At 47.9% G+C, this 172896-nt stretch carries 135 protein-coding genes, 7 tRNA genes, 8 pseudogenes and 2 riboswitches; of the genes and pseudogenes, 27 read left to right on the plus strand and 123 right to left on the minus strand.

Features of this window, described 5'->3' with window-relative positions; all coding sequences use genetic code 11:
• A pseudogene (locus tag JO375_RS04485) lies at positions 1 to 3444 on the minus strand (WIAG-tail domain); the annotation flags it as partial.
• A 235-nt stretch (positions 3445 to 3679) separates the two neighbouring features.
• Between JO375_RS04485 and fabV the strand changes: the two are divergent.
• Both fabV and JO375_RS04495 read left to right on the plus strand, forming a co-directional pair.
• Positions 3680 to 4867 (plus strand): enoyl-ACP reductase FabV, encoded by a 1188-nt coding sequence (gene fabV, locus JO375_RS04490; protein ID WP_229523329.1) that lies wholly within the window; start codon positions 3680 to 3682, stop codon positions 4865 to 4867.
• A 293-nt stretch (positions 4868 to 5160) separates the two neighbouring features.
• Positions 5161 to 5313 carry a DUF1540 domain-containing protein gene (locus JO375_RS04495; protein ID WP_229523330.1) on the plus strand — a complete coding sequence of 51 codons (153 nt, stop codon included), beginning with the start codon at positions 5161 to 5163 and terminating at the stop codon, positions 5311 to 5313.
• A 308-nt stretch (positions 5314 to 5621) separates the two neighbouring features.
• Here the strand turns inward: JO375_RS04495 and JO375_RS04500 are convergent, their stop codons facing one another.
• Positions 5622 to 5993 (minus strand): DUF4190 domain-containing protein, encoded by a 372-nt coding sequence (locus tag JO375_RS04500; RefSeq protein ID WP_229523331.1) that lies wholly within the window; start codon positions 5991 to 5993, stop codon positions 5622 to 5624.
• Positions 5994 to 6310: 317 nt separating this feature from the next.
• Between JO375_RS04500 and JO375_RS04505 the strand changes: the two genes are divergently transcribed.
• From JO375_RS04505 to JO375_RS24715, 4 genes and pseudogenes are all read left to right on the plus strand, one after another.
• Positions 6311 to 6472, plus strand: coding sequence for a hypothetical protein (locus JO375_RS04505; protein ID WP_229523332.1), 162 nt, complete (start codon positions 6311 to 6313; stop codon positions 6470 to 6472).
• Positions 6473 to 6525: 53 nt separating this feature from the next.
• Positions 6526 to 7038 (plus strand): DUF6055 domain-containing protein, encoded by a 513-nt coding sequence (locus tag JO375_RS04510; protein WP_229523333.1) that lies wholly within the window; start codon positions 6526 to 6528, stop codon positions 7036 to 7038.
• Positions 7039 to 7236: 198 nt separating this feature from the next.
• Positions 7237 to 7386: a hypothetical protein gene (locus JO375_RS04515; protein WP_229523334.1), complete on the plus strand. Its 150-nt coding sequence runs from the start codon at positions 7237 to 7239 to the stop codon at positions 7384 to 7386.
• 377 nt (positions 7387 to 7763) lie between these two features.
• A pseudogene (locus JO375_RS24715) lies at positions 7764 to 8227 on the plus strand (hypothetical protein).
• A 15-nt stretch (positions 8228 to 8242) separates the two neighbouring features.
• On the opposite strand, the gene lpdD reads toward JO375_RS24715, so the two are convergent.
• From lpdD to JO375_RS04550, 5 genes are all read right to left on the minus strand, one after another.
• Positions 8243 to 8593 carry a prenylated flavin chaperone LpdD gene (lpdD, locus tag JO375_RS04530; RefSeq protein ID WP_229523337.1) on the minus strand — a complete coding sequence of 117 codons (351 nt, stop codon included), beginning with the start codon at positions 8591 to 8593 and terminating at the stop codon, positions 8243 to 8245.
• Positions 8594 to 8776: 183 nt separating this feature from the next.
• Positions 8777 to 14278, minus strand: coding sequence for a S8 family serine peptidase (locus JO375_RS04535; RefSeq protein WP_229523338.1), 5502 nt, complete (start codon positions 14276 to 14278; stop codon positions 8777 to 8779).
• 522 nt (positions 14279 to 14800) lie between these two features.
• The gene (locus JO375_RS04540; protein WP_229523339.1) at positions 14801 to 16345 is read right to left on the minus strand and encodes a S8 family serine peptidase; all 1545 of its coding nucleotides are present in this window, start codon (positions 16343 to 16345) and stop codon (positions 14801 to 14803) included.
• 530 nt (positions 16346 to 16875) lie between these two features.
• Complete coding sequence (locus JO375_RS04545; protein ID WP_229523340.1) at positions 16876 to 18687, minus strand: SulP family inorganic anion transporter; 1812 nt, start codon at positions 18685 to 18687, stop codon at positions 16876 to 16878.
• A 29-nt stretch (positions 18688 to 18716) separates the two neighbouring features.
• The gene (locus JO375_RS04550) at positions 18717 to 19046 is read right to left on the minus strand and encodes an ArsR/SmtB family transcription factor (protein ID WP_229523341.1); all 330 of its coding nucleotides are present in this window, start codon (positions 19044 to 19046) and stop codon (positions 18717 to 18719) included.
• A gap of 540 nt (positions 19047 to 19586) precedes the next feature.
• Here JO375_RS04550 and JO375_RS04555 point away from each other — a divergent pair.
• Together JO375_RS04555 and JO375_RS24720 are read left to right on the plus strand one after the other, a co-directional pair.
• Positions 19587 to 21044: an RtcB family protein gene (locus tag JO375_RS04555; RefSeq protein WP_229523459.1), complete on the plus strand. Its 1458-nt coding sequence runs from the start codon at positions 19587 to 19589 to the stop codon at positions 21042 to 21044.
• Between the two features lie 22 nt (positions 21045 to 21066).
• Positions 21067 to 21558, plus strand: a pseudogene (locus tag JO375_RS24720) (ATPase); the annotation flags it as partial.
• 162 nt (positions 21559 to 21720) lie between these two features.
• Here the strand turns inward: JO375_RS24720 and JO375_RS04565 are convergent.
• The 3 genes from JO375_RS04565 to JO375_RS04575 all read right to left on the minus strand — a co-directional run bounded on the left by JO375_RS04565 (position 21721) and on the right by JO375_RS04575 (position 24081).
• Positions 21721 to 22473, minus strand: a complete 753-nt coding sequence (locus JO375_RS04565; RefSeq protein WP_229523343.1) for an amino acid ABC transporter ATP-binding protein — start codon at positions 22471 to 22473, stop codon at positions 21721 to 21723.
• Positions 22474 to 22487: 14 nt separating this feature from the next.
• Positions 22488 to 23156 carry an amino acid ABC transporter permease gene (locus tag JO375_RS04570; protein ID WP_229523344.1) on the minus strand — a complete coding sequence of 223 codons (669 nt, stop codon included), beginning with the start codon at positions 23154 to 23156 and terminating at the stop codon, positions 22488 to 22490.
• Between the two features lie 73 nt (positions 23157 to 23229).
• Complete coding sequence (locus JO375_RS04575; RefSeq protein WP_229523345.1) at positions 23230 to 24081, minus strand: amino acid ABC transporter substrate-binding protein; 852 nt, start codon at positions 24079 to 24081, stop codon at positions 23230 to 23232.
• Between the two features lie 246 nt (positions 24082 to 24327).
• Between JO375_RS04575 and JO375_RS04580 the strand changes: the two are divergent.
• Positions 24328 to 25072: pseudogene (locus JO375_RS04580) on the plus strand (hypothetical protein); the annotation flags it as partial.
• Between the two features lie 126 nt (positions 25073 to 25198).
• On the opposite strand, the gene JO375_RS04585 reads toward JO375_RS04580, so the two are convergent.
• A complete protein-coding gene (locus JO375_RS04585) occupies positions 25199 to 25456 on the minus strand; it encodes a GlsB/YeaQ/YmgE family stress response membrane protein (protein ID WP_007431543.1) in 258 nt (85 codons plus the stop codon).
• A gap of 293 nt (positions 25457 to 25749) precedes the next feature.
• On the opposite strand from JO375_RS04585, the gene JO375_RS04590 reads away from it, so the two are divergent.
• A complete protein-coding gene (locus JO375_RS04590; protein WP_229523346.1) occupies positions 25750 to 26013 on the plus strand; it encodes a YkgJ family cysteine cluster protein in 264 nt (87 codons plus the stop codon).
• A 140-nt stretch (positions 26014 to 26153) separates the two neighbouring features.
• Here JO375_RS04590 and JO375_RS04595 read toward each other — a convergent pair whose 3' ends face one another.
• Positions 26154 to 26477, minus strand: a complete 324-nt coding sequence (locus JO375_RS04595; protein ID WP_229523347.1) for a DUF3817 domain-containing protein — start codon at positions 26475 to 26477, stop codon at positions 26154 to 26156.
• Positions 26478 to 26627: 150 nt separating this feature from the next.
• On the opposite strand from JO375_RS04595, the gene JO375_RS04600 reads away from it, so the two are divergent.
• Positions 26628 to 27632, plus strand: a complete 1005-nt coding sequence (locus tag JO375_RS04600) for an LLM class flavin-dependent oxidoreductase (protein ID WP_229523348.1) — start codon at positions 26628 to 26630, stop codon at positions 27630 to 27632.
• A gap of 319 nt (positions 27633 to 27951) precedes the next feature.
• Here JO375_RS04600 and JO375_RS04605 read toward each other — a convergent pair whose 3' ends face one another.
• From JO375_RS04605 to JO375_RS04730, 27 genes and pseudogenes are all read right to left on the minus strand, one after another.
• Complete coding sequence (locus JO375_RS04605) at positions 27952 to 29454, minus strand: cellulase family glycosylhydrolase (RefSeq protein WP_229523349.1); 1503 nt, start codon at positions 29452 to 29454, stop codon at positions 27952 to 27954.
• Positions 29455 to 29871: 417 nt separating this feature from the next.
• The gene (locus JO375_RS04610; protein WP_229523350.1) at positions 29872 to 30123 is read right to left on the minus strand and encodes a hypothetical protein; all 252 of its coding nucleotides are present in this window, start codon (positions 30121 to 30123) and stop codon (positions 29872 to 29874) included.
• 191 nt (positions 30124 to 30314) lie between these two features.
• Positions 30315 to 30647, minus strand: a pseudogene (locus tag JO375_RS04615) (ATP-dependent Clp protease proteolytic subunit); the annotation flags it as partial.
• Positions 30637 to 30894: a hypothetical protein gene (locus JO375_RS04620; protein WP_229523351.1), complete on the minus strand. Its 258-nt coding sequence runs from the start codon at positions 30892 to 30894 to the stop codon at positions 30637 to 30639. The pseudogene JO375_RS04615 and the gene JO375_RS04620, both read right to left, overlap by 11 nt.
• A 158-nt stretch (positions 30895 to 31052) precedes the next feature.
• Positions 31053 to 31226: pseudogene (locus JO375_RS04625) on the minus strand (SMI1/KNR4 family protein); the annotation flags it as partial.
• Between the two features lie 194 nt (positions 31227 to 31420).
• A complete protein-coding gene (locus JO375_RS04630) occupies positions 31421 to 31954 on the minus strand; it encodes a SecY-interacting protein Syd (protein WP_229523352.1) in 534 nt (177 codons plus the stop codon).
• A gap of 4 nt (positions 31955 to 31958) precedes the next feature.
• Positions 31959 to 37619, minus strand: a complete 5661-nt coding sequence (locus JO375_RS04635) for an RHS repeat-associated core domain-containing protein (RefSeq protein ID WP_229523353.1) — start codon at positions 37617 to 37619, stop codon at positions 31959 to 31961.
• 18 nt (positions 37620 to 37637) lie between these two features.
• Entirely contained in the window at positions 37638 to 39494 is a 1857-nt protein-coding gene (locus JO375_RS04640; protein ID WP_229523354.1) for a contractile injection system protein, VgrG/Pvc8 family, read from the minus strand.
• A gap of 32 nt (positions 39495 to 39526) precedes the next feature.
• Positions 39527 to 40000: a DUF4280 domain-containing protein gene (locus JO375_RS04645; protein ID WP_229523355.1), complete on the minus strand. Its 474-nt coding sequence runs from the start codon at positions 39998 to 40000 to the stop codon at positions 39527 to 39529.
• On the minus strand, positions 39997 to 40539 hold the full coding sequence (locus tag JO375_RS04650; protein ID WP_229523356.1) for a hypothetical protein: 543 nt from the start codon (positions 40537 to 40539) through the stop codon (positions 39997 to 39999). Before JO375_RS04650 ends, JO375_RS04645 begins: the two co-directional genes overlap by 4 nt.
• A gap of 49 nt (positions 40540 to 40588) precedes the next feature.
• Positions 40589 to 41731 carry a pentapeptide repeat-containing protein gene (locus JO375_RS04655; protein WP_229523357.1) on the minus strand — a complete coding sequence of 381 codons (1143 nt, stop codon included), beginning with the start codon at positions 41729 to 41731 and terminating at the stop codon, positions 40589 to 40591.
• 40 nt (positions 41732 to 41771) lie between these two features.
• Positions 41772 to 43265 carry a phage late control D family protein gene (locus tag JO375_RS04660; RefSeq protein ID WP_229523358.1) on the minus strand — a complete coding sequence of 498 codons (1494 nt, stop codon included), beginning with the start codon at positions 43263 to 43265 and terminating at the stop codon, positions 41772 to 41774.
• Complete coding sequence (locus JO375_RS04665; protein WP_229523359.1) at positions 43262 to 43888, minus strand: hypothetical protein; 627 nt, start codon at positions 43886 to 43888, stop codon at positions 43262 to 43264. The genes JO375_RS04660 and JO375_RS04665 overlap by 4 nt, the downstream gene beginning before the upstream one ends.
• A 26-nt stretch (positions 43889 to 43914) precedes the next feature.
• Positions 43915 to 44691: a DNA and RNA helicase gene (locus tag JO375_RS04670; RefSeq protein WP_229523360.1), complete on the minus strand. Its 777-nt coding sequence runs from the start codon at positions 44689 to 44691 to the stop codon at positions 43915 to 43917.
• Between the two features lie 108 nt (positions 44692 to 44799).
• The gene (locus JO375_RS04675; protein WP_229523361.1) at positions 44800 to 45387 is read right to left on the minus strand and encodes an RDD family protein; all 588 of its coding nucleotides are present in this window, start codon (positions 45385 to 45387) and stop codon (positions 44800 to 44802) included.
• Between the two features lie 93 nt (positions 45388 to 45480).
• A complete protein-coding gene (locus tag JO375_RS24475; RefSeq protein WP_267497665.1) occupies positions 45481 to 45609 on the minus strand; it encodes a hypothetical protein in 129 nt (42 codons plus the stop codon).
• A 43-nt stretch (positions 45610 to 45652) separates the two neighbouring features.
• Positions 45653 to 46159 carry an RDD family protein gene (locus tag JO375_RS04680; RefSeq protein WP_229523362.1) on the minus strand — a complete coding sequence of 169 codons (507 nt, stop codon included), beginning with the start codon at positions 46157 to 46159 and terminating at the stop codon, positions 45653 to 45655.
• Between the two features lie 44 nt (positions 46160 to 46203).
• The gene (locus tag JO375_RS04685) at positions 46204 to 48855 is read right to left on the minus strand and encodes an Hsp70 family protein (protein WP_229523363.1); all 2652 of its coding nucleotides are present in this window, start codon (positions 48853 to 48855) and stop codon (positions 46204 to 46206) included.
• Positions 48856 to 48887: 32 nt separating this feature from the next.
• On the minus strand, positions 48888 to 49577 hold the full coding sequence (locus tag JO375_RS04690; RefSeq protein WP_229523364.1) for an iron-dependent peroxidase: 690 nt from the start codon (positions 49575 to 49577) through the stop codon (positions 48888 to 48890).
• Positions 49574 to 50893 carry a normocyte-binding protein gene (locus JO375_RS04695; protein ID WP_229523365.1) on the minus strand — a complete coding sequence of 440 codons (1320 nt, stop codon included), beginning with the start codon at positions 50891 to 50893 and terminating at the stop codon, positions 49574 to 49576. Before JO375_RS04695 ends, JO375_RS04690 begins: the two co-directional genes overlap by 4 nt.
• 51 nt (positions 50894 to 50944) lie before the next feature.
• Positions 50945 to 52840 carry a PP2C family protein-serine/threonine phosphatase gene (locus JO375_RS04700; RefSeq protein WP_229523366.1) on the minus strand — a complete coding sequence of 632 codons (1896 nt, stop codon included), beginning with the start codon at positions 52838 to 52840 and terminating at the stop codon, positions 50945 to 50947.
• 22 nt (positions 52841 to 52862) lie between these two features.
• On the minus strand, positions 52863 to 53693 hold the full coding sequence (locus JO375_RS04705; protein ID WP_229523367.1) for a PP2C family protein-serine/threonine phosphatase: 831 nt from the start codon (positions 53691 to 53693) through the stop codon (positions 52863 to 52865).
• Between the two features lie 35 nt (positions 53694 to 53728).
• The gene (locus JO375_RS04710; RefSeq protein WP_229523368.1) at positions 53729 to 54256 is read right to left on the minus strand and encodes an FHA domain-containing protein; all 528 of its coding nucleotides are present in this window, start codon (positions 54254 to 54256) and stop codon (positions 53729 to 53731) included.
• 67 nt (positions 54257 to 54323) lie between these two features.
• Positions 54324 to 54872 carry an FHA domain-containing protein gene (locus tag JO375_RS04715; RefSeq protein ID WP_229523369.1) on the minus strand — a complete coding sequence of 183 codons (549 nt, stop codon included), beginning with the start codon at positions 54870 to 54872 and terminating at the stop codon, positions 54324 to 54326.
• 32 nt (positions 54873 to 54904) lie between these two features.
• Positions 54905 to 55357, minus strand: coding sequence for a DnaJ domain-containing protein (locus tag JO375_RS04720; RefSeq protein ID WP_229523370.1), 453 nt, complete (start codon positions 55355 to 55357; stop codon positions 54905 to 54907).
• Positions 55358 to 55489: 132 nt separating this feature from the next.
• Positions 55490 to 55915 (minus strand): membrane-associated protease 1, encoded by a 426-nt coding sequence (locus tag JO375_RS04725; RefSeq protein ID WP_229523371.1) that lies wholly within the window; start codon positions 55913 to 55915, stop codon positions 55490 to 55492.
• 119 nt (positions 55916 to 56034) lie between these two features.
• Positions 56035 to 58203: a transcriptional regulator gene (locus JO375_RS04730; protein ID WP_229523460.1), complete on the minus strand. Its 2169-nt coding sequence runs from the start codon at positions 58201 to 58203 to the stop codon at positions 56035 to 56037.
• A gap of 645 nt (positions 58204 to 58848) precedes the next feature.
• Between JO375_RS04730 and JO375_RS04735 the strand changes: the two genes are divergently transcribed.
• Positions 58849 to 60939, plus strand: coding sequence for a vWA domain-containing protein (locus tag JO375_RS04735; RefSeq protein WP_229523372.1), 2091 nt, complete (start codon positions 58849 to 58851; stop codon positions 60937 to 60939).
• Positions 60940 to 61101: 162 nt separating this feature from the next.
• Here the strand turns inward: JO375_RS04735 and JO375_RS04740 are convergent, their stop codons facing one another.
• The 8 genes from JO375_RS04740 to gcvH all read right to left on the minus strand — a co-directional run bounded on the left by JO375_RS04740 (position 61102) and on the right by gcvH (position 71554).
• Entirely contained in the window at positions 61102 to 62013 is a 912-nt protein-coding gene (locus JO375_RS04740; RefSeq protein WP_229523373.1) for a serine/threonine protein kinase, read from the minus strand.
• 178 nt (positions 62014 to 62191) lie between these two features.
• The gene (locus tag JO375_RS04745) at positions 62192 to 63442 is read right to left on the minus strand and encodes an L-lactate MFS transporter (RefSeq protein ID WP_229523374.1); all 1251 of its coding nucleotides are present in this window, start codon (positions 63440 to 63442) and stop codon (positions 62192 to 62194) included.
• 191 nt (positions 63443 to 63633) lie between these two features.
• Positions 63634 to 64398, minus strand: coding sequence for a LytR/AlgR family response regulator transcription factor (locus JO375_RS04750; RefSeq protein ID WP_229523375.1), 765 nt, complete (start codon positions 64396 to 64398; stop codon positions 63634 to 63636).
• Positions 64395 to 66056, minus strand: coding sequence for a sensor histidine kinase (locus JO375_RS04755; RefSeq protein WP_229523376.1), 1662 nt, complete (start codon positions 66054 to 66056; stop codon positions 64395 to 64397). The genes JO375_RS04750 and JO375_RS04755 overlap by 4 nt, the downstream gene beginning before the upstream one ends.
• 222 nt (positions 66057 to 66278) lie before the next feature.
• Entirely contained in the window at positions 66279 to 67793 is a 1515-nt protein-coding gene (locus tag JO375_RS04760) for a methyl-accepting chemotaxis protein (protein ID WP_229523377.1), read from the minus strand.
• 207 nt (positions 67794 to 68000) lie between these two features.
• On the minus strand, positions 68001 to 70154 hold the full coding sequence (gene pulA / locus JO375_RS04765) for a type I pullulanase (protein ID WP_229523378.1): 2154 nt from the start codon (positions 70152 to 70154) through the stop codon (positions 68001 to 68003).
• Positions 70155 to 70358: 204 nt separating this feature from the next.
• Positions 70359 to 70724, minus strand: coding sequence for an ATP-binding cassette domain-containing protein (locus JO375_RS04770; RefSeq protein WP_267497666.1), 366 nt, complete (start codon positions 70722 to 70724; stop codon positions 70359 to 70361).
• A gap of 431 nt (positions 70725 to 71155) precedes the next feature.
• Positions 71156 to 71554 (minus strand): glycine cleavage system protein GcvH, encoded by a 399-nt coding sequence (gene gcvH / locus JO375_RS04775; RefSeq protein WP_229523380.1) that lies wholly within the window; start codon positions 71552 to 71554, stop codon positions 71156 to 71158.
• Between the two features lie 448 nt (positions 71555 to 72002).
• Positions 72003 to 72102: riboswitch (glycine riboswitch) on the plus strand.
• Positions 72103 to 72198, plus strand: a riboswitch (glycine riboswitch).
• Positions 72199 to 72277: 79 nt separating this feature from the next.
• On the opposite strand from gcvH, the gene gcvT reads away from it, so the two are divergent.
• From gcvT to gcvPB, 3 genes are all read left to right on the plus strand, one after another.
• The gene (gene gcvT / locus JO375_RS04780) at positions 72278 to 73378 is read left to right on the plus strand and encodes a glycine cleavage system aminomethyltransferase GcvT (RefSeq protein WP_229523381.1); all 1101 of its coding nucleotides are present in this window, start codon (positions 72278 to 72280) and stop codon (positions 73376 to 73378) included.
• A gap of 77 nt (positions 73379 to 73455) precedes the next feature.
• Complete coding sequence (gcvPA, locus tag JO375_RS04785) at positions 73456 to 74811, plus strand: aminomethyl-transferring glycine dehydrogenase subunit GcvPA (protein ID WP_229523382.1); 1356 nt, start codon at positions 73456 to 73458, stop codon at positions 74809 to 74811.
• A complete protein-coding gene (gcvPB, locus tag JO375_RS04790) occupies positions 74808 to 76304 on the plus strand; it encodes an aminomethyl-transferring glycine dehydrogenase subunit GcvPB (protein ID WP_322098695.1) in 1497 nt (498 codons plus the stop codon). Before gcvPA ends, gcvPB begins: the two co-directional genes overlap by 4 nt.
• Before the next feature lie 108 nt (positions 76305 to 76412).
• On the opposite strand, the gene ptsP is transcribed toward gcvPB, so the two are convergent.
• From ptsP to JO375_RS04840, 10 genes are all read right to left on the minus strand, one after another.
• Positions 76413 to 78125, minus strand: coding sequence for a phosphoenolpyruvate--protein phosphotransferase (ptsP, locus tag JO375_RS04795; RefSeq protein WP_229523383.1), 1713 nt, complete (start codon positions 78123 to 78125; stop codon positions 76413 to 76415).
• Positions 78118 to 78393, minus strand: coding sequence for an HPr family phosphocarrier protein (locus JO375_RS04800; protein ID WP_007431597.1), 276 nt, complete (start codon positions 78391 to 78393; stop codon positions 78118 to 78120). The genes ptsP and JO375_RS04800 overlap by 8 nt, the downstream gene beginning before the upstream one ends.
• Before the next feature lie 125 nt (positions 78394 to 78518).
• Entirely contained in the window at positions 78519 to 80564 is a 2046-nt protein-coding gene (ptsG, locus tag JO375_RS04805) for a glucose-specific PTS transporter subunit IIBC (RefSeq protein ID WP_229523384.1), read from the minus strand.
• Between the two features lie 260 nt (positions 80565 to 80824).
• Positions 80825 to 81676 carry a glucose PTS transporter transcription antiterminator GlcT gene (glcT, locus tag JO375_RS04810; RefSeq protein WP_229523385.1) on the minus strand — a complete coding sequence of 284 codons (852 nt, stop codon included), beginning with the start codon at positions 81674 to 81676 and terminating at the stop codon, positions 80825 to 80827.
• A 198-nt stretch (positions 81677 to 81874) separates the two neighbouring features.
• Positions 81875 to 83410 carry a flotillin family protein gene (locus JO375_RS04815; protein WP_229523462.1) on the minus strand — a complete coding sequence of 512 codons (1536 nt, stop codon included), beginning with the start codon at positions 83408 to 83410 and terminating at the stop codon, positions 81875 to 81877.
• Positions 83411 to 83458: 48 nt separating this feature from the next.
• The gene (locus JO375_RS04820) at positions 83459 to 83977 is read right to left on the minus strand and encodes a protease (RefSeq protein ID WP_229523386.1); all 519 of its coding nucleotides are present in this window, start codon (positions 83975 to 83977) and stop codon (positions 83459 to 83461) included.
• A gap of 173 nt (positions 83978 to 84150) precedes the next feature.
• Entirely contained in the window at positions 84151 to 85314 is a 1164-nt protein-coding gene (locus tag JO375_RS04825) for an iron-containing alcohol dehydrogenase (RefSeq protein ID WP_229523387.1), read from the minus strand.
• A gap of 184 nt (positions 85315 to 85498) precedes the next feature.
• The gene (locus JO375_RS04830) at positions 85499 to 87142 is read right to left on the minus strand and encodes a UDP-glucose--hexose-1-phosphate uridylyltransferase (RefSeq protein ID WP_229523388.1); all 1644 of its coding nucleotides are present in this window, start codon (positions 87140 to 87142) and stop codon (positions 85499 to 85501) included.
• 17 nt (positions 87143 to 87159) lie between these two features.
• On the minus strand, positions 87160 to 88149 hold the full coding sequence (gene galE, locus JO375_RS04835) for a UDP-glucose 4-epimerase GalE (protein ID WP_229523389.1): 990 nt from the start codon (positions 88147 to 88149) through the stop codon (positions 87160 to 87162).
• 1 nt (position 88150) lies between these two features.
• On the minus strand, positions 88151 to 89329 hold the full coding sequence (locus tag JO375_RS04840) for a galactokinase (RefSeq protein ID WP_229523463.1): 1179 nt from the start codon (positions 89327 to 89329) through the stop codon (positions 88151 to 88153).
• A gap of 220 nt (positions 89330 to 89549) precedes the next feature.
• On the opposite strand from JO375_RS04840, the gene JO375_RS04845 reads away from it, so the two are divergent.
• Positions 89550 to 90416: an AraC family transcriptional regulator gene (locus JO375_RS04845; RefSeq protein ID WP_229523390.1), complete on the plus strand. Its 867-nt coding sequence runs from the start codon at positions 89550 to 89552 to the stop codon at positions 90414 to 90416.
• Positions 90417 to 90596: 180 nt separating this feature from the next.
• Here the strand turns inward: JO375_RS04845 and JO375_RS04850 are convergent.
• The 5 genes and pseudogenes from JO375_RS04850 to JO375_RS04870 form a co-directional block, all read right to left on the minus strand.
• Positions 90597 to 90984 (minus strand): annotated as a pseudogene (locus JO375_RS04850) (winged helix-turn-helix transcriptional regulator).
• A gap of 89 nt (positions 90985 to 91073) precedes the next feature.
• Positions 91074 to 92093 (minus strand): L-glyceraldehyde 3-phosphate reductase, encoded by a 1020-nt coding sequence (gene mgrA, locus JO375_RS04855; protein ID WP_229523391.1) that lies wholly within the window; start codon positions 92091 to 92093, stop codon positions 91074 to 91076.
• Between the two features lie 84 nt (positions 92094 to 92177).
• On the minus strand, positions 92178 to 92921 hold the full coding sequence (locus tag JO375_RS04860) for an NAD-dependent protein deacylase (protein ID WP_229523392.1): 744 nt from the start codon (positions 92919 to 92921) through the stop codon (positions 92178 to 92180).
• Complete coding sequence (locus JO375_RS04865) at positions 92909 to 93688, minus strand: HAD family hydrolase (protein WP_229523393.1); 780 nt, start codon at positions 93686 to 93688, stop codon at positions 92909 to 92911. Before JO375_RS04865 ends, JO375_RS04860 begins: the two co-directional genes overlap by 13 nt.
• Before the next feature lie 15 nt (positions 93689 to 93703).
• On the minus strand, positions 93704 to 94510 hold the full coding sequence (locus JO375_RS04870; protein WP_229523394.1) for an alpha/beta hydrolase: 807 nt from the start codon (positions 94508 to 94510) through the stop codon (positions 93704 to 93706).
• A gap of 310 nt (positions 94511 to 94820) precedes the next feature.
• Here JO375_RS04870 and JO375_RS04875 point away from each other — a divergent pair, with 310 nt between their 5' ends.
• The gene (locus tag JO375_RS04875; protein ID WP_229523395.1) at positions 94821 to 95846 is read left to right on the plus strand and encodes an acyltransferase family protein; all 1026 of its coding nucleotides are present in this window, start codon (positions 94821 to 94823) and stop codon (positions 95844 to 95846) included.
• A 318-nt stretch (positions 95847 to 96164) separates the two neighbouring features.
• Complete coding sequence (gene ilvD / locus JO375_RS04880) at positions 96165 to 97853, plus strand: dihydroxy-acid dehydratase (RefSeq protein WP_229523396.1); 1689 nt, start codon at positions 96165 to 96167, stop codon at positions 97851 to 97853.
• Positions 97854 to 97940: 87 nt separating this feature from the next.
• Here ilvD and JO375_RS04885 read toward each other — a convergent pair whose 3' ends face one another.
• Positions 97941 to 99395 carry a polysaccharide deacetylase family protein gene (locus JO375_RS04885; RefSeq protein WP_229523397.1) on the minus strand — a complete coding sequence of 485 codons (1455 nt, stop codon included), beginning with the start codon at positions 99393 to 99395 and terminating at the stop codon, positions 97941 to 97943.
• A gap of 298 nt (positions 99396 to 99693) precedes the next feature.
• Between JO375_RS04885 and JO375_RS04890 the strand changes: the two genes are divergently transcribed.
• Positions 99694 to 100848: an AI-2E family transporter gene (locus JO375_RS04890; protein ID WP_229523398.1), complete on the plus strand. Its 1155-nt coding sequence runs from the start codon at positions 99694 to 99696 to the stop codon at positions 100846 to 100848.
• Here JO375_RS04890 and JO375_RS04895 read toward each other — a convergent pair.
• The 11 genes from JO375_RS04895 to JO375_RS04945 form a co-directional block, all read right to left on the minus strand.
• On the minus strand, positions 100803 to 102611 hold the full coding sequence (locus JO375_RS04895) for a peptidoglycan D,D-transpeptidase FtsI family protein (RefSeq protein ID WP_229523399.1): 1809 nt from the start codon (positions 102609 to 102611) through the stop codon (positions 100803 to 100805). The two genes, JO375_RS04890 and JO375_RS04895, sit on opposite strands and share 46 nt — an antisense overlap.
• Before the next feature lie 90 nt (positions 102612 to 102701).
• Positions 102702 to 104945, minus strand: coding sequence for a methyl-accepting chemotaxis protein (locus JO375_RS04900; RefSeq protein WP_322098696.1), 2244 nt, complete (start codon positions 104943 to 104945; stop codon positions 102702 to 102704).
• A gap of 223 nt (positions 104946 to 105168) precedes the next feature.
• Positions 105169 to 106500 carry a peptidase U32 family protein gene (locus JO375_RS04905; RefSeq protein ID WP_229523401.1) on the minus strand — a complete coding sequence of 444 codons (1332 nt, stop codon included), beginning with the start codon at positions 106498 to 106500 and terminating at the stop codon, positions 105169 to 105171.
• 31 nt (positions 106501 to 106531) lie between these two features.
• Positions 106532 to 107461: a peptidase U32 family protein gene (locus tag JO375_RS04910; protein ID WP_229523402.1), complete on the minus strand. Its 930-nt coding sequence runs from the start codon at positions 107459 to 107461 to the stop codon at positions 106532 to 106534.
• An 11-nt stretch (positions 107462 to 107472) separates the two neighbouring features.
• The gene (gene mltG, locus JO375_RS04915; RefSeq protein WP_229523464.1) at positions 107473 to 108501 is read right to left on the minus strand and encodes an endolytic transglycosylase MltG; all 1029 of its coding nucleotides are present in this window, start codon (positions 108499 to 108501) and stop codon (positions 107473 to 107475) included.
• Positions 108502 to 108595: 94 nt separating this feature from the next.
• Positions 108596 to 108898, minus strand: coding sequence for a DUF1292 domain-containing protein (locus JO375_RS04920; RefSeq protein ID WP_229523403.1), 303 nt, complete (start codon positions 108896 to 108898; stop codon positions 108596 to 108598).
• Entirely contained in the window at positions 108895 to 109191 is a 297-nt protein-coding gene (locus tag JO375_RS04925; protein ID WP_229523404.1) for a DUF1292 domain-containing protein, read from the minus strand. The genes JO375_RS04920 and JO375_RS04925 overlap by 4 nt, the downstream gene beginning before the upstream one ends.
• Before the next feature lie 14 nt (positions 109192 to 109205).
• Entirely contained in the window at positions 109206 to 109622 is a 417-nt protein-coding gene (ruvX, locus tag JO375_RS04930) for a Holliday junction resolvase RuvX (RefSeq protein ID WP_229523405.1), read from the minus strand.
• A gap of 9 nt (positions 109623 to 109631) precedes the next feature.
• Positions 109632 to 109892, minus strand: a complete 261-nt coding sequence (locus tag JO375_RS04935; protein WP_007431624.1) for an IreB family regulatory phosphoprotein — start codon at positions 109890 to 109892, stop codon at positions 109632 to 109634.
• Positions 109893 to 110028: 136 nt separating this feature from the next.
• Complete coding sequence (gene alaS, locus JO375_RS04940) at positions 110029 to 112662, minus strand: alanine--tRNA ligase (protein WP_229523406.1); 2634 nt, start codon at positions 112660 to 112662, stop codon at positions 110029 to 110031.
• 350 nt (positions 112663 to 113012) lie between these two features.
• Complete coding sequence (locus JO375_RS04945; protein ID WP_229523407.1) at positions 113013 to 114080, minus strand: AI-2E family transporter; 1068 nt, start codon at positions 114078 to 114080, stop codon at positions 113013 to 113015.
• Positions 114081 to 114245: 165 nt separating this feature from the next.
• Here JO375_RS04945 and JO375_RS04950 point away from each other — a divergent pair, with 165 nt between their 5' ends.
• Positions 114246 to 116219 (plus strand): methyl-accepting chemotaxis protein, encoded by a 1974-nt coding sequence (locus JO375_RS04950; protein ID WP_229523408.1) that lies wholly within the window; start codon positions 114246 to 114248, stop codon positions 116217 to 116219.
• Between the two features lie 179 nt (positions 116220 to 116398).
• On the opposite strand, the gene JO375_RS04955 is transcribed toward JO375_RS04950, so the two are convergent.
• The 4 genes from JO375_RS04955 to cymR all read right to left on the minus strand — a co-directional run bounded on the left by JO375_RS04955 (position 116399) and on the right by cymR (position 119249).
• Positions 116399 to 116611: a hypothetical protein gene (locus JO375_RS04955; protein ID WP_229523465.1), complete on the minus strand. Its 213-nt coding sequence runs from the start codon at positions 116609 to 116611 to the stop codon at positions 116399 to 116401.
• Positions 116612 to 116621: 10 nt separating this feature from the next.
• A complete protein-coding gene (locus tag JO375_RS04960) occupies positions 116622 to 117143 on the minus strand; it encodes a PRC-barrel domain-containing protein (RefSeq protein WP_229523409.1) in 522 nt (173 codons plus the stop codon).
• Between the two features lie 134 nt (positions 117144 to 117277).
• On the minus strand, positions 117278 to 118429 hold the full coding sequence (locus tag JO375_RS04965; RefSeq protein ID WP_229523410.1) for a cysteine desulfurase family protein: 1152 nt from the start codon (positions 118427 to 118429) through the stop codon (positions 117278 to 117280).
• Positions 118430 to 118829: 400 nt separating this feature from the next.
• Entirely contained in the window at positions 118830 to 119249 is a 420-nt protein-coding gene (gene cymR, locus JO375_RS04970) for a cysteine metabolism transcriptional regulator CymR (protein ID WP_229523411.1), read from the minus strand.
• Between the two features lie 303 nt (positions 119250 to 119552).
• Between cymR and mnmA the strand changes: the two genes are divergently transcribed.
• On the plus strand, positions 119553 to 120674 hold the full coding sequence (gene mnmA / locus JO375_RS04975) for a tRNA 2-thiouridine(34) synthase MnmA (RefSeq protein WP_229523412.1): 1122 nt from the start codon (positions 119553 to 119555) through the stop codon (positions 120672 to 120674).
• Between the two features lie 90 nt (positions 120675 to 120764).
• Here the strand turns inward: mnmA and JO375_RS04980 are convergent.
• Positions 120765 to 121182 (minus strand): annotated as a pseudogene (locus tag JO375_RS04980) (IS30 family transposase); the annotation flags it as partial.
• Between the two features lie 234 nt (positions 121183 to 121416).
• On the opposite strand from JO375_RS04980, the gene JO375_RS04990 reads away from it, so the two are divergent.
• The gene (locus JO375_RS04990) at positions 121417 to 122247 is read left to right on the plus strand and encodes a PPK2 family polyphosphate kinase (RefSeq protein WP_229523415.1); all 831 of its coding nucleotides are present in this window, start codon (positions 121417 to 121419) and stop codon (positions 122245 to 122247) included.
• Positions 122248 to 122393: 146 nt separating this feature from the next.
• Here the strand turns inward: JO375_RS04990 and crcB (JO375_RS04995) are convergent, their stop codons facing one another.
• From crcB (JO375_RS04995) to JO375_RS05055, 13 genes are all read right to left on the minus strand, one after another.
• Positions 122394 to 122750 (minus strand): fluoride efflux transporter CrcB, encoded by a 357-nt coding sequence (crcB, locus tag JO375_RS04995; RefSeq protein WP_229523416.1) that lies wholly within the window; start codon positions 122748 to 122750, stop codon positions 122394 to 122396.
• The gene (crcB, locus tag JO375_RS05000) at positions 122747 to 123148 is read right to left on the minus strand and encodes a fluoride efflux transporter CrcB (protein WP_229523417.1); all 402 of its coding nucleotides are present in this window, start codon (positions 123146 to 123148) and stop codon (positions 122747 to 122749) included. The genes crcB (JO375_RS04995) and crcB (JO375_RS05000) overlap by 4 nt, the downstream gene beginning before the upstream one ends.
• Before the next feature lie 87 nt (positions 123149 to 123235).
• The gene (locus JO375_RS05005; RefSeq protein WP_229523418.1) at positions 123236 to 124546 is read right to left on the minus strand and encodes a replication-associated recombination protein A; all 1311 of its coding nucleotides are present in this window, start codon (positions 124544 to 124546) and stop codon (positions 123236 to 123238) included.
• A 342-nt stretch (positions 124547 to 124888) separates the two neighbouring features.
• Positions 124889 to 127030 carry a HelD family protein gene (locus JO375_RS05010; RefSeq protein ID WP_229523419.1) on the minus strand — a complete coding sequence of 714 codons (2142 nt, stop codon included), beginning with the start codon at positions 127028 to 127030 and terminating at the stop codon, positions 124889 to 124891.
• A gap of 333 nt (positions 127031 to 127363) precedes the next feature.
• Entirely contained in the window at positions 127364 to 128251 is an 888-nt protein-coding gene (citG, locus tag JO375_RS05015) for a triphosphoribosyl-dephospho-CoA synthase CitG (protein ID WP_229523420.1), read from the minus strand.
• Positions 128252 to 128313: 62 nt separating this feature from the next.
• The gene (gene citX / locus JO375_RS05020) at positions 128314 to 128844 is read right to left on the minus strand and encodes a citrate lyase holo-[acyl-carrier protein] synthase (RefSeq protein ID WP_229523421.1); all 531 of its coding nucleotides are present in this window, start codon (positions 128842 to 128844) and stop codon (positions 128314 to 128316) included.
• 1 nt (position 128845) lies between these two features.
• Entirely contained in the window at positions 128846 to 129892 is a 1047-nt protein-coding gene (citC, locus tag JO375_RS05025) for a [citrate (pro-3S)-lyase] ligase (RefSeq protein WP_229523422.1), read from the minus strand.
• Positions 129893 to 129915: 23 nt separating this feature from the next.
• The gene (locus JO375_RS05030) at positions 129916 to 131088 is read right to left on the minus strand and encodes an NAD(P)-dependent malic enzyme (RefSeq protein WP_229523423.1); all 1173 of its coding nucleotides are present in this window, start codon (positions 131086 to 131088) and stop codon (positions 129916 to 129918) included.
• A gap of 54 nt (positions 131089 to 131142) precedes the next feature.
• The gene (citF, locus tag JO375_RS05035) at positions 131143 to 132702 is read right to left on the minus strand and encodes a citrate lyase subunit alpha (protein ID WP_229523424.1); all 1560 of its coding nucleotides are present in this window, start codon (positions 132700 to 132702) and stop codon (positions 131143 to 131145) included.
• A 10-nt stretch (positions 132703 to 132712) separates the two neighbouring features.
• Positions 132713 to 133594 carry a citrate (pro-3S)-lyase subunit beta gene (gene citE / locus JO375_RS05040; RefSeq protein WP_229523425.1) on the minus strand — a complete coding sequence of 294 codons (882 nt, stop codon included), beginning with the start codon at positions 133592 to 133594 and terminating at the stop codon, positions 132713 to 132715.
• Complete coding sequence (citD, locus tag JO375_RS05045; RefSeq protein WP_229523426.1) at positions 133595 to 133888, minus strand: citrate lyase acyl carrier protein; 294 nt, start codon at positions 133886 to 133888, stop codon at positions 133595 to 133597.
• Between the two features lie 45 nt (positions 133889 to 133933).
• Entirely contained in the window at positions 133934 to 136177 is a 2244-nt protein-coding gene (locus tag JO375_RS05050) for an ATP-binding protein (RefSeq protein ID WP_229523427.1), read from the minus strand.
• Between the two features lie 188 nt (positions 136178 to 136365).
• Positions 136366 to 137889, minus strand: coding sequence for a 2-hydroxycarboxylate transporter family protein (locus tag JO375_RS05055; RefSeq protein WP_229523428.1), 1524 nt, complete (start codon positions 137887 to 137889; stop codon positions 136366 to 136368).
• Positions 137890 to 138051: 162 nt separating this feature from the next.
• Between JO375_RS05055 and JO375_RS05060 the strand changes: the two genes are divergently transcribed.
• Both JO375_RS05060 and JO375_RS05065 read left to right on the plus strand, forming a co-directional pair.
• Positions 138052 to 138300 (plus strand): ArsR/SmtB family transcription factor, encoded by a 249-nt coding sequence (locus JO375_RS05060; protein ID WP_377570278.1) that lies wholly within the window; start codon positions 138052 to 138054, stop codon positions 138298 to 138300.
• Positions 138301 to 138372: 72 nt separating this feature from the next.
• On the plus strand, positions 138373 to 139554 hold the full coding sequence (locus tag JO375_RS05065) for an MFS transporter (RefSeq protein WP_229523430.1): 1182 nt from the start codon (positions 138373 to 138375) through the stop codon (positions 139552 to 139554).
• Between the two features lie 125 nt (positions 139555 to 139679).
• Here JO375_RS05065 and JO375_RS05070 read toward each other — a convergent pair whose 3' ends face one another.
• The 9 genes from JO375_RS05070 to JO375_RS05110 all read right to left on the minus strand — a co-directional run bounded on the left by JO375_RS05070 (position 139680) and on the right by JO375_RS05110 (position 151994).
• A complete protein-coding gene (locus tag JO375_RS05070; RefSeq protein WP_229523431.1) occupies positions 139680 to 140360 on the minus strand; it encodes a response regulator transcription factor in 681 nt (226 codons plus the stop codon).
• A gap of 334 nt (positions 140361 to 140694) precedes the next feature.
• Entirely contained in the window at positions 140695 to 142512 is a 1818-nt protein-coding gene (locus tag JO375_RS05075) for an ABC transporter ATP-binding protein (protein ID WP_377530116.1), read from the minus strand.
• Between the two features lie 98 nt (positions 142513 to 142610).
• Positions 142611 to 143909, minus strand: a complete 1299-nt coding sequence (locus JO375_RS05080; protein ID WP_229523432.1) for an NCS2 family permease — start codon at positions 143907 to 143909, stop codon at positions 142611 to 142613.
• 105 nt (positions 143910 to 144014) lie between these two features.
• On the minus strand, positions 144015 to 144764 hold the full coding sequence (locus tag JO375_RS05085) for a tRNA threonylcarbamoyladenosine dehydratase (RefSeq protein ID WP_229523433.1): 750 nt from the start codon (positions 144762 to 144764) through the stop codon (positions 144015 to 144017).
• Between the two features lie 160 nt (positions 144765 to 144924).
• Positions 144925 to 146703 carry an aspartate--tRNA ligase gene (aspS, locus tag JO375_RS05090; protein WP_229523434.1) on the minus strand — a complete coding sequence of 593 codons (1779 nt, stop codon included), beginning with the start codon at positions 146701 to 146703 and terminating at the stop codon, positions 144925 to 144927.
• 87 nt (positions 146704 to 146790) lie between these two features.
• Positions 146791 to 148035, minus strand: a complete 1245-nt coding sequence (gene hisS / locus JO375_RS05095; RefSeq protein WP_229523435.1) for a histidine--tRNA ligase — start codon at positions 148033 to 148035, stop codon at positions 146791 to 146793.
• A gap of 911 nt (positions 148036 to 148946) precedes the next feature.
• A complete protein-coding gene (locus tag JO375_RS05100; protein WP_229523436.1) occupies positions 148947 to 149108 on the minus strand; it encodes a hypothetical protein in 162 nt (53 codons plus the stop codon).
• Positions 149109 to 149230: 122 nt separating this feature from the next.
• A complete protein-coding gene (gene dtd / locus JO375_RS05105) occupies positions 149231 to 149677 on the minus strand; it encodes a D-aminoacyl-tRNA deacylase (protein ID WP_229523437.1) in 447 nt (148 codons plus the stop codon).
• 139 nt (positions 149678 to 149816) lie between these two features.
• Positions 149817 to 151994, minus strand: coding sequence for a RelA/SpoT family protein (locus JO375_RS05110; protein ID WP_229523438.1), 2178 nt, complete (start codon positions 151992 to 151994; stop codon positions 149817 to 149819).
• A gap of 267 nt (positions 151995 to 152261) precedes the next feature.
• Here JO375_RS05110 and uraA point away from each other — a divergent pair, with 267 nt between their 5' ends.
• Positions 152262 to 153572 carry a uracil permease gene (uraA, locus tag JO375_RS05115; RefSeq protein WP_229523439.1) on the plus strand — a complete coding sequence of 437 codons (1311 nt, stop codon included), beginning with the start codon at positions 152262 to 152264 and terminating at the stop codon, positions 153570 to 153572.
• 545 nt (positions 153573 to 154117) lie between these two features.
• Here uraA and JO375_RS05120 read toward each other — a convergent pair.
• From JO375_RS05120 to JO375_RS05145, 6 genes are all read right to left on the minus strand, one after another.
• Positions 154118 to 154630, minus strand: coding sequence for an adenine phosphoribosyltransferase (locus JO375_RS05120; protein ID WP_229523440.1), 513 nt, complete (start codon positions 154628 to 154630; stop codon positions 154118 to 154120).
• Between the two features lie 69 nt (positions 154631 to 154699).
• The gene (recJ, locus tag JO375_RS05125) at positions 154700 to 157096 is read right to left on the minus strand and encodes a single-stranded-DNA-specific exonuclease RecJ (RefSeq protein WP_229523441.1); all 2397 of its coding nucleotides are present in this window, start codon (positions 157094 to 157096) and stop codon (positions 154700 to 154702) included.
• Between the two features lie 33 nt (positions 157097 to 157129).
• Positions 157130 to 158083: a cation diffusion facilitator family transporter gene (locus JO375_RS05130; RefSeq protein WP_229523442.1), complete on the minus strand. Its 954-nt coding sequence runs from the start codon at positions 158081 to 158083 to the stop codon at positions 157130 to 157132.
• Between the two features lie 187 nt (positions 158084 to 158270).
• Positions 158271 to 159188, minus strand: coding sequence for a protein translocase subunit SecF (gene secF / locus JO375_RS05135; RefSeq protein WP_229523443.1), 918 nt, complete (start codon positions 159186 to 159188; stop codon positions 158271 to 158273).
• On the minus strand, positions 159178 to 160434 hold the full coding sequence (gene secD / locus JO375_RS05140) for a protein translocase subunit SecD (protein WP_229523444.1): 1257 nt from the start codon (positions 160432 to 160434) through the stop codon (positions 159178 to 159180). The genes secF and secD overlap by 11 nt, the downstream gene beginning before the upstream one ends.
• Positions 160435 to 160524: 90 nt before the next feature.
• The gene (locus tag JO375_RS05145) at positions 160525 to 160782 is read right to left on the minus strand and encodes a post-transcriptional regulator (protein ID WP_229523445.1); all 258 of its coding nucleotides are present in this window, start codon (positions 160780 to 160782) and stop codon (positions 160525 to 160527) included.
• A 307-nt stretch (positions 160783 to 161089) separates the two neighbouring features.
• Here JO375_RS05145 and spoVB point away from each other — a divergent pair, with 307 nt between their 5' ends.
• Positions 161090 to 162673, plus strand: coding sequence for a stage V sporulation protein B (gene spoVB, locus JO375_RS05150; RefSeq protein ID WP_229523446.1), 1584 nt, complete (start codon positions 161090 to 161092; stop codon positions 162671 to 162673).
• Here the strand turns inward: spoVB and JO375_RS05155 are convergent.
• On the minus strand, positions 162670 to 163443 hold the full coding sequence (locus JO375_RS05155; protein WP_229523447.1) for a DUF421 domain-containing protein: 774 nt from the start codon (positions 163441 to 163443) through the stop codon (positions 162670 to 162672). The two genes, spoVB and JO375_RS05155, sit on opposite strands and share 4 nt — an antisense overlap.
• 205 nt (positions 163444 to 163648) lie before the next feature.
• Between JO375_RS05155 and JO375_RS05160 the strand changes: the two genes are divergently transcribed.
• Positions 163649 to 164038: a TIGR04086 family membrane protein gene (locus tag JO375_RS05160; protein WP_229523448.1), complete on the plus strand. Its 390-nt coding sequence runs from the start codon at positions 163649 to 163651 to the stop codon at positions 164036 to 164038.
• Between the two features lie 91 nt (positions 164039 to 164129).
• On the opposite strand, the gene yajC is transcribed toward JO375_RS05160, so the two are convergent.
• The 15 genes from yajC to JO375_RS05235 all read right to left on the minus strand — a co-directional run bounded on the left by yajC (position 164130) and on the right by JO375_RS05235 (position 172809).
• Positions 164130 to 164468, minus strand: a complete 339-nt coding sequence (gene yajC, locus JO375_RS05165) for a preprotein translocase subunit YajC (RefSeq protein WP_229523449.1) — start codon at positions 164466 to 164468, stop codon at positions 164130 to 164132.
• Between the two features lie 35 nt (positions 164469 to 164503).
• Positions 164504 to 165643: a tRNA guanosine(34) transglycosylase Tgt gene (tgt, locus tag JO375_RS05170; RefSeq protein ID WP_229523450.1), complete on the minus strand. Its 1140-nt coding sequence runs from the start codon at positions 165641 to 165643 to the stop codon at positions 164504 to 164506.
• 20 nt (positions 165644 to 165663) lie between these two features.
• The gene (gene queA / locus JO375_RS05175) at positions 165664 to 166692 is read right to left on the minus strand and encodes a tRNA preQ1(34) S-adenosylmethionine ribosyltransferase-isomerase QueA (protein ID WP_229523451.1); all 1029 of its coding nucleotides are present in this window, start codon (positions 166690 to 166692) and stop codon (positions 165664 to 165666) included.
• Between the two features lie 7 nt (positions 166693 to 166699).
• Positions 166700 to 168790 carry a SpoIID/LytB domain-containing protein gene (locus JO375_RS05180; protein ID WP_229523452.1) on the minus strand — a complete coding sequence of 697 codons (2091 nt, stop codon included), beginning with the start codon at positions 168788 to 168790 and terminating at the stop codon, positions 166700 to 166702.
• Positions 168791 to 168957: 167 nt separating this feature from the next.
• Complete coding sequence (ruvB, locus tag JO375_RS05185; RefSeq protein WP_229523453.1) at positions 168958 to 169965, minus strand: Holliday junction branch migration DNA helicase RuvB; 1008 nt, start codon at positions 169963 to 169965, stop codon at positions 168958 to 168960.
• Between the two features lie 50 nt (positions 169966 to 170015).
• Positions 170016 to 170630, minus strand: a complete 615-nt coding sequence (ruvA, locus tag JO375_RS05190; protein WP_229523454.1) for a Holliday junction branch migration protein RuvA — start codon at positions 170628 to 170630, stop codon at positions 170016 to 170018.
• Entirely contained in the window at positions 170627 to 171130 is a 504-nt protein-coding gene (gene ruvC, locus JO375_RS05195) for a crossover junction endodeoxyribonuclease RuvC (protein ID WP_229523455.1), read from the minus strand. The genes ruvA and ruvC overlap by 4 nt, the downstream gene beginning before the upstream one ends.
• 230 nt (positions 171131 to 171360) lie before the next feature.
• Entirely contained in the window at positions 171361 to 172065 is a 705-nt protein-coding gene (locus JO375_RS05200) for a BofC C-terminal domain-containing protein (protein WP_229523456.1), read from the minus strand.
• Positions 172066 to 172178: 113 nt separating this feature from the next.
• Positions 172179 to 172252: transfer RNA gene (locus tag JO375_RS05205), tRNA-Pro, on the minus strand.
• A gap of 7 nt (positions 172253 to 172259) precedes the next feature.
• Positions 172260 to 172339, minus strand: a tRNA-Leu gene (locus tag JO375_RS05210).
• Between the two features lie 12 nt (positions 172340 to 172351).
• Positions 172352 to 172428: transfer RNA gene (locus tag JO375_RS05215), tRNA-Arg, on the minus strand.
• 5 nt (positions 172429 to 172433) lie between these two features.
• A tRNA-Gly gene (locus tag JO375_RS05220) sits at positions 172434 to 172508 on the minus strand.
• A gap of 33 nt (positions 172509 to 172541) precedes the next feature.
• Positions 172542 to 172617: transfer RNA gene (locus JO375_RS05225), tRNA-Lys, on the minus strand.
• 17 nt (positions 172618 to 172634) lie between these two features.
• Positions 172635 to 172711, minus strand: a tRNA-Asp gene (locus JO375_RS05230).
• Between the two features lie 24 nt (positions 172712 to 172735).
• A tRNA-Met gene (locus tag JO375_RS05235) sits at positions 172736 to 172809 on the minus strand.
• Positions 172810 to 172896 lie beyond the last annotated feature (87 nt).

A 172896-nucleotide genomic window follows, 5' to 3' on the forward strand; every position in this document is an offset into this window, starting at 1 on the left:
TGGGGCAATATGCTCTTCTTGAATGGTCTCGCTTTGCAGATGGTGCGGCTGAACGGACTCCGCTGCAATATGCACAGACTTTACAGCCCCTTCTGCCAGCGCACTGTCCTGTACCGCGCCTGCTGCCAAATGGCGGGTGTGTACGGACTGTGCAGACAAATGTGAAGGGCCGACACTGCCTTCTGCAAGATTCGTCGCTTGCACCGCGTTTACGGCCAGTTTTTCGGAAGTGATACTCTCCGATTGAAGCGCACGACCGGATACACTGTCTGGAGCCAGATGTCTCGCAAGCACCGAAGAAGCCTCCAGATGAACGGAGGTAACGGCTCCGGCTGCCAAATGTGCCGAATCCACGGCTGCCACGGCTAGATGACTGCTCTGTACTGCTTCATCTGCAATATGCACAGATTGCACGGAATGAGCCGATAGCTTGGTGGAGGTTACACTTTCCGCCGCCAGTTTGGCGGAAGTAATAGCTTCATCCTGTAAGGCTGGAGTCGCTATCGCCTGTGGGGCAATATGCTCTCCCTGAATGGCCCCGCTCTGCAAATGTTCCGATTGGATGGATTCCGGTGTGATATGCACGGATTTAACTGCGCCCTCTGCCAGCACTCTGTCCTCTACCGCGCCCGTTGCCAGGTGCCGGGTTTGTACGGCCTGCACGGACAGATGTGAAGGGTCGATACTGCCCTCCGCGAGGTTCGCCGCTTGCACCGAACGCGCTGCCAGCTTTTCTGAGGTGATACTTTCCGCCTGGATTGCACGTCCGGACACGCTATCCTGGGCCAGATGTCTCGTAAGCACCGAGGAAGCCTGCAAATGAACCGAGGTGACCGCTCCAGAAGCGAGATGTGCCGAATCCACAGCCGCCACTGCCAGATGGTTGCTTTGTACTGATTCATCCGCAATATGCTCGGGCTGCACCGAATGGGTAGCCAACTTGGTGGAAGTTACACTGCCCTCCGCCAGTTTGGGAGAAGTAATGGCTTCATCCTGTAAGGCCGGAGTCGCTATCGCCTGTGGAGCAATATGCTCTCCTTGAATGGTCCCGCTTTGCAAGTGCTCCGATTGGATAGACTCCGGTGCGATATGCGCAGATTTAACTGCACCCTCTGCCAGTGCGGTTTCCTGCACCGCACCTGCTGCCAAATGACGGGTGTTTACGGCCTTTGCAGCCAGTTGTGCAGGGCCGACGCTATTTTCCGCCAGGTTAGAAGCTTGCACGGCCCGGGCCGCTAACTTCTCTGAAGTAACACTTTCCGACTGAAGCGCATGGCCGGATACGCTATCCGGGGCCAGATGTTTGGTCTGGACCGATGCAGAGTGCAGATGATCGGAGGTGACGGATTCTGGAGCGAGATGTTTCGCCTCAACCGCTTCTACAGCCAGATGGTTACTCTGCACCGCTTTATCCGTAATGTGCCACGGCTGCACAGAGCGTGCTGACAGCTTGGAGGAAGTCACACTGCCTTCTGCCAATTTAGGAGCCGTAATTGCCAAATCATTAATTTTGTCCGTCGCCACACTTTCCGGCGATAGTTTCAGTGAAGTGACGGCATGATCCTGCAAATGATGAGAGTATACCGCTCCATTCGCCAGATGCCCGGTTTGAACCGCACCTTCACCCAATATATCTGCGGTAACGGACTGTCCCTGCAAAGATGAGGTTCCTACACTGCCCTCTGCAAGATGTTCGCTCAGTACCGAACTATGGGCCAGATGAGTCGAATTGACGGATTGGGCCTGCAATGCCTTTCCACCCACACTGTTGGTGGCCAGATGATTTTCACGGATCATCCCGGGTGCGATGTGTACGTGTGTAATGGCTTGTGACGCAATTTTATTTCCCGTTACTGCTCCTGTGCCAATTTTAATTTCCGTCACCGCTTCTTCAGCGATTTTGTCAGACCTAATAGCGCCCGGAGCAATATGGTTTTCCTTGATAACCTGATTTGCCACATGATGATCGAGAATTGCGCTTTTCCCTATTTTCTCGCTCGTCACAGACCCTGATTGCAGATGCTGCTCCGTCACGGCCTCGGCTACAATATGATACTTGCGAATAATTTCAGACTGCAGATGTAATGAGGAGACCGCCTCCGGGGCAATCTGGGGCCCTTTAATAGCTGACGCAGCAATATGTCTGGTAAAAACCGCCTCATCGGCAATTTTGTGTGGCAGAATGCTCTGATCCGATATTTTGGATGAAGTCACAGACTGATCAACAATTTGCAGTGAGCCTACTGACTGATCCGCCAGCTTATTAGACTGAATACTCCGGTCCGCCAGATGCCGGGCTGTCACTTCACCTGTGCCAATCTGCTCTTCTCCAATCGCACCGGGACTCAGATGCTTTCTTTCAATCGCTTCTGCCTGAATATGCTCACTGGTGATCGCCTCATGCTCCAGATGGCGTCCACTGACGGCACCTTCCTCCAGCTGTTCCTTGCCCACAATTCCAGCGGCAAGCTGATGACGGTTGATTGAACCGGGAGACAGATGGCGGGCGTGAACGGCATGATCAGTCAGGTGTGAACTCTCGATACTGCCAGCCTGAATTTTAGAACCATCCACAGCCCCGTCCCGCAGTTTGGAGGTGGTCACAGACTGTTCTCCGAGCTTGGAGCTGTCGACGGCTTCATTCGCTAAATTGTTCGATTGAATCGTACCGCTGCGAATTTTATCAGTGGTAACCACCTGATCCTGAAGCATCTCTGAAGACACAATCCAGTTTTTGAAATGACGGCTCTCAATCGAGCCATTGGCAATATGATCACCGCTGATAATCTTATCGGCCAGCTTTTCCGGGGTGATGCTGCCATCACGAAGCTTCTCGCCGCCAATGGAGCGATCCCGCAATTTGCTGCCTGCTACCGATGCATCCGACAGATGCTCCACTGTAATGGAATCAGGAGCAATCTTTGAAGAAGTCACCGCGCCGTCAGCTATTTTAATCGTTTGAACGGCATAATCGGCTAGATATTCCGTTTGGATACTCTCCTGTTTCAGCTTGCTGTGATCGATAGAAGCTGGAGCAATCTTCTCACCTGTCACAGCGAAGTCACTCAGATCATCTGTATAAATAAAAGCCTGGCTTACATGGGGCGCCTTTTTACTGTTCAAAATTTCCTCGACATCAATTGGATCAGGCTGAGGCTCCGGCTCGTTTGCTTCCTCTATGGAAACCTGCGTTTCCTCTGCACTTGCATTTTCAACCTCTGGCTCGTGCACATTCTGGACTTCAGGCTTGATAACAGCCTGTTCTTCCAACTCCTCTGCTACTGGGGGAGGCGGAGAAGCAACTTGATGTAGTCTTGCTTCTGTCTCCCTCTCCACAGGTACCGGCTTCGAGCGCTGTATCATACTTAATTCATTCAATTCCGGGTCAATTACACTATAGAGCGGCTTTTTGATTTTGGTGGTTTTACGACTCTTGTTCTTCAAGCAGCTCTCTCCCTTCTCATATTTATCGTTACAGCATCATATGCAGCCCCTTGGGCACTTGCCACCCTCCTTAGGACCCCACTTTTTATCAAAAAATATAGATACTCATTGAGCATTTTAGCGTCATCGGATATCTGTCTTACAGGCCCCACTGAAATCGGCGTTTGAAAAAAAATTGTTAAAAGTTAAAATAGTAGGGTGGAGATTGCTACGAGAAGAGAGGAATTACATAAACATGATTATCAAACCAAGAACACGCGGCTTTATCTGTACCACTGCTCATCCGGTGGGCTGTACCCGACATGTTCAGGAGCAAATTGACTATGTGCAGGCCCGTCCTGCTGTTCAGGGGCCACGTAACGTGCTTGTGATCGGGGCATCTGCCGGATATGGATTGGCCTCCCGCATTACTGCCTCATTCGGAGCACGGGCCAATACAATTGGTGTGTATCGCCCTAGTAATGCTACAGCCACACGTACCGCTTCAGCAGGATGGTATAATTCTGCTGCATTTGAAAAGGCTGCTCAAGAAGCAGGGCTTAAATCTTTAAGCGTGACGGGAGATGCCTTTTCGGATGAGATCAAAGCCAAAACGGTGGAAGTTATTCGCGAAGAGCTGGGCCAAGTCGATCTGGTCATTTACAGTGTCGCTTCCAGTCGCCGTAAGAATCCCCGCACAGGTGAAACGTTCAATTCTGTACTCAAACCGATTGGTAAACCCTATACAAATAAAACAGTTAACTTCCACACTGGTGAAATCAGCAGCGTTACACTGGAACCCGCGACGGAAGAGGAAGTGCAGGCAACTGTAGAGGTTATGGGCGGTGAAGACTGGAAATTATGGATTGACGCCCTGCGTGAAGGTGGTGTGCTGGCAGATACTGCAACGACCTTCTCTTTTTCGTACATTGGCTCAGATATTACGCAGCCCATATATAGAGAAGGCAGTATCGGAAGCGCAAAAGATCACCTGGAGACGACGGCGCAACAGCTGAACGATCAACTGAAAGCCACAGGCGGACGCGCCTTCGTGGCCGTCACCAAAGGACTCGTTACCCAATCCAGCTCTGCCATTCCTGTCGTTCCTCTGTATATTTCCGCTTTATACAAGGTAATGAAGGAAAAGGGGCTGCATGAAGGGTGTATAGAACAATGCTACCGCTTGTTTGCCGAGCGTCTGTATGCTCCGGAAACTCCTCTAGACGAAGAGGGGCGTGTTCGTATGGATGATTGGGAACTGCGTGAAGACGTACAGGCAGAGGTCGCAAACATATGGAATGAGCTGACAACAAGCAATATCTATGAACTGTCTGATCTTGAAGGTTATCGTCGCCAGTTTTTCCAACTGTTTGGCTTTGAGTTCGAGGGTGTGGACTACGAGGCTGATATTGATCCTATCGTAAATATTCCTAATATTCGCTAACACCTATTTTTAGCCTGTGATGCTATGGAAAAAGACAAAAAGCTGTTCTCCGGACAGAAGCATTGTGCTCTGTGCGAAGGACAGCTTTTTAATGAAATAGAGACACTGTGCCCACTCCAAACTGCAGCATGGAGCAAACATTGCAATTTTAAATTTCATTTGATATTGTAAAAATAAGCATAGCAAAAACCCTCTTTCTTAACAAGAGGGTGGGCACAGTTGGACAAGTCCTACCTTGACCAACCATGGCTATATTGCTTAGCCCATCACAACCATATAAGGAGGTGAACAACGTGGCAAAAGACGTGCTGTGTGAAGTCAACTCTTGTACGTATTGGGCTCAAGATAATAAATGCAGCGCAAGCTCCATTTACATCGTTAGCAACAAGCCTTCAGACACTCACAAGTCCGAAGAAACAGACTGCAAAACTTTTGAAGCAAAATAACGCTCGTATTCCAAGCCAAACTCTAGTAGACAATGAAGGAGCCCCTGCCCGGGTTCCTTCTTTCTTCTGATATTTTAACAAGAATGATAATTATTATCAAGCTCTTTTTCCAGCCATGGATTGATTCCGACAAAAACAAAAAAAAGCGCCGCTCTGAACGGTTCGCTTCTTGTGCTTGATTTTTTGCAATTGTTCCTGCTTGGTCGGCTTCATTCGCACATGCTGTGATATATCAGCATAGTGCCCATTCGTTTTATAGCTCTGCTTCATCGCAAGCAACCAAGTGAATCAAAAGCACGTTATTATCATTAAATTTCTGATAAAATATCCCCATCGCCACTTGAAGCCGCAATCACAAAAACAACAATGAAGAAAATGATGATTAGTGCGTATATCATTGTCCCGATAATGCTACATACCAGTCCGGCAATCGCCATACCTCTGCCTTGCTCACCATGACGATTAATTTCCTTCAAAGAAAGGCTGGACAAAATAATGCCAACAATTCCGATAATAAACCCAAGATAGGGAATGACAACAGACAAAATGCCGAGTACCATCGAAGCAACAGCCTTGTTGTTTGTGGGTGGGACCATTGGGTGCGGATTAAATGGGGCGTTATAACCGTTGTTCTCCTGAAAAGAATCGGAAGACTGAGGCTCCCTGTAAAAATCACTCATCTGTCTAATTCAACTCCAATATGTAAAATAGCAATATGTACTTTTTAAGAGTACCACAATCTTACAAATTAGGACAGTACTTATTTTTAAAAATGATGTTTATTTTTTAAGACAATACCATTATCATCAAAGTTCACAATACATTTTACCTAATGTGTTGTACTTCATTGTCGAGACCATTGGCCTTTGGAAAATAATATAAATCACTATAATATTCTCATTTTAGTATTAGGAAATACGTTATTATATGGAAGAAATCAATATACTACATAAATGCAAAGTCGTATTAATTATGAAAAATATTGAATGCCGCTTTAATGATCTTATTATTATTGGATGTAACAAGCTATGGGGCAGTAGCTGATTTATTAGGCACTGCCAAAACGGCAAAGGCTGAAGGTGTTGAAAGCGATGTCAATACAGAAATTACGAAGAATTCAGACGAATACAAACAAAGATACAACTGGAACCGTAAATAGGGCTTTTGTTGAAGGCAACTTGGCCAACCTCGAAAGTATCCCTTTCATTTTGCATGGATAAATTTGGATTGAAGGATATCGGAACTTCTCCTAATCGAGGAATAACCGGAAAATATAAAACGAACATTTACATTGCAAGCACTGGACTGAAAGAGATCACCGAAGATTGGGCTTATATGTCAATAGACAGAGATGCATTGGGTTACATTGTCATGATGCCGGCAGCGATGCGTGTAGACCCGCCAAGTTGGTTAGTTCCTCATGAATTAGGCCATGTATTTACCTACCATAACGGAGGAGAAGTTCCTTATGAGTGGTATGAAGCGGTAGCTAACTTCTTGCGTAATGAATATTTGGGTAGTGACTACTACAGTTATGGCGGAAGAGTATATGGTCCAGACTCTGACTTTTTTGCCCCCTTTATACTCAATTCAGAATCACATTTTCCACATACAAAGAATTGGTACGATGCATGGCCTATTCTCCTCTATATTCATGAAAATCCAGATCACATCAACGGCCTTGGACATCAAGCAATGTTGAATTTATTGTCTTACGGCCAATAAGATACGACCTACTTTAAATCTATGGAAAAGGTAACTGGAGTTTCTATTAAAGAAATACTGGGTGGAATGGCAAGAAGGATGGTAACTATGGACTTCAAGAGTCCACAATATTAGTTTGAAGCATTTAAATGAACTTTTGAATACACCGACAATTATAATAAGATACATACAACACTCGTAAATGGTAAAGACGGCTGGATGACCGTACCTCAAAAAAAGGCTCCACAACAGACAGGTTACAACATTGTTCCTTTAAATGCTGAGTTGAGCAAAGCTTCCGTCATAGTAGTTTCCAAGGAACAAGCAAAACCAGAGGCACTGATTGGAGAGCTAGCATTGTTACCGTAACGCATTGGGGAGATACCCGATATTCTACAATGTGAAATAAAGGGAAAAATTCTGTGAATTTGCAAGGAGACGAAAAAGCTGTTTATTGGGTTGTTTCCGCAACACCAGATGAAATTAAACATTTTAATATTGAAGAAGATAGGGAAACTTATCCTTATTAAGTAAAAGTAACAAAGTGATTGTAGATCATAGAGTTTGCTAAAAAAAAGTGAATAAATGCCTGGACAATAGCACTGGTGTCAAATACCAGTGCTATTGTTGTTGGTACGAATAGCACTTCATATAAGGATTGTGCATACAGTATTTTACCTGTTACAGATTAAATGCGTTCTATTAAAGCGCGTTCTATGAGAGCATTCTGCAAGGAGGATAGAGCTATGTTATATCGTGCAGCACCCCGCAGAAAAGGCTCACTCCACAAACGTTTAAAAGCGGATACGCTCAGAAAAGTATCCGTAGCCATGCTGCCCTTTTACAAGGCAATTGCGAGCCGTCGTACTTTTGCTATTCACTGGTCAGAAGCAGTCATTCAGGGCAACCTGGAATGACGATTCCACCGGGAACAGTACAGTTTACATTTGAGACGAGGGTTCATCGCGCCATCGCCAAAGCTGTTTTTCCGCTGTATCGGGAATTCGCACATAATCGTAGCTTTGCGTCTGCTCTAGCTAAAGCAATCAACAGGCAAGACGAGCGTGCGGCTACGGTGATGATCCGCAGCATGATCCCATCCTTTGCGCTGAAATCCGTACAGATTGAGGATCATGGCTTCGCCTTGCTTTTTAAGTATCCTTTCAGTACATATCCATATTGCCATCTGCTCATTCGGGAGTCCAATTAAACACTTAAATAGTCCCTACGAGCGTCTTTGCTTGAGCTCTTCAATGAGTTCTTTTCCCAATTGTATGGCCATATCTGTCAGCACCCGGATTTCGTCCTTGGTGATATGGTCCATGTGCGCCCCGCAGCAAATCGCAAAGTTGCCTGCGAACTCTTTACGCAAGCGAACGGCAATTTCTTCGGTAATATAAAATTCCTTGTGGGATTGCAGTTGCACCGTTTGCATCGGCTCCAGTCTGGCCCCGGCTGTAATCGTTCCCAGATGGGGCTCATCCCCGCCTGAAACAAGCACGACAATATCCTCCCCCATGAAGTAAGCATCCAGTACAAGACGGATACGTCCGGTTTCTTTTTGCAAATGAATCATATGTCCCTCTCCCGTGTAAAATTTATATTTTGTGAATGTATTCACTTTATACTCTTCTATTTATTGTATCGCTCCCTGAACGATTCGACAATTAAAAATGGCCCACAGCAGCCTCCATAAACGGTGGCTGCTGTGGGCCTGTATCACTATTTTAAAAGAAACATTCGACTCCGGTTGACGCTGTTAACGGATCGTAATCGTATGCACCGCCTTACCAGTTGCACCATCATTATCCGTCACCGTTAGCTCTACGGTATACATTCCGGCTGTGGTGAATTTATGCTTCACCTTGGAACCGATGGCAGTATCGCCATCGCCAAAATCCCAGCGGTAGCTGATAATTTCACCGTCTGCATCACGTGAAGCTTTTGCGTTAAATTTTACATTTTTGTTCTTCTTGGCTGAATCATTAGCCTGAATAATGGCTACCGGCTTTTCATTGGATGCAGGCGGATTTGGATCAGGGTCCTGTCCCCCACCGTTCGTTACATATAATCTTCCCGGTGCTTCCGTCCTCACTTCATTTCCTGCTGCATCTCTTACCCGGATTGCGATAACTCCACCTTCCATGTTCAGCGAAGATGGAGTGAAATAAGTGCCTTCATAGTGACCTGACGACGTTTCGTTTAACGGAATTTCGTTCTGCGCCAAGGTGGACAAATTGAAGGGCAGCTCCACATGGAAGGACGCCTCCAAGCCGGATGCACTATCGAAGGATACTCGTACCGGCCCCCCTGGAGTGATGCGCACATCCTCTGCAGGGCTGATGTTTTCCAGCTTTGGCAGGACTGTATCGACATACACCGAACGGGTAACGGTCGTTACATTATTGGCAAGATCCTTAGCCGTCACCGTAATCTGATTATCTCCTTCGTTGATGAGCAATCGTTTGTTGAAGCTGCCGTCACTTCCAAATTCGGCCGGCTCACCGTTAATTGTCAATTCGGAAAGGTACTCATCATACACCGTACCGATGACACTGACAACCCCCGTATTCGTACGAGCTCCTTCTGCCGGGGAAGTCAAGATCAGCCCCGGTTTGGTCTGGTCGAGCGTCACAACCACCGGCTCGGAACGATCCGTCAGCTTGCCGTATACCGCCGCTTGAACGCTTAGCGGATTGGCTCCAGGCTGAAGATCGACTGCCAGGCTGAACTGGCGATCCTTTACCTTGGTTGTGCCGGCCAGTTCATTGCCGTTAAAGAGCTGGATATCAGCGCCTTCTGCTGGAGAAGTACCTGTTACCGTAATCTTTTCCTCCTGAGTATAGGTGGCCTTCGTAGGGATTGTAATCGTTGGCGCATTGACTGGATATCTGACGATCGCCCGGATCATGTAATTGCCTTCACTTTCAGGTGATTGACTCCATGTACCGCTTACGCCCTGCCAGCTGCGATGGGCATTCGGTCCACTCTCGTCGGAAGCAAGACCCGGCGACTGTGTGCCTGCTGCAGGCTGTGTATAGACAATGTAGAAGTCACCTTGAACCGTCACCGGCTCCGGGAATTGCACTGTCGTCCACTGTGTCTCATCCCGTACAGCCGTCCCGTCAAATGGACCAGCTAATAGACGTCCTGGTGCGCCTCCTGTACCGGAGGCATCATATACGGCGTATTGGAATGCCGTTCCACCCGGATTCGGGAAGGCAGCGTTCCAGAACAGAAGCGATGCGCCTGTCACTTGAGCTACTTCGGACTCGAGTGTCATCCGGACTGCCCAGGAGTTGCCTGCCGCATTAAAGGCTCTGGCATTTTCCCCTGTGCCATCATCATATGCGATGCCTCCCTGGAAGCCAATGAAAGGCTTCAATGTGACGTTCGCTTCCACGCTGCCGTTCGGAGGGACCATAACGGATACGCTGTCACTATAATAATTGTTGGCTGAGATGGATAATGTATATGTTCCTTCCAGCACATCCAGTGTAAATTCTCCACCTGCATTCGTCTCTACCGGAGCAATACGCGCATCCTCCAGCACCAGCACTTTTGCTTTCTCGATAAGCTCACCGGTTTGCTTGTCCATAATGACCCCGTGAATAGTACCGTGAGGTACGGCTTGAAGACTAAAGTTTGCTCTGATTACTTTATTATTCTCAATCGTAACCTGCTTTGTTTGAGGCACGTAGCCATAGGCTTCGGCCTTCAGCGTATAGTTACCTGCCACGTGAATGAAGCTGTATTTACCCGTCGTCGGATCGGTCTTCACCGAACGCCCGGTTTCCAGTACAGTGACGGTGGCGCTGGCTGGAAGACTGTCAAGACCGACACGTCCACTGTCCACCGTTGTTTCCGCTGGCTTCACTTTTTCCTGGAATTCACTCTTTTCGGTGCTTGTAATTTTGTACAGCGGGAATTGTTCTTCCGCTTTTTCCAGCTTGGTATTTGACTCAGGCACAACATCTTTGGTCACTGTCGAAGCCGGAATCCCCAGCACACGGAAATCGTCAATGTACCAACCGTATTTGTTCACACTATTGTCCGACTTCAAGCGAAAGCGGAATTGAACATCGCTGCCAGCAAGGCTGTCCAGATTATAATAGACCGGAGTCCATTTTTTTCCATTTGTGCTATGCGAAAATTTGCCCAGCTCCGCCCAGGTTCCGCCATTGTTTTTGGATACTTCTACATACCCAAAGTCATAGCCGCTCTCAATTTCAAACCAATGGTTGAAGGCCAGGGTAGCGTTCTGTACGCCCTTCAAGCTGATTTTTGGAGAAACGAGTGAAAAGTCCGCCCCATTCTCATAGTCTCCATCAAGATCCGTCGCCCAGACGTTCGGTTTGGATACCGCGCTCTCAGGCCCAACTTTCGGAACGCCGCGCTCCCATTCATCCTTGGTACCGGAATGAGTCCAGCCATTATCCGAGCTGCCGTCAAAATGATCGCTGTACAGTGTATCCGGCACGTCTACTTTCAGCGACACCTCATTCGACTTGGCTCCTTCGTTGCCGCTATAATCCTCAGCCGCCACTGCATAATGATAAGTCGAGCCGGTGGCGGTAATCGTATCGGTGAAGGTCAGTCCAGAGGTCGTACCGATGGAAGTATAATTTTTACCGGATTGGGTGGAACGGTACACCTTGTATTGCTTCACATCTTCATCAGACGGAGCATTCCAGACTAGCGCTACGTTGCCGACACGATCCGCTTCGGCAGTCAAATGACTTGGCGCGGCAGGTGCAACGGTGTCCGGCTCCTGAATCGACAGGTCGTCGATATACCAGCCATCTTTTACAATTGTATTGTCACTTGTAAAGTTAAACAGGAGATATACCTTTTGACCTGCGAATGCCCGCAGATCCAGATACTGTGTTTTCCAGCCGTTGCTGGCACCGGTAAACGATAATACCTGCTCGAATGCATTTTGGCTATTCGTGGTTGCTACATACACTTTGCCGAAATCAGAATTATTTTCAAGATCGTACCAATGCTTGAAGCTAACCAGAGCCCCTTTCTGGCTCTCGGTCAAGTCAATCGGAGGCACCATGAAATAACTGTTGGAGTTGGCCTGGTAATGACCATCGAGATTGGTAGCGATGACCTTTGTACCCGAATGTGCGCTTCCAGGGCCGCTGGTCGGGGTTCCCCATTTCCAGACACTACCCTGGCCGCCGATATTAATACCGGTAATGTCTTTTTCAAAATCCTGTGCATAGCCTGGTTTAACGCCCTTGGAGACTTGAATCTTATATACTTCCGTTTCAAAACCGTTATTACCATAATCATTTACACGAATATAGTATTCCAGACCTGCGCTATCCACCAAAAAAGTCGGGATGGACGCTTGGTATGTACCGTCTTTGCTGTCGCCGGAGGTCCGTTCCAACGGAATGTATACATAGTTTGACGTACCTGCTGTTTTGGCAAATGCCTCGACGGTGGTCACGCCAACATTATCCGTTACGTGAGCGGTCAAATGTACATCTATACCTTCGAATACCGCTGAAGGCGGTGTATGCTCGAGAACAGGTGCTTCCAGATCGTCTCCACCTGTTACAACCTTGCCGGATACAGAACCTAGACCCTGAATGACCGAACCAACCGCATCCAGCGCATTAATGACACCATGTCCATAGCCATTGTTGGGTGAAGTAGGATAAGTGCTATCCGTGCGTGGTGTAGCTGTGTTCATCAAAGTTTCCTCAAGCTGGTCTACGGTAAGAGAATGATTCGCTTGCAGCAACAGTGCTGCAAGACCCGCAACATGAGGACCTGCCATGGAAGTACCATTATATCCGCCTTTATAGCCGCCACCGGCTACGGATGATCGGATATTTACTCCCGGTGCGGAAACTTCGGGCTTGATCTCACCGTAAGGTGAGGGTCCCAGCAATGAAAAGCTGCCCAGTTTATCATTGATATCGGTTGCACCGGTGGCAAAGGATTCTGGATAATTCGCCGGACTCGCTACCGACCCAGGCCCACCCGGATTGGAAAGTGTGGTGTTACCTGCAGAAAATTCGGGAAATATTTGGGCATCACGCCATGCCTGCACCACAGGCCGGAACCATTCATCCAGACCGGGTCCACCTCCCCACGAGTTGTTCACGACATCCGGTGCAAGCTCGGGATGCAGATTGCCTTGGGCATCTTTTGGCGCAAGCAGCCATTGACCGCCATCCAGTATAATCGCATCCGTCGTTTCCGGATTAAAAATCCGAACCGCGATCCACTTGGCTCCGGGTGCAACACCAATTCGGTTCGTTCCATTTTCCTCGGAGCCGACCATCGTGCCCATCGTATGCGTACCGTGGGAATCGCTCTCCTGATCGACCGGGAGCGCCGCATGACTATGCGGATCGTACCAGCTCAACTCAGGATTCACAATATGGCCCGCCGCATCCAAACCACGCCATTTGCGATGGAGAGCCGGGTGAGTGTAATCTACGCCTGTATCGAGGTTGGCGACGACGATTCCGGTTCCGTCAATTCCTTTTTCCCAAACCTGCGGCGCGTTAATATGGGAGATATTCCATTCCACTGTAGACGGGTCTATAGCGTTTTTATCTGTATCGCCGGGCTTTGCCGACGTTTTTCCATCGTCCTTCTTCGGCTCTACAGCCTTCTCTGCCGTTTCAGACTTTGCTGTTTGGGCTGTCGCTTTTTCAGCCGTTTGGGTGCCTGTCCCCCCTGGCTGCTTGTCAATCGTTACCTTTTGCAGATAACGTGTTTCATTTGGCAAAATTTTATCCACTTCAGGCAGCTGCGAGATATGATCCAGCACCTCCTTGGTGCTTGTGACAGCCATTGCATTCACAATAAAGTAGCTTTTATATTCCTTCACTCCACCGTTCTTTGATTGTTCATCCAAATAATTTTCCAGCCCGTACTGGGTTCTGGAAGCCGTTTCGCGTAAAGAACTGATCACATGGCTGCGTACAGCCATTTTGGCAGCAGAGGGTGTTATTTTCTCAAGTGAAGCCTTTTGCAGAGCATTTTTGGAAACCTTGTTGGTATCCACCTGCTCCTTAAATTTAACCAAATAGGTAACATAGTTGTTTTCCTCAAACTGCTTCGTTAGTTTCGGAGATACTTTCGCGGTCGTAACCTTGTGCGAAGCTGATTTCAGCTCCAGCTTGGAGCCATCCGGTGTGTTATTCGCCAAAGCAGGTTGTACAAAAGAAAAGGCCATAAGCAAAGATAGTCCGATAGATAGCGGTTTCTTAAATCGTTTAGGCTTAATCATTTACTTTTCCGCTCCTTTTACTAGGTTTAATATTTCCGGAATAACCTGTACGAGAGTAAAACCTCATACCCGACACACCAAACACACGGACTACGCAGCACGATGTAGCCAGCGATCACCTCCTTCATAGAATATAGAGGCACACAAGTATTGGGTTGTTCATAGATAGATGTATTTTCATAGGTAAGTCGACGAGCCAAATAGCAAGTGATGAAGTTCAGCAGACACCAAGGAGAACAAGCAGGAGTCATTCGAAGAGAAAGATTGTTAGATCATTACAATATATATTAAAAATTGTTATATAAATATATAATATGGATAGTATAAAGTTATCAAAACAGATATACAAGTAGTTTTTTTGCATTTTTCTTGAAATTCTATGACTCTTATACTCTATTATGTACGAAAACCCCTTTATAGCGGCTGCGTAAACAATGCGTTACATGTTTAGAAGGTGCATGCAATCTCTGAATGAGCCGCTCAAAGGGATTTTCGAAGTCTTTTTATTCCTGTCTGATCATGCTAGTTAAGTACTGAATTCACCGCAGCGAGCGCGTCGATCAGGCCGTGTCCGTAGCCATTGTTTGGTGAAGTCCGGTACTGGCTGTCTGTCAGCGGCGTCGCTGTATTTGAAATAACGTCCTCCAGTTGATCCACGGTCAAGGATGGCTTGGCCTGAAGCAACAATGCCACCAATCCGACTGTGTGCGGGCCTGCCATGGAGGTACCGTTCCATCCACCCTCATAGGACCCGCCAGGTACAGAGGAACGAATGTTTACACCCGGAGCCGAAATTTCCGGCTTCACTTCCCCATAAGGAGAGGGGCCACGCAGGGAGAAGCTGGCCAGCTTATTGTTAATGTCGGTCGCCCCGGTGGCATAGGCTTCCGGCAGGTTTGCCGGATTGGCTACAGACCCGGCTCCGCCCGGATTGGTCCATGTTGTGTTGCCTGCAGAGAACTCAGGGAAAATCTGAGCCGCTCTCCATGCCTTCGTGACTGGACGATACCATTCATCCAGGCCAGGTCCGCCGCCCCAGGAGTTGTTCACCACATCCGGTGCAAGCTCAGGGTGCTTTTTGCCGTTTTTATCTACAGGGGCAAGAATCCACTGTCCACCGTCCAGCAAGATCGAATCTGTAGTGTCTGGATTGAATACCCGAACGGCAATCCATTTGGCACCGGGAGCAACACCGACTTCATTCGTACCGTTGCTGTCCGAGCCAGCGATCGTGCCCATCGTATGGGTTCCATGCCCATCTGAGTCTGTCGGCAGTGATGCGCCGTTAACCGCATCATACCAGCTCAGTTCCGGATTAACGACTTGACCGGAAGCATTCAAGCCACGCCATTTTCTTTTCAGCGCCGGGTGAGTGTACTCTACGCCAGTATCGAGATTGGCAACAACCACCCCTTTGCCATCAATGCCTTTGGCCCATACCTGCGGCGCTTTGACCTTGGAAATATTCCATTCGACCCGACTAGGCGTGACAGCATTCTTATTTACGGATTCTTTCACAGATACAGGCTGGGCATCCTTGTCTATTTCAACCTTTTGCAGCTCCCGTTTTTCATCCGGTAAAATTTTATCCACCTCAGGCAGTGTGGCAAGATTATCCAGTACTTCTTTTGTACTTGTTACCGCCAATGCGTTGACGATAAAGTAGCTTTTATACTTTTTAACGTTGCCGTTGTTGATTTCCTTTTCCAAGTATTCTTGCACAGGCTGTTGTGTTTTTTCTGCTGTATCCATGAGTGAGTTCACCACTGTTGCTCGTACAGACAGCTTAGCAGCAACGGGGGAAATCTGCTCTGCAGAAGCCTTTTGAAAAGCATGCTTGGCAACCGACTCCGTGTCTACCTGATCTTTCAATTTAACCAGATAGGTGACATACTCGCTGTTGTTGAATTGCTGATTCAGCTTGGCTGACACCTTGGCGGAAATCGTCGAGGCTCCTGCCAAGAAGGTTGTGCCGGAATCTCCGTACACCGGAGAAATCAGAGAAAAAGCAAGAAGAGCAGTAAAACTGGCCGACAGTGTCTTTTTAATACTTTTCGACTTAATCAATACTTTACATCTCCCTTTACTTGGTTTTTTGATTTTCAAGGACAACCTTACGGGCAGCAGCGTCAAAAGCTCACAAAATAGCCTCTTGTACTCACCTCCTTAAAAAAGCATAGCTTCCGGGGTGAAAATCCACAGGTCATTATTCTAAGGTGAACAACCCTTGGTGCAGATCGCAGGGAATGACAAGCAAATATGAATAAAATGATCAAGCTCTGAAGAAAGTAAGAGAAAAAATGAAGAAAAGGTAGGTTAAAAGAAACTAGAAGTGATCGAGGAGATTATGATCTGTATATTAAAATACAATTTTAAACAAAACAATGATACATATGGTATCTTTTGAAACTAGTATAGTGTCATAAAATCAGATATTCAAGCATTTTTTTTGAATTTTATTCCTTTTTTTCTTTAAGACAGAAAAAACTCTTCCATTTTCGAAGCAAATACGAGTCTTGATTGCCCGCTTTGTATTGGAAAATAGAAGAGATTTTTTTTGAAAGTTAGCAGCAAATACAGAAGAATACGATCTGCTGCTATTTTATAGATACGGGAACCGGAACGGCTTCATCCGCAAAGGAAGATTTGGAGGCCGCAGCTGGTCCATGTCCCCCCATTCCCTCCTGCTGTTCTTGCAGTCTGCCACAGAGGGCGGCACATTCCCGAAAAGCCATTTGCCTGCATCCAACGCATTGGTTCTGATTCACCAGCGCAATGGCTGCCGTAATCGCTTCTCCGGTATGTTTGAAAAAGTGTGCTTGTCCAATCATGTCATAGCATCCGGTTTTTTGTAGCAGTTCCTGCAGTTGAGGCTGAAGTCCCGATACAAGTACCGTGCCGCCAAACCGTCGGTATTTCTGGATTAATGCGGTAAAATTCGCCTCTCCGGTCATATCCATAAAGGGGACTTTGCCCATCCGCAATAACAAAACCCCTTGCTGCTGGTCGGTCCAGCGCCCTACCCCTGAATTTTCCAACACTGAAGCTGCTCCGAAAAACAGAGGGCCCTCCACAGTGTAAATGGCCACCTGTGGGCAATCACGCTGCTCTGTGACCATATGTGCACCAACTTTTTCATGTTTTACAGAGGGATCAGGAAGCACCTTATTCACCGAAAGTGTACTGCTCATGCGTTTGACGAACAGCACAACCGCTAAAACCAGCCCCACCTCAACAGCAGTTGTCAGCGTCGTAAAAACCGTCAGCAGAAAGGTAACCACCAGCACAATCGAATCCGCTGTCCGCGCCTTTAGAATATGTGCAAAATGCTTGCGTTCACTCATATTCCATGCCACCACCATCAACACCGGGGCCATGCTAGCGAGCGGAATGTTGGATGCATGTGAAGCAAAAAGCAACAGAATGAGCAACACCACCCCCCCATGCACAATACCTGACATGGGGGAAACAGCACCGTTGCGGATATTGGTAGCGGTGCGGGCAATTGCCCCCGTCGCAGGAATGCCGCCGAATAACGGCGTGAGCAAATTGGCAATTCCTTGTCCAACCAATTCGCGATTGCTGTTATGCCGTGCACCAGTCATACCATCAGCTACCACAGCGGAAAGCAGAGATTCAATCGCTCCCAGCATCGCAATGACGAGTGCTGGCGGCAGCAGCTTCACGATCAATTCCCAAGACATCGCAGGAATGTGGAGTTCAGGTAAAGAGGCCGGAATGTCTCCATAAGCAGAGCCAATCGTAGCTACCTGCCCTGGAAAAAGCCAGGAGGCTGCCAATGTTGACAAAAGCAGCCCGACCAGTGAACCGGGTACTTTGGGCCATTTTTTAGGCACCCAAATCAGCGCGGCCAGACAGATGCATGCCGTCAGTATGCTATACACATTCAGCGTAGGCAAGCGGCGGATCAGCTCTGCCATGGAGGGCAAAAAGGTTTCATGCCGCTCTACCCCGCGCAAGCCGAGAAAGCTGGCGATCTGGCCGCTGAAAATCGTTACGGCAATCCCCGCGGTAAAGCCAATCGTTACCGGTTTGGGAATAAACCTGATCAGTGCCCCCAGCCTCAGCAAGCCCATTATAATGAGCATAATCCCTGCCATAAAACCGGCTATGAGTAAATTTTCATAACCGTATTGCATGACAATAGCCAGCAAAATGGGGATAAACGCGCCTGTAGGTCCTCCGATCTGGAATTTGGACCCTCCCAGCAGTGAAACCAAAATGCCCGCCACGATCGTTGTGTACAGCCCATATTCCGGCTTTACCCCTGATGCAATGGCAAACGCCATACCGAGCGGAATCGCTACAATTGCTACAATACTTCCGGAAATCAGATCCTTTCGCAAAGCTCCTGCGTTATAGCCTTCGAACCTTCCCATCCACTTCATCCCTGTAACCCTTCTTTTCTGTAGTAACATTACTTCTCGTTACGTATACCTTCCAGCAACGAGATCGCCTCGACCAAATGATTGTCAAAAATCCGCCGCGCCACCGCAAGCAACTCCGTCAAAAGCGGGTCGCGTAGAGAGTACACGACCGTCGTACCTTCCTTGAAGCTATTCACCAAATTTTTGGCCCGTAAAATGGCCAATTGCTGCGATACAGCGGAACCTTCGGAACCGAGAGCAGTCTGCAACTCGTTCACATTCCGCTCTCCTTCACTCAGCACCTCCAAAATACGGATGCGCAGAGGGTGAGCCAATGCTTTGAAAAAGTCGGCCTTAAACTTCTGGAGATCTCCTTCCATGCTTGCTCCATCCCCTCATAAAAATTGTACTGTTACGATTAACAATATCTGAATATTTGAATATCTAGCACAATAGCAGTTTCAGTTCAATTGAACTATGAAATTACTCACACTTCACGATGAGTAAAGCCGCATCTTTCCATTTTCCTGCGCTTAGGGTTGACAGCTTCCACACCTTTCCATTAACATTATAATTAACTTTTAGAAAGGGGGCCGACAGACATGACTGTGCTTTACACAAGAACGGTAGACAAACAGCATGATATAACCACATATTTGAATTTTCGTCTCATCGGCCCCGTTCGGGCGACATGATGGGTGATATCACGCTGTCTTGATGGCGTGATGAACCAGGCTTTTTTGTTTTTAACGCGATTGGAAGAACAGGTTATTATACGTATTTATGATGTACGGATCGTAAAATGTAATGACACTTTCGGTGCAAAAGCTGTAGACGACAAGTCTGCGGCTTTTTTGTTTTTTCAAATCATTTGGTGCAAGACTTTATCCATTTACATGAAGAAGGGAATTCCCCATTATATGAATACTCAACATACTCACAACTCGTCCTTCCAGGAAGGACCTTACAGCCATGTGATGAAGCTTCCGGCTGGTGATTTGACCGTGTATGCTTCTCCCCAGTTGTTCTCCTCGTTCGATTACAAAGTGTTCGAGATGGCTAATAACAATTTGCAAATCCCCGGGATCCGCTATATGGGATACACACCGGATGTACATGTAGGGGTCGGAACCTGCATCGGTACGACTGCTGTATGGGGAATGGAGGACGGCTATGTATCTCCCTCCATTGTTGGTAGCGATATTGGCTGCGGCATGCGCGTACACCTGACCAATCTGCACAAGGATGTCCTAAAGGCAACCAAGCTGCGTCGTAAGCTGGTCAAGGTCATCGACAAATACTTGCCGATGGAAGCCCACCAGCGCGGGCATTATTCCGATATTCGGCTGGAGCATATTGTACGCAAGGGACTGCATGGCCTGCCGAATAAATATATTCCAGACAGCTATACACCTAAAAAATCCACCTCGCTCACTCATGTCGAGCACAGCAAGTTCTCATTTGACGAGGAGGTGCTGAATCTCGTCGAAGACCGCACGTGGCACCGGGCTCATCGACAGCTCGGTACGCTGGGCGGCGGCAATCATTTCGTCGAAATCCAGGCGATTGAGATTGCGGAAGAAAACCGGGAAACAGCCGAAGCATGGGGCATGTTTGACGGTCAGGTGGCCGTGATGATCCATTCCGGATCACGGGCTTGGGGCGGAGCGGTCAGCCAGGCCAGTTCGTCTGCCATGGCCAAGGCAATGGCGCGCCTCGGACTCGGTTCCTCCGATCCGCGACTGGTATTCGCGCCGCTGGATCATCCCGAGGCAGTACATTATGTCCATATGATGTACTCTGCGCTGAACTATGCCGTGGTGAATCGGCATTTAATCGCTTATTCCGTACGGGAAGCCTTCCGCGACGTCTTTGGTACAAAATGCGAGCTGCGCACCTTGTACGATCTGATGCACAATTATGCTTGGGAGGAATCCCATCCGGACCAGGGCAGCGTGTTCGTGCATCGTAAAGGCGCTACGCGTGCTCTCCCGGCAGGTCACCCCGATAATCCGCGGCCCTATCAGGCAACCGGACATCCGGCCCTGATTCCCGGCTCTATGGGGACAGCCTCCTATATTATGGTCGGCATGCCCGGCGGACAGGATAACTACCACTCCATATGCCATGGAGCAGGCCGCATTCGTTCACGCTCTGCGACCAAACGTCTCGTCAGTGTGGATGATTTTGCCGGAGCACTGGGTATAGGAACAGACGATGAGATTGTGGTCAATCAGGCATCACTGGAAAGCATTCTCGACGAATCTCCGCAAGCCTACAAAAATGTAGATGATATTATTGAAAGTGTCACCGGGGCAGGACTCGCAGCAGTTGTTGCCAAGTGCAAGCCGCTGGCCGCCCTGAAAGGAGCCAAATAACTGGAGTTTAGATACACCAGCGATTTATGAATTTGATGAACGTACAGATGGACGCATTATCGGCTATGCCGCGTATGCCCGTCTAATCGATGGCATCCGTGAAGTCCTGTATAACCGTTATGGCATAAAATACGAGTTGTACGCCAGCGCTGATCCCAATGTTGAATATTGGGACTTATTGCAGGAGCATTCGTTCAGGAAATCCCGAGCTGGAGCATGTTGCCCGGGTGTTTGACCGTTTGGAGGAACGCACCATCCAATATGATGATGACGGAAGACCCCGGAATACGGCGTACATCTGTCGCTGCGCGACAATGTGTTTGCCTATCCGAAGTGGGGCATTGCGCCGGCGCGCGTTCCCTTTTTCCGCGAGAATGGCGTGTATAATGAGGATTACGTATTTGCGACAGGCGATCAGGAGCTGCAAAGCTTTCTCGCGGGAGTACGGGGACGCGAACGCAAGCGAATTATAAACCGGGCAGGCCGTTTTGAACGTATGGAAAGACCGATATCGAGCAGATTATTAAAGACATGCGGGACGACTGGATAAAAGCCGCAAGCAGGATTAGCTAAAAAGTGCAGCCGAAGGGCGCGTTGGATTCTTCTGATGAAAAAAAGGCAGCTACCAGTACGGGACTTTATTTTTTAGTGCCCGGCTGTAGCTGCCTACTTTTCTTTATTCCGCTTCCCCGCTCAAATGATTCAAAAACTGGATAGCCCGCGGATGAGTCGGATGCTCCAGAACGTCTTGTGGCGAACCTTGCTCAACGATCACACCCTGATCCATTAAAATAACATGGTCCGCAACCTCGGCTGCAAATTTCATTTCATGGGTGACAATGACCATCGTCATCCCTTCAGCAGCCAGCTGCTTCATGACCTTGAGCACTTCGCCGACCAATTCAGGGTCAAGGGCAGAGGTCGGCTCATCAAACAACAGTACTTCCGGGTCGACCGCCATTGCCCGGGCAATACCGACCCGTTGCTGCTGCCCTCCCGACAACTGATGCGGATAGGATTCTGCTTTATCTGCGAGCCCCACCTTGTTAAGCAATTCCAGTGCACGTTTGCGCGCCTCGTCCTTATTCTTTTTCTGAACCGTGACTTGGCCCTCCATCACATTTTGCGCTGCTGTCATATGCGGGAACAGGTTATAGGATTGGAATACCATACCTGTCCGCTTGCGCAGTGCCAGCATACTTTCTTGCCGGATCTTCGTTCCCTTGACAAAGCTCAGTGCAATATCGCCTACATGAAGCTCGCCCTGGTCTGGAACCTCCAACAGATTGAGACAGCGCAAAAGCGTTGTTTTGCCAGAACCGGACGGGCCTATGATTACAAGCACCTTCCCTTTATCCAGCGTCACGTTAACACCCTTCAGTACTTCCAGCGAGCCGAACGATTTGTGTATATTCCGAATTTGGATCACCGGTACAATCTCCTTTATCTAACGGAAAAACGGCTCAGACGCTTTTCCAGGTAATTTTGCAGCACAGTCAATATGGTGCTAAACAGCAGATAGATCACTCCTGCCTCGGTGTACACTAATAACGGTTCATATGTGTCGGCTACAATCTGGTTAGCCGTTCTGAACATTTCCACATAAGTGATGGTCGCCGCCAGTGAAGTGTCCTTCACCAAGCTGATAAACGAATTGGCGAGCGGAGGAACGGACACACGGGCCGCCTGCGGGAGCACGATACGCCGCAACACCTGCCAGCGCGTCATTCCCAGGGAGTACCCCGCCTCCCATTGACCCTCCTGAATGGATAGGATAGCCGCGCGCATAATTTCGGAGCCGTAGGCCCCCACGCTGAGCGTAAACCCGATTACCGAAGCAATGAACGGGTCCAGCGTAATCCCGACTGAAGGTAAACCGAAGAAAATAATATACAATTGCACAAGCAGCGGCGTTCCCCGAATCACCCATACATAGAAGCCGGAAATCAGCTTGAATATTCTCCATTTGGATAACCGGGCTAACGCTGTAATCAGCGCCAGTACGAGACCCAAAGCAAAGGAGATCAGGGTAAGCGGAATCGTAAAAGAAACCCCTGCTTTTAGCAGAGGCAATAATGAATCCATCATGATTTGTATCTGGCGTTCATCCATTGTACAGACATCCTTTAAAAAGATAGGTTGGTGAAAATCTGGCTCGGCTCAGCGAGTCATCGGTCATTCCTTATTATTTGGATACATCGGCTCCAAAATATTTCTCGGAAATTTTCAGGTACGTACCGTCCGCCTTCATGTCAGCCAGCGCTTTGTTGACTTCTTTGATCAAATCTTCGCTGCCTTTATTGAAAACTGCTGCACTATGTGAAGCGTCAGAAGACTCATCCACCTTTTTGATAGGAGCGTCAGGCTTTTGCTTTTTCAAATCAAGATAGGATAATCCGTCATTGACGGTCGCATCCACCCGTTTGGAGGTCAGCAGATCAATCGCTTGGTTAAATCCATCTGTTGCTACAATTTCCGCACCGTTGTTTTTTGCAATTTGAGTCAGGTTGCTAGTCAGGGATTGCCCGGCCTTTTTACCTTTTAGATCAGCAAATTTTTTGATGTCATTATTATCTTCGCTAACGATCAGAACTGCCTTGGAGACAATGTACGGATCGGAAAAATCGTACTTTTGCTTGCGATCATCGTTAATAGACACTTCGTTGAACACTGTGTCAAACCGCTTGGAGTTCAAGCCCGCGAACATGCCGTCCCATTGCGTCTCGATAAACTCCGGTTGCACACCCAGACGTTTACTTACTTCTGTCGCAATATCGACATCAAAGCCTGTCAGTTTGCCAGCAGCATCGTGATACGTAAAAGGAGCATAGGTGCCTTCCGTGCCGATTCTCAGCTTGCCGCTCGCCTTTACAGATGCAAGCGTAGCTACCGCAGTTGTATCTGCTTTTCCGCTGTTAGCTTCATTGCCTCCGGCCGGTGCATTACTCGTATTAGCGCCTTTATTATTGTTGCCGCAGGCCGAGATCAGCAGAGCCATCACGATAAGTACCAACGGCAAAAAATTAATTTTTTTCATATCAACCACACTCTTTTCCTTTTTCTTGATAACCTAGCAGGTTGCTGCTCATTGATAGTACCTCATTCATTCTGGCGCGTCAATGCTTTATCCAATAATCCCTATGCAAAAGGTAAGTTATATCCGATTTGAAGTCCAAAGACTTATTCTAGGTTGACGTATTCATAAGCAAGCTATTCATTTTCACGGCGACCCAGCCACTTTCTCTGTACCTTTATACTAGAGTTTTCGTATAATAAGTTTCAATACTGGATCGCTATGCTGGGAAGCTTAGTTACGACCATCATTTTGCCACTAGTCATCTATTCGACAGGCTCGACCACGATCATGGGACTGGCGATGGGGTCTATATGCTGCCTAACGTACTTATTTTGCCCTTCGCAGGGATGATCGTCGACAGAATTGACCGAATTCGTCTGCTTCTGTTCACAAACATCGCCCGTTTCGGACTCATGTCCGTTGCTTTTTCCTTCATTAACATTTGTTATTCAGGCATCATTGCGGTACTCATTTCATGGCTGTTCAAGGTTCACCACAGCTATAGTCCGGTCTGTACGTTGTCGTCATGGCAAGCAGCGGCGTTGGCGCCATACTGGGGGCCTTTGTGTATGGGGCGCGCAAGCATTGGAAGCATCGTGGTCTGCTCGCCTACCTGGGAGCATTGACCAGCGGGCTTGCTCTACTGCTGTTATCTATCGTCACTTGGATGCCCGGACTGATCATGCGCATGATGCTCGAAGGCTTTGGCATTATGATATTTGCAATTATCTAGGAAACCAGCCTTCAGGAATTAGTGCCTGCCGAATCTTTTAGCCGGGTAGCCAGTCTAAATCAGATGCTTTCCTTTGCCCTTTTGCCTATAGGTTATCTGGCCGTCGGTGCTGCCGCTGACAAGTTTGGAGGTATATTTACCATTGGCATGTTTGCATCCATCGGTATGTGCATTGTGCTGGGCGTATTATGTATCCCTCATATTAGACGCTTTCAATAAGAAACAGACACCCTTTGGTAAAAATAAAAAACTGCTCCCACAGGCTCATTGCGAACCTTGCGGAGGCAGCCTTTTAGTTGATCCGTGCGCCTCATAAAGAGGCAGTTTATTCAATGATTCGTAAAGCTACCCTCTGCTTCGTCCAACGGAACGGAAGATCAAGCTTACGATAACGACCAGCACAATCGCACCAATTAATGCAGGAACGATGTAGAACGAACCGATTACAGGACCCCAGTTTCCCAGAACTAAACTGCCCAACCATCCACCTATAAAACCGGCGATGATATTGCCAATTACGCCGCCCGGAACATCACGGCCCGCGATAATTCCTGCCAGCCAACCGATAATACCGCCAACAATCAATGCCCATAACCAACTCATTTTACGTCACCTCGTTTAAGTTTTTATTGTTGTGTTATATTATTAACCACTTGTGCTCTTTTGAACACATAAAGCACAACTGGTTAATATTTACATCAACTGGCACGCTGATTTAGGGGCTTGATACTATCCTACAGGCCTACCCGGCGATATATGCCCCTTTTTGAAAAATGTGTCTAAAAAACGGTTTGCCTTGTATTCCTGCTTTTTTTGTGCCATCCTCACATTATGGCTTCATTGAAGTCACTTCATGCATGGGGAACAAAAATAACAGAACATAAGGAGTGACTTCTATGGAATGCCGAGTCGGGTGTGCCGCTTGCTGTATTGCTATTACGATCTCATCCCCTATTCCCGGTATGCCAGATGGAAAGCCAGCCGGCGTACCTTGCCCTCAGCTCACATCGGATTACCGTTGCCGATTGTTCGGCAAGCCAGAGCGACCAGCCGTATGCAGTGGATTCCACGCTGATGAGGATACATGTGGAAACACTAACGAAAAGGCATTTGAGCTACTAAGAGAGCTGGAGAAGTCCACTTTACCGGATAAAGTTTAAAGAGAATTTTATTTGAGTTTTTGCTGTATAAAAAAGAGCACTACGCATCAAACTGCGTAATGCTCTTTTGGGTTGGCAGCAGGCTGTCTTGCTCTTGCAGGCAAAATCCACGATGCCGTTCGCCAAATGCACTTTCAATGTTACGATGCAGCTCGCTGTTCGGCTGCCGAGTCTCCTGTCCATTTACGCACCCATACCCAATCCATAAGGATCAGACCAAACGGAATGAAGGATGCAAACATAATAAATAAAGGCCGCCGGATGGGCCAATGCAATGCTGTTTTGCCATAGATCAATGCGACAAGAAGGAGCAGAAAGCTCACCCGGTATATATTGCCAATCACCATAACCGCCTGGGTCAAACCTGAAGCTTGCAGCGGCTGGTGAGTGAATAGTATCGCCAAATACGCTAGCGCTTGAATCCAGAGCATGAGGCGGACACGCCCCAAAGGTGTTCTTAGCACAAATTCGTTCCCCTCTCCAAAGCAAGGATATTCTCTCATCCTGCATTACTCTTCATTATATCGAAAAGTGGCCTGAACTCCAACCTCCTCATTTTAGGTTTTGACCAAATCAGTTGTGTTTGATACAGTTGTGTATGAGGTGATTGCAAAATGCTTAAACTGGGCATACTGGACCAGTCCCATATTCCTGAAGGCGGTACCGCTTATGATGCATTATCCAATACAACCGATTTAGCGCGTGAAGCTGATCAACTGGGATACAGCCGTTATTGGGCATCTGAGCATCATGCGTCTAAAACACTCGCGCACTCCAGTCCCGAAGTGCTGATTGCGCATCTGGCTGCTCATACCTCACGTATTCGTGTTGGTTCAGGCGGCATTATGCTGCCTCACTACAGCGCGTATAAAGTTTCCGAAAATTTCCGGCTGCTGGAGGCGCTCCATCCGGGACGCATCGATCTGGGATTAGGGCGCGCTCCTGGCGGCTTGCCGCTGGCTACTCGCGCTCTGCAAGAGGGCAAGTACCAAGCGGTCGAACAATATCCGCAGCAGATTCTCGATTTGATCGATTACTTACATGATTCCGTGCCTGACAATCATCGTTTTGCCGGGCTTCATGCCTCTCCGATCATCCCGACGGTTCCCGAAATGTGGCTGCTTGGGTCCAGCGGAGAAAGTGCCAAATTGGCCGCGATGATGGGGGCTTCCTTTGCCTTTGCCCAATTTTTCGGCACGCCGGGCGGTGTAGAAGCTACCGCGCGTTACCATGAGCAATTTCAGCCTTCTATCCTGGGGGATAAGCCCCGTTCCATGGCCGCAGTCACTGTAGTCTGCGCCGAAACGGAAGAAGAAGCCGAGCAATTGGCGTCCAGTGCCAGCTTATATTTCCTTTTGCTCATGCAGGGCAAAGAAATGAGCTCTCTCCCGTCAGTAAAAACAGCAATGTCCTATCCATACACGGAGTATGATCGCGAACGGCTGCGTCAATCTGCTGCTTGGCGTGTGGTTGGTACTCCTGAGCAATGTAAGGAGCAGTTGCTGAGATTGGCTGAACAGTATCGTACCGATGAACTGCTGGTTGTCTCCTCCATTCATGACTTTGATAAGCGTATCCAGTCCTACCGTCTGCTGGCCCAAGCTTTCCATTTGGCATAGACGCAGTTGGCGGATTCGGAGCTTTCCTATACATAAAAACCCCCGCCTGTCTGTATGGCAGTACGGGGGTTCGTTGTTGAGGAATGGTTCATTGGGACCCTATCTTCTGCACTATGGGAGTAATAGAAGTACCACGAAAGTCGAGTGGGACATGGTACTTTAGTAGTATATATATTGGAACCAAAGTGTCCAAGTTTATCCCCTAAAGTTCCAGTACCCATATACCAAAGGCGCATACTCTATACTTCAAATCGCCAAATCATCGCAGCCTGAAGTCCCATATTCTTTAGTTCCAAAGTAATTTAAGATAGCTTGACCTCTAAGGTTGTATACCCCATACCAGCTTGCCCTGATTGTATACAGTAGCATGGTCCCAATCTGCGAATGCAGTTTGGTCCGCACCATACGAATAATCGTTGGCCTCATCAAAATTGCTCCAGTTCACAGCATGGATGCGGGATTTTATTTCTCCGCTTTCCTCACCGGGCTGAATACTTCCTGCTGCATCTGTGAAAGAAATTTCCACATATTTATCAGCCTTGGCCTTCGGATTAGGCAAGGTTACAAAAGTCGCTGTTACCTTTCCATTGCCAATCTTGGCCCAGTCTAAGAAAAACTGCTGTGCTTGTTTGCTTTCATCTGTGTAATAGTAGCGAATTTTCAAATCACTCAGCTTCACAGCTGCTTTGCCTGTGTTTTTGATATTAAATACAGGCCGGATTGCGTTATCCTTATTATTCGTATCAGCGGTACGATATTGCAGTACAATCCCGCTCCCGTCACCATGGTTGCTGGTGTCTTCCAAAATTGCCTGTTTCACAAATTTTCCGGAAGCTGACAATTGTGAGTCAGGCCATCCGCCCTTACGGTCAGCCTCAGGCAGGAGCGCAGCAGAGACTTCCTCTTTGTCGGCTAGCGACCAGTTTGCCCAACTGATTCCGCGGCTGGCCATAAAATCGGTCCATACCTTGGATTCGTTCAGGAACGGGCCACCGTCCCCCGAAGCATCGCTTGTCCCCCATTCGGTAACAAATACGCCCACGCCTTTATTCAGCGCATTATCGATCCGGTCACGCAAATATTGTCCATGTGTGCCCGCATAAAAATGCACAGTGTACATAGTATTTTTGTCTGGCAGTGGATTGTTTGCCGCATCATGTACATCCTGGCTCCATGTGCCTGTTCCTGCAATAATAATATTGTCCGGGTCCTTGGCACGAATGACCTGGGATACCTCTAAGGCATATGGCCGAATTTGGTTGTCCCAGTTCACTTTACCATTCGGCTCATTGGCAAGCTCATAAATTACGTTGGGCAAATGGCCATACTGAGTGGCAAATTCATTAAAGAAGGCTTTAGCTTCATTTTTATAAATGTTCGGATCGCCATCCGATAGAATGTGCCAGTCAATAATGACGTACAAGCCCAGTTTCTGTGCCGCTTCAATCGCTTCCTTCACTTTATCCTTTAATGAAGGATTGGAGATATAACCGTCTTCTTTAGTGTACAATGCAACCCGGAACAAGGAAATGCCCCAATCGTCCCGCAACCATTTCATAGAATCCTCATTGATCAGATCTCCATACCATTGAACTCCATGAGAGCTAATTCCTTTGAGCTGCACGGGCTTCCCGTTTTTATCTACCAGCTTCCCGTTCTTCACTGAAAGTTGTCCATAACGTTCCACAGGAGTCGTTCCAGCAGCTTCTGTCATTTGTGTGTTCCAGTTAAATCCGTTTGTTAACGTTAACAGCAATACCGCAGTTAACATCACTGCAACTTTCTTGGCGATCCTTGGCAGGACCCATTGCCTTTTCATCATTTACACATTCCTTTCTCTTATTAAAGTGTTATCAGTACGTTGTTCTCTGCTCTTTTGCTCCTTCCTTTATATCTAAAAGGATCAGGTCCAAATTCGATGCTACTTACCTGTATATGGATGATACTACTATTATAGTTAATTCCATGTTATATTTCGACTTTATAGTTGAAAATGAATAAAAAGTCACGGTTCTAGGATAATTATGAATTATTTGTTATCATAGCGGGACAAAGGACTTATTTAATCAGTGCGAAATTTGACGAATTTTAGCCGAAATACAAGAAGCTCTTACAGCTTTTATCATTTTTAATCTGAGGATTTCGCAAAATCCTCAACCTAAAAAAAAAAGACTGCAACCCGATGCCCTTGGCTCGGTATAGCAGTCTTGTATATAATCGTATATGTTTTAAATTTCCCTTACCCCTGAGCGGCTGCCTGAGGTGCGTTGGTCGTCTGATCTTTCTTCATATCGCCGCCATCCGTTGCTTGCTCTGTAAGTACAGTCTCAGATGAATTGCCCATGACCTTGTCTATGAGTTGCAACCAAGGTTCTTCACTGCCTCCACAGCTCTCAATATCACCGAGCAAGGAGTCTAGCGTGGTTCCTTCTTCCGGTAAATCAATAACTAAACTGTCTTCGTCAACTTGGATGGTACAGCAGGTTTTCATTGTAAATCCCTCGCTTAATTCTTATTTGAGCATGCACAAAGCAAACTAACTCAGATGGGATACCCCCATAGATTCAGGATAAGCACTTGAATCCGTCTGAAATTATAATCCTATTGCTCATCAATTGCAATGAACAAACCTTGAACTTTTGCAGAAAAAGCGAGGTTTTATATAAAATTTTCAAAAAATAGTTAGATGCTTGTAACAATCCGATCCACTAAGCCATACACTACTGCCTCTTCAGCCGTAAGGAAGTGGTCTCTGTCCGTATCTTTTTCCACCCGTTCCAGCGGCAATCCTGTATGGTCGGCCAAAATACGGTTGAGCTGTTGTCGGCTTTTGATCAGACGCTCGGCATAGATCAGTACATCGGAAGCCTGTCCCTTGGCTCCCCCCAGCGGCTGGTGGATCATAATCTCACTGTTGGGTAATGCCATTCGCTTGCCTTTTGTGCCCCCGGTCAGTAAAATCGTGCCAAAGCTCGCTGCCATGCCTGTGCAGATCGTCGATATATCATTTTTCACAATGCTTCGCATGCTTCAACAACTGCTGAATCTCTTCGCTAATCTGAAAATCGGTACATCCTGATCGCTGCAACTCTTCCGCCTGTTCACGCAATTGCCTTGCTTGCTGAAAGTAACCACGAATTTCATCCATAAGCTGTTCGTATGCTGCCCGAGCCTGGGCAATAGACCTCACTTCTTTTTCTGCTTCCTGTGCTAGTTTCTGGTTCTTCAACCCCTCTGCCACTACCTGTTCACGTTTTGCCATTCGTTTCGTCCTCCTTTGGTTTTGTGCATGCAAAAAAGCTCATTCCTACTCATGGTTCAAGTTGGAAAGAGCTTTTGAAAGTTTATCAAGTGTTTGAATTGTTTAGTGTTTGGTTTGTTGGTTATATTGTACGACCCTGCTACTAAGATGTAAACATTTTATTCTTCAGCGTCTTCATATAAATTATCAAGAAACTCAAAAATATCATTCGCAAGAAAGTACATATTACTCATATCCTCGGAGTCTTCAGGCTCTTCCTCATGATCCCAAAAATAAATAGTTTCATTGTAGGGCTCTTTTGTTCCTAAGCATATGACGTTACCACCAGGGTCATGAATAAAGTATTTTCAGATGCGTTCGTTCCAAATTTGTTATTACCATCTTCTCTGCCTTCACCGTTCGGTTAAAGGCATCGTAACGTACAAAAAATAGTTTATATTAAACCAGTTACTTTCCTCTATACTAAAAAACTGTAGAACAGGAAATTCCTGAACTACAGTTTTCTTCCTTATAAATGTGTATACAATTATTCATTAAATCTTAATTCATCAATTAATTCTTCCAGACTTGAATGTATTTCTTCATATGTTGCTCTTTCATAATCTTCAAGATAAACTTTTCCATTTGAATTATCAATAACTAATAATAAACCATTAGATTCTATGCCGATAGGAATATACCGAAGCTCTCCCCCATGTTCTTGACGGTAATCTATTATTTTTTTTATGAACCTAGTAGGCTCAATATTAGGTATCACAGGATTTAAATTAACATTGTACTCCTTAATCCAGCCAGACAATTGAAAAAAATAATAAGAGTTAAAATATGCTTTTACCGACTCGTTCAAACTGAAATTAAGCTTTTGCTCAATTACTTTAAAATCGTATATTTCCTCTTTATCCACTGGAAGCCATGAAACATAGCCCTCTTCATCCTTTTCTCCTACGTATAACTTATTCCCAGCCTCTTCAATCCAAGATGTTTGAGGTAACGTTTCATTGAACTCTTTCCACTTGTATATATATCTATTAAAATATTCACTCATCGAGTCTTTTAACATTTAACTATTCTCCTTTATCTAGCAGTCTCTGTAACATTTCTGCATAAGCTGAGTCATTCCCCCAAACACCCGCACGCTTCTCTCCATTGTGTATTCCTCCAGAACCAGGATGCAATGGTACTGGAACAGGAACAGCCTGTCCTCCACCTCCTATATGGTGATGAATTAATCCTTCACTTCGTAGTCCTTTCAAATCATATTGAGGAAAGTATGTTCTAAATATATCATCATTTTTAGGCATGGTTGTAAATGGATCTTTACCTTCAATTATTTTTCTATTTTTATCACTGAATGCTTCAGGATGTCTCTCCATTAATTCTTTCCAAAAATATTTATTGTCCCTTAACCATCCTTCAGAATTTGTATCACGCTTTCCTTTTCCTACAAAAGGCATTTCCACCACTAGTCGTGGATCGGCAGTATATATTACATCCAGCTTATCTAAATCCGCATTACGATAAGTTCTAATTGGATGATCCGGGTTTAAATCAGCATCATAACGATTCCCTTTCCACTCACACATGTACCCACTCGGGTCCACGTAGTGGATGGGGTTATTCCCTACATACGCGTATAGATTCAGTCCGTCTCCGCGGTACGTATCTTCCTGCGTAAAGCGGGCAATGGCCGGGTTGTAGAAACGAGCTCGCAGGTAATACTGCTGCGTTACACTGTCCCACGCCTCTCCCGCATAGCGGAAGCGGTTCTCGATCTGCTCTGCCATCGACAGCGTATTCCCGAATGCATCATATTCGTAGCTATTCTGAATTCCGCCCTTACGGTCGGTCAGATGCAGGACATCTCCATGGATGTTATTTACATAATAAGACGGATTCCCTACCTCGTCCACCCGAGCTAGCAGTTCATGTCCTCGTACAAACGAGGCCTGGACTCGGGCTTCCTCATCTAGCTCGTTCACCATATACCAGCCGTCATACACAAATCGACGATGGGTTCCGTTCTCCTCGACTCCATTTCGCAGTCCTTCCGGATCATACAGGTGGCGGATATAGCTACCGTCCGACTTCTCTGCCTTCACCGTTCGGTTAAAGGCATCGTAGGCATATGAGATACTTTCCTGTCCGCTTCGCTCTCGCAGCAGGTTCCCCTGCGCATCATATTCGTAACGCGTCTGCTGTCCTCGCGATCCCGCTTCCTGATCCGAACCTTCACCCAGCGCTTCTTCCAAAACCGACAGCAGGCGATTACGGGAATCGTACGTATAGCTCGCTTTGTGGTCGTTCCACATCCGACTTAACCGATTTCCCACCGCATCATACGATAAACGTTCCATACCCCATCCCGGGTATTCTGCTTCCACCAGTTGCCCTATGGCATCGTAGCGATACTTTGTTCGTTTTCCGTTTTCGTCCCGGGCGATCTGGTGACCGTTGTTATCATATTCATAACGGTGCTGTAGGAGCGGACTTCCGTCTGGCGATTGCGCTAACAGCTTCGAGACATTTCCGTCCTCATCATAGCCGTATGCCATCTCAATACCGTTACCATATAGAATGGAAGCCACACGGTTACCGTGTACGTATCCATACTTCGCCAGCAGTTCTTGATCCTGTCGGATCTCGGAGACACGCCCAACCAGATCATAGCGGTATACCGTAGTCCGTCCCCCCGCATCGGTCTGAGCAATCCGGTTGCCTTCTACATCATACTCATAAGCCAGTATTTTACGGCCCGGACTACGATCTTCTGCCATGTTGTTACTCATCAGGCTGGCAAACGCTGCGCTCATATTCCCGCTGTTGTTCATATATTTGCCCGTCAGCAAACCATCTTCATTGTACGTATAATCATATCGCGTATACTCGTTTGCCGCCGTTTGCAGCAGACCGTCTTCCCGGTACACATAAGTTTCTTCCATGCCACTCGACATCTCACGCCGCTTGATCAACTGGTCATTGAAGTTATATGCATACTCGATGACTTTGCCGTTACGGTCCGTTTGCCGGGCCAAGCGGCCTTCGGTGTCATACTGGTACAGCATCTTCTGCTGGCCCGGGTCTTGTATAGCAGACAGCTTGCCCAAGCTGTTGTAGTCATACTGCGTCGTTTGACCGTTTCCGTCCGTCGAGCTGACGATATTCCCCGCATAGTCGTAGCTGTATTGCTCCGTGCTGCCGTCCGCTTTGTGAAGGGCCGTGATCTTGCCCCAGCCGTCTACGGTATGGCGGGTTAGATGGCCTTCACCATCCCGAATGCCTGTAATGTTGCCTGCCGCATCATAAATATATTCTTGTTTTACGATGCCTTGTCCTGCCTTGGCTGGTGCCAGCACTTGCTTCACTCGGCCACCAAGGGTGTACGTATATTCGACTCCAACACCGCCATCCATTTTGCTGGCCAGTTCACCGAACTCATTATAGCGGCTGCGCTCCATGATCTGCCCATACGGATCAGCCACCTCAATTAACCGGTTCAGGCGGTCATAGGTGAAGGTCATTCCCGGTCCGTCATCGACAGCCGGATCATACTGATTCGGCGTGACTTGCTTCACGATATTGCCTGTCTTGTCATAGAACAGACGGGTCGTACCCCCGCGTTTCCCGATCATGCGGATACGCCGATTCATCGGGTCATACATATAGGTTACCTTGCTACCATTCGTATCCGTCTCTTCGATCACATTCCCCGTGCGGTCGTATTTCAAATAGACGCTGCTGGCCCGGGCATCTTTACCCTCCCGGCGGCTGATCTGAACCATTCGATCTACGGCATCGTAGCTGATCTCGGTTTGATGCCCTTCCGGGGTCACGATCTCGACTACATTGCCGTTACGGTCATAACCGTATGAAGTGACAGCATCCACCAAACCCGGTACGCGATCGGTCAGATCTTCCGCACTCAGCACTTCCACGCGCCGTTGCAGCCATCCGGCTTTGTTATATTCGTAGCGGATGAACCGATCCTTTTGCTCGTTCAGTTTCTGTCTTTCCGACGTTTTCTGGTTCAGACAATCGTACGTATAGCGTATTTCCGCTCCAGTATCATCCGCAATGGCAATTACCCGATGATTACGGTCATAGCTGTAATGAACGCTTTGATAGTTCTCCGCATAACCCGTCTCACTGACATACTCCTGTGTCCGTTTCTCTTCCAGCAGATTTCCGGCTAGATCATAACGGTACAAGGTCAGGCGATACCGAATGGGACCCGTGCTGACAGTTTCTCCCGAGCTTTCTTCCCCGGCTTCCTCCACAGGCTCACGCTTTTCAATTAACCATCCTGCCGTATTATATACATAAAGCGTTCCAAAACGTTCACTATCGTTCGCTCCACGAGCATAGCCTTTGGCATCAATGGCTTTGGCCACACGCCCTGCATGATCATACACGAACCGGCGGCTGACATGACCTTCTGCGTCGGTGATTTGAATCAAACGATTCATGGCATCATATACATACTCAGTGCCCGGCCCATCATCAATCATCGGATCATAATGTTCCGGTGAGATCATTTTGCTCAAATTCCCGACAGCATCGTATTTCATACGAGCGATACCGCCGTCCGGATACATCGCCTTGGTCCTGCGTCCCCGGTGGTCGTACTCGTACTCTGTTCCGGGCCCATCATCTTCCGCGTGGTTATAGTGATTCGGTTCAATCTCTTTTAAAATGTTATCGTTGATATCATACCGGATACGGGATACGTTCTGAGCCAGGTCCGTCATCCGGACCAGACGATCCATCGCATCGTAACGATATTCGGTGCCTTTGCCATTATCTATACGGGCGACATAATCGTTAGGAAGCACTTTTTTGACCAAATTGCCCATCTTATCATAGAACATCAACGTGGTGTTGCCTTCGGCATCTACGATCCGTGTACGCTTGTTCAAATGGTTATATTCGAACTCTACCGTGCCATAGTCCGTGGTAATGCTCATCATCCGCGCGGCCTCATCAAACGTGTATCGGTACTCATTGCCTTCGGCATCTCGTACCCGGGTTGGCGAGTCCGTGTGGCCTGTCTCATACGAATAAACTGTCGTATGACCGAGTGCATCCGTGCTGCTCAATACTCGGCCGTGTGAATCATACGTATAAGAAATGACCGCCTGATTTCCGTCTCCAACGCTGGACTTTTCTTCGATCAGTCTTCCCACAGCGTCATATGTGAACCATTTCTCTATTACGCCGTTAACTGCGATCTGGGTCACGTTATGATCCTGGTCGTATTGACGCTCAGTACGTGTTCCGTCTGGACGTATTTCTTCCAGCAGGCTGCCATAGCGATCATACACCCACTGTGTCGTATGCCCCCCGGTGTCGGTATGACTTGATTTATTTTGGTACGCATCATACGTAAAGGACTCGCGAGTTCCATCACTGTAGATCGTATCCGTCACCAGATCATCGGCATTGTATTCAAATTTCTCTACGGCTCCTGTCGCGTGATACGTAAAAGTAGTTCTCCGCTCCGCATCGTCGTATTCGATATCCGTAACCTGATCGTCTGCGTCCCACTGCCTGATGACCCGGCCATGATGATCATATTGATTTCGGACATACTTATGTCCGTTTTGGTCGGTAATCGTATCTATATACCCTTGGCTGTCATATTCGTATGTGGTGGTTCCACTATTCGGATATGTAACCCGGGTCAGCCAATCCCCCTTGTACTCATACATTACCGTTCTGCCAATGTTATCGGTAATCTGCTGCAGCTTGCCAGCTTCATACGTGAATTTGATTTCTTTTTCGCCTGGCGTGGTCAACTTGTACAGTCCATCATGGTTATAGTGAAGCACGGTCTGGTTCCCGGAACGATCGGTTATACGTAACAGACGACCTTCGAAATCGTACACGTATGCATTACGTTGCAGATCCTGTAATACATACTCCCGCGTTCCGATGTTCTCCGTAAGAGCATATTCCTGCTTGCCTCCCTTCTCGTTAACCCATTGATCATCCTGAAGAATAAAGCTTTCATAGTGTCCGTCTGTACATATGACCAGAATATGATCCTCCACCCGTTGGAGCGAGCTTTCATAGGTAAAAGTAAACCCTTTGCCCGTTGCCCCTGCTACCGGATGAATGGAGTTATACGTACGAACCATCTCAATCGGCGGGCCGATATCATACACTACCAAATCTGTCGCCGTAAAATAAAATCTGCCTTTAACAACATCTACCGGATCTGCGCGTGTAACGAGATTGCCGAGGCTGGATATCGCAGACTTTTTTAAATTGTCGATCGTTAGCGATTCCTTCACATTCCCATGCTTTCGATAGTCATCCGCCATAGAGCCTGCCATATCACCTGCCACTGAGGACAGATAAGAGCCGATCTTTCTATTACCTGCAAAAGAAAATGCTCCTGCTACAAAGCTTCGGGTCAAGTTCGATTTAAGATCTGTTTGTCCGGTATTCATCACATCCTGAACCGTTCCCGCCGCAGCTCCACCTGCTACTAGACGTAAATAGATATTAAGAGCGCCTGTACCGCATTTTACTCCCGTCATAAATTTCCCGGCTACAGTTGCACTGATAAATCCATTACTAAAGCTGCTCATATAGTGTCCAATCAGCGTCTCGCCTGGACGGGCATTTGGATCAAATATAGCCGTAATCCCTGTATTAATTCCGCCACCTATGGAAGGGACGACGAGAGCACTTGCACCTCCAGTGAGAAACGCTACTCCAGCCACTGAAACCGTTACGGCCCCTTACTTAACCACATCGTATAACTCTTGGTTCCCTCCCAGAACAGTATCTCGCATGAAGTTATACGATTGAGAGAGATCACCTGCTCTGGCCTTGGCGATATCCTGCTGTCCCTCACTGAGTTCACTGGAAGCGACTACCATCGTCGTAGCTCCTGCAGCGAGTGTGACACTGGCAGCAGCAGCCACAACTAAAGGAGCAGCTGCACCCGCTGTTAGAACAGTTGCCGCAACTCCCACAGCCACTGCTCCAATAATCATGGCTATTTGTCCAAAACCTACTTTTTGCCTGCCTGCCTCCAACTTATTCACGAGGGCCTGACGTTTAGCTGCCGCATTATTATTTACCTGTTCCATCACCTGCTGATCCTGAGCAATCAGAGCACTGTCATCGTATTGTACTGCTGGAGCTTTACCAGGTTTGCCCTCATAAAAGATCGTGGCAGCTTGAGCATTGCTTGTGTCCTCGATCAAGATCACCTGTTCCGGATTTACTCCTTCTACCGGACTACGAGAAATAGCTACAAGTTCACCAGCTGTCAATTGAATTTGCTTTGGGGCTGGCATTTCACCAGCTAGATCAATAATAAAATCCGTGGTGGCCTTAACACACATATCCGTATCAGAGAGGATTTCAACCATTCCGTCGCCTGTAAGCTGGAGCTTAATGCTTTCCTGACTATTAGCCGCAAATACAACATCCTGACCCGTTAACCTCATTTCCTTATCCGAGTCATTCGTTAATGACTTAACAACAGGATCGGAAGATTTCTGGCTGTATTTGCTTTGTTCAGCCCCTCTTCGAACAGAGCTTATCGCAATAGCTCCTGTTTCCAAAGCCGTTGGGAAATGAAGCTTGACCGGAGAGCCCGGCTTGGGCATCATGTAGGCACTTTGATTGTCCATACCCGTGGAATAGGGGAACCAGCAAGTACCTGCATCGTCATTTGTGGAGTCAATATCCAAATGCAGTTTGATCTGATTACGGGTTATCTGTGTAATCCGCCCCTCCAAAGAAAGCCCCTGAATAGCAGCGTTCACTATTTTTTTGGTTTTGATAGTACTTCGCGAAGTTAACGTATATGTATATAGCAGTTCCCCTTTGACAACAGATGCTGCTATTTCGCATACAACATACGCCTTATGCTGAAAATCAACTTGTGCTCCCAGTCCTAATGCCGCTCTGCTCTCCACTGTAAACAAAGTATGATCAGCCGCGTATTCCATCTGGGAAGATGATTTAAAACGGCTTTGCATCGTATAGGAATCATTCTCCAACTTAGCCGTCTCCTGCCCCTCTGGTATACCCAGTATAAGTGACGGAGTCTCTTCGGACATAACCGGAATCACGACGGTATGTAAATGAGAGGCTATACGCTTGATGAATTGCCAATCCGTCTCTTCATATTGTAAAAGTAACTGCCCTGTCTTGATATTTCCTATCGTTTGATCCGAGCAATGTGCTCCAGGATAATCTTCTAATAGGTTGTCTACAATTTGCCCGTACGTTTTTTGCTTGTTTTGAAACGATCGCTTTTTCCACTCCAAATCCAACTGGTACGTGAATGATATAGCTTCGATCTCTAGATAATTCACACCCTGCACATGCTGCACAACCGCTTGTTTGATGATTCCTTTAAAAATTGATTTTTCCTTTTTTTCATCTATCGGATGGGCTTTAAAAAGTGAAACCTTGTCATCAACACTCATTCTCTGCAGGCTCTCGCTATGATGTTCAGGGATAACGGCTTTAAAACGAAGAACCGCATGTTCATTTATTTCTTGGAATAAGCTTAATTGTTCTACCCTCTGAATGTTATACGGGAAATCAAGTATTAATCCGGCATAAAAAATTTCCATATCGAGTTACCTCCCTTCTTTCATGGCTTAACTTATTTACGTTGTCCATTATCAATGATGGTAATATTGCCGCCAAACAAGCAAGAATTGCAGCAACTGCTTAACATTGCATCCGTGGGGCCCACTTTGACATCCTCTTTTCCAAAATCCCAAGGTCTGACTATTTTAGGAGTACACATAGCCACACATTCTGGCGGGGGGAGCTGCTCAAGAGGAATATCTTCTTCTTTCATAAATAGAGAGTTAAACCAGCCAACATCCTGTTTTGGAGCCTTTACGGCTTCTTCTACCTTTTTCATTTCAGCTTGTACTGCCGGGTTGTTGAGGCTCTTGCACACCCCAAAGGGACGAACATTTCGCTCAGGAAAAAAGTCATGAATATTCAGTTGGGGCTGTTCATGAATGTATTCTCCATGACTCGCAGGTACGATGATTCTCGCTGGCCTTGACCCCTGGTCACAAAATGCGAAGGCACCGTGTACCACAAAACTCTTGTCGCCACTCATAGCGTCAGCCTCCCACTGTAGGTTTCTACCTTCTCTATTTTCATTCCAAACAGTTCCCTCCTTAATATGCTTTCGGTTATTTCCAGATTGATAACAAGCATCGTCTCATCAATGCCTTTAATGCGAAAAACAGCATGTCCACGTGCCTTCTCTAAATCAATAACAATATGCTGTATTCTTCCTGCCTTATCAAAAACGGTTTGATCTGATAAACAGTCCAATCGATCAACAAGCATCAACCAGTAGGTGCTCTGTGATTCCATTTTTATATTTGTTAATACAGCACACTTAAAAATCACATGCTCGTCATACATAGAAATTACTTTTTTTAGCGTGTCGGATACGAGCAGTACCGGACGTTCAATAAAATCCGGACAGACATGGTCTTCATCTCCGTTCACGAATACAACTGTCAGATCTTTAATAGCTTCTGCTTGATCCGTTGTTACCTCCAACGTAGAGTTGGCTGCCTTTAATCCCTCAAATGTGATCAGGTGATCCTCAAGACTTTTATCCTGTGAAATGATAAAATATTCCATACTTCCCTCCTTGACACACCACTTAATTGTGTCTAGTGACTCCGAAAATTCAGACATTAGAACATACTTGTATACTGTCAAGCTGCTGTCCATTTAACTTCAATATTTTAATATCTTTTTGAAGGAACATAGCACCTTCCAGATTGGCCTGGGAAAAATCCGTCTCTTTTAACAAAGCCCCTTTGAAATTAGCACCTCTCAAGTCCGCTCCCTTGAAACTCACCTCTTTTAAATTGGCTCCAGCAAAGTTCGTTTCCATGAACGGGGGAATATGAAATTCCTTTTCTGTGGGTACTACAAAACTTCCCTGAACCTCTTCCAGTTGGGCTCTGGATAGATTGGCCCCTCTAAAATCCGCACCATGGATTAAGCTGTAATCCAAGTTGGCCTCTTGTAGATTCGCATTACGGAAATCTGCACCGATGAGCGGGCATCCTACCAAATAGCTTCCTACCAATGAAGTTTTGGAAAAATGGCAGTAGCATAAGTTAACTAGCTTAAAATACATATGGCTAAGATCTAGATTCCTAAAACTTTCATGTGCATATTGATCATTTTCATTAGGATCAAGTCTGCTTCTAACCTCCGTACTTTGCTGCTCTTTAGAGTTGAATTTATATACAAGCTCATTAAAATCCTTATACTCGCCCACGCGAATATACACCTCGTCGTCCTTGCCCAACGCTATAAATTCCTCTGTCTCTACTGCATCTTTCATGACATGTCTTATTAAGTTAGCCATGTAATTTACATAAAGCGATGCTTCTTCTCTCTTAATTTGAGATATATCAGCAGAATAAATTTTATTGACATACTTTTTACTATCTTGTGTAAGCTGACGCTCAAAGTTATCCAGAAAGTTAAATACCCAGCTGGCATCATATTCCTTTGCGCATTCTACCGGGTCCATATAGCCTTGATGATCATAAAAATAGATCCGGCAACTTGCATCATGATTAATTACACGATGTCTGAAAAAAGTAAAATGTATATGCTGAATCTTTCCCTTATCACATTTCTTCTGCAAGTTGAGAGCTTGTGTACAACTATCCTTAAAAACAGAAAGAATTTGTCTCGCAAGTTCATCACGATTGTTTACCAAGTATTCGTGTAAGGCTGCAATCTGCTCTATACGATATTTTAGGACACTGTTTTCTCTTAAATGTAATAAAGCTTCATGACGTTTCACCATAAAGGTTGACCTCCCTTGCTACTCCGGGTTGACAAGAAGATTAGTTCGTGAATACTTCGGTACCTGCAAGCCTGGCGTTTCCTGCCTGATCCAGCGTGATCTTCCCCCCCTTATCACTTCCAATTACAATTTCATCTGTGGCGGTCATCATTAATGTCTTTTCAGCTCTTATTTTTACGTTTTCTTTAGAATGAAGTGATACTTCTTTTTGTCCGATGATTGTGACTGCACCACTAGCCTCCAATTTCACAATCGCCTGTCCTCCGTTAGCGGAAATCTCCACATGATCCGGCGTGAGCTTAACTTCCATTCCTGCTGGATTTCGGAAATATCGTACATTCGGGTCAGACATTCGGTCCCCTGAAGAATTGCCACCTCCACCTGATGCGTTTCCTCCCCCACCGGAAGTGCTCCCATGCTTTGCAGCATCCTCCGAATACGAATTAACTGAACTGATGGCAAAAGCCGCATCTTCCCATTGGCTCGGTAAATTCACTCGTACGCTATCTCCCTTTTCCGGCATGCAGTACCAGCCGCTTCCATCCTCTGAAGCGTATACTGTTGAATATGGAAACCAGTAGGCAGTTCCTTCATCCTGATGATTATCAATTTCCAAATGAACTTTTACTGTATCCCGCTTGATCGCCAGTACCCTTCCCCCTATGGAAGCACCACGTATCCGTTCGTTATAAGGTTTGGCACGATTGATGCCTAAGCGGCTTGCTAGCGTATAGCGGTGAACGATTAATCCCTTTTCCATGGTTGATATACTTTTCTGGATAAAATAGGTTCTATCTTGGAAACGAATAGCATCGCCTAGGTTTAATATTTTATGAGTTTCTATCTCGTAATACACAAAATCCGTCTCATGAACGTCTGCCTGATGATTTTTGGAATGTACCAAATATTCTGACAAATTCTTATGGACGGTATAATTAAAGTTTTCCAGGCGTTCAGTTGCTTCATCATCAGGAATGCCAAAGAATGTTTTTATGCTTTTAAATTTCCCTACTGGCATGAGCACCGTGTTCACACGGGCAGCCATCCGTTTTAAAAAGGCCCAGTCAGTTTCGTGATATTGAAGGACAAAATTCCCAATGCTCTCATCACGGTCAGCGGAATATATAACATCATAATCATCGTATCCCCTGCCTACTTCCTTAACCAGGCGTGAATAGACAAGCGACGCATTCTGGTAAGATCTGGTCTTTACTTGCATGTCCAATAAATAAGAGTAGGTATAGGCCTCCGCTTTAAGGTAATACACATCAAGCACTTTCCGAATTTCCATCATGCTGATTAATCCGCAAAATAGCTCTTTCCGTCCACCGTCCTCCAAAACCTGGTATACTTCCACCGGTGTCTGGGCTTGAATGGAGTGAACATATTTATCCTTTTGCTCTTCGGTGATCGTACCGGTAAAGGAAAGCTTGCCGTGTTCATTCACCTGATGAATCATTTTTAACTCTTTTAGCTTCACCTGCTCAAAAGGACTTATTTTGACGTTGTCATAAGCAAGAATAGGGGTACTCATTTGCTGTCCACCTCCAGTGAAGAAATCATGCCTTCGGCAATCCACTTCCATAAGTTTCGTTGCCGATCACTACCGTTCACATTAATAATGAGCTGATGGTTACCTTTTTCTACAAAGCATAAATAATTGAACACTACTCCATTAGCCACGTTACTGGTGAACAGACAATAATGAGGCTCTAATGCGTCATGATTAACCGTACCGTCCTCGGCCCAGTGGATTGGCATCTCCATCGCATGAAATTGTTGAAGCATGGAATTTTTCATGTGCTTCATAGAAAATTTTTCTTTTGACTCTATCCAATTAAAAATAACGTTAATTTCATGTTCGTCATTGCAAAAAACCATATGCTCATCCGTTTCAAGGGTGCAGACAAAAAAATCGGTTGGGAAGTTTATACTTAAACCTGTCTTCATTACATTCAACCTTCCAAATTCCAATTGGATGGCATCATTGTCCAAGCTCCCTCTCTTTACTCCTTTAATGATATCTTCAGTCTTCCATTGCTGCTCTTCTTCGTGCTCTGTATCATTCATCGAAGGGTTAGCAGAAGGTTCATTCGGAATCTGTTGGTTCCGCTGCTCTTTTTCCAGCTTGGCAATTTCCTCGTCCAAATATTTCATTGATTCACACTCCTCTATCTGATTTTCTAATCCACAATCATCCGCCCGCCTCCGCTGCCTTGCCAGCGGCCTGCTGCTCGTTTTCCCCGTCCGGCTCCCTCCAGGATCAGCACCAGCTGCCTATGGAGCTGAGCAGAAGAATAATCTCTGTATTCCGCACCATTTCGGTTTGCGATGTAATGCTGAATAGACTCCCTGTCCACGGCTTCCAGGTTCAGGCACATCAACGCAAACATACAGTCCATCGGATCGGATGTACCGCTTTTAAGCAGCTCGGATGCAAAGTACCGCATCGTCTCCGGGCGCAATGTACTCTGCTTCAGGCCCGCAAATGGAGCATGGATATCACTCCATGTATTGAATTCGGTTGCTATGTCGGCAAAATCCTGATAATCCGAGCGAAGCACGGCTCCATCCTTGAGCTTGAATCTGCCCAGCTCCAGCTCATCCAATCCGATCTCGGCCTCGTCCTCCAGCACAATATCTGCATGATGAGCGGTGAAATCCGGGCGATCTGTTTGTTCCAAAAAGAGCAGCTTCAACACTGACAGCCTCCCGGTGGCTGTATACGGCACTTCCTGTTCCTGCTCTAGCAGATACAGTCTGCCCTTATGCTTCACAATGCCTCTGCCTACGATCAGCGTGTGTTCCCCGACAGTCACATTCATTCCGGTAATGATGCCATCCGAATAATCCTGATACCGGATATCCAGAAAACTGCGGGGGTAGTCCCGCAGGTTCTCCAGCATCTCGGTTTTGAGAATACGGCCTTTCTCAAACTTCGGCACGATATGGGTTAACATGTGTTTTCCTCCTCTCCGTGCCGATTTCGGCACAAGTGTCGCCCGGCACCTCAGTACCGGCATTGCGGCCACAACGTAATGCGCCAGCCGGTTCGCTCTGCGCCGTCATTACTGTTTTGTCTGCTCTTCTTTATTTAGAGATATAGACAACCGATTTACGCCGGGCGCAGGAGCCGGGACAGGCATCTCTGTCAGCGGTGGATTTTGCTTAATATACTCCGAGTAGTTCAGCCATTTTTTGTTTACCACATAGGTATGAGCGATTTTGTCATGCAGTGCCTGCTTCTTAGCCGTGAATGCCACCATGATGTAACCGACAAATATAGTGACTAAGCCAATGATTTTACTCCAGTAGCGGGCGTTGGCCCGTCCAAAAGATATTTTTTCATTATTTTTATCCACAACGACAATCCCCGCAGCCAGCTTGCCGACCGTTCCTCTGCATGTTGACGATTCCATGATGGTGTGGTATAGCCAATCCAATAGAAGAGGGCTAAAAAGAGTAGTAGCTCCCAAAATTCTCAACGACTCATCGTCTAAGTGTGAACCATACTCCAAAAACGTCGGCATTTTTAAGAACACAGAGATAAACCCTATCGCCACAAACAGCAACGTAGTAAATAAACGAATAATTACAAATAAAATGGTATAATCTAGCAAGTTAGCTAAACATCTTTTCCAAAAACCAGCGTACATCCTGCTGCTCCTCCTGCTTAAAGCCTGCTGTTCATCAGAATCTTTGAATCTGTGTGCCAACCTAATGGATATCACACCATATTACTGCTTTATCTACTCTTCTTTATTCAGAGGTATGGACAGTCGATTCACACCGGGTGCAGCAGCCGGGACAGGCGTCTCTGCCAGCGGTGGATTTTGCTTCATATATTCCGAGTAGTCCAGCCAATTTTTGTTCACCACATAGGTATGAGCGATTTTGTCATGCAGGTTTATATATCTACTTTTACATCCCGGTCCCCTGCCGAGCCTGCTCACGAAGGATATAATTCAGCTCGCGCTTGTCTATTACATAGGTACCTGCAATCAGATCGTGGAGAGCCTGTTTTTTAGCCGTAAAGGCGGTCATAATAAAGCCGATGAACAAAATGATGACCGATAGAAGCTTACTCCAGTAACGGGCGCTGGCACGGCCAAAGCTGAGCTTCTGGTTAAACTCATCTACCACAATGATCCCGAGAGCCAGCTTGCCTACCGTGGCTTTGCATTTGGACGATTCCATGATGGCGTAATACAGCCATATAACACCTAAATACAATAAATCCTGTACAACGATTCTCGCCGTAGATATCGGTGTCTCGGCGGCTTTGATCACTGTCGCCGTTGAAAGCCCCCCATCCCCAACTGCATGTATCACGATCAAGATCAAACCGATAATCGAAAATACGAACCACAAAATAAGACTGTCGATAATATGGGACAAAACCCGTTTCCAAAAACCTGCGTATAACATACTATTCCCTCCAGATATTGTATTCTCATATTCCACAGCCTGTCCTACTTCGTACCGTCAAAGAAATCCAGCTCGGAAAGATCGTTTTCAAAGGCAAAAAAACGTTTGGGCCCCAGATACAGCACTTCATCCCGGCGAGTAATTGGTACTACATAAAAACCCCAACGGCTGTCGCCGGCAAAAACAAAATATTTGGTCTCTTCATTACGAATGGAGTCGGTATCATCCTGCGGGATATCCCGCCCGTACAGAACGGCAATTTCCTCATAAGGCATAGGTTCAAAGGCTTCCGGCCGGCTGCGGTACACATGGCGCTGACGCAGCTTGCCACCGCCTGCCGTCAGGAAAAACTCTACCTCTGCCGCATGTGACGGCCTGGAAATGGAGCCACGTACCCGGCTGCTCTCCAAGCTGGCAATCAGCTCTTTCTCACGCCCTGTATGCGTCCAGGCGCTAACGGTGTACGGAATCGCCGGAATATGATTGGTAATAACAGGCTCAATCGTGCCCATTTTTTTGGCATTCAGGTAACGGATAGCTCCGCGCAGGCAGGCCATTTTCAGCTCAGGCACCCTGCTCAGGTCTTCCGCTTTCTGCCGGAATTCAATGCTGCGCCCTGGCACAAATTCCTTCAGTGCTTCACGAAATACGTCAATCCGGCAGGACTGCCCGGTCAGCTTGATAATGGAATAATCCTGCAAGCGTCCCTCTTGATAAAAATCATCCAGAAACTTGCGCACAATATTGTAGATATCCGCCTTAAGAAGCTGCTGTATTTCCCGGATGTTAAACACCACATCAGGCAAGCCGTATTCATCTCGGAAGCGTCCGTTTTCGATGACTGATACCAGCCAGCGGTCCATCACCGCAATGTTCAAGTCACTGTCGGCAGATAGTACCTGTTCGGACTCGAAGCGGCTGCGCAATATGCCTGTACGCAGAAAAAATTCCTTTTTCATATTTTCTGCCGCACTCCATAATAGATGGAAGTTACTCAGCACCCGCTGATATTCTTCCCGTGTCGCATGCTCGTACCGTTTGAACGCCGTAGGCAAAATAGCCTCTGCCTCACGATAGCGCTCCTCCAGCCGGGCATAAACAGCATCTATGCCAAACTCATCGACATGACGGTACAAATCCCCTGAAGGGACGCCGATCAAGGCATCAATATCGGTATCAGGCAGTCTGGTTTCGGCTGCATAATAACCGGCAAATACAATTTTCATAAACTGCATAATCCGGTATGTCAGATTATTTCCTCCGAAATTGGTATCCCCATTTTCATATGTCGTGTGGATATCGAGCTTGTAAGCAATACGTCCATCCTCAATCCGGAACCGGCAGGATGACAAATCCGTCGTGCCTCCACCGCAATCAATGACAAGTGCCTGATATTCCTCACCGTCTGCAAAAGTTCCCCGCTCCATCTGGTCTGCCAGCGTGTTGTACAGCACGGCCAGACCTTCATCCAGCGCATCCTCCACTTCAATCCGGTAGTCTGGCAAAATGTCACTAAACATCTCAATAAACTGCGGCTGCAGCTTGACAGGAGCAGAAAAGTGCAGATTGCGAAACCGGCACTTGAATTGCTGCTCAGCGGTACCTATCACATAGCGGATAAAAGCCGCTAGAATATCGCTGCGGGAAGCCGTAGCTGTATTTCCCTCGGCATCCATTAATTCCTCGATTCGCTTATAATCGTTGACCCAGCGCTTGATGCCCCGAAGCACGGTCGCACGGCTGCCCGCCACGTCGGTTCCGCGTAGTGCTTCCTCCCCGAATACATACACAATGTGCTCCGGATTAGAGCAGTCTGCAACACGAATAGCGGTCGGCAACACTTCGATCCAATCACCTTCCGTACCTGACGGGCCGGGGAATGACACATAATTGATTGCATTCAGCGTTACCGTGCTGCTCATGCCTGTATCCGGGGCCGTCACGTAGGAACTGTCCAAATAAGCACCTGCCGTTGTATTCGAGGTGCCAAAATCGATGGCCAGTACGGCATCGGTTGTTTCAGTGCCCCGAATGATCAGCTCTGCCACCGCAACCCGGTGACCCTGCATCTTCAATGGCAGCATCGGCTTATCACCATAATAATGGTTATAAAAATATTCTGATTCCTGTCTTCGCAGAAATAACAGGCTATAGTTATGATTGGCCGTCTCTCGCAGTTCAGCGTCCCAATGCCGCGATAAATAATATACGCCTGTCCGTCCCTCATCCTTCAGCAAATTCAAAATACCGCACAGTTCTCCCGCCGCATTCACCAGCAGCACATTAGAGGAGCTGAGCCAAGGCAAATCAGATTCGATTCGGTAGTTGTCCATGCGACCTGTCTGCACACCCTGATACAGCGTGATTTTGGCAGGAACCCGGATGCCGCCGCTCTCCAGCCGGCGGTCATTCCAATTTCGCTTCAGTGCTGATTCAATACGTTCAAAGCCGCCGGGGTTCGGTCTTGTGATAAGCAGGTACTCCTCTGAGCTCCGAAACCGCAAAATGACGCGAATGAGCTCTTCACGTGCCAGACGATTGGCAAAGCCCTCGACCAGACGCTCCTTGTCGCATATCCCGCGCAGCTGGAAGGTCGTCATTTGCTCCAGTTCCGCACGTGTGTATTTTGCCATGAAGCGGGTGCTTTTTCGATCGGTGAGCGGGTCAAGCAACCTGTATGTATAGGGTCCGTTCATCGTTCACATGTCCTTTCTTAGCCTTTTAACCTTCAATAGAGGGCGATAGCATCTATTTTCATCGTAGGGTCTGCCTCCAAAATGCCGAAATGACTGGTCCAATACAGCTCAGTCGTAAAACGTGCCGGAAGAAACAAATCCAGAATTAAATCCACTTTCATCCGTGACAGTTGCGTCTCCTCCTGGCCGATATAAATGAGCAGTTCATCCTTTTCCTCGCAATTGGCATAAATGATCGAGCGATGAAAAACACGCCGCATTGTTTCTTTTAACAGATGTACAGCCTCCCCTGTCTCATACAGGCGCAGCAATCCTTCAGCAATCGCATCCTGTTCCCCACGGTTTAACTGTTCAAAGCTTTCCTTCACCTTCAAGCCAAAAATGCCGTCAGCAATGTCGCGCTGAACAAAACGAATGTGATACTCGCGCCGATTCATCCCTTGATACAAATCAATTTCCGCCAGAAAATGCATCATGATATCAAACAGCGATTCCCTCAGCTCCAGACCCTCTTCAGCATCCGGTGGAAACAGGTCCCGAAAAATAGAATAAAAGCGGTAGTATGGATTGATCTCCACCACCTGCTCCAGCTGGGAAGTATTCAAATCGACCAGACTAAGCTCCATATAGGGAGAATAGCTGACAGCAGGCACGAAGTGGAATGTATTGACATCCATCTCGTGTTCCCGCGCGCGCATGAGCAAATCCCAGACGTAGTTCACACCCATTCTCCTTCACATTTGTACTCCGGAAAATACATTTGCACTTCCGACACCAGAAAGCTCATCAGGTCGGATAAAATATAAGCAGGCAAGGCTGACGAAGCATCCTCAGAGGCACGTCTGAACCCCAGCCGCATGATCTGCTTGCCTTCCTCTGTCCGCACATTATCGCTGACAAACGGATTTAGCGGATACGTCTGGACTCCGGAGATCAGATTGCTCGCTTCGTTTCTGCCTGCTCCTCCCCAGATGTCCACACGCTCCAGCTCCAGTCCTCGTGCTGCTTCAAACGAGTTTACGATCCGCGTGATCTCCGCTTTGGCCCGGACAATGACGGCCTGCTTGCCTGCATAGCGACCCAAAAAGCTGTCCTGCCGCCGATTGGACAACACCGGATACGATTGCCGACTAAGTCTTGTCGAGACTGGCTTCGTAACCTTCAACACGTTCCATTCACCGGATTTGTCCCGCGGTGTGACAATCGTCAGTTCCTCTTCCGTACGCTTGATGTACCGGATATCTCCTTCCGTTCCATCGATCAGATAACCATGCTCAGGCCCTGTTTTACGCAAAGGCAGCACTTGCTCATAGTTCACGCGATCCATAGCGGGTATCGGAAAACCGCTGTTCTTTAGAGATAGCCGTTCAATGTTCCAAAGCGGAAAAACATCGCCCTTTTTAAAAGCATCGAACTCCTCCAAGGAGATCGTAATTTCATGAATTTCCTCATATTCTGCAGGCTCACCATCTCCACCAATTAATACACAGTCGACGAATTTATAGGCGTACGGGTGATTAATCGTTTTCCACGGCATGCCATTTTGCAAAAACATATGATACAGTTTTTCAATCTCCAAAATATAGGAACGATTGTGTTCCAGCCGAAAACGTATGGGATAATTTCCGGTTTCCGTTGCCAGCACTCCTGCAAAAATCCGCTTGCTGCGCACCAGCGCTTCAATTCGTTCGGTCTCCATCTCCAAAAAGAGGGTGAACAGCGGCATCGCTCCCCCTTCGCGAACCACCTCCGCCACGCGGCTGATGTCCACCTTTTTTACCTCTGTATCGGACAATAACACCGGGTATAAAAATTCATGAATCGGATCATAGTCCTCGCGTGATGTCAATGACACGTACACGTCAAACTTTTCTTCCGTATTCTCTATTTCCTCAAATACCCGCCGTTCTAGCTGGCGGGTCATCTCTTCCTGATATTCGACGAGGTTCATAAACACCCCCGCCATCATATTTTTTAATAAACGTCTCTGCTCCAGATCATCCATTTTGCTCAAACGGTCCTGCACTAGTTCTTTCACGGCATTTCACTCCTTTCCGGCTCCAGCATGCATTCATTGAACATGAAAACCTTAGCTTCCATTCACAGCAGTCTGATCCTGACTTGCCGAACCGGACGCTCCCGCTGCTTTAGAAGCAGAATCAGCTGCTCCTTGCTCCTTGCTGTTAGCCGACTTGGCTGAAGAGGCGTTTCCATCGCCTGTACTGCTGCTTTTCGAAGGCGAAAGAGAGGCTGCGGACGAGGAGGCCTCCTTCTTCACGGCCCCAGTCTCTGCTGACCCCGTCGCCGCAGCCTTTGGCTGCGAAGCAGCAGCAGGGGTTGCGGCTGCGGAGGCCGGGCTTGTACCTGTTGCGTTCTCTGCATTCATATCGTTCAGCGCTCCGTCAGACAAACCCAATCCGGCTGGAGGCTGATTGTTTTTCTGCTGCTCCGCACTCTGCTTCTCCTCGGCCTTCGCGATGCTCCGCTCCATGGCCAGAACGCTTTCGAGCTTATCGATCTCCTGATAAATCTCCTCCGCCCCGCTATAGGCATCAATGGCTCCTTCATAATCGAGATCCTTCATTAGCCGGTCCCCTTTGGCCTGCAGCTTGCCGGCTTGTATCTCCTTAAGCTGCTGCTGGATGGCTGCCAATTTGTCATTGGTCCCGGCAATCTTCTTTTCCAGCTCCTTTTGCGCGGATGTGTACCCGGATTCCAGCGCAGCCTTGCTGGCTTTCTTGTACAGCTTGAGCGCATTCGTGTAATCGCCGCCCTGAAATTTCAAATCTCCGTCCTTCATCCAGCTCGCGGTCTCGGCATAGCTGTCCAACTGCCCGATTTTATGCTCAATATCCTTTACATTAAACGGCGGATAAAGTCCGGCAGTTTTCCGCGCTTTCTCGTAGCTGGCTTCGGCTTTCGCAAAGTCCACCTTTTCCACATAACCGTCTCCGTCAACAATCAGTTGAGCCACTTTTTGCTCGCCTGTATATAATCGCTTGTGAATTTTATCGTTGATTTTAACGGCAGCGTTTTTTGCCTCGCTGTAGGATTTGAGTGCCTTCGCATAATCCCCTGCTCTGGCGTAATCATCTGCAGCCTGCGCTGATTCAACCATCGCTTCCAGTGCTGCCGCCTTATTTGCAGCCATGCGCGCCAGCGTAATCCATGCTCCCGTGCCCATAACAATAAAGACAAGCAACCCAATCAAGATCCGTTTGATCAGCTTGCGACGGTCTTTAGGTTTTTCCTGAAATACTTTGTTAACATAAACGGCTGCGGCTGTATAATTGTTCACCGCTTTGCGCTGCTTGCTCAGCAGCACCTCTTCCAGCGTATCTGTCAGCATAACCGGGTCCTTCGCTTCCTCCAGCGCTCCGAGCATCTCCGCCAGCTCGACGCCCTCCCACATCCCGGCTGTGGCAAGCAGCAGGACATCTCCATCTGCCAGCTGTGTCTTTTTGGTATAATGGGCATGGACCCCATTCGGATTTCCCAGGTACTCCAGCAGATTGCCCCGTTCCTCGTGAGTGCTGGTCGCTTCGTCCGGAATGCGTCCGTCATCCGCCAATGACTGTGCCAAGCTATGATCCTTGCTGCGAAAATTAAGCCGTCCATTGCGAAAATGATATAGCCGCACATTACCGCATGATACGTATACCATTTTGTTGTAGTTGGTCACTACCATCAACAGACTGGCCTTGAGCCGAACGCGGCGGCTTTCGAATTGCAGCCATTCCTGCGCTTCACGCAGATCTCTCATCAGGCGCCGTTTGGACATGGAGGGCTTCTCCATGAAGTTTTCCAGCACCGTTTTGACAACCATTTCCGCGCTGCGCAGCTCCTGATCCGAATCCAGACCGTCTGCGAGGACATAACAGGCCATGTCGTCCGTCTCCATAAATGCAAAATAGTCCCGGTTGTCTATGTAAGAGCCCGCTTCCGACACAAAGGCGGTACTAAAATCGCTGTTGTCCTTGCGCATCGCTACCCCCGTCTTTCTGGTTTCATCCTATCGCCAAAATAATAACCGTCGCATTATCCTGACTTTTAAAGCCTTTATTATGAATGGCGTCGATCATCGTATCCGCCATTTCCTGCGGCGTGCCGCCTTGACGCATGATCTCTTCGAGCTCAATCTCTGTCAACGCCTCCTGAATCCCGTCGCTGCACAACAAAACATGATCACCCGCATACAGGCGAATCGGGGCAGCGCCCAGCTCCATGCTCTCAAAGCCCTCATAACCCAAATAATTGACCAGCTGATTGCGTACAGGACTCGTTTTGGCTTCCTCCGAGGTCATGTGTCCGGCCAGCACCTGTTCCTCCAGCAATGTTTCTGCCGTATGCTTGGAGTTGACCGTCTTGAAATGGCCATTGCGGTAAATCATAATCAGACTATCGCCTACCGCTCCGTAATACAGCTGATAGCCGCGCACAATGACCGCCGCCAGCGTCGTTCCTCCGCCCTGCCCATTCAGGTTTTGCAAGATGCCGCGGTTGCTCTGGGCTGCCGCCCCTGCAAAATATGCATTCAGATTCGAGGCATCCTCCAGCTTGGCAAACGCCTTTGTAAAGGTCGTTACAGCCAATGTACTGGACATGCGTCCATTCTCCAGTCCGCTGATGCCGTCTGCGACAACAGCGAGCGTACCGACAGGTGTCGTCATACTCGCAAAATAATCATCCTGCTCGCTTCGACTTCCAATCGTTTGACCATTCCCGATCTCAATTCCACTCACGGTTCGGCCGCCGAAGCTTCGTGTCAGTCGCATACGGATGATGAGAAGAACAGCGAATAGCACCGCAGCTCCGCAAACAACAACATAAGGCTGCATATCGTTACCTCCCTGTACCATTGCCCACTTCCGTTCTAGTTTTCGTTATCCCATTCAAAATGGGCGCCGCACAACGGGATAAAGATAAACTTGCTGCGTCCTAACTGAATTACGTCATAAGCAGCCAGCTCTACCGGCGAATATACCGCTTCATTATTATGGTATGCCAAGCCTGATGAATCCCCTGGCAGCAAAAAGAAGTTGCGTTTCTTCGGGTCATACACAATGACCGCATGATTTCTGCGGGATATCGTGTTGTCCCCGATAATGCGGACATGCATTTCCTCAGCGCGTCCGATAAAGTTTTTCTCCGCCATAATGCGATAATCCTGACCCACCTGTGCTCCTTCAATACAGACCAGCCATCCAGTTACCGGGTGAATCCCCACCGTTTCGCCCAAATACGGCATCGTTTTGTCATCATCTGCTACGGCATTTGTTCTCGCCGCCGTCTCCACGCTCTTGGGCGCGGCTGTATTTACTACCGTATTACAATAAGGACACGTATTTCCGTGCTTGCGTGTACTGAACATGTGTCCGTTCGGGCATCTTGTCAAACTCATCGTCGTTTCTTTCCCCCATTGTCATGATTGTCTTGCCAGCGAACTATGGATTATGCAAAATCCGCAGTTATTTAACAAGCAGCCTCGTATTAGCGATGTATAACAAATCACCTGAGTAAATACGGTGAGGCTCGCCGCTTTCCAGCTTTTTTGTCACGCTTTCCTTGGCAGGACGCAAACCCGTCCCGTTTCCGGAATCCACATCCTCCACAAACCAGTCGCTGTCCACCCGGTTCAGCACCGCATGCTCTGCACTTATCAGAGATGCATAGTCGGTATGCGCCAGATCAATATCCGCCTCAGAGCGGGACGTTGTTTTGCCGATCAAGAGTGAGGTTTCACCTTCGATATACCATTCCTTAATGGACTCGCCTTCCTCATCAATCAGCACCAGTTTGGCAATCCGATCGTGCTGTGCCTCCGACTTTGCCACGGGTACCACGGACACCAGATTGCGCAGCATGTATACAAGCACGCCGATTCCAATACCTATCGCGACCACGGTTTTCAAACCGCTGTAGCCTGTACGATTAAATACATAAAAGGCGATCGCCAGCATCAGCCCGAACATGGCAACATCTATGATGAACACCCGTCTGTTCTGCGCCGTTTTCACTGCTTGCTTCCCCCGTTTCCATCCTGAAATCTTCACTTTTTACGAATACCAAAAAACTGGTTAAACATTGCTGAGGTATCCGTCGGATCGCCGGACTTTTTCGTGTTCTTCCCAGGCGAGCCCTCCTTCGTTTTCGGGTGAAAGCCGAAAAATTGCTCAAAATTGCTGCCAATGTCAGCCGGATTAAAGCCTTTGGCTGCCCTGCGCGCACCTCCGGAATTTGCAGCAGCTCCTCTGCCTCGCTCTTGCTGCTGTCCGCCAGCTCCCTCAGCTTTTCGGATGAGCTCGGCATCGTATGCCTGCCGCAATGCTTCGTCACGCAAGGTATTATAAGCCTCGTGAATCAGCTTGAACTTGCGCGTGGCCTCCTCGCTTCCCTGGTTGGTATCAGGATGATACTTTTTGGCCAGTTTGCGGTAAGCCTGCTTAATTTCTGTCTCCGAAGCATCCCGGCTGACACCGAGCAGCTCATAGTAGTTGGTCATGATATGCTGTTCCCCTCTCCGAAAAAAATAAATATTAAGAGACCCGATAGGCCTCTTAATATTTATCCACCCTGCGTTTTAAGCGCGGGGCGAGTGTGTGATCAAGCTACGCCTGACGTTAAGCGATCAAACTTAAACCGGATATCCGCCGTCGATCGTAGCCAGTTCGGTTTTGTCTTTCTTTTGTTTGATGTAGAGTGTAAACCCACCCACACCTTCTGTGTCGCCGAAGTGCTCTGTGTAGTCAACAACGAACGCGTTCGGGAAGTAGATTTTACGCACCACTTGATCAGCTGCGATAACTTCCAGTGTTACTTTGCGGTAGCTGTCTGCTTTTTCAGCAGGAACGAGGGACCACAAAGCCAGTTTCAGCGTGTCATCCGCGCTGTCACCGTCTACGGCTGTGATGATTTTACCAGTGATGCGCAGCGTGGAGCCTACATCTGTGGAGCGTGCATTGGAGTCGTCTGGTGTATCGGTGTCGTAAATAACCGTTTGGATGTTATCCAAGCCCAGCTCGATTGTTTCTTGTCCTTCTACTTTCAGTTTGAATCCCATGTGTGTTGCCTCCTTGAATTGGGGTAATATGATAGCGGGAGAAGCAGAGCTTCTCCGCAATTTATGTGTAAAGGCGGTTCTGGATAGAAACGCCTCTAACATCTTTCGCAGCGCTCGGATCATGCTTTGACCGAGCTGGTTCCTTTAGTAATCATGACTTCCAGGTTCTTCACATTGCCGTTGAAGACCAGATCGATATGGCACATATTGCTTTTCTCATCAATGATGAAACTCATATCGTCCCCGTCCTGAATGATCGAGTTAACAGATCCTCTGCTGCCCAGCCACTTGCTCTTCTGGCTGCTCGGATTGTTACTGAAGAAGCGGACGATATTTTCGTGCTTGAAGTCCCCTGTCTGGTAACGCAAAATACGTTCAATGTACGTGCTAACCAGCGTCTTGTAGATGGAGTCAAAGCCATCTTCGGACATCGCCATGCTTCTCGCCTTGTAGACGGTAATCCGGCGGATATCCTTTTCCTGGAGCTGAGCATTCTCTGACGAGAATACAAAACCGAAGTTTTTGCGGTTAATGGCATCCTTGATCGTGTTGGTGAAACCGGTGATTTCCTTGGCCATCGTCGTCACTGTGCGCAGACTGTTGTCTCCCGCTTCGATGTCGAAGCGTACGCCAGGGTAGTTTTTGTTGACCGTTTTGAAGGTCTCACGCAGATACTCCGGACATTGATAAGCAGCGACCAAACCAGCGGCAACGTAGGCTGCCCCCACATAAACGCCCTCGATCCACAGTTTGAGAATATCCTCTTTTTCCTTGGAGAGCTGTACACCGCTTTCAGTTTGCAGCATTTTGCTGTCGATAATGACACCCGATTTATCCTTTGGAATAATCGTAAAGTTCGGTACACAAGGAATCGCAAATTCGCTGTATTCTCGGCGAACGAGAGTGGAGCACTTGTCGATATATTTGTCAATTCCAGCTGTCGCCATGCTGTTGAAGGTTGTTTCTTCACCGGATTCAAAATTAAAGAACATTTGAATTTTGTAATCCTTCACGACCTGCAGCAGCATCGAAAGAGATTCCATGGAATTTCCACCCTGCTTAACCACCTTCTCGTTGCCCTTGAAGCGTTCTCGTGTAACCTTAACCTTACCGGCCGCTTCCAGCTCAATAGATGGGACGATACCAAACCAGATCGTGTCGCTGAATTCATTTTTAGCATTGACCGTGTTCAGGTACGTTTCCAGACGCGGGATGTTGCTGCTTTTTACCAGCATGTCCAGCTTGTTGTTGGCCACCAGCATTGTCGGCAGCATTCCCTTGCTCTTTGTTGCATATTGATCAAAGAACATTTTCACACCAAGGATTTTTTCCACAAGCGGCTTGACAGCCTTTACGAAATCGTCCTTCGCATTTTTATAGAACTCCAGATACGTGTTGTAGTTCTGCACTTCAACTGCTGTATCCACTTTAGTCTGAACAGCTGGCAGCGGCACAAATGTACGAACCACCAAATCCTTCACATAATCGGAAGGCGTATCTGTGATGGAGTTATAATCTTGCTCGAACACCTGAGACAGATCGCCGGTGCTATTTTCATCCAGCAGCATCAGCTCGGTGCCTTCGCTCTTCGGCGCTTCGATAATTTTCAATTCGCCGCTTTCTCCAATAGAAAGCATCCCCACCTGGATCAGCTCACCGGAGTTCTCCTCTTGAGCGCCACCTAGCAGAAGACGGGTTTTAATATCCTCAATTGCCAGTGGCAGCATAGCCATCACATTGTTGTAGTTCTGGCTCGCTTCCTCAAACATGGCATTCAGCTTGTCGCCCATGTCGAGTTTCTTTGGATCGCCATCATCCAGCTTCTCGTATTCACCGTACATATAATGAATCTCTTTGCGGACCTGGCGAATATCATCCATAACCTTTTTCGGAGAAATCATATCCAGCAGATTTTCAAACTTGAAATCCACATTGGTGATGCCTTGACTGCGCTTGGTATCAATGAGCGTAAACAACATTTTCAGAAAATCATTGCTTTGATTAATACGAATTTCAGAAATGCTGTCCTCATCGATCCCCTCCGGCTTTTTAAGGGTATAGACCACTTTTTGGTTAGCCGCATTAAAAAACGAATACACGGTCGGTGAAAACTTGTCCAAAAATTCATCAAAGCTGCGCACCAGAAGGTGCTCATTAATTTCCTTGATCTTCTCGTCACTCAAGCTGTCAATACCTTTTACATCACCTACTATGGTGATCAGGTCCAGCTTTTCCGGGTTAATTTCTTCAAAAAGCATGGTCCGGTTCGTTTGATAAATGATTTCCATCGCTGTCGGCAAACGAATAAAAGATGAGTATAGGTCCATGCTCCATGTACGGACACAGGGTGTCCAATTAAGAGTAGACGGCTGCTCATTATTAGTTCATTTGCCTCCTCCCCCCTACATAACATTCAGATTGGCTAAAGGATTCGGCTTATACCGTATTCACGGCACAGGCATGTAACCTCGAAAATCAGTCCGAAGCGTGATTTAACCTTGAACGGCAAAAAATTTAAATAGAGATTTAATTTAAATTTAAATTTAAAGAGTCAGATAACACAGAAATCTTAATGTATTGATTTCGCATTCCTAACTTCAATCCCAATTTTTGCCGCTGATACGAAAGCTATCATACAAAGCAATCTTTAGTTTTGTCAATTTCTGTAGCCCCAGATTTAAACAGGGTATTTTGACTCATTTTATGCGTAAATACGTAATTTTTATGATATGTTAGACCTGTTTCTACAGGGAAATATTCACAAATTATACTTTGTTGCCGATAGAAACCCAATTAGATATTTTTAATAAGCGTAAATGTATCAAATTCATGGCTAATGTGAGGTTTTGCAGCGATTTTGATCCTTTATCCCTTCTATCCCAAGGATTAGGAGAGCCAGAACACCCGCATCGGCCTCGTCGATGGAGGAGCTTATGTTTAGAACAAGGAAACTAGGGATCATCATTTTTATGACTTTCGCACTATTTTTTCAAACAGGCTTATATGGGGGCATTTTCACTGTAAATCAGGCGAATGCAGCATCTTCGGGGACTGCTCCGATTGAAGGTTATGATGCTGTTTTTGTACTGGATACCAGTTATTCTATGAGGGACACCGATCCCGAGGGCATTGCCGCCGAAGTGATCAATATGTTTATGGATCTGAGTGATGCAGACCGTACACGCGTCGGCTTCGTCGCCTACAATCATCACATCGTCGCTTCCAAATCGCTGACCTCGATTGCCGTAGCTGCGCAAAAATCGCAAATTCAGCAGGAAATCAGAACGCTAAACCGTTCCGGTTATACCGATCTGGGGCTTGGATTGCGCAAGGGCTCGGAATTGCTTGCAGCCGGAGCATCCAAGGGACGTCAGCCTTTTATGATCCTGCTGTCCGATGGTGAGACAGACTTTGGCGCCTCCTCCGGTTCCCGAACGAAGGGGGATTCCAGCAACGATGTCGCTTCTGTCATCCAATCTGCAAAGACCAGGGGATATCCGGTGTATACCATCGGTCTGAATCATGACGGTACGGTGAATCGGCAAGAGCTGGAGCGGATTGCTTCTCAAACGGGGGGAGCTTCTTTTATTACAAGTAGTGCCGAGGATCTGCCTGAGATTTTGAACCGTATTTTCGCCAGTCAAATTCGTTCCAAGCTCGTGCCGGTTGCTGCCATTACGACCACGGGCGCGATGCAGGAATTAACAGTCAACCTGCCAGACTCCAGTATGGAGGAGGCAAATTTGGTGCTTTTGTCCGATCATCCTCTTCAGGAAACACAGCTGTATGCCAACTCGGAAAATGTGCGCAGGTACAAGTCGAGCCGCTATGCGATTTTCAAAATTGAGCATCCTCAGGCAGGCAAGCTAAAGTTGAAGCTGCGGGGTATACGCGGAGATTTGGTCAAAATCAATTTGCTCGGCAGCTATCGGCTGGAAGCCGAAGCTGCCATGGGAGGGAAAGAGGGAGCAGCAGCCCCCGGCAACAAGCCGGTGCAACTGCTGAAGGGTCAAGCCATACCGTTTCAGGCCCAGCTCCTGTTGCCGGACGGCGGGCGGCTGACAGATGAAGCCGTATATACGTCTCTCCAGGCTCATATTATTATTACTCCTGCACGGGGTGGCATAGTCAAAAAGGTGCCAATGACCTATAAGGATGGAGCTTTCCATACCGAATATGCGTTCCCGCAAACAGGGGATTATACGTGGCAGCTATCGCTGGACAGCCCGCAATGGTACCGTAAGGGAAGTGTACATAAGGTTCACGCAGCCAATGCAGCACCGCAGGTCTTAAAAGACCTGACCATTCGTCTGATGAAAGAAGACGGTGATGCCCGCCGAAATTTATCGGATTTTTTCGCCGATCCGAATCATGACAAGCTGACCTACAAGCTGAATGCAGGAGCCGCTGGCGAGGCGGCCAGCGCTCAGATCAACGGTGGCGAGCTGCTGTTATCCGAGCTTCATACGGGTGACTCCGAGTTGAAGATTACCGCTACCGATCCGGAAGGAGCATCCAGCAGTGCTACGCTGAACGTTTCCGTGCAGTCCCGGTATACCGTCATAAAATGGACGGTCGCTATCAGTATCGTGGCGGCGGCGCTTCTGTACTGGTTTTTGCGGCCCAAACCGCAGTTTGCAGGCAGACTCGAAGGATATTTCCTCGCCACGGCCAGTGGACAGGAGATTCCGGTAAAATCCTGGCCGCTTACCTCCTTCCCGGGCCGAAAGGTTAGCTTGCAGGAATTGTTCCGTACGCTGGACGTTCATGAACCGCTGCCAGAAGCAGAGCGAATCCTGTTTTTCGCAGGTAAAAAGGGCAGTCTGGTTGTCAAACATGATACACGCTGCGCCCTGCAGCACGGAAAAGTCAGAATGACTCGCAATAAAAAAGCGGTAATGGAGTACGGTGACAAGCTGTACATCACGTTCGAGGACGGTGTAACTGAAGTCGAGCTGCGCTACAAAGCGATTAAGCCCAATACCTCCGTATACACCGACCATATTCAAGCTCCGGCAGGATAACTTCATTGTCGAGCAAATAATAAGAGAAACGTTTGTCGGCGTACTTTCACGGATGTCAGACCGCGCTTAGGGGAAGTTTTGCTTGCGATGATAGAATGGCTCAGCTCCGCTGAAAATTAATAGTTTCTATAATCTAAAAAAGGGAGGCTCCCACTCTTACGGTTAACGAACCGTAAGGGTGGAGTGCTTCCCTTTTTTTATCCAATATTCCGCACGCAGTGCTGCCTTGAACCATCTGAGCGAGCGGCAGCGCTTGTTCGCCTGTACCTCCAGACCGCGCCGAATGACATACGGCAGCAGGGAAAGCCCTGCATTTTCGATCCGAATCCGGTCAGTCCGATCTGCAAACAGTCTGCCCGGCACATCCGGTGGAGGTGACCCTTTTCGGCAATAATAGAGCGTGGCGGCCAAGCTATAGATATCCGATACAGGCCCCTGCTGCGAGCGGTTAGAATAGAACTCCAGCGGAGAGTAGCCTGCCGTCGTGAAGATCGGATGCTCTTTGCCTTCAAAATGTACAGCCGAGCCGAAATCAAGCAGCTTGGTACACCCGTTTTCCCCAATCATAATATTACCAGGCTTAATATCCCGATGAATAATACCCTTGTCGTGAATGTACTCTATGGCATCAATTAAAGACAACAGTCCATGGCACAAAAAGGCAGGATCGGACATGAGCCCAGACCCTTCTTTCATCACCCTGTCCAGCGTCTTGCCTGCACAATATTCCATCACCAGATAAGCGGTTCCATTTTCCTCAAAATGATCTATATAACCAACGATCCCCGGGTGACTCAGCTCCTTGAGCATTTGCCCTTCACGTAAAAAATAATGCATAAACTCCATATATTTGGATTGCATAGACGCACCGCAGGTTACTGTTTTTCGGTCCGATCCCCGCAATGCCAATGCACTCGGAAAAAACTCCTTCACAATGACCTTTTCCCGATTATCCAACAGCCTTGCCGTATACACGATGGCCAGCTCACTGCGGGACAAGGCGCTCCGAATTTGATATGTATTTCGCAGCTTCGTATTGCGAGCAAGCAGATTGCCACTTGTATTTACGATCATGACTCGTCCTCCTGTCAGGTTCTTCGCTTATATCTTTGTATATATCGGCTTATTCCACTTCTTTTTATTATACTGTAAAAAAGATTGATGGAAAAACAAATAGCCTGCCAGCATTTCCCATATAGGAATGATGACAGGTCTTTTGGCATTCATCTGGTCCTTTTTTCTCAGGGCCTGTTTAACCCAGTTTTGTTTCAGGCTTTATGCTGCGTACGGAAAGGTTATGTTTTTTCCGTTGACTCCGCGAATTGCCTTGACCCGGCGTACGGATCGTAAGCGCAATCAGGAACGATACAACACACAGCACGGCAATGGTAGTGAAGGTCGGAATAAAGCCGCCGAGCAAGGCTGCGATAAAAGATCCCGCCAGTGCACCAAGCCCAAAGCCCTGATACACGATACCATAGTTTTTGCTTTGATTTTTCAGTCCAAAGAAATCAGCTACGATGGCCGGAAAGACGGTAATGTTGCCGCCGAAGCAGAAGGCGATTCCTGCTACGCAGGCAAAGAACAAACCATAGTTCAGAGGTACCAGACTAAGCACCGTAACCGCTGCCGCTGTTGCCAGCAATGCACCCGCTACCACTTTCAGACGGCCCACCTTATCTGATAGTGCACCTAAAATAATCCGGCCTGCTGTGTTGAAAATAGCGACCATAGCGACCGCATTGGCGGCTGTAGCCACATCCAGGCCCGCCATCCGTACGCCGATATCCTTAACGACCCCAATCAGGTACAAACCACTCATACAAGCGGTGAAGAACATCACGAACAGCAGATAGGCCTGCTTGGTGCGCAGCATCTCTTTCACGGTGTAGTCCCGCTGCGGCATGTCCGCGTTTTGTGTTGAAGGATTGCTCACGACTACCGCCTCCCGCACCAGGAAAGAACCAACTGCGATCATGATGAGCACGATAATCCCCCAAACAAGAAATGCCTGTGATACACCAACGGACTGAATCAGCGAACCGTTAATATATTTGAAAATAAGACTGCCTGTTCCATATGCCCCAACCGAAATACCGGAAATAAGTCCTTTTTTCTCAGGGAACCATTTGATCAGATTCGACAATGATGTTATATAGGCCGTACCGTCCGCAAAGCCTACGACAACCCCCGCCAAAATGTACAGCAGAGACAAGGAGGTTACCTGCGAACTGAGCATTAACCCTGCGCCTAGCAGGACACCCGCACCTAAAATCAGACGGCGCAGCCCCCATTTATCCTGCAGCTTGCCTGCAAATAATGTAGCAATCGCCAGCGCAAAGCTGGTAATCGAAAATGTAATGGCGACCGAGCTGAGATTCCAGCCAAAGCGGTCCACCAGCGGTTGATTAAACAAACTCCAGGTATAAATCGTTCCTAGTCCCATCTGGACAATGATCGTTCCCAGCACGACCAGCAGTCGGTTTCCGCTGTTTGTTTTCATAGCAATCTCCTCTTTCATTCCGGCTCTATAGCATCCAGTTGTTGTTATGATGACCGGGAATCCGGTATACACCTGCATCTTTGAAGGAGCAAGTCTATTCAGGATTCTCTCTACATGGAACATTATAACGTCGTATTTCAGCCAGAATTCATTTGAGGAATGAAATGCACATATAGCGGAATGAAATGCCTTTATATTCGCATAATTTGCCGAAATTCCTTGGCTTTGCTGCGGCTTACCGGAATCTCCACGTCCAGACCGCGCAATCGCAGGAGATACGTATGATTGAACCAGGGCACAATTTCACGAATCTGCGACAGGTTCACCGTGTAGGAACGGTGACAACGGAAAAAATCATGCTGCGGCAAGCGCGCATGAAATTCCGAAATGCTCATCGGCATCGTATATTCCTCATTTTTTGTAAATACACGGGTTACCTTTTCCTGCGCACAGGCATAGTAAATATCGTTCGCATCGGTCACGATGATTTTGTCGTTTTTCAACAGGTTGATGCGGCTTGAAGCGTTGACCGTGCTTGGATCGGCAGCTCGAGGCTGTGTGAGCAGGGTCGTATCCTGTAACTGGGCATTCCGCTGCTCATAGGCCTGTTCCAGCTTGCGCAGCATGGCGGCAATCCGTTTTTCATCATAGGGCTTGAGAATGTAGTCGAATGCCTCCAGTTCAAAAGCCTGTGCCGCGTGCTCTTTATAGGCGGTCGTAAAAATAATATAAGGCTTCCTGGCAAATTTGCTAATATTCTGAGCCAGCAGCATCCCGTCCAGCGAAGGAATGTTAATGTCGAGAAAGATGGCGTCCGTCTCCTGCTCCTGCAAAAACCGGAATACATCCAATCCGTCCTCGAAGCTATTCGTCACCTCAATGCTGCTGTGGGTCTCAATAAGATACTCCAGCTCTTCGCGTGCCGGAATTTCGTCCTCTACAATGATGGCCTTCATGACTTCTCCTTTGGTATGTCAAAATAAACTTCGGTGCCCGGCTCATGCTTGAGAATAACAACTCCTTCACCGTACATGAGCTTGAGTCGCCTATGAACATTATATAAACCTATTTGTTTGGCCGGAACACGATCATGATACAGATTATCTACAACCTCGTCGCGTATACCCACCCCGGTATCTGCCACGGAAATCCGTACCTTTTCCCCCCGATCCTGTACAGAAATCGTCACTGTACCTGGCCCCTTTTTTTTCAGTATTCCGTGATTAATCGCATTTTCAACCAGCGGCTGGATAATCAGGCTTGGAATACGTACAGACACCTCATCCATCACATATTCCACCTGAAGCCGATTGCCAAAGCGCGCTTTTTCAATTTCCACATAATCGGACACCTGCTGCAGCTCCTTGTGGATTTCGATCAGCTCGTCGTTGAGCTCCAGATTATAGCGTAGATAGCCTGACAAATTAATGATCAGCTCGCGCGCCTTATCCGGCTTGGTGCGTGTCGTGGAGGCGATCGCGTTCAGCGCATTGAACAGAAAGTGGGGGTTGATTTTCGTCTGCAATGCCTTCAATTCTGCTTTGTTCGCTGCCTCCTTAATTTGCTCTACACGCGACACTTCCATCAACGTGGAAATGATTTGAGACAGGCCGATCGCCATCGTCTGCAGCGGATAGGTGATTTTATATGCTTTGCGGTAGTAAATTTTCAGCGTTCCGGTTACCTCGCCCCGCTCCTCCAGCGGAATAATAAGCAGGGATTGGATCTGGGGCGTTTTGTCATCGGCAATATGATTGCGAATGGTGATTTTACCGCTTCGAATCGTCGCTTTGGTTACATCGCTAATAATCTCGTCACCGATGTGATAACGTTCCTCACCAAAGCCGACATAGGCCAGTACATTTCGAATATCGGTAATCGCAACGGCGTCGGCTTTGATATCCTCCTTGATAATTGAACAAATGGTACGCAGGGATTCCGCATTAATGGAGCGGAAATAAGGCAGCGTCTTATTGGCAATATCCAGTGCCAGCTTGGCCTGTCTGGCTGCGATATTTTCCTTTTCCCCCTCAACGCTTTGAATTAACAGGACGATGAGACCGATACTGACTTCCCCGATAATCATCGGCAGCCCAATCTTGGACACAATGTCCAGTCCCAGCTCGTACGGTTGCGCCATCAGCAGAATCAGCAGCATCGTTAACGCTTCACAAATCATTCCTGCGGCAATACCCACCAGCCATCGCTTGGAACGATCAACGCGGCGGCCAATGTAGCCTGACACCACACCAGCCAAAATACTGGTAATCAGACATGGAATGGAGGTCACTCCCCCGATATCAATCAGATAACGATGGATCCCCGATATAATCCCTGTAATGATCCCCACCCACGGTCCGAACAAAATACCGCCCGACATAATGGCAATGATACGAACATTAACCAGCGAGCCTTCAACCTCAATCCCGGTGTACGTGCCGAACAATGCAAACATACAAAATATCATCGTTAACAGTGTCAGCTCACCTGGAGAATGGCTGCGCTTTTGCAGTGTTTCCTTAAACTGTGGGACACGGGTAATAAAAAATAAACAAATCAGCAACAGCGCTGCGCGCTCAAACAGCTGCATCAGCATTTCCAACAAGGCGTTCACATGCGTTCCTCCCACATAAAATACCATTCAGCAAGCCTTCTTTTCCTATTCGGCTATTCAGATATTTCAATATGAATCATGCCATTTGGGGCATGGATGCTTGCTTTCCGTCGCCCTCTAATCAACATTTAAACTGCCACAAATTATACCACCATCTTCCAAGTAAATATAGCAAAACCGGGGAATACCGCTTGATCACGATACCCCCCGGCTTATTTAGCCCTATGATGCTGTTGTTCGGTTATTTGCTTTTGCCGCTCCGGTAGGGCTACCGTTCTCATTCCGTACCTCTACCAGCTCTTTCAACTGCACAATCAGCGCCTCCAGCTCAGTAAATCCACCCACCATGTTGGAGGTTATGCTTCGTTGCTCCTCTACCCCGGCCAAAATTTGCTCTGAAGCTGCACTTGCTTGTTCCGTTAGACTTGCAAATTCAGTCATCTCTTGAACGACCTGGGATGAAAATTGCTGCATACTATTCGTGCTGGCTTCCACATCCACAGCCTGCAGCAGCACTTTATTGGCATTTTGCAGGATATCCTCCAGTACAACTTCGGTGGAATGTGCCGACTCCATACTTTGCTGCAATCGTTGCTGCCCAATTTCAAATTGACTTACGACAGAATCCATCTGTGTTCTCAATTGGGTCAAAATACCTTCCATCGCTACCGAGGTATCCCCTACCATTTCAGCCAAATGACGTACCTCGCCAGCCACAATGGCGAATCCTTTGCCATGCTCTCCTGCTCTGGCAGCTTCAATAGATGCATTCAAGGACAGCAAATTAGTCTGTTTCGAAATTCGAGTAATATCGTTAAGCATGGCAGACATGTTATCACTTTGTGTTTTAAACTTATCCACTTCTTCTTTGGTATGGCTCATGACCTGACTCAAATCCGTAATTTGCGACGTTAATGCAAGCAATTGACTGCTACCTTTTCCCCCGGCATTTTTTGTATCTTCCGATAGCTGCTTCAATTCCCGGGAATGATCGGCTACATAACGAACATGCTGGTCAGATTTGGACAAATTATCCGTTATCTCCGTGATATTCGAAGCTTGCATTTCTACCCCTTTGGCAACCTCCTGAAAACCGAGGGCCACTTCATTCGTCACACTCCCCGTAGCATCCACCTGATTTCTAAATCGTTCAGTAAAGCTGTACAATCCGGCCACCGCTTGTCTAACCTGATCCAGCAGAAACTCAATATGCTGTCTCGAATCACTAATAGCCTGATTTTGCTCCTCACTTTTCTGAAACTGCTTTTGATTCAGCACGGATACTACTAACAGCAGTGAACCAATTAATGCAGCAAGAAAAAACTCATTAACATAGCGTAGCGATCCGACAGAAGGAAGAATCGCAGGCGTACCGATTGTAATTTGCACAAAAATATTAATTATGTTTATGCTTATAGCCACCAGGAAATAACGGTAAGGCGGGTACAGCAAAAGCAAGGAGGACATTAAGATCGTAAAACTCACATCCACACTCGACAAGCTATACTCTACACATCTAAATACAATGGAAACCGTAATAATCCACGGAATTACACGGATTGCTTTCTTTCTCACATTCAGCACCGTCAGAGATACAATGATAACTAATCCTATAACACTAGGTACCAGCATCGAAGGATCAGTTAATGCCGGGACAAATCCGCTTAAGGTCAGCACCCAAAAAATAATAATCACAAGTTTGTTTCTTTGCCACACCAATTCATTCATTCTGTCCATATTGTGTACACGCTCCCTGGATGTATAGTAGGTATTTTTATTAAGCAAAAATTGTAAAAATGTAAATACCCTACTTTAATATATCGTCAAGTCCGAACGCATATTGAATTGATGAGTGAAAGTGTATTAATGCAAAAAAATCGCCCCCCCCCTGACAGGGAGCGATTTGACGTCTATATAAGGATTATCTATTTTGGAAAACCAGCATCAGGCTTCCTTGTTTTCGGAGGTTCCTCCGGTGCCTTCCCGGATATGCTTGGCTTCCCCAGTTTCCTGATCCTGTTCCATCAAACAGGAAACCTGAGCAGATTCCTCCTGATCATGGAGTACCATCATCGACCAGCGCGAAACGGTCACACGCTGACCTGCCACTTCATACCGTGTCTCGTTTCCGGCTCCGTGTGCATCCACGACAACATGCCAGCGGTCCGATTCTGCCGGCAGCAATACCGTTTGCTCCGTATCCGAACCGTTATAAATCACCATAATATGATTCCAGGCATCGCCGTTCGCATGGTGCCTCAGCGCAAAGGCTACTACATGCCCGCTGCTCTGCAGCACTTCCATATGCTGCTCTACCAGTTCACGCTCCTCCATCCGGAAAGCCGGATGACTGCGTCGCAAAGCGATTAACCCTTTATAGTAATCAAACACCGGACGAAACCTGGCCTTATTTTCCCAGCGGATGGCATTCACTACATCCGCGCTGCGATAGCTGTTATGGTCTCCATATTTGGAGCGCAACAGCTCATCGCCTGCATGGATAAAGGGAATGCCCTGGGAGGTTAGCACCATGCCGTTCGCCAATAAGGATTTACGCACCGTTTCGTTTTCCAGCAGGTCCTGTTTAGCAAGTTCCCGGTATGGATCTGCTTCAGCAATCGCTTGTTCGGCTGTTCTCCCATCGCGCGGCTTTCCCTTCTCCCATTGCGGAAAACCACAATACTCGCGCAAATGCCGTACCGTCAAAATTTTATCCCACAGGTTGAGATTGTCATGTGCGGTTACATAATTAATGCTCTCCGAAGGCTGGGATGTAAAATCATGAATGGCCCCAAAAGCGCCCTTCAGCACCTGCTCCTCCTGGTCCCATGCCCCCGTGGCAAAGCCGCTCGCAGTACCGTCGCTATCACCTTTAATCGCAGAACGGTAGTTGTCGTTAAAAACAGCAAAGCCCTTGTCGCGCTGCGTTCCTTTTAACGTAAGCAACGGCTGCGGAGACTCTCCTCCCGTCCAGGGCTCACCATAGATGAGCAGATCGGGGCGCACCTCAGCACGCAGCTCTTGTGTAAGCTGTACTACGGTCGGTGTATCGATCAGCCCCATCAGATCAAATCGAAAGCCGTCGATATGATATTCCTCCGCCCAATAGCGCAGTGAATCCTTGATATACTTGCGAACCATCGGGCGTTCGGTTGCCACCTCATTGCCTACCCCCGAGCCATTGGAGAGCTGTCCCTGCTCATCCGTCCGGTAATAATAGCCTGGTACGACAGGCTCAAACGGTCCCTTTTCCACCGAATACGTATGGTTGTATACGACGTCCAGAATGACACCCATGCCAGCCGTATGCAGAGACTGCACCAGCTGTTTCAGTTCTCGAATACGTGTCCCCGGGTCGGCCGGATTCGATGAATACGATCCCTCCGGCACATTATAATGCTGCGGATCATATCCCCAGTTATATTTGGTTTCTGATGCGGCCAAATCATTCACCGTATGGAAATCAGCAACTGGAAGCAAATGGATATGTGTAATTCCCAGTTCCAGCAAATGATCCAGCCCGATGGAATTACCCGCCGTATCCTTCAAGCCCGAATACGTAAAGGCGGCAAACCTTCCCTGTACGTCTGAAAAGTCTTTTTCCCCTGTATTAAAATGTGGGGCCATTGAAAAATCACGCACATGCAGTTCATAGATAATGGCATCCGTGGGCCGCTCCAGCGCAGGGCCTGTGTCCTCTTTCCATCCGTCCGGGTTGGTGTGAGCCAAATCAATGATAGCCGTACGCTGTCCGTTGGCTGACACCGCTGTCGCATACGGATCGGCGGCATAATGAACGGTGCCGTCCGCCCATTCCAGCCTGTACATGTAATAGTATCTATTCCAGTCCCCTTCTAGCTCTGCGGACCATACACCCCGATTATCACAGCACATCGGAAATTCCCGGCCGCCGTCATGCTCCTGAACGATCCCGTCCTGATCATACACCCCCGCGTCGTCATACAGCACTACACGAACCTGCTCCGCAGGCGGTGCCCATACCTTAAACAGACTGCCTGCAGGTGTATAAGTCAGACCCAAATCATCGCCTTCATACGTTGGATATGTTGTGTGCTCAAGCTGCTTGAAATCAGACATTCCTGTTCACCACCCATTTCTGTACATCGGCTTTCACAGCCTCTGTTCATCCATCATTTATGATGTTTATGACTTGTCAATATACCTCAGGATTTTAGAAAATTTTCACCTAATAGGCTATCAACATAAGACAAGCTTGAAAAGTTGGATCACACGCTCACTCCATTTTATGACAAAACCATGAACAGGCTACAGCATCCGCCCTCAGGACATTCTGCGATGATCCATTTGAAAAATGTGATCGGCAATCCGCATGGTGGAGCTTCGGTGTGAAACGAGGACAATGGTTTTATCCTGCTGCTGTTCCTTTAACGATTTTAAAATAATGGCTTCGTTTAGACTGTCCAAATTGCTGGTAGGCTTATCGAGCAATAAGAGAGGCCCATCATGGACAAAAGCTCTGGCCAGTCCTAACCACTGGCGTTCACCGCCGGACAGCCTGTCCCCCAGCTCTCCGACGCGGGTATTATACCCGCGAAGCAGCAGCTTAAGCAGCGTTGACTTGTCAGGGCCGCTTTTCCCCTGAATGCCTATAATCCGGTGATGCGGTTCCTTATAAATAAATGGCATCACTACCTTTGCTCAAAATTTATACTAAATGACAGCGCTATCTCCATCAACGAAATGAAAACGTACTTTCGTCATGAACGTTGATGACAACATTTAAATTTAAATTAACGATAAGGCATAATACCCTATATAATAATTCTTCTTAATATTGGCTTGTAACCATAAAAATCAGCCGGAAATCCATAATGTCATTTGTACTGCTCTTACAAGGGGACAAGCCTTTAAATAGAAGAAAACACACGTAATTACGCCTGCTCAAAAAGACAACAAAAATAGCCGCAATGTCAAAACATTGCGACTATTTGATATAAGTACGAGCGAATAAATGACGCTCTTATTCAATTTAAAATCAGCGCAGCAATTCACAAAATTCAACACAGCAACTTACAAAATAAAGAGCGAAACCCGTAACTCGACACGAAATGACTTTATTATTGCCCATCGCCAGTTAATTTCTCGTACTCATCCGCAGACAATAGCTTGGCCAGAGCTTCCTCCACATCGTTGCCGGTCTCAACCTCGATCATCCAGCCTTTTTCGTAGGGAGACTCGTTGACCAACTCAGGCGTAGTTTCCAACGTTTCGTTCACCTTTAATACGATTCCCGTCACCGGAGCATACAAATCGGACACCGTCTTCACTGATTCAATGGTACCTACCTCCACTCCTTGTTCAATCGTTGCTCCTTCCTGAGGCAGCTCCACAAAAACAATGTCACCCAGTTGATGCTGTGCAAAATCTGTAATACCGATTCGAACCTTTCCATCCTCTATACGTTCAACCCACTCATGCTCCTCCGTGTACCAAAGCTGCTGTTTCACTTCACTCATCGTGCCTCCCGCCTCGCTTCCAAATGAAATGTAATCAACTTCTGCTCACCTAGTTTTAGACAGGTTAAGATTATGACAACAAAAACATCTATGTCAATAATACTAACAAAAATACTTCATATCACTTTAAAAAACGTGGTAAATAAAAAAATGACTAGGTGTAACAAACGCTTACATATCCTTATTTATGTATTAAATGTTTTTAAAATTGATTTTCATGACATTTTTATTGACATTTTGAATACATTTGCGTATTAATGGGTTATAGCCAATGTTTGTAGAAACGCCCCCACAACTGCAAACGCGGATGAACGCAGAGGGAGAGACTACCAGGATTCGCTGGCGCGCGGTGTAATGATCGGTTTGCCACCTGTTGGCATTCAGCGCCATCCGACGCCGTGTGCCCCTTTATGAGACAGAGGTCATGCGAATCGGATCATATTGTTATCTGTATCCATCGGGAACATACAATATTCCCAAAGGTAGCGCCGAAGGAGTAAACCTGTACGACAGGCGAATCTCTCAGGCAAAAGGACCTCTGCCGGACGCATCTCTGGAGAGCATTCGCGATGAGGCGAATCACCCAAGAGGAAACCTGGTGCACACCGGGGTAACTTTCAGGTATCAAGGACAGAGCTGAAAAAAGAGTATGGACTGCCGTCTATACGTTTTTTTCGGGCTGTCTTTTTTTGTTAGCCGATTACACCGGATAGGAGTGGAAAAATGACTAACTTGCGAAGAACATCGCTGTATTCTTCTTACGGGACACTGCCCGGAGTCCGTTGCATCGACTTTGGCGGTTGGGAGCTTCCTGTACAGTTCAGCGGCATTCAAAAGGAGCATGAAGCCGTCCGGCAGCTTGCGGGATTGTTCGATGTATCCCATATGGGCGAGTTTTTGGTTGAGGGCGGAGAAGCCCAAGCTTTTCTGCAACAGGTAACGACGAACGATGTCAGACAGTTGGAGCCGGGCCAGGCCCAATACTCGCTCCTGTGTTACCCCGATGGAGGTGTGGTTGATGACCTGCTTGTTTACTGCAAGGGAACGGAGCGCTACATGCTTGTTGTCAATGCCTCCAACATCGACAAGGATTGGGATTGGCTCATTCGCCATGCGCCTGCATCCGTTCATCTGCAAAATGTGTCTGATGACATCGCGTTGCTGGCGCTGCAAGGACCGGAAGCTGCACATATACTCGCAGCCGTGACAGATACGGACATGGCCAATCTGCCCTCCTTCCGGTTTCGTGAGAACGTGCAGCTGTTCGGAGCGAAAGCACTCGTGTCCCGTACCGGATATACGGGCGAGGATGGTTTTGAAATGTATCTGCCTGCTGCGGAAGCACCCGCTGTTTGGGAAGGATTGCTTCGCTCCGGCGAGCCGCACGGTCTCGTTCCTGCCGGACTTGGTGCCCGGGATACGCTGCGCTTTGAGGCGCGGCTGCCGCTGTACGGACAGGAGCTGTCTGCTACGATTTCACCGCTCGAAGCTGGCCTGGGCTTTTTCGTCAAGCTGGGCAAAGGTGATTTTATCGGCCGGGGAGCACTGCAACGCCAAAAAGAGCAAGGTATCCCCCGCAAGCTGGTCGGACTGGAATTGCTGGATCGCGGTATTCCGCGCGCCCATTATCCCGTATTTGCGGAAGGAAGGCACATCGGTGAGGTTACGACCGGTACCCAGTCACCAACCTTGAAGCGTAACCTGGGCCTTGCTCTGGTGGACAGCCGTTTTAGTGCCTTATTCACACCGCTGGAGGTCGAGATCCGTGGCAAAAGGCTGCGTGCCGAGGTGGTAGCGACACCTTTTTATAAACGTTCACACTGATTTAAGCTCCCTGAGTCTATCCATGATTATTCCTCATTCCAATTTCACATTGCTTTCCACGGAAGGAGCCAGGACCTATGAAGAAGCATCGCTATCTTCCCATGACCGAACTGGACCAAGCCGAAATGTTGCGTGTGGTCGGCGTATCGTCCATCGACGATTTATTCAGTGATATTCCAGAGGCCGTCCGGTATCAAGGGGAACTCCCCCTTTCTTCCCGACTTGACGAAAGAGCCTTGACCCGCCACTTATCCGAACTGGCTGGGCGCAACGTCAATACAGACACACACGCCAGCTTTCTTGGGGCGGGAATATATGATCATCATATTCCATCGGTTATCCAGCATATCACTTCACGTTCGGAATTTTACACGGCCTACACTCCCTATCAACCGGAGATCAGCCAGGGCGAACTGCAAGCCATCTTCGAGTTTCAGTCGTATATCTGCGAATTAACAGGTATGACTGTAGCCAATGCCAGCATGTACGATGGAGCGACTGCGCTGGCAGAGGCGGGGTCACTGGCCGCCTCTGCCACCCGCCGTACACAGCTTATCGTATCGCGAACCGTCCATCCGGAGGCACGTCAGGTATTGGCTGCCTATGCCCGCGGGCTCGGCCTGGACATCGTGGAAATTGGCTATTCGGACGGTGTCACGGATGTGCAGGCCTTGGCAGCGGCCGTATCTGAACAGACGGCGGCTATCTTGGTCCAAAACCCCAACTTTTTCGGAGCCGTGGAAAATGTGCAGCCGATGGCTGACCTGATCCATGCGCACAAGGGGCTTATGGTCGTCAGCGCCAATCCGCTGGCGCTTGGCTTGCTGGAAACGCCCGGTAAGCAGGGCGCAGACATTGTCGTAGGAGACGCGCAGCCGCTTGGCATCTCTTCCTCCCTCGGCGGTCCAACCTGCGGCTACTTTGCCGTTTCTCAGGCGCACATGCGCCGTATCCCCGGCCGGATTGTAGGCCAAACGACAGACCGCAATGGCAAACGCGGCTTCGTGCTGACCTTGCAGGCACGGGAGCAGCATATCCGCCGTGAAAAAGCCACGTCCAACATTTGCTCCAATCAAGCGTTGCTGGCTTTATCTGCATCTGTGTACATGTCTGTCATGGGTAGACAGGGCATCCGGGAGGTAGCCGAGCTGAATTTGCATAAAAGCCGCTATGCATTGGAACAATTGCTGAGCCTGCAGGGCGTAACCGCCTCCTTTAACGCACCTGTCTTTAACGAGTTTGCCCTTAAGCTGCCTGCCGGTACAGATATGAACAAGCTCCAGTCCGGTCTGCTTGCTGCGGGATTTATCGGCGGCTACCACCTGGGTCGGGATTATAAGGAATTGAACGGCCACATGCTGATTGCCGTGACAGAGCAGAGAACAAAAGAGGAGATTGACCAATTTGTACACACCATGGGGGGATTGCTATGACACACACCGGACAGGATCAGAAGCAAGGGCTGTTGATAGAGCATGACCAAGCACTCATTTTTGAATTGAGCCGTCCGGGCCGTGTCGCCTATTCCCTTCCCGAATGCGACGTTCCCCGGCGCCCGGTGGCAGAGCTTTTGCCGGATTATGCGCTGCGCAGCGAGCCTGCGGCGTTGCCGGAGGTATACGAAGTAGATGTTATTCGGCATTATATCGCCCTCTCCCGGCGCAATTTTGGCGTAGACAACGGATTTTATCCGCTTGGCTCCTGTACGATGAAATACAACCCAAAGGTAAACGAGGATATCGCCCGTTATGCAGGCTTCGCCAAAATTCATCCGTATCAGCCTGAGGATAGCATCCAGGGTGCCATGGAGCTGCTGCATACGCTCCAAAACGATCTGGCCGCGTTAATCGGCATGGATGCCGTCACCCTTCAGCCCGCAGCAGGCGCCCATGGCGAGTGGACCGGGCTGATGATGATCCGCTCATACCACGAAGCTCGTGGTGAGCGGCGTACCAAAGTACTCGTGCCGGATTCCTCGCACGGAACGAACCCCGCCAGCGCAACCGTTGCGGGCTTCGAAACGGTCACCCTCCCCTCCACCCCGCAGGGGCTGGTGGATCTGAACGCGCTCCGTCAAGCCGTAGGCAGCGACACCGCTGCGCTCATGCTGACCAACCCGAACACACTGGGTCTGTTCGAGAAGCAAATCGCTGACATTGCCGCGATTGTGCATGAAGCCGGAGGCCTGCTCTACTATGACGGCGCGAATTCCAACGCCATCATGGGAATTACCCGCCCCGGAGATATGGGGTTCGATGTGGTGCATCTTAATTTGCACAAAACGATGAGTACCCCGCATGGCGGAGGCGGGCCTGGTGCAGGACCCGTCGGCGTGAAGCAGCGGCTCATTCCCTATCTGCCCAAGCCGCTTGTCGTACGTGATCCGCAGGGGAGGTACCGTTGGAACCGGGAGCAGGGCGATTCGATTGGGCGGGTCAAAGCCTTTTACGGTAATTTCGGCATTCTCGTCCGAGCCTACGCCTATATCCGCAGCTATGGCCCTGACGGCTTGAAGCGGGTATCTGAATGTGCCGTGCTGAATGCGAATTATATGATGCATCGGCTGGCTCCGTATTTCGACCTCCCCTTTCCGGGACATTGCAAACACGAATTCGTGATGTCTGGTCGGAATCTGAGGAAATTTGGAGTGCGAACGCTGGATGTTGCCAAACGCTTGCTTGATTTTGGCTATCATCCGCCTACGATTTACTTTCCGCTGAATGTAGAGGAATGTATCATGATCGAGCCGACGGAAACGGAAAGCAAGGAAACGCTCGATGCTTTTATTGACACTATGATTCAAATTGCGCGAGAGGCGAAGGAGAGCCCTGAATTGGTGCTTAATGCACCATACTCCACTCCTGTCACGCGTTTGGACGAAACCACTGCTGCTCGCAAACCTGTACTGAACTGCTCGTGCAGCTAAACGCGACTTAATGTAAAGCACGCAAAAAAAGCCGGTATCTGTCAGATACCGGCTGCTGTATGTACACAGCAATTTTTTGTTAAAAAAAGATAATGTGATATCCTGCCCTTAGCCTTCAATGCTTTTAACCAATTCAACAACCTGCTCGGCTGTTTGCATGTCCAAAGCTTTTGCAGCCAGTTTCTCCATGTCCGCACGGGACAGCTTGGAGATTTGGCTGCGTGCTGGCAGAATGGAAGTTGCGCTCATGCTGAACTCATCAAGTCCAAGACCCAGCAGCAACGGAATTGCTGTTGCATCCCCTGCCATTTCGCCGCACATACCTGCCCAGCGTCCTTCACGGTGAGCTGCATCAATAACCATTTTCACCAGACGCAGAATGGATGGATTGTATGGTTGATACAAGTAAGATACCCGTTCGTTCATGCGGTCTGCTGCCATAGTGTATTGAATCAGATCGTTTGTACCGATACTGAAGAAATCTACTTCTTTAGCAAATTGGTCAGCCAATACTGCTGTAGAGGGAATTTCTACCATAATGCCGAGCTGAATGTCTTCAGATACGGTTACACCTTCGGCCTTCAGCTTTTCCTTTTCCTCCATCAAAACAGCTTTGGCTTCACGGAATTCGTTCAGCGTAGCGATCATCGGGAACATGATACGCAGGTTGCCGTGTACACTTGCCCGCAGCAAAGCACGCAGTTGAGTACGGAAAATATCCTGACGATCCAGACACAGACGAATCGCACGGAAGCCGAGGAACGGATTCATTTCTTTCGGCAGCTCCAGATAAGGAAGCTCCTTGTCGCCACCGATGTCCAGCGTACGAACGACTACCGGTTTGCCTTCCATTTTTTCCAGAACGGTTTTGTATGCTGTATACTGTACTTCTTCAGATGGAAGCTTATCGCGTCCCATATACAAGAATTCTGTACGATACAAGCCCACGCCTTCGCCACCGTTATCCAGAACACCAGTTACGTCGTTAGGCGTACCGATGTTGGCAGCCAATTCGACATGAACACCATCGACAGAAACTGTAGCTTCACCGCGCAGCTTGCGCCACTCTTCGCGCTGCTTGTCGTATGCCGCTTGTTTTGCACGGTATTCTGCAACGATCTCTTCAGAAGGATTCACGAATACGTGTCCATCTAGACCATCAACGATGATCAGATCGCCGCTTTTAGCTTGGGACAATATATTTTTGGTTCCTACAACCGCAGGAATTTCAAGAGAGCGAGCCATGATAGCCGAATGCGAAGTACGTCCGCCGATATTCGTTGCAAAACCTTTGACAAATTCACGATTCAGCTGAGCTGTGTCGGAAGGTGTCAAATCTTCTGCAAGCACAATCGTTTCTTCGGCAATTTCTGCAGGGCTGACAAAATGAACACCAAGCAGATGATTAAGCACCCGTTTGGTTACATCACGCATGTCAGACGCGCGTTCTTGCAAATATGCACTTTTCATGTTTTCAAACATGGAAATAAACTGTGTAGCTACTTCATTCAAAGCATAGTCAGCATTAAGCTGCTCGTCTTTGATTTTGGCTTTTACTGGATCGATCAATTCCGGATCATTCAGGATCAACAGGTGAGAAGCAAAAATTTCTGCTTTTTTCTCGCCCAGTTCCCTCAATGTTTTCTCCTTAATCGTTTCCAATTCGGTTTGAGATTCTGCTAAAGCCGCATCCAATCTTGCAATTTCAGCTTCAACATCACCAACTGCGCGTCTCTCTACAGCGTAATTCGGATGCTCCAAGATAAACGCCCGGGCAATGGCGATGCCTGCCGAAGCGGCAATCCCGGAGACCTTAAGCATGAATTTCGCCCAGCCCTTCATTAACGATTACATTTTCAAGAGCTTTCAAAGCTTCAGCAGCTTCAGCGCCTTCACAAATAATATTGATAGTATCACCTTGCTCCAGACCAAGTGACAGTACACCCAGGATGGATTTCAAAGTTACTTTTTTACCGTTAGCTTCAGCAAAGGATTCAGCACCGCTGAATTTGTTGGCTGTATTTACCAGCGCAGTTGCAGGACGTGCATGGATACCGTCTTCGTCTGTAATTCTAAAAGTTGTTTGCATAGAACTATTCCTCCCACTTTTCCAAAGATAATATTTGTTTACACGCAGTATGGATACGTGCAGTGAAACCGGGCAATGATCAGACGACCTAAGCCGCCTAATCATTAAACCGAAACACATAGAGCTTATTTTATCGTAATTATACCATCTTCGCCAGCCTTCAATACTCCTGTTTTGTTTAAAGTTACGGTAGAGCCTTCTGGAAGATTGGTGAAAATGACTGGTGAAATGATGGATTTAGCGTTCGCTTTCACGTATTCCAGATCTATTTTCATGATCGGCTGACCAGCTGACACAAGATCGCCTTCGTTCACTAAAACGTCAAATCCTTGTCCTTTCAGCTTCACTGTGTTCACTCCGATATGAACAAGCACTTCTTTGCCGCCATCGGATTGAATACCAACCGCATGCTTGCTTGGGAATACATTAAATACTTTACCATAAACAGGGGAGACAATCGTTCCATCATTTGGCACGACCGCAAAACCGTCTCCTGTCATACGCTCTGCAAATACCGGATCGGGAACGGTCGAAATATCAACCAGTTCGCCATTAACAGGCATCACGATATCTTCTACAACAATCGTCTGCTTTTGTGCTCCGGCTTCCTTTTCCTCTTGTGGAGCTGGTTGTGAAGGAGTAGGTGCCGGCGTGCGTCCCGCCATGATATCAGCCATTTGTGTTTTAATCGTATCGGAACGTGTACCGAAAATCGCCTGAACGTTATTGCCGACTTCAAGAACACCCGATGCGCCAAGCTGTTTCAAGCGGGCTTTGTCTACATTCGACTTCTCATTGACCTCAATCCGAAGACGTGTAATACATGCATCCAAATGCTTGATATTGGATGAACCGCCGAAAGCGGCCAAAATGTTGTGCGGAAGATCGTCACTAGCACCGGCTGCTGTACCCCCCACATTTTCAGTTACTTCTTCACGTCCTGGTGTTTTCAGGTTGAACTTGCGGATGATGAAGCGGAATCCGAAGTAGTAAATAACCGCCAAAATCAGACCGACGATGATTACATACCACCAAGGAGTACGGGTTGGAATAATCCCGAAAATCAGGAAGTCAATAAATCCGCCAGAGAACGTCATACCGATTTTGACATTCAAAAGTTGCATCGTCATAAATGACAGACCTGCAAAAATACAGTGAACTGCGAACAACAGTGGAGCCACGAACAGGAAGGAGAACTCCAGCGGCTCCGTAATACCTGTCAGGAACGAAGTCAAAGCGGCTGAACCCATAATACCTGCTACATATTTTTTGTGTTCAGGTCTTGCTTCATGGTACATCGCAAGCGCAGCGGCTGGCAGACCGAACATCATAAACGGGAATTTACCCACCTGGAACGTACTTGCCGTCAAAGTCACTCCGTCACGAAGCTGGTTAAAGAAAATTTGCTGGTCACCATGAATCGTTTGACCCGCTTTATTCACATATTCTCCGAACTCAAACCAAAACGGTGAGTACCAGATATGATGCAAACCGAATGGAATCAGCGCGCGTTCAATGACCCCAAAAATGAATGCGGCCAATGTCGGATTGGAATCAACCATGAAGTGAGATACGGCGTTCAGTCCGTGCTGTACGGGAGGCCATACAATGACCAACAGTAGTCCAATCACCAACGAGGATAATGCCGTTGCAATCGGAACGAAGCGCTTACCTGCGAAAAAGCCCAAATATGAAGGCAACTCAATTTTGAAAAAGCGGTTGTACATGGCTGCGGCTAGAATACCGATGATAATCCCGCCGAATACCCCTGTTTGAAGCGTTGGAATGCCGAGCACGTTTGCATAACCAGGAATTTTTTGGGCAATCAGACCCGGTGTGACACCAACGGCTGTCCCCAGTGTAATATTCATTACGAGGTAACCGATGATCGCAGCCAAACCGGCTACACCTTCGCCGCCTGCCAAACCAACGGCTACACCGACGGCAAACAACAGTGCCAGATTATCAAAAACGATTTGTCCGGCATTCATCATGATCGTCGCAGTTGATTGAACCCAGCCTGTATTTAATGCAGGAATGTACTGGAGAAAATCAGGGTTGACCAGCATGTTGCCGATTCCCAATAAAAGTCCCGCAGCTGGCAAAATAGCTACAGGGAGCATTAAAGCTTTACCGACACGCTGTAAAACGCCGAAAAGCTTTTTAAACATACGTCACACTTCCTTCTCTGAAAAATTAGCATACAGAAGCAAAACAACAAAAAAGGCATGAGCCGAATTAAGTAAGTTTGAATGCAACCTTGGGATATAGCTTACCCCAGTAGGCTGTAAACAATCATAACTTAAAACAACTCATGCCTGATCGAATCAGTAACACGTTACTATGTTCAATTGTTGTCTTGCTTATTACAACGTTGATTATAGCACCCTGTTAACAGTGAGGCAATACTTTTTTATTTCCCGGGTCATGATTACTCTCCCTGCTCTTTGCGTTGGGACAATCGCTGCAGATGCATCGTCAAGTAGCTGACCTCAGCCGGATACACAGGCTTCCGAAGCCTTTTCTCCATAATTTTTGTGAGCTTCCAGGCCAGCATGTACATTTCCGGATACTCCTCATTTAAAAGCTTGTCCAAACGATTAATCTCCTGCACAATTTCACCCCGGCGCACCCGTTCAATGGCGAATCTCAGATGAGTCAGCAGGCGGGAATAATCGAGGGACAGGAGAGGAATACGATAATCAAGAGTAGTCTCGACTACTTGAACCATATCCGCTATCAGACGTGAATCCTTCCTAACCTCGGAAATATGCTGGTTGGTCATGGCACTATAAATATGCAGGGCCACAAATCCGATCTCATCTTCTCCCAAATCCACGTCCATCTTTTCCCTGATCATTGATACAGCCTGTTCGGCCATCTTGTATTCCTGGGGATAGATTTCCCTGGTTTCATACAGAAACGGATTATGAATCGTGATCCCCTGTTTCTGACGGTTGATCGAAAAGGCGATGTGGTCGGTTAAAGCAATCAATATGTGCTCATTCAGAGGCTTCTTCGCTTGAAGCTGAACAAGGTGAAGAACCTCACCGATGACCTCAATGAGCTTTTCATCCAGCTCAGGCAGCAATCGCTTGTATTGCTCCTGCTCTTCATGGCTTTTTAATATAAACAATTTTTCTACTGAATCCAACGTTATAAGATCACCGGGCCTGCGATTGAAACCGATTCCTTTTCCAATCACGACAACCTCACTATGCTCGGGATGCATCCCTATAATCACATTGTTGTTCAGCGCTTTTGCCACTTGTAGGCTGCTCACATCCGCACCTCTTTTTATCAGAACCTTGATCCTAAGAATTATAGCATGTAGTTCAGAGGAATCCACGTTAAAGTACCAAATATTCCGTTAAAGGTCAATAAAAAGAAAACGCTTTTCATCACAATTACTGGGAAAAGCTGTGATGAAAAGCGGGCTTTCAGTTGTAGTTCAGGGTATCTGCTCCCGAAAAACTTACAGCTATTCTTGGTTTGTTGGTGCTACCTCCACTGGGGCATGAATGTGCAGCATTTCCGCTTCTTCGGAGAAAGGTACAGCATCAAGGCCATTTTTCCCCGTGGTTAGTCCCTTAATTAACTGCTCCACATCGATACCGGATACGCTTTTAAGCATCTCGGGAGCTGTAGCCATCAACTCCGTGACATAATTGCTAACACGTGCTGCTCCTTCCCCTTTGCCTGTATCAACCACCGTCAGTTTGTCGATGGACGCAATCGGCTCGGCTATGCGGCCAGCCAGATCAGGCAGCATTTTGACGATAATATCAAGCACGGCTGCCTCTCCAAACTTCTGGAACGCCTCCGCCAGTTTTTCCTTGGCCTCGGCCTCGGCCAAACCACGCAATCGGATGACGTCCGCCTCCGCTGTACCTTTGGCACGCTCCGCATCCGCTTCTGCTTGCCCGTTCAGGCGCTTTTGTTCAGCTGATGCTTTGGCCTGTGTCTCAATCGAGTATTGCAGCGATTCCGCCTCACGCATTTTACGCGATTTATCCGCTTCCGCTGCTTGTTCTACCGCATACCGATCTGCTTCCGCTTTCTTTTTCACTTCCGCATCATATTGCTTTTCACGAACCTGAATTTCCTTGGCTTGAAGATCAATTTCCCGCTCCTTGCGAACCAGTTCGACCTTCATCTGCTCTTCGACAGCTGTCTGCTTGGCACGAGCCTCCTGAATATGATAAGCCTGATCTGCATCGGCCTTGGCTGTATCCTGCTCTTTCTTGAACGCAGCCACTTTCAGTTCCTTCTCCTTGGCGGCCTCGGCAATATTGGTATCCCGCAGCAGCTCGGCCTTCTGGCCTTCCTGTTCGGCCAGCGCCTTCTGAATGCGGGCATCGCGCACAGCTTCCGCCTCGGCAATCTCTGCATCCCGTTTGACCGCCGCAATTCTCGGCTTGCCGAGCGCATCCAGATACCCATGTTTGTCACGCACATCTTTGATCGTGAATGATACAATCTGCAAGCCCATCTTTTTCAGATCGCGGGCAGCTACGCCCTGTACTTCCTGGGCAAACCGGTCCCGGTTGCGGTACACTTCCTCCACTGTCATCGAGCCGAGGATTGCACGCAAATGCCCCTCCAGCACTTCCTGCGCCTCTCCCCTCAGAGCCTCCAGCGGCTTGCCGATAAATTGCTCCGCTGCTGTCGCCACATCCTCAATGGAACTGCCAACTTTAATAATCGCTACACCATCAGCAATTACCGGAACCCCTTGCTCTGTGTACACTTCCGGTGTAGTAACGTCAAGTTTGTGGGACAAAAGAGAAATAAATTCTGACTGCTGAAAAACAGGCCAAATGAACGCTCCGCCGCCGCGCACAATTTTGATTTTGCGGCCAGATTCATCTTCGGAAATATTTTTGTTTCCCAAAAAAGAACCCGTCACGATCATTCCTTCATCCGGTCCAACCGTTTTGTAGCGGGCCCAGAAGGCGAGCCCCAATATGACAATAACGATGACAACAATCCCAGGGACCAGCACAACATCCTGCAAATTCGGCACTCCCGTTCACACTCCCTTCAAGTTAGCTGAATGCGCCGTCTATGTGTCCAGATACGCTACACGTACGACGCCCTCTGCGACCTCCACCACGACGATACGGGTCCCCGCAGCCAGCGGATTGTGATCAAAGCTCGATGCTGTATGTATGGTGTTGCCTGCACCTAAGCGGATCATAACCTCCCCGTAACCAACCTCAGGTACCGGAATGGTGACCTCGCCGATCCTGCCAGTAAGCTCACTCATGGAGAAGCCGCTAGACACCTCCGAGTTCGACATTGGCTTGATAAACGCAAAAAATACAAGTATTCCAATGACCAGGGCAACACCAAGAGCAAACACAACGATCCACCCTGTGCTTAGCCCTGTATATTTTGTCAATAATACCCCAGCCCCGCCAAAAGCAGTTATGGACCCAAGCAAAACGACTGGCCTGAACCAATCAAGGCCCGGCAGCTCCAATGCACCATCCAGCCAGCTGCCGAGTACATCCCCGATGAGTACACTGATCACTGTAAAGATAGCGCCTCCTGCCAATATCCACCAAAATATGGTTTCCATGCGGCTCCTCCTTCCATGTACCTTTTCAGTCTTGGTTTCCAGCCTATAACTATGTTTACGTATTCAGCCTGAAAAAGTTTCAAATTTTTCCTCTGCCCCCTGGAATAAAGCCAAAAAAGCACGTCTATACGTCAAATGACGTATAGACGTGCTTAAAGCGCTCCGAAGCCGATTTACAGGGAAGCCTTGTAAATTTCTACGACATCTTCGCGGTTGAGCTTGTTAAAGCCACCGAAAGGACCGAATTTTACAGCTTTATCAGCCATAACATCGATTTTGGAAGCATCGATATCGTAATCTGCCAGGCGGCTAGGCGCACCTATGGAGTTCCAGAAATCACGCAAGGCCTGAATGCCTTCCAGCCCTACTTCTTCATCACTCTTGCCTTTCGGATTCACATGGAATACATTTACAGCCAGTTGCTTGAAGCGTTCAGGTTTTACATGCAGATTGTGTTTCATCCAGTTCGGGAACAGAATAGCCAGGCCGCCGCCATGCGGAATGTCATAAACCGCAGACACAGCATGCTCAATATTATGAGTGGCCCAGTCACCTGTCAGCCCCATGTTCAGGAAACCATTCAGCGCCATTGTGCCACAATACATGATCGTTTCACGCAGCTCATAGTTTTCCAGATCGTTAACCAGCCCTGGAGCTGTATCAATGACTGTACGCAAAATCGTTTCGCACCAGCCAAGTTGAACTGGCGTATTCGATTCCAAATGGAAATAATGCTCCAGCGTATGTGACATCATATCCACAATTCCATAAACGGTTTGGTCTCGCGGCAGAGAAAAGGTGTTCACTGGATCGAGGATGGAAAATGCAGGGAATGCATATACGCTGCCCCAGCCCAATTTTTCCTGTGTTTTTTCGTTCGTAATAACAGAACCTGCGTTCATTTCGGAACCTGTAGCCGCCATCGTCAGAACGGTACCTAATGGCAGGGCCGCCTTTGCCGTCGCTTTGCGCTCCGCAAAATCCCACATGTCTCCATCGTATTTTGCACCGACAGCGATGGCTTTGGAGCAGTCCAGCACACTACCGCCACCCACAGCCAATACGAGGTCGATTTGATGTGTTCTGCACAATTCCACACCTTTATGTACGGTAGACAAGCGAGGATTGGGTTCCACACCAGCCAGTTCAGTTACCTCGGCACCGATTTCACCAAGCAAGCTCATTACATTATCGTACAAACCGCTGCGCTTAATGCTGCCGCCGCCATATACAAGCAATACACGTTTACCGTATTTAGGAACTTCACGCTTGAGAGCCTCCAATTGCCCTTTACCGAAGATCAATTGTGTTGGATTATAAAATTCAAATGCTTTCATCGCAAACGCTCGCCTCCAATATATTTAAAGTTTAATGTTAAGAAACTACTCTATTATAACCTTTTCAGTCACAGTAAACAAATTGGATTGGTTGGCAGAAAAAAACCACACTCCTGAAGGAGTATGGTTCCATGTCATATCTTGGGAGGGTTCTCGTACTATATTATGCATCACACAAGCTATTTTATTCTCCCAAGGTAAATCCCAATTGTTTCATAAAACGGCCAAAGGCCTCGAGGCCGGACGGATTCCGTTTATATACACCCGCATGCTCGAGAATTTCGCTGAATTTCAGGCCAACTTCATTTTGTACGGTACGGACAGCCGTCTCCTTGTCAGACAAGTAGCCAAATCGTGCGTTTAACTGATAAATCCAGTCTGCATGCTTATACAGTGGATGTTCTTCCTCCTGCATGGCCGCAGCCAGTTCATCGTTCCCACACAATATATCTGCAATTCCATCCAGTTCATCTTTAAGCCGCCCCGGTAAAATGGCAAGTCCCATCACTTCGATCAGGCCGATATTTTCCTTCTTGATGTGGTGCATCTCACGATGAGGATGAAAAATACCTTCCGGATATTCATCACTTGTGCGATTGTTGCGCAGCACTAGATCCATTTGATATCTTCCTTGGGCATCCCGGCGCACAATTGGCGTTACCGTGTTATGCGGAATCGTTTCCCCTTCCTGCTCTGTATGAGAGAGGACATCGGCCGCAGGATCGCTGTAAGCTTTCCAGGCTTCAAAAGCTGCATTTCCCACTTCCAGCAGCGCCTCGGCATCCGTTGACGCAAAACGGATCACCGACATCGGCCAGTTCACAATGCCAGCCGTAACTTGCGGGAACGCCTTATTATAATACACGCTGTCCACGCCTGCTTTTTCAATCGGGAATGTATGGCGTCCGCCTTGAAAGTGATCATGAGTCAGAATCGATCCGCCGACAATCGGCAGATCCGCATTGGAGCCGATAAAATAATGCGGAAACGCTTTCGTAAAGGCCAGCAACTGCCGCAGCGTATCTTTCGTCAGCTTCATCGGCACATGATCATGATGAAATACGATGCAATGCTCGTTGTAATATACATAAGGCGAGTACTGAAAAAACCACGGCTCTCCGTTCAGCTCCACCGGAATGATGCGTAAATTTTGACGCGAAGGGTGGTTTACCCTTCCGGCATAGCCGACGTTCTCACGGCATAATTGACACTTGGGATAAACCGGCGGCGGAAGCAGCGTCGCCATCGCAATTTCCTTCGGACTTTTCTCCGGCTTGGACAAATTAATGGTAATTTCCATATCCCCGTAAGGTGTCGGCTGATTCCAGTACACATTGCTGGCAACCCGGTCCATTCGAATATAGTTCGAGTCAATAGAGAGCCGGTAAAAAGCATTTGTCGCCGCCTCTATGCCACGTTCAGCCTTCGTTTGATGGAAGTCACGGATGACCTCAGAAGGTCTCGCCATCAGCAAGCCCATGATTTTGGAGTCCAGCAAATCACGGTACGTATCTGTGTTTTCAGGGATAAGCCCTATGGCAAAGCCATAATCAATCAATACATTAAGCACAGGCTGGAGAACTTCAGGGGCGGTCACGCCCCCTGCCTCCCCACCTGTGTAAGGCTCCGAGAAGCCGAACTGATCGAGCAGCAAATTACGGCTGTAATCCGTATCGTGTAAACTGATCAGGCCCCGGTCCTGCGCGAATGCAACCAATTGCTCCACCGCATATAGAGCTGCTTGCTGCATCGTTTCATCCATGTTGCGGGCCAGATGTGGGCTATGCTCCCGGTCCTGGCTCTTGGCTGCAGATTGATTCTCGCTCATATGTCATCGTCTCCTGTCTACTCGTCACCGTAACCTTGAGGATGAGACTGGTGCCAGCCCCATGCTCCGCGAATAATATCCTCCAGCCGGGTCCGTGTCGGGTTCCAGCCGAGTACGGAACGAGCCTTGTCAGAAGATGCAACCAATATCGCAGGATCACCCGCGCGGCGTGGTTCAACCACAACCGGGATGTCAAGTCCAGTGACCTTGCGTGCCGTCTCAATAACTTCCCTCACGGAGAAGCCCTGTCCATTCCCCAGGTTGAATACATTGCTGTCATTGCCTTCGCGCAAGTAGTTGACTGCACGCACATGGGCATCTGCCAGATCGCTTACATGAATATAATCACGGACACATGTTCCGTCAGGTGTCGCATAATCCTCGCCAAACACTGCGATGTGCGGACGCTGTTTCAGTGCTGTTTGCAGCACCAGCGGGATCAGATGGCTCTCCGGACGGTGATCTTCACCGATTTTGCCGCTCTCGTGTGCGCCAGCCGCATTAAAATATCGCAAGGACACATATTTAATGCCCAATACTTTATCAAACCACGACATCATGCGCTCCATCATCAGCTTTGTTTCACCATACACGTTGGTTGGCTCTGTACGGTCACCCTCTTCAATCGGCACCTTTTCCGGTTCGCCATAGGTTGCGGCGGTGGAGGAGAACACGATTCGGCGTACTCCCGCTTCCTTCATGGCCTCCAGCAGGCTCAGCGTGCCAAACACGTTGTTGTCATAATATTTCCCGGGATTTTGCATACTTTCCCCAACCAGCGAGTTAGCTGCAAAATGGATGACCGCGTCGATGCTATTTTCGGAAAACAGTTTGGACAGCAGTGCTCTGTCTCGCAAATCCCCTTCATACAGCTTGCCTCCAAGCAGCGCTGCCTTGTGCCCAGTCTGCAAATTGTCCAGCACAACCACTTCTTCCCCTCGATCCAACAGTTCTGATACGGTATGTGAACCGATATATCCTGCTCCGCCTGTGACTAGAATGGCCATGTTATTCGTCCTCCTTCAGTTCTTTAACTCCGTCTCCCGCCTTACATACATAAAAGCTGGCTTCCAGCCCTGTACGGGTCTGATAAGCTTCGCCGACTTCCTTCACAAAACGTTCCACATCATCCTCATGAACCAGGGAAACCGTACAGCCACCAAATCCGGCTCCCGTCATACGCGAACCCAACGTACCAGGTATGAGCCGTGCCTCCTCGACCATGACATCCAGCTCCGTGCAGCTAACCTCATACAAATCGCGCAATGAATCATGCGAAGCATTCATCAACTGCCCAAAAGCGGCGAGGTCATTGGCCGCCAGAGCATCGACCGAGGCCAGCACACGAGCGTTTTCCTTGATTACATGCTGTGCCCGGCGGCGCACCGTTTCATCCGCGATGTGATACTGAAGCTCGCCAAAACGGGCCTCATCCAGGTGAGCGAGGTATTCCAACGCCGGCTCCTGCTGCTGCAAAATGGACAGCGCTTCGGTACACTGGCTGCGGCGCTCGTTATAAGCTGAATCCACCAACCCGCGGCGCTTATTCGTGTTGCCGATCACCAGCTTATAGGCACCGGTGCGGAACGGTACTTTACGGTACTCCAGCGTATCGCACATCAGCAAAATGGCATGATCAGCCGCGCCGTTCGCCACCGCGAACTGGTCCATAATTCCGCAGTTAACGCCAACGAAATTGTTTTCGGCGCGCTGGGACAACAATGCAATCTCGACCGTGTCCGTTGTCTGTTTTTCGGTCGCGAGGAACGCGTATCCGGTCACCACCTCAATGGAGGCAGAGGAGGATAAGCCGGCACCGTTCGGTATTTCTCCGTGATAGAGCAGGTCGTATCCGCTGGACGGATAAACTCCCTTTTCAGCCAGCTCCACCAGCACGCCAACCGGATAGTCGACCCACTCACCAGTTTTATTTTGACCTATTTCTCCGCGTGGGATGGATGCTTCATACGAAAGGTTTGTCGAAGCAAAATGAATTTCATCATCATTACGCGCACGAAGGATCAGCGTTGTACCGAATTCCAGTGCAGCCGGAAGTACATAGCCCCCGTTATAATCGATATGTTCTCCAATCAGATTGACACGCCCCGGTGCATGAAATATCCGCAGTTCATGACTGTTTTGACCATATTTCTCAATAAAATGTTTCTTTAACTCAGCAGAGTTCATATCCGCATCCACCTCATTCACGTTAGTAAAGGTCCCCCTGACTTCCCTGTGACAATCATAATCAGGTGTACGCTTCTTATGAATTCAGTATAAATGAAAGCGTCACACAGTGTAATGCATCCATGTGTTGAAGGTATGGATAAATGTGACTTTGATATGTACAATATAAGTATAACGCATTCGCTAAACTATTCACAAATGCAGGAAGGGTGACCCTATTTTGCGAGCGCATTCATATAGTTATGCTGTCGCCTCCAATCCGGTACTGTATGAAAATAGCCCGCTGCACGTGCTCTTTGCAGGGGAAAGCCAGACCAAATCAGGTCATGCCGTGGGACCGAAGCTCTATGATTACTATCTGCTTCATTTCGTGGAATCGGGGAAAGGTATTTTTCGAACGGAGCAGCATACGTACCAGCTTGAAAAAAACGATTTTTTTCTAATTCATCCCGGCCAGCTTGTGAGCTATACCTCTGATGAAAAAGAACCGTGGCGCTATCGCTGGTCTGCTTTTACAGGATACCTGACCGAGCAGGTGGTGCAGGAAGCCGGACTGCGTGTTCATCAGCCGGTCTTTCATGCTTCCGATCATAATCCCATTCCTGGTTATCTGGAACAAATGCAGCTGGACTTCTACACCAGAAAATCCAGCTCCCATCTTTCAGCATTAGGCCATCTATATCTGATCATGGGTGAAGCAGGCAATCATCTAAGTGACTGGTCTGATCCGTCAGGGGCGGATTCGCAAATTCGGCGCACCGTTAAGCAGATGGTTCAATACATGTCTACTCAGTACGCACACCCTGTTTCCATTGAACAAATGTCAGAAGGGCTTGGGTATAATCGTGCTTACTTGTCCCGGATTTTCAAAAAGGAGACGGGCGTCTCCCCTGTCACCTATCTGCTCAAGCTGCGGATCGACAAATCTCGTCAGCTGTTGCGCGAGCGTCCCGATCTGTCCGTAGAGCAGGTAGCCGCCTCGGTCGGATTAACCGACGCTTTATATTTTTCACGCCAATTCAAGCGCTTCTGTGGACAGTCACCAACCGAGTACCGAAACAGGGTCAAGCAATATCCACAGCCCTGAGACAGGATGCAGCGATTTGCATAGGCCCCCTGCTTCTGACCGTTGATCGGACTTTTTGGGCAACGAAGGCTGCGACAGGTTCATTAGTATCGTTCACAGTTACGACTTAGGTTGGCTGGCAAACGTAACAGAAACGGAGGGGAGAGGAAGGCTGAAGAAATGGTAGCTGGTCACTTAAATTCACTCTATACAGCAGCCTTGAAATTCTTCCAAAACCTTGGATTTGTCTATCATGAATCTTTTCCAGGTGATCCTCTCCCCAATAGCATAACTGGTCTAGCGCGGGTTTTAATCCCCAGCCGTAGCGCGTTAACTCATACTCCACTTTAGGAGGAATCTCATTATAAACCTTGCGTGTAACGATCTCATCCTTTTCCAGGCCTCTGAGCTGAGTGGTCAGTATTTTTTGAGTAATGCCAGGCGTTAACCGACAAGCTCAGACGTTCGTTTCCGTCCTGTCATCAAATGGTAAATAATCAAAGGCTTCCATTTTCCTCCCATTACTTCTACAAGCCGCTTCCACTCCAACTTGATACTTCTTTTGATGCCAAGGATCATTAACAAACAGCCCGCATCCTTTAACGCTGCGGGCTGTCTCATCCTATTTGAATAAAAAAATACAACTGGTGCCGATGATTGAGGTAGATCTATATGTCTTTAGGCTGTGCCGCCTTCCTGAGCATTCCCGGTATGCAAAATGGAATCAATCCGGTCCAGCTCCTCCTGTGAAAAGTCCAGCTTGGACAAAGCTGCAACGTTCTCTTCAATTTGGCTTACACGGCTCGCTCCAATCAGGACGGAGGTCAGACGGCCACCACGTAGAGCCCAGGCCAGCGAAAATTGAGCCAGACTTTGCCCGCGTGCAGCTGCCATCTGATTCAGCACACGCACCTTGCGAAGCGTTTCAGGTGTCACATGGCCCTCATTCAAGAAAACAGATGTACTCGCCGCACGTGAATCCTCGGGAATGCCGTTCAGATATTTATTGGTCAGCAATCCCTGAGCCAGCGGGCAAAAGGCAATGCTGCCTACTCCGTTTTCGTCAAGCACGTCCTGTAATCCGTGTTCAATCCATCGTTCGAGCAGTGAATATTTCGGCTGATGAATCAGAAGCGGTGTTCCCAGCTCCTTCAAAATACGCGCCGCTTCTGCCGTCTGCTCTGCGCTGTAGTTAGATACGCCCACATACAGCGCTTTGCCGGAGCGAACGATATGGTCCAGCACCTGCATCGTTTCTTCCAGCGGTGTATCAGGGTCAAAGCGGTGAGAATAAAAGATGTCGACATAGTCCAGCCCCATCCGCTTCAGACTCTGATCGAGACTGGAAATCAGATACTTGCGTGAGCCCCATTCCCCATAAGGTCCGGGCCACATATGGTAGCCTGCTTTGGTCGAAATGACCAGTTCATCTCGATATGGTCTCAGATCACCAGCCAACACATGTCCAAAAAACTCCTCTGCCGAGCCTGCAGGGGGGCCGTAGTTATTCGCCAAGTCAAAATGCGTAATCCCCAAATCAAAGGAGCGTGTAATCATGCTGCGGCCATTCTCCGCGTTGTTGATGCCGCCAAAATTGTGCCACAGCCCCAACGAAATGGCTGGCAGTTTAAGGCCTGATCTCCCTGTACGGTTATATTTCATGCTTTCATAACGATTGTCATCAGCCAAATAAACCATGCTATCCCTGCCTCTCTCGGAACATTGTTATGTCCGTTCCAGCAATATCATAGCGCTTTTATCCGGCCGTTGACAAGAAAACGATTACAATCCTAACTGATCACCGATGTTCTCCATCACTTTTCCGATAGGCTCCGTGATCAGGAGGTCTGCCTTATGGTCATACGAGGTGGGGTCGGCATTCAGCAGAACCGTATGTTTACCGTGAAAATAAGTGATCAGACCTGCTGCAGGATGCACTGTCAACGATGTGCCTCCGATTAACAGCAGATCGGCCTGCGAAATGGCCCGAACGGACTTGATTAGGATATGCTGATCCAGCTCCTCCTCATATAAAACAACATCCGGTTTGATGATGCCCCCATCTATCGGACATTTGGGAACAGTCTCCTTGCTGTCCATTACCTCACTCAGACTGTAAAAGCGCCCGCACTTCATGCAATGGTTGCGATGCACTGAGCCATGAAGCTCAAGTACATTGACACTGCCTGCAGCCTGATGCAATCCGTCAATGTTTTGCGTCACCACCGCTTTAAGAGAGCCTTGTTGTTCCAATGACGCAAGAAAACGGTGGCAGTCGTTTGGCTCTGCATGAGGATGCAGCATTTTGCTGCGATAAAAGCCGAAGAACACTTCAGGATGCTTTACAAAAAAAGAACGGCTCAGCATAATCTCAGGAGAATAGGGCAGTTTTTCCTCGCTCTGATACAAGCCAGCCGCTGAACGGAAATCGGGAATACCGCTTTCCGTTGATGTCCCCGCTCCGCCGAAAAAAACAATATTTTGCGATTCCTGTATCCATTCAGCCAGCATCTTTACTTTGTCCATGTTTGACGCACCTCCAGTTCTTCATATGTGCGGATAACAATGTCAGCGTCCAGTAAATGATCCGAACGTTCCGGCTGCGGTGCAAATCCAATGGACAACCCTACCCCGGCACGCTTGCCCATCTCCATATCTCCGTTGCTGTCTCCGATAACAACCACATCCGATGGCGACAGTCCCAGCAAAGTGCAGGCTTTTTCAGCCATTTCCGGGTCAGGCTTGCCGTACGTAACCCTGTCGTGTCCAATGACCTCGTCAAAATACGATGTCAGCCCCATCCACTCCAAATGCTCCTGCGCGGCCTCTGTACTGTCAGAGGTCACAACTGCCAGCTTCACTCCGGCGCGGCGGCTTTGCTCCAGCAATGCCCTCAGCCCTGGAAACCCCTTGACGGCCCGGTGTCTGCGAATATCAGCCATCGCCGTATTATTAAAATCACGGACAAGCCACACGGCTTCATTCCACGGCACGCCGGCTGCATACAGCTGCCAAGCCAGCACGCCCGTGCTTTCATCCACCGTCCCCATGGCCAGCGGACCGGCAGGATCATAGCCAATCACGTGCCCCTGCCGGTCGTGAACGGTACCTAGAACGTTACTTTTCTCCACGGTAAAACCGGTACCCGCCAAGGCAAGATGCTGTTCCATCATATCCAGTATAGAACGAGCCCAGGGGCCCCACAACTGAATAAAATCCAGCAGCGTGCCATCCTTATCCAATAAAATACCGCGGCAAGGGTACCGCTTCCCCTGCACGATCAGCTCTGACATGCAGTTTGCCTCCCTTTATTGGTTTTTAGGAGTAGAATCCACACTCTCTTTCATCCAGTCCTGCAAAGCCTCCACCGACTGATTCCATTGCTCCGCGGCACTAATTTGGGCGGTGTTATCTCCCTTTTGAGCTCCGTAGCTCCCGAACTGGGCATGATTCCCGCCCTCAACTGTAAAATACAACGTATCGGCTGGTAAGTAAGCTCTGCCGCTCTGAACCTGATCCATATTTATAATTCCATCATCACTTCCCAAAAGAGAAATGACAGGCAGATTTTTATTTTTTAAATCGCCCTTGCTATCCGGGTAGGAAGCGAGAAAAAATACGCCCTTGATCTGTCCGGCATGTGCAGTGGCGTAACGGGCTGCCATGACACCACCCAGCGAATGGCCTCCGATAACAAAGCTTTCTTTCGGATAAGCCTTGAGCACTTCACCCGCCAAATTCGGAGAAGTTAATGGCAGGTTCAGCGGCATTTTTACAATAACTGCATGATGCCCCTTTTCCGCCAGACGTCTTGCCAATGGAGCGTAGCTTTCGGGCTTCACCAATGTCCCCGGATACAAAATAACACCAGCGCCGCTTGGTTTGGCAGGCTCAAAACCGATCCAATGCTCTTGCTCATTTACCTTTACGGCATCAGCTTCTTCTGCTAATGCAGCTTCCGCCGTCTCATCAGGCTGATAAGGTGTAAATACCTTCCATGCTCCCCAGCCTGCAATCAGCACAATGACAATCAAAATACCCAGCAGTATTTTCCAAATTTTTCGCGGGCCTCGTGTTCCATAGGAATTGTATGATCTTCTTGTTCTTCTTCTCATGTTAAGTGTTCCTTTCATTTTCATGCCTCGTGTTTCGTAAAATGAATGTAAAAGATACGGCTGCTCAGCGCCTAACTATAACCTTGTTAGGGTAACATCGTTGTACATGCAGGGTCAAATCAGCAGACATTTCCAGCTGTTAGCCTGTCTTTTTATGCTGTTCAAGCTTTTGCCACACAAAAAGGACATGATAGCGCTTACAATTGTGAAATAAATCACAATCAAAAAACCCATTGTATCGTACCTTGTTCCTGTAAAGAATTATTTTTTAAATAATTTATACGGCCAAAGGCCGTTCGGAGGGAAACACATGACGACAAGCCATGATGCACAAGGGGAAAGTTTTTTTCTCAATTTGCGATTTATGTTGATCATATGTGTATTTGCTGGGAATGCTCTGGAGCCCCTGACCAGCTCACTTCATATCGCTGAGCAATGGTTCAGATGGATATTTATGTTCCATATTCCGCTGTTTGTGCTTGTCACGGGGTATTTTGCCAAATCCTCTCTGACCGGATCGGCAGGCCGTAAGGTCCTGCTCCAGATTGGCATGCAATATCTAATTTTCCAATCACTTTATTCAGTTTTGGATGTCGCACTCTTTCACGTTCCACGAATCCATCATTCTTTTTTCGCACCTTACCTGCTGCTCTGGTTCCTTGCCAGCCATATCTGCTGGAGACTGTTGATGCTGGCTTTGCAGGGAGTGCCGCCTGTCCTCCAATTGGGCATATCTGTACTGCTGGGTATTCTTGTCGGATACCTTCCCGTGGAAGGGATATGGCTAAGCGTATGCAGAACCTTTGTTTTTTTTCCTTATTTTATAGCAGGGTATCACTTGAACTATGCTGATGTTCGGCGCTTCTTTACCGTTCCGGTCCGGGTGACCGCTGGGGCTGTATCCGTTCTGCTCTTGGTGTTGGCAGGAACGTCGTATTTCGGCATCCCGGCAGGCTGGCTGTACGGCAGCATGACCTATGGAGAGCTGGGCCACGCCGAATGGTACGCAGGGATTTACCGCATCGGGATGTATGGCGTTCAATTGCTGGCATCCATGGCGTTTCTGAGCTTTGTCCCAGCAATCACAGGGCGTATCACCGAAATGGGACGGCGGACATTGTACGTCTTCCTGCTCCATGGTTTGATCGTCCGCACCGTTGTTGCAAAGGGAGTTTATGAATATATCCATAACCCGGCGGAGGTCATTTTAATTGTCGTGTGTGCAGCAGGTCTGTGCTGTTTGTTGACCATGCCTTGGGTTCGGGCAGCCACTCGGCCTCTGATCGAGCCGCAAGTAGATTGGATGCTGAAACCGGCTCCGTATCCTTTTAGGTGATCTGCATTATTTTTCAGCTTCCCTTTTACCGGCAAAAACTCGTATAGAACAAGCTTGAGCCCACCCGTTATATGGCGGAGTGGGCTCAGCATTTTGCAAATTCAAATTTCTATCTTACCAAGGTGCAATACACAGGCGAATATAGCGGAATCTGGACTGTATACGGTTGATTACAGATCACTTTTAGTCATCTCTCAAACTCTTCATATATGTAGAAAAATGCTCATATCTATGATAGACTCTTTAGAAAACATCTGCGCTATTTACGGCGTCTATTGGACGCCATATCATTTTATACTTTGGGGGGAAACCAGCATCATGACAGCAAAGACGAAAATGCGTTCCGATATGATTAAAAAAGGCTTTGACCGCGCTCCTCACCGCAGCTTGCTGCGCGCAGCGGGCGTTAAGGAAGAGGATTTTGACAAACCTTTTATTGCGGTATGCAACTCGTATATTGACATTGTACCGGGTCACGTCCACTTGCAGGAATTCGGCAAAATTGTCAAACAGGCCATTCGTGACGCAGGCGGTGTACCTTTCGAATTTAACACCATCGGCGTAGATGACGGCATTGCCATGGGGCATATTGGCATGCGTTATTCTTTGCCAAGCCGCGAAATTATCGCTGACTCGCTGGAAACAGTCGTTTCCGCTCACTGGTTTGATGGCATGGTGTGCATTCCTAACTGTGATAAAATTACCCCCGGCATGATGATGGGTGCACTGCGTGTTAACATTCCGACGATTTTCGTCAGCGGCGGTCCTATGAAAGCTGGTAAAGACAAAAATGGACGCTCCATCTCCCTGACCTCTGTCTTCGAAGGTGTAGGTGCATTCCAGGCAGGCAAAATTGACGACCAAAGCCTGCTCGAACTGGAACAATACGGCTGTCCAACCTGTGGTTCCTGCTCAGGAATGTTCACGGCCAATTCCATGAACTGTCTGGCGGAAGCGCTGGGCCTGGCTATGCCGGGTAACGGCACGATTCTCGCAGTGGCAGAAGAACGCAAAGAATTCGTCAAACAATCTGCACGCCAATTGATGGAACTGATCAAGCTGGATCTTAAACCGCGTGATATCGTAACTAAAGAGGCCATTGATAATGCATTTGCGCTGGACATGGCCATGGGCGGTTCCACGAATACAGTATTGCATACTTTGGCGCTGGCTCATGAAGCTGAAGTGGATTACCCGATTGAACGGATTAATGAAGTCGCAAACCGCGTACCTCATTTGTCCAAACTGGCACCGGCTTCCGACTATCACATTGAGGATGTTCATAATGCAGGCGGCGTAAGTGCAGTGCTGAATGAACTGTTGAAAAAGCCGGGCGCACTACATGGCGACTGTATTACGGTCACCGGAAAAACCCTGCGTGAAAACGTGAAAGGACAGGAAATTCTCGACACGAATGTTATCCACAAGCTGGACAACCCTTATTCCGAACGCGGCGGACTGGCTGTACTATTCGGTAATCTGGCGCCGCACGGTTCCATTATTAAAGTCGGTGCAGTTGATCCTGCTGTTGGCGGTTATCACAAAGGTCCTGCCATCTGCTTTGATTCACAGGAAGATGCACTGGCCGGTATTGCCAACGGAAAAATCAAAGAAGGACACGTTGTTGTCATCCGTTATGAAGGTCCTAAGGGTGGACCGGGTATGCCTGAAATGCTCGCTCCAACCTCGCAAATCGTGGGCATGGGGCTTGGCGCCAAGGTTGGTCTGATAACAGACGGGCGCTTCTCAGGCGCTTCCCGTGGTATCTCCATCGGCCACATTTCCCCTGAAGCCGCAGAGGGCGGTCCGATTGCTTTTGTAGAGGACGGCGATATCATCGAGCTGGATCTGAACAATCGTAAAATCGAGCTGCAAATTTCGGACGAGGAATTTGAGCTTCGCCGTGCCAACTGGAAAGGCTTCGAGCCTAAGGTGAAAACCGGGTACCTGGCACGCTACTCCAAGCTGGTAACGAACGCAAGTAACGGCGGAATTATGAAAATCTAATTCTTTGCTAACTTATGCCTGATGAACAGCCAAAAATCCTCCCGCTCCCTTGATCACAAGGGGTGGGAAGATTTTTGGCTGTTTATGTTAGATTAACTGCTCGGATCCTGTGTCCGCTGCTTGTGAAGCTCTAGCTGTTGTCTGAATGGAGTTAACCTCTTCTTTTACTTCACGATGAAGCATGGGTGCAACGTCTCCCTGATGGGTTGGATCGCAGACTTGATCTGTCCGGTTGGGGTCCCCTTGTTGGAAGCGATCCAACAAAGTATCAATAGGCATCAAGATCAGCTTGGGTACGATTGCGTCTTTTTTTACGCTCAACGGCTCTGGACCCGAGGGATGGATGACACTGAATAGCAGCTTTAAATATAAGGTGGACGCTCTCTTGTGCAGTCCTTTGGGGAGCTCGCGAACCTGAAAGCCCAGCTTTTCCGACCCGCGGTTAATCATACTCACTCCATAGATGGCCTTGACATCATTCATTCTGGAATCATGTACAAGCTGATCGGCCAGATCGGGTAGCTGCTGCTTCACGATTCGGATTAATTGAATAGCCAAATGAACGACAGACTTTGCCGTCGAGCCTAATCGATACAGCATTTGATTATCAAAATGCAGCTCAATTATAGGGTCTCCTTTTTTTAGCCACCTGTCATTCTCCATATTTACATTCGGCCCATGATAGGTGCCGCGACGATAATAAAAAATGGTATTTTCCTTTCTTACGGGACGAAGACGGAACAAAGTGTGGAACAGCCTCTCATAGAACAGCCAGCCGAATACCAGCGTTCGTTTGAACCAGTCCGTATCTGGGGTCTCGACAGCATTTGAAATATGGACAGGCTGATGACCAAACAGTGTATCGACCCTTACACTGCGCATTTGCCGTTCCTGAGCGGCCGTCAGAAGCTCCTCTAACGCGATTAGCATATTTTGCGGGGCTTCTTCGTCCGCTCCCAATGTCGTACCGCAGTCATGGAGCAGCATGACCTCGCCACCCCTCAGCTTTTTGAGCATCCGCTCCGCCAACTGCTTCGCACCGATGCTCGCCTTCCAGTCCCCGAACATGGAGGACCATAATACAATTCGACGACCATTCGATTTGGATATATCAAAGAAATTCACAATTCCCCATGGCGGACGGTAAAAGGTCGTTCCCTCTCCGGTTACCCGGCGAATGACAGCCTCTGTTTGTGCAATTTGCCTTCTGACCGTAACAGGTCGCATGAGCCAATTGGATTTGTGCACATAATTATGAATGCCAATTAAATGGCCTTCTTCATGCATGCGCTGCAAAAGCTCAGGGTGCTTTTCAGCATTCAGGCCAACGACAAAAAAAGTAGCCTTGGCATCAAAACGCTTCAGTAAATCAAGCAGCTGCGGTGTATACACCGGATCAGGACCATCATCAAAGGTGAGCGCATATTCTTGCTCACTTTTGCCGCGCCGAAATACTCTGAACCCAAACAAACGACTGAGAAGCGCTGGAATAAAAGCATAAAAAGTTGAAATGTAAAACATCCATAACAGCAAAATCTTCACGTTTTGTCCCCACTTTTCTATTCTGAACTCCCAAGTAGACTTCCTGGGGAAAACTGACTTACTTCAGGATTTTGCAAAATTCGATTCCAGTCGTTCTAAAGTGCAATATATAGACGAACTAGATCATTTCGATCTATATATTCTTCATTGAAAGTCGCTTATTGGATTTTTGCAAAATCCTCACTTATATGTTATCACAAAGATGTAAGCATGCGGACATTTTGCTGTTGTAAGATCAGCACCCAGGGCCAATTTAGTGTACAATAGGTAAAAATCTTAAAGGAGTCGTTGTTTTTATATGCTTCCATTGTATAAAAAATATTGGCGCACCGTTTTTGATATCGGTCTGATTGTATTAACCGTGTATTTAGTTATGTTTGTATCCAGCAAGCTGTATCAGCTCGCGGCACCGGTGTTTCTATCGTTCGTCGTGTTCTGGTGCATTGAGCCTGCAGCCCGTTATTTTCACCGTAAAGGGATGAAGAAACCCTTCGCTTCCGCCCTCTCCGTACTGCTATTCATCATTCTTTTGCTGGCTATTTTTTTCGGATTGGGTTTAATCCTGGTTACGCAGTTTACGAAGGTGGCGCAGAATCTTCCACATTATACCCAGATTATCCAAACGGAATTCACGCGGTTCCTTCATCTTTCCCAAGAAAAAATTGCTGCTTTGCCTCCAGACGTTATCGACCGTGTCAATGAATATTTTGCAACCGCGACTGCGATTGCTACCAAATGGGCGCAGCTGGGTTTATCCTTTTTCATACAATTTCTCAGCTCCTTCACCGTTTTTATGGGCAACTTTGCTGTTGCCATCGTCCTGGCGTTCTTTTTAAGTATGGAGATTAATCTCTGGAAGGGAATTGCCCGCAGCAAGACGCCCAAAACATTAAAAACTGCTTACCTTTTTCTGAAAAACCACGTACTGAAAGCGATCTCCGCCTTTCTGAAGGCTCAGGCGCTGCTGGTAGGGATTACCTTTATTCTTGTATTTATAGGTTTACTCATTTTGCAAGTGGATAATGCCCTGTCGCTGGCTCTCGTGGCTGCTTTGTTTGATATTCTCCCTTTGCTGGGCGTACCTGTTATATTTATTCCGTGGGCGGTGTATTTGTTCATAACAGGCAATAGCGGCTTGGCAATAGGGCTGCTGATTGTCATGGCTGTCGCGGTTATTGTACGCCAGCTGGCAGAGCCTAAAATTACCGGAAATTCCATCGGTGTTTCGTCCGCCTATCTCATGCTTTCCTTTGCCATTATATCGCTTTCTATCTTCGGATTGGCCGGATTAATTCTGTCGCCGATTCTGATTATTTTGCTCAAGGAGCTGTGGCAGCAAGGCTATCTGCAGCAATGGATTCGGTTTCCGAAGGAAGAATTTGACGAGCCCCCGTTTATTGTCAAAATTCAGGAGGAAGATCGCGGCACTGCTCGTGAAACGGAGGAGAATTGAGCCAGCAAATCCATCACCTGTCCGAACAGGGCAGTCGCCTGGCTAGCAGAATGCTTGGAAGCATTTTGCACCAGAACGGCAACGGCATAGCGTGGTCGCTCTACCGGACCATAACCGATAAACCATTGGTGATTGACAGGCCGCCCATCCTTTAAAGCCTGGGCTGTGCCTGATTTTCCAGCCAGGTGCCATGATTTGTCACGCAAGGATGCACCTGTTCCGTGGGCCACGACTTCTTTCATCGCCTCCCGGAGTAAACGAGCCGTAGAGGGATGAATCGGATGTCCCCCCCGGGGGATGGACGAGGCATGAGCAGGTAGCTCCAGCAGGGTCCCTCCATCTGCGTAGCTGATGCGATTCACAAGGCGTGGAGCATGGACCTGGCCATCGTGCAGCAAGGTGACGATGAGATTGGCAGCCTGAAGCGGGGTAACCAGCACGTCGCGCTGGCCGATCGCTGTCTGTACACGTACACCCGGGTCTGCCGCATGCGTATGGGGACCGAAGACGGCTCCCTCTTCCTCATGATCCAGCGGCCTGAATCGCGGAAGCCCTGCAAGATTTCGCTCCTCCCAGCCTACGGTTCGGCTCACCCCCAGCGCGGAAGCTGTCGCCTGAATCTGTTCAGGCGACAACCGTTCGCCGAGATGAGCAAACACGCTATTACAGGACACGGCAAGCCCTTCCTCCAGATTCAGAGCACCGTGTCCTTCTTTTTTCCAGCAAGCCAAACCGTACTTGCCATAGGCTCCATAGCAATGGAATTGCTCCTTCGGTTGCACAACACCCGATTCAAGTGCTGCCGCAGCCGTAACCAGCTTAAAAATGGAACCGGGTGTTACCGCCTTGAGCGCGCGATTAGACCAGCCTGTTGTCCGCTGCGGATCAACACGAGCGGGATTATAAAAAGGACGAGACACCATCGCCAGCACATCCGCGTTGCCGACATCGAGCACCACCACCGCACCTTCTGCCAGGTGATTGGTGACTGTAAGCTTTTCAAGCTGCTCCTGCAATGTAAGGTCGATCGTCGTCTGCACCTGTAGCGGATAGTGAGCATTGGATGGAACACTGACTCGCAGCGGTGCATAAGCCAGCGGACGACGCCGGGCATCCACAAACCGGGAGACGAACGTTTCACCGATACCACTCAGCAGCGGCTCCAGCGTTCTTTCCAGCCCGGCTGCCCCGATCGGCAGTGCGCCAACTCGGTCGGCGCGTTCGTACAGAAAACCAAGCCATTGCCTGCCATTTGGCAAATCCGCATAACGTTTCGCATAGGGCATTAGCTCGATGAGCGAAGGCGCCAGTTTCAGCAACTTGTCCGCGTTATTTCGACTAATCTGGACGGGTTCTCCGCGCCTATCCCGCCATATTAGCGGAGATTGCAGCTCTTTCCATCGCGTCAGCAGCTGCTTTTTACTCGTCTGCAGCAGGCTGGCAAGCTCCTCGCCATGCAAGGCCGCTTTGCCATCTACGTCGGGAAAAAGCACTGGCGCCCATACGATGCCGCCAGTCAGCGGCTGTCCATGTCGGTCCGTAAACTGTCCACGTCCAGAGTCAATCGCAATTCCCTCCTGCCGCTGACGTATAGACATTTCATTCAGCGAATGTCCCCCGTAAGCAGACATATGTATACCCGCCGTCCCCTGAATCCAGGCCAGCCGGAATAGTAAAATAAGCAGCATTCCCATGATTCCCAAGGCCAAATATGCAATTCGACGTTTTCGAATAAAGCTGTTGCCACGCCTCGGCACACGCATCCTTCTCTCATCTTTTTCCAGTAGTATGTCCTGTAGTGAACAAAGAAAACCCACTCCACGTTAACACATGGAATAGGTTTCCTGTCACATTTACACCGTAAAGCGTGAAAGCTGCTCCTTTAGCTTCACCGATACTCCTTCCAGCTTTTCGGACAAGCCTACCAGCTGGCTACCGATATTCGCCTGCCCCGTGCTGAGAGAAGCAACTTCCTGCGAGGTGGCCGAGGATTCCTCAGCTACTGCACTTACATTGGCCATCGCTTCAGATAAGGTTGTCTGCGATTGGCTCAATTCCTGAATAGATGAAGTGACTGTTTCCAATCGAAGTGCAAACTCTCCCATTTGCTGCTGAACCGACTGGAAAATATCCGTCGTCTCCTGTACGGCTCCCATCTGCTGCCGGAACAGCGGATATACCTCGGATAACGCCTGAACCGTTTCATTCATCTCATTGATAATGTTGTTGATAATACCTGAGGCCGTATGAATGGCTTGACGGGATTGTTCGGCCAACTGGCGAACCTCATTTGCTACCACCATAAAGCCTTGCCCAGCCGTTCCCGCCCTTGCCGCTTCAATCGTCGCATTCAATGATAGAATATTCGTTTGTTTGGCAATATCCTGCAACACGTCCAGCACCTTAAAGACATCGGAGGTTGTCTGCTTCAGCTCATCTACCTTGCCTACCAGTGCATGCGTCGTTTCTTCCGTCACCCGAGTTTTGCTTAACAGGTTTTTCAGCTGAATTGTACCTCTTTCACTGGATTGTTCAACCTCCTGTGCAGCCAGACTCATTTCGTGATTAGAAGCCATCACCACATCCATTTGCTGGGCTATATTCCCGGTTAACTCACTGCCACGTTCAGCCTCGGTTGCCAAGCTGGTTGAACCGTGAGCAATTTCTTCAGTTGCGGTAGCAATTTCCTTGGCTGAAGTGGCCGTCTTCTTCGAAGCATCACTCAGCTCTGCCGCTGTATTCAGCACCTCCTGGGCCGAGGCGTTCGTCTGCTCTACCAGCAATGTAATCTGCTCCATCATCATGTCAAAGCTTTCAGACAGCTGACCGATTTCGTCCTGGGCCTTATAGTTCGTTCGGATTTTCAGGTTGCCTTTGGCTCCTTCGTTCATTAAATTTTTCAGATGGGTCAACGGGCGCGCTACGAGGCGTACGATCCACAGGCCAATGAATAATGCAATGAGTGCCGCTACCGCAGCAAATATCCAGGTCGTCGTTAAAATCCCTCTAGCGTCCTTAACCAGTTCAGATACAGGTATTACACCTACGAGAATCCATTTGGAAGTTCCAAGCGTATTATGAACCGTAAGTACATTTTGGACTTTGCCGTCTGCTTCCTGCTCCATAAATTGATTGCCTTCGATCCCTTCAAGCTCGGAAATGTAATCCAGCTTTTTCTTTCCTCCTGCCAAGCTATCTATGTTAGAGCCTATAAATTCACCCTTGTCTGTCACAAGGCTGATCATACTGCCTGAGCCCAAATCAACACTTTTCAACTCGTCCTCCACCACACTGGACTTTAAATCCATAACCAGAACGTAAGTCTCTCCGAGCCCGGACATACTGTTCATGGAGCGGGCCAGACGAAAGGTCTTGCTTCCATTGTCATTTACCTGTGTAGGCAGCCAGACAATTCCTTTGTTCTTCAAAATATCCTTAAACCATGCTTCCTGCCGGACACCCTTTTGTGTACCTGTGCCCATCGCAGCTAAACTGGATTCTTCCGGGTACAAGTACAATGAATCAATCGCTTTATTCGTGAAAGCAAGATTCGTTAGCTTCTTGTTTACTTCACCCATAGCAACAAAAGATTCAAAAGAGTTCTTTTCTTGCTTCGCCACCTTTTGCAGTTGATCACTTAACTCTGTATCAAAAAACACCTGTGTCGAGGTATCTTGAAAGCGCTCTAAAATAATATCAAGCTTTTCCGAGGTTTGCTGAACGGTTTGCTGATAAGCGGTAGCCGCATTTTGCTCAATCGTACTTTTCGCCCTGTAGTAAGAGATCATCCCCAGGCTGACCACAAATAACATTATTGCCGCAAAAAAGATCAGGAACAGCTTCATTCCGACCGAACGAATCGGATTATAATTTTTGACCAGATGCATGAAATCCTTGCTGTACTTTTCCGGCTTAAGTAAACGCTTTAAATTATATGCGCTTTTACGGGTGGCTTTGGCTACCCAGGGAATAACTTTCGAGGATATCCTGGCTGTCTGTTCTCCTTTATTCGCTGTGCTGCCCTTCATGCCTTTCATGAGTTTTATTTTCTTCGGTTGTCTGTTTGATGTCTTCCCTTCTTTTTTCCGAAAACCCATTCCTCTCACCTGCCGCCATATAATTAGTTTCCTGTTCCACGTCATCTGTTATGTATCTATTATCTATATAATGTCTATCGGAACTATTCGACAAGGAGTGTAGCTTTCCTTTGCGAAATGACTAAATTTCGTAAAACTTTTTTCCTGGAAAAGTATTCAAAAAAAAGCCCCTCCAACCGAAAGGAGAGACTTTTGTTCTTCTTGTCCGAGACTTGGGGCCTATTCACTTCTTTTTACGCATCATATCAAAATAGGAAACAGGCTGATCAACCTTCATTTTAATCCGTTGAAGCGGGTGACGCGCAGCGTCCAGCTCATTGCCTTCCTCATCCCAGATCGTTCCGACCTTTTGCTTGAAAAATGTTCCGTTCGGGCCAAAAAATTCAATTTCATGCCCTGGCTTAAAATGATTGCGTTGTTGAATGGTAGCCATGCCGCTCGCAGCATCATAGTCCATAACCAGTCCGGCAAAATCATAAGGAGCTGCTTTCTCTTCCGGCTCGTAAATATGATCTTCATGATCCGGTGTATCGTAGAAAAAGCCTGTATTCAGCGGACGATTAGCCGCCTTGTTAATTTCTTCGATCCATTCCGGTTTGAGCACATAATTTTCAGGATCAGCCATATAGGAATCAATCGCTTGACGATAGACGTTCACGACCGTAGCCACATAATGAATTGATTTCATGCGTCCTTCCACTTTAAAGCTGTCTACACCCACATCAATCAAATCGGGAATGTTTTCAATCATACACAGGTCCTTGGAACCCATAGAAAAAGCGTTATCGCCTTCTTCAAACAGTGGAAGCTGGTTAATGCCCAGCTGGAATTGTCTCAGCACATTGCTGTCCTGTGCCTCTTCTTCAGATATCCACGCCTCGCCCGGGCGCGCATCCTCGAACAGATCGTATTTCCAGCGGCAAGACTGGCAGCAGCCCCCGCGATTGGAATCCCGGTCCGTAAAGTGATTGGATAGCACACAACGACCGGAAAATGAAGAACACATAGCCCCATGGACAAAAGCTTCAATCTCAATGTCCACATGCTTTTTAATTTCCTCAATTTCCTCCAGGCTGGTCTCACGCCCCAAGACAACACGCGGCAGTCCTTCGTCCTTCCAGAATTTTACCGCTTGCCAGTTCAAGGTGGACTGCTGTGTACTCAAATGCACTTCCAATCCCGGAACAGTACGCAGTGCAACGGACACAATCGCCGGATCAGCAACGATAACTGCATGAATTCCTGCCTCGTACAGATTACGCAGATATTCCTCGATTCCGGCAATATCTTCATTGTGGGCATAGATGTTGGTAGCTACAAGCACCTTAGCGCCATATTTGTTGGCAAATTCCACACCTTCCCGCATTTCCTCAAAACTGAAATTGTCGGCGTTAGAACGCAGACCGTATTTTTGTCCTCCAATATAGACAGCATCCGCGCCATAGTGAACCGCAAACTTCAGCTTTTCCAGATTTCCGGCAGGAGCGAGCAGCTCCGGCTTATCCAGACGATTACGCTTGCCTTTATATTTTCTCGTTGTGGTCAACGTTCCCACGACGTTCCCCCCTTATACATTCATATGATTATTAATAAACCTGCTCTTTATAGAAAAATCCGAAGGATAGCTCCCGTTCAGGGTCTTGCAGACGGCGAACCTCATCGAGCCAGCTTTCATCATAAGCATAAGCTTCCGGATCGGCTGTATAGGTGTCAATTGCTTTACGATACGCACGAACGACTGCCTCATTGTAAGCCGTAGGTTTTAACAGCCCTTCGATCTTAAAGCTGTGGACACCCGCCTCCATCAGAAAATGCAGGTCCTCCATAATGCAGAAATCATCCGAGCTCATAATATGAGTCCCGTTCATATCCTCATAAATAGGGAACTTCTCTTCCTTACGCTCAGCTTCAATCAGGAACAAGCCGCGCTCCTTGCCCAGATCGCCTTCTACCGGGCGTCCCTGATGCAGCATATAGCTTTGCACAAGCTTGCGCTTGGAATGGTAAATATTGGTCATGCCATGTACCTGAACCTGTGCCTCAATGTTTAGCTTGGGAACCATTTCCGTAATTTCGTCCATACTGAGCTCACGAGCCAGAATAATGCGTGAAGCCCCTTTCTCGCCCCAATAGTTGGCAGTTGCGAAGTTGGTAGAAATCATTTCCCCGTTCCAAAACAGCTTCAGATGAGGTGCATACTCCTTCACTGTCATGAGTACCGACGGGTCATTAAACTCGATCGCATCAATTCCACATTCAGCGAGTGTCTGCACATATTCAGGAAGGAGCGGCAACAGCTCATTTGTCATCAAATTAGTCATGGATACATAAACCTGCGCCGCATGCTTCCGCGCAATTGCTACAACCTCACGGATTTGATCCGGTGTAAAATGTCCCGGCAGCCTCATGCCAAAGCGGTCATCTCCAATAAGCAATGCATCCGCTCCGGCCTCCAGCATACGGCGGGCATCCTCCGGAGAGCTGGCGGTTACCAGCAGTTCGGGTTTGTAAGCCATAGGCTCACCTCCTATTTTGTGTTGCGGTTACTTAGCCGAATATTATGCAAATGTTCTTTATACGTCGCGGCAAACAAATGTTCATGTGTTCCGTCTTTTTTGGTCACATAAAACAAATAATCCGTAGTTGCCGGCTGTAATGCCGCCTCTACTGATTTCAAACTTGGACTTGCAATCGGTCCTGGCGGGAGTCCCTGATGCAAATAAGTATTAAAAGGATTGTCTGCAGCCAAATCCTTATAATACAGCCGTTCCTTTTGCTTATCCAGCATATATTGAATGGTGGCGTCAATTTCCAGCTTCTTGTCCTGCTTAAGCCGATTATAAATGACTCCAGCTACGACGGGCCGTTCATGATCCACAACCACCTCGCGCTCCACCAGAGAAGCAACGGTCAGCAGTTGATGCAGCGTTTCACTTCGCTGCTTCAGCTTGGCATCCAAGCCGGGTATGGTATTCAGACGTTTTTGCGTCTGCTCCAGCATCGCCTGAATCATATCTTTGGTTGTGCTGCCTTTTTTCAGCTCATAAGTTTCCGGGAAGAGATAACCTTCCAGCGCATAACGAAGCCCCGCCTGTTTTGGAATATCTCGCACCAGCGGGACGTCAAAAGCGGATGGATCGTTGGCCAGTTCCAAAAATTGCTTTCGGTCCGCCAGCCCTTCCTTTTGCAGCTTATCAGCCATTTGTCTGATCGTAAAACCTTCCGGGATTGTAAAACGAATCATTTCCTCCCTGACAACATCCCCGGCCGATAGCTTGGCAATCAGCTGATCAAAGGTTGCACCTGGCTGTGCCTCATAATTCCCGGCCTGAAGTGCATTTCCTTGCTGTTTGAATTTTACATAAGCCTTAAACACAAGCGCATTACGTATAAGTCCCTTTTGCTCCAAGGTATCTGCAATCGCAGAGGTCCCTGTTCCCTTAACGACCGTAAATGCAACAGGCTGCGTTTTCGGCTGAACAGGCTGCATCGCGTTCCAAATATAAAAAGCTGCTCCTCCTGCTATGATGACAAGCAGCAAAAGCAGTGTGCCCATCCTTGTCCTTCGCTTCACATCCACCCAACTCCTTCACAGCCAAAAAGGGCGGACAGGTCCGCCCTTTCAGGTTTGATCTCCTCATTATCCAGACCTACAGCTCCGGCAGCGTACATTCATCGTACAGCTCGGAAATGTCTTCCCATTCATCATCATCTTCGATGGTGGTAATGGAGATTTCGCCATCTATGGATGAGGTTACATGATATATCTCATGTTCGCCTTCAGCAGCTCCGGGTCGACGCAATACAACATACCGTTGCTTGCCTACCTGGAATTCCGCTTCCAGTTCCATGCGTACCGCATGGCCTTGTTCATCCTGCAACTCTACATCGTTGTCGAACGCTTCCTTTAAATCAGAGGTCCATCTCAGGTCTTCACGTGAATAATTCGTCATTTCCTGTCTTCCTCTTCTTCTACAAATGTATTAAAGGTCTCTTCAACGATTTCCCATTCCGCATCGTCTTGGATCACAAACAATTTAATATCATCGCCTTCTTCCTCATAACGGAAGGCGTAAACATCTGATTCATCAGCTTCAGGATCCACTGGCGCAACCATCATGTACTTCGCTTCGGAACCGTCTACCTCAAACTTCATAATGACCTCAAACTCTTCCTCGTTGCCCTCATCATCGGCAATATAAATGATTTCCGGCTCTTCTTCCATACCCACTTGATTTTCAGCCATTACGATATCCCCCTTCACCTTGTACTATGTGCGTCCAAATAGTTTTGCAAGATCAGGCTTGCTGCCAGTTTATCGACCACCTGCTTGCGTTTTTTTCGGCTGACGTCGGCTTCCAGAAGCGCACGCTCTGCCGAACGCGTCGTCAGCCGTTCATCCCAAAGGTGAACGGGTAGTCCCAGCAACTCCTTGAGCTGGTTCGCAAACTCAATGCAAATCTCGCCGCGTGGACCCACGGTTCCGTTCATATTTTTCGGCAGACCTACAACCACTTCGCCGATCTCAAGGTCACGGATCAAATCTGCGATTTTACCGAGCTCACTATTGTCACCACGTCGTTCTATGACTTCCAATCCTTGGGCGGTCCAGCCAAAGGCATCACTTACGGCGACCCCGATTCGGCGGTCCCCGTAATCCAATCCCATTACTTTCATCCCTGTCTCCTAACGGTGCTTGGCCAAATAGAAACGTACCAGCTCTTCAATCAGTTCATCGCGTTCTTTTTTGCGTACCAGGCTTCTGGCATTATTATGCCGCGGCACATAAGCCGGATCGCCTGACAACAAATACCCCACAATCTGATTGATCGGATTGTATTCTTTTTCGACCAATGCATCATATACGGTCAACAAAATTTCCTGGGCAGAGGCTTCCTTCTCATCCGCCTTAACATTAAATTTGACCGTTTTGTCCATGGAATCCATTGTTGACACCTCGCTTCCACAAAACATGTGTACATGTTTATGCCAGCTTATTCTTATCTATCATACCATAAGCAAAGCCCTTCAAGGAAATGTCTTATTTCATTTTCTTCCTAAAATCCGCTAAAAAGCTCGAACCTTATCCTTGAGCAGCTGCCGATACCAGTTCACGGGCACGTTGAAGCGCCTCGTCCAGCTTGCTGGCATCCCTGCCTCCGGCTTGCGCCATATCTGGACGTCCACCGCCGCCGCCGCCGCATACGGCAGCAATTTCCTTTACAAGCTTGCCTGCATGGAGCCCAGCCTTGGTCAGCTCTGCCGGTACAGCTACGACAAAATTGACTTTGTCGTCCATAGCAGCGCCAAGCACCAGTACAGCAGCCGGCAGCTTGCCTTTCAGCTCATCGGCAATCGCACGCAGCGCGTCCATGCTGGAAGCCTGTACGCGTGTAGCGAGCAACTGCACTCCACCAGCTTGCACGACCTGATCCGTCAGTTGGCCCGCTTCAATAGCGCTCAGCTTGCTTTGCAGCGATTCATTTTCACGACTGAGGTCTTTAATTTGCTGCTGCAAGGATTCAATGCGCTTTGGCACCTCGGACAGCTTGGATTTAACAAGACCGGCCGCCACCTTTAACAACTCCAGTTGACCTTCCATATATTCAAAGCCAAAACGTCCGGTTACCGCTTCAATGCGACGCACACCTGATCCGATACCGCTCTCGCTGACAAGCTTGAACAGCCCGATTTGTGAGGTATTGCTGACATGACAGCCGCCACACAGCTCAATGCTGTAATCGCCCACCTTCACGACACGCACGATATCTCCGTATTTTTCACCAAACAGCGCCATTGCTCCCATGGCCTTGGCTTCATCAATCGGTTTCAAATCAATATTGACATCCAGCTGATTCCAGATCGCACGGTTAACCCGCAATTCAATATCCGCCAGTTCCTCTGCTGTAATGCTTCCGAAATGGGAGAAGTCAAAACGCAGACGTCCTGATTCTACCAAAGAACCTGCCTGATTGACATGGTCGCCCAGCACTTCCTTGAGCGCTTTGTGCAGCAAATGTGTAGCCGTATGATTTTTCTCTATATCCCCGCGCGAGGCCTGGTCTACTTCTGCTTTCACCATATCGCCAACGTGCAGCTCACCAGACTCTATGACGACCTGATGCACATGCTGACCCTGTGGCGCCTTGAACAGTCCTTCAACCTTGGCAGTCACCATACCGCCGCGCAGCAAGCCCTGGTCGCTGACTTGACCGCCGCTTTCGGCATAGAAAGGAGTCACATCTAAAACGATCTGACAGGACTGCCCTTCACTAACCTTGTCCACCAGCACATCTTCATATATAATCGCCACAACTTTAGACTCAGTTACGAGGTCATTATAACCAACAAAATCACTTTTAACCGCCAATTCGGATAATGCTCCGCCCTGAATCTTCATGCTCGCATTGTCCTGATGAGCGTCACGCGCACGTTTGCGTTGCTCCTGCATCGCCTGATCAAAGCCCTCACGGTCTACTTTCAAGTCTTGCTCGTCCGCATAATCCTCGGTAAGGTCGAACGGGAAGCCGTACGTATCATACAGCTTGAATGCGTCCGCACCGCTGATGATATTGCGGCCTTCAGCCTTGGCCTGAGCACTGATATCGGCCAAAATAGCGAGTCCGTCTGTCAGTGTTTCGTGGAAACGCTCCTCTTCCGTTTTGATCACCTTCACGATGAAATCGCGCTTGTCCACCACCTCAGGGTAGTACACGCCCATGATATCCCCAACCGTTTCCACCAGTTCAAACATAAATGGACGGTTCATCCCCAGCATTTTTCCGTAACGTACAGCACGGCGCAGCAAACGGCGAATAACATAACCCCGTCCTTCATTGGAAGGCAGCACACCATCGCCAATCGCAAAAGCTACGGTACGAACATGGTCAGCAATAACCTTGAGGGCCACATCGCTGTCCACATTTTCGTTGTACTTGACTCCTGCCATCGCAGCCGTTTTTTGGATCAGCGGCTGGAAAAGATCAGTATCAAAATTGGAATCTACATTTTGCAAAATGGATGCGAAACGCTCCAGACCGGCTCCGGTATCAATATTTTTGTTTGGAAGCGGCGTGTAGCTGCCATCTTTATTATGGTTGAATTGCGAGAATACAAGGTTCCATACTTCCAGATAACGCTCGTTTTCTCCACCCGGATACATTTCAGGGTCTGTCATGTCGCTGCCGTAGGCTTCACCGCGATCATAAAAGATTTCCGTGCATGGTCCGCAAGGGCCTTCACCGATATCCCAGAAGTTATCTTCCAATTTGATAATACGTTCAGCGGGAAGTCCAATCTTTTCGTTCCACAGTTTGTACGCTTCTTCATCTTCAGGATACACGGTAACAGCCAGACGCTCCGGATCAAAGCCAATCCATTTAGGATCAGTCAGAAACTCCCATGCCCACGTAATGGCCTCTTCTTTAAAATAGTCGCCAATGGAAAAGTTGCCCAGCATTTCGAAAAAAGTGTGGTGACGGCGCGTTTTGCCGACATTTTCAATGTCATTCGTACGAATACATTTTTGCGAATTGGCGATACGTGGATTTTCAGGCTTTACACGTCCGTCAAAATAAGGCTTAAGCGGCGCCATACCTGCATTAATCCACAGCAAGGAAGGATCTTTATGAGGAACAAGCGGTGCGCTTGGTTCAATCACATGTCTCTTGCTTCCAAAAAATTCCAGCCATTTGGAGCGGATTTCACTAGCTTTCATATAAGTAGCCTCCTAGTTTATGGTGTCACTTGTTCTTGGCATAGACCATAAAAACAGAAAAACGCCCCTGAACGGATCAGGGACGATTGTATCGCGGTACCACCCTGGTTATCGCCGTCCCCTCTGTACAAAATGCCTCATGCGCAAGCGCATATTCAGGCATCTGTTTGATGGACGAGATCGCCTTGTTTTCACTGGTAACGGGAGCATCCCGGTGGGTTCAGCCTGCACTCCGAAATGAGCCTTCCCTACTGGATAAACACATTTAAACATACTCATTTTAGTATATCTGTGTCATTTAGCCGTGTCAACGCGATTTCCGACAGGAGCCATGTGGAGAAGATACAAAATCAGATCGTTTTACGCTTCACATAATAAGCAAAAAAATGCTGGAGCGCCACCTTCAATACTGCCATTACAGGCACAGCCAAAATCAGACCGGTAATTCCCGCTATTTCCCCACCCACCAGCAGGGCGAATATGATTGAGATCGGATGCAAATGCAGAGTTCGTCCAACCACCTGAGGTGAAATGACATTACTTTCCAGCACTTGAATACAGGTGTTAACGACAGCGACCAGCAACACCATTTTTAATGAAACGGTAGAAGCCATAACGACTGCCGGAGCAGCACCCAAAAAAGGACCCAAATAAGGAACGATATTAAAAATCGCCACCACTCCTGCCAGCAGCAGCGCATAAGGCATGCCAATGAGCACATATCCGATGTAAGCCATCACGCCAATAATGACACATACCAGCAGTTGTCCCCTGACGTAGTTGCCAAGGGCCTGATCAATCTCCTTAAGCACGGTTACAATCGCTTTGCGGCGGGAACGCGGGAGATAAGATACAATCGTTCGCTCAAACACTTCAAAATCCTTTAAAATATAAAAAATGAGAAACGGCACAATGAACACATTGAACAGCATGTTGATCATTCCACCGATGTTGTCCATAAAGTTGGAAATCCCCGTGGCCATCCGGTTTTCCAGCTGGAAAAACCATTGGTTCATACCGGTTCGTACCCCTAGCGGCAAAATGCCGTTATCCATATTCGACATGATTCCCTGTGCGTGCATGGTCAGCTCGGGCAGATGCTCATTCAGCTCATCCAGCTGCTCAATGAACATCGGGATCAGATTCATCAAAATGACAACGAGGCTGGCCAAAAATACAGCATAAATAAGCAGCACAGCCACACTTCGAGGCACCTTGCGACCGCCAAGCATATTGACAATTGGATTCAGCACATAGGAAATAATCATCGCTACCGCAAATGGAGCAATGATCGTTTTTAGAAAATCATACAGATGAAAAAACAAAGGTCTCAGCAGCCAGATAAAATATAAAATGACAAGTCCCAGCAGCGTCCATATCCCGTACCGGAACAGCCTATTCTTCGTTAATTGCTCCATACTGTGCCCCCTTACCGGACTAGCCTTATTTAAGTATATGCTTGTATCTATGCTTTAATCCTTCCCCCGAGTCTTGGATTTACCATTAACAAAATCATGCCATCTGTCGATATAAGTACAAAGAACTAAAGATTTTCACATTTCTGAATCACCGGAGGTCGTTACATGAACTTGAAAATGAAACTTATTCTCTTTTTTACTTGCATTGTGGTCGTAGCGGCTGGACCTTTATCTGTCATTAGCATGACAAGCATTAAAAATCAGGCTAACCATGATATCCAAGAACTAATGAGCAGCAAAGCCTCCGAAACCGTCAACCAACTCGACGGATGGACGCGCGGGAACTCCCAAATTATCGAAACACTATCAGCAGAACTCCAATCGAGTGACATTCCTTCGGATGCCAAGGTAACATCCCTGAAAACGGCATTCCAACACTATAAGGATCAAAACATTTCCAATATTTATGCAGGCTTTGAGGATGGAACCTACTGGGATGGCTCAGGCTGGTTTGAAGCAGGCTATGATCCTCGTACCCGTCCGTGGTACAAGGATACCATAGCCAAAGGGGATATCTATTATTCCTCCCCGTATATTGATGCGGCCAGCAGCAATTTCACCGTCTCAATTGCCCACCCTCTCAAGGATTCCAACGGCTCCATCATCGGGGTGGTCAGCGAGGATATTTTGTTAAACGATATGACCAAAATCATTAAAGACATTAATCTGAACGGATTGGGCTATGCATTTTTGATTGACCAAAATGGAGTTGTCGTCGCCCATCCAGATAACAAGCTGGCTGGCAAAAATCTCAAGGACACGCCTGAACTGGGTTCATCTACTGCAACGCTGCTGAGCGCTTCTTCGGGTAAAGCAGATTACAGCTACAATGGCAGTGACCGTCAGCTTTACTTTAAAAAGATGCCTAGTACAGGCTGGATTGTAGGATTGTCGATTTCAAAAGATATTGCTTTTCAGGAGTATTACTCTACTCGCAACCAACTGATCATTGCCGTTGCCATTATTTTCGTCGTTGCCATGCTGCTGGCGGTCTGGGCAGCAAACAGCTTTATCAAGCCGATTCTGAAGCTGCAAATGAATGTCAAACGAGTCGCTGAAGGGGATATGACAACACGCGTAGATATTAAGGGCAAAGATGAAATCGCCAGCCTGGGTACGGATTTTAATCTCATGTCGGATAATCTCTCTAACCTGCTGCGCAAGGTAGCAGATACAGCTGCCGATGTCAGCTCAGCTTCGCATGATATGCACCAGCACGCCAAAGATACGGGAACGATCGCGTCACAAATCTCCAGCGCCGTTCAGGAACTGGCCCAGGGAGCAAGCGATCAGGCTGAGGCCGTGTATTCCGGTTCGGAGAAGCTGACACACATGACAGACTCCATCAACCAGATAGGCGAAAGTGTCAAACGAACCCAAACTGCCGTGTTCGAGACCGATTCTGCCGTGCTGGCAGGCTATGAAACAGCAGAACGTCAAGCGAAGCTGGCGGCAGAATCCAGACAAACAACGACTGCGGCTGGAGAGGCGGTTGACTCGCTCACGCTAAAAACGCAGGACATTGAGCGGTTGGCCGGGGCCATCCACGATATCGCCGCACAAACCAATCTGTTGGCTCTCAATGCTTCAATCGAAGCAGCACGGGCCGGGGAGCACGGACGAGGTTTTGCCGTCGTCGCGGGGGAAGTACGAAAGCTGGCTGAACAAGCGGGCAGTTCCAGTGACAGCATTATGAATAAGCTGGAAGAGATCAAGCTTGCGGGAGTACGAAGTGCAGAGGAAATGAAGAAGGCTCTTGCAGTAACTGTGGAACAGGAGCAGGCTGCTATCGCAACGAGACAGGCATTTGAATCCATCCGGGGAGCTTCACAGCATATGCTTACTCAAATTGAGGACGTCTCCGCTGCGTCAGATCATCTGCGTGTGAATGCCGGACATATTTCTGACGTCATCTCCAGCGTTGTTGCCGTCTCTGAACAAAGCGCAGCTTCTACCGAGGAAGTAGCTTCCTCCGTGCAGGAACAGGGCCATGCCATGAACAATATTGCCACCCTTTCCGCCAAACTCGATTCGCACGCAGATCTGCTGCTGGAAGAGGTCAAACGCTTTAAACTGTAGCATGGGTTATCCCTGTAAAACTGTGGTTATAAAAGAAGGTGACTCCCGGGCCAATAAGAGCCGCGGGGAGTCACCCTCTTCGTTATATTTATCAAGCCTTATCTGCCCATTCGTTATATTGCAAGCCATGGGTAGAGGCTGCTCCATCGTAAACAGCCTGTCCGCTCCATGTGCAAAGCTTAAGAAGAAGCATGAATCTGCGGCAATTCCTGTTGCACCATCTCATCTCCAAAGAACAGGTCATCCAACGAGCTGAGCGTTCCATCCTCTTCTACTTGGTAGACGGACATCTTTTCACCATTTACCTGAAGTTCGATAAAGCATCCCCAGCAATAAAATTGATGGGAACCAATTTTGCCGATATCTTTGGAATTACAATTCGGACATCTCAATAAACTCACCCTATCTATTAACAGAATATATGGCTTTTTCCAGACGCTGCTCGCTTAACGGGGGTACCATAACAGCATTTTCCCCGATGGACATATCTTCGGTGCAGGGCAGCCATTTCCGCCCTTCTATAATATCCGATACAAAACCATCGCTGATTTCCAAGCCTATTATGTTATTGCCCATTTCCTTGTTAAAATAAACATCCGAGATGTGCCCGAGCATAAGCCCTTCCTCTGTCAGCACGGATAAATCCTTCAGTTTACCGGGCCCAAGCAAGTACGTATGTTGTATCTCACCGACCTCCATTTTACGTACAGCCTGCTGATTACGGATCATGATCGCATCTTCACCATACGCAACGATGTCATTCCAAGCAACAACCTTCACTTGAGAAGAAAAAAGACCTTTGCCTTCCAGCTCGATCCCCGTAATTCTCCAATCAGCAGTCACCATAAAATCATGTATTTTACCAATCTGCTTCCCGTTCTCCACATCAAAAACGGCAAGCCCGATCATATCCTGAAGCTTCATAATTAGGGTACCTCCTCATTCTGCAAATCAGAACGAAGGTGCGGTCCTGTTCGTACATGCCTGTCAGACCTTGCTTCCGTTCATGCAATGAAATGGAAAACCGCCCTCCCTTCCTTGTAAATGCGGAGATAATCCTAGTACCTAGTACGCAGCCGCTTCCAGATGGTTTCAATTTTCCGGGCCGTGTATTCCATTTCTTCCATAGTATTACCCAAACCGAAGCTAAAACGAATCGCTGATTTCAAAACATCTTCAGGAAGATTCATCGCCTGCAGTACATGCGACAGCTCCAGAGATCCGGACGTGCAAGCAGAGCCGCTGGCCGCTGCAATTCCTTCCATGTCGAGATTCATCAGCATGGTTTCTGTACCGATGGCCGGAAAGCTAACATTCAGGACATTGGGGAGAGAATGCTCTGGATCACCATTGATCACAAAAGCATCGCTTCCCAACGTGTCTTCCAATGCTTTAAGCAAAGTCTCGCGAAGCTTTGCATCATGAGTCCAGCGCTCCTCTATTGAAGCATTGGCCAGTGTCGCAGCTTTTGCCAGACCGGCAATTCCCGCGATGTTTTCGGTACCGGCGCGGCGTTTTTTCTCTTGGAGTCCTCCATGCAATAGCGGCTGAAGGCGTGTACCCTGACGAACATACAGCGCTCCCATCCCTTGCGGACCATTAATCTTGTGACCCGATAAACTAAGCAAATCAATCGGAAGGCTCTGGCAATCGATGTGAACATGGCCGAAAGCTTGTACTCCATCTATATGGAACACAATACCATGTTCTCTTGCAATCTGCCCTACTTCATGAATCGGCTGGATCACACCCACCTCATTGTTGGCATACATCATGCTGATCAAAAACGTATCGGGCCGAATGGCAGTCTTTATATCCGCAGGGTTCACACGCCCTTTGCTGTTGACCGGAACGTAAGTTACCTCATATCCCGCTTTTTCAAGTTCATCGCAAGCATGGAGCACCGCATGATGCTCGATCGCGGTTGTAATGATGTGCCCGGAAGTACGACCATCTGCCGTAGCTGTCCCGAACAGGGCCAGATTATCGCTTTCTGTCCCACCGCTCGTAAATATGATTTCTTCAGGCTTACAGCCTAAAGAGGCCGCAACGGCATCCCGCGCACCACTGACAATGCGCTTGGCATCCCGGCCAAAGGCATGAACGCTCGAAGCGTTGCCGAATTGGCCGGTCATAATGTCCATCATAGTCTGCGCAACCTCAGGATGCATAGGAGTCGATGCGGCATGATCCAGATAAATTCTGCTCATGTTCATCCACCTCAAATATAAAACATCTTGTTCTTAGTATTGCCGAAGTTCAATTGTATACTTTTTTTGAACATAGTGCACTTGATGACTTAGTGGGGCTCATCAGCCACTTCCTTCAATTGTATATTGAGGCATACAAAGTAGCAATAATAAATCTTGCCGATCTTGGGCGATGGGAATTATCCTGCGTGCTCGTTCTGGGATTTTACCGTTTCATGTAGTGATTAAGTCTGCTACTCTAATTTCATGTTGGATAAGCTCAGACGTCCAAACGCCCCCTATCTATTAAACAAGAAAAAAACACCCCACCAGCGTAGCAGTAGAGTGTTACCGATACTATCGGATTGCACAACAGGATTTTCAATGAATAGATGCGAATCATTTTCTTTATTTATTAACTTTAAATGTAAAACATGTAGTTATCCAATTCATCCTGTTCCTGATATGTGATCAAGTCCCTCAGGGTAGTGGAATCCAGCACTTCTGCAATGCTGTCACGAATTCGCAGCCAAAGCTGGCGTTTGGCCGGATCATCTTCCTCCGTAAAATCGACCGGAGAAATCGGGCCTTCGAGTACACGAATGATATCTCCTGCGGTTACTCCTGCCGGTTCATTCGCAAGAATATAACCGCCATAAGCACCACGGATACTTTTTACCAAACCTGCATTACGCAAAGGTGCAATAAGCTGTTCCAGATAATGCTCGGAAAGCTGATTTTTTTCGGCAATACTTTTCAAAGAAGTTGGACCTTCGCCAAACTTGGCAGCAAGCTCCATCATAATGGTTAGGCCATAACGGCCTTTCGTCGATATTTTCAATTGTGCCACCTCACTTATAGTAACAATTCCGTTAAACACGCGGAATAATTGGTGATATAAACCTCTCTATTCCGATCTTAACCCTCCGCTTATGTTAACATATTAGGGCAAGTAAAGGGAAACATTACAGTTACGATCTTAGTAAAAGTTGCTTTCCAGTGATTTGGAACGGCTTTAACCCGTTTTATACAGCTTTCTTTCGCCGTACGCCTTGTCGTTAGTTTGTCCAAACATCGTATCTTAATATCGTTTGTGTTACAATAGGTGGGTTCTACAATATACTGAAAGAATTGGGTGATGACCATGGCAAAAGCCAATCATGAAACCCGTGTCGTCGTCGGAATGTCCGGTGGCGTCGATTCATCCGTTACCGCGCTGCTGCTAAAGGATCAGGGCTATGACGTAATCGGCATCTTCATGAAAAACTGGGATGACACGGATGAATTTGGCCATTGTACGGCTGAAGAGGATGCGGAAGACGTTCGCCGCGTCTGTGAACAGATCGACATTCCTTACTATACCGTCAATTTTGAAAAAGAGTACTTTGATAAAGTATTCTCCTATTTTCTTGATGAATATAAAGCTGGACGTACCCCTAACCCGGATGTCATGTGCAACCGTGAAATTAAATTCGGCGAGTTTCTGAATAAGGCGCTGGATTTGGGAGCAGATTATGTTGCTACTGGACATTATGCACGGGTTGTGGAAGAAGACGGCCGCTTTTCTTTGCTACGAGGTGTGGATAGCAACAAGGATCAGACCTACTTCCTGAATGCGTTAAGCCAAAAACAGCTGTCCCGTGCCATGTTCCCGATCGGCCATTTGCCGAAGCCGGAAGTTCGCAAAATTGCGGAATCTGCCGGACTATTCACGGCCAAGAAGAAAGACAGCACGGGCGTATGCTTTATCGGCGAACGTAATTTCAAGGAGTTTCTAAGCGGCTATCTGCCAGCAAAAGGCGGAGACATGGTAGATATCGCTACCGGTGAAGTCAAAGGACGTCACGACGGATTGATGTACTATACACTGGGTCAACGACAAGGCTTGGGCATTGGCGGTTCAGGTTCAGGCGAACCGTGGTTCGTAGCCGATAAGGATCTGGAGAAAAATATTTTGTATGTGGTACAGGGGGATCGTCACCACAGCCTGTATTCCACCGGTCTGATTGCAACTGATGTAAACTGGATTGAAGGCGCAGATGCACGTCCGACCAGTGAATTCCGCTGCACAGCCAAGTTCCGCTACCGCCAGCCCGACCAGCAAGTTACCCTGCGATGGCTTGAGGATGGAACCGTACACGTCGTATTCGATGTACATCAAAAAGCCATTACCCCAGGACAAGCTGTCGTGTTTTATGATGGGGAACGGTGCCTCGGCGGCGGAACCATTGATAAGGTTGAAAAGCTTCAGCCTGAAATGGTTTAAATGAATGACTCGTTTGCGTTAGCGCAGCAAGAATTAAAAAAGTCGTCTCTCCGGATTTGGAGGAGACGACTTTTTTATAAAGACAGATTGTCAAGCCAAGTGCGACAGCTCCTCTGAAAAGGATTCGTGAGCGGTTTTCCACCCCAAACATTTTCGGGGTCTATGATTAATCAGGGGGAGAGCTTTCTCCAAGGCTTCGTCCGTAAGTTGAGCGAAATCCGTTCCTTTAGGAAAGAACTCTCGCAAGAGGCCATTGGCGTTCTCGTTCGAACCCCGTTGCCAGGAGGAATAAGGATCTGCAAAATACACCTGTACGCCATGAGTGGCTTCCAGGCTAGCACAACAGGCAAATTCTTTACCACGGTCAACCGTAGCGGTTTGGAACACCTTTGCAGGATACTGCCCAGACCGCTACACCAAAAGCAATCTCCATGGACAAAGCCGTACGGTCAGGCATTCGAATGGCGGTGTACAGGCGCGTTTTGCGCTCGATGAACGTGGCCACGCAAATGGGGTGTGAGAACTTTCATTCTACACGAATCCGGCCATGGGCCATTTGTTTATTTATTTCCAGCAGGTGTGCACTTCATTTACAATCTGTCTTTTCCAATTCATAAATTTCTCTAAAATAATCTAGCCTCTCATGACCTTCAAGCAAATGATATGGTTTTTGATAACCCTCCCATTTGGGTATATGATGAAGACAAGATATCATACTTCAATTGAAAAGGAGCGTGCCTTTATGTCTGATTCATTAGGAATGCTGACACCGGGTAAAAAAGTTTCTTTGAAAGAGTGGGACCCCAAAAATACGGCGGGGATCAAGGATAAAGAAGAAGTCCGGGAGGAAACGGATCAATTGAAGGAGCGCTTCGCGGAATTGCAAAGTAAATTATTTACGGAAAAGAAACAAGCCGTTTTGTTTGTGTTTCAGGGGATGGATTCCAGCGGAAAAGATGGTGTGATCAGGCAGGTATTCACGAACCTGAATCCGGCAGGGGTGACTGTCCATAGCTTTAAATCACCTACGGCTGAGGAATTAAGTCATGATTTTCTGTGGCGTGCCCACAGTGTAATTCCGGGACGTGGATACATCGCAGCATTCAACCGTTCTTATTACGAGGACGTACTGATTACACGTGTTCACGGTCAGGTATCCGATAAGCAGGCCAAACGGAATATGAAACATATCAAACATTTTGAACAGTTGCTGCTGGATAGTGGTGTAAAGGTAGTGAAAATCTTTTTACATATTTCCAAACAGTTCCAGATGGAAAAGCTGATTGACCGGATCGAGAAGCCCCACAAGAACTGGAAACTTGATCCAAGTGATTTGCAGGAGCGAAAATTTTGGAAGCAATATAAGCAATATTATGAGGACGTGCTGGAGCTGAGCACAACCAAGCAAGCTCCCTGGTATATTGTTCCTTCGGATCACCGTTGGTACAGGGATTATACCGTTTTGCGAATTGCGGTCCAAACGCTGGAGGATATGAAGCTGTCCGATCCTGATCCAAGGCCAGAACTGGAAGCCCTCTTGCCTCAGCTGTATAAAGAACGGGATAAAAATTAGCTTCTTAAGCGCTGCGCTAAATCCACATTTGGTGAAACATGCCTCATAAAAAAGCTTTCGAAACCGACCTCGGCCGAAAATGCCACAGTCTGGATTCGGAGGCTTTTTTTCCTTTTGCAGTCTGCATGCGGGGAATTATAAGTATATTAACTGAGTCTATATCCGATAGCCGCGGCAGCAACTCCTATTACCAAAGAAGCGAATACATACGCAGCCATGCGCCGGTATTCTCCACGCTCCATCAATTGAAGCGATTCATAGCCGAATGTTGAAAAGGTCGTGTAGCCGCCGCAAAAGCCTGTTCCTAGCAGCATCCAGAGTGCAGGTGACAAATGGTGCTGTGTAAATTCGCCATACAGCCAGCCCAGCAGTAATGAACCACTCACGTTAATGATCCACGTGCCCCACGGAAATGCGGTGCCCAACCTCTTGCCGGCCCACAGGCCAAGCCCATATCTTGCCAGTGTACCTGCAACCCCGCCTGCCGCTGCCCACCAGATCATAATCGTTCCTCTTTGGGCGTAGCCTGCGTCATCTTTGTACCTAGACGGATACCTGCCCACGTCAAAAACAGACCGCCGCCTACGCTAAACAGCAGGTACAACACAGCCGTCAGCATACGATCATGAACGGTGAGGCGTACAGCATCGACTGCAAAGGTGGAAAACGTAGTGAAGCCACCTGTAAAGCCCGTCCCGATGGCCAGTCGCAGGCGGGGCCTGATCCGCCAGGACCGCAAGGTAACCGTAAAGAACCAGCCCAAGAACAGGCAGCCGACCCAATTGATCAGCATCACGCCAAGTGGAAAATCCGCCCCGGCCGCAGGCAGCAGTGATTGCGCGCCGTAGCGGGCAGAGGTCCCGAGCGCTCCGCCTGCCGCAACGAATAGCATGTCTTTCATTTTTTTATCCCCTTTTTCACTCATGCAGAATCACGGTGTCATCATATCCAATCCATATACGCCGCACGTCTGTCTACAGCATGCATCCTATGACTGTGCTTCACGCCACCGCTGGTTTTGTTTGATTTTTGACTCGTTCCCCTGCTCAGTAGCCTGGTAAAAGATCTGGTCTGCTATCGAATCAGGCAAATATTGCTGTTTCACATAATGGTTCGGATAATTGTGCGGGTATTGATACCCAACATGTCCGAGCTTTTCCGAGCCTTTGTAATGTGCATCGCGCAAATGCAGCGGCACCTCGGCCGATTTGATATCGTCCATCGCCGACATAGCCCGTGAAATGGCCGTGTATACAGCATTCGATTTCGGACTTTCCACAGCGAACAAAATGGCTTGGGCAATGTTCAGCCTGGCTTCGGGCCAGCCGTTATTGCGATAGGCTTCAAGCGCGCTTACCGCCTGTACCATCGCCTGCGGATTCGCCAGGCCAATATCCTCGCTGCTCGCCGCAATGAGGCGGCGAATAAAGGTCATCGGGTCCATGCCAAGCTTCTCCACGGCGTACAGGAACCAGAACAACGCCGCGTCGCTGGAGCCGCGAATGCTTTTGTGAAAGGCAGACAGCACGTCATACTGCGTGGACTCGTCTGCCTTGACAGTCGGGCGGCGGATGGATTCCTCCGCGACTTCCAGCGTCACGTGAACCGTGCCGTCTGCCAGCGGAGGTGTCGTGAGCGCCGCCAGCTCCAGCGCGTTCAAGGCACGGCGGATATCGCCGTTGGCCATGGACGCGATGTGATCCAGCGCAGCTTCGTCCACCTGAAGCCGCATATAGCCAAGCCCCTTGTCCGCATCGCCCAAGGCGCGGCGCATTGCAGCCAGCGAATGCTCCTGCGTCAGCGCTTCAAGCTGAAACAACGTAGAACGGCTCATCAAGGCGCCGTTCACGTAGTGAAAGGGATTTTCGGTCGTGGCGCCGATGAACACGATCGTTCCCTTTTCCACCGCAGGCAGCAGTGCATCCTGACGTGAGCTGTTGAAGCGATGTACCTCGTCGAGAAACAAAATCGTTTTTTTGCCGTACATGGATTTATTCATTTGTGCACGGTCAATGACTTCTCTTACGTCCTTCACAGATGCATCTACCGCATTCAGGCGGACGAAATCACCTTGTGTATGCTGTGAGATGATATGTGCCAGCGTTGTTTTGCCGCACCCCGGCGGTCCATACAGCAGAATAGAAGAAACCTGATCCGCCTCTATAGCTCTGCGCAGCAGCTTGCCCGGACCGATGACGTGCTCCTGTCCAATATATTCATCCAGCGAGGTAGGACGCAGGCGATCCGCAAGCAAACGGTTGCTTGGCGTCGACTCCTGAGAATATGAAAACAAGTCCATTTTATTCACTTCCTTATGGTTATATGGACGAATACCGCTTGGAAAGCATTGTTGATCATATTCGACCACACAGTTAAAAAAACTGAAAATTCACATCATCAATTGAATTGAAACGCTATGAACCGCCTCTTATTCTACCATACCCGCAAACAAGTTGCAGATTGCATGGTCATGGTACAAGCTCCACTTCTACAAGTCTCCCCACATAACAAGAAAGAACAGCCCTGGACAAAATGAATTCCGCGGCTGTTCTCAGACTAGCATACTTTCCATAGTATCCACCACAATGGTGAACCGAAATCTTATGTTATAGCACAACTGATTTTTTACAGCGTGTCCCTCTTACTCCGGCTGCCTCCGCACATAACTTGGAAGCTCATCGGCATACATGAGCCACAGCTCATGGAGCGCACGGGTACATCCCACATACAACAGCTTGGCATCCCATGCCAGTTCCCCATAATGCTTATGGTCGGCGTCCGCTACAACGACTGCGTCGAACTCCAGCCCTTTGGAGAGATACACAGGCAGAACGGACAAGCCGCCTTCATATTGCTTTTTGCCGCCATCAATCAAATGGACATCCAGCCCTGCGCTTATGAAAACTTCATGTAATTTCACAGCTTCTTTCAAGGTACGTGTCAGTACAGACACAGTCCGATAGTTCTTGGCAGAAAGCTCTCTGAGAGCAGTAAGCAAATGCTGTTCACGCCCCGCTGTGTCATAAGGCACGGTACGCACCGGATCGCCGCTGCGAAATACCGGAACTGCTGTGATGTCGCCGCGAACCCCCTGCTCCAAAATCGTATTTGCAAATTCTATAATTTCCAAGGTTGATCTATAACTTCGGGTAAGTGCAAAATAAGCCGTATGTTCCGGTGCAAAAAGAGAGCTCATTTCCTCCCATGCATGTACGCCGCGGTATTCATGAATCCCCTGCGACAAATCGCCCAAAATCGTGAACGAATGCCCTTTTACGAACAAATCCAGCAATGCGATATGAAAAGGTGAAAAATCCTGCGCTTCATCAATCACCACATGGTCAAAACGTTGCGACGCTTCTACCTCATGAATCAATACATGAAGATAGACCAAAGCAGTCAAATCCTCTTCGCGGATCACCTGTTTTCGAAGGTCCGACTGTGTGGTCTTGAAAATCGCTGCCGGCAAAGAAGCCTTCATTTCCGCGGCTGTCTCTGCAGGCAATCCTTTGCTTGTCTGAAAAAGCTGCTTGTAAAGCGTGAGTGCGTCGTATTGAGGCCATTTTTTAGCATATGCCTTTTCACGGGTCCCTGCTTTTTTCTTGCGTTCCTTGAGCGCAGCCGCCGAAGGCGACTTTTTCAGCTCCATTTCAATCCAGCGATGGACTCTTGCAAGCACACGCTCCTTCCGCTTCGCGAGCGGGTATGGCTTGTATTCCTCATTGAACCAATTCATAATCTCAGTTCGCGGCAGCACCGCCCCGTCCCATGGAGAAAAATCGCCGTCCGGCACCGATATGGGCTCCAGCCGTTCCACAAAAGTTTGAAGCAGCTTCATAAAGTGAATCGAACCCTTGAATCGTCCCGGCGCCTCATCCATAGATTCCGTTCTCAGGTGGTCGCCCTCAAACCAATAGGATAAGGTTTCGGCAGGGTCTGCCAGAGGCAGATCGAGCCCCAGCAACTGGAGTGCCCAGTCTGCAAATGTGCTTTGCTGAATATTTCCGACCCCCAGCTCTGGAAGCACATCTGAAATATAATCGAGAAACATATGGTTTGGTGCAAAAATGACCATCTTGTCCGCCGACACTTGATCCTTATACTGATAAAGCAAAAATGCGAGACGATGCAGCGCTACCGTCGTCTTGCCACTTCCAGCCACCCCTTGAATAACGAGGGCTGTATTTTTAGCCGCTCGGATGATCTGATCCTGCTCGGCCTGAATGGTAGATACGATATCCCGCAGACGATTATCCTTGTTCTCTCCCAAACGATACACGAGAAATTCATCGGAGACAGCAGGCTCGTCGCTCTCACGATTGTACGTATCGGCGACCCGTTCCAGCATTCTTTTACGGATGACCACGTTGCGCTTCAGATATACCAGACCCTCAATCGTTCCCTCGGGAGCCTCGTACGAAGCGGTTTCTTCTCCACCTGTAAACGAATAAAACAAGCTGGCAATCGGTGCACGCCAATCAATCACAAGCGGATACGCCGACGTTTCTTCCCGCTCTACGCCGACTTTACCGATATACAGCTGTTTGCGCTGCCCTCTTCCACGCTCGTCAAAATCCATGCGGCCAAAATATGGCTCCTGTGCGCTTTTGGCCAATGCCTGACGTTTTTCCTCACGTGCGGATTCCAGCACCTGCTCGGTAAAATCATGCCCGGTGTATACCGGCGTATTGCGAAGCCGTTCTAATCTTCGATCAATTTCCTCCATAGCAAGCGACAGCTTGTGCTGTTCTTCTTGATAGGCACTTTGAAACTCATTTTTCATTTCAGTTACCTCCTAAGAGTATCAAGTCTCGATTTCTGCATCTCTTCACTTGCTTCGACACAAAAAAGAAAAATAATCATAACATATATATCCATAAAAATCCAACCCTATTTTCTTAAATGCGCCTGTTTTCACATATGAAAAAACCCAAATTTCCCTCTCTCCGGTTCAGCGAAGTTTACATACTTTTCAAGTGAACGATGTGGTTGCCTTGACATAAAAAAAACCTTACAGCAGCAGGTTTTACGAATTAACCTGTCTGTCGTAAGGGGAACATATCACTTCGGGGCAGCCCTTTTCGTTTAATTAGGCCAGGGATGAACCACATTACCGTTATATTGCAGGTGGCGCCAGACATAAATATTCCAACATGATTGTCACTGCCAATAAATCAGCGGAGCCGCCAGGACTAACATTTCTTTGCACAAAGTCATCGTTCATCTGATGAATCATGGCGACACCTCTATCTGACAAGATACCACCTGCCTCTAGCGCCTGTTTGGCATATTGCTGGACATAGGTTAGCATCTCCCGATCGTGTCTGCCAACGACATTCGTATCTTCGTTGACAGACATCAGTTGTAACAGGGTTTGAACACAGATATCATTCACATGATATCGTTGCGATGACTTCAACTCACGATAGACGGGCAGAGCATACGCTCGCACGGTGGGAAAACCTGCTTCCACCTCGCCACGTATGCCCGTCATGCCCCACTCTTTATACAATCGTTCGCCGACCGTTAAGCCTGTTGATTTTTTCAGGGATGCAAGCTCACTCGCACATAAACCTTTGGTCATCTGAGCAATGGTCTCACCAATGACTTGTTCATCCAGCCTGCTAGGAGTTGCTTGTGCTGTACAACAATACGCGGCGGCGGCACACATAATTCCTAGTGAAAAAATAAGACCTTTATGTGTGTTCACACCGCCTGTTGCGGCGAACATAGCCTGTTCGGCTTCCTGTCCCAAGGGTCGCAGATTCGCAAATAGTACACGGAGATCCACTCCATGAAAGGAACCTCCCGCTTTTGCACATTTTTCAAAATAGCCGGAAAGTGCAGCCGCACTAGACATAAACGTAAAGAAGTCCATATCCCTGTGAGCGCCACGATTAAACCGGTCTACCAGTCCCGGCTTGGGGCTGGCGGAAACCTCTGTTAGCAGCGCAAGAACAGCCTGTTGACCAAGGCTTTTACTTAATAGGCTAGTTGCAATCATACATACTAACAACCTTTTTCTCTGGATTTTTTAATTGATGATGAACGATCATGCTCGTTTGACTACTTGATGTGGTTTTGCGTATAACTGTCCACTAGTGCTTCGATAGCTCCCAGCAATTCGGGAAGTGCATGCGCTCTACTCCGTCCACATGCATGCGCAGCCTGCTCGCACATGAGACATTTTCGCTTGTCCAAGCCCAGTTCATCTCTGGAGATTGCCCTTCCATTGGGTCCAATTACATCCAGATCCAGCAGTCTTCCCAGTGGATGCCCATCTTCAATCGCAATGACCAGCTTTTTCAATGTTCGCGCGTCAGCATGAACGGCAACATATGCTTCTGAACCTGTTGGCAGATTATACGTTTCACTGTGCAGCGCTGTCATTTGGTTCACTGCCAGTTGACTCGTCAAGATTCGATAACCTTCATGAAAAACGTATTTACTAGTTGGAGTGGACTTCTGTGGTCCCGGGATATTGATCGTCATACTGATCAGAGGTAACGCGTACCTGTCGATCAGTTGTTTTTGTCTACCTGCCCGGTTTTCGCGTGCCTGTAGCATTTCCTCAAGGGTAACCTCATACGAATACATGTTATGATATCTCACTGATACGCCTGATGATTTCCCCAGCTTCCACGGACAATAAAAACTGATAGGTCGTGTCCGGTACAAACTGTTTCACTTTATCCATTTGACCCAGATGGATATATTTGCGGACCGCAGAGGCGCTGATTGCGTCCCCTTCCCATCGCAGTCGCGGTATTTCCTCTACCTCAATTCCAACGGAAGGCAACAATTTTTTCATGATCGTGTTATACCTGCGGGTCAAGACACAGCTTGGCTCCTCACCGATATATCGTTTTTGAATATTTAGCAACGGAGCTATATACTGGCTAAATATTTTTAAATCCAGTGATATATACGTACTTGCTGCCTCTTCATCATTTTTGAGAAAGTAGGAAGGAAACGTTGCGCTCGAGATGATATAGTCTTTGCCTTTGTGCAAGACCACATTGTCCAAGTGTCTTACGCCTTCTTCCACTAGTCTGTACCTGACATCTGATGAAAAAATGGATCGGTCCTCCCAGACTACAAAAAGATGGACCTTTTCCCAAGCTGCCGCTGCATGCTCGATTAAGTGCAAATGTCCAAGTGTAAATGGATTACAGTTCATGACAATCGCAGCCGAAGGTACGAGATCGCCCGATTCCTGCAAAAGTTCTTGCTGATACTGCCGCACACCATCCCATCGGTTTTCCAACAAGACAGCCTTGGCAGATTCCTCCACGATTGGATAAAAGCCGAGAGTTTTGAAAATGTGTTTATTTACTGGTTTGGTATAAATAAACAGGTGATCCCTTCCTCGCCTGTATTCCTCACTCACTAAATGGCTAACGATTTGTGCCGATAGCCCCTGATCTTTATAAGCATCATCTACAGCAATGCACTTCAGTACACTGCCTGAAAAGGAACCCGTAGCGGCAATGTCGCTGCCATCTACAATTTCCATCGTATATTCCATTTGATCGTCTATTCCAAGACCTTGGCGCTTGAGGAAATCGCGAAGCTCTCTTTGAGCGTCTTTAGAGCTTGGATTTAAAATCTCTTCACGCAAATGTTCCATCCACATAGCCATCATAATCACCGTTTTCCTCGATGTCTTTATTTTCTTACTACACCGCTTTGTTCTGCGACGATTTTTACTGCTTTGCTAACCGCTGCACTTACTCTTTTGTCAATTGCATCTGGAACGATATAGGTATCATCAAGCTCCTCGTCTGTTACCAAAGCTGCGATGCTTCGGGCTGCCGCTAATTTCATTTCCATTGTGATGTCTGTGGCCTTGGCATCAAACGCGCCTCTGAAAATACCGGGGAATGCCAGCAGGTTATTGATTTGGTTGTGAAAATCCGATCTGCCGGTGGCAACAATTCTTGCTCCGCCTTTGTGTGCTTCCTCCGGCAAAATTTCTGGAATCGGATTGGCAAGGGCAAAAATGATGCTTTCAGTACTCATGGCTTGCACCATTTCTTTTGTCATTACATCTGCAACCGATAAGCCGATAAAGATATCCTTGCCTTTTAGGACTTCTGCAAGGCTGCCTGTTTCCTTATCACGATTCGTCAGCTTGGCGATTTGCTGCTGAGGTTCATTGAGAGAAGTGTCGCCTTCGACCAAGGCGCCATTCATATCGCACAGAACCATATGCTTCACTCCTGCAGCAAGCAATAGCTTGGCGGTGGCAATACCCGAAGCTCCTGCTCCATTGATGAGGATGTGCACCTCCTCCATTTTTTTGCCCACAAGCTTCAAGGCATTAAATAACCCTGCAAGCACAGCAACTGCCGTTCCATGCTGATCATCATGATAAACCGGAATGTTCAGTTTTTCTTTTAATTTGTCCTCGATATAAAAGCATTCCGGCGCCTTGATGTCTTCAAGATGAATGCCTCCAAAACCCGGGGCGATCACTTCAACCGTGCGCACAAACTCGTCTGGATCGGTGCTGTCGATACAGATAGGGAACGCATTCACCCCGCCAAATTCTTTGAGCAACAAAGCCTTGCCCTCAATGACAGGCAGCCCTGCCTCTGGGCCAATATCCCCCAGACCCAGCACGGCTGTCCCATTCGTCAGAATTGCCACGCTGCTCCCTTTAATCGTATATTCATAGGCTTTGCTCTTATCTTTGGCGATTTCCTTGCATGGCTCGGCAACGCCAGGTGTATAAGCTATCGCTAAATCCTGTTTACTTACGACCGGTACGGTCCCAGTAACCTCCAGCTTACCGTTTCTTGCGCGGTGTGCCTGTAAGGCGGCTTCTTTTATACTCATAAGTTTGTTTGTACTGAGCAGCTGCCCAATACTTCCTCCTTTTGGTTTATAATTTTAGCGTCCTTGTTTCACTTGACGAATGACATCAATTACGGAACCATCACGATATTTGATTACACCCACAATTTTATCTTCCCATTGAATCGGCTCTGGTTTGCCGACAATCCGCGTAGCCTTCTCTTGCAACTCTTCGATCGTAAAGACAGGAAGCTTGGCGGCTTTGAAGCTAGCCAGGAGATCCTGGCGGAGAGGGTTTACCGCGATGCCTTGATCGGTAACCAGTACGTCAACCGTATGACCTGGCGTGATAATGGTATTTACACGATCAAGAATGGCAGGCATTCTTCCGCGAATTAGCGGGGCGACGATGATGGATACCGCAGCGCCTGCAGCAGTGTCGCAGTGTCCACCGGAAGCTCCGCGGATAATCCCATCGGATCCGGTAATTACGTTCACATTAAAATTCAGATCAATCTCCAGCGCACTTAGCACAACAACATCCAGTTGGTGAGCAGCGCAACCTATATTTTCAGGGCTTGCATAATATTCCGCACTAACTTGTTGATGGAATTTGTTCTTTCTCAGCGATTCTACGGCATGCAGGTCGAAGCTCTGCACGTCCAAAAGCTTTTTAATCAATCCTTCTTCATGCAGGTCAACGATTTGTTGGGTAATCCCCCCCAGCGCAAAGCTTGCTTTGATATTGGCGGCAAGCATTTTTTCCCGCAGAAATCGGGTAGTGGCAAGCGCAGCACCACCGGAGCCGGTTTGCAATGAGAATCCATCCACGAAATATCCGGATGCTTCAATCACATCTGCCGCGTTTTTGGCAATTAACAGTTCCTTCGGATTCTTGGTATAACGGGTAGCTCCTGAGACAATCCCTTTCTGATCACCGATGCGATCCACGACGACCACATAATCCACCTGCGTTTCAGCAATGGCGAATGGAGTGTTCGGATAGAAGACCAAATTGTCCGTGATCATCACAACATTGCGCGCATACTGTGCATCTACCATCGCATAACCCAGGGAGCCGCATGCCGATGGAGCTTCGTTTACGCTGGAAGTTCCGTTTGCATTGCCATATGCATCACAAGAAGGGGCGCCCAAAAAGGCTACGTCAATCGGGCATTCCCCTGATGCAATCGCCCTTGCGCGACCACCGTGAGAGTTAATCGTCACCGGAATATCAAACAATCCGTAGGAATATGCCTGAGCCAGCTCGCCTCTAAGACCACTGGTCTCGATTCTGCGAATGACGCCGTTTCGTACATGCTCTACCAACGGCGCATGAATATCCGTCAAGGAGCTGGCTGCCAGAACAAGATCACGAATACCCATTTTGGCGATTTGATCCATAACCATATTTAAGATAAAGTCCCCGTTGCGGAAATGGTGGTGGAACGAGATCGTCATCCCATTACGCAAGCCTGTAGCTTCAATGGCTTTCTCTACCGAATCCATGATTTTGTTTTTGGCAGGATTTCGCTGGCGGTCTTTTAACCGCTCTGTATTTTTAAATTGCCCGTAAGTCGATTTGCAATCAAAGGGAGTTATCGCATCAAGTCCCTCAATAACTAGAGGAATTTCTCTCCCAGCACCGTTTAGCATAACATCCACCTTACTCTACGTTTATTTTTGCCGCTTCCGCCAGGTCAAGTATTCTACGTGCACGTTCTACAATCGGACGGTCAATCATTTTACCGTCGAGACTGATTACCCCTGAGCCTTTGGCCTCCGCTTCGAGACTGGCCTCAATGATCCGCTTTGATTTTTTGATCTCTGCTTCTGTTGGTGTATAGATGCGGTTTACAATCTCGATCTGACGTGGGTTAATAATGGATTTGCCATCAAAGCCCAGCTGTTTGATCAGTTTCACCTCGCTCGCAAAGCCCTCCTCATTATTTACATCCGAGTAGACCGTATCGACAGCAGCAATGCCAGCAGCTCTTGCCGCAAATAATATAAGGCTTCGTGCTGTCAACAGCTCAATGCCTTCTGGCGAGCGCGTTGTCTTCAGGTCTGTGACAAAATCCTCCGCTCCAATGGCAATGCCGATAAGTCGCTTGCTGGCAATCGCAATTTGCGCCGCATTCAATGCGCCCTTGCCGCTCTCAACCGCTGCAAAAAGCTTGATTGTCCCGTGCTCCATGCCGATCTTTTGTTCAATTTCGGTAATCAATTCATCCGCCTCAATCACGTCATCAGCCGTCTCCGTTTTCGGCAATCGAATGGCAGTTGGCTTCGCTCGTACAATCGCTTCAAAATCGTCTCTGCCATACGGCGTATTGAGCGGGTTTACCCTGACCAGCACCTCGGTTCCCCCGAAATCAAAGGTTTTCAAAGCCTGGTAAACCAGCAAACGTGCCGCATCTTTTTCGTATAATGAAACGGAATCCTCCAGGTCGATCATAATCGAATCTGCCCCATAAATATGGGCGTCCCGGATCATCCCCGGGTTATTCCCTGGAACATACAACATGGTCCTTCTCAGTTTCTGCATCTATTCCGCCTCCCATGGCCGGCAGCCGCCCTCGACCACTCTGCTTACGGCTGTCATTACTCTAGCCTTAATGGCGCAATCCAGTGCGCCTTTATCATTCGCGCGGACATATGCATGTTCAATGCCCATTCCTTGTAATGTTTCGAAAATCACTTTGCGAATCTGGTTGCCAAACTGGTTCTCTACGGTACTTATCAACTCGATTTCAATACCTTTCGTCCCGTTCGGCTCAATGGAAATCGTGATATCGCTTGATTCCAGTGTACCGGCCATACCTACTTGCTGAATAATCAATGTCTACACCTCTTTTGCCAATTGGATGGGAGATACTCTCCATCTTCAGGATTGCAGAACCTTATAAATCATTTGTGCCATATCTGAACCTGCTGCAGGCTTACACATGTATTCATCAATGATCAATCTCTCCTTGTATGCCACCACATGATCCTCGACATAACCGGTAATCAGGATGATCTTCATACTTGGGTTGATTACCTTGATACGTTCAGCCAATTCCGTACCCGTCAGATAAGGCATTGTCTGATCCGTAATGACCAGATCATAATGGTTGGGAGACTTCTCAAACCGCTGCAATGCTTCCACACTGTCTGATTCTGTCTCAACGTGGAAACCATACGATTCCAGTCCTTTTCTCATCACTTTCAACACACGCTGTTTATCATCGACCAAAAGAATGCGCTTTTGTTCAGTAAACACAGGGTTCATATTCATCTCGGTCTCTTTTGCTACAAACGCCGTTTTCGGCAGGTACACCGTAAACGTACTCCCCTTGCCCAGTTGCGAATCCACGGTAATAAATCCTTGATGTTTTTCGAGAATGCTTTGGACGATATACAATCCAAGCCCCGTACCCTCTCCTGCCGGTTTGGTTGTGAAAAAAGGATCAAAGATTTTCTGCAAGGTGTCGTCACTCATCCCTCTCCCCGTATCGGAGACAGATAAAGTAACGTAATCGCTGACTTCCAAGACGTTCTCGCGGATTTTTTTTACCTCTTGCAAGGGAATGGAATCCAATATGATTTTTAGTTCGCCACCAGTTGTTTTCATTGCTTGATAGGCATTGTTGCACAGGTTCATAATGACTTGATGGATCTGTACTTTATTTGCAAAAATAACGGCTGAATCTACCCGTTTGTTGAACACAGCATTCACTTTGGGCGAAAGGAAGGATTTTATGAGTCCCAGTGCCTCTTCGACTTGCTCTTCAACTTTGACCGGAGCATTTTTCTTGACCTTTCCACTCTCCAGCCGACTCAATAGCAGGATTTCCTCGATTATCACTCTTGCTTTCTCCGAGGCATCATAAATCTCACTGACGTAATCATAAATTTCTTCAGTAGGTTCTATACTGCTAAGCATGATTTCTGCATAACCTCTGATAGGAGTTAGAAAATTATTGAAATCATGGGCAATTTCCCCTGATAGCGTGCCGATCAACTGCAGCTTCTGCGAGTGCTGCAATTGTAGATCCTTTTTTCTCAGCAGCTCATTTTTGTTATGCAGTTCCCGCAAATACCTCGTCTCGTATTCCAGCGCCTCTTTATTTTTCTTCGTCCTCATGATGATATAAACGGCACAAGCCAACGTCAGGACGATCATTGAAAAAATCTCAATAGTTTTAATTCGATTTTGTGCAATCGGTTCTCTCACATCATCGTAGTTCATGGCGGCGGCAACCACCCAAAACGAGTCACCGAGATGAACACGGGAAAATGCCTCAATCTTTTTCGTCTTGGTATAAAATTCGTCGCCCCACCAGTACGAATGGTAGAAAGCTGAGCCTTGTTCCTGGGTGAGCTGCATTTTGAACAGTTTTTCCAGATCGCGGTAATCAAGCCCCGGGTGTTTGGCTTTCATCGCTGATAGCGATAACCCGATATTTTCTTCGCTCGGGTGCATGAGATAGTGGCCTTGCTGATCCTTGACGTGGATATAACCCTTGGTCCCCACCCGAATCGGCTTCAACAGCTTCTCATACACAGCGTTCAGATTTACCACACTGATCAGCGCACCTTGAAGTTTCCCATCGAGATAAACAGGCTGAAACAGATGCACAATATAATGGCCTTGCTTCTCCAGCTTGGCACTTGCGATAAACGGTTTTTTTTCTCGCAGCACCCTTTGAATATCATCCTTGATTAATTCATAGGCTTTCATCGCATCCGTACGATTGCGCTTGGGAAAAGTGTGTATCACTCTCCCTTTCAGGTTCACCTGGCTAATCCGATAGATACTATCTCTTTTGGCGGTATAATAAGCAGATAGGTCTTCGGCAATCACAGCTTCATTCTTATTGGCTATGGCGAGCGCCATCTGCCGGTTGCCTGCCAATATTTGCAGCGTGTGCATTTGTTCGTCGAAAAAGGATTCAATAGACGTGCTATTTAGCTTGGCAATCGTTAGCAATTGCTGCTGCTGCTGTTCAATTACGGTACGCTCTCCGTCCATATACGAGCCGTAGGCCATCCACAGCAGAACTAGAAAAGAAATCGGAAGAGCTAGCATCGTGATGAATGAAAAATGGCTTCGATAATGAAACAGTATCTCTCGTTGAAATCTCATCCTGTTTTACCATCTCCATCGGCTAGTAGCCCATCATTCCCTAGCCCTAGTGCTAGGGCTAGTCTGCTTCCGATTATATCAGTCATCCACGTGCGTCTACTAAATGGTGTCTCAAGACAACTTTATTGTAATGACAAGATCTTAAAGTATCCTGTCAAATTATTAATTTTTTTTAAGATTTCACTGCCCTAGTGTGTAAGATATCGCAGCAGGAAAATAGCGAGTGTTACCGTTGCTGCACCACCGAGACGTGTGGATACCTGGGCAAATGGCATGAGTACCATTCTATCGGCTGCAGAAAGAATCGCAACATCCCCTGTTCCGCCTTGGCTGCATCGGGTAGAAGTAATAATCGCAGCTTCAACCGGATACATTTTCATCCATTTACCAGCAAAATATCCACTCACAACCACGGTCAATACAGTTACAAAAATGGTGATGAAATACGCAGGGCTAATTACAGAAATCAGTGCCTCCCATGGTGTTTTAGCCACACCTACCGCAAGCAGGAGCGGGTACGTTACGGCGATCACAAAGAAACGTTGCATCTGTTGCGCTCCGTCTTCAAGGAATTTGGGCAACCAGCCAAAATATTTGGCCAGAAATGCCGCAAAGAGCATCACAATCGGACCAGGCAGACCAACTAGCTCAGCGGCCAAGGTACCTACCATGAAGAATGCGATAGCTAAAATGGCTCCGGCAGCCATTTGGTAAAGATCAAGCGGTTTTTTGTTTTTATCTTCTGCAAGTCCTAAAACATCGCTATCTCCTGTTTTGAGCAGCGTGCCGTTGCCGGTAAGTTTTGGTTTTCTATCCCCCAGTTTTTTCATCAAGCCGGACAGGATAATAGCACAGAGGCTACCCAACATGACCGCAGGAATAACCATGGCAAATTGTTCACCTTGGGTCGAACCTAAAATTTGGGCGTAGCCGATAGAGAGTGGAATCGCCCCTTCACCAACGCCTCCCGCCATGATAGGGATAAGGATGTAAAACAAGGTATCATACGCAGGGATTCCCAAAGCCACACCTGTAAGCAAACCGACGCCTGTTCCGAGAAGGGAGCCGATCGTCAAAGGGACAGCCAATCTCACGACCGCTTTTATCATGAGTTCCCGGTTCATGCCAAGGATACTGCCAGCGATAACAATTGCGATGTACACATACAGGAAATTTGTATTATCCATAAAGATAGTAACGGAATCAATTGCTGACTGCGGGAGAAGATGAGCATACACCATGTAAGAAGGGACAAACGTTGCCATAATGGCAGCACCGCCGATATCCTTTAGAATCGGAATTCGCTTTCCGATTTCCGCCAGAATAAAGCCATACAATACCATGACAGATACAGCCCCAGGCATATCACTTTCGAGCTTTCCAGAGTTCATCAGCAAGTAGATAACAGCCATAAACGGGATGTACAGACCTACAGGAATGACCCCTCCAATCTTGTAATTCAACACCTTTTGCCATTTGGACTCTGTTCGTGGCTGTAGCTTAAGCTCTGCGGCTTCTTGTAGATGATTAGTAACCACTTGATCGCCTCCTAGATGATCAATCTGCGTTTTATCCTCGAACCAATCGCTAGCACAGGTGTTTACAAGACTTTGTAGTAAAACGTTTTCATTAGATGATTCGGGATAACTAAATTGTAAAAAGAAGATCTTAAAGTATTCTGAGTAATCCTTAAATGTTTTTAAGAACCACATGAAAAATGTAAGTGCTTTTAACGTATTTGAGATAGTCAGGCATTGTGATGCCGACCTCCAAAGTTATGTATTTTCCCTTTTATGACTTGATTTGTAGCAATATCGTAGTACAATAGTTTTATGACTACTCAAACAAAAATAAATGATGAGCTCAGAGTCAAAATGTTTAAGGCGTTAGCTGATGAAACAAGATTGGACATCATACGAGCTCTTTACACCAGTAAGAAGGAGATGAATTGTGGAGAAGTAGGACACATTTGCGATACTACGAAATCGAATACATCGTATCACTTGCGTACTTTAAAGGAGGCGAAATTGATCAAGGTACGAAAAGAAGCTCAAGCGAAGTATATGAGCATCGATTTGGAGGCATTTCAAACTTACTTACCCGGATTTCTGGATACGTTGTAGAAAGAAATTCTTTTTTTCTTCATTAGTTCAATATTTGTTGAACTATGGAACTAACTGCAAAGGGTGAATAGAATGATCAAATTAACTGCTTTATTCTTCCTCATCATGTTTGTTATCGGTACGGATACGTTTTTGATTTCTCCGCTCATCCCCACTCTTCAGAACTTGTTTCATATCCCGACTGAATATTCCGGTTGGATGGTGGGGTCTTATGCTTTAGGTTATGCCATTTTTGCACTGATTGCTGGACCGCTTTCCGATGGATGGGATCGCAAAAAAGTAATGCTTTCCGGCATGGTCTGCTTCTCGGTTTCAACCATGTTATGCGGCTTTGCCACAGGTTTTTGGTCGATGTTCTTCTTCCGTTTTTTAGCCGGAGTCAGCGCAGCATTTACGGCGCCTCAAGTCTGGGCCTCGATCCCTGCTCTGTTTCCAACGTCAAAAATCGCCAAAGTATCAGGAATCGTCATGGCAGGCTTGGCTGCTTCCCAAGCGTTCGGCATCCCTATTGGAAGTCTGCTTGCCTCAACCCATTGGTATTATCCTTTTTTTACAATTGGTGCATGTGCATTATTGGTAGCGGTATTCATCTTCTATGCTTTGCCCGAAATGAAACCGAATCAAGGGCAAAAAACCAGGACTCCGATTTTCAGCAGATACATCCCATTATTGAATAGCCGAATGGCGAGAAAGGCTTTCCTCGCTCATTTCTTATTTCAATGCGGATTCTTTGCTGCCTTTTCTTTCATTGGAAAATGGGTGACGGATCGCTTTCATCTTTCAATTGATCAAGCGGGGTACGTGATGTTTTTTCTTGGTCTCGGGAATATAGTCGGGAGCTTCGGCGGTGCCTATGTGATCAAAACGTTAAACCGTTTCAATACGCTGGTTGTGGGCTTTCTTGTCTCTATCGCATGTTTTATTGTTTTGCCTCACTTGCCATCGATTGCGGCTTTCGAAAGTGTTTACTTTTTCATATTCGTTAACATGGGAATCACTTTTCCGCTAATATTGGGAATGCTGAATTCATTAAACCCGACCATCCGCGGCACGATCTCCAGCTTGGCCAATTCAATCATGTACGCTGCGACAACGATCGGTTCTTGGATCGCAGGCCTGGTTTACGCGACTTTTAACGGTTTTTCCGCCGTGGGCATTTTTGCAGCTATTTGCTTTGCCGGTTCGTTGCTATCTTTTATATTAAGTGGTATTTTGACTAGTCACTCGAAAACAAAAAAGGAACTTGCATCATAAATGCATAGAAGAAATTCAAATGGATACTTACGTACTGGAAGAAAACCTCCCAATGTTCAAAAAGCCCCCCGGGTCCATCGGCGCGCTTTCAAGAGAACGTATGCAATTGGATCGTGTATACTAATCTATCTATCAACAGAAAAACGATACCCGATTCCCCAGACAGTTTTGATGTATTTCGGATTCGTGGGATTTTCCTCTATTTTGGTCCGCAGGTGTCTGATATAGACCATAATCGTATTATTATCAACAACTGTATCTTTCCATATGTTTTGATAGAGCTGTTCTTTCGAGAAGACCTGATTGGGGTGCTCCATAAAAAATTTCATGAGTTGTAATTCTTTTGATGATAATGCGATTTCCTGATTATTTTTTTGAAACGTATAGGTATGATGATTGAATAGAAATGGTCCCAACGCAATTCGTGAGGCTTGTTGTGTAGATTCCTGAAGCTGGCGGTATCTTTTAATCTGGTTCTTTACCAGAGCACAAAGCACAGGAGGACTAAATGGCTTGGTAATATAGGCATCTGCCCCAAGTCCAAGTCCAATGATCTGATCTGTGTCTTCTTTTTTCCCGCTCAGAAAAATGATTGGCGTATGAATGCCCATATTACGCGTTTGACCAAGCACATCATAGCCATCAATATTTTCCATCATAATGTCCAGGAGGACGAGATCGAATGGCTCCTCGCTAATCATCCGCATGGCTTCCATGCCGTTTTCAGCCTGAAACACAACCATTCCATCGGCTTCAAGAACCGTTTTAATCAATTTCCTGATGGCGTTTTCATCGTCAACGACCAATACTCTAGGCTTGCTCATTCTTGACCCCATTCCTTTCTATCCCACGATACAGCCGCTTGCGAAAATGTCATATTTTAGTCTAGCACCATTTTAGCCAGCTCTATATGCTGTATGTCATACCGCTTCAAAAAGCTCCCTGATTCCTTGTTAAATATCATTATACAACCTCTTTTTCAAGATTTTAGAAAAATGAAAAACATTCTACCCTTGATCTTCCCTGTCCTTTCATAAAAGTATGGGCCTTTGCCTCTGAATTCCACCCTTGTTCCCATTACAATCAGAGGAATTCAGAGGCAACAGCGATCGGAGGATCAAATCACACGCGAAGCGGCCACTAATGCTCCATACTCTTCTCTCTCATCTCTACAAACTGCTTTTGAGCCAGCTCGCGGTACACCTGATGGGACTCTAATAATTCGGCATGAGTTCCTGCACCCGTCACTCTGCCCTTGTCCAGCACGATAATTTGATCAGAGTGTACGACCGTAGACAACCGGTGGGCGATGACAATCGTCGTTCGTCCTTCCATCAAATTCGCCAGTGCCTTCTGCACCTCATGCTCGGATGAGCTGTCCAAACTAGAGGTGGCCTCATCCAGCATGAGAATGTCCGGGCTGCGAAGAAGCGCACGCGCAATGGCAATCCGTTGGCGCTGACCGCCGGACAGCTTCATGCCCCGTTCCCCTACCTCGGTATCATAGCCTTGAGGTAAATTCATTATAAACGTGTCCGCATACGCCATCCGGGCCGCCTCTCGTACCTCTTCCAAATCAGCTTCCCGTCCCAAACCATATGTGATATTATCTCTGACCGTTCCGGTCATCATCGAGCTTTCCTGCGACACATAACCGATTTTGGAGCGCCAGGAGGATAATGTATAGGATGATATCGGTTCATCTCCATAACAGATTTCTCCGTTATTCGGCACATAAAAGCGCTCCAACAATGAAAACAGGGTGGATTTGCCGCTTCCGCTCGGACCTACGAACGCTGTTGTACGGTTAGCCGGAATGACCAAATTGGCACGATGAAGAACCTCTTCACCTTCAACATAGGAAAAAGCAACATCACGCAGCACAATATCCCTGCTCTCCTTTGCCGCTTCCTGTTTCAATTCCAGTGGTTCCTCTTCATGATCCAAAATCGTCTGGATTCGCTCCGTAGCTCCAACTACCTTTTGCAAACGTGAATACAGGGTCGTGAATTGTGCCATTGGGGTAATCACCTGAAACAGCAGCAAAATAAAAGCTACTAAATCCCCGGCAGTCAGCACGCCCGATGCCACTCGTACGCCGCCTACCCCCAAGATAACGACCAGCACCGCTGTCATCAGGAAGGTCGACATTGGCCCGATAAGAGCCAAAATACGGGATTCCTGCAGACCAAAGCGGAACATCCGGTAGATGCGGTCCTCACCGGCCTTTGCTTCTCTGCTTTCCGTTCCGTAGGCCTTCACCAGCCTGATTTCGCCGATAACCTGACTCAGCACTGAGGTCAGATCAGCCATCTCATCCTGCTGCTTTTTAGAGATACGATACATTTTCCTCCCGACCGGGAACAAAATCAGAACTGTTAGCGGAACAATGGCCATAATAATGAGCGTCATAACCCAATCCAGATAAAATAGCAGTGCAATACCACCAATAATCGCAATCACATTCGAAACCAGATTGACCAAATACTCTGTAATAAGGTTCATAATCAAGCTCGTATCATTGGTGACACGACTCATCGTATCTCCTGACCGATTCCGGTCAAAGTACGGAATGGGAAGAGATAAAATTTTATACCATAGACGTTTACGCAAATTAGCGACAATTTTGTGCCCGGCAAAGTTCAGCATATAAATCGAAACCGCCGAAGCCACAGCTTGAAGGACAAAAGCGCCGATGAGTCCAACAATGACCATCCGGTTCAGTGAAGAAAAGGTCAAACCGTCGATCAGTCCCTTGGTCATCATCGGTACAATTAAACCGGCCATCGTCTGAACCAGAGTCAGGATCAGGGCAATGGTGAGAATGGCTTTGGGCGGATGTGCACTTGCAATCAATTTGATAAACTTGCCCATGCCAGCTTTATCGGGTCTTTTGCTTGAATTTTCCTCCTTCCAGTCCTGTTGTTCACTTTCCTGTAAATGATGCTCATTCCCCATAACTATCAACCTCACTTCCGTTCTGGTCATACACTTATCCAAATAACAACACCCGCGCGCTGCGCGGGTATAAACAGTACATCCTATCTTTGAGTTTACTACACCAGAGAATGAAGCACAAAATTAGCCACAAACAGTACAGAAATGATATACAGTGCAACAGGCACTTCCTTGCCTCGTCCTGCGGCTAGCTTGGCCATGGGATATGCAATAAATCCAAAAGCCATCCCATCTACAATACTGTAGGTAAAGGGCATCATCACCATAATCAGAAATGCAGGAAACGCCTCGGTAAAATCGCTAAAATCCATCTCACGCACGTTTTGCACCATAAGTCCGCCGATAATGATGAGCACCGGGGCAATGGCACTATCGGGAATGTAAGCCAGCAGCGGGATACAGAAAAACGTCGCCCCGAATAATATAGCCGTTACCAGCGGTGTCATGCCCGAGCGTCCGCCCGCTGCAATGCCAGCCGTCGATTCTGCCGCAGCTACAGCCGGGCTGCTGCCTAAAATGCCGGCCAAAATATTGGTTACAGCCAGCACACGCAAGCTATTTTTAAAGGTTTCCGGTCGGCCAATCATGCTGGTCTGCGCAGTAATCATACCAATATTTTCAAACAGTACAATCAACAGCAGGAGAAAAACAGCGATCCAGAAGGCCACCGACACGATGCCTGATATGGAAAGCTCTCCAAACAATTGGCCATACTGGCGCACAGTTTCAGAGGTTCGCACCGTGCTTGCCTGCTCAACAGCTCCCAATATGTAAGCAAGTCCGGTTCCTGCCAGAATGCTGATCAAGAGCCCGCCCTGGACGTTGCGGACGAACAGCACAATAGCGAGCAGCAACGTTGCACAAGCCGTGATCACCTTGGGATCATTAAAATGACCGATGGCTACAAAAGTCGTTTGATGGGCAATCACGATACCGCTTTTTTGCAGTCCGATAAAGGTTAAAAACAAGCCGATGCCTACTGTGATTCCATGCTGTAAATTATGGGGAATGGCCTGACTGATCAGCTTGTACAAAGATGTAAATGCGACAAGGGCGAATAAAATCCCTGTGATGCTTACCACCATCAATGCTTCCTGCCAGTTCAGCTTCATCGAGTGTACAAGTGTATAAGTGAAAAAGGCATTGATTCCCATCCCTGGCACAACGACTATTGGAGATTTTCCGCCAAAAGCCATCAGCAGGCAGCCAATAATGGATGTAAGCAGTGTCCCGAGCATCGCCCCTTGCAGAGGAATACCGGCATCTGCCAAAATGGTCGCATTGACCATCACAATATACACAACGGAAAAATAAGAAATGGCACCGGCGGCCAATTCCTTTTTCCAATGATGCTCGGGTTTGAAACCGAGACTTCTGGACCATAGTCCACTCTTCATACCAAAACCCTCCAGCAAGTTGTTCAATCTGGTTGCAGCAGGCTGCGCTATTCAAAACAAAAAGAGCTGTAGCAGGCTGTGACACCGCGGATATGATGTACAGAACTACACGCCAGCCTGCTCCAACAGATCCTTGACGGCCACACTGACCATGATCAGACCTGCTACCGGAGGTACAAAAGCATTGCTCGCAGGCGGCTGCTTCGCCTTCCGGATTTCCGGTGCATTTGCAGGTACGATTTTTTTCGTAATGTCTTCGCGCGGCTTCATGGGCTCCTCATCGGAGAATACGACCTTGACACCTTTAGTAATGCCTTCCTTCCGCAGCTTGGTGCGAATAACACGGGCAATCGGGTCCATTCTCGTCTGGGAAATATCCGCCACTTGAAAACGACTCGGGTCCATTTTGTTGGCGGCACCCATACTGGAGATCATTGGGATTCCACGTTTCAGACATTCCTTGATCAAGTGAATTTTGTACATAATGGTATCCGAGGCATCCAATACATAATCCAGATCGTATTTAAACAGCTCTTCATAGGTTTCTTCTGTATAAAACATGTTAAGCGCAATTGCTTCACATTCAGGATTAATCAGTTTCACACGCTCTACCATCAGATCGGCCTTTTTTTGACCCACCGTTGTCGTCAGCGCATGAATCTGGCGGTTAATGTTGGTAATATCTACAACATCCTTATCAATCAAAATAATACGTCCGACACCCGACCGGGCCAGTGCTTCCACTGCGATCGAGCCGACTCCGCCAATCCCCAACACGGCCACCGTACTTTTTTTCATCACTTCCAGACCCTCAGAACCGATGGCCAGCTCCGTTCTTGAAAATTGATGCAGCATGTGGTACATCCTCCCTTACTGATTTTAACTCCAGGCTTAAATTCTTGGCATACAAACCACGAACCCATTATCCAAAAAGGGTAACGGGTTCATGGCATTTTATAAGCTATTTTACAAGCCAATGGATGGACTTGCCAAGCCGCAACCTTTGCCTTATGTCTTAATCTTTAGGCGCAACAGGCTTCGGAGCAAGACGGATATGAAGCTGTTCCAATTGAGCCTGATCCACTTCGGATGGTGCATCCATCAGCGGGTCTGTTGCACTGGCTGTTTTCGGGAATGCAATCGTTTCACGTAGGTTTGTGCGACCTGCAAGCAGCATGACCAGACGGTCAAAACCGAAGGCAATACCACCGTGTGGAGGCGTGCCATATTCGAACGCATCCAGCAGATAGCCGAATTTATCTTTCACTTCTTCCGGCGGCAGGTTGAGCGCCTTGAACATTTTCTCCTGAACTTCACGTTTGTAAATCCGCATCGAGCCGCCACCCACTTCGTAGCCGTTCAGCACGATGTCATAGGCCTGAGCACGAACTTGGCCCGGATCGGTGTCCAAGAGGGCCAGGTCTTCGTCCTTCGGACGTGTGAACGGATGGTGTTCCGCTACATAACGTTTTTGTTCTTCGTCATAGCCCAAAAGCGGGAAGTCTACGACCCATGCAAATTTGAATGTGTTATCGTCGATCAGTCCCAAATGACGGCCAATTTTCAGACGAAGCGCGCCTAATACATCAGCAACCACTTTTTTGTTATCCGCCGAGAAGAGCAACAGGTCGCCTTCTTCCGCTCCCGTGCGCTCCTTGAGTGCTTCGATTTCCTCTGGTGCAAAGAATTTAACGATCGGCCCCTTGAATTCGCCTTCCTTCACTTGAATCCAGGCCAGGCCTTTGGCTCCATAGCGTGCTGCATATGGTCCCAGGTCATCAATGTCCTTGCGGCTCCATGTGCCACAACCTTTGGCATTGAGAACTTTTACCTCCCCGCCTTTTTCAATTACGGAAGCAAACACTTTGACACCACTGGATGCCACGATATCACTAACTTGAATCAGCTCAAGACCAAAACGCAGGTCTGGTTTGTCCGAGCCGTACTTGTCCATTGCTTCTGCATGGGTGATTCGTTGGAATGGTGTTTCCAGTTCTACACCGATTGTTTCCTTAAACAGTCTGACCATAAGACGCTCCATCATAGGCAGCAGGTCATCCTGTTGCATAAAGGAGGTCTCAATGTCGACCTGCGTAAATTCAGGTTGACGGTCAGCACGCAAGTCTTCATCACGGAAACAACGAGCAATTTGATAGTAGCGTTCCAGGCCGCCCACCATCAGCAATTGCTTGTACAATTGCGGCGATTGCGGCAAGGCGAAAAACTCGCCTTCATGCACCCGGCTAGGCACCAAATAGTCACGCGCGCCCTCCGGCGAGCTTTTCGTCAGGATTGGTGTTTCCACCTCGATGAATTCTTCACCGTCCAGGAAGTCACGGAACACCTTAGCCGCTTTGGAACGCAATTTCAATGTCTGATGCATCTCAGGACGACGCAGGTCCAGATAACGGTATTTCAAACGCAGCGATTCGTCTACCTCTACGCCATCTTCAATGAAGAATGGTGGTGTTTTGGACGCATTCAATACTTCGATTTCAGTGACGCGCACTTCAATTTCACCTGTAGGCAGGTTCGGGTTGATCGTTTCGGCATCACGCTTGACAACGGTACCGGTAACCTCAAGCACATATTCACTGCGAACACGGTCCGCAATTTGCAGTGCATCACCGGAATAGGCCGGATTAAACACGGTTTGCACAATACCGCTGCGGTCACGCAGGTCGATAAAAAGTACGCCTCCCAAGTCACGACGGGTCTGTACCCAACCGTTCAATGTAACTGTTTCTCCGATATGCGCATCGGTTAATGCGCCGCATTGATGACTCCTTTTCATCCTACACACTCCTGTTTCATGTTTTAATGGTTCATGCTATGTGAGCAATCGAAGGAAACAGCCTCCGATTGTTGTTGCATCTCTTCTTTAGCCCAGCTCTTCCACCAATTGATCCAGCTTAACGGTTCGCTGCTCGCCGGTTTCCATATTCTTGAGTGCAATTTCGCCTTGTGCCAGCTCATCTTCGCCCAGAATCGCAGTATATCTTGCTTTAAAGCGATCCGCTGATTTCATCTGTGCCTTCATTTTACGGCCCAGATAATCTCGCTCCGCGGAAAATCCGGCTTGACGCAGCTTGAACAGCTGTTTGGTCACTTCCGTTTCTGCTGCTTCACCCAAAGCCACCATATAGACATCGAGCGGCTTGGCTTCATTCAGCTGAATACCCTGATGCTCCAGAATCAGATGAATACGCTCCAGGCCAATGCCGAAGCCGATTCCCGGCTGATCCGGTCCGCCCAGCTCTCCGACCAATCCGTTGTAGCGGCCGCCCCCGCCAATCGTGTCAATGGCGCCAATCCCTTCGGCTTTGAATTCGAACGCTGTCAGCGTATAATAATCCAGCCCTCGCACGAGACGCGGGTTAACAGTATACTCCACACCCATGGCATCCAGGTTTTGCTTCACTTTTTCAAAGTGTGTGCGCGACTCCTCATCCAGACTATCCAAAATCGAAGGCGCACCGCCAAACTTGTCCTGATCATCCTTGCTATCCAGCACCCGCAGCGGATTACGATCAATCCGCGCTTGGCTCTCCTTGGTCAGCGTGTCCTTAATTGGCAACAGGAAGTCGACCAGATGTTGACGATAGGCCGCGCGGCTGGCAGCATTGCCGACGGAGTTAATCTCCACCTTTACCCCTTTCAAGCCCAGCTCACGGCAGAATTGGTACCCGAAAGCGATAACTTCTGCATCCAGCGCCGGATCAACCGCCCCAAATGCTTCAATGCCAAATTGGTGAAACTGGCGCTGGCGTCCAGCCTGTGGACGTTCATACCGAAACATCGGGCCAATATAATACAGCTTGGTCAGATCCGGTTCACCATACAGTTTGTTCTCCACATAAGAGCGGACAACCCCCGCGGTTCCTTCCGGACGCAGCGTCATGCTGCGTTTGCCTTTATCCTCAAAAGTATACATTTCCTTTTCCACCACGTCGGTCGTTTCCCCCACACCACGAACGAACAAATTGGTTTGCTCAAACATCGGTGTACGGATCTCACGATAATTAAAGCGGCGGCTGATTTCACGGGCTTTTTCCTCGACAGCCTGCCATTTTTCTACATTGCCCGGCAGCAAATCCTGCGTCCCCGTCGGTTTTTGAAAGGTCATTAACGTATCCCCCCATCTGAATATGTCTTAAAAAAAACAAAAAATCCCTCGCCCTGTTAAAGATTAACAGGGACGAGGGATTGTCGTTTACAAATCACCCGTGGTACCACCCACATTCCGGAGTGTGTCGGGACAACAGCGCAAAAACGCTTAGGTACCCGTCAATCTTACACTGACTCCGCTCATACGTATAACGCCCGTAATGCGCAGTACGGCTATTATGCAGGGCTATCCGCTCTTGGCACAGTCACATGTGCTCTGTGGCAGATCCTCCTCAATTGTTCGCCGCCTGTTCTCGGGGAGGTCATTCGTCCGCTCATCAAGGGAATTTTTACAGCCTGGAAATTCCTCTCTGCGCTTGTGGGTTCGGAGTACTTGGTCCCGTCATCAAATCATTTTTCATTATTTTATGATTTTAATGAACTGCTTCGACAAAGTCAAGACATTCCCTTTAGAATGAACAATAAACAAGTCCTATATACAGAAAAAAACCTACGGAAACGGTCCGCAGGTTCAAAAGATATATCAAAAGGGGGTCATGCTGTTATTATAAACAACGAATATTAAGGAAAGATGTTTTGAATATTACATTTATATTACAGGGCACCTGCATTTCAGAATCCTCAACCTGGTAGCCAACAAAAATGCAATTTTACTCATAATTGTTCAGATCTCCTTTCCGTACCGTTTTCCTCAAGACGAGCTTTAAGTAACGTTTGTGACAAGTTTTCATTTGTCTGCCATGCTTTGTTATTACCCGCTTGATCTGTTTTTATAACCATAGATAGCAGCGAACGAGAAAAGGAGCCACTCGGCTCCTTCGCTGTCTTGCTGTTAAATGTTATTTACGGCCTAATTATGCCTACGCTCCGGTATCGTTTCATTAGCCATTCAATCCGTTGTATCAGGCCTTACCTGCGAGGTAAAGGACCACGTCCCGGTTTGTTCATAGCCGCTGAAGCATGCTGTAATAACGTATCTCCAGTGCGGGTAAGGCTGATCGCCTCCTGAATACTGCCGGGGAAAAGCAGCTCAACGCTTCGATAACCGTTCATTTTTGGGGGTTGACGCATCGCTTCGTCTCTCCTGTCATCCTAAGCCTGTCCATCTGGCTCATACCAGCTAGGATGAAATTATCGTCCCCCTGAACGGATATTTTATGCTCCCAGTATCAACACCATCCCCACGAATATAGCTACGAACGCTCGCTATCCAGAATCAGTGTCACCGGGCCCCAGTTCGTCAATGAAACATCCATCATGGCCCCAAAAATTCCCGTCTCGACCTCCAAGCCCTTGGCTCGAAGCTGGCTATTGAAAAAATCGTACAGGTTCTCTGCTTCCTCAGGCTTGGCCGCTCCCATAAAGTTAGGTCTTCTCCCCTTACGACAGTCACCATACAACGTAAACTGGGATACAGATAAGATAGAACCGCCAACATCCAGCACACTCTCGTTCATTTTACCTTCAGCATCTTCAAATATACGTAATCCCGCTGTTTTATCCGCCAAATAAACGGCATCCGCCGCCGTATCTCCCTGACCAATACCGACCAGCAGCATTAATCCGGCTCCGATCTTGCCGACCACCTTTTGATTAACCGTTACTTGAGCGTCTTTGCAGCGCTGAATAATGATCTTCATGTCTATCCGCTGTCTCCTTTAACCTTCCCCTTTAAAAGGCGCTTATAGCCGCAGCACGGCCCCTTTGGGAACCTGTGGGGTCCTTATACCCATAACATACGCTGCATAAGCCATTTAGCCTGCTGTAATGCTTAAAAGGTTATTGCATAATCCGATGCACGGTGTACACATCTTTTACCCGCTTGATTCGTTCGACAACCGAATGCAAATGATCTGTATTGCGTATTAGAATCGTGATGTGAATCATGGCCATTTTATTTTTATCCGTACGACCTGTAACGGCCGAGAAGCTGGTTTTGTTCTCGGATATAGCCTGAAGCACCTCGTTCAGCAAGCCATTGCGGTCATGGCCTGTAATTTCAATATCGACGCTATAATTAACCTCTGCCGCTTCTTCCCACTTGACCTCTATCACACGAGCCTGATCTTCATCCGTACCCGAAGGAATATTCGGGCAATCCGTCCGGTGAACCGATACGCCGCGGCCACGTGTTACATAACCGATGATGTCATCTCCCGGCACAGGATTACAACATCGCGCAAAACGTACGAGTAAATTATCGACACCTCTGATACTAACGCCATTGGTCGGTACTTTTTTCCGTTCGCCCTGCGGTCTGTATTCCTTCACCTCGGTCGTCAGCTCAATCAGCCGTGCCTCTTCCTGCTCCTTGCGCAGCTTCTCTGTCAGACGCGTGCAGACCTGCGCTGCAGTTATACCGCCAAAGCCAATCGCAGACAGCATATCCCCAATATCATTAAAAGAGAATTTGGCTGCTGCTTCCTGAAGCTTGTCGTCGCTCATCCATACCGAAGGCTCGATATCACGCTTTCTCAGCTCGCGTTCCAGACTCTCGCGCCCTTTTTCGATATTCTCCTCGCGCTTTTCCTTCTTAAACCATTGCTTGATTTTACTGCGCGCGTGAGAGGACTGAGCAATTTTGAGCCAGTCCTGACTAGGTCCGTAAGAATGCTTGGACGTCATAATTTCGACGATGTCACCGGTTTTAAGGCGATAATCCAGCGGCACAATCCTTCCGTTCACCTTGGAGCCAATCGTCCGGTTCCCAACTTCGGTATGAATACGGAAAGCAAAGTCGAGCGGAACCGATCCGGCAGGCAGCTCAATAACCTCCCCTTTTGGAGTGAACACAAACACAAGATCAGAGAAAAAGTCCATTTTGAGCGATTCCACAAATTCCGATGCGTCCTTCGCCTCATTTTGCAGCTCCAGAATCTCCCGAAAAAAAGTGATTTTATCTTCAATATTCGTATTGTTTGCTCCGTTGCCTTCCTTATATGCCCAATGGGCCGCAATCCCGAATTCAGCAGTGCGATGCATATCCACTGTGCGAATTTGTACTTCGGTAGGCTCCCCGTTGGGACCCACCACTGTCGTATGAAGGGATTGATACATATTCGCCTTGGGCATGGCGATATAATCCTTAAACCGCCCTGGCATTGGCTTCCACAATGTATGGATAATTCCCAGAGTGGCATAACAATCCTTTATGTTATCCACAATAATTCGAATGGCTAGCAAATCATAGATTTCATTGAATTGCTTGTTCTTTGTCGTCATCTTTCTAAACACACTGTAAATGTGTTTGGGACGCCCGGAAAGATCAGCCTGAATGCCCATCTCTTCCAGCTTTTCTCTGATACGCACGATAACATTATCAATAAATTGCTCCCGCTCAGCCCGTTTCTTATGCATCAAATTGGCGATGCGATAATACTGTTGAGGATTCAGATAGCGTAGAGCAATATCTTCCATTTCCCATTTAATCGCTGAAATACCCAAACGATTCGCAATCGGGCAGAAAATCTCCAGCGTTTCGTAAGCGATTCGCCGCTGACTTTCCTCCGACTGATACTTCAAGGTGCGCATGTTATGCAGGCGATCCGCCAGCTTAATTACGATGACACGAATGTCCTGTGCCATGGCAATAAACATTTTTCGATAATTTTCGTTCTGCTGTTCTTCCTTGGAACGGAACTGGATACGCTCCAGTTTCGTTAGACCATCGACAAGCATTGCACATGTATCGCCAAAATGCTCGCGAATCTGCGCCAAAGACACCGTCGTATCCTCCACAACATCATGTAAAAGAGCGGCGATAATGGAGATGGTATCCATCTGCATATTAACGACGATATCAGCAACCGCAAGCGGATGCAGAATATAAGGTTCACCGGACTTGCGAGTCTGCCCGGAATGGGCCTGCTCGGCAAAATCATAGGCATCCCTGATGCGGATAAGATCTGCTTCTCTGGTATAGGCCCCGGCCTTTTTAAGTAATTGCTCTATCCCCATTCTGCTCTATTCCGTGTCCTTTCTATGCAAAATGGAACCCGCCGATCATGTCGCGCAAAGGTTCCCTTTTAAAAGTGATTTTCTATAATTATGACGGTTACCACGTCACACGTCAACTATTACAGGCTTGGCATTGTCAGCTTCTTCCTTCGCACATGTGTCAATAAATCGGGAATGTTGACAAAAGGAAACGAATTATATTGAAAAATTTACGAAAAGTAATTAATGTATATAAGAATAATTGAAAGAACTAAGGAGTGAACTGCGTTGCAACGCGAAATTCAAGTTAATGAAAAGCTTCCGGCAGGCCCCGGTTTCCTGCTCAGCATACAGCATTTGTTTGCCATGTTTGGCAGCACCGTGCTGGTACCGAATATTTTCGGTGTCGATCCCGGCATGATTTTACTGATGAACGGTATCGGAACATTGTTGTACATATGGATCTGCCGCGGCAAAATTCCCGCCTATCTCGGCTCCAGCTTCGCTTTTATCGCTCCCGTCAGCCTCGTGCTTAAAAGCAATCCCGGCAGCAACGGCTACGCAATGGTGCTTGGGGCTTTCATCGTTACAGGTATGATTTTTTGCCTCGTCGGACTGGTGATCAAATATGCCGGAACCCGCTGGCTGGATGTTGTATTTCCACCCGCTGTCATGGGCTCTATTGTGGCCTTGATCGGTCTGGAGCTCGTTCCGGTTGCAGCAGGCATGGCAGGTATTATCAATGCAGATCCTACTAAAACGTGGACTCCTGATCCCAAAACCATTACGCTTTCCATGGTCACACTCGCAGTTACAGTTCTGGGTGCCGTACTGTTTCGCGGTTTTGCCAAAATCATTCATATTTTGATCGGTATCGTGGTAGGCTATGTGCTTGCTTATTTTATGGGGTTGGTCAATACACAGGCCATTGCAGACGCTCCTTTATTCGGACATCCTACAATTACCACTCCAGTATTCAACAGCTCGGCTATGCTGACGATTCTTCCTGTTGCTCTAGTTGTCATCGTAGAGCATATTGGTCATTTGCTCGTAACCAGCAACATTGTCGGCCGTGAGCTGTCCAAAGATCCCGGCCTGCATCGTTCTCTGCTGGGTAACGGTATTTCTACCGTGCTTTCCGGCTTTGTCGGCTCTACACCCAATACAACCTATGGTGAAAACATCGGTGTCATGGCATTAACGAAAGTATACTCCGTGTGGGTCATTGGCGGAGCCGCTGTCATTGCCATCCTGCTCTCCTTCTCGGGCACCTTCTCAGCCATTGTTTCCAACATCCCGTCTCCTGTTATGGGTGGCGTATCCTTGCTGTTATTCGGTGTTATTGCTGCGTCTGGCCTCAGAATTTTCGTTGAGCAAAAGGTGGACTTCGCCAAGCCGACCAATATGCTGCTCGCTACCGTCGTACTTATTGTCGGAATCAGCGGCGCTACGCTCAGCTGGGGCGCTGTTACCCTGAAAGGCATGGCGCTGGCAACAATCGTTGGGATTATCCTCAGCCTGTTCTTCAAGCTGATTGAAGTGCTTGGCTGGTCCAACGATAAAACACAGGAACCTTTGACGGAAAAAACACCGGATTGATCGCTGTCTCTTTACATTAAAACGCCGACTCATGAGGTACAGGTCAACTCGCACTTGCCTAAACAGCCAAGCGTGTTGATTCATGACCTCTATGAAGTGGCGTTTTTTTTCGAGTGCTTCCACATTCATCCCGTTGGTTCACGGCTCCCCTGCTTTGAAATACCGGATTCCAGATGACAGCATGGCTCCGTAAAGTTCATTTCTTTACTGCGTGCTATAGTCTCTGTATACCACAATCCTCAATGCTCATTCCCGTCACTAATGTTCTGCACTTTTAATCAGCATCGAAACGAGTAAAATATGCCGATCCACATTAGCTGTGATATCCGCTTTAACTCTCGCCAGAGATTCTAGAGCATTTTGCTTAATTTCCGCATCCATTTTTTTGTTTGATTTATCAACATTTTATTATGTAATATACATTCCCAGTCAAATCATGTTAAACAAAATAGTCCGGTGGAGCAACTCTTTAATTAAAGAGATGTTCCATCGGACTATTTAGGCATCCACATTAATATTTCCCGGGAAAACCCGGCCTCAACAGCTTAATATTTAATCAGCGTGAACACATCTACATCAGGCAGTTTCGCCCGGCCGTTGAGTTCAGACAGTTCTATAAGAAAAGCAGCTCCTGCCACATTTCCGCCAAGCTGACGCACCAGGTTTACGGATGTAGCAATGGTTCCACCCGTAGCGAGCAGGTCATCCGCAATCAGAACATTTTGCCCCGGCTTAATAGCATCCTTGTGCATAGCCAGCATGTCCTTGCCATACTCCAAGCCGTATGCTTCCTCAATCGTTTCCCCAGGCAGCTTTCCGCTTTTGCGAATAGGAATAAAGCCAACACCAAGAGCGTAGGCTAGAGGTGCGCCTACAACAAACCCGCGCGCTTCGGGACCTGCAATCAAATCAATGTTCAACTCGGATACAAGTTCCTTCATATCGTTGATTGCCTTGCGGTACAGGTCGCCATTTTTCATCAAGGTCGTAATGTCCTTAAAACTAATCCCTGGTTGTGGAAAATCGGGAATCACCCGAATATATTCTTTGTAGTCCAACTTAGTTCCTCCTACTGTAAACTTCTAGATTAGTATATCCACCCTACAACATAAGCTTGAGGCCATTACTTAAGATGCGCCCATCATAAGCGACATAATCCAACTCGTCATCTGGAGTGTATCCGCATCCAGCAAATAACTTTCCATTTCAACCAGATTATACAGTTCCTGATAGCGCGGAGAAGTCGTCAAATCACGCTTGGGCGGATTGGGCATAAAACAAAATTGTCCTTCTGCACGCGTTATAAACTCAAGCTCCTCAAAGATGTCCAGCACTTTGGATAACATACGTACTGAACAGGAGCACTGCCGACTAAGAGCCGGCAGCATTGCTTTTTCATCCACAGGCTGCGTTCCTACTCGGGAAAGCACAACATAAATACGCTTGAACAGCTCCCTGTCCGGGATAACGAGCCGGCCGGCACGTTCACTAACCGAATGCAGGAGAAATACATTTTCTACATTCTCAAAGGTAGACCATACTGCCTGCAGCTGCCCGGGTGTCTCCGGAGGCTCCAGCACGAACAGTGACTTGACAGATTGCTGTGCTTCCCTTTGACCGTTCGCGGGAGTAATACTGCCATCTTTATCGTATAGCCAAAAGGAATCAGTGCTCACGGAACCCGCTGGAGCCAACCTGGAGTCAGGATGTGCCAATATCGCAACATCGCTTTTTCTCTCCTCTACACGCGGATGGAAGATGTTCAGTCCCCGTTCCAGCTCAGCGATCGGATTCGATACTCCGCGATAATCGAAAATTTGCGGAGCCTGTACACGAATATCCTGCATCATCAATTGGAGCGAGCGTTTACCGTTCCACTCGTTAATTGACAGTTCGCCCAGCAAATCCAGCTCTGTCTGTTCCTGTAGAAAATCAGCCAAATCGCCGCGCCGGAAGGCAACCGCATCCAGTGACAATCCGTTCTGCTCCAACAAGAGCTTCACATGATTTTTCTCGCGTCCCATTTTTCGAGCCTCGCGTAATTGAAGACCCTCTAATATGAAACGTGGAGAAGGGTTCCCCATGCCAAAAGGCTGCAGCAGCTCCAGTTCCTCAACCGCCCGTAAGGACACCTCGTCCAGACGACAGACCATATCTGCCTCGGCTACCGGGATGAGGTCTTCGGGCGTCAGAATTGAATTGGCATACCGGTTAAGCCGCTCCTCGAACCATTCCAGATTGTCACGAGCCAGCGTCATACCTGCAGCCGAAGGATGGCCGCCAAAATGCTCCATCAGCTCTTGGCTGTCTCTAAGAGCACTGTAAATGTCCAATGCTGGAATCGAACGGGCGGAGCCCTTGCACATACCTGTCTCGGCATCTATGCCAAGAATAATGGTTGGACGATAATAGCGATCCAACAGCTTGGATGCCACAATTCCGACAACACCTACGTTCCAGTCTTCACCCGCCAAAACAATAACGGAGGGAAGTACGCCTCCATTCAGCTTGGCTGCCAACTGCTGCTCAGCCTGCTCCACAATTCGATCGACTACCTGTTGGCGCTCACGGTTAAGCAGATCAAGCGCATGTGCAAGCTGATCCGCTTCTTCGTCTTGTTGAGTCGTCAGCAGAGACACAGCTCGTCCCGCATGATCCAGACGCCCACTGGCATTAATCCGCGGAGCCAGGGCAAATGCGATGTTGACCGAAGTCACGGTAGACATATCCACACCTGCTACACTGAGCAAGGCCCGAATCCCAGGAAACGCAGAGCTTCTCATGGATTGAAGCCCTCTGCGCACCATCGCGCGATTCTCACCATGTAACGGCATCAGATCTGCTACTGTACCAATAGCGGCGATTTCAAACCATTCCTCAGGTACCTCATCCAGCAGCGCCTGTGCCAGCTTCAGAGCAACACCGACACCTGCAAGGCCTTTGAACGGGTATGTACAACCGGGCAGCTTCGGATTAATCAAGGTGTACGCCTTGGGTAGCACAGCAGGCGGCTCATGGTGATCGGTCACAATCACATCAATGCCTAAGGAAGTCGCATAAGCAATTTGCTCCACTGCACTAATTCCGGTATCCACCGTAATGACCAGCGTAACTCCCTGCTGATGAGCCCAATCCAGGGCATGATTGTGAAGCCCATATCCCTCGTTCGAACGGTGGGGAATATAAATGTCATAAGAAGCCTTGAGGAAACGCATAAGCTGAATCATCAATGATGTACTGGATACTCCGTCCGCATCATAATCGCCATAGATTAAAATATGCTCGTTGCTCTCCAGAGCTTTACGAATTCTCAGCATGGCCTCTTTCATACCAAGAAGCAGATAAGGGTCGTGTATATCATTCACACTTCCGTACAAAAAGCGGTTTGCTTCCCCGGCCGTAGTGACGCCCCGGTTCACTAAAAGCCGGGACAACAATGGTGAAATCCCCAGCTCTTCTGTTAACGGCTGAGCCGCTGCCAGATTCGTATCCGGGGTCTTCCATCTATACTGCGAATGAAGCAATCCTGTTCACCTTTCTTTCAGCGTCACCCCGCATTATTGCAGCAATGACGACACATCATTATCCGGCAGTTCATGATTAGTTTTGTAAGGATACCCGGCTTGGTAGGAAATGAACTGCATCTGTACATGGGTTACCTGTGGAAAACGGGACATCAGTAAATTTTTAGCCCGATCGGCAATTTCTTGCGCTTCCTGTACCGTAATCCGGGGGTTCACACTAATCGTTACATCAAGCATTACGAAATGACCTGCTTTCTGGGCATGGAAATGCTCAATCGTTACAATACCATACACCCGTTGTATCGTCTCCATAAAACACTGGGAGTCTTCCTCTCGCAGGGGCTTCGCCGGTGCCTGATAAGCGGTATTCATCACCATCAGGTAACCTTTGCGCATTACCATACAGGCTACCAGCAAAGCTGCGGTTGGGTCAAGATACAACAACGCCGGCCATTCCATTGCTTTACCGGTCATTGCACCGATCATGCCGATCAATGCAATCAGCGACGCATAAAGCGAGTAGCGTTCATGATTAGCGTACATACCTGCTTCTGCTTTATGGCCATGTTTAATCGAATAGCGGTATTGAAACTGAAATAGTACTTCTCTCAGCACCAAAGCAACAAAAACAGTCGTTAATGCATACAAACTGGGAGCCTGCGGTTCCAGACTACTTAATGAGCGGACAGCCGAGATCGCTAGCTGTAGACCGCTCATCAGCACCAAAATAGCCAGCACCACAGAAATGACAGCTCGAACCTTTTCACCATTTCGCAGCCGTGCCAGCATCCCGTGTCCTGTACCATCTTTGGAAAGCAGGTCTTGCAAACGGAAGGCACTATCTGCAGCCGTGTACAGTGCGTCCCCGAGCAGTGCTTTACTGTTTGCCGCATAACCGACAGTCCCCTTTAGTACAGCAAGTGCGAGACTACCTACAATCCCGCTCCACGCTGTAGTTTCTAATGATCGGCTGCGTTCGCTATTCACAACGTTTCCCCCTCAGTCCTGAACTGACCCATTCCCGGTAAAGCTTCATCAATCTTGCCGAATCTCTTAAAATCATCATTCATGGGCCACTAACAGCCACACTCAAGGCAAATCTCAAAACCTTAGAAAACCGCGCCCAAGCAGACGCGGCTTTCTCTTTTCATTATACTACTGATATTTGCGTAACTTAAGACTTTGCCGTTTTGGCTGCGCCACCGCCAGCTGTCGGAGATTTTTGCTTGCCCTTCAAAGCTACCCACAGTGGGCTGGCAATGAAAATGGAGGAATAAGCACCGAACAGCAAACCGATCACCATCGCAAGCGAGAACATCCGAATTGACTCGCCGCCAAAAATGAACAAACATACAGAGGCAATAAACACAGTAAACACAGTTGCAAGTGATCGCGTCATCGTCTGTGCGATACTGTGATCGACAACCTGCTCCAAGTCAGCTCTGGACTTTTTCTTCGCAAATCGCAGATTTTCCCGGATCCGGTCAAAAATAACGACGGTGTCATTGATGGAGAAACCAACAATCGTCAGAATAGCCGTAATAAAGGTCAAGTTCACCTCAAGACGGAAAATGGAGAAAATGCTAATGACAAGAAACGCATCATGCAACAACGAAATAATGGCTGCAATCGCAAAACGCCATTCAAAACGAATCGAAATATAGACCGCGATGGCCACAGAGGCCAGCAAAATCGCCAATATCGCATTCCGTTCGAGCTCTTTCGCCATTTCCGTATCTACCGTATTAACCTCAAATGAAGCATTGGGATCAAGCTCTTTATTGAAAGAGATTTTAAAATCATTCACTTGCTGATCAGTCAACACCTGTGAAAAGCGAATACCAAAACGCTCTTTACCCGGTGTATAGTCGACATCTTTGCCGATTCCTTTTTTGTCCAGCAAAGATTGAATCTGTTGCTGTGTAACGACCTTGGTCAAATTGACATCCACGTTGGAACCGGAACGGAAATCAACTCCGTAATTCAAACCGAATATCGACAAGCTCAAAATACCAAGCAGTGTGATAATGATTGAGAAAGTGTAAAACCACTTGCTCATCTTGATATATTTCAAGTCCCAATTAAAGCGCACTGATATCACTCTCCTTCACACCAAAATACTTGGGCTTCTTCACAGCATCCGCTTTAACCAGCAGATTGAGCAAGAAGCGGGAGAAGAAGATATTCGTTAAAATACTGGTGACAATGTCAACGATGAGCACCAGAGCAAATCCTCGAACGGAGCCCGTCCCCAGACCAAACATGACCGCTGCCGCGATAACTGTCGTTATATTGGCATCCATAACAGTGCGGAACGAGGCCTTGCTGCCTGCGATGACAGAGGAACGAATGGTTTTGCCTGACTTGATTTCTTCTTTAATCCGTTCATACGTAATGATATTGGCATCGACGGCCATCCCGATCCCGAGCACGAAGGCTGCGATCCCCGGAAGCGTAAGCACGAAACCGCCCAAATAAAAGATAGCAAGCACCAGCCAAGTATGAACGATGAGACAGAAGCTGGCAATCAGTCCTGGTACACGGAACATCGCAATCATGAACACCAGAATAATGACTGAGCCGATTAAACCGGCACGGATCGTCTGATTCAGTGACAGCTGACCCAGCGTAGCGCCTACACTCTGGGAATATTTTTCCGTCAGTTTGAGCGGAAGTGCCCCCAGGTTAATCGTGTCGGCCAGCTTGTTCGCTTCTTCACGAGTGTAGCTGCCTGTGATCGACGCACTGCCATCCGTCAGTTCACTGCGTACCGTAGGTGCAGAGAGTAATTCATCATCCAGAAAAATAGCCAATTCTTTGTTAAGAAGCCGTTTTGTAATCTCTGCAAATTTGGCTTTGTCCTTCACTTTGATGCTAATTTCAGGTTTGTTCAGCTGGTCGTAGCCGACAACAGCGCCATTCTCTACAAAATCATCGCCGCGGAGCTCAATTTTGCTGTATTGCCCTGGCTTTTTTGCATCCGCTGCCGTTGCACTGCGGAATGTCAGCTCAGCAGGCTTTTTCAGCATGGAGCGGACCTCTGCCTCATTAGAGACACCGGCAAGCCGTACACGAATACGGTTGCTTCCCTCCGTTGTTACTTCCGGTTCAGTCGTACCGAGCTCGTTAATCCGTCTCTCCAGACTTTGCGCAGTTTGAATGAGAGACTGTTTGGTTACACTTTGCCCTGCTTCCAAAGGCTGGGCTTCATATAAAATTTCAAAGCCTCCCTTTAAATCGAGGCCTAGTTTTAAACTGTTCAGTAGGCCCGGGCTCGTCCCGACCATAACACCAGTTGTTATGAGCACGACCACGATGAAACTTAGAATTCTTTTCATTCCGTTCCATGTTCCCCTTTCATTCTCAATATTCCTATTATAGCTACCCCTCAAAAAGCAGTCAATTTGAACACAAAAAAAGGCTCCCTTCTATTCGAAAGTGGAGCCCCGCAATGCGGACATTGTCAAATAGTTCATAAAACTCGTCGCTTTAAGGGAAAGTATATCGTTAACGAGCTTGTGCAGTGGAGGAATGCCCTCCTTTTCATATTTATAGCTGACGCAATTCCACACGTCTCTACTTGTGACATGTTCATAGCCTACGAGAACCAGCTCGTCCGCCTTGCTTTGACATAGCATCTCTATAGCGTCATCCCAATCCTGCTCATCCAGCTCTTCCATACCCACGGTGGTCGTTCCTCCCTCCCGGCGACTCCCTTTCCACAAATCAGCAATTAGCGGGGTTATTGACTGCTTTTATAGAACACTTCTATCCTGATTCTGGAAAATCCTTCTTTTTCGTTGAAATTAGCTGTAATTCAACAATATATGCATTCAATTCGCTCGTCAATAGCAGAATTCACCACTTCTCTCCCGCCGCCTGAATTGCCCTGATTGGATCAGAAAAGCTTGTCATGAATATGGACAGGTTCGGCATATCTTCTAAAGTAACGCATAGACGCTGAATTACATTTTGGGGAAGAGGGAGTTGCGATTGAAAAAGCAGACATTCATCCATGGAGCAATTATTTTATTGGCAGCGGGAATCATCAATCGGCTACTGGGCTTTATTCCGCGAATCGCACTCCCGCGTATTATCGGGCCCGAAGGAGTTGGCTTATATCAACAGGGGTATCCCTTTTTTATCGTACTGGTAACTTTGATTACCGGAGGAATTCCACTGGCGGTAGCCAAGCTTGTGGCCGAAGCCGAAACTGCGGGACAACCTGAAATGTCACGTCGTATTTTATACACCAGCCTGCGGTTCACCGTTGTCCTGAGTCTGCTCGCGATGGTGCTTTGCCTTGTGTTCGCCCCGTGGATCACAAACCACATTCTGACTGACAGTCGTGTGTATTATACATTTATTAGCATGAGTCCAATGATTGTCATCGTTGCTGTTTCCTCTGCATTTAGGGGCTATTTTCAGGGAAAACAAAATATGATCCCCTCTGCGAGCTCTTCGATTGCCGAGACCGTTATGCGCATATTTTGCGTCATTTGGTTTGCATACTTGCTGCTTCCATATGGTGTTGCCTACGCTGCTGCGGGAGCCATGCTCGGTGCATTGGCAGGTGAACTGATTGGGATGGTTGTGCTTCTATGGCAATACGCCATGAACCAGCGAAATGACTCTATGCTTCCTGCACCGAAGACACCTTTCGCCTCTAAGGCTCATTCCGGGGGGATGTCCGTTTTGTCACGTCTTATGTCTATATCCGTTCCCGTAACGGCAGGGAGGCTTGTCGGTTCTTTATCCTATTTGCTTGAGTCTATTTTGTGTATGCGCAGCCTCTCTGCAGCAGGTGTTGCTACTGGAATCGCAACCGCACAGTATGGAGCCATGCAGGGTATGGTCATTCCGGTGTTATTACTGCCGGGTGTCCTCACCAGCTCATTGGCCGTGTCACTCGTTCCTTCCTTATCTGAAGCCGCTGCCAAGGGACACATGACAGCCATTCACAAACGTTTGCATCAATCCATTCGACTTGCTTTGGTTGCAGGAGCCCCTTTCGCCGTTATCATGTACGTGCTGGCAGAGCCTTTATGTCTATTACTCTACAACAATGGCGATATTGCAGGCATGCTTAAACTTATGGCGCCTTTCGCGCTTTTTATGTACATCCAGGCTCCGCTCCAGGCATCACTTCAAGCGCTGGATCGTCCCGGAAGTGCTTTATTCAATACCTTTGTCGGAGCCGCTATCAAGATTGTGCTTATTGTTTGGCTGGCCTCTCAGCCTCAGTATGGTATTTATGGGGCTGTTATCGCCATTTGTATCAACAATGCCATTGTTACCCTTTTGCACGGCTTCAGTGTAAGCAGACTGCTGCATTTTCGCGTGCGTTTGCTTGATTTCTGGAAGACCGGAGCTGGCATGATCATTATGGCAGCTGCAGTATTGTATGTCTACAGACATCTTGTGATGTTCGATCCTATCTGGCTTCAATTTATTTTTGCCTCAGGGGTGGGAATTATACTGTACCTCTTTCTAATGACTTCAATCAAAATGATTGACTGGGACGACCTTACACGCATTCCCATCCTGAGAAGGTGGTTTAAGACCAAAGAAATCTAATCCGAGGAACAGACCGGCGGCGTAATATACACTTGACCTTTATGGTTGACCGTGCATAAGAAGACATCTTTAAAATCTTTGTGTCCCTTCGCTTGAATCTGATTTTTAAGCCAAAACCGGTTCATATCCATCCGTTCCAAATTTCGATCCAGCACCTTGCCGTCCATAATTAATGGAATGGGCAGGCCCTCATATCTAAATTTCCCGCCGATTTGGGGTGTCGGATGAACTTTATTCACCTGTTGCTCATTGTGTATCAATTCTTTTTGACTTAGATCCTGTTTCATGGTTCCCTGCTCAGCAGCAATATCTTCATCATCCTTGCTTATCACCGTGAGCTTGCCTGTAGTTTCCAAAATAACATACTCCACTTCATCCAGACTTTCTATATTTTGCTCACGAAGTTGTAACAACAAATCATCCAGATTGTAGCGTTGCTTAACCATCTCGTCCTTATATAATTGTCCATTGGAGTACAGTACACTGGGCCGGCCATCAAACAACAGGCGCAAGCGCCGGCTTTTAAGACTGAAATAGGACATTCCAATCTGTAAAATTAACAGCACCCCTAAAGGAACTAATCCTTCATACAGCGGACGTTTAATATCCTCCAGACTAAATACCGCAATTTCCGCAATCATAATGGAGATGACGAGATCAAAAATGGACAATTTTCCGATCTCTCGTTTACCCATCAAGCGCATCACTAAATATACGATAAAATACATGAGCAGCGTTCGAAAAATATGAGTATAAATATCGTGACTCAATACATTCGCCTCCTCCCCTGTACTTTGTGACAAAATGTGAGTTGTTCATGTACCGTATTCTGACCGTTCCTCACTTGACTCATTCCAAAAACAAATGGCTAATTTATTGAAATAAAGAGAAAGACTGCTTGCGACGTGGTACTAAGCTGTGAGGCTTGGCCATAGAATGATAATAATTCAAACCTTGGTACAGGAGGAATTATCCATGGAGCTTATTCGTCGCTGGTGCTCATTTCGTCTGGCCCATCCCATTTTTTCAGGCTTGTTTTATGCTTTTGCATGGATGCTGCTTGGTGCATTGCTTCTTTCCCTGCTGTTATGGCTGACGCAGTTGCAGGAACAGGACTTATCCCTGTATACGTACATCGTTCACGCATTCGCAATACTGTCTGGCGGCTTTGTCGCTGGCAAAAGATCCACGAACAAAGGTTGGTATCAAGGCGGCATTACAGGCATCCTGTATGGACTAATTGTTCTTTTGGTCGGTTTTCTGGCACTGGATGCGGGCATGAATGGCCAGGACCTGCTGCACTTAGGAATTGCCTTTGTCATAGGTGCGGGGGGCGGAATGTTCGGAATTAACCTGAGCAAATAATCACAATGCAAGGTGTGGCCCATGTAACAAAGCAGCACAAAAAAACCGAGCCTCCTAAAGGCTCGGTTTTCACATGGTAATAGACACCATCTTATGGCTTGGCAACAGCTTCCTCAGATGCTGTCTCTTTTACAATGGCATTGCTAATGGCACTTCGATCAAAAGTCAGCTTAGTTACATCATTTACACGCAAAACGACTACATCGTCTGTAATCTCCACAATTGTACCGTGAAGACCCCCGATTGTTATTACTTTGTCACCCTTTTTCAAAGCTTGAAGCATCGCTTGACGCTGTTTTTGTTTTTTTTGATTCGGACGAATCAGCAAGAAATAAAAGATTACAAACATCAGAGCCAGTGGCCAGATCATTTGGAACAGCCCTCCATTTCCTCCACCGGGTGCAGCCGCAGCTGTAGCAAATTGAAACACGTAAAATCCCCCTTTAGTATACTCTCACCTAAAACTTAAAAGCCTTTAGCATTATCATGAAGACCATACTGCTCAAAAAATTCATCGCGGAAATCAAGCAGCCTGTCATCCATAATCGCTTGTCTGACATTACGCATCAGCTGGATTAGGAAATGCAGGTTATGATACGTTGTCAGTCTTAGCCCGAAGGTTTCGTCTGCCTTGATCAAATGCCGCAAGTATGCACGTGAATAATTGCGACAAGTGTAGCAATCACAAGCAGGGTCAAGCGGACCAAAGTCCCTGGCATAGTTGGCATTACGAACAACAAGACGGCCTTGGCTTGTCATCGTTGTGCCGTTGCGGGCAATGCGTGTTGGAAGTACACAATCAAACATATCCACGCCACGGATAGCGCCTTCAATCAAGGCGTCCGGCGAGCCTACGCCCATCAAATAACGCGGCTTGTTGGCAGGAAGCAGAGGAACCGTATATTCCAGCACTTCATACATCAGGTGCTTGGGTTCACCTACACTCAGTCCACCAATAGCATACCCCGGGAAATCCATGGAAGTCAAATCCGCCGCACTTTGCTTGCGCAGATCTTCATGCATGCCTCCCTGTACAATAGCGAAGAGTCCTTGGTCATGAGGACGTGCATGTGCCTTCAGACAACGCTCAGCCCAACGGCTGGTGCGTTCCAGCGACTTCTTCACATATTCATACTCAGCCGGAAATGGCGGACATTCATCGAAGGCCATCATAATATCCGAACCGAGTGAATTTTGGACGTCCATCGCCACTTCTGGTGAAAGAAACTTCTTATCTCCATTTAGGTGAGAGCGAAAATGAACGCCTTCCTCCGTAATCTTACGCATTTCGCTTAAGGAAAACACCTGAAATCCACCGCTGTCCGTCAAAATGGGACGATCCCAGTTCATAAACTTGTGCAGCCCGCCTGCTTCACGAATAATATCATGACCGGGACGAAGAAACAGATGATACGTATTGCTCAAAATAATTTGAGCATCCATTTCCTTCAATTCCTCAGGACTCATCGTTTTAACGGTAGCTTGTGTCCCTACGGGCATAAAGGTCGGTGTCTCTATCACTCCGTGAGGTGTATGAACACGCCCGAGGCGTGCCCCCGATTGCTTGCAGGTTTTAATGTGCTCGTATCTTATTGCTGGTGCCATATTTTCTCTACCATCCTTAATTAATAAATGAACATCGCGTCCCCGAAGCTAAAAAACCGATATTGACGGTCAATCGCCTCCTGGTAAGCATGCATAATATTATCTCTGCCCGCCAAGGCACTAACCAGCATAACCAGCGTGGATTTAGGCAAATGGAAATTCGTAATCATTGCATCCACCACACGGAATTCATAACCTGGATAAATAAAAATCTGTGTCCAGCCGCTGCTAGCTTGTAAAGGTCCACCTGCGAATGCATGGCCCACCGTCTCCAGCGTTCGGCAACTGGTTGTCCCTACGGCGACAATTCTTCCGCCCCGCGCTTTGGTTTGATTCAGCACATCCGCTGTTTCCTGCGACAATGAGTAATATTCTTCGTGCATTACATGCTCTTCAATCGTATCGACGGACATCGGTCTGAACGTCCCCAAGCCGACGTGAAGTGTGATAAAGGCAATGGAAACGCCCTTCTCCCTAATTTGGTCTAGCAATTGTTCTGTAAAATGCAATCCTGCCGTTGGAGCCGCAGCAGAGCCTTCATGCCTGGCATAAACGGTCTGATAACGCTCGCGATCATCTAGCTGCTTCTTGATATAGGGTGGAAGTGGCATTTGTCCAAGACGGTCCAGAATCTCTTGAAAAATACCTTCATAAGAAAATGAAAGCACTCTTCCTCCCATATCACCTTCTTCCTCAATGACGGCTTTCAGTTCCTCACCGAAGATGATTACAGCTCCCTTTTTCAGCTTTTTACCAGGTTTCACCAATGCTTCCCATCGGTCCCCCTCCAATTGCTTAAGCAGCAACACCTCAGCCTTGGCTCCAGTGTCTTCCTTGATGCCAAACAAGCGCGCAGGAATCACTCGCGTATCATTCAGTACCAGCGTATCCCCTGGATTAAGATATTGCACAATATCCGAAAAGGTATGATGTCCCACTTCACCGTTATGCTTGTTCAACGTCAGCAATCGGGAAGCGCTCCGCTCCAGCAAGGGCGTCTGTGCAATTAATGTTTCGGGTAATTCAAAATCATAGTCGTTTACGTTCATATATTGGTCAGTCCTTAACTATATCCACATTTTTGTAATAGTGTTGCAAAATTTTCTTGTAATCATACCCCTGCTCGGCCAAACCGTTGGCTCCCCATTGCGACAGGCCCAGTCCGTGACCGTTCCCTTTGCCTGAAAAAATAAAGCTTTGCGTTTTATCAATGACGCGTGCATGGCGATCTCCATTCATAACAATCAGCCCGTTGTCGCTGAAAGTGTCGCTCCCGGATGCTGACAGTACCTGCGTTCCTTGCGCGCCGCTTACGTGAGATGTAGCCCCATCAGCGCCTAGTACAGTATAACTGTCGGTACTCGCAATATCAAACAATGTGCTGGGCAATCCCCCCATTGCTGAGCGATACATATCAGGATATTTTACCTTTAAAGGCGACCCGTTGGCCTCAACCTCAAGCACACGCCCTGAGGGACCACGTTTGATAACGTCCAGATAATTAATTGAGGATGGCACAGTTCCCGTTACCTTCCCTTGCAGGGATTTAGCAATCTGTGCTGATGTAAAAGGTCCCCGCACCCATGCATAGTCTCCGGATTGAGGCACCTTCTCCAACACAATCATCTCTTCACCCGGTTGAACCTTGGCTATTGGTGCAACGGTTGATTGGATTTGTGGAATAGGCCGCACATTGGTGTTTTCCGCAGTTACTGTGATTTTGTCTAACCCTGACTCTGTAACACCCTCCAGCTCCTTGGCATTATCCTCACGAATGTAACCCGTCTTACCGCTGGAGAGAAGTACATGATACCACTGCTGTGCGCCTTTTTGCGCTGAAGCATCTCCCGAACTGTCTACACTGGCGAATACTTCACCACTACTGTTCCATACCTCGGAGGCATCTGCGGTTACACCGCCAGCATTTGATGAAAATACGGCTTCGACCACTTTGCCACCACTTTTAATGACTTCACCAGCCGTCGCATCTACAGCCTCGCTGACATTCGCATGCTCCGAGCTTTTGCCGTTGTAAGCCTGGCTCAATGTCCCATCCACTACATTACCGATCTGAAACCGATTGCCTTGGGCAAGTGCATAGCTGCGAGCCGCCACCGCCTGAGCCTTGAGGGCTTCAACCGGCCATGAGGAATAGACCTCAGCTCCTACCACGGAATACAAATACTGCTCCAACGGTACTTCATTAACAAGCGCCAGCTGCCCTGACGTCATGCTAACCTCCATATCGCCACGATATGTACGCTGTGATCTTTCAACCACTTGAATTCCATTGTTGCCGCCGTTGACCGTCACCTTGCTGTTGTCAGATCCACTCAGCATGTAATGGGACATCGCCTGCGAGCCTGTTGTTACACCTGCTTCTTGTCTGATTATGAGCCCGGTTTGAGCACTGACTTTAGTTAAATTAAGTTTAGGCTGCTTGTTTTCCAACTCTGATTTCAAAGCCGCCAGCTTATTGTCATTGCTTTCTTCTCCAACCCACACAGCATACTGACCTCTGGATTGAATCACAGTAAAAGCATCAAAGCCTGCAGCCGCGATGGTTGCACGAACGAGGTTTGCCTCCTGCTCGCTTCCATAGCTTCCCACAGACCAGTGCATGTTTCCCTTAACCTCAGCCTGCGCTCCGGTTACGGAAGAAATTCGCTGCACTGCAGCTTGTGCTGTCTGTTCACTTGCATAGCTTCCCGCATACACCTGATAAACAGAGCTGCCGTTTTTTGAACCTATAAAAACGGTTGGTTTATCATTAGTCTTTTGCAATGCTTGGGCCGCTTTTATCGCTGTGGCTTCATTGCCTTCAAGAACCTTCACACGATAGCTGTCTACACTAAAACGAGCTGTATTGTCCGGTAGCCCCAACCAAGCCTGAAAGCTCCCCCCGCTGTTCTGTCCGACACTTAGCCCTCCTGATGATTTCAAGGTTACAGCGGGAACTGTAGCTTTATATTTGCTGCCTAAATCTGCAAAGATCACTACACGAATATCCTCTTGAGCGGCGGCAGCATGAACACCTAAAGACCAAGGCAGACAAGCTGTAGCCAATACCATAATTACTGCTGCCCGTTTGGTCCGGCTCGCCCATGTACCGAAAATGGTTTTTCGGTTCAATGCTTTTTCATTCATTTCTGGCTCCCCCAATCTAGCTGTCCAGCATTCTTATTGCATGATTTAACGGGATTTCGACCCTCGTCTGTCCCTTTAAATACATCGGCGGGGCAATCCAAACATTGAACCCGCACCAATATTACTCACAACTCCTTTTGCATTTAAAAAGGTTACTCTCTTTTCAGTCATCGTGGATCTGTTGGCATAGGGATTCCAAGGTGGGCATATGCCGCCGGAGTCACCGTCCGTCCCCGAGGTGTCCTTTGTAAAAGCCCAATTTGAAGCAAATATGGCTCATACACATCCTCAATCGTCTGGCTCTCTTCACCGATCGTTGCCGCAATCGTATCCAATCCCACCGGTCCGCCCCGGAATGAATGGATCATCGATTTAAGCATTTTATGATCAATTTCATCCAGTCCGAGCGGGTCTATCTGAAGTCGCTTCAGCGCCTCCGCGGCCAGTTCTGAATGAATAATACCGTCTCCGGCAACTTGAGCAAAATCACGCACCCTCTTTAGCAATCGGTTTGCAATCCGGGGTGTCCCCCGTGAACGCAATGCGATTTCTTCCGCTGCATCCCCCACAATCTCAATCTCCATAATATCTGCGTTTCGAGATACGATGTAGGCCAGCTCGTCTGTCGTATAAAACTCTAACCGACTGATAACACCAAAACGATCACGCAGCGGCGCAGAAAGCAGCCCAGCGCGTGTAGTAGCCCCTATAAGGGTAAAGGGTGGCAAATCCAGGCGAACCGATCGCGCACTCGGGCCTTTACCAATCATAATGTCCAGTGCAAAATCCTCCATCGCCGGGTACATGACTTCCTCCACCGTCCGATGAAGGCGATGGATTTCATCAATGAACAAAACATCACCTTCTTGGAGATTGGTCAGCAGCGCCGCCAAATCTCCGGGTCTTTCAATCGCAGGCCCTGAAGTGGTACGCAAATTTACTCCCAGTTCATTGGCAATAATGTTGGCGAGGGTCGTCTTACCCAATCCAGGTGGACCGTATAACAGTACATGATCCAGCGCTTCTTTGCGCATTTTGGCCGCTTCAATGTATATTTTCAAATTATCCTTAACCTGATTCTGCCCGATATATTCATTAAGATAACGGGGGCGAAGGCTTAGCTCCGCCGACTGGTCTTCCATCATCAAATTGGCGGAAATAATCCGATCTTCCATTTTCCATCGCTCCTCTTTACACCAGACTTCTGTTAACGGACATCAGCGTCCTATCCGGCAAACAACAGCTGCAAAGCCCGTTTCATCAAAATATCGGCAGAATCGTCAGGTTTTGTATCCTTCTTCATTCTGCTCCATACCTTATCCAGCTCTGCATCTGTATAACCAAGTGCCTTGAGCGCCTCACGCGCCTCGGCCCAATATGAACCTTCGCCCTCTTCCGTGACAGGCTCTGCAAACAACCCGGTCGCCATCCCCAGCGAGCCGATCCCGTCCAGCTTGTCTTTCAAATCCAAAATCATGCGCTGAGCCGTCTTTTTACCGATGCCCGGTAATTTGGTGAGAAATGTGATATTTTCCTGATAAATCGCCGTTACCACATGAGCAGGCGTACCGCCTCCCAAAATGCCAAGTGCCACACGCGGTCCAATGCCAGATACATCAATCAGTTTTCGGAATAACTGCTGTTCCTCACGGGTTGCAAACCCGAACAACGAAATCGCATCCTCCCTTACATGATGGTGAATGTAAATGACCACAGGCCCTTTTGTTTTGGCAAAAGCGTAAGGATTAGGACAGAACACCCGATAGCCTACTCCCTGCACATCCAAAACGACATATTCATTTTCCTGATGAACCACAGAACCACGCAAGAAATCTATCATTTTCGCAATACCTCATTTAATTTTGAATTTAGTCCATAGGAATGCGCATGACAAATAGCCACCGCCAAAGCATCCGCTACATCATCCGGCTTAGGCACTGCTTGAAGCTTTAGAAACATTCTAACCATTTCCTGTACCTGCTTCTTCTCCGCCTTGCCATATCCTACAATAGCCTGCTTAACCTGCATTGGCGTGTATTCTCCTATGGGGAGATTACGCTGCTTGGCAGCCAATACCAACACACCACGCGCCTGACTTACTGACATAGCAGTTGTAACGTTGCGATTAAAAAAAAGCTTTTCCAGCGCTACCGTATCAGGCTTATATTTATCGATTAATTGCAGCATGCCTTCATACACATGAAGCAGCCGTTCTTCTTCCGGTGTATGGGCCTCTGTCTGGATGCACCCGTACTGCACAGGAACCACCTTATTGCCAATCTTGTCCACAAATCCGAAGCCCACAATAGCAATACCCGGATCAATTCCTAGAAAACGCAAAAAAATCTCTCCCCTACCGCTAAACCATGGCGTTAACTATCCATAAGCAACTTCATACTTAATGCATTTATGGCTAAATTCATACAAAGCGAACATATGTGTCGTTCACTCCATTATAACAAAACTTTGCATCTAATAGAGGAAAAAATTTAACCCTGGCTGAAAACATAAAAAAAGAGACGTTGCAAGCATTACCTCATCAGTAATACTTTACGTCTCCTTGTCTCTCATCAATAGTGATGCTTTAATACTCTCTGTGTTCGTTCCACCGCAAAATCACTGAAGGTAGAGATTACACTATTGTACTCATTCATATCCTGTACACGGATTCCCTGCTGAAGCTGTTCATATACTCCTTCTGGCAAAGCCGTCTCCATAGAGTCCACGTCCAACTGAAAAAAAGTTCGTATCACTTTCTCCTTTTTGGGAGGTCCCTCAAATAAAGTGAGCTGTCCATCTTCACTTAACCCCATGTAACCGCGCTCTTTACATGCTTCTGATAAATCTTCCACCCTCCGCTCCAGCCACACCTCTCCCTTATTATTCAGACGTCCCTTCCAGTCAGGATGTTGCTTCATTAAATTTTCCAGCTGCTGCGAGTTTAGCGTCCCTAAGGAAAGGGTTTCCGTGCCGCACACGTAGCTGGTCAACAGCCGGGTGTTCCGGCTTATACCCGAAGCACGAATAGTTTGCAATACTTGCATCTGTGAGGAGCGATCTTCAGCTGGGGTTGTGTATGAAGATTCCTCCATATCAACTTGGGCCATAACGGCAGTAGCGAGTGGCTGTGACAGTATAGCCTGCATATGACGTGAAAACAGGATGCCCGCTCCTGCAAGCAAACAAGCCATTCCAAAAATGGTACAGGCCCATATCATTTTTCTCCCTTGTTTCCAACGCCGCTTCATTTGTTTTTTCCAACTTAATCGCTTCACAATAATCCCTTCCGTCCCACTTTTTTGTGTTAGTGTGACCTGGCGATTACTGAATTATACAAAATATATAAATACAAAAAAAAGCCGCTATTACAGCGACTTTCCTTTTTAAATCGGGATGACACGATTTGAACATGCGACCCCCTGGTCCCAAACCAGGTGCTCTACCAAGCTGAGCTACATCCCGAAATAGATGCCGGTGAGAGGACTCGAACCTCCACGGTTTCCCTCACGATTTTGAGTCGCGCGCGTCTGCCAATTCCGCCACACCGGCTTATGAAGTTAATGGCGCGCCCTGAGAGATTCGAACTCCCGGCCTTTTGATTCGTAGTCAAACGCTCTATCCAGCTGAGCTAAGGGCGCAAATATGGAGCGGACGACGGGAATCGAACCCGCGACCCTCGCCTTGGCAAGGCGATGCTCTACCGCTGAGCCACGTCCGCAATATACGATATTATAACATATCATTTCATGAATGGTGAGCCATGAAGGACTCGAACCTTCGACACCCTGATTAAAAGTCAGGTGCTCTACCAACTGAGCTAATGGCTCCCAACAGGGTATATAAATGGCGGAACTGACGGGATTCGAACCCGCGATCTCCTGCGTGACAGGCAGGCATGTTAGGCCTCTACACCATAGTTACAGAGGCATTTCCATTGGGAAATAATTGCGGAGGCAGGATTTGAACCTGCGACCTTCGGGTTATGAGCCCGACGAGCTACCGAACTGCTCCACCCCGCGACATTAAAAGTAATATGAATGGTGGAGGCTGAGGGGATCGAACCCCCGACCCTCTGCTTGTAAGGCAGATGCTCTCCCAGCTGAGCT

This window comes from Paenibacillus farraposensis (assembly GCF_020736845.1).
In the GTDB taxonomy this organism is placed as follows: Bacteria; Bacillota; Bacilli; order Paenibacillales; family Paenibacillaceae; genus Paenibacillus; species Paenibacillus farraposensis.

Coding starts and splice junctions, on each gene's coding strand:
- JO375_RS04610 (WP_229523350.1), bottom strand. CDS start 30,123: ATGAAAACCTGCTGTACCATCCAAGTTGACGAAGACAGTTTAGTTATT.
- JO375_RS05050 (WP_229523427.1), bottom strand. CDS start 136,177: ATGAGATTTCAACGAGAGATACTGTTTCATTATCGAAGCCATTTTTCA.
- JO375_RS04820 (WP_229523386.1), bottom strand. CDS start 83,977: ATGGAAACCATATTTTGGTGGATATTGGCAGGAGGCGCTATCTTTACA.
- queA (WP_229523451.1), bottom strand. CDS start 166,692: ATGAACGTAAACGACTATGATTTTGAATTACCCGAAACATTAATTGCA.
- tgt (WP_229523450.1), bottom strand. CDS start 165,643: ATGGCACCAGCAATAAGATACGAGCACATTAAAACCTGCAAGCAATCG.
- JO375_RS04735 (WP_229523372.1), top strand. CDS start 58,849: ATGTTTAGAACAAGGAAACTAGGGATCATCATTTTTATGACTTTCGCA.
- JO375_RS05075 (WP_377530116.1), bottom strand. CDS start 142,512: ATGGGGAATGAGCATCATTTACAGGAAAGTGAACAACAGGACTGGAAG.
- ruvX (WP_229523405.1), bottom strand. CDS start 109,622: ATGAAAGTAATGGGATTGGATTACGGGGACCGCCGAATCGGGGTCGCC.
- JO375_RS05005 (WP_229523418.1), bottom strand. CDS start 124,546: ATGGACTTGTTTTCATATTCTCAGGAGTCGACGCCAAGCAACCGTTTG.
- JO375_RS04910 (WP_229523402.1), bottom strand. CDS start 107,461: ATGGCTTACAAACCCGAACTGCTGGTAACCGCCAGCTCTCCGGAGGAT.
- JO375_RS04640 (WP_229523354.1), bottom strand. CDS start 39,494: ATGGAAATTTTTTATGCCGGATTAATACTTGATTTCCCGTATAACATT.
- JO375_RS05100 (WP_229523436.1), bottom strand. CDS start 149,108: ATGCGTCAACCCCCAAAAATGAACGGTTATCGAAGCGTTGAGCTGCTT.
- JO375_RS04990 (WP_229523415.1), top strand. CDS start 121,417: ATGTCTGATTCATTAGGAATGCTGACACCGGGTAAAAAAGTTTCTTTG.
- JO375_RS04545 (WP_229523340.1), bottom strand. CDS start 18,687: ATGAAGTGGATGGGAAGGTTCGAAGGCTATAACGCAGGAGCTTTGCGA.
- JO375_RS04925 (WP_229523404.1), bottom strand. CDS start 109,191: ATGGCTGAAAATCAAGTGGGTATGGAAGAAGAGCCGGAAATCATTTAT.
- JO375_RS04865 (WP_229523393.1), bottom strand. CDS start 93,688: ATGTCAGAGCTGATCGTGCAGGGGAAGCGGTACCCTTGCCGCGGTATT.
- galE (WP_229523389.1), bottom strand. CDS start 88,149: ATGGCCATTCTAGTCACAGGCGGAGCAGGATATATCGGTTCACATACC.
- JO375_RS04730 (WP_229523460.1), bottom strand. CDS start 58,203: ATGGAAATCATTTATCAAACGAACCGGACCATGCTTTTTGAAGAAATT.
- JO375_RS05060 (WP_377570278.1), top strand. CDS start 138,052: ATGTTTAAGGCGTTAGCTGATGAAACAAGATTGGACATCATACGAGCT.
- JO375_RS04840 (WP_229523463.1), bottom strand. CDS start 89,329: ATGAACTCTGCTGAGTTAAAGAAACATTTTATTGAGAAATATGGTCAA.
- JO375_RS04660 (WP_229523358.1), bottom strand. CDS start 43,265: ATGAGTACCCCTATTCTTGCTTATGACAACGTCAAAATAAGTCCTTTT.
- JO375_RS05010 (WP_229523419.1), bottom strand. CDS start 127,030: ATGAAAAATGAGTTTCAAAGTGCCTATCAAGAAGAACAGCACAAGCTG.
- JO375_RS04750 (WP_229523375.1), bottom strand. CDS start 64,398: ATGAAGGCCATCATTGTAGAGGACGAAATTCCGGCACGCGAAGAGCTG.
- JO375_RS04500 (WP_229523331.1), bottom strand. CDS start 5,993: ATGAGTGATTTTTACAGGGAGCCTCAGTCTTCCGATTCTTTTCAGGAG.
- JO375_RS04620 (WP_229523351.1), bottom strand. CDS start 30,894: ATGGCAAAACGTGAACAGGTAGTGGCAGAGGGGTTGAAGAACCAGAAA.
- citC (WP_229523422.1), bottom strand. CDS start 129,892: ATGATGGCTATGTGGATGGAACATTTGCGTGAAGAGATTTTAAATCCA.
- JO375_RS05085 (WP_229523433.1), bottom strand. CDS start 144,764: ATGCTGCATCAATTTTCAAGAACGGAGCTGGCCATCGGTTCTGAGGGT.
- JO375_RS04700 (WP_229523366.1), bottom strand. CDS start 52,840: ATGCGCAAGGACAACAGCGATTTTAGTACCGCCTTTGTGTCGGAAGCG.
- crcB (WP_229523416.1), bottom strand. CDS start 122,750: ATGATCTGGTGGGCAGCGGCAGGCGGGGTTGCAGGTACACTGGCAAGA.
- JO375_RS04890 (WP_229523398.1), top strand. CDS start 99,694: ATGCTTCCATTGTATAAAAAATATTGGCGCACCGTTTTTGATATCGGT.
- JO375_RS04505 (WP_229523332.1), top strand. CDS start 6,311: ATGATCTTATTATTATTGGATGTAACAAGCTATGGGGCAGTAGCTGAT.
- fabV (WP_229523329.1), top strand. CDS start 3,680: ATGATTATCAAACCAAGAACACGCGGCTTTATCTGTACCACTGCTCAT.
- gcvT (WP_229523381.1), top strand. CDS start 72,278: ATGACTAACTTGCGAAGAACATCGCTGTATTCTTCTTACGGGACACTG.
- JO375_RS04935 (WP_007431624.1), bottom strand. CDS start 109,892: ATGGATTCCATGGACAAAACGGTCAAATTTAATGTTAAGGCGGATGAG.
- JO375_RS04605 (WP_229523349.1), bottom strand. CDS start 29,454: ATGATGAAAAGGCAATGGGTCCTGCCAAGGATCGCCAAGAAAGTTGCA.
- JO375_RS04920 (WP_229523403.1), bottom strand. CDS start 108,898: ATGACGAATTATTCACGTGAAGACCTGAGATGGACCTCTGATTTAAAG.
- aspS (WP_229523434.1), bottom strand. CDS start 146,703: ATGAAAAGGAGTCATCAATGCGGCGCATTAACCGATGCGCATATCGGA.
- ptsP (WP_229523383.1), bottom strand. CDS start 78,125: ATGCTTAAGGTCTCCGGGATTGCCGCTTCGGCAGGCATCGCCATTGCC.
- gcvH (WP_229523380.1), bottom strand. CDS start 71,554: ATGAGTGAAGTGAAACAGCAGCTTTGGTACACGGAGGAGCATGAGTGG.
- JO375_RS04685 (WP_229523363.1), bottom strand. CDS start 48,855: ATGAACGGACCCTATACATACAGGTTGCTTGACCCGCTCACCGATCGA.
- JO375_RS05030 (WP_229523423.1), bottom strand. CDS start 131,088: ATGAGTATAAAAGAAGCCGCCTTACAGGCACACCGCGCAAGAAACGGT.
- JO375_RS04670 (WP_229523360.1), bottom strand. CDS start 44,691: ATGTTAACCCATATCGTGCCGAAGTTTGAGAAAGGCCGTATTCTCAAA.
- crcB (WP_229523417.1), bottom strand. CDS start 123,148: ATGAAAGACATGCTATTCGTTGCGGCAGGCGGAGCGCTCGGGACCTCT.
- lpdD (WP_229523337.1), bottom strand. CDS start 8,593: ATGATTCATTTGCAAAAAGAAACCGGACGTATCCGTCTTGTACTGGAT.
- JO375_RS04945 (WP_229523407.1), bottom strand. CDS start 114,080: ATGGAGCAATTAACGAAGAATAGGCTGTTCCGGTACGGGATATGGACG.
- JO375_RS04655 (WP_229523357.1), bottom strand. CDS start 41,731: ATGGTGAAACGTCATGAAGCTTTATTACATTTAAGAGAAAACAGTGTC.
- mnmA (WP_229523412.1), top strand. CDS start 119,553: ATGGCAAAAGCCAATCATGAAACCCGTGTCGTCGTCGGAATGTCCGGT.
- JO375_RS04800 (WP_007431597.1), bottom strand. CDS start 78,393: ATGCAAACAACTTTTAGAATTACAGACGAAGACGGTATCCATGCACGT.
- pulA (WP_229523378.1), bottom strand. CDS start 70,154: ATGTCTGATTTCAAGCAGCTTGAGCACACAACATATCCAACGTATGAA.
- JO375_RS05160 (WP_229523448.1), top strand. CDS start 163,649: ATGGAGCTTATTCGTCGCTGGTGCTCATTTCGTCTGGCCCATCCCATT.
- JO375_RS04965 (WP_229523410.1), bottom strand. CDS start 118,429: ATGAGCAGAATTTATCTGGATCATGCCGCATCGACTCCTATGCATCCT.
- JO375_RS05080 (WP_229523432.1), bottom strand. CDS start 143,909: ATGAAGAGTGGACTATGGTCCAGAAGTCTCGGTTTCAAACCCGAGCAT.
- alaS (WP_229523406.1), bottom strand. CDS start 112,662: ATGAAAGCTAGTGAAATCCGCTCCAAATGGCTGGAATTTTTTGGAAGC.
- JO375_RS04895 (WP_229523399.1), bottom strand. CDS start 102,611: ATGCGTGTGCCGAGGCGTGGCAACAGCTTTATTCGAAAACGTCGAATT.
- gcvPB (WP_322098695.1), top strand. CDS start 74,808: ATGACACACACCGGACAGGATCAGAAGCAAGGGCTGTTGATAGAGCAT.
- ruvA (WP_229523454.1), bottom strand. CDS start 170,630: ATGATAGATTTCTTGCGTGGTTCTGTGGTTCATCAGGAAAATGAATAT.
- JO375_RS04630 (WP_229523352.1), bottom strand. CDS start 31,954: ATGTTAAAAGACTCGATGAGTGAATATTTTAATAGATATATATACAAG.
- JO375_RS04535 (WP_229523338.1), bottom strand. CDS start 14,278: ATGATTAAGCCTAAACGATTTAAGAAACCGCTATCTATCGGACTATCT.
- gcvPA (WP_229523382.1), top strand. CDS start 73,456: ATGAAGAAGCATCGCTATCTTCCCATGACCGAACTGGACCAAGCCGAA.
- JO375_RS04575 (WP_229523345.1), bottom strand. CDS start 24,081: ATGAAAAAAATTAATTTTTTGCCGTTGGTACTTATCGTGATGGCTCTG.
- dtd (WP_229523437.1), bottom strand. CDS start 149,677: ATGAAGATCATTATTCAGCGCTGCAAAGACGCTCAAGTAACGGTTAAT.
- JO375_RS04960 (WP_229523409.1), bottom strand. CDS start 117,143: ATGAAGCTTCAGGATATGATCGGGCTTGCCGTTTTTGATGTGGAGAAC.
- JO375_RS04675 (WP_229523361.1), bottom strand. CDS start 45,387: ATGTACGCTGGTTTTTGGAAAAGATGTTTAGCTAACTTGCTAGATTAT.
- JO375_RS04825 (WP_229523387.1), bottom strand. CDS start 85,314: ATGAAAGCATTTGAATTTTATAATCCAACACAATTGATCTTCGGTAAA.
- JO375_RS05110 (WP_229523438.1), bottom strand. CDS start 151,994: ATGGGGATAGAGCAATTACTTAAAAAGGCCGGGGCCTATACCAGAGAA.
- ruvB (WP_229523453.1), bottom strand. CDS start 169,965: ATGGAAGATCGGATTATTTCCGCCAATTTGATGATGGAAGACCAGTCG.
- citX (WP_229523421.1), bottom strand. CDS start 128,844: ATGTATTCGTATGAGGTTACCCTTGAGGAAATGCTACAGGCACGCGAA.
- JO375_RS04680 (WP_229523362.1), bottom strand. CDS start 46,159: ATGTTATACGCAGGTTTTTGGAAACGGGTTTTGTCCCATATTATCGAC.
- ilvD (WP_229523396.1), top strand. CDS start 96,165: ATGACAGCAAAGACGAAAATGCGTTCCGATATGATTAAAAAAGGCTTT.
- JO375_RS04550 (WP_229523341.1), bottom strand. CDS start 19,046: ATGGAAGGAGATCTCCAGAAGTTTAAGGCCGACTTTTTCAAAGCATTG.
- JO375_RS04710 (WP_229523368.1), bottom strand. CDS start 54,256: ATGAGTTTGACAAGATGCCCGAACGGACACATGTTCAGTACACGCAAG.
- JO375_RS04600 (WP_229523348.1), top strand. CDS start 26,628: ATGCTTAAACTGGGCATACTGGACCAGTCCCATATTCCTGAAGGCGGT.
- citE (WP_229523425.1), bottom strand. CDS start 133,594: ATGCAGAAACTGAGAAGGACCATGTTGTATGTTCCAGGGAATAACCCG.
- JO375_RS05065 (WP_229523430.1), top strand. CDS start 138,373: ATGATCAAATTAACTGCTTTATTCTTCCTCATCATGTTTGTTATCGGT.
- JO375_RS04570 (WP_229523344.1), bottom strand. CDS start 23,156: ATGGATGAACGCCAGATACAAATCATGATGGATTCATTATTGCCTCTG.
- JO375_RS04740 (WP_229523373.1), bottom strand. CDS start 62,013: ATGATCGTAAATACAAGTGGCAATCTGCTTGCTCGCAATACGAAGCTG.
- JO375_RS04770 (WP_267497666.1), bottom strand. CDS start 70,724: ATGCCATTTATTTATAAGGAACCGCATCACCGGATTATAGGCATTCAG.
- JO375_RS04900 (WP_322098696.1), bottom strand. CDS start 104,945: ATGGGTTTTCGGAAAAAAGAAGGGAAGACATCAAACAGACAACCGAAG.
- JO375_RS04555 (WP_229523459.1), top strand. CDS start 19,587: ATGAATACTCAACATACTCACAACTCGTCCTTCCAGGAAGGACCTTAC.
- citG (WP_229523420.1), bottom strand. CDS start 128,251: ATGATTGCAACTAGCCTATTAAGTAAAAGCCTTGGTCAACAGGCTGTT.
- JO375_RS04515 (WP_229523334.1), top strand. CDS start 7,237: ATGACCGTACCTCAAAAAAAGGCTCCACAACAGACAGGTTACAACATT.
- JO375_RS04590 (WP_229523346.1), top strand. CDS start 25,750: ATGGAATGCCGAGTCGGGTGTGCCGCTTGCTGTATTGCTATTACGATC.
- JO375_RS04720 (WP_229523370.1), bottom strand. CDS start 55,357: ATGACCAACTACTATGAGCTGCTCGGTGTCAGCCGGGATGCTTCGGAG.
- JO375_RS04725 (WP_229523371.1), bottom strand. CDS start 55,915: ATGGGATTCAAACTGAAAGTAGAAGGACAAGAAACAATCGAGCTGGGC.
- citF (WP_229523424.1), bottom strand. CDS start 132,702: ATGCTAAACGGTGCTGGGAGAGAAATTCCTCTAGTTATTGAGGGACTT.
- JO375_RS04875 (WP_229523395.1), top strand. CDS start 94,821: ATGACGACAAGCCATGATGCACAAGGGGAAAGTTTTTTTCTCAATTTG.
- mltG (WP_229523464.1), bottom strand. CDS start 108,501: ATGGGCACACTGCTTTTGCTGCTTGTCATCATAGCAGGAGGAGCAGCT.
- JO375_RS04760 (WP_229523377.1), bottom strand. CDS start 67,793: ATGGACAGAATGAATGAATTGGTGTGGCAAAGAAACAAACTTGTGATT.
- JO375_RS04585 (WP_007431543.1), bottom strand. CDS start 25,456: ATGAGTTGGTTATGGGCATTGATTGTTGGCGGTATTATCGGTTGGCTG.
- secD (WP_229523444.1), bottom strand. CDS start 160,434: ATGAAAAGAATTCTAAGTTTCATCGTGGTCGTGCTCATAACAACTGGT.
- JO375_RS05180 (WP_229523452.1), bottom strand. CDS start 168,790: ATGAATGAAAAAGCATTGAACCGAAAAACCATTTTCGGTACATGGGCG.
- hisS (WP_229523435.1), bottom strand. CDS start 148,035: ATGACCTTTCAAAAACCGACGGGGACGCAGGATTTGCTGCCGGGCAAT.
- mgrA (WP_229523391.1), bottom strand. CDS start 92,093: ATGGTTTATTTGGCTGATGACAATCGTTATGAAAGCATGAAATATAAC.
- JO375_RS04860 (WP_229523392.1), bottom strand. CDS start 92,921: ATGGACAAAGTAAAGATGCTGGCTGAATGGATACAGGAATCGCAAAAT.
- JO375_RS04830 (WP_229523388.1), bottom strand. CDS start 87,142: ATGAGCGAGAATCAATCTGCAGCCAAGAGCCAGGACCGGGAGCATAGC.
- JO375_RS04645 (WP_229523355.1), bottom strand. CDS start 40,000: ATGAGTGGCGACAAGAGTTTTGTGGTACACGGTGCCTTCGCATTTTGT.
- ptsG (WP_229523384.1), bottom strand. CDS start 80,564: ATGTTTAAAAAGCTTTTCGGCGTTTTACAGCGTGTCGGTAAAGCTTTA.
- JO375_RS04510 (WP_229523333.1), top strand. CDS start 6,526: ATGGATAAATTTGGATTGAAGGATATCGGAACTTCTCCTAATCGAGGA.
- JO375_RS04745 (WP_229523374.1), bottom strand. CDS start 63,442: ATGAAAACAAACAGCGGAAACCGACTGCTGGTCGTGCTGGGAACGATC.
- JO375_RS05055 (WP_229523428.1), bottom strand. CDS start 137,889: ATGTGGTTCTTAAAAACATTTAAGGATTACTCAGAATACTTTAAGATC.
- JO375_RS04705 (WP_229523367.1), bottom strand. CDS start 53,693: ATGCAGCCTTATGTTGTTGTTTGCGGAGCTGCGGTGCTATTCGCTGTT.
- JO375_RS04870 (WP_229523394.1), bottom strand. CDS start 94,510: ATGAGAAGAAGAACAAGAAGATCATACAATTCCTATGGAACACGAGGC.
- JO375_RS04950 (WP_229523408.1), top strand. CDS start 114,246: ATGAACTTGAAAATGAAACTTATTCTCTTTTTTACTTGCATTGTGGTC.
- JO375_RS04650 (WP_229523356.1), bottom strand. CDS start 40,539: ATGGAATATTTTATCATTTCACAGGATAAAAGTCTTGAGGATCACCTG.
- JO375_RS04665 (WP_229523359.1), bottom strand. CDS start 43,888: ATGAAATATTTGGACGAGGAAATTGCCAAGCTGGAAAAAGAGCAGCGG.